This is a genomic window from Promicromonospora umidemergens, from assembly GCF_024171995.1.
GTDB lineage: Bacteria > Actinomycetota > Actinomycetes > Actinomycetales > Cellulomonadaceae > Promicromonospora > Promicromonospora umidemergens.
The window spans coordinates 282,017-492,345 of the sequence record NZ_JAMTCT010000003.1 but is presented as its reverse complement, the minus strand read 5'-3'; the positions used below and the strand labels follow the sequence as shown (position 1 = coordinate 492,345).

At 70.4% G+C, this 210,329-nt stretch carries 205 protein-coding genes, 4 tRNA genes, 1 pseudogene and 1 riboswitch (1 of these 211 cut by a window edge); of the genes and pseudogenes, 151 read left to right on the top strand and 59 right to left on the bottom strand.

Features of this window, described 5'->3' with window-relative positions; all coding sequences use genetic code 11:
• Nucleotides 1–90: 90 nt before the first annotated feature.
• From APR04_RS08360 to APR04_RS08315, 10 genes are all read left to right on the top strand, one after another.
• A complete protein-coding gene (locus APR04_RS08360) occupies nucleotides 91–381 on the top strand; it encodes a WXG100 family type VII secretion target (RefSeq protein ID WP_253869256.1) in 291 nt (96 codons plus the stop codon).
• 94 nt (nucleotides 382–475) lie between these two features.
• Nucleotides 476–766: a hypothetical protein gene (locus APR04_RS08355; RefSeq protein ID WP_253869255.1), complete on the top strand. Its 291-nt coding sequence runs from the start codon at nucleotides 476–478 to the stop codon at nucleotides 764–766.
• The gene (locus APR04_RS08350) at nucleotides 763–2,076 is read left to right on the top strand and encodes a hypothetical protein (protein ID WP_253869254.1); all 1,314 of its coding nucleotides are present in this window, start codon (nucleotides 763–765) and stop codon (nucleotides 2,074–2,076) included. Before APR04_RS08355 ends, APR04_RS08350 begins: the two co-directional genes overlap by 4 nt.
• Nucleotides 2,077–2,096: 20 nt before the next feature.
• Nucleotides 2,097–2,741, top strand: a complete 645-nt coding sequence (locus tag APR04_RS08345) for a hypothetical protein (protein ID WP_253869253.1) — start codon at nucleotides 2,097–2,099, stop codon at nucleotides 2,739–2,741.
• The gene (locus tag APR04_RS08340; protein ID WP_253869252.1) at nucleotides 2,738–3,415 is read left to right on the top strand and encodes a hypothetical protein; all 678 of its coding nucleotides are present in this window, start codon (nucleotides 2,738–2,740) and stop codon (nucleotides 3,413–3,415) included. The genes APR04_RS08345 and APR04_RS08340 overlap by 4 nt, the downstream gene beginning before the upstream one ends.
• On the top strand, nucleotides 3,412–3,762 hold the full coding sequence (locus APR04_RS08335; RefSeq protein WP_253869251.1) for a hypothetical protein: 351 nt from the start codon (nucleotides 3,412–3,414) through the stop codon (nucleotides 3,760–3,762). The genes APR04_RS08340 and APR04_RS08335 overlap by 4 nt, the downstream gene beginning before the upstream one ends.
• The gene (locus APR04_RS08330; RefSeq protein WP_253869250.1) at nucleotides 3,759–4,349 is read left to right on the top strand and encodes a hypothetical protein; all 591 of its coding nucleotides are present in this window, start codon (nucleotides 3,759–3,761) and stop codon (nucleotides 4,347–4,349) included. The genes APR04_RS08335 and APR04_RS08330 overlap by 4 nt, the downstream gene beginning before the upstream one ends.
• 120 nt (nucleotides 4,350–4,469) lie before the next feature.
• Nucleotides 4,470–5,870 carry an FAD-dependent oxidoreductase gene (locus tag APR04_RS08325; protein ID WP_253869249.1) on the top strand — a complete coding sequence of 467 codons (1,401 nt, stop codon included), beginning with the start codon at nucleotides 4,470–4,472 and terminating at the stop codon, nucleotides 5,868–5,870.
• 139 nt (nucleotides 5,871–6,009) lie between these two features.
• Nucleotides 6,010–6,948: a zinc metalloprotease HtpX gene (gene htpX, locus APR04_RS08320; RefSeq protein ID WP_253869248.1), complete on the top strand. Its 939-nt coding sequence runs from the start codon at nucleotides 6,010–6,012 to the stop codon at nucleotides 6,946–6,948.
• A 143-nt stretch (nucleotides 6,949–7,091) separates the two neighbouring features.
• Nucleotides 7,092–7,586: a YajQ family cyclic di-GMP-binding protein gene (locus tag APR04_RS08315; protein WP_253869247.1), complete on the top strand. Its 495-nt coding sequence runs from the start codon at nucleotides 7,092–7,094 to the stop codon at nucleotides 7,584–7,586.
• Between the two features lie 171 nt (nucleotides 7,587–7,757).
• Here the strand turns inward: APR04_RS08315 and APR04_RS08310 are convergent, their stop codons facing one another.
• Nucleotides 7,758–8,885: an HAD family hydrolase gene (locus tag APR04_RS08310; RefSeq protein ID WP_253869246.1), complete on the bottom strand. Its 1,128-nt coding sequence runs from the start codon at nucleotides 8,883–8,885 to the stop codon at nucleotides 7,758–7,760.
• Nucleotides 8,882–9,187, bottom strand: coding sequence for a hypothetical protein (locus tag APR04_RS08305; protein ID WP_253869245.1), 306 nt, complete (start codon nucleotides 9,185–9,187; stop codon nucleotides 8,882–8,884). The genes APR04_RS08310 and APR04_RS08305 overlap by 4 nt, the downstream gene beginning before the upstream one ends.
• A 161-nt stretch (nucleotides 9,188–9,348) precedes the next feature.
• Between APR04_RS08305 and APR04_RS08300 the strand changes: the two genes are divergently transcribed.
• From APR04_RS08300 to APR04_RS08285, 4 genes are all read left to right on the top strand, one after another.
• Nucleotides 9,349–9,849, top strand: coding sequence for an NUDIX domain-containing protein (locus APR04_RS08300; RefSeq protein WP_253869244.1), 501 nt, complete (start codon nucleotides 9,349–9,351; stop codon nucleotides 9,847–9,849).
• Nucleotides 9,846–11,057 carry a helix-turn-helix domain-containing protein gene (locus APR04_RS08295; RefSeq protein ID WP_253869243.1) on the top strand — a complete coding sequence of 404 codons (1,212 nt, stop codon included), beginning with the start codon at nucleotides 9,846–9,848 and terminating at the stop codon, nucleotides 11,055–11,057. Before APR04_RS08300 ends, APR04_RS08295 begins: the two co-directional genes overlap by 4 nt.
• A gap of 107 nt (nucleotides 11,058–11,164) precedes the next feature.
• Entirely contained in the window at nucleotides 11,165–11,656 is a 492-nt protein-coding gene (locus APR04_RS08290) for an SAM-dependent methyltransferase (RefSeq protein WP_253869242.1), read from the top strand.
• A gap of 99 nt (nucleotides 11,657–11,755) precedes the next feature.
• Nucleotides 11,756–12,343: an HD domain-containing protein gene (locus tag APR04_RS08285; RefSeq protein WP_253869241.1), complete on the top strand. Its 588-nt coding sequence runs from the start codon at nucleotides 11,756–11,758 to the stop codon at nucleotides 12,341–12,343.
• 244 nt (nucleotides 12,344–12,587) lie between these two features.
• Here APR04_RS08285 and APR04_RS08280 read toward each other — a convergent pair whose 3' ends face one another.
• Complete coding sequence (locus tag APR04_RS08280) at nucleotides 12,588–13,226, bottom strand: TetR/AcrR family transcriptional regulator (RefSeq protein WP_253869240.1); 639 nt, start codon at nucleotides 13,224–13,226, stop codon at nucleotides 12,588–12,590.
• Nucleotides 13,227–13,333: 107 nt separating this feature from the next.
• Here APR04_RS08280 and APR04_RS08275 point away from each other — a divergent pair, with 107 nt between their 5' ends.
• The 6 genes from APR04_RS08275 (at nucleotide 13,334) to APR04_RS08250 (ending at nucleotide 18,116) form a co-directional block, all read left to right on the top strand.
• Nucleotides 13,334–14,266, top strand: coding sequence for an NADP-dependent oxidoreductase (locus APR04_RS08275; RefSeq protein ID WP_253869239.1), 933 nt, complete (start codon nucleotides 13,334–13,336; stop codon nucleotides 14,264–14,266).
• 81 nt (nucleotides 14,267–14,347) lie between these two features.
• Complete coding sequence (locus APR04_RS08270) at nucleotides 14,348–15,367, top strand: LLM class flavin-dependent oxidoreductase (protein WP_253869238.1); 1,020 nt, start codon at nucleotides 14,348–14,350, stop codon at nucleotides 15,365–15,367.
• 26 nt (nucleotides 15,368–15,393) lie between these two features.
• Entirely contained in the window at nucleotides 15,394–16,035 is a 642-nt protein-coding gene (locus APR04_RS08265; RefSeq protein WP_253869237.1) for an NAD(P)-dependent oxidoreductase, read from the top strand.
• Nucleotides 16,036–16,106: 71 nt separating this feature from the next.
• Nucleotides 16,107–16,460: a DoxX family protein gene (locus tag APR04_RS08260; protein ID WP_253869236.1), complete on the top strand. Its 354-nt coding sequence runs from the start codon at nucleotides 16,107–16,109 to the stop codon at nucleotides 16,458–16,460.
• A gap of 44 nt (nucleotides 16,461–16,504) precedes the next feature.
• A complete protein-coding gene (locus APR04_RS08255) occupies nucleotides 16,505–17,359 on the top strand; it encodes an SDR family oxidoreductase (protein WP_253869235.1) in 855 nt (284 codons plus the stop codon).
• Between the two features lie 91 nt (nucleotides 17,360–17,450).
• On the top strand, nucleotides 17,451–18,116 hold the full coding sequence (locus APR04_RS08250) for an NADPH-dependent F420 reductase (protein WP_253869234.1): 666 nt from the start codon (nucleotides 17,451–17,453) through the stop codon (nucleotides 18,114–18,116).
• A 704-nt stretch (nucleotides 18,117–18,820) separates the two neighbouring features.
• Here APR04_RS08250 and APR04_RS08245 read toward each other — a convergent pair.
• Nucleotides 18,821–19,354: a hypothetical protein gene (locus APR04_RS08245; protein WP_253869270.1), complete on the bottom strand. Its 534-nt coding sequence runs from the start codon at nucleotides 19,352–19,354 to the stop codon at nucleotides 18,821–18,823.
• A gap of 86 nt (nucleotides 19,355–19,440) precedes the next feature.
• Nucleotides 19,441–20,145, bottom strand: a pseudogene (locus APR04_RS08240) (HAD family hydrolase); the annotation flags it as partial.
• A gap of 105 nt (nucleotides 20,146–20,250) precedes the next feature.
• On the opposite strand from APR04_RS08240, the gene APR04_RS08235 reads away from it, so the two are divergent.
• Nucleotides 20,251–21,483: an NsdA family TPR-like regulatory protein gene (locus APR04_RS08235; RefSeq protein WP_253869233.1), complete on the top strand. Its 1,233-nt coding sequence runs from the start codon at nucleotides 20,251–20,253 to the stop codon at nucleotides 21,481–21,483.
• Nucleotides 21,484–21,690: 207 nt separating this feature from the next.
• On the opposite strand, the gene APR04_RS08230 is transcribed toward APR04_RS08235, so the two are convergent.
• Together APR04_RS08230 and APR04_RS08225 are read right to left on the bottom strand one after the other, a co-directional pair.
• Nucleotides 21,691–22,671 carry a MerR family transcriptional regulator gene (locus APR04_RS08230; protein WP_253869232.1) on the bottom strand — a complete coding sequence of 327 codons (981 nt, stop codon included), beginning with the start codon at nucleotides 22,669–22,671 and terminating at the stop codon, nucleotides 21,691–21,693.
• Nucleotides 22,672–22,716: 45 nt separating this feature from the next.
• Nucleotides 22,717–23,058 (bottom strand): winged helix-turn-helix transcriptional regulator, encoded by a 342-nt coding sequence (locus APR04_RS08225; protein WP_253869231.1) that lies wholly within the window; start codon nucleotides 23,056–23,058, stop codon nucleotides 22,717–22,719.
• A gap of 87 nt (nucleotides 23,059–23,145) precedes the next feature.
• Between APR04_RS08225 and APR04_RS08220 the strand changes: the two genes are divergently transcribed.
• Entirely contained in the window at nucleotides 23,146–23,727 is a 582-nt protein-coding gene (locus APR04_RS08220) for a hypothetical protein (RefSeq protein ID WP_253869230.1), read from the top strand.
• A 13-nt stretch (nucleotides 23,728–23,740) separates the two neighbouring features.
• Here APR04_RS08220 and APR04_RS08215 read toward each other — a convergent pair whose 3' ends face one another.
• Entirely contained in the window at nucleotides 23,741–25,246 is a 1,506-nt protein-coding gene (locus APR04_RS08215; RefSeq protein WP_253869229.1) for an MFS transporter, read from the bottom strand.
• Nucleotides 25,247–25,347: 101 nt separating this feature from the next.
• Between APR04_RS08215 and APR04_RS08210 the strand changes: the two genes are divergently transcribed.
• The 7 genes from APR04_RS08210 (at nucleotide 25,348) to APR04_RS08180 (ending at nucleotide 30,221) form a co-directional block, all read left to right on the top strand.
• The gene (locus tag APR04_RS08210; RefSeq protein WP_253869228.1) at nucleotides 25,348–25,968 is read left to right on the top strand and encodes a TetR/AcrR family transcriptional regulator; all 621 of its coding nucleotides are present in this window, start codon (nucleotides 25,348–25,350) and stop codon (nucleotides 25,966–25,968) included.
• A gap of 4 nt (nucleotides 25,969–25,972) precedes the next feature.
• The gene (locus APR04_RS08205) at nucleotides 25,973–26,716 is read left to right on the top strand and encodes a TSUP family transporter (RefSeq protein ID WP_253869227.1); all 744 of its coding nucleotides are present in this window, start codon (nucleotides 25,973–25,975) and stop codon (nucleotides 26,714–26,716) included.
• Nucleotides 26,717–26,788: 72 nt separating this feature from the next.
• Nucleotides 26,789–27,385, top strand: coding sequence for a TetR/AcrR family transcriptional regulator (locus tag APR04_RS08200; protein WP_253869226.1), 597 nt, complete (start codon nucleotides 26,789–26,791; stop codon nucleotides 27,383–27,385).
• A complete protein-coding gene (locus APR04_RS08195) occupies nucleotides 27,382–28,545 on the top strand; it encodes an FAD-dependent monooxygenase (protein WP_253869225.1) in 1,164 nt (387 codons plus the stop codon). The genes APR04_RS08200 and APR04_RS08195 overlap by 4 nt, the downstream gene beginning before the upstream one ends.
• Before the next feature lie 148 nt (nucleotides 28,546–28,693).
• On the top strand, nucleotides 28,694–28,933 hold the full coding sequence (locus tag APR04_RS08190) for a type II toxin-antitoxin system Phd/YefM family antitoxin (RefSeq protein ID WP_253869224.1): 240 nt from the start codon (nucleotides 28,694–28,696) through the stop codon (nucleotides 28,931–28,933).
• Entirely contained in the window at nucleotides 28,930–29,352 is a 423-nt protein-coding gene (locus APR04_RS08185; protein ID WP_253869223.1) for a type II toxin-antitoxin system VapC family toxin, read from the top strand. Before APR04_RS08190 ends, APR04_RS08185 begins: the two co-directional genes overlap by 4 nt.
• Complete coding sequence (locus APR04_RS08180) at nucleotides 29,349–30,221, top strand: HAD family hydrolase (protein ID WP_253869222.1); 873 nt, start codon at nucleotides 29,349–29,351, stop codon at nucleotides 30,219–30,221. Before APR04_RS08185 ends, APR04_RS08180 begins: the two co-directional genes overlap by 4 nt.
• Nucleotides 30,222–30,263: 42 nt before the next feature.
• Here APR04_RS08180 and APR04_RS08175 read toward each other — a convergent pair whose 3' ends face one another.
• From APR04_RS08175 to APR04_RS08165, 3 genes are read right to left on the bottom strand one after another with little or no spacing between them, the layout of a single operon-like run.
• Nucleotides 30,264–30,761 carry a GerMN domain-containing protein gene (locus APR04_RS08175; protein ID WP_253869221.1) on the bottom strand — a complete coding sequence of 166 codons (498 nt, stop codon included), beginning with the start codon at nucleotides 30,759–30,761 and terminating at the stop codon, nucleotides 30,264–30,266.
• A complete protein-coding gene (locus APR04_RS08170; protein WP_253869220.1) occupies nucleotides 30,748–32,268 on the bottom strand; it encodes an ATP-binding protein in 1,521 nt (506 codons plus the stop codon). The genes APR04_RS08175 and APR04_RS08170 overlap by 14 nt, the downstream gene beginning before the upstream one ends.
• Nucleotides 32,269–32,278: 10 nt before the next feature.
• Nucleotides 32,279–32,959 carry a response regulator gene (locus tag APR04_RS08165; RefSeq protein ID WP_253869219.1) on the bottom strand — a complete coding sequence of 227 codons (681 nt, stop codon included), beginning with the start codon at nucleotides 32,957–32,959 and terminating at the stop codon, nucleotides 32,279–32,281.
• A gap of 112 nt (nucleotides 32,960–33,071) precedes the next feature.
• Between APR04_RS08165 and APR04_RS08160 the strand changes: the two genes are divergently transcribed.
• On the top strand, nucleotides 33,072–35,063 hold the full coding sequence (locus tag APR04_RS08160; RefSeq protein WP_253869218.1) for an SGNH/GDSL hydrolase family protein: 1,992 nt from the start codon (nucleotides 33,072–33,074) through the stop codon (nucleotides 35,061–35,063).
• Here the strand turns inward: APR04_RS08160 and rarD are convergent.
• A complete protein-coding gene (gene rarD, locus APR04_RS08155) occupies nucleotides 35,060–35,968 on the bottom strand; it encodes an EamA family transporter RarD (protein WP_253869217.1) in 909 nt (302 codons plus the stop codon). The two genes, APR04_RS08160 and rarD, sit on opposite strands and share 4 nt — an antisense overlap.
• Before the next feature lie 126 nt (nucleotides 35,969–36,094).
• On the opposite strand from rarD, the gene APR04_RS08150 reads away from it, so the two are divergent.
• The 7 genes from APR04_RS08150 (at nucleotide 36,095) to APR04_RS08120 (ending at nucleotide 40,112) form a co-directional block, all read left to right on the top strand.
• Nucleotides 36,095–36,176 (top strand) — tRNA-Tyr (locus tag APR04_RS08150).
• Between the two features lie 158 nt (nucleotides 36,177–36,334).
• A tRNA-Thr gene (locus APR04_RS08145) sits at nucleotides 36,335–36,407 on the top strand.
• Nucleotides 36,408–36,493: 86 nt separating this feature from the next.
• A tRNA-Met gene (locus tag APR04_RS08140) sits at nucleotides 36,494–36,570 on the top strand.
• 84 nt (nucleotides 36,571–36,654) lie between these two features.
• Nucleotides 36,655–36,825 carry a 50S ribosomal protein L33 gene (gene rpmG / locus APR04_RS08135; RefSeq protein WP_013837798.1) on the top strand — a complete coding sequence of 57 codons (171 nt, stop codon included), beginning with the start codon at nucleotides 36,655–36,657 and terminating at the stop codon, nucleotides 36,823–36,825.
• Between the two features lie 25 nt (nucleotides 36,826–36,850).
• Nucleotides 36,851–37,336 carry an FAS1-like dehydratase domain-containing protein gene (locus tag APR04_RS08130; protein ID WP_253869216.1) on the top strand — a complete coding sequence of 162 codons (486 nt, stop codon included), beginning with the start codon at nucleotides 36,851–36,853 and terminating at the stop codon, nucleotides 37,334–37,336.
• Nucleotides 37,333–37,755: a MaoC/PaaZ C-terminal domain-containing protein gene (locus tag APR04_RS08125; RefSeq protein WP_253869215.1), complete on the top strand. Its 423-nt coding sequence runs from the start codon at nucleotides 37,333–37,335 to the stop codon at nucleotides 37,753–37,755. The genes APR04_RS08130 and APR04_RS08125 overlap by 4 nt, the downstream gene beginning before the upstream one ends.
• A gap of 104 nt (nucleotides 37,756–37,859) precedes the next feature.
• Nucleotides 37,860–40,112, top strand: a complete 2,253-nt coding sequence (locus tag APR04_RS08120) for an N-acetylmuramoyl-L-alanine amidase (RefSeq protein WP_253869214.1) — start codon at nucleotides 37,860–37,862, stop codon at nucleotides 40,110–40,112.
• 84 nt (nucleotides 40,113–40,196) lie between these two features.
• Here APR04_RS08120 and APR04_RS08115 read toward each other — a convergent pair whose 3' ends face one another.
• Nucleotides 40,197–41,543 carry a C39 family peptidase gene (locus tag APR04_RS08115; protein ID WP_253869213.1) on the bottom strand — a complete coding sequence of 449 codons (1,347 nt, stop codon included), beginning with the start codon at nucleotides 41,541–41,543 and terminating at the stop codon, nucleotides 40,197–40,199.
• 209 nt (nucleotides 41,544–41,752) lie between these two features.
• Nucleotides 41,753–41,858, top strand: a riboswitch (TPP riboswitch).
• On the opposite strand from APR04_RS08115, the gene thiC reads away from it, so the two are divergent.
• Nucleotides 41,853–43,646, top strand: coding sequence for a phosphomethylpyrimidine synthase ThiC (thiC, locus tag APR04_RS08110; RefSeq protein WP_253869212.1), 1,794 nt, complete (start codon nucleotides 41,853–41,855; stop codon nucleotides 43,644–43,646). It overlaps the preceding riboswitch by 6 nt.
• 111 nt (nucleotides 43,647–43,757) lie before the next feature.
• Here thiC and APR04_RS08105 read toward each other — a convergent pair whose 3' ends face one another.
• Nucleotides 43,758–44,879, bottom strand: a complete 1,122-nt coding sequence (locus APR04_RS08105; protein WP_253869211.1) for a LacI family DNA-binding transcriptional regulator — start codon at nucleotides 44,877–44,879, stop codon at nucleotides 43,758–43,760.
• A gap of 230 nt (nucleotides 44,880–45,109) precedes the next feature.
• On the opposite strand from APR04_RS08105, the gene APR04_RS08100 reads away from it, so the two are divergent.
• From APR04_RS08100 to APR04_RS08090, 3 genes are all read left to right on the top strand, one after another.
• The gene (locus APR04_RS08100; protein WP_253869210.1) at nucleotides 45,110–46,609 is read left to right on the top strand and encodes an RNA-guided endonuclease TnpB family protein; all 1,500 of its coding nucleotides are present in this window, start codon (nucleotides 45,110–45,112) and stop codon (nucleotides 46,607–46,609) included.
• 93 nt (nucleotides 46,610–46,702) lie between these two features.
• On the top strand, nucleotides 46,703–47,947 hold the full coding sequence (locus APR04_RS08095; protein ID WP_253869208.1) for an MFS transporter: 1,245 nt from the start codon (nucleotides 46,703–46,705) through the stop codon (nucleotides 47,945–47,947).
• 158 nt (nucleotides 47,948–48,105) lie between these two features.
• On the top strand, nucleotides 48,106–49,299 hold the full coding sequence (locus tag APR04_RS08090; protein ID WP_253869206.1) for a UDP-N-acetylmuramate dehydrogenase: 1,194 nt from the start codon (nucleotides 48,106–48,108) through the stop codon (nucleotides 49,297–49,299).
• A 32-nt stretch (nucleotides 49,300–49,331) separates the two neighbouring features.
• On the opposite strand, the gene APR04_RS08085 is transcribed toward APR04_RS08090, so the two are convergent.
• Nucleotides 49,332–50,369, bottom strand: a complete 1,038-nt coding sequence (locus APR04_RS08085) for a L,D-transpeptidase family protein (RefSeq protein WP_253869204.1) — start codon at nucleotides 50,367–50,369, stop codon at nucleotides 49,332–49,334.
• Nucleotides 50,370–50,498: 129 nt separating this feature from the next.
• On the bottom strand, nucleotides 50,499–51,572 hold the full coding sequence (locus APR04_RS08080) for an adenosine deaminase (protein WP_253869202.1): 1,074 nt from the start codon (nucleotides 51,570–51,572) through the stop codon (nucleotides 50,499–50,501).
• 185 nt (nucleotides 51,573–51,757) lie between these two features.
• Here APR04_RS08080 and APR04_RS08075 point away from each other — a divergent pair, with 185 nt between their 5' ends.
• Nucleotides 51,758–53,773, top strand: coding sequence for a serine/threonine-protein kinase (locus APR04_RS08075; RefSeq protein WP_253869200.1), 2,016 nt, complete (start codon nucleotides 51,758–51,760; stop codon nucleotides 53,771–53,773).
• Between the two features lie 30 nt (nucleotides 53,774–53,803).
• Here APR04_RS08075 and APR04_RS08070 read toward each other — a convergent pair whose 3' ends face one another.
• The 4 genes from APR04_RS08070 to APR04_RS08055 are packed head-to-tail and all read right to left on the bottom strand — an operon-like array spanning nucleotide 53,804 to nucleotide 57,602.
• Entirely contained in the window at nucleotides 53,804–54,415 is a 612-nt protein-coding gene (locus tag APR04_RS08070; RefSeq protein WP_253869198.1) for a response regulator, read from the bottom strand.
• Nucleotides 54,416–54,419: 4 nt separating this feature from the next.
• Nucleotides 54,420–55,817 (bottom strand): sensor histidine kinase, encoded by a 1,398-nt coding sequence (locus tag APR04_RS08065; protein WP_253869197.1) that lies wholly within the window; start codon nucleotides 55,815–55,817, stop codon nucleotides 54,420–54,422.
• Nucleotides 55,807–56,682, bottom strand: coding sequence for an ABC transporter permease (locus APR04_RS08060; protein WP_253869196.1), 876 nt, complete (start codon nucleotides 56,680–56,682; stop codon nucleotides 55,807–55,809). The genes APR04_RS08065 and APR04_RS08060 overlap by 11 nt, the downstream gene beginning before the upstream one ends.
• On the bottom strand, nucleotides 56,682–57,602 hold the full coding sequence (locus APR04_RS08055; RefSeq protein WP_253869195.1) for an ABC transporter ATP-binding protein: 921 nt from the start codon (nucleotides 57,600–57,602) through the stop codon (nucleotides 56,682–56,684). The genes APR04_RS08060 and APR04_RS08055 overlap by 1 nt, the downstream gene beginning before the upstream one ends.
• Before the next feature lie 251 nt (nucleotides 57,603–57,853).
• Here APR04_RS08055 and APR04_RS08050 point away from each other — a divergent pair.
• From APR04_RS08050 to rplQ, 49 genes are all read left to right on the top strand, one after another.
• Nucleotides 57,854–57,929, top strand: a tRNA-Trp gene (locus tag APR04_RS08050).
• A 101-nt stretch (nucleotides 57,930–58,030) separates the two neighbouring features.
• Nucleotides 58,031–58,276 carry a preprotein translocase subunit SecE gene (gene secE, locus APR04_RS08045; protein WP_253869194.1) on the top strand — a complete coding sequence of 82 codons (246 nt, stop codon included), beginning with the start codon at nucleotides 58,031–58,033 and terminating at the stop codon, nucleotides 58,274–58,276.
• Nucleotides 58,277–58,523: 247 nt separating this feature from the next.
• On the top strand, nucleotides 58,524–59,384 hold the full coding sequence (gene nusG, locus APR04_RS08040; protein WP_253869193.1) for a transcription termination/antitermination protein NusG: 861 nt from the start codon (nucleotides 58,524–58,526) through the stop codon (nucleotides 59,382–59,384).
• 74 nt (nucleotides 59,385–59,458) lie between these two features.
• Entirely contained in the window at nucleotides 59,459–59,890 is a 432-nt protein-coding gene (rplK, locus tag APR04_RS08035; protein WP_253869192.1) for a 50S ribosomal protein L11, read from the top strand.
• Between the two features lie 119 nt (nucleotides 59,891–60,009).
• Complete coding sequence (gene rplA / locus APR04_RS08030) at nucleotides 60,010–60,726, top strand: 50S ribosomal protein L1 (protein ID WP_253869191.1); 717 nt, start codon at nucleotides 60,010–60,012, stop codon at nucleotides 60,724–60,726.
• A 274-nt stretch (nucleotides 60,727–61,000) separates the two neighbouring features.
• Nucleotides 61,001–61,633, top strand: coding sequence for an RNA polymerase sigma factor (locus APR04_RS08025; protein WP_253869190.1), 633 nt, complete (start codon nucleotides 61,001–61,003; stop codon nucleotides 61,631–61,633).
• Entirely contained in the window at nucleotides 61,624–62,184 is a 561-nt protein-coding gene (locus tag APR04_RS08020) for a peptidase associated/transthyretin-like domain-containing protein (RefSeq protein ID WP_253869189.1), read from the top strand. The genes APR04_RS08025 and APR04_RS08020 overlap by 10 nt, the downstream gene beginning before the upstream one ends.
• 381 nt (nucleotides 62,185–62,565) lie before the next feature.
• On the top strand, nucleotides 62,566–63,792 hold the full coding sequence (locus APR04_RS08015) for a S8 family peptidase (RefSeq protein ID WP_253869188.1): 1,227 nt from the start codon (nucleotides 62,566–62,568) through the stop codon (nucleotides 63,790–63,792).
• Nucleotides 63,793–64,089: 297 nt separating this feature from the next.
• Nucleotides 64,090–66,426 (top strand): CHAT domain-containing protein, encoded by a 2,337-nt coding sequence (locus APR04_RS08010; RefSeq protein ID WP_253869187.1) that lies wholly within the window; start codon nucleotides 64,090–64,092, stop codon nucleotides 66,424–66,426.
• A gap of 155 nt (nucleotides 66,427–66,581) precedes the next feature.
• On the top strand, nucleotides 66,582–69,179 hold the full coding sequence (locus APR04_RS08005; RefSeq protein WP_253869186.1) for a CHAT domain-containing protein: 2,598 nt from the start codon (nucleotides 66,582–66,584) through the stop codon (nucleotides 69,177–69,179).
• 401 nt (nucleotides 69,180–69,580) lie between these two features.
• Nucleotides 69,581–70,111: a 50S ribosomal protein L10 gene (rplJ, locus tag APR04_RS08000; RefSeq protein WP_253869185.1), complete on the top strand. Its 531-nt coding sequence runs from the start codon at nucleotides 69,581–69,583 to the stop codon at nucleotides 70,109–70,111.
• Between the two features lie 82 nt (nucleotides 70,112–70,193).
• Entirely contained in the window at nucleotides 70,194–70,574 is a 381-nt protein-coding gene (gene rplL / locus APR04_RS07995; protein WP_253869184.1) for a 50S ribosomal protein L7/L12, read from the top strand.
• Between the two features lie 394 nt (nucleotides 70,575–70,968).
• Complete coding sequence (rpoB, locus tag APR04_RS07990) at nucleotides 70,969–74,481, top strand: DNA-directed RNA polymerase subunit beta (RefSeq protein WP_253869183.1); 3,513 nt, start codon at nucleotides 70,969–70,971, stop codon at nucleotides 74,479–74,481.
• Between the two features lie 80 nt (nucleotides 74,482–74,561).
• Nucleotides 74,562–78,446 (top strand): DNA-directed RNA polymerase subunit beta', encoded by a 3,885-nt coding sequence (locus tag APR04_RS07985; RefSeq protein WP_253869182.1) that lies wholly within the window; start codon nucleotides 74,562–74,564, stop codon nucleotides 78,444–78,446.
• 437 nt (nucleotides 78,447–78,883) lie between these two features.
• Nucleotides 78,884–79,258: a 30S ribosomal protein S12 gene (gene rpsL / locus APR04_RS07980; RefSeq protein ID WP_108492305.1), complete on the top strand. Its 375-nt coding sequence runs from the start codon at nucleotides 78,884–78,886 to the stop codon at nucleotides 79,256–79,258.
• Complete coding sequence (rpsG, locus tag APR04_RS07975; protein ID WP_253869181.1) at nucleotides 79,258–79,728, top strand: 30S ribosomal protein S7; 471 nt, start codon at nucleotides 79,258–79,260, stop codon at nucleotides 79,726–79,728. The genes rpsL and rpsG overlap by 1 nt, the downstream gene beginning before the upstream one ends.
• A gap of 93 nt (nucleotides 79,729–79,821) precedes the next feature.
• Nucleotides 79,822–81,924, top strand: a complete 2,103-nt coding sequence (gene fusA, locus APR04_RS07970) for an elongation factor G (RefSeq protein WP_253869180.1) — start codon at nucleotides 79,822–79,824, stop codon at nucleotides 81,922–81,924.
• Nucleotides 81,925–82,046: 122 nt separating this feature from the next.
• Nucleotides 82,047–83,243, top strand: coding sequence for an elongation factor Tu (gene tuf / locus APR04_RS07965; protein ID WP_253869179.1), 1,197 nt, complete (start codon nucleotides 82,047–82,049; stop codon nucleotides 83,241–83,243).
• Between the two features lie 528 nt (nucleotides 83,244–83,771).
• Complete coding sequence (gene rpsJ, locus APR04_RS07960) at nucleotides 83,772–84,080, top strand: 30S ribosomal protein S10 (RefSeq protein WP_019146773.1); 309 nt, start codon at nucleotides 83,772–83,774, stop codon at nucleotides 84,078–84,080.
• A gap of 14 nt (nucleotides 84,081–84,094) precedes the next feature.
• Nucleotides 84,095–84,748, top strand: a complete 654-nt coding sequence (rplC, locus tag APR04_RS07955; RefSeq protein WP_253869178.1) for a 50S ribosomal protein L3 — start codon at nucleotides 84,095–84,097, stop codon at nucleotides 84,746–84,748.
• Between the two features lie 5 nt (nucleotides 84,749–84,753).
• On the top strand, nucleotides 84,754–85,452 hold the full coding sequence (rplD, locus tag APR04_RS07950) for a 50S ribosomal protein L4 (RefSeq protein WP_253869177.1): 699 nt from the start codon (nucleotides 84,754–84,756) through the stop codon (nucleotides 85,450–85,452).
• A complete protein-coding gene (gene rplW / locus APR04_RS07945; protein WP_129788480.1) occupies nucleotides 85,449–85,751 on the top strand; it encodes a 50S ribosomal protein L23 in 303 nt (100 codons plus the stop codon). Before rplD ends, rplW begins: the two co-directional genes overlap by 4 nt.
• Before the next feature lie 31 nt (nucleotides 85,752–85,782).
• On the top strand, nucleotides 85,783–86,619 hold the full coding sequence (rplB, locus tag APR04_RS07940) for a 50S ribosomal protein L2 (RefSeq protein WP_253869176.1): 837 nt from the start codon (nucleotides 85,783–85,785) through the stop codon (nucleotides 86,617–86,619).
• A 14-nt stretch (nucleotides 86,620–86,633) separates the two neighbouring features.
• Nucleotides 86,634–86,915 (top strand): 30S ribosomal protein S19, encoded by a 282-nt coding sequence (gene rpsS, locus APR04_RS07935; protein WP_253869175.1) that lies wholly within the window; start codon nucleotides 86,634–86,636, stop codon nucleotides 86,913–86,915.
• Nucleotides 86,916–86,982: 67 nt separating this feature from the next.
• The gene (gene rplV / locus APR04_RS07930) at nucleotides 86,983–87,342 is read left to right on the top strand and encodes a 50S ribosomal protein L22 (RefSeq protein ID WP_253869174.1); all 360 of its coding nucleotides are present in this window, start codon (nucleotides 86,983–86,985) and stop codon (nucleotides 87,340–87,342) included.
• A complete protein-coding gene (gene rpsC / locus APR04_RS07925; RefSeq protein WP_253869173.1) occupies nucleotides 87,342–88,184 on the top strand; it encodes a 30S ribosomal protein S3 in 843 nt (280 codons plus the stop codon). Before rplV ends, rpsC begins: the two co-directional genes overlap by 1 nt.
• Before the next feature lie 2 nt (nucleotides 88,185–88,186).
• Nucleotides 88,187–88,603, top strand: coding sequence for a 50S ribosomal protein L16 (gene rplP, locus APR04_RS07920; protein ID WP_020016120.1), 417 nt, complete (start codon nucleotides 88,187–88,189; stop codon nucleotides 88,601–88,603).
• Nucleotides 88,603–88,842, top strand: a complete 240-nt coding sequence (gene rpmC, locus APR04_RS07915; RefSeq protein WP_108492296.1) for a 50S ribosomal protein L29 — start codon at nucleotides 88,603–88,605, stop codon at nucleotides 88,840–88,842. The genes rplP and rpmC overlap by 1 nt, the downstream gene beginning before the upstream one ends.
• Before the next feature lie 4 nt (nucleotides 88,843–88,846).
• Complete coding sequence (gene rpsQ, locus APR04_RS07910) at nucleotides 88,847–89,134, top strand: 30S ribosomal protein S17 (protein WP_253869172.1); 288 nt, start codon at nucleotides 88,847–88,849, stop codon at nucleotides 89,132–89,134.
• Nucleotides 89,135–89,285: 151 nt separating this feature from the next.
• Nucleotides 89,286–89,654 (top strand): 50S ribosomal protein L14, encoded by a 369-nt coding sequence (gene rplN, locus APR04_RS07905; protein WP_253869171.1) that lies wholly within the window; start codon nucleotides 89,286–89,288, stop codon nucleotides 89,652–89,654.
• A gap of 2 nt (nucleotides 89,655–89,656) precedes the next feature.
• The gene (gene rplX, locus APR04_RS07900; protein ID WP_253869170.1) at nucleotides 89,657–89,998 is read left to right on the top strand and encodes a 50S ribosomal protein L24; all 342 of its coding nucleotides are present in this window, start codon (nucleotides 89,657–89,659) and stop codon (nucleotides 89,996–89,998) included.
• Complete coding sequence (rplE, locus tag APR04_RS07895; RefSeq protein ID WP_253869169.1) at nucleotides 89,998–90,573, top strand: 50S ribosomal protein L5; 576 nt, start codon at nucleotides 89,998–90,000, stop codon at nucleotides 90,571–90,573. The genes rplX and rplE overlap by 1 nt, the downstream gene beginning before the upstream one ends.
• Nucleotide 90,574: 1 nt before the next feature.
• Nucleotides 90,575–90,760, top strand: a complete 186-nt coding sequence (locus APR04_RS07890; protein WP_021480434.1) for a type Z 30S ribosomal protein S14 — start codon at nucleotides 90,575–90,577, stop codon at nucleotides 90,758–90,760.
• A 73-nt stretch (nucleotides 90,761–90,833) separates the two neighbouring features.
• On the top strand, nucleotides 90,834–91,232 hold the full coding sequence (gene rpsH / locus APR04_RS07885; protein WP_253869168.1) for a 30S ribosomal protein S8: 399 nt from the start codon (nucleotides 90,834–90,836) through the stop codon (nucleotides 91,230–91,232).
• A 21-nt stretch (nucleotides 91,233–91,253) separates the two neighbouring features.
• Nucleotides 91,254–91,790, top strand: coding sequence for a 50S ribosomal protein L6 (gene rplF / locus APR04_RS07880; RefSeq protein ID WP_253869167.1), 537 nt, complete (start codon nucleotides 91,254–91,256; stop codon nucleotides 91,788–91,790).
• A 2-nt stretch (nucleotides 91,791–91,792) separates the two neighbouring features.
• Complete coding sequence (gene rplR, locus APR04_RS07875) at nucleotides 91,793–92,164, top strand: 50S ribosomal protein L18 (RefSeq protein ID WP_253869166.1); 372 nt, start codon at nucleotides 91,793–91,795, stop codon at nucleotides 92,162–92,164.
• Nucleotides 92,165–92,195: 31 nt separating this feature from the next.
• Entirely contained in the window at nucleotides 92,196–92,849 is a 654-nt protein-coding gene (rpsE, locus tag APR04_RS07870) for a 30S ribosomal protein S5 (protein WP_253869165.1), read from the top strand.
• Nucleotides 92,849–93,031, top strand: a complete 183-nt coding sequence (rpmD, locus tag APR04_RS07865; RefSeq protein WP_020016131.1) for a 50S ribosomal protein L30 — start codon at nucleotides 92,849–92,851, stop codon at nucleotides 93,029–93,031. Before rpsE ends, rpmD begins: the two co-directional genes overlap by 1 nt.
• Before the next feature lie 2 nt (nucleotides 93,032–93,033).
• Nucleotides 93,034–93,486: a 50S ribosomal protein L15 gene (gene rplO / locus APR04_RS07860; RefSeq protein ID WP_253869164.1), complete on the top strand. Its 453-nt coding sequence runs from the start codon at nucleotides 93,034–93,036 to the stop codon at nucleotides 93,484–93,486.
• A gap of 213 nt (nucleotides 93,487–93,699) precedes the next feature.
• Entirely contained in the window at nucleotides 93,700–94,995 is a 1,296-nt protein-coding gene (gene secY, locus APR04_RS07855) for a preprotein translocase subunit SecY (RefSeq protein WP_253869163.1), read from the top strand.
• A gap of 80 nt (nucleotides 94,996–95,075) precedes the next feature.
• Entirely contained in the window at nucleotides 95,076–95,633 is a 558-nt protein-coding gene (locus APR04_RS07850; protein WP_253869269.1) for an adenylate kinase, read from the top strand.
• Between the two features lie 3 nt (nucleotides 95,634–95,636).
• A complete protein-coding gene (gene map / locus APR04_RS07845) occupies nucleotides 95,637–96,524 on the top strand; it encodes a type I methionyl aminopeptidase (protein ID WP_253869162.1) in 888 nt (295 codons plus the stop codon).
• A gap of 89 nt (nucleotides 96,525–96,613) precedes the next feature.
• Nucleotides 96,614–96,982 carry a hypothetical protein gene (locus APR04_RS07840; protein ID WP_253869161.1) on the top strand — a complete coding sequence of 123 codons (369 nt, stop codon included), beginning with the start codon at nucleotides 96,614–96,616 and terminating at the stop codon, nucleotides 96,980–96,982.
• A 295-nt stretch (nucleotides 96,983–97,277) separates the two neighbouring features.
• Entirely contained in the window at nucleotides 97,278–97,499 is a 222-nt protein-coding gene (gene infA / locus APR04_RS07835; protein ID WP_116673604.1) for a translation initiation factor IF-1, read from the top strand.
• Between the two features lie 129 nt (nucleotides 97,500–97,628).
• Nucleotides 97,629–97,742, top strand: coding sequence for a 50S ribosomal protein L36 (gene rpmJ / locus APR04_RS07830; protein WP_003956441.1), 114 nt, complete (start codon nucleotides 97,629–97,631; stop codon nucleotides 97,740–97,742).
• Nucleotides 97,743–97,925: 183 nt separating this feature from the next.
• Nucleotides 97,926–98,300, top strand: a complete 375-nt coding sequence (gene rpsM / locus APR04_RS07825) for a 30S ribosomal protein S13 (protein ID WP_253869160.1) — start codon at nucleotides 97,926–97,928, stop codon at nucleotides 98,298–98,300.
• A 75-nt stretch (nucleotides 98,301–98,375) separates the two neighbouring features.
• The gene (rpsK, locus tag APR04_RS07820) at nucleotides 98,376–98,780 is read left to right on the top strand and encodes a 30S ribosomal protein S11 (RefSeq protein ID WP_116673606.1); all 405 of its coding nucleotides are present in this window, start codon (nucleotides 98,376–98,378) and stop codon (nucleotides 98,778–98,780) included.
• 184 nt (nucleotides 98,781–98,964) lie between these two features.
• Nucleotides 98,965–99,981 (top strand): DNA-directed RNA polymerase subunit alpha, encoded by a 1,017-nt coding sequence (locus tag APR04_RS07815; protein WP_129788496.1) that lies wholly within the window; start codon nucleotides 98,965–98,967, stop codon nucleotides 99,979–99,981.
• Nucleotides 99,982–100,036: 55 nt separating this feature from the next.
• Entirely contained in the window at nucleotides 100,037–100,543 is a 507-nt protein-coding gene (rplQ, locus tag APR04_RS07810) for a 50S ribosomal protein L17 (protein WP_253869159.1), read from the top strand.
• 122 nt (nucleotides 100,544–100,665) lie between these two features.
• On the opposite strand, the gene APR04_RS07805 is transcribed toward rplQ, so the two are convergent.
• Nucleotides 100,666–101,427: an ROK family protein gene (locus APR04_RS07805; RefSeq protein WP_253869158.1), complete on the bottom strand. Its 762-nt coding sequence runs from the start codon at nucleotides 101,425–101,427 to the stop codon at nucleotides 100,666–100,668.
• Between the two features lie 38 nt (nucleotides 101,428–101,465).
• Here APR04_RS07805 and APR04_RS07800 point away from each other — a divergent pair, with 38 nt between their 5' ends.
• Entirely contained in the window at nucleotides 101,466–102,383 is a 918-nt protein-coding gene (locus tag APR04_RS07800; RefSeq protein ID WP_253869157.1) for a tRNA pseudouridine synthase A, read from the top strand.
• 83 nt (nucleotides 102,384–102,466) lie between these two features.
• Here APR04_RS07800 and APR04_RS07795 read toward each other — a convergent pair whose 3' ends face one another.
• On the bottom strand, nucleotides 102,467–102,892 hold the full coding sequence (locus APR04_RS07795) for a DUF5709 domain-containing protein (protein ID WP_253869156.1): 426 nt from the start codon (nucleotides 102,890–102,892) through the stop codon (nucleotides 102,467–102,469).
• A gap of 281 nt (nucleotides 102,893–103,173) precedes the next feature.
• On the opposite strand from APR04_RS07795, the gene rplM reads away from it, so the two are divergent.
• The 4 genes from rplM (at nucleotide 103,174) to APR04_RS07775 (ending at nucleotide 106,555) form a co-directional block, all read left to right on the top strand.
• Nucleotides 103,174–103,623 carry a 50S ribosomal protein L13 gene (gene rplM, locus APR04_RS07790; RefSeq protein ID WP_253869154.1) on the top strand — a complete coding sequence of 150 codons (450 nt, stop codon included), beginning with the start codon at nucleotides 103,174–103,176 and terminating at the stop codon, nucleotides 103,621–103,623.
• A gap of 43 nt (nucleotides 103,624–103,666) precedes the next feature.
• Nucleotides 103,667–104,152: a 30S ribosomal protein S9 gene (gene rpsI / locus APR04_RS07785; RefSeq protein ID WP_253869152.1), complete on the top strand. Its 486-nt coding sequence runs from the start codon at nucleotides 103,667–103,669 to the stop codon at nucleotides 104,150–104,152.
• A 123-nt stretch (nucleotides 104,153–104,275) separates the two neighbouring features.
• Nucleotides 104,276–105,643, top strand: coding sequence for a phosphoglucosamine mutase (glmM, locus tag APR04_RS07780; RefSeq protein ID WP_253869150.1), 1,368 nt, complete (start codon nucleotides 104,276–104,278; stop codon nucleotides 105,641–105,643).
• 222 nt (nucleotides 105,644–105,865) lie between these two features.
• Nucleotides 105,866–106,555, top strand: a complete 690-nt coding sequence (locus tag APR04_RS07775; protein ID WP_253869148.1) for a DedA family protein — start codon at nucleotides 105,866–105,868, stop codon at nucleotides 106,553–106,555.
• 70 nt (nucleotides 106,556–106,625) lie between these two features.
• Here APR04_RS07775 and coaA read toward each other — a convergent pair whose 3' ends face one another.
• On the bottom strand, nucleotides 106,626–107,621 hold the full coding sequence (coaA, locus tag APR04_RS07770; RefSeq protein WP_253869268.1) for a type I pantothenate kinase: 996 nt from the start codon (nucleotides 107,619–107,621) through the stop codon (nucleotides 106,626–106,628).
• A gap of 122 nt (nucleotides 107,622–107,743) precedes the next feature.
• Here coaA and glmS point away from each other — a divergent pair, with 122 nt between their 5' ends.
• The 5 genes from glmS to APR04_RS07745 all read left to right on the top strand — a co-directional run bounded on the left by glmS (nucleotide 107,744) and on the right by APR04_RS07745 (nucleotide 113,585).
• Entirely contained in the window at nucleotides 107,744–109,645 is a 1,902-nt protein-coding gene (glmS, locus tag APR04_RS07765; protein ID WP_253869146.1) for a glutamine--fructose-6-phosphate transaminase (isomerizing), read from the top strand.
• Nucleotides 109,646–109,943: 298 nt separating this feature from the next.
• Nucleotides 109,944–110,300 carry a nucleoside triphosphate pyrophosphohydrolase family protein gene (locus APR04_RS07760; protein ID WP_253869144.1) on the top strand — a complete coding sequence of 119 codons (357 nt, stop codon included), beginning with the start codon at nucleotides 109,944–109,946 and terminating at the stop codon, nucleotides 110,298–110,300.
• Nucleotides 110,301–110,326: 26 nt separating this feature from the next.
• Complete coding sequence (locus APR04_RS07755) at nucleotides 110,327–111,196, top strand: alpha/beta fold hydrolase (RefSeq protein ID WP_253869142.1); 870 nt, start codon at nucleotides 110,327–110,329, stop codon at nucleotides 111,194–111,196.
• 402 nt (nucleotides 111,197–111,598) lie between these two features.
• Nucleotides 111,599–113,164: an RNA-guided endonuclease InsQ/TnpB family protein gene (locus tag APR04_RS07750; protein ID WP_253869141.1), complete on the top strand. Its 1,566-nt coding sequence runs from the start codon at nucleotides 111,599–111,601 to the stop codon at nucleotides 113,162–113,164.
• Between the two features lie 70 nt (nucleotides 113,165–113,234).
• On the top strand, nucleotides 113,235–113,585 hold the full coding sequence (locus tag APR04_RS07745) for a holo-ACP synthase (RefSeq protein WP_253869140.1): 351 nt from the start codon (nucleotides 113,235–113,237) through the stop codon (nucleotides 113,583–113,585).
• A gap of 27 nt (nucleotides 113,586–113,612) precedes the next feature.
• Here the strand turns inward: APR04_RS07745 and APR04_RS07740 are convergent, their stop codons facing one another.
• Nucleotides 113,613–114,662 (bottom strand): LLM class F420-dependent oxidoreductase, encoded by a 1,050-nt coding sequence (locus APR04_RS07740; protein WP_253869139.1) that lies wholly within the window; start codon nucleotides 114,660–114,662, stop codon nucleotides 113,613–113,615.
• Nucleotides 114,663–114,834: 172 nt separating this feature from the next.
• Here APR04_RS07740 and APR04_RS07735 point away from each other — a divergent pair, with 172 nt between their 5' ends.
• The 6 genes from APR04_RS07735 (at nucleotide 114,835) to APR04_RS07710 (ending at nucleotide 122,779) form a co-directional block, all read left to right on the top strand.
• Entirely contained in the window at nucleotides 114,835–116,514 is a 1,680-nt protein-coding gene (locus tag APR04_RS07735; protein WP_253869138.1) for a bifunctional ADP-dependent NAD(P)H-hydrate dehydratase/NAD(P)H-hydrate epimerase, read from the top strand.
• A gap of 34 nt (nucleotides 116,515–116,548) precedes the next feature.
• Nucleotides 116,549–117,013, top strand: coding sequence for a hemerythrin domain-containing protein (locus APR04_RS07730; RefSeq protein ID WP_253869137.1), 465 nt, complete (start codon nucleotides 116,549–116,551; stop codon nucleotides 117,011–117,013).
• A gap of 202 nt (nucleotides 117,014–117,215) precedes the next feature.
• Entirely contained in the window at nucleotides 117,216–119,546 is a 2,331-nt protein-coding gene (locus tag APR04_RS30985) for a helix-turn-helix transcriptional regulator (RefSeq protein WP_308292330.1), read from the top strand.
• A gap of 137 nt (nucleotides 119,547–119,683) precedes the next feature.
• On the top strand, nucleotides 119,684–120,796 hold the full coding sequence (locus APR04_RS07720) for a hypothetical protein (RefSeq protein ID WP_253869136.1): 1,113 nt from the start codon (nucleotides 119,684–119,686) through the stop codon (nucleotides 120,794–120,796).
• Nucleotides 120,797–120,858: 62 nt separating this feature from the next.
• Nucleotides 120,859–122,145 carry a sensor histidine kinase gene (locus APR04_RS07715; RefSeq protein ID WP_253869135.1) on the top strand — a complete coding sequence of 429 codons (1,287 nt, stop codon included), beginning with the start codon at nucleotides 120,859–120,861 and terminating at the stop codon, nucleotides 122,143–122,145.
• Nucleotides 122,138–122,779, top strand: a complete 642-nt coding sequence (locus tag APR04_RS07710) for a response regulator (RefSeq protein WP_253869133.1) — start codon at nucleotides 122,138–122,140, stop codon at nucleotides 122,777–122,779. Before APR04_RS07715 ends, APR04_RS07710 begins: the two co-directional genes overlap by 8 nt.
• Before the next feature lie 63 nt (nucleotides 122,780–122,842).
• On the opposite strand, the gene APR04_RS07705 is transcribed toward APR04_RS07710, so the two are convergent.
• A complete protein-coding gene (locus APR04_RS07705; RefSeq protein ID WP_253869131.1) occupies nucleotides 122,843–123,316 on the bottom strand; it encodes a GNAT family N-acetyltransferase in 474 nt (157 codons plus the stop codon).
• Between the two features lie 166 nt (nucleotides 123,317–123,482).
• Between APR04_RS07705 and APR04_RS07700 the strand changes: the two genes are divergently transcribed.
• Complete coding sequence (locus tag APR04_RS07700; RefSeq protein ID WP_253869129.1) at nucleotides 123,483–123,758, top strand: hypothetical protein; 276 nt, start codon at nucleotides 123,483–123,485, stop codon at nucleotides 123,756–123,758.
• Between the two features lie 29 nt (nucleotides 123,759–123,787).
• Here the strand turns inward: APR04_RS07700 and APR04_RS07695 are convergent, their stop codons facing one another.
• Nucleotides 123,788–124,270: a glutathione peroxidase gene (locus APR04_RS07695; RefSeq protein ID WP_308292329.1), complete on the bottom strand. Its 483-nt coding sequence runs from the start codon at nucleotides 124,268–124,270 to the stop codon at nucleotides 123,788–123,790.
• A 79-nt stretch (nucleotides 124,271–124,349) separates the two neighbouring features.
• Here APR04_RS07695 and APR04_RS07690 point away from each other — a divergent pair, with 79 nt between their 5' ends.
• The 7 genes from APR04_RS07690 to APR04_RS07660 all read left to right on the top strand — a co-directional run bounded on the left by APR04_RS07690 (nucleotide 124,350) and on the right by APR04_RS07660 (nucleotide 130,597).
• On the top strand, nucleotides 124,350–125,399 hold the full coding sequence (locus APR04_RS07690) for a pseudouridine synthase (RefSeq protein WP_253869127.1): 1,050 nt from the start codon (nucleotides 124,350–124,352) through the stop codon (nucleotides 125,397–125,399).
• Between the two features lie 20 nt (nucleotides 125,400–125,419).
• Nucleotides 125,420–126,655 (top strand): alanine racemase, encoded by a 1,236-nt coding sequence (gene alr, locus APR04_RS07685; RefSeq protein WP_253869125.1) that lies wholly within the window; start codon nucleotides 125,420–125,422, stop codon nucleotides 126,653–126,655.
• A gap of 32 nt (nucleotides 126,656–126,687) precedes the next feature.
• Complete coding sequence (gene tsaE, locus APR04_RS07680; protein WP_253869265.1) at nucleotides 126,688–127,224, top strand: tRNA (adenosine(37)-N6)-threonylcarbamoyltransferase complex ATPase subunit type 1 TsaE; 537 nt, start codon at nucleotides 126,688–126,690, stop codon at nucleotides 127,222–127,224.
• Between the two features lie 67 nt (nucleotides 127,225–127,291).
• A complete protein-coding gene (gene tsaB / locus APR04_RS07675) occupies nucleotides 127,292–128,032 on the top strand; it encodes a tRNA (adenosine(37)-N6)-threonylcarbamoyltransferase complex dimerization subunit type 1 TsaB (protein WP_253869123.1) in 741 nt (246 codons plus the stop codon).
• Nucleotides 128,029–128,580 carry a ribosomal protein S18-alanine N-acetyltransferase gene (gene rimI, locus APR04_RS07670; protein ID WP_253869121.1) on the top strand — a complete coding sequence of 184 codons (552 nt, stop codon included), beginning with the start codon at nucleotides 128,029–128,031 and terminating at the stop codon, nucleotides 128,578–128,580. Before tsaB ends, rimI begins: the two co-directional genes overlap by 4 nt.
• Nucleotides 128,581–128,667: 87 nt before the next feature.
• Nucleotides 128,668–129,726 carry a Fic family protein gene (locus APR04_RS07665; RefSeq protein WP_253869119.1) on the top strand — a complete coding sequence of 353 codons (1,059 nt, stop codon included), beginning with the start codon at nucleotides 128,668–128,670 and terminating at the stop codon, nucleotides 129,724–129,726.
• Between the two features lie 13 nt (nucleotides 129,727–129,739).
• A complete protein-coding gene (locus tag APR04_RS07660) occupies nucleotides 129,740–130,597 on the top strand; it encodes a sulfurtransferase (RefSeq protein ID WP_253869116.1) in 858 nt (285 codons plus the stop codon).
• 28 nt (nucleotides 130,598–130,625) lie between these two features.
• On the opposite strand, the gene APR04_RS07655 is transcribed toward APR04_RS07660, so the two are convergent.
• Together APR04_RS07655 and tsaD are read right to left on the bottom strand one after the other, a co-directional pair.
• The gene (locus APR04_RS07655; protein WP_253869114.1) at nucleotides 130,626–131,348 is read right to left on the bottom strand and encodes a hypothetical protein; all 723 of its coding nucleotides are present in this window, start codon (nucleotides 131,346–131,348) and stop codon (nucleotides 130,626–130,628) included.
• 43 nt (nucleotides 131,349–131,391) lie between these two features.
• A complete protein-coding gene (gene tsaD, locus APR04_RS07650) occupies nucleotides 131,392–132,435 on the bottom strand; it encodes a tRNA (adenosine(37)-N6)-threonylcarbamoyltransferase complex transferase subunit TsaD (RefSeq protein WP_253869112.1) in 1,044 nt (347 codons plus the stop codon).
• A 111-nt stretch (nucleotides 132,436–132,546) separates the two neighbouring features.
• Between tsaD and APR04_RS07645 the strand changes: the two genes are divergently transcribed.
• Nucleotides 132,547–133,161 (top strand): malonic semialdehyde reductase, encoded by a 615-nt coding sequence (locus APR04_RS07645; RefSeq protein WP_253869110.1) that lies wholly within the window; start codon nucleotides 132,547–132,549, stop codon nucleotides 133,159–133,161.
• A 10-nt stretch (nucleotides 133,162–133,171) separates the two neighbouring features.
• On the opposite strand, the gene APR04_RS07640 is transcribed toward APR04_RS07645, so the two are convergent.
• Together APR04_RS07640 and APR04_RS07635 are read right to left on the bottom strand one after the other, a co-directional pair.
• The gene (locus APR04_RS07640) at nucleotides 133,172–134,347 is read right to left on the bottom strand and encodes a glutamate--cysteine ligase (protein WP_253869108.1); all 1,176 of its coding nucleotides are present in this window, start codon (nucleotides 134,345–134,347) and stop codon (nucleotides 133,172–133,174) included.
• Nucleotides 134,344–135,612: a class I SAM-dependent methyltransferase gene (locus APR04_RS07635; protein ID WP_253869106.1), complete on the bottom strand. Its 1,269-nt coding sequence runs from the start codon at nucleotides 135,610–135,612 to the stop codon at nucleotides 134,344–134,346. Before APR04_RS07635 ends, APR04_RS07640 begins: the two co-directional genes overlap by 4 nt.
• Before the next feature lie 338 nt (nucleotides 135,613–135,950).
• On the opposite strand from APR04_RS07635, the gene groES reads away from it, so the two are divergent.
• Nucleotides 135,951–136,247, top strand: a complete 297-nt coding sequence (gene groES / locus APR04_RS07630) for a co-chaperone GroES (protein WP_253869104.1) — start codon at nucleotides 135,951–135,953, stop codon at nucleotides 136,245–136,247.
• Between the two features lie 153 nt (nucleotides 136,248–136,400).
• Here the strand turns inward: groES and APR04_RS07625 are convergent, their stop codons facing one another.
• A complete protein-coding gene (locus APR04_RS07625; RefSeq protein ID WP_253869103.1) occupies nucleotides 136,401–136,688 on the bottom strand; it encodes a WhiB family transcriptional regulator in 288 nt (95 codons plus the stop codon).
• Between the two features lie 191 nt (nucleotides 136,689–136,879).
• Here APR04_RS07625 and APR04_RS07620 point away from each other — a divergent pair, with 191 nt between their 5' ends.
• Nucleotides 136,880–138,121: a MerR family transcriptional regulator gene (locus APR04_RS07620; protein ID WP_253869101.1), complete on the top strand. Its 1,242-nt coding sequence runs from the start codon at nucleotides 136,880–136,882 to the stop codon at nucleotides 138,119–138,121.
• Nucleotides 138,122–138,188: 67 nt separating this feature from the next.
• Nucleotides 138,189–139,703 (top strand): IMP dehydrogenase, encoded by a 1,515-nt coding sequence (guaB, locus tag APR04_RS07615; RefSeq protein ID WP_253869099.1) that lies wholly within the window; start codon nucleotides 138,189–138,191, stop codon nucleotides 139,701–139,703.
• 79 nt (nucleotides 139,704–139,782) lie between these two features.
• Here guaB and APR04_RS07610 read toward each other — a convergent pair whose 3' ends face one another.
• The gene (locus tag APR04_RS07610) at nucleotides 139,783–140,505 is read right to left on the bottom strand and encodes an exonuclease domain-containing protein (RefSeq protein ID WP_253869097.1); all 723 of its coding nucleotides are present in this window, start codon (nucleotides 140,503–140,505) and stop codon (nucleotides 139,783–139,785) included.
• Nucleotides 140,506–140,676: 171 nt separating this feature from the next.
• Between APR04_RS07610 and APR04_RS07605 the strand changes: the two genes are divergently transcribed.
• The 4 genes from APR04_RS07605 to APR04_RS07590 all read left to right on the top strand — a co-directional run bounded on the left by APR04_RS07605 (nucleotide 140,677) and on the right by APR04_RS07590 (nucleotide 144,623).
• Nucleotides 140,677–141,801: a GuaB3 family IMP dehydrogenase-related protein gene (locus APR04_RS07605; RefSeq protein WP_253869095.1), complete on the top strand. Its 1,125-nt coding sequence runs from the start codon at nucleotides 140,677–140,679 to the stop codon at nucleotides 141,799–141,801.
• Complete coding sequence (locus APR04_RS07600) at nucleotides 141,798–142,298, top strand: GNAT family acetyltransferase (RefSeq protein ID WP_253869093.1); 501 nt, start codon at nucleotides 141,798–141,800, stop codon at nucleotides 142,296–142,298. Before APR04_RS07605 ends, APR04_RS07600 begins: the two co-directional genes overlap by 4 nt.
• Before the next feature lie 85 nt (nucleotides 142,299–142,383).
• The gene (locus APR04_RS07595; protein ID WP_253869091.1) at nucleotides 142,384–144,018 is read left to right on the top strand and encodes a succinic semialdehyde dehydrogenase; all 1,635 of its coding nucleotides are present in this window, start codon (nucleotides 142,384–142,386) and stop codon (nucleotides 144,016–144,018) included.
• A 122-nt stretch (nucleotides 144,019–144,140) separates the two neighbouring features.
• Complete coding sequence (locus APR04_RS07590) at nucleotides 144,141–144,623, top strand: hotdog fold domain-containing protein (protein WP_253869089.1); 483 nt, start codon at nucleotides 144,141–144,143, stop codon at nucleotides 144,621–144,623.
• Between the two features lie 33 nt (nucleotides 144,624–144,656).
• Here the strand turns inward: APR04_RS07590 and APR04_RS07585 are convergent, their stop codons facing one another.
• From APR04_RS07585 to APR04_RS07565, 5 genes are all read right to left on the bottom strand, one after another.
• Nucleotides 144,657–145,280, bottom strand: coding sequence for a SanA/YdcF family protein (locus APR04_RS07585; protein WP_253869087.1), 624 nt, complete (start codon nucleotides 145,278–145,280; stop codon nucleotides 144,657–144,659).
• A 117-nt stretch (nucleotides 145,281–145,397) separates the two neighbouring features.
• Nucleotides 145,398–146,330, bottom strand: a complete 933-nt coding sequence (locus APR04_RS07580; RefSeq protein WP_253869085.1) for a DUF4031 domain-containing protein — start codon at nucleotides 146,328–146,330, stop codon at nucleotides 145,398–145,400.
• A gap of 90 nt (nucleotides 146,331–146,420) precedes the next feature.
• The gene (locus APR04_RS07575; RefSeq protein ID WP_253869083.1) at nucleotides 146,421–147,701 is read right to left on the bottom strand and encodes an acetate/propionate family kinase; all 1,281 of its coding nucleotides are present in this window, start codon (nucleotides 147,699–147,701) and stop codon (nucleotides 146,421–146,423) included.
• On the bottom strand, nucleotides 147,698–149,863 hold the full coding sequence (gene pta / locus APR04_RS07570; RefSeq protein ID WP_253869081.1) for a phosphate acetyltransferase: 2,166 nt from the start codon (nucleotides 149,861–149,863) through the stop codon (nucleotides 147,698–147,700). Before pta ends, APR04_RS07575 begins: the two co-directional genes overlap by 4 nt.
• 34 nt (nucleotides 149,864–149,897) lie before the next feature.
• On the bottom strand, nucleotides 149,898–152,387 hold the full coding sequence (locus APR04_RS07565) for a phosphoketolase family protein (protein WP_253869079.1): 2,490 nt from the start codon (nucleotides 152,385–152,387) through the stop codon (nucleotides 149,898–149,900).
• Between the two features lie 117 nt (nucleotides 152,388–152,504).
• Between APR04_RS07565 and APR04_RS07560 the strand changes: the two genes are divergently transcribed.
• Entirely contained in the window at nucleotides 152,505–153,407 is a 903-nt protein-coding gene (locus APR04_RS07560) for an SURF1 family protein (RefSeq protein ID WP_253869077.1), read from the top strand.
• Between the two features lie 9 nt (nucleotides 153,408–153,416).
• Here the strand turns inward: APR04_RS07560 and APR04_RS07555 are convergent, their stop codons facing one another.
• Genes APR04_RS07555 through APR04_RS07545 form a run of 3 tightly spaced genes read right to left on the bottom strand, consistent with a single transcriptional unit; the run spans nucleotide 153,417 to nucleotide 155,284 of the window.
• Nucleotides 153,417–153,824 (bottom strand): type II toxin-antitoxin system VapC family toxin, encoded by a 408-nt coding sequence (locus APR04_RS07555; RefSeq protein WP_253869075.1) that lies wholly within the window; start codon nucleotides 153,822–153,824, stop codon nucleotides 153,417–153,419.
• On the bottom strand, nucleotides 153,821–154,081 hold the full coding sequence (locus APR04_RS07550; RefSeq protein ID WP_253869073.1) for a type II toxin-antitoxin system Phd/YefM family antitoxin: 261 nt from the start codon (nucleotides 154,079–154,081) through the stop codon (nucleotides 153,821–153,823). The genes APR04_RS07555 and APR04_RS07550 overlap by 4 nt, the downstream gene beginning before the upstream one ends.
• 36 nt (nucleotides 154,082–154,117) lie before the next feature.
• Nucleotides 154,118–155,284: a MalY/PatB family protein gene (locus tag APR04_RS07545; protein ID WP_253869072.1), complete on the bottom strand. Its 1,167-nt coding sequence runs from the start codon at nucleotides 155,282–155,284 to the stop codon at nucleotides 154,118–154,120.
• A gap of 126 nt (nucleotides 155,285–155,410) precedes the next feature.
• Here APR04_RS07545 and APR04_RS07540 point away from each other — a divergent pair, with 126 nt between their 5' ends.
• Nucleotides 155,411–156,229: a hypothetical protein gene (locus tag APR04_RS07540; RefSeq protein WP_253869070.1), complete on the top strand. Its 819-nt coding sequence runs from the start codon at nucleotides 155,411–155,413 to the stop codon at nucleotides 156,227–156,229.
• On the opposite strand, the gene APR04_RS07535 is transcribed toward APR04_RS07540, so the two are convergent.
• Nucleotides 156,217–156,630: a DUF3817 domain-containing protein gene (locus tag APR04_RS07535; protein WP_372496071.1), complete on the bottom strand. Its 414-nt coding sequence runs from the start codon at nucleotides 156,628–156,630 to the stop codon at nucleotides 156,217–156,219. The two genes, APR04_RS07540 and APR04_RS07535, sit on opposite strands and share 13 nt — an antisense overlap.
• A gap of 84 nt (nucleotides 156,631–156,714) precedes the next feature.
• Here APR04_RS07535 and APR04_RS07530 point away from each other — a divergent pair, with 84 nt between their 5' ends.
• The 5 genes from APR04_RS07530 to APR04_RS07510 all read left to right on the top strand — a co-directional run bounded on the left by APR04_RS07530 (nucleotide 156,715) and on the right by APR04_RS07510 (nucleotide 162,578).
• On the top strand, nucleotides 156,715–158,526 hold the full coding sequence (locus tag APR04_RS07530) for an ABC transporter ATP-binding protein (protein ID WP_253869066.1): 1,812 nt from the start codon (nucleotides 156,715–156,717) through the stop codon (nucleotides 158,524–158,526).
• Complete coding sequence (locus APR04_RS07525; protein ID WP_253869065.1) at nucleotides 158,523–160,268, top strand: ABC transporter ATP-binding protein; 1,746 nt, start codon at nucleotides 158,523–158,525, stop codon at nucleotides 160,266–160,268. The genes APR04_RS07530 and APR04_RS07525 overlap by 4 nt, the downstream gene beginning before the upstream one ends.
• A 226-nt stretch (nucleotides 160,269–160,494) precedes the next feature.
• Nucleotides 160,495–161,004, top strand: coding sequence for a hypothetical protein (locus APR04_RS07520; protein ID WP_253869064.1), 510 nt, complete (start codon nucleotides 160,495–160,497; stop codon nucleotides 161,002–161,004).
• A gap of 267 nt (nucleotides 161,005–161,271) precedes the next feature.
• Nucleotides 161,272–161,919, top strand: a complete 648-nt coding sequence (locus tag APR04_RS07515; protein ID WP_253869063.1) for a hypothetical protein — start codon at nucleotides 161,272–161,274, stop codon at nucleotides 161,917–161,919.
• Entirely contained in the window at nucleotides 161,916–162,578 is a 663-nt protein-coding gene (locus APR04_RS07510; RefSeq protein WP_253869062.1) for an OmpA family protein, read from the top strand. The genes APR04_RS07515 and APR04_RS07510 overlap by 4 nt, the downstream gene beginning before the upstream one ends.
• 3 nt (nucleotides 162,579–162,581) lie before the next feature.
• On the opposite strand, the gene APR04_RS07505 is transcribed toward APR04_RS07510, so the two are convergent.
• Complete coding sequence (locus APR04_RS07505) at nucleotides 162,582–163,415, bottom strand: IclR family transcriptional regulator (protein ID WP_253869061.1); 834 nt, start codon at nucleotides 163,413–163,415, stop codon at nucleotides 162,582–162,584.
• Between the two features lie 69 nt (nucleotides 163,416–163,484).
• Here APR04_RS07505 and APR04_RS07500 point away from each other — a divergent pair, with 69 nt between their 5' ends.
• From APR04_RS07500 to guaA, 4 genes are all read left to right on the top strand, one after another.
• On the top strand, nucleotides 163,485–164,522 hold the full coding sequence (locus APR04_RS07500; protein ID WP_253869060.1) for a 2-dehydro-3-deoxygalactonokinase: 1,038 nt from the start codon (nucleotides 163,485–163,487) through the stop codon (nucleotides 164,520–164,522).
• Complete coding sequence (locus tag APR04_RS07495; protein WP_253869059.1) at nucleotides 164,519–165,142, top strand: 2-dehydro-3-deoxy-6-phosphogalactonate aldolase; 624 nt, start codon at nucleotides 164,519–164,521, stop codon at nucleotides 165,140–165,142. Before APR04_RS07500 ends, APR04_RS07495 begins: the two co-directional genes overlap by 4 nt.
• Entirely contained in the window at nucleotides 165,139–166,287 is a 1,149-nt protein-coding gene (gene dgoD, locus APR04_RS07490) for a galactonate dehydratase (protein WP_253869058.1), read from the top strand. The genes APR04_RS07495 and dgoD overlap by 4 nt, the downstream gene beginning before the upstream one ends.
• Nucleotides 166,288–166,388: 101 nt before the next feature.
• A complete protein-coding gene (guaA, locus tag APR04_RS07485) occupies nucleotides 166,389–167,981 on the top strand; it encodes a glutamine-hydrolyzing GMP synthase (RefSeq protein WP_253869057.1) in 1,593 nt (530 codons plus the stop codon).
• A gap of 72 nt (nucleotides 167,982–168,053) precedes the next feature.
• Here the strand turns inward: guaA and APR04_RS07480 are convergent, their stop codons facing one another.
• The 4 genes from APR04_RS07480 to APR04_RS07465 all read right to left on the bottom strand — a co-directional run bounded on the left by APR04_RS07480 (nucleotide 168,054) and on the right by APR04_RS07465 (nucleotide 172,628).
• Nucleotides 168,054–168,689 (bottom strand): prepilin peptidase, encoded by a 636-nt coding sequence (locus APR04_RS07480; protein WP_253869056.1) that lies wholly within the window; start codon nucleotides 168,687–168,689, stop codon nucleotides 168,054–168,056.
• Nucleotides 168,690–168,856: 167 nt separating this feature from the next.
• Entirely contained in the window at nucleotides 168,857–170,113 is a 1,257-nt protein-coding gene (locus APR04_RS07475) for a glycosyltransferase family 4 protein (RefSeq protein ID WP_253869055.1), read from the bottom strand.
• A 110-nt stretch (nucleotides 170,114–170,223) separates the two neighbouring features.
• On the bottom strand, nucleotides 170,224–170,874 hold the full coding sequence (locus tag APR04_RS07470) for a RodZ family helix-turn-helix domain-containing protein (protein WP_253869054.1): 651 nt from the start codon (nucleotides 170,872–170,874) through the stop codon (nucleotides 170,224–170,226).
• A complete protein-coding gene (locus APR04_RS07465; protein WP_253869053.1) occupies nucleotides 170,871–172,628 on the bottom strand; it encodes a PspC domain-containing protein in 1,758 nt (585 codons plus the stop codon). The genes APR04_RS07470 and APR04_RS07465 overlap by 4 nt, the downstream gene beginning before the upstream one ends.
• 136 nt (nucleotides 172,629–172,764) lie before the next feature.
• Here APR04_RS07465 and APR04_RS07460 point away from each other — a divergent pair, with 136 nt between their 5' ends.
• The 3 genes from APR04_RS07460 to APR04_RS07450 all read left to right on the top strand — a co-directional run bounded on the left by APR04_RS07460 (nucleotide 172,765) and on the right by APR04_RS07450 (nucleotide 175,654).
• Complete coding sequence (locus tag APR04_RS07460) at nucleotides 172,765–174,174, top strand: ATP-binding protein (RefSeq protein WP_253869052.1); 1,410 nt, start codon at nucleotides 172,765–172,767, stop codon at nucleotides 174,172–174,174.
• Complete coding sequence (locus tag APR04_RS07455; protein ID WP_253869051.1) at nucleotides 174,171–174,872, top strand: LuxR C-terminal-related transcriptional regulator; 702 nt, start codon at nucleotides 174,171–174,173, stop codon at nucleotides 174,870–174,872. Before APR04_RS07460 ends, APR04_RS07455 begins: the two co-directional genes overlap by 4 nt.
• Nucleotides 174,873–175,042: 170 nt before the next feature.
• Nucleotides 175,043–175,654 carry a hypothetical protein gene (locus tag APR04_RS07450; RefSeq protein ID WP_253869050.1) on the top strand — a complete coding sequence of 204 codons (612 nt, stop codon included), beginning with the start codon at nucleotides 175,043–175,045 and terminating at the stop codon, nucleotides 175,652–175,654.
• 180 nt (nucleotides 175,655–175,834) lie between these two features.
• Here APR04_RS07450 and APR04_RS07445 read toward each other — a convergent pair whose 3' ends face one another.
• The 4 genes from APR04_RS07445 to APR04_RS07430 form a co-directional block, all read right to left on the bottom strand.
• A complete protein-coding gene (locus APR04_RS07445; protein ID WP_253869047.1) occupies nucleotides 175,835–178,636 on the bottom strand; it encodes an immune inhibitor A domain-containing protein in 2,802 nt (933 codons plus the stop codon).
• Between the two features lie 264 nt (nucleotides 178,637–178,900).
• On the bottom strand, nucleotides 178,901–180,166 hold the full coding sequence (gene cobA / locus APR04_RS07440; protein WP_253869044.1) for a uroporphyrinogen-III C-methyltransferase: 1,266 nt from the start codon (nucleotides 180,164–180,166) through the stop codon (nucleotides 178,901–178,903).
• Nucleotides 180,159–181,019, bottom strand: a complete 861-nt coding sequence (locus tag APR04_RS07435; protein WP_253869041.1) for a phosphoadenylyl-sulfate reductase — start codon at nucleotides 181,017–181,019, stop codon at nucleotides 180,159–180,161. The genes cobA and APR04_RS07435 overlap by 8 nt, the downstream gene beginning before the upstream one ends.
• Nucleotides 181,016–182,743: a nitrite/sulfite reductase gene (locus APR04_RS07430; RefSeq protein ID WP_253869039.1), complete on the bottom strand. Its 1,728-nt coding sequence runs from the start codon at nucleotides 182,741–182,743 to the stop codon at nucleotides 181,016–181,018. Before APR04_RS07430 ends, APR04_RS07435 begins: the two co-directional genes overlap by 4 nt.
• A 658-nt stretch (nucleotides 182,744–183,401) precedes the next feature.
• Between APR04_RS07430 and APR04_RS07425 the strand changes: the two genes are divergently transcribed.
• From APR04_RS07425 to APR04_RS07405, 5 genes are all read left to right on the top strand, one after another.
• Nucleotides 183,402–183,896, top strand: a complete 495-nt coding sequence (locus APR04_RS07425) for a hypothetical protein (RefSeq protein ID WP_253869036.1) — start codon at nucleotides 183,402–183,404, stop codon at nucleotides 183,894–183,896.
• Nucleotides 183,897–184,507: 611 nt separating this feature from the next.
• Entirely contained in the window at nucleotides 184,508–184,861 is a 354-nt protein-coding gene (locus APR04_RS07420) for a hypothetical protein (RefSeq protein WP_253869033.1), read from the top strand.
• A gap of 24 nt (nucleotides 184,862–184,885) precedes the next feature.
• Nucleotides 184,886–185,368, top strand: a complete 483-nt coding sequence (locus APR04_RS07415) for a DUF456 domain-containing protein (protein ID WP_253869031.1) — start codon at nucleotides 184,886–184,888, stop codon at nucleotides 185,366–185,368.
• A 112-nt stretch (nucleotides 185,369–185,480) separates the two neighbouring features.
• Complete coding sequence (locus tag APR04_RS07410) at nucleotides 185,481–187,502, top strand: S9 family peptidase (protein WP_253869027.1); 2,022 nt, start codon at nucleotides 185,481–185,483, stop codon at nucleotides 187,500–187,502.
• Nucleotides 187,503–187,576: 74 nt separating this feature from the next.
• Entirely contained in the window at nucleotides 187,577–188,050 is a 474-nt protein-coding gene (locus tag APR04_RS07405) for a GNAT family N-acetyltransferase (RefSeq protein ID WP_253869024.1), read from the top strand.
• Between the two features lie 4 nt (nucleotides 188,051–188,054).
• Here APR04_RS07405 and APR04_RS07400 read toward each other — a convergent pair whose 3' ends face one another.
• Complete coding sequence (locus APR04_RS07400; RefSeq protein ID WP_253869022.1) at nucleotides 188,055–189,614, bottom strand: sugar transferase; 1,560 nt, start codon at nucleotides 189,612–189,614, stop codon at nucleotides 188,055–188,057.
• A gap of 314 nt (nucleotides 189,615–189,928) precedes the next feature.
• On the opposite strand from APR04_RS07400, the gene APR04_RS07395 reads away from it, so the two are divergent.
• The 3 genes from APR04_RS07395 (at nucleotide 189,929) to APR04_RS30980 (ending at nucleotide 193,406) form a co-directional block, all read left to right on the top strand.
• Nucleotides 189,929–191,140 carry a glycosyltransferase family 4 protein gene (locus tag APR04_RS07395; RefSeq protein WP_253869020.1) on the top strand — a complete coding sequence of 404 codons (1,212 nt, stop codon included), beginning with the start codon at nucleotides 189,929–189,931 and terminating at the stop codon, nucleotides 191,138–191,140.
• Nucleotides 191,141–191,248: 108 nt separating this feature from the next.
• Nucleotides 191,249–192,478: a DUF1972 domain-containing protein gene (locus APR04_RS07390; protein WP_253869017.1), complete on the top strand. Its 1,230-nt coding sequence runs from the start codon at nucleotides 191,249–191,251 to the stop codon at nucleotides 192,476–192,478.
• Nucleotides 192,465–193,406 carry a phosphotransferase gene (locus APR04_RS30980; RefSeq protein ID WP_253869014.1) on the top strand — a complete coding sequence of 314 codons (942 nt, stop codon included), beginning with the start codon at nucleotides 192,465–192,467 and terminating at the stop codon, nucleotides 193,404–193,406. Before APR04_RS07390 ends, APR04_RS30980 begins: the two co-directional genes overlap by 14 nt.
• Here APR04_RS30980 and APR04_RS07380 read toward each other — a convergent pair.
• Nucleotides 193,399–194,304: a sulfotransferase domain-containing protein gene (locus APR04_RS07380; protein ID WP_253869012.1), complete on the bottom strand. Its 906-nt coding sequence runs from the start codon at nucleotides 194,302–194,304 to the stop codon at nucleotides 193,399–193,401. The genes APR04_RS30980 and APR04_RS07380 overlap by 8 nt on opposite strands.
• Before the next feature lie 68 nt (nucleotides 194,305–194,372).
• Between APR04_RS07380 and APR04_RS07375 the strand changes: the two genes are divergently transcribed.
• The gene (locus APR04_RS07375; protein WP_308292328.1) at nucleotides 194,373–195,296 is read left to right on the top strand and encodes a glycosyltransferase; all 924 of its coding nucleotides are present in this window, start codon (nucleotides 194,373–194,375) and stop codon (nucleotides 195,294–195,296) included.
• Nucleotides 195,297–195,344: 48 nt separating this feature from the next.
• Here APR04_RS07375 and APR04_RS07370 read toward each other — a convergent pair whose 3' ends face one another.
• The 3 genes from APR04_RS07370 to APR04_RS07360 are packed head-to-tail and all read right to left on the bottom strand — an operon-like array spanning nucleotide 195,345 to nucleotide 198,879.
• Nucleotides 195,345–196,655, bottom strand: coding sequence for a lipopolysaccharide biosynthesis protein (locus tag APR04_RS07370; protein WP_253869010.1), 1,311 nt, complete (start codon nucleotides 196,653–196,655; stop codon nucleotides 195,345–195,347).
• Nucleotides 196,652–197,665, bottom strand: a complete 1,014-nt coding sequence (locus tag APR04_RS07365; protein WP_253869008.1) for a glycosyltransferase — start codon at nucleotides 197,663–197,665, stop codon at nucleotides 196,652–196,654. Before APR04_RS07365 ends, APR04_RS07370 begins: the two co-directional genes overlap by 4 nt.
• Nucleotides 197,662–198,879, bottom strand: a complete 1,218-nt coding sequence (locus APR04_RS07360; RefSeq protein ID WP_253869005.1) for a glycosyltransferase family 4 protein — start codon at nucleotides 198,877–198,879, stop codon at nucleotides 197,662–197,664. The genes APR04_RS07365 and APR04_RS07360 overlap by 4 nt, the downstream gene beginning before the upstream one ends.
• An 89-nt stretch (nucleotides 198,880–198,968) precedes the next feature.
• Between APR04_RS07360 and APR04_RS07355 the strand changes: the two genes are divergently transcribed.
• The 5 genes from APR04_RS07355 (at nucleotide 198,969) to APR04_RS30970 (ending at nucleotide 206,387) form a co-directional block, all read left to right on the top strand.
• Nucleotides 198,969–199,946 carry a glycosyltransferase family 2 protein gene (locus tag APR04_RS07355; protein ID WP_253869003.1) on the top strand — a complete coding sequence of 326 codons (978 nt, stop codon included), beginning with the start codon at nucleotides 198,969–198,971 and terminating at the stop codon, nucleotides 199,944–199,946.
• A gap of 53 nt (nucleotides 199,947–199,999) precedes the next feature.
• Entirely contained in the window at nucleotides 200,000–200,692 is a 693-nt protein-coding gene (locus APR04_RS07350) for a hypothetical protein (protein ID WP_253869000.1), read from the top strand.
• A 147-nt stretch (nucleotides 200,693–200,839) separates the two neighbouring features.
• Nucleotides 200,840–204,118 carry a PKD domain-containing protein gene (locus tag APR04_RS07345; protein ID WP_253868998.1) on the top strand — a complete coding sequence of 1,093 codons (3,279 nt, stop codon included), beginning with the start codon at nucleotides 200,840–200,842 and terminating at the stop codon, nucleotides 204,116–204,118.
• Nucleotides 204,115–205,371, top strand: a complete 1,257-nt coding sequence (locus APR04_RS30975) for a hypothetical protein (protein ID WP_253868995.1) — start codon at nucleotides 204,115–204,117, stop codon at nucleotides 205,369–205,371. The genes APR04_RS07345 and APR04_RS30975 overlap by 4 nt, the downstream gene beginning before the upstream one ends.
• Nucleotides 205,368–206,387: an acyltransferase family protein gene (locus tag APR04_RS30970; protein WP_253868993.1), complete on the top strand. Its 1,020-nt coding sequence runs from the start codon at nucleotides 205,368–205,370 to the stop codon at nucleotides 206,385–206,387. The genes APR04_RS30975 and APR04_RS30970 overlap by 4 nt, the downstream gene beginning before the upstream one ends.
• A gap of 57 nt (nucleotides 206,388–206,444) precedes the next feature.
• Here the strand turns inward: APR04_RS30970 and APR04_RS07330 are convergent, their stop codons facing one another.
• The 4 genes from APR04_RS07330 to APR04_RS07315 form a co-directional block, all read right to left on the bottom strand.
• Complete coding sequence (locus APR04_RS07330) at nucleotides 206,445–207,092, bottom strand: LysE family translocator (RefSeq protein ID WP_253868991.1); 648 nt, start codon at nucleotides 207,090–207,092, stop codon at nucleotides 206,445–206,447.
• Nucleotides 207,093–207,164: 72 nt separating this feature from the next.
• Complete coding sequence (locus APR04_RS07325) at nucleotides 207,165–208,949, bottom strand: tyrosine-protein kinase domain-containing protein (RefSeq protein ID WP_253868988.1); 1,785 nt, start codon at nucleotides 208,947–208,949, stop codon at nucleotides 207,165–207,167.
• A 59-nt stretch (nucleotides 208,950–209,008) separates the two neighbouring features.
• Nucleotides 209,009–209,647 (bottom strand): arsenate reductase/protein-tyrosine-phosphatase family protein, encoded by a 639-nt coding sequence (locus tag APR04_RS07320; protein ID WP_253868986.1) that lies wholly within the window; start codon nucleotides 209,645–209,647, stop codon nucleotides 209,009–209,011.
• 98 nt (nucleotides 209,648–209,745) lie between these two features.
• Nucleotides 209,746–210,329 carry the end of an exopolysaccharide biosynthesis polyprenyl glycosylphosphotransferase gene (locus APR04_RS07315; RefSeq protein ID WP_253868984.1) on the bottom strand. It continues 889 nt past the right edge of the window, so 584 of the gene's 1,473 nt are visible here — the last part of the coding sequence; the start codon falls outside the window, past its right edge; its stop codon occupies nucleotides 209,746–209,748.

Below are 210,329 nucleotides of genomic sequence, written 5' to 3'. Positions count from 1 at the left end.
TACCCATCGACCGGTGGGTCGGTGGCCGTTAGGGTCTGGGTAGTCGGATCGGCCGTGGGGGCCGGCCGGGATCTGAGAAGGGGAAACTTCATGGCAAACATGAACGTGACGTACGAGGAGCTCCGGGGTACTGCCGGTCAGCTGCGTAACGGTCAGTCGCAGGTCATGGACACGCTGACGAACCTGTCGTCTCAGGTGAACAACCTGGTGGCGTCTGGTTTCCAGACGGACCAGGCGTCGGGCAAGTTCCAGCAGTCGTACGAGGAGTTCACGACGGGCGCGAAGCAGGCCATCGAGGGTATCGAGGGTATGGCCTCGTTCCTGGAGCAGGCCGCTACGACGCTGCAGGACGCCGACTCGCAGCTCGCTGCCGGCATCTGAGAACCAGCGCGACCTGTACGTGCAGGAGGGCGGTTCCGGGCATCAGCCTGGAACCGCCCTCCTGTCGCGTCAACACCTACCAGAAAGGCATGCCGTGGGAGACCGACTACTGGTCGACCTCAACCTGCTGACCGAGACGGGTAGCCAGCTCACGTCGATCGTCAACGAGTTCGAGGGCGCCGACGCCTATGCCGAGTCCGTTGCCGACGCCGTGGGCGACGACGGGCTGGCGAACGCGGTCCGGGACTTCTCCACCAAGTGGAAGAACCGGCGCGAGGACATGCGTGAGGCCATCGAGAATCTCGCTGAGCTGACCTCGGCCGTCGGCGAGCAGTTTCGCGATCTCGACACAGAGCTCGGAAAGAACCTCGAGGGAGACGCATGAGCTGGGAACCGTTGGCGACGTCGAACCCCGTTCCGGGAGAGCCGGACAGGTCCACGTCCGCCGGTACCTACTACGGCGAGATCGCCGACGCGATGGCGGACGCCTACCGCTCGCTCGGTGTCATGGAAGACATGGAGGGCTTCGAGTCCGATGCGGTCGACAAGCTGCGGGAGAAGGCGGAGGACGTCCGTGGCGAGGTGAACAAGGCCGAGACCCGCTACAGGGCGGCCGCAGAGGCTCTGACCCAGTACGGGGTGGACCACCACACAGCTCAGGACGATGCGCTGGCGCTCCTGCAGCGGGCTCGTGTCGCGCAGGAACAGGTCGAGCAGGACCAGCAGGCCGCCGCGACCGCGAAGTCCAACCTCGAGGACGCGACGACGGCGTCCCGGACCTCTGGTGAGGACCTCGATCCAGGGATGCGCAACGCGTCCAGCACTGCCAACGGCAACCTGAGCACCTCGCGTGGGGTGCTCGACGGGATCATCGGCGAGCTGCCCAGCATCGTCAGCGCCTGGCGCACCAAGGCGGGTACGGCGGCCACCAAGATCAGCGAAGCGATCGAGGCCGACGACCTCAATGACGGCATGTGGGAGAAGTGGGGCAAGGGGCTCGCGGAGTTTGTCTCCAAGTGGGCAGGCAAGATCGCCATGTGGGCGGGTATCGCCGCGCTGTTCCTCGGCTGGGTGCCGATCCTCGGACAGATCCTGACAGCCATCGCGATCGTCGCGACGATCGCGGCGCTCGTGGCCGACATCGCGCTGGTGGCACACGGCGAGGGCGATTGGGTGAACGTGCTGCTCGGCGTGATCGGTGTCGCGTCGTTCGGTGTCGGGCGGTTCGTCGGGGCGTTCGGAAAGGCCGCGGCGGCGAAGGGGGTGGCGCAGGGTGCGTCACGCCAGGCGCGGATGAGTCGGAACGTCTCTAAGTTCGGCAGTCCGCAGACCCGGGCCACGGTACGAAACGCATTGTCCAACGCGACGAAGGCCTTCAAGTCAGTTCCGTACACCAAGCTGAACCCGGTGAGCTGGGTCAAGTCCGGGCTGGCGTCCTTCAAGGGACTATCCGGTCGAGCCGGGGTCATGAACTTCATGGGTCATGGCGAGGCGGCGCGCGCCTATCAGACGTTGCGCAACGTCGACGACATTGCGCAGTTCTCGAAGAACGCGACGGGCTATGTCGGCACCATGGGGCGCCTCGGCTCGCTCAACCCGGCGAAGGTCGGCAGCTTTGGGTCGGCCCTTGTGCCGTACGCGACGGACGTAGCCGCCAACTCGACCCTGTTGTATCGGGACGTGCGTACATGGTGAGAAACGAGGGGGAGCAAGCGATGGAGCAGCAGGAGGAGTCGTGGCGTCCGTGGGACGAGGATCAGGTCTTCACCTTTCCGGAGCGGGAGGACTGGATCTTCTGGGTTACGGGTATGGGCGGCGGCGAGGGAGCGGAGGAGATCGCCGCTACCCGGGAGTGGGGTGTTGGCAACCCCGCTGTGATCGGCGCCATTCGTGCCATGGACCAGGACGCGGTCGAGGACGGCGACGGGACCGCGTGGGGCGCTGGTGTCTGGCTCCCTGCCGAACATGATCACGAGGTTCGCGTCGGTGTGCTGATCAAGACGTTCCCTGACCGGGGGAACGTGAAGAAGGCGTACCGGAAGTTCCGCAAGCAGGCGGCGCGGGTACCGCAACTGCCCGGCGTGACGATCAGCTCGTACGACGTGGGTGAGGGCGAGGTAGACCTCGGCCCGTTCGTCGAGCAGGTCATCGACACGGTCAATGAAGCGGGCGAACTGTATCTGTACTGGTTCTACACTTTCTTCAGCGACGCCAAGGACGAAGTGGTTCGGCTTGAGTTCCGGAGCGTGTACGCGCACCTGCTGGACGAGATCGAGGAGCAGATCGGTGACCTCCTCTCGCATGCCTTCTACGGGGTCGAGCCTGGGTCGGCGCTGTCGAAGGAGCTGGGGCTGGAGTGAGTACGGAGACAGAGGCCTCGGGGCCCGGCCTCGGGGCCGAGTCTGACGACGGTCCTGCCGACCTTCAGGCCGCTGCGGCCGCTTCGTTCCGCGCGGCGGCCACCTCGTGGGCGTTCGTGTATCCGCGCGGCTGGTGGACCGTCCCGCTGACGGACACTGCGCAGATCGACGGCGCGGTGCGCAAGATCGTCGTCGGCCGGCTGGGCCGCCGGGACGACCGGGCCCGCGCCCGGCGAGAGGCGCGTGAGTACCTCTCGCAGGCCGCCCACGGCGCGGCCGAGGAGGGCGGGCTCAGCCTGGCCGTCTTCAGCATGGACGTCGGCGACGTCGCGATCACCGGCACCATGGCTGTGTTCACGTACCAGGTGACTGAAGGCGGCCGTGACGAGCTGATCGCGAGCATCACCGGTTCGACGTCGGGTGCGGACGTCGACAAGCAGAAGCTCGACGACGGGTGGGTGCTGCGCGCAGTACGACAGAGCGAGATCGAGCGGACCGACGCGGAAGGCAACCCGATGCTGCCCGAGCTCAGGGCCGATTATTGGACAGAGCGTCGAGGTCTCGACAAGATTCTCCAGGTGTCTTTCACCACGCCGTTCGTGCCGCTCCGTGAGGCGATGCTCGAACTCTTCGACGCGATAGTTCTCTCCCTGCACCCCGTGGTGCGCGGATGATCGCCGCGGCGCCGCCGCTCCCGTCGGACGACCCGAGCGTGCTCACCGCCATCTTGGCGATAGTTCTGGCTCTGGTTGTCTGCTTCTTCGGGTTCTGGGTGCTGGGTGGTTACCGCTTCTTCATCGGCGACCTGGGGAACTACACCAGGCTCTGGGAGCCGTTGCGCCCTACTCTTCTCATCGTGCTCGCCATGTTGGTCGCCACCGGACTGTTCCTCGGTGCCATCTGGCTGGACGATCGCAACCGTGAGTCCGCCCAGGACCGCTACGACGAGTGGTCCCAGGAGCAATGGCTCGAGGAACAGCAGACCCAGCAGCCCACGCCGAACCCCTCGGAGGCACCATGAACGCGAACGCCCGCAAGAAGCTATGGATCGGTGCCCTCGTCGTCTTCGCCCTCGTCTCGGTCGTGCGGCTCGTGCTCACCGTCCAGCGTGACGGCCTCGGCGACAGCACGTTGTGGATCGCGCTCGTCATCGTCCTGGTGATCTGCGGCATCACGGTGGCCGTGATGCTCCGGCGGTCGAGCGCAGTGGTCTCGAACGCCCGGCAGAACCGGACCGACGTCGTCGTCGTCCCCGCGTACTCGACGGGGGAGGCGGCCGACGAGGCCGCGTCGTTCGCCAACGCCGTCCCGGGCCTCATGAGCACGGGCGGCAGCCCCATGGCGCTCGTGGTCACCGAGGCCCTGGTCGAGGTCTGGGCCGGTCGCCGCAGCACGGCGCCGAGCTGGACCCTGCGCCGCCCCGCGGAAGCCACGGTGGTGAAGGCGGTCTACGGGACCCGTTCGGTGGACGCGCTGCACCTGTCCGACGGCAGTGCGTCCGTGACCGTCGTCCCTGCGTACAGCCCGTTGCGTGCCATGGGCGGGAGCGGCAAGGAGGACCTGCGGCGGGCGATCACCGAGGTCGGTGCCGGCCAGCCCAGCAGGTGACGATCCCGCACGTCCGGTGTGAAAGATGAGACGGCTGGTGAGGCGATCCTTACCCTGTCGGTAGAATCAGGACCGGCCTTCGCTTCCCCTCCTGACCTCGACCCGGAAGGCGCCCCTTTCGTGAGCACCACCCGACCCCTGCGCGTCGCCGTCGTCGGCGCCGGCCCTGCCGGCATCTACGCGAGCGACATCCTGTCCAAGACCGACCTCGACGTCAGCATCGACCTGTTCGAGCGCCTTCCCGCGCCGTTCGGCCTGGTGCGGTACGGCGTGGCCCCGGACCACCCGCGCATCAAGCAGATCATCGTCGCGCTCCACCGCGTGCTCAGCCGCGGAGACATCCGGCTGCTCGCCAACGTGGACTACGGCGTGGACGTGAAGCTCGAGGACCTGCGCCAGTTCTACGACGCGGTGATCTTCTCCACCGGCTCCATCAAGGACGCCGAGCTGGACATCCCCGGTATCGACCTGGACGGCTCGTACGGTGCCGCGGACTTCGTGTCCTGGTACGACGGCCACCCGGACGTGCCGCGCACCTGGCCGCTGGAGGCGGAGCAGGTGGCGGTGATCGGCGCAGGCAACGTCGCCCTCGACGTGGCCCGCATCCTCGCCAAGCACGCGGACGACCTGCTGCCCACCGAGGTCCCGACCAACGTGTACGAGATCCTGAAGTCGTCTCCGGTCACGGACGTGCACGTGTTCGCACGTCGCGGCCCGGCGCAGGTCAAGTTCTCGCCGCTGGAGCTGCGCGAGCTGGGCCACGTGCCCGACGTCGACATCGTCGTGTACCCGGAGGACTTCGACTTCGACGAGGGCTCCGAGGCGGCCATCAACTCCTCGAACCAGACCAAGCAGGTCGTGAAGACCCTGGTGGACTGGACGCTGAAGGACCCGGCGCAGAACACGGCGTCGCGCCGCCTGCACCTGCACTTCCTGAACTCCCCGGCCGAGGTGCTCGGCGAGAACGGCAAGGTGGTCGGCTTCCGCACCGAGCGCACCGCGCTACAGGGCGACGGCACCAGCAAGGGCACCGGTGAGTTCATCGACTGGCCGGTCCAGGCGGTCTACCGCGCCGTGGGCTACTTCGGCTCGGCCCTGCCGGAGATCCCGTACGACGACGTCAAGGGCGTCATCACCAACCGAGAGGGCCGGGTCGTCGACATCGACGGCAACCAGGTTCCCGGCGTGTACGCGACGGGCTGGATCAAGCGCGGCCCGGTGGGCCTCATCGGCCACACCAAGTCCGACGCCTCGGAGACGGTGCGCCACCTCGTCGAGGACGTCACCGGTGTGGCCGACGGCGAGGCTCCCGGTGACCTGGACGGTGGCCGTACCGCATCGCACGGTGCGCCGGAGGCCGTCACCGAGTTCCTGGCGGGCAAGGGCGTCGGGTACATCGAGTGGTCCGGCTGGGAGCTCTTGGACGCCCACGAGCGGGCGCTCGGCGAGGCAGAGGGCCGTGAGCGGGTCAAGGTGGTGCCGCGTGACGAGATGATCTCGATCAGCAGGCCGCAGGCCTGACCGGTCCGGTCATGATGTGCAGACGGCGTGGGTCCCGTACGGGGCTCACGCCGTTTTCATGCCCGCGGCGCAGTGCGAGATCATGCTCGTGGGAACCGCCGCCCGGCGTGGCGCGTTCGGCTTGGAGGAAAGGAGTGCGATGCACAGGCACTACAACGGGCTGAAGACAGCCGCGCTGTTCGGCGGTATGTGGGTCGTGATCTTCGGGATCTGGGCCCTCCTCGGGCGCAGTTCCGGCATGCTCTGGATCTTCGTGCTCATCGGGCTGGGCACGACGGCCTACGGCTACTGGAACTCCGACAAGCTGGCGATCCGAGCGATGCGCGCGTATCCCGTCACGGAGCTGCAGGCGCCGGAGATGCACCGCATCGTGCGGGAGCTGTCGACTGCGGCGCGCCAGCCGATGCCCCGGCTGTACATCTCGCCCACCAAGGCGCCCAACGCGTTCGCCACGGGCCGTAACCCGAAGAACGCGGCAGTTTGCTGCACGGAGGGCATCCTCCAGCTGCTGAACGAGCGCGAGCTGCGGGGCGTGCTGGGGCACGAGCTCATGCACGTCTACAACCGCGACATCCTCACGTCGTCGGTCGCTTCCGCGATGGCCGGGCTCATCACGGCGCTGGCGCAGTTCCTCCTGTTCTTCGGCGGCGGTGACCGCCGTGAGGGCGGCAACCCGCTCGCCGCGCTCGCCATGGCGTTCCTCGCCCCGGTGGCCGCGATGCTGATCCAGATGGCGATCTCCCGCACGCGTGAGTACGACGCCGACGAGGACGGTGCCCGTCTCACGGGCGACCCCCTGGCGCTGGCCTCGGCGCTGAACAAGCTGGAGCAGGGCACTCAGCGCGCGCCGCTGCCGCAGGACCGAGATTTGACCAACGTGTCGCACCTGATGATCGCCAACCCGTTCCGAGGGGCCGGGATCGGGCGCATGTTCGCCACGCACCCGCCGATGAAGGACCGGATCCGCCGTCTCGAGACGATGGCCGGCGGGCCGTCGGACGGTTACGGACCTGGCTGGTCCGGCGGACCGACGCCGGGTCCCGACGCGCCGCCCTGGGGTACGCCGCCGCGGTACTGAGCAGTGGCGACCGCCGGACCCTGCCGGCAGGGGTCGGTGACCTGCGCCATCCGTTCGTCGGCACCCGCAGCGCCGGATACGGTGGTGCCGAATCCTCACCGGGCGTGCAGGGGCGTCCGGTCGTTACGCAGAAGGAGCACGACATGGCCGACTCGTCGTTCGACATCGTCAGCAAGGTCGACCGCCAGGAGGTCGACAACGCGCTGAACCAGTCCGGCAAGGAAGTCTCGCAGCGGTACGACTTCAAGAACGTGGGCGCTTCGATCAGCTGGAGCGGCGAGAGCATCGTGATCGTCGCCAACTCGTCGGAGCGCGTGCTCGCGGTCCTCGACGTCTTCGAGACCAAGCTGATCAGGCGCGGGGTCTCGCTCAAGGCGATCGACGTCGGCGAGCGCGAGCCCCAGCCCTCCGGCAAGGAGTACCGCCTCGCGGCCACTCTCAAGGAAGGCCTGGCGGGCGAGTCCGCGAAGAAGGTCACCAAGATCATCCGCGAAGAGGGCCCCAAGGGCGTGAAGACGCAGATCACCGGTGACGAGGTGCGCGTGACCAGCAAGTCGCGCGACCAGCTGCAGGAAGTGATGGCCCTGCTGAAGGGCTCGGACCTGGACTTCGCGCTCCAGTTCACGAACTACCGGTGAACATGCAGGTCAGTAGCCTGTTCTGGGCTGCCAGTCCGCACACAGTCCGCAAGAGCGGGCGATGAGCACGGGCTAACGGGTGGTTGCCGGGATACCGGTGGCCGCCCGTTTGTTCTGTCACAGGGATTGGGGTGCGCGCCCGGCCGCAAGATCGAATGGTTAGGTGCCTGGCTAGAGACTGGTGAGAGGGAGCTCGAACCCGGCTGGGCCGCTGCTCGTGGTGACGCTGCGCCATCGGGCGCGGCGTCGACCCTCGTCCCCTCGGGGGAACGGCAGGTTCGCCTCCAGCGCGGCGGTCTCGAGGGCGCGCATCGTGGTCCCGACGCCGGACGGGACCGGCGCGTGCCGGACCCAGTGACCGGCCTGGAGCGTCCAGACTTCGCACCGGGACAGGTCCGGCCCTGTGCCGTGCCACACCCTCAGCGCGGCCGGACCTGGCGCGGTCTGCTCAGCCACGGCGAGCTGTCCGGCCAGCGATGACAACGAATCGTCGATATCTGGGACGAGGGAGTGCAGCACCGGTAGGGCTCCGGCCTCGGTGATGGTGCCGGTCGTCTCGTCGGCGGCACTGCGCACCATGGCGGGTGCGTGTCCCATCGCGATCGAGCGTGCGGCCCACGCGAACATCTCGCGGTCGTTGACGCCGTCTCCGACCGCCACTGTGCGATCGGCGGGGATGCGCAGGTGCTTGCGCACGCCGTCGAGTGCAGCCGCCTTGTTCACACCAGGCGCGGTGAGGTCGAGCCAGTCGAGGTCCATTGCGGCGACTGTGGCCCCGGTGGCGTCCAGAGCGTCGGCAATCCGGCGGATGCCTGGAGCCGTGAGTACGACCCGGGTAGCAGGCTCGGACGCCAGATCGTCCAGCGTCGCCGGCTTCTGCTGCCCGTTGAGCTCGCCCGGCGCGAACGGGATGTTCGTTCTCCAGCCCCAGCCGACCTCTTCCACCGCGACCCGCACACCCGGGACAACGTGCGCCGCGCGGTGGATGACGGGGCCTGGGTCGAACGTGCGGGCGGCCACGACGTCGTACCCAGCCGGCGCCGACCGGTCCAGGCGGACGGTCACCGAACCGTTGGAGCACACCGCCGACCCGTCGCTGACTCCCAACCTGAGCGCGATCGGCAGCAGCCCGGCCAGCGACCGCCCCGTGGCGAGGACCACTTCGTGCCCGGCGGCGCGGACCAGGTCCAGCGCCTCGACCGTGCCAGACGGGATCCTGCTGTCACCGTCCACGAGCGTGCCGTCGATGTCCAGGGCGACCAGGCACGGATCCGCCATCATGATTTGCTGCCGTGTCATCGGGCCACACCCTCGACCTGCCGCAGGATCGAACGGACCTGCGTCTCCAGACCCTCGCGCTCGCCGCACCACAGCGTGTGGCCGGGCACGAACATCCGGTGATCCATGGGCAGGTCCAACCCGAGCGATCGAGCGATCGCCTCGCCGTCGGGCAAGTGACTGGGATGAAGGCACATGCGGTTTCGGGTGATGGTCACCACCTCGATCCGGTGCGCACCGACCTCGCTGACGGCGGTCCTGGGACCCTCGATCGCACGCAGCAGATCGTCACCGTTCTCGACAAGTCGAGGTGTGGTTCGCATGGTCGACCCCTCCTGCGGGTTCCTCGTGAACCCGCAGCCCGAGACTCCCCTCAACCCGCAGCTGGTACCACGGCCTCCCGCGCAGCACTGGGCCGGTCGATTCCTGCGAACCGTGCCTCCCAGGCATGGTTCAGGCATGGGCGCGCCGATATGGTCGAACAGTGAAACTGCTGCCCTTCAACGAGTACGTCGCGTCGCTCCCTCGGAAACGCATGTCCGCGGGCGTCCTGCTGTACGACGACGCAGGCCGGGTCGTACTCGTCGAGCCGTCGTACAAGGCGGAGTGGGATGTCCCCGGCGGGGTCGTCGATGACGGCGAGTCGCCGTGGCATGCCGCCTCGCGCGAGCTGACCGAGGAGCTCGGCCTGGTTCGTGAGGGAATGCGTCCCCTGGTCATCGACCATGAGGCCGCTGCGTGCGACGGGATGCCCGAGGGCATTGCCTGGATCTTCGACGGCGGCCCGATCAGCGAGCAAGAACTGACCGCACTTCCTCTCGACGACCCGGAAATCGTCTCCGTCGGCCTGTACCGGCTGGACGAGGTCAGCGGCAAGACGACCGGCCCGCTCGCCCGCCGTCTTTCCGCCGCGCTGGTCGCCGTGCGAGATGGTTCCGGGCCGGTGCTGTGCGACGACGGGGTGCCCACCTACGGTGCGCCATGACGGACCTGGCGGAGAACCTCGCGCGGCTACGCAAGGCCAACGACCTGTCACAAGAGGCACTCGCCGAACGTGCCGGAGTCGGCATCGACACGGTGGCCCGCATTGAACGTGGGACCCGGACAACCTGCCGACCGGCCACGCTCCACCGCCTGGCGACCGCCCTCGCGGTCCCCGTCCAGACGCTCTTGACCGGCGACAGCCGCGAACATCCTGCGCTGGCGACACGCGGACAGATGGTCCGGCTGCGACAGGCAGTCACAAGCGGCGGACCGGTTCCGGGCCTCTCCGACTTCGCGGAGAACGCCGAGACCGTGTCATTGATCGAGGCCGAGCGCCAGACGACCGCAGTGTGGCGACTCGATGTCGGCGGGCGCCACAACGAGCTGCTGACGTTGCTTCCAGCTGTGCTCGCTGACGCCCGGCGGCTTGTCGAGACAAACAACGACAACGATGCCGCTGCCGGACGGCGGCTGCTGGCCACCACTTACCGGATCGCGGCGGGAATCGCCGGCCGCCTGGGCCAGGAGGATCTGGCATGGACCGCAGCCGTGCGCGCACTTGAGGTCGCTCGCGGTTCCGATGACCCTGAACTCCAACAGGCTGTCGCCGTGCGCTACCTCGCCTGGACCCTGGTCCGACAAGGACGCGAGATCGAAGCTGAGCGAGTAGCCACGACCGCGGCCGAGGCCATTCAGCCGACGATGCTCGACGCGGACCCCGTACGCACCGCCGTGTTCGGCAACCTGCTCTTCAATGCCGCTACGGCCGCCATCAAGATCGGCGCGGCGCAACGTGCTGCCGATCTGCTGGCGGAAGCACGGTCAGCGGCGGCGAGGACCATGACGAGCGTCGTCACCGAAGCGGCGATCTTCAGCCCGCGCGCAGTAGCGCTTCAGGAGGTCGAGAACCTGTCACGAGGCAACGACCCTGAGACTGCGCTGCATCGCGCAGCGACGTTGCCGGCTCTGCCTGGTCAACTGCCTGCATTCTGGGAAGCCGGCCACGCCCTTCACATCGCGTCCGCCTCAGTCAAGACCAGGCGGTACGACGAAGCGCTCCACCACCTCGATCAGGCTCATCGTCTCGCTCCGGACTGGGCAACCAGCCAACCACTCGGCGCTGCGACCATGCGCGCCTTACTCGATCGAGCCACCAGACGACGCGGCCCCCGCTTCGCCGCACTTGCCAACGCCTTTGGCAAGCCGTAGCGAGATGCTCCGCACCCGCGGCCTACGAGGCGACCAGCTCGGACGAGGCTTTCCTCGATGCGCGTTAACGTCTATCTCGCTGCCGCGAACTGACCCTCGGAGGAACGTTGACCGACCCCATCGTCATGACCCCTGTCGCTCGTGTCGTCGGAGGGCGCACCGAGCCGACCGACGACTACTGGGGCGGCACGCGCTCCATCATCCGGATCGACCCGGACGCCTACAGCGCGGCGTCGGTTGCCGGGCTCGAGGAGTTCTCGCACCTCGAAGTGGTCTTCTTCTTCCACCTGACCGACCAGACCGACCTCAACCCCGGTGCCCGCCGGCCTCGCGAGAACCCGGACTGGCCCGAGGTCGGAATCTTCGGGCACCGGAACATGCGCCGCCAGAACTGGATCGGCGTCTCGCGCTGCCGGCTGGTGTCTATCGACGGCCTGGATCTGCACGTCGAAGACCTTGACGCGGTGGATGGGACGCCGGTGCTCGACATCAAGCCATGGTTCGCGGAGATGGGTCCGCGCGGCGAGACCCACCAGCCGGCGTGGGTCTCCGAGATGCTCGGCGACTACTTCGCTCCGGCCCAGGCAGTCCGTAAATAGTCCGCAAGAGGTGCACGCGGACCTGAACGCCCACAGTCTGTTGTCCGAGGTGTACTTCGCCACTCGACTTGCCGGGCGATAGCCAAGGAGGCATCCCATATGACCGACCACGTTACCGACCCGGAAGCGGCCAGCGTCGCGAACTTCGCTCACGAGATGGGCGTACTGAAGCGACTGCGTCGTGCCGGGTGGTGGCAGGTCGGCGTCCGGGACCCCGAGTCGGTCGCCGAGCACAGCCTCCGGGTGGCGCAGCTCGCGGCACTCATCGCGGCCGAGGAGGGTGGAGATCCGGCGCGCGCGGCGTACCTGGGCCTGTGGCACGACTCGCAAGAAACGCGGATCACCGACATCCCGCACTCGGCTCGTCCCTACATCGGGGAGAAAGGTGGCAACGAGGTGATCACTCGGGACCAGGTCGCCCATATGCCTGATGCGGCGGCGAAGACGGTCACTGAGGCCGTCATCGAGTACGAGGCCAAGGAGACGCTCGAAGCGCAGTGCGCCAAGGACGCCGACAAACTCGAATGCCTCCTCCAAGCTCTGGAGTACCGGGCGGCCGGCCACCAGTACGTCCAAAAGTGGATCGACAGTTCTCGTTCGGGAATCAAGACGTCCTTCGCGGCTCGGGTAGCCGATGCGGCGTTAGCAGGGAGTCCCATGGCTTGGCACGACCAGGCTCAGCCCTGACCTGACCTGCAGGGCGCACAACGGACGGTCCCTCCCTTGGACGAGCCGATAAGGACACGCGTGGCGTACGGCGGGACTGCCCGAGTTCGAACGATCCTGCCTTACGACATCTGTGGTCCAGGCGTTGGACGGGACGGTGTCAACGGCGGCTGAATTCTGACCCCTTTTCGACGGGCACCGCGAGATATACCGGTGCACCCTCTGGGAGAACCCGGCGTACAGACCGGCTTGTTCGTATAAGCGGTCAGTGTTGCTCGGCGGCGAGCGTCCTGGTCCAAATCTCTGACGGTGGGGTGAGCGGTCCTGTTCCCTGTTCGCGGAAGGCCTGGAGCATGTACTCGCCGAACCGCTTCCAGGCGAGGGGTGCGCTGCGCTGGGTGCCGCGCAGCAGCCCGCGGGCTGCGTGCTGGAGCAGCAAGAGGTCGCTGTGGTGGAAGTCCGCGCGGACCGCGCCAGCCTCTCGGGCGCGGTCGACGAGCTGCACAGAGGCGCGGAATGCGCGGGCCAGCTCTTCATGGAACAGGTCCGTCCCGCCGCGGGTGGACAGGAGTACCTCGCTGAACGCGGCGTCGGTGGCTTGCTGTTCGAGGATGAACATCACGTAGTCGCGAAAAGCCTCCCACGGGTGCATCTGCGCCTGCTGCGCCAACTGCTCGGTGTGTTCGGCGTAGCGGCGCATCTTTTCTTCGAGCACGACGCCCATGAGCTCCTCGACCGAGGAGAACCGGCGGTAGATCGTGCCCACCCCGACGCCGGCGACGTCGGCGATGTGCTCCAGCGTGACCTCGCTGCCCTCCTGAGCAAGAACGGATCCCGCGGCACAGACGATCGCCTGCCGGTTGCGCTCGGCGTCCGCTCGCAGGGGTCGCTTCTCGGTGCTCATGGGATCAGTCTACCTATCTGGAATAGACGCTCCAGTTCGGTGGTTCACTAGGACATGCAAGCGGAGCATCGGCTCCACTTGAATCGGATAGTAGGGAAGAGACAGACATGAAGGTTGTGGCACTGCGTGCGTTCGACTCCGAGCCCGAGATCACCGAGGTAGACGTTCCCCAGCCCGCCCCGGGCGAGGTGCGGGTGCGGGTGCACGCCGCCTCGGTCAACGGCTTCGACCTGTCGGTCGCCAAGGGCATGCTGCAGGGCGCGATGGAGCACCGGTTCCCGGTCGTGCTGGGCAAGGATTTCGCCGGCGTCGTCGATGCGATCGGCGAGGACGTCGAGGACTACGCCCTGGGCGACCGCGTGTTCGGCGTCGTGACGAAGAGTTTTCTGGGCGACGGCTCGTTCGGCGAGTACGTCACCGTGCCCACCGCCGTGGGGATCGCGAAGCTGCCCGAGTCCGTCGAGTTCACGCAGGCGGCAGGACTCGGCCTGGCCGGGACCGCGGCCGTGGACGCCATCGACGCCGCCCAGATCAGCGAGGGCGCAACGGTCCTCGTGGTCGGCGCGACCGGTGGTGTGGGCCAGCAGGCGCTGCAGCTCGCCGCACGCGCCGGCGCGACCGTGATCGCCACCGCGCACACGGAGAAGGAGACCGAGCAGGTCATCGCGCTCGGCGCCGCGCACGCCATCGACTACACCGGCGACGTCGTCGCTCAGGTCCGGGCCATCGCGCCCGACGGCGTGGACGTCGTGCTGCACTTCGCCGGTGCGCCCGACGCCGTCGTCCCCGTGGTCAAGCCTGGCGGCGCGTTCGTCTCCACGATGCTGATGAGCCCTGCGGACGTCCCGGTCGAGGGCGTGCGCGTCGTGGCGATCTACGCCAACCCGGCGCCCGAGACGCTGGAGCGGATCGCGCGCAACCAGGCCGAGCAGCACACCACTGTCACGGTCCAGCATGTGTACGACCTCGCGCAGACCCCCGACGCGTTCGGGCACTTCACCGCCGGCACCCTCGGCAAGATCATCATCTCCATCGCCTGACCATCTCAGGCCGTCGCCGCGCGGCCCCGCCCGACACCATCCCGGGCGGGCAGGGCCGCACGGCGCTCCGGAAGGAACCCCATGGAACTCGGTGTCTTCTCCCTGAGCGACATCTACCCCGACAGCCCCGACACGGCCGCCAGCCGCATCGACGACATCATCAGCTACGGCATCCTGGCCGAGCAGCACGGCCTGGACGTGTACGGCATCGGCGAGCACCACACCCGCCAGTTCGCCGTCTCCTCCCCGGCCGTGGTGCACGCCGCCATCGCGCGCGCGACCCAGCGCATCAAGCTCACCACCACCGCCAGCGTGCTGAGCGTGCTGGACCCGGTGCGGGTCTACCAGGACTTCGCCACCCTCGACCTGGTCAGCCACGGTCGCGCGGAGATCATCGCCGGACGCAGCGCGTTCGCCGAGCCCTTCGCCCTGTTCGGCGAGGACATTGCCCAGCTCGATGACCTGTTCGCCGAGAAGCTCGACCTGCTGCTGCGACTGCGCGAGCAGAAGCCGCTCACGTGGGAGGGACGCTTCCGTCCGCCGCTGCACGAGGCGGAGGTCAACCCGCCCGCCCACGGCGACCTGCCGGTCTGGGTCGCCGTCGGCGGCACCCCGTCCAGCGCGCTGCGTGCCGGACGGCTCGGCCTGCCGATGGCCCTGGGTCTGATCGGCGGCACCATCGACCACGCCAAGCGCCTGATCGACCTGTACCGGTCCGCGGGACGCGAGGCCGGCCACCCCGCCGAACGGCTCACCGTCGGCATCACGAGCCACTTCTACGTCGGCCAGTCCCAGGAGCAGGCGCTGGAGGAGTTCTACCCCTACTACCACCGGTACCTCTCACCCGAGACGAACGGCGGGCGCGGCTTCTACGTCGACCGGCCCACGATGCAGGCCATGGCTTCTCGCCGCGGCGCGCTCATCGTCGGCGGCCCGCGCGAGGTCTCGGAGAAGATCCTTGAGATGCGCAGCGTGCTCGGTATCGACCGGTTTCTCGGCCAGGTCGACCTGGGCGGCATGCCCCAGCAGATGGTTCGCGACTCCATCCAGCGGTTCGGCGACGACGTCGCCCCCGCCGTCCGCCACGTCCTGGCCACCTGACCATCCTGAAGGAAGAACCCACCACCATGAACGTCACCGTCTTCGGCGCCACGGGCGCCATCGGCTCCCTCACCGTGGCCGAGCTGCTCGACCGTGGTCACACCGTCACCGCCTATGCCCGCAACAAGTCCAAGGTCCCAGCCACCTGGGGTGACCGTGTCCGCGTCGTCGTCGGTGAGATGGCCGACGCCGCTGCGATCGACTCCGCGGTCGCCGGAGCCGACGCCGTCGTCTCCGCGCTCGGCCCCGTGCTCACCCCGGGCGAGCAGGGGCACCGGCTCACCGAGGGCACCCGCCACGTGCTCGACGCCATGCAGCGGCACGGCGTGCGGCGCTACGTCGGCCACGCCACACCGGCGGTCTGGGACCCGCGCGAGCGGCCGACCTGGCAGACGCGGCTCATCCGCTTCCTGCCCAAGACGTTCGGACGCCGCGCCTACGAGGAGATCCGCGGCATGACCGACCCCGTGCTGGTCTCCGATCTCGACTGGACGATCGTGCGCTTCATCCGCCCCACCGACGGCCCCAAGCTGGGCCGGGTCCGTTCCGGCTTCTTCGACACGGACAAGCTCGGCTTCGCCGTCACCCGCGCCGACATCGCCGCGTTCACCGCTGCGCAGGTCGACGACGACACGTACGTCGGTCGCGCTCCCGTCATCAGCAACTAAACCGCACCACGTCGGCGGTGCCTCGACGCGTGCCCGCACCTCCGCCATGACCCCACGCATCGAAGGAAGCCATGTTCATCGCCCTCGTCATCCTCACCGTCCTGCTCGCTGTGCTCGTCCTCAATTCTGCCGTGATGAAGCTGCGCAAGAACGAGCAGGTCGTCGCCGTCATCGGCGGCACCGTCGGCGTTCCCGAGCGCCACTTTCCCGTCCTGGCCGCACTGGAGATCGCCGGCGCGCTCGGCATCGTCGCCGGCCTGTGGATCGAGCCCCTGGGCATCGCCGCCGCAGCAGGCTTGACCGCCTACTTCATCGGCGCCCTCATCGGCCACCTCCGCGTCGGCGACACCAAGGGCCTGGCGATGCCGCTGGCGCCGCTGGTCGTGTCCGTCGCGGTCCTCGTGCTGCGCATCCTCACCGCCTGACCCTGACCAATCATCACTACCTGGATCACCGAAAGAAGAACACCATGACCATCGCCATCATCGGTGCCACCGGACAGCTCGGCGGCCACACCATCGACGCCCTCCTCGAACGCGGCATACCCGCCGGCGACCTCCTCGCCCTCGGCCGCGACACCGAGCGCCTGACCGCCCTCACCGAGCGCGGCCTGCGCACCGCCACCCTCGATCTTGACGACGTCGAGGCCACGGCCACCCAGCTCGCCGACGTCGACAAGCTCCTGTTGGTCTCCGTCGGCGCCCCCGGGCAGGCACTCGCCCCGCGCGGGAACGCTATCGAGGCCGCCCGCCGCGCCGGCGTCAGCCACCTGGTCTACACCTCCGCACTCCAGGCGCCCACGACCATCCTCGGCCTGGCCGCTGAGCACAAAGCCACCGAGGAGCTCGTCACCGCCTCGGGCCTCCCGGCCACATTCCTGCGCAACGGCTGGTACTCCGAGAACCACCAGCAGGACTTCACAACCGCCCGCGAGACCGGTGTCATCGCCAACTCCGTCGGTGACGGACGCCTGGCGACGGCGAGCCGCCGGGACTTCGCTGAAGCCGCCGCAGTCGTGCTCACGACCCCGGGCCACGAGGGCCGCGCCTACGAGCTGTCCGGCGACACCGCCTGGAGCTATGAGGAGTTCGCCGCCACCGCGGAGAAGGTCCTCGGCACGCCGGTGCGCTATCAGGCGCTCAGCCCGGAACAGGAGCACGAACAGCTGCTCGCGTTCGGCCTCGACGAAGGCACCGCCGGGTTCATGGTCGCGCTCAACGGGAACATGCGCGACGGCGCCCTCGCACCCACACCGGTCGACCTCGCCCGCCTCATCGGTCACCCCACGCAGCCGCTCGAGACCACTCTGCGCGCCTGGGTCTAACCCAGGCCACCGGACCGGGAGGAGGGCCACGCCCTTGGTCCCCTCCCGGACCCTGTCGCCGACCGCCAACCTCCCCCAGGAGAACAGCACGATGAACAGCGCTTCTCGACCCGTCATCGGCATCTTCGGCGCCGGCAAGTCCGGAGTCGCGATCGCGCGCCTCGCCCTCGATGCCGGATACACGGTCCACGTCGCGACTTCCGGCACCGTCGAGGACACCGACCAGCTCCTGCGCTTCGTCGCACCCGGAGTCATCGCCGCTACGGTCCGCGACCTGCTGACGCTGGCCGACATCCTCATCATTGCCGTCCCCCTGCGCAGATTTCGCGAACTGCCCCTGCACGCCATGGCCGGCCACATCGTCATCGACGTCATGAACTACTGGCCACCGATCGACGGCACCCTGCCCGACTTCAACAACGCCGAGCGGCCCTCCAGCGTCATCATCCAAGAGGCGCTACCCGATACGGCCCAGCTCGTAAAGACCTTCAATCACCTCGGCTACCACCAGATGGAAGACCTCCCTCGACCCACAGGCGCTCCCGATCGCACTGCTCTCGCCATCGCAGGAGACGACGCCGACGCCGTCGAGACCGTCGCCCGCCTTGTCGACGACCTCGGCTTCGAACCACTGCCCGCCGGGCCACTAACAGCCAGTGACCGCTTGGAGCCGGACGGCCCCGTCTTCGGTAGACAGCTCGACGCGATGGACATGCGTCGAATCCTCCAGACCGACCACAGTGAACAGGCGGCCTAGGCAGTCCCATCGACTCGCGCCGAGAGATTCGCCGGTTCGCAGTGCCGGGGGAGTGCGTCTCTCGTGGTCCGCAGATAGTCCGCAACAGGTCCGCGCCAGCCCGTCCGGCCCCAACATCACCAACGGCCGGAAGCGTTGGAATTCCAACGCTCCCGGCCGTTGCCGCTTCCGCCATACCGTGCCAGATGTCCGGACTGCGATCCACGAACTACCGCTGACGCCTCATCCCTTGGTCGAGCCTGATCCGTTGCTCGAGCCTGTCGAGACAGGCACTGACGGGCGAGCAGCCGACTGACGTTGCGGACGGGCGGTCACCGGGACACCGGTGGCCGCCCGTCCGGTCTGTCAGGGGGTCTTAGCGGCCTCAGTCGTCGGCAGTGCGGACAGCGTGGTTCGCATGAGCGATGTGGCCGCCGCTCGGGTCCTGCCCTCTGCGCTCGGCCACAGGTGCACGTACGTGCCGAGCGTGATGGTCGGGCTGGAGTGACCCAGAGCGGCGCTGCGCCGTGCGCATGGCCCCGGCCTCGGGTGACACGCCAAGAGGTCCCCGCTCCAAGCGGAGCGGGGACCTCGATTCGTCGTCAGCCGCTGGCGCCCGAGCCTGGACAGGTACCGGATCCCGGCTTGCCCTTCTGGTGGGTCGCGACCTTCCCCCCGATGACTCCGACGATCTGGCCGCAGCTACCGCACTTTTTCGTTGCCACTCACACCGCCTCCTTGATTCGCCACTCCGTGCTTTCTGACCGCCGCTCGCCGGGTGCGAGGGTGTACCTGAGGAAGCTCGTGGTGGAGCTTCCGTCGTGCCACTTGAGCGTGTACCCGAACTGGTGGGAGAAGCCCATGTTCGACTTGGCTGGACGCGTGGTGAACCGCTCGACCGACGCCAGCTCACGGGACTGGGCGTTGATGACCAGGGCCGTGAGCCAGGCTTCGAGGTCGGACATGCGCAGCTTGCCGTCGGTCATGGTCAGCTCGACGGGCGCGACCGGCGCAGGCGGGTCGCCCTCGACGATCTCCTCCGGCCGGTCGAAGGTGTCGCCCTTAGGGCCGCCGCCGACGACGGTCTGCCAGTACACGGTCCCGCCATCGGGTGCTTCGAACACGAGACCGGTGCAATGCTCGCCCATGCCACGGTCGTTGTTGATGCCGCTGTCGGCCCACTCGATGCGCTTGACACCGGTCGGGAGGTTGGCATCGACGAGAGTGGTGATCCAGGTCTGGAAACGTGGGAGGCGCATGATCCGAGGCTATCCGAGAGGGAGAGCAGCACGGCGGCTGCTCCGTCGTCGTCGAGGGTCCCGGTGACGTAGTCCGCACCGGCGATCACGAACGCGGGCGCGTGACCCATAGCCCAGCCGTGCGCGGCCCAATCCAGCATCGCCACGTCGTTCTCCGAGTCGCCGACAGCGATCGTGTCGCCCGGCTCGACGCCGAGTTCCGTGCGCACCTTTTCGAGCGCCGTCGCTTTGGAGATCTCGGCCGCTGTCACGTCGACCCAGTCACGCCGGGTGGCGATCGCCGTCAGGCCGAGCGCTCGCAGGGCCCATACCAGGCGGTATCCAGACGGGCCCTGGAGGGCGATACGAGGTGTCGGGTGCGCCCACAGCTCCTCAAGCCCGCGCACGCTGTGCTGGTCGCCGTTGAGTTCGTACTCCGGGAACGGGATGTTGACCCGGTAGCCGGTACCCACCATCTCGGCCGCGATGCGCACACCAGGAGCCGCCGCGACAGTGACGCGGATCGCGACTTCGGCGTCGAGGTCGTGCTGCTCGGTGACCTGGTAGTGGTCACCCACCAGGTGTGCGGTGACTGCGCCGTTGCTTGCCACGATCCACGCGTCGTCCAGCCCAAGCTGTCGCGCGACGGGTAGCGCGCCAGTGAGGGAGCGTCCCGTGGCCAGCACCATGTGATGCCCGGCCGCCCGAACCTGAGTCGCTGCGGAGCGCACAGCGGCCGTGGCCGGACTGCCGGTACGGACCAGGGTCCCGTCGATGTCGCACGCGACGAGGAGCGGCGTGGAAGCTCTCATGCGTGGAAGCATTCGCCAGCCCGGTGCTCGTGGGATAGGTGAGAGGTGGGGAGACGTTCACCTCCCCTCTGGTTGCCTGTCTGTGACGTGGGGCACCATGGGGCCATGAGCACACGGCCTGCCTGGGCGGATCGCTTGCGGCGCGAGCGTGAAGCGCGCGGCTGGTCCCAGGCGCGCGCCGTGGGGAACCTGCGAGCGGTGTACGCCCGTTCCGCCGGGAAGGAACCGCCCTCAGGGGAGTCGCTCGTGCGGCAGTGGAAGGAGTGGGAATCCGGCCGCGTCACCCCACGCACCTGGGCGCCACACATCGCGATGGTCTTCGGCACGGTCACCGCCGACCTCTTCCCACCGGCTGCCCCGGCCGGAGAGACGTCCTTGCTCCTGGAAGCTGGGATGGACACGGCCGAGCTGATCGCCCGACTGCAACGCTCGTCGATCACCGACGCCACGGTGACCGCCGTCGAGGTCACCGTGGAACGGCTCTGCACGGAGTACCGGTACCGCGAGACCCGCGAACTGCGCGCCGAGGGGCTGGCCTGGCTGGGACGCATCACCCGACTGTTCGACGAGCGCCTTTCCTTCGCTCAACACCGTGACCTGCTGTCCCTCGCGGGTCGCCTGGCGCTCCTGGTCGGCTGCGTCGAGTACGACGCCGGACAGCACGTCGCCGCAGAGGCAACCCGGCGCTACGCGCTCGACCTCGCCAACGAGGTCGACGATCACCACGTCGGCGGCTGGGCCCACGAGATGTCCGCATGGTTCGCCCTGACCTCCGGCGACCTGCACCGCGTCGTCGCGGCAGCCGAACACGGCATCGAAGTAGCCGGCGCTCGCGGCGTCAGTGCCCAGCTGGCCGCCCAAGCGGCGAAGGCATGGGCGCGGCTCGGGAATGATCACCAGGTCGAACTAAGTCTTGAGCGCGGTCGCACCGTGCTCGAGGCCCTCCCGATGCCGTCGAACCCGGACGACCATTTCGTGGTCGACCCCGCGAAGCAGACTTACTACGAGATGGACGTGCACCGGAACGTCGGCAACGACGACCGGGCGGTGCTGTACGCCGAGGAGGTGCTGCGCGCCGGCGTCCGGCCCGACGGTGTCGAGCGCAGTCCGATGCGTAATGCGGAAGCCCGCATCACCCTGGCCGTCGCTGCGGCTCGTGCGGGGGACGCTGACGCCGCCCTCGACTACGGCATCGAAGCACTAACGGGTGACCGCCGATCTGTACCGAGCCTGGCCCTCGTCGCCCACGAGCTGACTCGCGAGTTCGACCGCGCCAACCTTTCTCACGACCCGCGCGCCCGCACCTACGCGGACGCGCTGACCGACATCAGCAACTGAGACGGCGAAGCGCCCCGAACAGGGACCGCGCGGCTTCGGCTGCCCGCGCTCAGTCCGCGGATAGTCCGCAAGAGGTCCGCGCCAGCCCATCCGGCCCCAACATGACCAACGGCCGGGATCGTTGATATTCCGACGATCCCGGCCGCTGTCGCTCTCACCAGACCACGCCAGATGTCCGACTGCGATCCACGAGCTACCGCTGACGGCTCATCCGTTCGACGGGCGGTTGCCGGGAACACCGCTAACCGCCCGTTCGGTCTCCCAGGAGGCCACCGAGAGCTCCCCGGCCAGCTGTATGCAGCGCAGGCGGGCCGGGGAGAAGTCGTAGGGCATCTTTCCGGTGGCCTCGAATGCGCTCATGGACCCCGGTTCCCTACCGGAGCTTCGGCCGGCCTCGTCCGCGTCAGGGGCAGGGGGGTGCAAGGCGTCCCAGGCGTCGAAGAGCGCATCGTCGTCCTGCGCCAGGCCGGAATCCTCGATCACGGCTTCGAGCGCCTTCTCGAAGGCGTGCCGTTGGGCAGCCACCTGTGCCACGCGGGGGTCGTCGACAGCGACGGTGTCGTCGAGGGCCTCCTCGGCGGCATCAACACGGTCGGATTCCTCCCGCAGATCCGGGTGGGTGGCCAAGGCGATGTAGCGAGTGGCGTTGACGGCCGCGCCGAGAGGGCCGAAGATCCGCTCGATGACCAGCATGTTGTCCAGGTCTGCCTGGCGTAGGGAGCCCTCGGGCAGGCTCTTGAGGCGGCTGGTGACGAAGTCGGACAGCAGGCCCATCCTGCTGCCCTCGGTGCGCATGCGCTGCACGGCGGTCCGCTGTCGCCGCAGCTCTGCTTCCTGGGCGACGAGGGTTTCCTCCACCCGTTCCAGGATGCCCGCTATGTCGCTGTCGCTGTCGCTGTCGCCGTCGGAGGAAGCCGTGTCGGCGAAGGCTCCACGGATATCGTCCAGGGCGATCCCGGCGTCGGCCATCTTGCGGATCCACAGCAGCCGGATCATGTCTTCGTAGCCGTAGCGGCGGCGGTCGTCGCCGCCCCGCTCGGGCTCGGGCAGCAGGCCGATCGCGTGGTAGTGACGGATCGCCCGCGGTGTGGTGCCGACGAAGGCTGCCGCGTCACCGATCTTGACCCGGCGCGGCGGGATGAAGGACGAATACGTGAGCGGGGAGTCTTCCTCAGTGGGGCGGGCCATGAGTCCACGGGACCACATGCCGCTACGGAATGTGCAACTCCAGGCCTACGCGATCGTGTCTGCGCAGCCCATCGCCGGGTCCGATACGGCCTGGCCACCGGTGAGCTGCAGGTGAGCCTCGCCCCAGACCCTGACTCCTTCGACGACGGGCAGGACGGTGGCACCGTACGGAGTGAGCCGGTAGATGACGCGCGCCGGGACCGGTCCGGTCACCACGCGTTCGACGAGTCCGTCGGCCTCGAGCTCGCGCAGCTGTTCGGCGAGCACCTTGGGTGTGATGGGCGCGCCTCTGCGGCGGAGGCCGGCGAAGTGGGACTCTCCGTGGGCGAGCCAGTAGAGCAGGGTCAGCTTCCACTTTCCGCCGATCGCGGCGAAAGCCGCCGCCATCGGGCAGCCAGGCAGTGGATTGGGACGAGAGGGGTTACCCGCAGGTGCCTTCTTGTTCACGGCCGAGCTCCGCTCGATAGTCGAACCATGACCATTCCATACCGACGGATCCTGACCGCAGGCCTCTCCGCCCTCATGCTTCTCGCGACGGCGGCATCGGGCACCGCTGCACCGCCACCCGCATCATCGACGATCGCGGATGGCCAACGGGACTTCGACTGGGAGATCGGCACCTGGCGCACCACCGTGAAGGTGCTCGCCGACCCGCTCTCGGAGTCCCCGGACGAATGGCTCCGGTTCGCCGGCACCAGCACCGTGCGGCCGCTCGCGGACCGGCGGGCCAACGTCGTCGAGCTCGACGTGTCGGGGCCGAACGGCCGTATCGAAGCGCTCAATCTGAGGCTGTACGAGCCGCAGGCGCAGCGGTGGAGCCTGACCTTCGTCAACCTGCGCGACGGTCTGCTCACGCCCGCGGTCTACGGCGGGTTCCGCGACGGTGTCGGCGAGTTCTACGGCGACGACCAGCTCGACGGCCGCCCGATCAAGGTGCGGTTCCTCATCGTCCGCGTGAGCAAGGACGAGGCGAGGTTCGAGCAGGCGTTCTCGGCGGACGCCGGAGCGACGTGGGAGACCAACTGGATCGCGGTGGACCGCCGAATCCGAAGCTGACAAGGCCGGGCTGTCAGGCGATCGGCAGCGGTTCTGCCACGCGCTCGGCCGGGACGGCGGCAGGCGGCGAGGTCGCGAGCGACAGGCCATCGCCCCGGCGACGGAACAGCAGGGCCGACAGCACCGCACCCAGGGCGAAGAAGCCCGCGCCCCACCAGTACGCGGTCGAGTAGCCGGCGATCGCGGCCTGGGCGCCTACCGCCTCGGTCACGGGCGCGTTGGCCACCAGGTAGTCGGCCGCTGCGGTGGCGGCAAGGGTGTTGAGCAGGGCGGTGCCGATCGAGCCGCCGACCTGCTGGCTCGTGTTCACCATCGCCGAGGCGACGCCGGCGAACTGCCGGTCGACGCCGAGCGTGGCGGTCTGCATCGACGCGGGCATGATCGTGCCCATCGCGAAGCCGGTGATCATCAGCGGCGCAAGGACGTCCGGGGCGAACGAGCTCGAGGCGTCCAGGAAAGTGAGGCCGACCATGCCGGTCGCGCCGAGCGTCATGCCCACCGGCACCATGAGCTTGGGGCCGAACCGGGGCACGAACAGGTTGGTGCCGAGCTGTGCGGCGAGCACGAGCATCCCGATCATGGGCAGGAACGAGAGACCCGTCTGGATCGGCGAGTACCCGAGCGTGAGCTGCAGGTAGTACGTGACGAAGAGGAAGATGCCGAACATCCCTGCGCCCGCGATCAGCACCGAGATGTAGGCAGCGCCGCGATTCCGGTCGAGGACTATCGAGAGCGGCAGGAGCGGGTGCGCGGCTCGCGCCTGCCAGGCGACGAACGCGATCAGCAGCACGGCAGCGCCCGCCAGCATGCCCCAGGTCAGGGGCGAGTCCCAGCCGCCGGTCTCTGCGTTCGAGAAGCCGTAGACCAGGCCGAAGAGCGCGCCGGACACGAGCACGGTGCCCGGGACGTCGAGCTTCGGCCGGGGGCCGGTCTGCTGGGCGCGCGGGATGAGCATGAGCGCGCCGACGAGGGCGAGCGCGGCGATCGGGACATTGATGTAGAGGTTCCAGCGCCAGTCGAGAGCCTCTGTCAGGACCCCGCCAAGGAGCAGCCCGACGGCGCCGCCGGCGCCGGCGATCGCACCGAAGACGCCGAAGGCTCGGGCGCGCTCCTTCGGGATGGTGAACGTGGTGGTCAGCACGGCAAGTGCGGTGGGGGCGAGCAGCGCGCCGAACACGCCCTGCAGTGCACGGGCGGCCACGAGCAGCTCGAACGACCCGGCGGCGCCACCGAGCGCCGAGGCGACGGCGAACCCGATGAGGCCGACGACGAAGGTGCGCTTGCGACCGATGAGGTCGGAGAGGCGCCCGCCGAGCAGGAGCAGGCTGGCGAAGGCGAGGGAGTAGGCGGTGATGACCCACTGGCGCTGCCCGTCCGAGAAGCCGAGGTCGGCCTGGGCCGACGGGAGCGCGATGTTCACGACTGTCGCGTCGAGCACCACCATGAGCTGTGCGAGCCCGACGACGACGAGCGTGATCCAGCGACGGCTGTCGGTCGCGGGGGTTGAGGTTTCGGCCATGGACGCCACCATATACGGAACTGTTAAGTTCCGGATATGGCTGGTTCAATAATTAACCCAACGGTAAGGTCGGGTGGGACAGCGGAAGGAGGGTGACTGCGATGACGCAGACCGAGCAGGCCGAGGCGCGACCCCGGCTCGGCCGTAAGCGGGACCACACCCGCGACCCCGAGATCCTGTCCGCCGCGCTCGACGTCCTGGCCGAGACCGGCTACGACGGGATGACCATCGATCTCGTCGCCGCGCGCGCCAAGGCGGGAAAGGCGACCGTCTACCGCCGGTGGTCGTCCAAGGCGGACCTGGTGCTCGACGCCGTCGCGTGCATGAAGGGCAACGATCTGGACCTCGACCACCTGCCGGACACGGGGACGCTGCGCGGAGACCTGATCGCCATGGTCAAGCCGCCGAGCATCCGCGACAGTGAACGCAAGCTCAAGGTGATGGCCGGGATCGTGTCCATGATCGCCCGCAACCCCGAGCTGGCTGCCGCCGCGCACAAGGCGCTGGTCGAACCGCGTGCTGCCGTCAACCGCGTCTTCTTCCAGCGTGCGATCGACCGCGGAGAGGTCCTCCCGGGGCTCGACGTCGAGAAGCTCTGCATGGTCGGTCCTGCGATGGTCGCGTACCGCACCCTCATGCTGCGCATACCCGTCGACCGGGAGTTCCTGATCTCCAACATCGACGAGATCATCCTGCCCGCCGCAGGGCTGCGGGCCGCCTGACCTGGTGCACCTCGACGGCGGGCTCCTCCTCAGCGCTCTCTTCGGCCTGATCTTCGTGAGCGCGGTGCTGCAGTCGCTGTCCGGGTTCGGGTTCGCCCTGCTGAGCGCCCCGGTGCTCGCCGCGACCGTCGGCGGTGCGGAGGCCGTGTCGACGATCATCATCACCGGCACCGTCTGCGACGTGGCGATCCTCGCGATGCGGCGCAGCGTGCCGCGTCCCGTCGGCCGTGAGGTGTGGGCGCTGGCCGGCTGGTCCGTCCCCGGGATGCTGGTCGGTGCCTGGCTCCTGGCGGCGCTACCCGCGACCGGGCTGCAGGTCTTCGTCGCCTGCGTGGTCATCGGTGCGGTGGTCCTGCGGCTGCGCTCGCGGGAACGCGGCATCGTCGTGCGGCCTGCCTTGGCCGTGCCCGCCGGACTCCTGTCGGGCGCGTTGAGCACCTCGACGTCCCTCGGCGGTCCGCCGAGCGTCTACTACCTGGTCCACCGGGGCCTGACGCCGCAGGCCATGCGCGACACCCTCGTCACTGTCTCGCTGGTGCGTCTGCCGCTGAGCATCGCTGCGCTGGTGCTCGCGGGAACGTGGGAGACCTACGAGCAGTGGATTCCCCTCGTCGGAGCGGCATTGCTGGGACAGCTCGTGGGGGCCCGGGCGTTCAACGCGTTCGGCAGCGCGCGGTACGAACGAGTGGTGCTCGGCCTGCTCGTCGCGTCGGCTCTCGTGTCGGTGGGGGCCCTGATCGTCGGCTGATCCTGGACATCGTCGCACGTGATGGATATGTTTGGTCAGTCGTACAAGACGATCGACCAAGGAGCGTGCCGGGTGTCCGGTCAGACCAATACCGAACGCGGCAGGGACGTGCGCGCGCGCCTCTTGCAGGCGGCGCGGGAGCTCATCAGCGAGGTCGGCTGGGGCGGGGTGAGCACCCGCGTGCTGGCCGAGCGGGCCGGGGTGCGCTACGGGCTGGTGCACTATCACTTCGAGTCGCTCCAGGCGCTGCTGCGCCAGGCCACTCTCGAGGCGATGAGCGGCATGCTCGACGGCACCGCGGCTCTGCTCACCGGAGCCGCGAACCCGGCCGACGGCGTCGAGGCCATGCTCCTCGAGCACGACCAGTACGACGGCACGGACCCCGCGTCCCTGCTCTTCATCGAGGGCTACCTCGCCGCCACCCGGGACACCGAGCTGCGCGACCAGATGAGCGCGATCATGATCCGCTTCCGCACCACCCTCGCGACGTCTCTCGCCGACGCGGGTCACCCCTCGGCGGACGAGGCCGCGAGCGTGATCATGGCCGCCTTCGACGGGTTCATCCTGCACAAGGGTCTCGACCCGGAGCTGTCCGGCCCCCGGATCGCGCCCATCCTGCGCACGCTCGCCGGCACAGGGACCACAGAACCGAACGGAGCGCAACGATGAGAGCTGTGATCAGCGGCGCAGGCATCGCCGGACTGGCCCTGGCCAACCGCCTGCACCACCATGACTGGGATGTGCACGTCGTCGACCGCGCACCCGGGCCGCGCGCCCAGGGGTACATGGTCGACTTCTTCGGTCCAGGGTTCGACGCCGCCACCGCGATGGGGCTGGAGCCGAGGTTGCGTGAGCTCGCGAGCCCGGTCGAGGAGTTCAGCTATATCGACGACCGCGGGCGCAAGACCGTGAGCGTCGACTACTCCCTCTTCGCCAAGGCGGTCGACGGCAAGGTCGTCAGCATCATGCGGCCCGAGCTCGAGCGGCTGCTGCGCGAGTCGGTCGTCGGTGCTGTCGATCTGCGCTACGGCACCACCGTCCACCGGATCACCGACGACGCCGTCGAGCTCTCCGACGGCACGACGCTCGACGCCGACCTGATCGTGGGGGCCGATGGCGTCCACTCCGGCATCCGTTCGCTGGTCTTCGGCCCGGAACGCGACGACCTGCGCTACCTCGGCATGCAGACCGGTGCGTTCGTGTTCACCGACGACGAGGTGTTCGAGCAGGTCCGCGGCAGGTTCGTGCTCACAGAGACGCTCAACCGCCAGATCGGCTTCTACGGGCTCGACGGCGGCCGCGTCGCGATCTTCACCGTGTCCCGTACCGAGGACCCGGCGCTGCCCGAAGATCCGCGCGATTCGATGCGCCGCACGTTCGCCGGTATGGGTGAGCTGGCCGAGCGCGCCCTGGCGCAGTGCCCGCCGTCCGACGAGATCTACTACGACCAGGTGGCCCAGACCGTCACGCCGAGGTGGGCCGACGGGCGGGTGGGTCTCGTCGGGGACGCAGCCCACGCGGTCTCGCTCGTCGCCGGTCAGGGCGCGTCCCTCGGTGTCGCGGGTGCCTACCTGCTGGCCGAACGAGTCCAGGCCGCTTCGTCGGTGCCCGGTGGGCTGGCCGACTACGAGCGGCGCTGGCGCCCGGTCGTCACCGGGGTCCAGCGGGCGGCCCGGGACCGGGTCACCGAGTGGTTCGTGCCGACCAGGACGGCCACTCTCCTGCTGCGCCGCTGGGGCTTCCGGGCGATGAAGCTGCCCGGCCTCGACCGGATCCTGGTCGGCTCGCTCTTCCCGAAGGGCCGGTCCGTGGCCGAGCTGGGTGCGTGACCGTCCGGAAACGCTGTCCGGCTCACCGAAGAGCGGTCTGCAGGGGCCGGCGGGACGTCGGCGGTGGTGGGCGAACGGCTGGGCCCTGTACGTCGCGTCGGGCACCGCGTAAGGTGTAGGTACGTACCTACACCCGGAGGTGGTCGAGATGAGCATCGTCACGTCTCGCGAGTTGAATCACGATGTCAGTGCGGTCAAGAGGGCCGCTGCCCGTGGCCCGGTTGTGATCACCGACCACGGTCGCCCGTCTCACGTGCTCCTGACCTTTGCCGACTATGAGCGGCTCACCGGAACGGACACCAGCCTGGGGGAGGCATTCGTGGTACCCGATGAGATCGAGCTGGAGCCGGTGCGTCCCGAGGGCTCGACGCGGGAGATCGACTGGTGAAGTTCCTCCTGGACACCAACATCGTGTCCGAGCTCCGGAAGCCGGCCGAACGGCGGACAGAGCAGTTCAACGACTGGGCTGGGCGGCTGTCTCCGTCGGACACCTCGCTCTCTGTCATCACAGTGCTGGAGCTGCGGTCCGGTATCGAGTCGAAGCGCCGGCACGATCCGCACCAAGCCGAGGTTCTGGATGTCTGGCTGGAGAAAAGTGTGTTGCCCGGCTACTCGGGGCGCATCCTGGACATCGACCAGGCCGTGGCGGATGCCGCTGCGCGGCTTCACGTGCCGGACCGGCGCCCTGCCCACGACGCGCTGATCGCGGCGACCGCAAAGGTGCACGGTCTGACCCTCGTGACTCGCAACGTGGCTGACTTCGAGCCGATGAGCGTCCACCTCATCAACCCCTGGACGCAGCCATGACCGGCCTGCCGCGCGTGGTCGCCACCGACCTCGACGGCACGCTGCTCGACAGCCGCGGCAAGGTCTCCGACCGCACCCGGCAGGTCCTCGCGGACCTGGACGCCGCGGGCGTCGAGGTGGTCTTCGTGACCGCCCGCCCACCGCGCTGGCTGACCCACCTCGCGGACGCCGTCGGCGGCCACGGGCGCGTCATCTGCATCGGCGGGGCCTGCGTGCTCGACCTGGCCACCGGCGAGACGCTCGACACCTGCGGGTTCGACGACTCCGCCGTGCGCGCCACCGTGACCGGGATCCGCGCCGCGCTGCCGCACGCCGCACTCGCTTTCGAGCGGCCCGACGGCGTCGTGTTCGACCCGACCTACCCGAACCGGGAGCCGGCGCTGGACCCGGGGCTCTGGTCCGTGCCCGTCGAGGAGACCCTCGGCCTGGCCGGCGCTCGCGGCCCGGTGTCGAAGATCCTCGCGCTCGACCCGGCGCGCATCCCGCCGCCAGGGGTGTTCGTCGACCCGCCCGAGGAGATCCGGCTCGCGCAGGAGCAGTTCTTCATCGCCGTGCGCGCCGCCGTCGGGCAGCATGCCCAGCTCGCGTACTCGGGCGCCATCGGTCTGGCCGAGCTCATGCCGCTCGGCGTCGACAAGGCCGCCGCGCTGGCCCGCTGGTGCACGCGGCTCGGCGTCGACGCCTCCGACGTCTGGGCGTTCGGCGACATGCCCAACGACCTGCCCATGCTCACCTGGGCGGGCCGGGGCATCGCCGTGGCCAACTCCCACCGTGACGTGCTGGCCTGCGCGGACGCCGTCGTCGGGCACCATGACGCCGACGGCGTGGCCGAGGAGCTGGCCAGGGCCCTCGCGGAAGCGCCTGTCTGACCACACGGCCCGACCGCCGTCACCGGGGCCGGGGCCGGGGCCTCAGCCGAGCGCCGGGCACGGGCGCGTGACGACGGCGCCGTGGGTCGGCCGGACCGATATCGCGACGTCGGCGACGTCCCGGCCCGAGGCCGCGACGACGGCGGCCGCCGTGCAGATGATCTGGTCGACGCCGGCGGGGCTGATCTCCGCGCCGCGCAGCGGCAGGTAGATCGTCACGTAGTCCCAGGCATCCTCGACGATCGTCCGGGTGCCGGTCGGCGGGATCTCGCTGTGCAGGCCGTCCGTCGTGGGGTGCGCGTCGGCCATCAGCAGCTGGACGGCCCCGTGCACGGTGCCCAGGCGGCCGGTGCCTCGCACATCGGGCTGGAGCCCGCCGTCGGCGTCGACGAAGTAGAGCGTCGGGCCCTCCGCCAGACCGGTGGGTGCCTCGCCACCGTCCTCGACGCCGCTCGGTCCCACGCCGCAGCCACTGGTCAGCAGCGCGGCGGCCAGGACGACGGCCGCTACGACGCCACGGACTGCCCTACGCCTGCTCATCGGTCTCCCCGTCCTGGCGTCCGCGCCGCCCGTCGTCCGGTCCTGGTTCCGTCTCGAGGTGCCGTGGCAGCCTGAGGACGAACTGGGCTCCGGCTTCCTCGCTGGTGCGGGCGGAAACGGTGCCGCCGTGCAGCTGGGCGTTGACCAGCGTGATCGACAGGCCGAGCCCGCTGCCGTCCGACGCCGCCCGGGCCGAGTCCGCCTTGAAGAAGCGCGCGAAGAGCTGATCGGCGTCGACGTCGTCGGGCAGCCCTGGGCCGTGATCGGTCACGACCACGAGAACGTCGTCCGCCTCGGTCCGCACCTCGACCACCACCGGAGGGCGGCCGTGCCGTAGCGCGTTGCCCACGAGGTTGGCGACCGAGATGTCCAGCCGGCGTACGTCGACCTGAGCGAGCACCGGCTCCGTCGGCACGAGGTCGACGTCGTCGTCCCACCCCCGGGTGCGGACGGTGTCGGCGACGACGTGGGCGACGTCGACCAGCTCCCGGCGGAGCGCTACGGCACCGGCGTCGAGGCGGGAGAGCTCCAGCAGGTCTTCGGCGAGCCGGGCCAGCTTCCGGGTCCGGTCGACCGCCATCGTCGCCAGCTCCCGGTCGTCCGGCGACCGGTCCCGCGCGTCGGCCTCGACCATCTCCATGATGGAGGTCAGCGCCATGATCGGGGTCCGCAGCTCGTGGGAGACGTCGGCGACGAAACGCCGGGCCTCGGCCTCCCGGTGGCGCAGCTCGCCGACGGAGCGTTCCAGCGCGGCCGCCGTCCGGTTGAACGTGGTCGCCAGGTCGGCCAGCTCGTCCCGCCCGGACGGTGTGAGCCGGATGCTGAGGTTCCCCGCCGCCAGCTGGTTCGCGCTGTGCCCGAGCCGCTGGATCGGGCGCAGCACGCTGCGGGAGACCAGGAGGGCGAGCACGACGGCGAGCGGCAGCGCGCCGGCGATCGTCAGGACGACGATGCGGGTCCACCGGTCGAGCTGGGCCTGCGTGGGGGCCAGGTCCTGCACCACGTAGACCTCGACGCCGGAGTCACGCTGCCTGCCGTCGACGTCCGTGAGCAGGATCGGCGTGGCGAGCACCAGCTTGGGGCCGGATGCGTCGACCACCCGTTGCACGGTGAATCGGTCGCCCTCCGCGACGGCGGCCCGCGTCTCGTCGCTGATCAGGTTCAGTGCGCAGCCCGACGCCGCCGTCAGGCCCTCGAAGGTGACCAACGAGTTCTCGCCGAGCGAGGTGCGCAGCCGGTCGAGGGCTTCCTGGTCGGGCGGGTACTCCACCTCAGGGGCCAGCCGGCTGATCTGGCCGCGGACGGAGTCGGCGGCACGCCGCTGCGTCTCGTCGACGAGCGAGGCCCTGGCGGCGACGTACCCGGCGGCGGACGCCGCGGTAGCCGCCACCATCGCCACCACCACGAACGCCAGGATGACCCGCGCACGCAGGTTCCGCGGCCACCAGCTCCGGGGCGGGCGCCAGGGCGGGCGCCGGCGCCGCGACGGGAGATCTCCGCTCCGCATGGCCCGCCACCTACACCGGGCCGAACCGGTAGCCGAAACCCCGGACGGTCTGGATGAACACGGGAGCCGCTGGGTCGGCCTCGATCTTGGCGCGCAGGCGCTGCACCCCGTTGTCCACCAGCCGTGAGTCGCCGAGGTAGCTGTGCTCCCATACGGACTCCAGGAGCTGCTGCCGGCTCAGCACCTGGCCGGGGGAGGCGGAGAGCTCCAGCAGCAGCCGCAGCTCCGTCGGCGTCATCGCGACGTCGTGCCCGGCCCGGGTCACGGTCATCGAGGCCCGGTCGACGACCAGGTCGCCGTAGGCCGCCGTCGACCGGCCGGAGCGGTCCGGAGCCCCGCGACGGAGCACCGCGCGGATCCGGGCGTCGATGACCCGCGGCTCGACGGGCTTGACCACGTAGTCGTCGGCACCGGACTCGAGGCCGCTGACCACGTCGATGTCGTCGCCACGGGCCGTGAGCATCACTATCGGGACAATCCCGGCCGCGCGGATCCGGCGGCACACCTCGAAGCCGTCCATCGTCGGCAGCATCAGGTCGAGCACGACGAGCTCGGCGGAGTGCTCCACGAACAACCGGAGACCCTCCTCGCCGGTCGGCGCGGCCGCGACGTCGTGCCCGTACCTGCCGAGCGCCTTGGCGAGGCTGACACGGACGGAGTGATCGTCCTCGATCAACAGGATGCGGGACATGGCCCAAGTATCGAGGAGGGCCTGTCGCCCAGCCACGCCCACGGCAGGTCTGCGACACGGTTGCGACATCCCGGCGACCGGGTTGCGACACCACACCGGGAACGTCGGACGCATGGACCGAACACGACAACTCCTGACCGACGGCGCCGCACCGGCGCCGGCCAACGAGGCGGGGGCGCCCGCTGCGCCGTCCGGCACGGAACGCGAGGCAGGGCGAGAAGCGGGGCACGGGACCGGGCGGGACGTGGGGCGTCCCGGCGGGCGCGGGGGACACCTGCCGGCGCTGGACGGGCTGCGCGGGGTGGCGATCCTCGGGGTCCTGCTGTTCCACGCGGGTCACCTCGGTGGCGGGTTTCTCGGCGTCGACCTGTTCTTCGCCCTGTCCGGCTACCTGATCACGGACCTCCTGCTCCGGGAGATCCGGGTCAGCGGCACGGTGTCGCTGTCTGCCTTCTGGGGGCGGCGGGTCCGCCGTCTGCTGCCTGCGCTGGTGACGTTGCTGGTCGGCGTCACCGTGCTCACCTGGGCGCTCGGCGACACCGATCTCCGGCGGTCCGCGCTGTCGGACGGCCCGTGGGTGCAGGCGAACCTGGTCAACTGGCACCTGCTCGGGGAGTCGGCCGGCTACTGGGAGGGACTCGGCGCGAGCAGGGTCTTCGGGCACCTGTGGAGCATCGCCGTCGAGGAGCAGTTCTACCTGGTCTGGCCGGTGGTCCTCCTGCTCGTCGCCCGTCGGTCGCGGCGGGTGGAGACCTGGGTGGCCTGGACGGCGGTCGTCGTGTCGGTGGCCTCGCTGGTACTCATGCTGGCGCTGTTCGACCCGGCCGACACGACCCGCGTCTACACCGGCACGGACACCCGGGCCTTCTCGCTGATGCTGGGCGCCCTCGTGGCGACCGAACCGGCGCGGCGCGCGCTGGAGCGGCTGGTCGGCAGGCGGGCCGGCGTGGTCCTGGCCCTCCTGGTCGCGGTCCTGGCGCTGCTCTGGTGGGTGGCCGACGGCGAGGCGTCGCCGTGGCTGTTCCAGGGCGGGCTGTTCGCGCACTCGCTGCTCGCCGCCCTGGTGGTCGTGCTCTGCGTCCGTGCGCCGGGCAGCCTGCCGGCGCGAGCGTTCGGCTGGCGTCCGCTCCGTGCGCTGGGCCTCGTCTCCTACAGCCTGTACCTGTGGCACTGGCCGGTCTTCCTCCTGCTGCCCGAGCAGCGGCTCGGGCTGACCGGGTGGGCCCACACCCTGGTCGTGTGCGCCGTCTCCATCCTGCTGGCGACCCTGTCCACGGTGCTCGTCGAGAACCCCGTCCGGTTCCGTGCCCGGTGGGCCAAGGGACGATCGGGCCTGGTGGCCTTCGTCGCGGCCATGGTGGCGCTGGCTCTGTTCTGGGTGGTCGTGCCCCGGCCGGCCGGGCCCGAGATAGACGCCGACGCCGTGGGGTCGGTCTCCGAGTCCGGCGCCAGCTCCGGCGCTGAGCTGTCCACGGTCCTGTTCATGGGGGACTCCATCGCCGCGGGGGAGGCCCTGCCGCTGGAAGCTGCCATGACGGCCAGCGGCCTCGCCCTCGAGTCCATCGCGGCCGACGGCGGGGGCGGGGTGGTCGGACCGCTGGCCGAGTCGACCTGGGCCGACCTCCCCGGCGCCATCGCCTCCGCAGAGCCGGACGTGATCGTCTACCAGCTCACGACCTACGACTGGGGCACCGAGCAGCAGCAGCACGACGGCTACGAGCGGCTGGTGCGCACCGCCACGGACGCCGGAGCCGAGCTCGTGTTCGTCCCCTTCCCGCCGATCCGGCCGGACGACTTCTACGCACCGCACATGGACGAGCTCGACCGGACGGCCGACGTCGCGCGGGAGGTCGCGGCCGGCTCGGGCGGGCGTGCCGTGGTCCTCGACAGCTCGGCGGTGTGGGGCGACACCTACCAGCGGGAGCGCGACGGCGAGCCGGACCGGAGCACCGACGGCATCCACACCTGTCAGCAGGGCGCCGCCCGGTTCGCCGGCTGGCTCCTGGGGGAGCTGGCGACGCGATACTCCGGCTTCGTCCCAGCGGACCCGCAGGAGTGGCTGGACGACGGCTGGGCGGCCGACGCCCGGTTCAAGGGCTGCTAGGGGCGCTCCCTCCGTACCCGTGGAGCCTTCCTGGACTGGTGGATGCCGTCGGTGGTGAGCAGCACGAGCGCCACCCAGATCAGGATGAACCCCACCCAGCGCGCGGCCGGCATGTGCTCCCCGAAGACGAGCAGCCCGACCAGGAACTGCAGAGCGGGGGTGAGGTACTGCAGCATGCCGACCACGGAGAGGGGCAGACGCCGCGCGGCGGCACCGAACAGCAGCAGCGGCAGGGCGGTCACCACCCCCGCCGACATCAGCAGGAGCGAGTGGCCCGCGCCGTTCCCGGTGAACGTGCCCGAGCTCCCGAGCCAGACGAGATAGGCGATGGCGAACGGGGTGGCGACCACCGTCTCGACCGCCAGGCCGGGCAGTGCCTGGACGGTGCGGCCCACCCGGTTCTTCACGAGCCCGTACATGCCGAAGGAGAGCGCGAGGCACAGCGAGATCCAGGGCAGCCCGCCGAGCCCGGTGGACAGCACGACCACCGACGCGACGCCGAAGGCCACCGCCAGCCACTGCACGGGCCGCAGCCGTTCACGCAGGATCAGCACGCCGAGCAGCACCGTGATGACGGGGTTGATGAAGTAGCCGAGGGCGGCGTCGAGCACCCGGTCGGTGAGGACGGCGTACACGTACACCACCCAGTTGACGACGATCAGGACCGCCGCCGTGGCGAGCGTGCCCAGGATGCGCGGCGAGCGCAGGGCATCGCGAAAGGCGCCGAGCTGCCGCATGACGGTGAGGGCGATCAGGCAGAACGCGAGGCTCCACACCACCCGGTGGGCGACGATCTCGATGGCGCCCGCCGGCTCGAGCAGGGGGAAGAACAGAGGCATCGCGCCCCAGAGCAGGAAGGCGCTGATCCCGAGGGGCAGGCCCCAGCGGTCGTGGTGTTGTGTCACGGCGTCACGATAGGTCGCACGGGGTCGCGCCAGCCCCGGCAGAGCCTGTGGGACGCGTCACCAGGCGGGGCCGTCATTTCGATTTCTCGCGAGGGCCCGGAGGGCGCTATGGTTGGGCACGTTCACGGCTGGTTGCCCGAGCGGCCAAAGGGATCTGACTGTAAATCAGACGGCTCAGCCTACGTGGGTTCGAATCCCTCACCAGCCACGTGACGGACGGGGTGTCATCCAAGCGGATGGCGCCCCGTTCTTGTTTCCCTCGGGGGAGCTGTGGGCGCCCGTCCGGGTGCTCCTGAGCGACGCGGCGCACCTCACACCCGATTCGATTTCACGCCAGGCCGGAGGGCATGTAGAGTCTTCCTCGCCGCCCCGATAGCTCAGTCGGCAGAGCGTCTCCATGGTAAGGAGAAGGTCAAGGGTTCGATTCCCTTTCGGGGCTCTGTGATCGGCGCGGGGTCGTCCGTCCTTCTCATCGGTTCGCTGGTGAGATAATTGCGGCGGACGGTCTCGCGTTCAGTCACGCGCGGCGGGGTAGCTCAGCTGGTCAGAGCGCACGACTCATAATCGTGAGGTCGCGGGTTCGAGCCCCGCCCTCGCTACCAAAGCAAGTACATCCGTCCGACGTTACTGCCGGACGACGAGAAGACACATGGCGCCTCTCCCATCGAGGCGCGGAGGTGAGAGCCATGGCTAGCAAGAGTGCGGATGTCCGCCCGAAGATCACGCTCGCATGCGTGGACTGCAAGGAGCGGAACTACATCACCAAGAAGAACCGTCGTAACGACCCTGACCGCCTGGAGCTGGCGAAGTTCTGCCCGCGCTGTGGCAAGCACACGTCGCACCGCGAGACTCGCTGAGTCTCGGTAGCAAGTTCACACCGACGTGGCGAACGCTGACTTCGAGGGCCGGGTCTACCCGGCCGACGCTCCCTACTCCGTAGGCCGCGAGAAGATCCGCGAGTTCGCCAGCGCCGTCGGTGCCACCCACCCCGCGCACCACGATCTCGTGGCAGCGCGGGGTCTGGGCTATCCGGACCTGGTCGCTCCGCCCACGTTCGCCGTGGTCGTGGCGCAGCGCGCCGAGTCGCAGTACATCAGCGACCCGGTGGCCGACATCGACTTCTCGCGCGTGGTCCACGCGGACGAGCGCTTCGTGCACCACCGCCCCGTCGTCGCCGGCGACGAGCTGACGACGGTGCTGTACGTGGACCGGATCATCTCCCGCGGGGCCATCAGCATGGTGACCACGCGCTGCGAGATCTACGCGATGCCGGAGAGCGTCGAGGTCCCGTCCCCCGAGGCGGACACACCGGGCGAGCACGTCGCCACCGTGACGTCCACGCTCGCGATCCGAGGTGAGGACGCATGAGCCGCCCCGATATCGCCAACCTCGCCGTCGGCGACGTGATCGGCACGCGCACCGTCACGTTCGACCGTGCGGCGCTCGTCCGCTACGCGGGCGCGAGCGGTGACTTCAACCCGATCCACTGGAACGACAAGGTCGCAGAGGGTGCGGGCCTGCCCGGCGTCATCGCGCACGGCATGCTCACCATGGGCACCGTCGTCGGCCTGGTCTCGGAGTGGGCGGGCGACCCGGGCGCCGTCGTCGACTATCAGTCGCGGTTCACCAAGCCCGTCGAGGTGCCCAACCCTGGCACAGCGCAGATCGAGGTCACCGGCACGGTCGGCGTGATCGACGCCGATGCCGGCACCGTTCGCGTGGACCTCGCCGTCACGGTCGACGGAGCCAAGGTGCTGGGCCGTACCCAGGTGCTCGTCCGCGTCTGACGCACCCGTTTCGGGTTCTTGACCCGGAACCCTTCTCATGCGCGCCCGGATCGGGTGTGATTCTCTCGTCCACGTATGTACGGAGTCGACGAGAGGATCTCCGCGTGACGTCACGACGGCGCACTACAGCCTTGGCCACAGCGGCCGGGCTGCTCCTTCCACTCATTCCCCTCTCGGCGGCCGATGCGGCCCCGACAGCGGCGACCGACGACGGCGTCGTCGTCTGCGCAGCTGTCCGCGCCGCCGGCTCGCTCGACGAGGCGTTCTCGGCGGCCGCCGAGGCCACCGGGGTGCCTGCGGACCTGCTCAAGGGGGTGTCGTACATGGAGTCGCGCTGGGACCAGCATGCCGGCCAGGTCAGCGCCGACGGCGGCTACGGGGTGTTCAACCTCGACGGCGGTGGCGGGCTCGGCCACGCGCACGGCGACGGGCTTCCCCTGTCGGCCGTCAACGACAAGGAGGGCCCGGCGCGCGAGGGGACCCCGGAGCTCGCCCGCGCGGCGGCGCTCACGGGTCTCGACGAGGCCACCCTGAAGTCCGACGCTCAGGCCAACGTGTGCGGTGGCGCAGCCCTGCTCGCGTCCTACCAGGCCCAGGCAGTGCGCGACGGCGCGGTCGACGCCGAGCCTGCCGCTACGACGTCGGACGCCTTGGCCGCGTGGGAGGGCGCAGTGGCCCGCATGAGCGACGTCCAGAGCTTCGCTGCACAGGTGTACGAGACCCTCCGACAGGGTGCCGGCACCACCACTCCCGCGGACGGTGCGGTCGTCCTCACCGGCAACCAGGACGTCGTCGTGCCGCGGACCGCGAGCACGAGCGACCCGGAGGCGGACTGCCCCGAGGACCTGGGCTGCGAGTGGCTGCCCGCCCCGTACGAGAAGGCCTCGCCGGACCTCCCGGGCGGCACCGGGGACTACGGCAACCACGACCAGGCCGACCGCACCGGCGCGGGCGGACCCTCGCTCGACTACATCCTGATCCACGACACCGAGACGGCCTACCAGCCAACGGTCAACCTGGTGCAGGACCCGACCTACCTGGCGTGGAACTACACGCTGCGGTCCTCGGACGGGCACGTGGCGAACCACCTCGACCCGGCCGACGTCGGCTGGCACGCGGGCAACTGGTTCCTGAACATGCACTCGATCGGCCTGGAGCACGAGGGCTGGGCCGGCACGGGGGACTGGTACACGGAGGCGATGTACCAGTCGTCGGCGGCGCTGGTGCGCCACCTCGCTGCGGAGCACGGCATCCCGCTCGACCGGGCGCACGTCATCGGCCACGACCAGGTGCCGGGCATCCTGCCCGGGTACACCAAGAACGTGCACTGGGACCCGGGCCCGTACTGGGACTGGGACCACTACTTCGAGCTGCTCGGTGCCCCCATCGGCGGTGACCTGGAGGCGACGACCGACGTCCGGCCGGGCGACGTCGTCGAGGTGCGCACCGGGTACGCCGACAACCCGAACACCGTGACGGGCTGCGAGGCGGCGTCCCCGGGTTCGGGCGCCTGCGTTGAGGGGGCCGGCACCAACTTCCGGTACCTGCACCAGTCGCCGTCCGACGACGCGCCGCTGGCGAAGGACCCGGGCTGGAAGCCGGACGGGTCGAACGGGACCACGTACGCGAGCGACGTGAGCGCGCGCGTGCAGTCCGGCCACAAGCTGGTCGTCGACCGGGTCGAGGGTGACTGGCTCGGCGTGTGGTGGGCCGGCTCGCTGGCATGGCTGCACAACCCGGCTGACCGGCCGGTGGTGGTGCCTGCCACGGCGAAGACGGTCACCGTCGCGGGAGACGTCCCGGCGCCCGTCTTCGGCCGGGCCTACCCGGAGGCGGCTGCCTACGAGGAGCACCCGGGCGTCCCGGTGCAGGCTGTCACGCCGATCGAGTACCAGGTCGGCGCGGAGCAGACGTACGCGGTGGCCGACGACCACGTGGCCTCCGACTACTACCGGGCCGCCACGTTCGACGGCTCCGGGCCGGGCGACCGCACGGTGGTGCGCGGCGACGACGTGTACTACCAGCTCTGGCTGGCGCACCGCCACGTGTTCGTCAACGCCGACGACGTGGAGCTGCACGACCCGGTGGTGGCGGACGTGTCCGGTCCGACCATCGAGGGCCGGGCCAAGCCGGGCCGCCTCTTGCGCGCGGAGGCCGGTACGTACCTGCCGGACGACGTGGACGTGGCCTACCAGTGGATGCGTGACGGTGAACCGGTGCGCTGGGCGACCGGCAGCCGGTACCTGGTGACCGGCCGCGACCGGGGCGCCGAGCTCACGCTCGAGGTGACGGTCTCGGCCCCGGGCCACACACCGGCGACGTACACCTCACCCCCGAAGCAGGTCACGGCGAGGTAGGACCAGAGCGGTCGGCAAAAGGTCAGGTGATCGGCAGCTCGGACTGCCGATCACCTGACTATCTACCGACCACCACCCGGGCCCTCACCAGTTCGGCGTGACCCCCGGCAGGGTGCGCGGCAGCCGCACGTCCTTCGGGTGGTAGACGTACGTGATGCCGTCGGTCGACGTCTGCCACACGCGCTCGAAGTTCTCCCGCGTGTAGACGGAGCGCACCGCCTCGTTGCTGGCCTTGTTCGGGTCGTTGATGATCGGGTCGCCGTCGGCCGTGAACCCGACGAGCGTGACGATGTGCCCGTTGGTGCCGTAACCGGCCTCCGGCATCTCCTCCTCCTCGAAGTTGATCGAGAGGATGAGCGGGATCCCTGCCGCGATGAACCGCTCGGCCTCCGCGAGGGAGCGCAGCCGGGTCACGAAGGACTCCAGGCCGAACGTGCTCGCGTAGGCGGCGTTGAACGGCCAGTTGCCCGCGCCCTCGTACGCGTAGTCCCAGGTGCGCATGGCGGCGTAGTCGACCTGCGGGTCGCCGTTCGGCGCCTCGATGCCCTCCAGCTCCTCGGCGGGCACCTCCAGCCCGTAGGAGTAGATCACCATCGTGGACGACGTCGGCGAGCACCACACCTGACCGCCGCCCCCGAACTCGGGGTACTCGCCGCGGTGGATGTTCTGGCTGAACCCCGGCACGTCGAGCTCGACCTCGCGCCCGAGCGTGAAGTCGGTGGTGCCCGTGTAGTGCGAGTCGGGCAGGTACTCGTTCGTCATGGTGCTCACCGAGTCGAGCCGTGGCGAGACCCGGGTGCCCTCCGGCCGGTACAGCGTTGCCCGGGTCTGGAACGCGTCCGGCTCGTGGCCCGACTTCGCGACGTAGGTGTCCGTGAACAGGTACGCGTCCGCGTCGGTCTGGCCGTCCACGGACGTGCGGTGGATGTCGCCGACGCTGCCGTCGGCCGGCGCGAACTCGGCCCCCGACGCCCAGCGGCTCATCACGAACCACTTGGTCCAGGTCCCGTCGGCCTTGCGGCCGCGGAACTCGACCTCCACCCAGGTGCCAGTGGGGGTGACGGCGTTCCACGAGCTCACGGACTCGTCGACCAGGTATCCGGTCTCGACGACCGGCGACGTCCACCGGCCCGTCTCGTAGGTGACCGGTGTGCCGTCACCGAACGGGTCGGTGTACTCGACGGTCTCGCCCGCCCCGCGCAGCACGAGCCCGCCCTTGGCGCCCGGCCGCAGGTTCGACATCTTGCCCGCCCGGAGCTCGCGGTGCCCGTCCCATGCGGTCAGCGTGATCTGGTTGTCCGACGCCGCAGTGCCCGGATCGGGCTCACCTGCCGCGGGTACCGCACTCGCCACGATCCCTGCTTGCACCACGAGCGCTCCCATCGCCGCCAGCGCGAACGCCCTTGTCCGCAGCTTTCCTCGAATCGACATGCCTGCCTCCATGTCCTGTGCCCGCTCCTGGTGTGGAGCGAGCCCTGGTGCCTTCTCTATCAGAGCACAGCGCGAGACAGAAGGACCTGCACCGAGCGGCGCTTTCGAAGTCGAAGTTTCTTCGCTCTGCGGCGCCTGAGAGCGAAGAAACTTTGACCTCGAAAGAGAGACCAGGCGACCGATACGGCGTCCCGGTGCTAACGTCGTGCGCGATCCCACGGGTGCCTCGCGCAGGGGCTGAGATCGGGCTGGACGGCCCGGGACCGTTGAACCTGTCCGGTTAACACCGGCGTAGGAAGCAGGAGTCTGATGATGGAGAACACCCAGTCCCGCACGCTCGCGTACCAGTACGAACGCGACCACGAGCACGACGGCGGGGAGAGCACACCGCACGATGACGCCGGCCTGCGGGTGCCGGTCACCGAGATCGCGCTGGCGCCGTCGCCCGACGGCACCCCGAACGAGCCGGTGCGGGTCTACCGCACGCAGGGGCCCGGTTCGGACCCGGTCCGCGGGCTCGCCCCGGCCCGCGAACCCTGGGTCGTGGCGCGGGGAGACACGCAGGAGTACGACGGCCGCCGTCGGGCCCTGGCCGACGACGGGCGTGGCGCGCTGCGCCGCGGCGCCGCCTCCCAGGAGTGGCAGGGCGAACGACGTCGGCCGCGCCGGGCCCACCCCGGCCGGACCGTCACCCAGATGCACTACGCGCGCCAGGGCGTGATCACGCCGGAGATGCGGTTCGTCGCGGTACGTGAGGGCTGCGACGTCGAGCTGGTGCGCAGCGAGGTAGCCGCCGGCCGGGCGATCATCCCGAACAACGTGAACCACCCGGAGTCGGAGCCGATGATCATCGGCAGGGCGTTCCTGGTGAAGGTCAACGCGAACATCGGCAACTCGGCCGTCCACAGCTCTATCGCGCAGGAGGTGGAAAAGCTCGAGTGGGCCACCAAGTGGGGCGCCGATACCGTCATGGACCTGTCCACGGGCGACGACATCCACACCACCCGCGAGTGGCTCCTGCGGAACTCGCCGGTACCTATCGGCACGGTGCCGATCTACCAGGCCCTGGAGAAGGTGAACGGGGACGCGAGCGCGCTGACCTGGGAGGTCTACCGCGACACCGTGATCGAGCAGTGCGAGCAGGGCGTCGACTACATGACCGTGCACGCGGGCGTCCTGCTGCGGTACGTGCCGCTCACCGCCGACCGCGTGACGGGGATCGTGAGCCGCGGCGGGTCGATTCTCGCGGGCTGGTGCCTCGCGCACCACCAGGAGAACTTCCTCTACACCCACTTCGACGAGCTCTGCGAGATCTTCGCGGCCTACGACGTCGCGTTCTCCCTCGGCGACGGCCTGCGCCCGGGATCGCTCGCCGACGCGAACGACGCCGCCCAGTTCGCCGAGCTCGACACGCTCGCAGAGCTCACGAAGCGGGCCTGGGCCCACGACGTCCAGGTGATGGTCGAGGGACCGGGGCACGTCCCGTTCCACCTGGTGCGGGAGAACGTGGAGCGGCAGCAGGAGCTCTGCGACGGCGCCCCGTTCTACACGCTCGGCCCGCTGGTGACCGACATCGCACCCGGCTACGACCACATCACCTCCGCGATCGGCGCCACCGAGATCGCCCGGTACGGCACCGCGATGCTCTGCTACGTCACGCCGAAGGAGCACCTCGGCCTGCCGGACCGCGACGACGTGCGCACCGGTGTGGTGACCTACAAGATCGCCGCACACGCGGCCGACGTCGCCAAGGGGCACACCGGGGCCCGCGACCGGGACGACGCCCTGTCCAAGGCCCGCTTCGAGTTCCGCTGGCGGGACCAGTTCAACCTCTCGCTCGACCCGGAGCTCGCCGAGGCGTACCACGACGAGACCCTCCCGGCCGAGGCCGCCAAGACCGCACACTTCTGCTCGATGTGCGGGCCCAAGTTCTGCTCGATGCGGATCTCTCAGGACATCCGCGACGAGTTCGGCGGCGTGCAGGCCCAGGCGGCGCTCGCGGGCGCTGCGGCAGCTCAGGCGGAGGGCATGGCCGAGAAGTCGGCCGAGTTCCGCGCGTCGGGCGCCGAGATCTACCTCCCGCACCCCCAGTTGCGCGCTTAACCCCAGCGCGTCCGTGGTCGGTAGAAGGTCAGGTAGTCGGCACCTCGAGCTGCCGAATACCTGACCTTCTACCGACCACTGTGGCCCCGGCTACCGCGGGAGCCCGGTGGGTCAGGGAAGGTCCGGGACCGGGCCTGTTGTCGTGCCTTCCACCAGGCTGACCGGGAGCACGACCGACTCCGGATCCTCGCCGGCGAGGAGCGCGATGACGGCCAGACCGAGCGCGCGGCCCTTCTCGACGAGGGGCTGGTGCACGCTGGTCAGGAGGTCGGGGGAGAGCCACGGCAGGTCGAGCCCGTCGAACCCGGCCACGGACACGTCGTCGGGCACGCGCAGGCCGAGCTCGCGGGCGGCGATCACCGCGCCGGCGGCGAGCAGGTCGGAGTGGGCGATGATCGCCGTCGGACGGTCCCGGGCGGGAGCCCACTCGGACAGGATCTCGGTGGCGGCGTCGCGCCCGTGCTCCACGAGCGAGGCGGGCGTCTCCCACGAGATGACCGGCTCGATGACGTCCCGCACACCGGCCAGCCGGTTCCGGGTGGGCGTGCGCTCAGCGGTGGCGAGCCGGTCGGCGTCGACGATCCCCGAGCGCTCGTCCCGGCCGAACGGCAGCGCGATCTCCGCGATCCGCGTGTGCCCGAGCTCGACCAGGTGCCGCACCGCCTCCGCGGCGCCCCGGCGGTCGTCGACGCTGACCACGGGTACGCCGGGCACGTGCTGGCCCTCGCCGATCACCACCGGGACGCCCCGGCGCTGCAGGGCGGCGAGGTTCGGGTCGTCCTCGAGGGTTCCCCACACCAGCACGGCCACGTCCATGGCGGCGGCCTCGACCAGCGGGTCGACGGCGGGGGGCAGCCCGGCCTCGGCGGCGAGACCGACGGACTGCGCGGTGGCGCCCTGCGGCATCCCGGGGACGAGCAGCACGCCCAGCCCCTGCTCGCCGATCGCGGAGACCAGGCCGTGCAGCACCTGGGTGGAGACAGGGTCCCGGAACGACCGGCCCAGCTGGTCGCCGATCACGACGCCCACGATCCCGGAGCGCCCCGACCGGAGCTGCCTGCCCAGGGGGTTCGGGCCGGAGTACGCGAGCTCACGAGCGGCGGCCAGCACCTTCTCCCGGGTCTCCGGCGTGATGGGCCCCGCGCCGGAGAACGCGAGCGACGCGGTGGAGACGGAGACACCGGCCAGCTCGGCGACCTTCGCGAGGGTCGGTCGTAGGGTCTGGCGGGTCATCGGATTCCTTCTCTCTTTCATCCGGCGTCGGGCACAGTGCGCCGGGGCGCGGGATCCCCGGGAATTTGGCGGGCTGATCTCAGAGGGCATCGGTGAATTGTGTAAGCGTGCCAGGCGGGTGCCGAGTTGTCAGGTGACAGCGGCCGAGTCGTGGCTTCGTGGGTCTCATGGAGCGTTCCTTTGAGCTTCGGTCGCGGGTCGGTGTCGGTGTCTCGGTCTAACGTTCGGGTATGGCTCGGCACACCACCTTCCGGTTCTGCCTCGACCCCACGGTCGAGCAGACGGTGGCGCTCGCGCGCCATGTGGGTGCGGCCCGGTTTGCGTACAACCAGTGCCTGCGACTGCACCTGGACGCCCGCGCAGCAGGTGGTCGCCCGGATAAGGATGCCGACGGTGATGGCAAAGCCGATCGTGACGCATCTAGCGTTTCTGCTACTGACGAGACGGCCGTGCTGGCGGTGCCGTGGTCTGGGTTCAGCCTGATCAACGCCTTCAACTCGTGGAAGAGGTCCGAAGCTGCCGGGCGACGGTTCCTGGTCTCGTGCGCGGGTGTCGCCGAGGTGGAGGTGACCGGCCTGGCCTGGCGCAGTGAGGTCTCGGCGCAGGTCTCAGAGGAGGCAGCCGTCGACCTCAGTCGCGGCCTTGCTGCGTGGATCGCCTCCCGATCCGGGAAGCGCAACGGCCGCCCGATCAGGCACCCGAGGTTCAAGAAGAAGGCCCAGACGGGCGGGTCGTTCCGGATGCGGAACAAGACCACCGCAGGACGCGCCTCGATCCGGGTCGGGCTGGATCGTCCGCGGTCCGTGATCCTCCCCAGGATCGGCAGCATCCGCGTCCGGGAGAACACCCGCCGCTTGCGCCGGATGATCGCGAACGGTCGTGCCCGGATCCTGCAGGCCACCATCACACGCGGCACCCGCCGATGGTGGATCTCCGTAACCGTAGAGGCCGCCGACCTGCATCCCTCGGCCCAGCACCGGCCCCGCCCAACCGACGACGCGACCGGGTGGGTAGGCGTGGACCGTGGGCTGCACGCCCTGGTCGTCGCCGGAACCCGGGACGGGACCGAAACCCACCGTGTCCAGGCACCCAAGACACTGGCCACGGGACTGCGTCAACAGCGTCGTCTGGCCCGTGCGGTCGCGCGCACGAAGCGCGGTTCGGCGAACCGGCGCAAAGCCGCCGCGCGTCTGGCAATGCATCACTCCCGGGTGCGGGATGCCCGGCAGCATTTCCTGCATCAGGTTTCCAACCAGCTGGTCAAGACACACGACAGGCTGGTCCTGGAAGACCTGAACATCACCGGCATCATGTCCAACCGGCGGCTCGCTCGCGCCGTCGCGGATGCTGCGTGGGGTGAGCTGGCCCGCCAGATCACCTACAAACAACACTGGCACGGCGGGCAGGTCGTGGTCGCGGACCGGTGGTTCGCGTCTTCCAAGACGTGCTCCGACTGCGGCACGCTGCGCAAGGGCTTGACGCTGAAAGAGCGCACGTTCGAGTGCGGTTCGTGTGGGCTGGTCCTGGATCGGGACCTGAACGCCGCCGCTAACCTCGCCGCCTGGGCCGAGGACCACATTCGTGGTGAAGAAGCTCAGGACGGGGACCGTCAAGCAGCCGGCCCCGACATCAAGGCTTGCCGACGGGACGGCACTGGCCCACACACCCGTGTGGGTGAAACCAGCCCGGACGACGCAGGAACCCCCACTCAGACCGCACCCGCGGCCTGACTGGAGGACGCCCGAGAAGGGCGGTGCCCGTGAACACCACCGTTCACAGGCACGCTGTTACGGTCGGGAGATTCAATCGCACCAAGGAGTTCCGTGCCTACTGCACACGCCGCCGCCCGCGCGGTCTTCGTCGTCTTTGCTGCCAGTGGGTTCGCTTTCGCGAGCTGGGCGTCGCGTCTCCCGGCGGTCCGTGACGGCCTTTCCTTCTCCGAGCAGGCGATGGGTCTGCTGCTGCTCACCGGGTCTATCGGCTCGGTCGCCGCGATCCCGCTCTCCGGCCTGGTCGCCGAGCGGTTCGGTACCGCTCGCACGGTAGTCACCTTCGCGAGCGTCCTGGTGGCGGGACTTGCCGTGGCCGGGTACGGCGTCGTGACGGACGAGCACCTCGCGGTGCGGCTCGGCCTGATCCTGTTCGGCGTGGGAGCCGGTGTCTGGGATGCCGCGATGAACCTCGAGGGCGCCGCCGTCGAGCAGCGGCTCGGCCGCGCGGTCATGCCGGTGTTCCACGCGGGGTTCTCGTTCGGCACGGTGATCGGCGCGGGCATCGGGGCTCTGGTGGCCACCGTGGGTGTGCCGGTCGTCTGGCACATCGTGGCGGCCGGGGTGGTGGCCCTCCTGTCGGTGCTGATCGCCGTCCGCTACTTCTCGCCGAGCGTCGACGTCGCTGCCGTGCCCCACGGTGTGCCCGTCGGCGAGGCGGGCAGTGCGGAAGGCGCCGATCCGGGAGCGGTGACGCCGCCGACGTCGGGCGTCGCGGGGCTGGTCGCCGCCTGGCGCGAGCCGCGCACGCTCGCGATCGGGCTGGTCGTGCTCGCCGCGGCTCTCACGGAGGGCGTGGCCAACGACTGGGTCAGCCTTGCCGTCGTGGACGGGTTCGGCACGTCCGACGGGATGGGTGCCGTGGGTCTGGCCATCTTCCTCACCGCCATGACGACGGCCCGGCTCGCCGGGACGCGAGCCATCGACCGCTTCGGGCGGGTTCCGGTGCTCGTCCTGTCCGCTCTGCTGGCCTTCGTCGGGGTGCTGACGTTCTCGCTGGTCCCGGTCCTGTGGGTGGCCCTGGTCGGGGTCGGCCTGTGGGGCCTGGGCGCGGCGATGGGCTTCCCGATGGGGATGAGCGCGGCGTCGGACGAGCCCCGGCGGGCCGCGATGCGGGTCGCCGCGGTGTCGACCATCGCGTACACGGCGTTCTTCGTGGGCCCGCCGCTGATCGGGTTCGTCGCCCACGCGACGGGCTACCGCCTGGCGGTGCTGGTGCTGCTGGTGCCGATGGTTCTGGGACTGCTCGTGGCTCGCTCCGTCCGACCGCTCCCGACCGCCGCCGGTGTGAAGAGGTAGTGCAGGGCGGCGAAGAGCGCGGGCCCTAGCGACCGGGCTGCGACGCCGAGCAGTGCACACGTTCGTGGGCGACAAAAGGTTCCAGAATTGGCAGACCTCACCCACGGCATGTCGAAGATGTGCACAAAACCAACGCGACGGGTAGATAGGCTTGCACGGTGAGCCCATACCCGGCAGACACCGTCAAGGCGCAAGCGGTGGCCCCCAGCCTCGCCGACCTCACCACACTCCGCGTGGGTGGCCCGGCAGCCTCGTTCGTCGAGGCCGAGGAAGAGGCTGCACTGATCGAGGCGGTGAGCACCGCCGACGACGACGGCGTGCCCCTGCTGGTCGTGGGTGGCGGCTCGAACCTGCTGGTGGCTGACAAGGGTTTCGACGGTGTCGTCGTGCGTGACAACCGTAACGGGATCACCGTCGAGTCGGACGACTCCTGCGGCGGCGCCGTGGTGAGCGCCCCGGCCGGACAGGGCTGGGACGAGCTCGTGGAGCGCGCGGTCTCCGACGGCTGGGTCGGGGTCGAGTCGCTGTCCGGCATCCCTGGCACCGTTGGCGCCGCCCCGGTGCAGAACATCGGTGCCTACGGCCAGGAGCTCTCCGGCGTGGTCTCGCTCGTCCGCACGTGGGACCGGGCGGAGCGGCGGGTGCGCACCTTCTCCGTCGGTCAGCTGGACTTCGGGTACCGCACGTCGCTGCTCAAGCGTTCGATGCACAGCGAGGGCCGCGAGGGTGACCCGCTGGCCCCGTGGTACCCGTCGCCGCGCTACGTGGTGCTGAACGTGCAGTTCCAGTTCCGGCTCGGCACCCTGTCGGCGCCCATCGGGTACGGAGAGCTGGCGCGGCGCCTGGGCGTCGAGGTGGGTCAGCGTGCCCCGATGAAGGACGTCCGCGAGACCGTGCTGGGGCTGCGCGGTGGCAAAGGCATGCTGCTCGACCGTCCGCCCTTCGGCGCCGAGCCGGACCACGACCGCTGGAACTCGGGGTCCTTCTTCACCAACCCCGTGATCCCCGTCGAGCACCTGGCGCACCTGCCGGAGGACGCTCCCCGATACCCGGTCCGCTCCTCGACCCCGCAGACGACCACCGGTCCGAGCCTCGGCGCCATCGACCCGACGCTCGTCAAGACGAGCGCCGCATGGCTCATCGAGCACGCGGGCTTCGCCAAAGGCTTCGGACTCGCGGGGGAGCGCAGCCCGGCGCGCCTGTCGACCAAGCACACGCTCGCGATGACCAACCGCGGAGGTGCCCGGGCCGAAGACGTGATCGCCCTGGCCCGGGCAGTGCGCGACGGCGTCCGTGACCGGTTCGGCGTGACCCTGGTCCCGGAGACCGTCCTGGTGGGCGTCTCCCTCTAGCAGACGACCTGGCAGGCGACCGGGCAGACGAGCTAGTAGACGACGACCGGAGTGCCCGACGGCGCGCCCCAGGTGTCCCAGATCCAGTCCATCGCGCTGTTCGACACGCGCACGCACCCGTGCGACGCCGGGAACGCGGGGACCGACGCGGAGCCGTGCACCGCGATGCCGCCCGTGAAGAACTTGGGCCGCCACATGTCGCCCAGCTCGAGCGACGACGAGTGCATCCCGTTCACCTCCCGGTACATCGCGAACGACCCGCGCGGCGTGTACGCCGTGTACGTGGCGCCCTTCGCGTCGTACGTCTCCCCGTTGCCGGACGACGCGTTGATGACCTTCACGACAGAGCCGTTCTCGACCGCCAGCACGAGCTGCCGGTCGATGTCGATCTCGAGCACCTTGCCCGACGACGTCTGCGCCTGCGGTACCAGACCGTCGTCCGCCGCCTGCTGCGTCGCGTCGCCCACCACGCCGTCGCGGGACAGCCCGCCGGCCTTCTGCAGCGCGAAGACCGCCTGCTGCGTCTCGCCGCCGTAGGCGTCGTCGACCGACGTGACGAAGTAACCGAGGTCCTTCAGCCGCTGCTGCAGGTCGCCCACACGGTCGCTGACCTCGCCGTACTCGATGTGGTCCGGCTCCTCCGGCTCCTCGCCGGCCTTCGTGTCCTTGCCGCCGTCCTTGCCCTCCGGGTTCCCGTCGGCCTGCTCGTCGTCGTTCTTCTTGCCGTCGTTCTTCTTGCCGTCGTCGCCGGTCTCTTCGTCGTCCTCGTCGGGTGCCGGCGTGCTGTCGTCGGCGTTGTCCTCCGCACCGGCGTCGGCGCTGCCCTCGGCCGACGGCTCGTTCGCCCCCGGCTCCTCGGACGCCGGCTCCTCGGTGCTCGGCGTCGGGCCGGCGGGGCTCTCCTCGGGAGCGGGCGAGCTGGTGGTCGCCGCACTTCCCTGGGGCTCCTGTTCGCCGCCGCAGGCGGACAGCAGGCTCGCCGTCAGCGCGACCGCGCCCAGCGTCCCGACGATCCGCTTGCCGACGACCTTGCCCGGACGATGGGCCGACCTGCCGTGTATTGCCCGCATCGTGACTCCTCCTCGGCCGCACCTCGGGGTGGTGCGGCACCGCGCACGCGAGACGACGTCGTCCCCTCGCGAGTGTCCTGTATGTCTAACTGACGCGCGGGTGTCCAGGATGGTTGGGTCAGTTGATCGTCACCTGATCGTGACAGTGCCGCCCGCGGGGAGGGGATCGGCGGGATCCGCGGGACCGGGCGTGAGCAGCCACGCGTCGACGCCGGCCAGGAGGCGTGCCTTGGTGCCCGACGACGCCCGGCTCGCCCGGATCGACGACGCCGCCAGCCCGGCGAGCTCCGCATCACTGAAGCCGTGCGCGCTCCGTGCGATCTCGTACTGGTCCACGAGCCGCGAGCCGAACAGGAGAGGGTCGTCGGCCCCGAGCGCCACGAGAGCACCCGCGTCGACCAGGGTGCGCAGCGGCACCTCGCTCGCCTCGCTGTAGACGCCAAGACCGATGTTCGAGCCAGGGTTCACCTCGAGCGCGACACCACGCTCCACGATGCCCGCGAGGACGCGCTCGTCCTCTGCGGCGCGCACCCCGTGCCCGATCCGGTCGGGCACGAGCTCACGCATGACCTCGCTGATGTGGTCGGGCCCGAGCAGCTCACCGCCGTGCGGCACCGCCGCGAGGCCGGCCCGCCGCGCGATGTCGAAGGCGTGCCCGAACTGGGACGTGTCCCCGCGGCGCTCGTCGTTCGACAGCCCGAAGCCCACGACCTCACCGACCCCCTCGCCCGCGTACCGGGCGGCCAGCCGGGCGAGCGTGCGCGCGTCGAGCGGATGCTTCATGCGCGACGCCGCGATGATCACGCCCACCTCGATCCCGTGCGCGGCGCTCGCGGCCTTGGCGGCGTCGATGACGATCTCGACGGCCGGGGTGATACCGCCGACGAACGGTGCGTAGGAGGTCGGGTCCACCTGGATCTCGAGCCGGCCGGAGCCCTCGGCGGCGTCGTCGGCCGCGGCCTCGTCGACCAGACGGCGCATGTCCGCCTCCGACCGCACGCACGCCCGAGCGGCGTCGTACAGGCGCTGGAAGCGGAACCAGCCACGCTCTGTGGCGGGCAGACGCAACGGGTCGTCGTCGATGAGGGCCTCGGGCAGTCGCACGCCGTGCGCGGCTGCCATGTCGACGAGGGTAGGCACCCGCATGGATCCGGTGAAGTGGAGGTGGAGGTGCGCCTTGGGCAGGAGTGCGAGGTCGCGCATCTGCGTAGTCTGGCAAAGCAGTGGTCCCGCGGCAGCCGCGGCTCGTGATACTTCGCACTACTCACACATCCGGCAGGCCCATCTTTGGTGCGCTGGCGGTCCCCTCAGTATCCTGAAAAGAACATGCCCCAGATAGCCGAAATGACTGCTTTGCTCGAAGCGCAACCACGGACCCCGGTGAACCAGTGAACGGAGAGACCACGGACGAGAACAACGCCGCGGACCTTCCCGTCCACGTCGTCCTCGGCGGAAAGTACGAGCTGGTCGACGTCCTGGGCACTGGGGCAACCTTCACGGTCTACGAGGCGCAACGGGTAGCGGCACCGCCCGAGCCGGAGCCCACGACTGGCGAGGACGGCGACCCGGACGACGCCGGAGCGAGCACCGACGCGGCGGACGACGACGCTGCGGACGCCAGCGAGGCCGACGCCAGCGCTGCCGAGCCGGGCGCGGCGCCCGACGACGACCAGACCGGTGACGCCGAGACCGCCTCCGAGTCCGAGTCCGGGTCCAAGTCCGATGCCGGTCCGGACGCCGAGTCCGACGACGACGCCGGAGCGGCCGAGGCGGACTCGACCGATCCCGACGCGACGACCGATCCCGACGCGACGGCCGAGATCGCAGAGCCGGCCGAACCCGAGGAGCCGGAGGTCGACCTCGACCAGCCGCTCGTGGTGAAGGTGCTGCACCCCCACCTGGTCGACGATCAGAACGCCCGCGACTCCCTGCAGCGCGAGGTCGAGGCGTCGGCGCTGGTGAACCACCCCGGCGTCGTGAAGGTCCTGGACTCCGGCGAGGAGGACGTCGCTGGCGCGAACGTGCCCTGGACGGTCATGAACCGGATGGCGGGCGTGTCCCTCTCCGACTTCGCGGGGGACGACGGCCTGTCCTGGCGCGACGCGCTCGCGATCCTCGACGGCCTGCTGGAGTCGCTCGCCGCCGTGCACGCGGCGGGCCTGGTGCACCGCGACGTCGCGCCGCGCAACGTGATGGTCGACAAGCAGGCGGACGGCACGTTCGTCGTCGGGCTCCTGGACCTGGGCCTCACCCGGTCCGCGGGCGGTGACGGCGACGGCGCGACGGTGGCCGGGTCGGTCCTCGGGATGTCGCCGGAGCAGGCACGCGGCAAGCCCCTCGACGCGCGCAGCGACATCTATGCCGCCGGCGCGCTCACCTACTACACGCTGACCGGGCACGCGCCGTTCGAGCGTGCGCAGGCGGAGGACGTCCTGCGGGCGCACGTGAACGCGCCAGTTCCCGCGGCCTCCGCACGCCGCGCGGCAGTTCCCGCCTCGGTGGACCGGCTCGTCTCCCGGGCGATGGCCAAGGACCCGGGCCGACGGTTCCCGACCGCTGAGGCGATGCGGGCGACCGTGACGATCCTGCTCGGCGGTCCCGCGGGCCGGCTGGGCACCAGCGGCGAGACCATGCAGCTCGGCGTGGGTGCAGGCGGCACCGAGGTGATCGACCCGGTCACCGGGGCGGCCGGCTCGGGCACGATGACGCTGGGCCAGGTCAGCGAGGGCACGGACCGCACCATGGTGGTCGGCGCGGTGGGCGCGGCCGCAGCCGGCGCCGGAGCCGCCGGGATCGCCGCGGCCGCCGACGCCGAGGGCGCGTCAGGCGCGGAGCCTGGGGCGGCAACCACTGCACCGGTCGGCCCGCCCCCGGTCAGCCCGCCCCCGGCGGCGCCGCCCGAGGAGGAGCGGAAGTGGTGGCACGCCTTCACGACCGGCCGCGGCAGGGTGGCCACGATCGTCGTGTTCGCGCTGCTCGTGTTCGGCGGTGCGGGCCTGGTGATCGCGAACCTGCTCGACGACCAGGCTCCGCCGGTGGTCACGCCGACCGTCAGCCCGTCCTCGGAGGACCCGACGGAGGAGCCGACGCCGTCGTCCACCCCGACCGAGACGGAGGACGACGTGTACGTGCCACCCCCGGCACCCGACCCGGAGCCGACCCCGACCGTGACGGTGACCCAGGAGCCGACGCCGACCCAGGAGCCGACGCCGACGCAGGAGCCGACGCCGACGCAGGAGCCGACGCCGACGCAGGAGCCGACGCAGGAGCCGACGCCACCGACCACGGAACCGACGGCCGACCCGAGCACCCCGGTCGAACCTACGGCTGATCCCACCGGCGGCGACGCCGGGGGCGGTGAGGCGGGCGGCGACAAGGAGGCCGACCCCGTCAACGGTCGCTAGGCGCTCGGCGGCCGTGCGGTGGAGAGCCGCTCAGGCTATCCAGCCGCGCGCCCTGGCCACGGTCACCGCGCCCGTCCGGTCGGCGACGCCGAGCTTGGCGAACGCCCGGATGAGGTGCGTCTTGACCGTCGCCTCCGTGATGGACAGCTCGCGCCCGACCTCGGCGTTCGACCGGCCGAGCGCCACCAGCGTGAGCACCTCCGCCTCCCGCGCCGAAGGCCGCTCCGCGGCCGTGCGCACGGAGCTGACCAGGCGCGTCGCCACGCTCGGCGCCAGCACCGTCTCACCACGGGCAGCCGCCCGCACGCCGGCGACGAGCTCGGCGCGGGGCGTGTCCTTGAGCAGGTACCCGGTGGCCCCCGCCTCGACCGCACGCAGGATGTCGCCGTCGGTGTCGTAGGTCGTCAGCACGACGACACGCGGCCCGGTACCCACGATCCCTGCGGTCGCCGCGACGCCGTCGAGCACCGGCATGCGCAGGTCCATGAGGACGACGTCGGGCCGCAGCGACGTCGCCAGCGCCACCGCCTCGCTCCCGTCGGCGGCCTCGCCAACGACCTCGAGGTCTTCCTCCACGGTGAGCATGCCCACCAGACCGGACCGCACCACCGGATGGTCGTCCACCACCAGCACCCGGATCATCCCGTCACCCCCCTTGTCCCGTCGCCGGTCCCGGCCCCCGCGTCGGCCTCGCGTCCGACATCGCACGGACCTGTCCGTCGACCTGCCCGTCGACCGGCACCCGGGCGCACAACGTGGTGCCGCCGCCGTCTCCCGGCCCGACTGCCAGGGTGCCGCCCGCCGACCGTACGCGCTCCCGCATCCCCGCCAGCCCGAAGCCGTCGACGACGTCCGCGCCGATCCCTCGTCCGTCGTCGGACACCGTGAGCGTCACCTCTTCCTCGGCCTGCCCCAGCCGCACGACGACGGACCGCGCCTGCGCGTGCCGCCGGACGTTCGCGAACGCCTCCTGGGCGGCCCGCAGCAGCACCACCTCGACCGTGGGGGACAGGGCGCCCACCCGATCGGTCTCGACGGTCACCGCCAGGCCGGTCTCCTCCGTGAACCGGCTCCCGAGCCGACCCAGCGCCTGAGGGAGCGAGGCGTCCTGCAGCGCGACCGGCGCGAACGCCGCTACCAGGGCGCGGGCCTCGGCGAGGTTGTCGCGGGCGGTGTCCTCGACGACGTGCAGCCGCTCGCGCGCGGCACCCTGATCTCCGACGTCGAGGGCCGCGGTCGCAGCCTGCGCCTGCATGACCACGCTCGTGAACCCCTGGGCGAGCGTGTCGTGGATCTCGCGCGCGAGGCGCTCACGCTCCGCGAGGACGCCGGCCTCGTGGCTGGTCAGTGCCAGCTGGGCCTGCGCCGCGTGCAGCTTGCCGAGCAGCCGCACGTGCTCCTCCGCCCGCCGCATCGCCACGTGGAACCAGAGCCCGAGCCCGATCGCGAACACGAGAGTGACCATCATCTGCGGCACGACCTCGCCCATGACCGCGACGTCGAAGCCGTACTGCGACGAGATGCCGACCGACACCGCGACCGTGAGCGCGACACAGCCGACCACGCCGTGCCGTATCGACTCCAGCAGCATCCACACCTGCGCGAACGCGATGAACAGCAGGAGCGACGCCACCCCACCCTGGGACACGGTCACGCCGGTGCCGACGACGACCACCACCAGGTACTGCACGGCCAGCCGCTGGTTCCGCGTGCGCGCCGCCCGCGCGCCCCACACCAGGTAGGCCACCACGATCGCGGCCATCGCCGCGTAGGCGACGGCGAGCTGCGTGCCCCGTGTGCCGGCCAGGGCCAGGGCGACGGCGGTCAGAGCGATGATCACGCCGAACGCGGCGTCCCACCAGCGCACCTGGTGCTCCCACCCGGCGTACAGACGCTCCAGGTCGTAGTCGCGGCTCGTCCCGTGCCCGGCCGGCGCGCTCCGGTCAGCCGTAGTTTCTTCTGGACGGCTTCCTTGTGCTCCGCTTCGGGCGGGTGCCTCGTCCCTCGGCCCCCACCCTGCGCTGCGCCCTTCGTCAGCCGTCATCGTGGCGACGCCACCGGAACGTACGAGCGCCGACCACGAGCGCGACCACCAGCCATGCCGCAAGTACAGCAGCCGTCGCACCGTGCTGCCAGGCCTCCGCCGGCTCGACGGCGGCGAAGGCGTCCGGCAGGAACACCGAGCGCATGCCCTGCGCTATCCACTTGAGCGGGAACAGGGACGACAGGTCGAGCATCCAGCCGGGCAGCTGGGTCACCGGGAAGAAGACCCCCGATGTGAACTGCAGCAGCAGCAGCGGTGTGACCACGACGGCGCTCGCGGACCGGCCGGAGCTGGGCACCGACGAGTACGCGACGCCGCACACCGCCCCGGCCGCGGTGCCGAGCACGAACACCCAGGCGAACGTGGCCCAGTGGGCGGCGTCGTCGGGCAGGGGTACGTCGAAGGCGAGCGCGGCGACCGCCAGCAGCAGCGCCGTCTGCGCGAGCACGGTGACCAGGGACAGGAACACCTTGCCCAGGAAGTACGACGTCGCGGGCAGCGGTGTGGCACGAAGACGCTTGAGGGTGCCGTCGTCCCGCTCGACGGCGATCGAGATCGCCAGCGTCTGGAAGGTGGAGAGCATGACTCCGGTCGCCACCATGCCGGGCAGGAAGTACTGCGCGAAGCTGACCGTCATGCCGCCCGCGACGATGGGGTCGTCGTCGCCGAACACCGTCGAGAAGATCGCGAGCATGAGGATCGGGTAGGCGAACCCGAAGATCACGGAGTCGCGCTCGCGGACGAACTGGAGCAGCTCGACGCCGCCGCGTACCAGCCCCTGTCGGAGCGTGCCGGGAAGGCGCCGCGCGGTGGTCTGCCGCTGGTCGAGCCGGTCCGGGCCCGTTGTGCTCGCCGTCGTGCTCATCACGCCGCCTTCCTGCTGCTGTTGTCGGTGCCTACGCCATCGGTGGGGGAGGACTCCCCGATCAGGGACAGGTACACGTCCTCGAGCGTGGGCCGGGTGATCGACAGGCCAGGCACCTCGCCGCCCGGCCCGGCTGCCGCCATCAGCCGCCCGACGACGGCGGTGGGCAGGTCGGTCCGCTCCGTCCGGCGCACGCCGCCGTCGTCCCACGCGACCACGGGGGTGCGGGCCCCGGGACCGCCCAGCGTGTCGGGCGTGCCCGTGGCGACCACTACGCCGTCGCGCACGACGACGACCCGGTCGGCCAGCTGGGCGGCCTCGTCCAGGTAGTGGGTGGTCAGGAGGATCGTGGTGCCGCCGTCGCGCAGGCTCGTGACGAGGTCCCAGAACGACCGGCGGGCCTGTGGGTCGAACCCGGTGGTGGGCTCGTCCAGGAAGAGCAGCTCTGGCCTGCCGACGATCCCTAGCGCCACGTCGAGCCGGCGCCGCTGCCCGCCGGACAGACCCCGGGTCCGTGCCCGTGCCTTCTCCGCGAGCCCGACGGCGGCGATGACCTCCATGGGGTCCCGCGAGTCGGGGTACGACGCGGCGGTGGACCGGACCTTCTCCAGGATGGTGAGCTCGTTCATGTCCCGGGAGTCCTGCATGACGACGCCGATTCGCGCTCGCCAGGCACGGCCCGCCTGCCGGGGGTCCTCGCCGAGCACCCGCACCTCGCCGTCGTCCCGGTCGCGGAAGCCCTCGAGGATCTCGACGGTGGTGGTCTTGCCTGCGCCGTTGGGGCCAAGGACAGCCACGATCTCGCCGCGGGAGACGTCGAGGTCGAGGCCGGCGACGGCGTCCTTATAGCCGGAGCGCGCACTGCCGTACCGCTTGCGGAGGCCGCGTACTCGCACGGCCAGGGGGTCGGATGTCTGCATGCCGTCGAGCATGCTCCGGCCGGCACCTCGCGCGGGACGCCCGTTCGACTGCACCTGCTGTCCACCGTTCGGTGGACAGGGTTCCTGTCTCCCGGTGGTCCGGCCTGTCGAGACCCTCCCGGGGCCGCCCGGAACGGGTTCGACCTACGGCCGTGGGTACCGTACAGTTGTGCCTCGGTGATTGATGCTCACGTGATGTGGCGTGCCTCTTCAGGACGCGCGGCAGATCGTGGCACCGGCATCGAACACAAAGGGTAGTGGCGCAATTGGTAGCGCAGCGGTCTCCAAAACCGCAGGTTGCAGGTTCGAGTCCTGTCTACCCTGCCAGCGTGAACCCCAGCGGGGCCGCGCGCAGCGGGCCCACGTGAGTGGACCTGGAAAGCCAGTCCGCGCCGACCGGCGCGCCGGGCCACAGGAGTGGGGTAGCAGTGAGCGACACCGAGGTGATCCAGAGCGCCGCGGAGCGTCCGAGCAGGGGCGGCGGCAACATCTTCGCCCGAATCGCGCTCTTCGTACGTCAAGTGGTGGCCGAGCTCAAGAAGGTCGTCGCACCGACGCGTTCCGAGCTCATGACGTACACGGGCGTGGTGCTGGTCTTCCTGGTCGTCGTCATGATCTTCGTGGTGCTGCTGGACTACGCGTTCGGCATGCTCGCCGGCTGGGTCTTCGGCTGAATCGGCGCTTCGGCGTCGGCACGCTGACGCAGCCGTAGACGACCCCGACCGCAGGTCGGCGTCGGTCCGGGTGCGCCGGACAAGCAGATGGGGCACGCTGCGCAGTACTTCGCTGTGATCGTTCTCGCCTGTTGCTGATTGTCCCTTCGCGGCATTTTCGCGCGACAATGGGCGAACACAGCTCGTAGAGGTACGCACACCCGTGCCGGGCGCAGCCCGGTGCACGAAGAGAAAGCAGGTTCGTTTCGTGTCCCAGGACTCTCTGGACCAGACGGAGAACGTCTCGCCGCCCGAAGGCTCCGATGCGGCCGTCGACGCGCCCCTGGACGCCGAGAACGCTGACGTGCCTGCGGACGCCGAGACTCCGGCCGAGACCGACGCCGAGCCCGAGACCGACGGCGCCGAGGGTGACGCCGAGACCACGGACGAGAGCGAGGTCGAGGGCGACGCCACCGACGAGCGCACCGTCGACGCCGATGGCGACGTCATCGTGGACGAGGTCGAGGAGTTCAAGCGAACCCTCCGCTCCCAGTTCGGTGACTGGTACGTCATCCACTCGTACGCGGGCTACGAGAAGCGCGTGAAGACCAACCTCGAGAACCGCATCCAGAGCCTCAACATGGAGGACTACATCTTCCAGGTCGAGGTGCCGATGGAAGAGGTCGCCGAGATCAAGAACGCGCAGAAGAAGATCGTGAGCCGGGTCCGCATCCCGGGTTACGTCCTCGTGCGCATGGACCTGACCGACGAGTCGTGGGGCGCCGTGCGGCACACGCCGGGTGTCACGGGCTTCGTCGGGCACACGCACCAGCCGGTGCCGCTGAGCTTCGACGAGATCTACTCGATGCTCGCGCCGTCGATGCTGCCGCAGCCGGCCCAGGCCGGCCAGGCGGCCTCCGCCGGTGGCGCGTCGGCCGGTGGCAAGGCTCCGGTCCACGTCGACTTCGAGGTCGGCGAGTCGGTGACCGTGACCGACGGGCCGTTCGACACGCTGCCCGCCTCGATCTCCGAGATCAACGTCGAGGCCCAGAAGCTCAAGGTCCTCGTTTCCATCTTCGGCCGGGAGACCCCGGTCGAGCTGGGGTTCAACCAGGTCGCCAAGATCTGAGTCGTCAGCTCCCCAGCAGTGCAACCGGGTCATCGCCCACGGCGTCGGCCCAACCGAACAGAAGGTAGACAAGCATGCCCCCGAAGAAGAAGGTCTCCGGCCTCATCAAGCTGCAGATCAATGCCGGTGCAGCGACGCCGGCCCCGCCGATCGGCCCGGCCCTGGGTCAGCACGGCGTGAACATCATGGAGTTCTGCAAGGCCTACAACGCGGCGACCGAGTCGCAGCGTGGCAACGTGGTCCCGGTCGAGATCACGGTGTACGAGGACCGCTCGTTCACCTTCATCACGAAGACCCCGCCGGCCGCCGAGCTGATCAAGAAGGCCGCCGGCGTGCCCAAGGGCTCCGCGACGCCGCACACGGTCAAGGTCGCCTCGATCACGAAGGAGCAGGTCCGCGAGATCGCGACGACCAAGCTGCCGGACCTCAACGCGAACGACCTCGAGGCCGCTTCGCTGATCATCGCGGGCACCGCCCGTTCGATGGGCATCACCGTCTCGCAGTGACCCCTTCGTCGTGAGCGCGACCGAGTCGCGCTCACGACGAGACCATGGTGACCGGCGGACGTCGTCGGCCACCGCAGTGGCAGGGCCGCAGGGCCCGCTACGACCACAAGGAGAGAAACATGGCAAAGCGCAGCAAGGCGTACCTCGCCGCAGCAGAGAAGATCGACAGCGACAGCGTGTACGCGCCGCTCGACGCGATCCGTCTCGCCAAGGAGACCGCCACCGTCAAGTACGACGCGACCATCGAGGTCGCGTTCCGGCTGAGCGTCGACCCGCGCAAGGCGGACCAGATGGTCCGCGGCACGGTCAACCTGCCGAACGGCACGGGTAAGACCGCCAAGGTCATCGTGTTCGCCAACGCCGCCAAGGCGGAGGAGGCCCGCGCGGCCGGTGCCGACGAGGTCGGTGGCGACGAGCTGATCGAGAAGGTGGCCGCCGGCTACACCGACTTCGACTCCGCTGTCGCCACTCCGGACCTCATGGGCAAGGTCGGTCGCCTCGGTAAGGTCCTGGGCCCCCGCGGCCTCATGCCGAACCCGAAGACCGGCACCGTGACGATGGACGTGGCCAAGGCCGTCGCCGACATCAAGGGCGGCAAGATCGAGTTCCGCGTCGACAAGCACGCGAACCTGCACTTCATCATCGGCAAGGCCTCCTTCTCGGAGATCCAGCTGCTGGAGAACTACGCGGCCGCGATCGACGAGGTCATGCGCCTCAAGCCGTCGTCCTCGAAGGGTCGCTACATCAGCAAGGCGACCATGGCCACGACGATGGGCCCCGGCATCCCGCTGGACCAGAGCAAGACCACGAAGCTTCTGGAAGACGTCTCGGCCTGAACCGAGCGCTCCTGAGCGCGAGAAGGCCCGCATCCCCAAGGGGGTGCGGGTCTTTTTGATTTGTGGTCAGCGCTATGTATCGAACTTGGCGTTCGTCCCTCTTGTCTGGTGAGCGGCACCGTGCCGACGCGCATCGAGGAGAGGGGAGTGCCTGATGGGCACCGTCTTCTACCTCCCCGGATCCGCAGTCTCGGCCGTAGACTCGGCTGGTTCAAGTACTCCTCGTCCCCTACCGGACCTGGACACATCCGCCAGCAGAGAATCCCGTGGTGCAATGACAGGATCAAGGGAGGCCCTGCCCGACGTCGACGGGCCTGGGCTCACGCTCGGCGATCGCGCTGCGATCGCCTTGACCGAGTACCGCGAGGGCAACCACCAGGCACTCGGTGGCCTGGTCCGCGAGGCGACGCCGCTGCTGTGGCACACGGTCCGCGCGCAGGGCGTCGAACCCGACGCCGCCGAGGACGTGGTGCAGAGCACCTGGGTCGCGCTCGTGCGGCACGCCGAGTCGATCGCGGAGCCGAAGGCCGTGCTGAAGTGGCTCCTGGTCACGGCCAAGCGCGCTGCCTGGGAGGCCGTGCGCAAGCACCGTGACGACGAGAAGCGTCGCACCGAGCTCCCGGACGACAGTCCGGAGCACCCGATGGCGCTTCCCTCGAAGGATCCGCTGCCGGACGCCGAGGTGCTGCGCGACGAACGTGATCGCCTCCTGTGGATGTCGCTCCAGAAACTACCCGGACGCTGCCAAGAGCTGCTGCGTCTGGTCTCGCTCGCCGACCGTCCGGACTACCGGTACATCTCGGCGGCGATCGGAATGCCGATGGGTTCCATCGGCTCGACTCGTGGCCGCTGCTTGGCAAAGCTGCGCACCATCCTCGACGAGCAGGGGGACTTCTCGTGGACCTGACGCCGGAACCGAACAAGGACGAAGGGGCCATGGGGGACCTCTCGTTCGACCCGAAGGGCCGGCTGGACGCCGAGGACGGTCTCCTCCTGACGCGCCTCGCCCACCTGGTAGAGGCGGTCGACCCGGTTCCGAGCGATCTCGTCGAGCGGTCGCTGTTCGCGATCACGCTGGCCGGCCTGGAGGCCGACCTGATGGAGGCCGTCTACCTCGACACGCCGCTCGCGGGCGTCCGGGGGGCCGCCGCGGCCGCACGCGCTGACGACACCGCGCCGGCCGAGGCCAAGACCATCACCTTCACGCACGACTCGCTGACCGTCATGATCAGCCTGTCCCCGTCCGCCGGCGGCCGGGTACGGATCGACGGCTGGGCCGCTCCCGCGGCCGGGCTGGACGTGGAGCTGCACCGACCGGGGGCCGACGTCGTCACGGCCGCCTCCGACGAGGACGGCCGGTTCGCCTTCGACTCCGTCGAACGCGGGCGCGCGAGCCTGGTGGTCCGCCGGACCGACGGCGGTGGCGGCGCCGTGAGCACGCCGGTGATTGAGCTCTGAACTTCTGAACTGTTGGAACCCTGACCCTGCCGAGGGGGCGCGGCAAGGTCGGCCGAGTGCGTCTATCGATGGAGAGGTACTGCTGTGAGTGAGCCCATGCCCGAGGGAATGCACGTCCGGGACCACGCCGGAGGGTGGCGGCCGGTTCGGGAGCTGGATCCGGCGACCGACCAGATCCCCGGTGGAGGCCGGATCGCGCCGACTCGCTACGTCCGTGACCGGGTGATCGTCCGTGGTAATCCCGAGAGCGGGAACGACGCGCTCCTCGACCTCATCACGACTCGCGCTCGGGAGAACGGCGTCTCAGTCACGACGGGGGACTTCCAGCAGGCGCCGTCGCGTGGGGACGCTGATGTCCTGGGGGCGCGGCCCGATGTTGAGGTGCGGCTCGACGACGTGCGGGACGACTGGGACGCGCTGGGGCTGATGGCGGCTGTGGCGGAGGACGCGGGGGACGACCGCAAGCGGGTGTCGCTGGACCACGTGGTCACTGGCCACCGGAACAATGGGGGCTTCGGCGATCCGGACAAGCGGGTGCCTGCCACGTATCCGGGTGCCGCTCCCGTCCGCAAGGCCGACGGTGCGTCGCCCCTGGTGACCTTTGAAGGCGTCAACCGGCCCGTGGTCGCGATCCTGGACACGGGACTTGGGCGGCACCCCTGGTTCGACGCGCCGGGAACCGTGGTGCTTCGCGACGCGGCGCTCGACGGCCGGCCCATCGGTACCTATCCTGAGGATGACCTCGACGCAGAGCGCGAGGGGCGCCGCGACGGCGAGGCCTCGCCGCTGGACCCGTATGCCGGACACGGCACTTTCATCGCCGGGGTAGTCCATCAGATCTGCCCCGACGCGGCGCTGCTACCGGTGCGGGTGTACGGCGGGGACGGCACGGCTTCCGAGTGGGACTTCGCGCGTTCCGTGGAACGGCTGCTGGAGTTCCACCTCCGCGGGCTTGCGGGAGTCCCGGGATGCTTCCCCGTCGACGTCGTGGTAATTGCCAGCGGCTACTACCTGGAGCACCCCGAGGATGACGACGACTACGAGGGCATCTACCGCGGCCGGCTCCGGGATCTGCGGCGGGCGGGTGTGCTCGTTACGGTGTCCGCGGGCAACGACGGGTCCACGCGCAGGACGTTCCCCGCGGGGTGGGCGCCACCCGTCCGGCGGACGGGTGGCGCGGTAATCCCCGGCGATCTGCACGACCTGTGCCCGGAGTACACCCCGCTGCTCGGCGTGACCGCGTCAAACCCGGACGGCACGCTGGCTGACTTCAGTAATGACGGCCCCTGGATCTCGGCAGTCCGCCCGGGCGTGAACGTCCTGAGCACCATGCCCACTACGTTCGACGGGGCCGCAAAGGGCGAGCGGACCGCGGATGGACTGCGATATGCGGTCGACCGGGACGACTTCACCCATGGCTTCGGGACCTGGAGCGGTACCTCATTCTCGGCGCCCTACCTCGCGGGTCAGTTGGCGAGGGCGATGTACGCGCGGCGTGCGGCTGGCGAATTGCCAGCTTCGGATGCGACGGGGCGTGTGGGTGATGCCTGGCATGCTGTGCTTCAGGTTGGGGATCTCTACTCGGAGGTGCCCGGGGTGCCGGTGTGATGACCTGAATCGGGGGGCGCGGTGAGCAGCAAAAGCTTCGAGGTGCTCACGGAGCGATTCGAGCGTGCGCGGGACTGGAACACCCGTGCCCGCCCGCGTCGCGCTCGTCGCGATTTCCAGGCGCTGCTCCGCGATCTGGGTTGGCACAAAGAGAACGATGTGGTCGGCGCCGACAGAGTTACCTGGACGTGGCTCATCGCGCGGTCCTGGATGGGCCTAGCGCAAGCAGACCTCGCGATCTCGGGGGACCTTCCGGCTGCACTCGGGGCGCTCGACCGGGCGCTCGACGCCGCGCAGATGCTCGACGGGACGGAACGCCGGCGCATTGAGGCGGTGACCGCCGGGCAGCGGGGTTTGTTCCTACTCCGGGTCGCAGGGAAGCCGGCAGAAGCGGTGCGGCTCTTCGATCAGGTGCTCGCGGTCAGCGATGCCGGGTCGCCGCGAGACCTTGCGATGGCCTACCTCAACCGGGCCTTTGCTCTGTCCGATCTCGGGGACGTCGAGGGCGCATTGTCGGACGACCTTGCGGCCGTGCGGCACGCGGAGGCGGCGGGTTCGCCGGTGCTCGTGGCCTTCGCACGACACAACGCCGGCTACTACCTGAGCATGCTTGGTGATGCCCCCGCGGCGCTTGCGGAGATGGCGGCTGCGCGGGAGATCGCGCCCGATCAGGACGACGGGATTCCGCTGTTGGGTCGGGCCGAGGTGCTGTACGGCGTCGGCCTGCTGGACGAGGCGGAGGCGTTGCTGAACGAGGCTATCCCGCAGTTGCTCAGAGCGGGACGACGCACCGACCATGCCATCGCGGAGTACGTCCGGGCCCGTTGTCTACTTGCTCTTCTCCGCTTTGAGGAGGCCTCGACCTTTGCTGCTCGAGCGCGCAGCCACTTCACCGCCGCAGGCTACGAGCAATGGGCGGTACTTGCCCGGGTCCTGGAGCTTGAGGCATCCCTGGCTCCAGTTCGCCGAGGCGTGCATACGCCGACGAACAGCGCAATCCGACGACGGGCTGCGCAGGCTCTCGCTGCTGCCGCTAGAGGCGATGCTGCAGGGCCTGTCTTAGGCCAGCACCCGGGCCATGCGGCCCGCCTCGTTGCAGCCCAGTGGCTGCTGCTTGCAGGCGACCTCGACGTGGCCCGCGACACACTGGCCGATCTGCCCCGCGGCCTCATGAGCGCCCCGCTGACCATGCGGGTCCAGCACTACACGGTCCAGGCGGAGCTCGCGTTCGCCGGACGCAACCGAGCCAAGGGCCTGCGCGCAGTGCGTGCGGGGCTGAACCTGCTCGCTGACCACCGGACGCAGCTCGGCTCCGTCGAGTCGGTCACGGCTGCTGCCACGCATGGCGTTGACCTGACTCGCATCGACGTAGCGGCGGCCGCTCGCATGGCAAAGCCCGCCGCGCTGTTCGACGCGCTGGAGCGGGGCCGCTCTACCTTCTCTGGTGTAGGTCGTGTCACGCCGCCCGATGACCCGGAGGCCGCCGCACTCCTTACGGAGGCCCGCGGCTTGCTAGCCAAGGCTCGCGAGCTGGGGGCGACCGGGGCCAAAGAACGCGAACGGCTGACCCGCCGCGCACACCGTATTCAGAATGAGGTGCGCGAACGCTCGTGGCAGCATGCAGGCAACGCTGGCGCGGTGCAGCGCCCGGTCACGGCGCGCGAGTTGCGCCACGTGCTCTCCGAGCGCAGCGACAGGACCGCCGTCGTGGCCAACTTCCTGGTGCTCGATGGCGAGCTGCGCTGTGTCCGGTCGGACGCCCAGGGCGTGACAACCGTCGACCTCGGATCGGCGGAAGAGATGACTGAACGGATCCGCCGCATAGGCGCCGACTTCACCATGGCCGCCAACGACCTGATCCCCGCGCCGCTCCGCGCCGCCGCTAACGCGTCGCTGGAGCGCAACCTCAGGGCCCTTGACACCATCCTGCTCGCCCCGCTCCGCGCCGACGGCGACCTGTACGTCGTCGCCCGCGAACCCCTGCTCCGGGTCCCCTGGACGGCGCTCCCGTCTCGCAGCGGCCTGCGCACCGCCGTCAACTCATACGTGGCAAGGGGCCGAACCCACGCCCGCCCGAGCGGCAAGCGCCGCCTGCTTGCGGCGGCCGGACCTGGCGTCAAGCACGGCACCGAGGAAGCCCACGCCGTCGGACGCCAGTGGCCCGGCGCAACCGTGCTGACCGGAGACCACGCCGTCACCGAGCACGTCCGCAAAGCCCTCGCCACGCACGACGTCGTGCACCTCGCCACCCACGGCCAGCACGATGCCGACAACCCTCTCTTCGCGAGCATCGACCTCGCCGACGGTCCGCTGTTCGCCCACGAACTCGACGGGACACCGCTGCCTGGCTCGGTGGTGATCTTGTCGTCGTGCGAGGTCGGCGGTTCCACCCAGGTGCTCGGTGGCGAGGTGCTCGGTCTGACGTCGGTACTCCTGCGCCTGGGTGCCCGCGCGGTCATCGCGTCGGTCGCCAAGCTCTCGGACGAGCTCGCCGCCCGTGTCATGCCGCGCCTGCACGCCCACCTGCGGGAGTCTGACGACCCGGAGGCGGCGCTCGCGGCGGCTCTCAAGGACGTGGCGGAACCGGTCCCGCTGGTCTGCTTCAGCTCGGTCGAGGGCCTCGCGGTCGGGTGACCCCCGCACCGGCGAATCTGGCTCCAAGCTGGAACCTTCACCCGAACCCGCGTCCCTGACCTGCGGCGTCGAACAGGTCGGTGACACGGGCCAGCACACCCCGCTACCGTGTCCCGGCGGACGCCCGTGGTGGCGCCGAGAGGCTAGGGGGCAACATGTGGCCGGAGCTTGAGGCGGAGCTGCTGGCCGCGCGGGAGCTCAACTCCCGATCGCGGCCCGGCGACGCCCTGCCGCGGTTCCGGGACGTGCTCGACCGGCTTCGGATCATCGACACCAACCGCCTCGGGCCCGTGGACCACGAGCGCTGGGCCGAGGGCATGGTGCGTTCCCTGGCGGGGGAGGCTGTCGCGCTCCAAGCGGTCGAGGACACGCTCGACAAGCCGCTGGCGCTCCTCGAGGACGCCGACGCCCGTGCGGAGACCGCGCCGTCGTCGGCCCGGGTGAGTCTCGCCGCCGTCGTCGAGGGGACGCGCGGTCTGCTCCTCCAGCGTGCGGGCCGGCACGCCGATGCCATGGCGGCCTTCGACCACGTGCTCGCAGACCCGGCACTCCTGCCCCCGCGGGACCTCGCGGTGGCGCTGCTCAACCGGGGTGCTACAGCGATCGAGCTCGGTCGGCTGGACGCGGCGCTCCGCGACTTCGACGCCTGCCACGAGCGGGCGGTGCGCGCGGACCTGACCGGTGTCGCCTCGCTCGCGCTGCAGAACATGGGCTTCGTGCGGTACGCGCTCGGCGACATCCCCGGCGCGTTGCAGGCGATGGCGGCCGCCCGCGCCGTCGACCCGGAGCGTGCCGACGGGGTGCTCGACATCGGCCGAGGCGCCGTCCTCTACGAGGCAGGTCTGCTCGAGGACGCCGAGCGCGTCCTCACCCAGGCGATCTCTCGCATGGTCGTTCCCGGCCGGGCCCAGTACCGGGCGGATGCCGAGTACTTCCGCGCCCGCTGCCTCATGGCGCTGCGCCGGTGGGACGAGGCCCGCGTCGGGGCGGCCTTCGCCCGGCAGTACTACGCCGGCGTCGGCCACCCGCAGCGGGCCGCGGTCGCGCACGTCGCGGAGCTGGAGGCGATCCTCCTGCCGGTCCGCCGCGGCGAGGTCCCCGTGCCGCACGACGCCCGCCACCACGCCGAGCAGGCGCTCGAAGCGGCGCAGGCCGGCGACGAGGTGGACCCGCTCCTCGGGCAGCACCCGGGACTGACCGCGCGCTTCGTCGCCGCGCACTGGTACCTCCTGGCCGACGACGTCGCGGCGGCCCGTGCCGTGCTCGACAGCCTTCCCGACGGCATGGACGACGCCCCGCTGACCACGCGGATCCAGCAGCAGACGGTGCTCGCGCAGCTCGCGTTCGCCTCGGGGGACCGGGATGCGGGCATCGCCGCCGTGCGCCTGGGGCTCGGGCTGCTCGCCGACCACCGCGTGGGCCTCGGCTCGGTGGAGTCCGTGACCGCCGCCGCCGCGCACGGTGTCGACCTGCAGCGCACCGACGTCGAGGCCGCCGCGCGGACCGGACAGCCTGATGCGCTGTTCGAGGCACTCGAACGCGGTCGTGCCACGTTCGCGGGGGTGGGCGGCGCGGCCGCGCCGGACGACCCAGCGGTGCGCGCGCTCGTCACGGAGGCCCGCGGGCTCCTCGTCCGGGCCCGCACGCTCACGAGCCAGGGGAGCGCGGCCGAGCGCGCCTACCTGTTAGAGCGCTCCGGCAAGCTCCTGGCCACCGCCCGCGAACGCGCCTGGCACCGCGTGGGTGCCGACGCTGCAGCAGTCGAGGAGCGCCCCGCCACCGTGGCGGACGTGCGCAGCCTCCTGTCCGCCCGCGACGACGGCGCGGTGGTCGCCAACTTCCTGGTGCTCGACGGCGTCCTGCGCTGCGTACGCCTCGATGCGCACGGCACCCGCACCGTGGACCTGGGCCCACGGGCCGACGTCGCCGAGCTGGTGCTGCGCGCCCGTGCCGACCTCGGGGTGTGCGCCAACGACCTCGTACCCCCGGCGCTGCGCGACGTCGCCCGCCGCTCCCTGACCCGTAACCTCGACGCGCTCGACGAGCTCCTCCTCCTGCCCCTGGCAGCGGACGGCCCCTTGTACGTCGTGGGCCGGGACCCGCTGGTCGGCGTGCCATGGACCGCGCTCCCGTCCCGGCAGGGCAAGCGCACCACCATGCGCTCCTACGTCGCGCGCGGCCGGGCACACGCGCGGCCGGGGGAGGGGCACCGGCTCCTCGCGGCGCACGGTCCCGGGGTGACCCTCGGTGCGAGCGAAGTACGGGCGGTGGGCAAGATGTGGCCCGGCGCGACGGTCCTCACCGGCCCGTCCGCCACCACGGCGGCCGTACGCGAGGCGCTCGCCACGCACGACATCGTGCACCTGGCGACCCACGGCCGGCACGACGCCGACAACCCGCTCTTCGCCTCCGTGGACCTGGCCGACGGGCCGCTGTTCGCGCACGAGCTCGACGGCACGCGGCTACCGGGGTCGGTGGTGATCCTGTCGGCGTGCGAGGTCGGCGGGTCGTCGCAGGTGCTCGGCGGAGAGGTCCTCGGGCTCACGGCCGTGCTCCTGCGGCTCGGCGCCCGCGCCGTCGTCGCTGCGGTCGCCCCGCTGTCCGACGCCGTCGCCGCCCGCGTGATGCCGCGGTTCCACGCCCACCTGCGCGCCACCGACGACCCGGAGGCGGCGCTGGCGGCGGCGCTCGCGGACGAGACCGAGTCGGCGCCGCTGGTGTGCTTCGGCTCCCTGGAGGGCCTGACCCGCTGACACCGGCCGCACTGGCCGGCGTCGGCTGTGTCGAACGTAGGATCAGTCGCTGCAAGGGCGCTGTTGAGGCGACGGACGCTACGTTCGGCGACGATAGGGCGACGGACCCTACGTTCGGCGGCGTGTGGTGCGCGCCACCAGCTGTCGGTACGGCACTACTCCCGGGATCGTGTAATCTTCTCAGGTAACCCAAGACCGCCGGTTGTCCGACGCTGCTCTCTCGCAGAGTGGAAGAGGACCGAAGTCCCGCTAGAGCGGGGGCCTGCGTAGGTGCGAACTCGAGTGCGGCCCTGCCGCGCAACCGAGCCCCGTCGCCTGCGCCGGGGCTCTTTCTCATTTCCGGGGCCCAGCCCGGGGCGTACGCCTCAGGGAACGGTGGTACCACCACCGGAAGGACTGCCATGGCGACGCCGGAGAAGGCAGCCGCTGTTGCGGAGCTCGCGGACAAGTTCCGTGCCTCCAATGCAGCTGTGCTGACCGAGTACCGCGGGCTCACCGTTGCGCAGCTCAAGGAGCTGCGTCGGTCGCTCGGCGGCAACGCAACCTACGCCGTGGTGAAGAACACGCTTACGGAGATCGCGGCCAAGCAGGCCGGTGTCGAGGGTCTCGACGCCGATCTGAAGGGCCCCTCCGCCATCGCATTCGTGACCGGTGACCCGGTCGAGGCTGCGAAGGGACTGCGTGACTTCGCCAAGGCGAACCCCGCTCTGGTCATCAAGGGGGGCGTGCTTGACGGCGCCTCCATGACGGCCGCAGAGATCACGAAGCTCGCGGACCTCGAGTCCCGCGAGGTTCTGCTGGCCAAGGCGGCCGGTGCCATGAAGGCGAAGATCAGCCAGGCTGCTTACGCCTTCAGCGCCAAGCCCGCTCAGGTCGCTCGCGTCATCGATGCCCTGCGTCAGAAGCAGGAATCGGAGGGTGCTGCCGCCTGATCTGGGTGGTAGCACAGCAACAAACCCCCTGCTTCTGGCGGGCTGACCGGCCCGCGAAGCGATTACCGAAAGGAACGCCAACATGGCGAAGCTCAGCACCGAAGAGCTCCTGTCCACCTTTGAGGAGCTCACCCTTCTCGAGCTCTCGGAGTTCGTGAAGGCCTTCGAGGAGAAGTTCGACGTCTCCGCCGCCGCCCCGGCCGCCGTTGCCGTTGCCGGCCCGGCCGCCGTTGCCGAGGCCGTGGAGGAGAAGACGGAGTTCGACGTCATCCTCGAGGCCGCTGGCGACAAGAAGATCCAGGTCATCAAGGAGGTGCGCGCGCTCACGTCCCTCGGTCTCAAGGAGGCCAAGGACCTGGTCGACGGCGCGCCGAAGCCGGTTCTCGAGGCTGCCGACAAGGACGCCGCCGAGAAGGCCAAGGCTGCTCTTGAGGGCGCCGGCGCCACCGTCACCATCAAGTGACCTCTGGCGTAGACGCCTTCGGGCTGGTGTGACGGCGGCCCGGGCTCGTCCCGGGCGCCGTCCGCCGACTGCAGAGGCCCGCACCCCTCGGGGTGCGGGCCTCTCGTGTTTGCCCAGTTCAGCCGTTGTGGCCGCGCCGGTGCGGATACGCAACGATTCGCGATCTCGGGGCGTCTCGACGTGCAGGGACTGGGGCGACTGGACATACTTAAGGGAGATAGGTATGCTAGCGCTTTGCGCCCGCGTGTGCCCTCGACGCCTCCCCCTGCTTCCCGCAAGTCCTGGTTGCATCCCCGCTTGTGGGATGCCCTCCGGCGACCGGTGAATCCGGCAGAGCTTCCTGCAGCACCGCAGAGCGTACAGCGTTCACTCGAACTGCAGGGAAGGACCCCTCTTGGCTGCCTCGCGCACCCCTTCAGCTCCGTCCGCCGAAGCCATTGCGAACCGTACCGCTTCCCGTCGCGTTTCTTTCGCAAAGATCTATGAGCCACTCGAGGTCCCCGACCTGCTTGGCCTCCAGACCGAGAGCTTCGACTGGCTTCTTGGTAACCCAGCCTGGCAGGGCCGGGTGGAAACTGCCAAGGCGGCTGGCCGTAATGATGTCCCGGAAACTTCGGGCCTCGAGGAGATCTTCGAGGAGATCTCCCCGATCGAGGACTTCGGCTCCTCGATGTCTCTCTCCTTCTCGAACCACCGCTTCGAGCCGCCGAAGTACACGGCGGACGAGTGCAAGGAGAAGGACTTCACCTACGCGGCCCCGCTGTTCGTCACCGCGGAGTTCGTCAACTACACCACCGGTGAGATCAAGAGCCAGACCGTCTTCATGGGTGACTTCCCGCTCATGACGGCCCGCGGCACCTTCATCATCAACGGCACCGAGCGCGTCGTCGTCTCCCAGCTGGTGCGTTCCCCGGGTGTCTACTTCGAGCGCACCCCGGACAAGACCAGCGACAAGGACGTCTTCTCCGCGAAGATCATCCCGTCGCGTGGTGCTTGGCTCGAGTTCGAGATCGACAAGCGCGACGCCGTCGGCGTGCGCGTCGACCGCAAGCGCAAGCAGTCCGTCACGGTGCTGCTCAAGGCCCTCGGCATGAGCGAGGCGGAGATCCGCGAGGAGTTCGCCGAGTTCCCGTCGGTGCTCGACACGCTCGAGAAGGACCACGTCCACACGGAGGACGAGGCCCTGGTCGACCTGTACCGCAAGATCCGCCCGGGTGAGCCGCCCACGGTCGAGGCCGGTCGCGCGCTGCTCGAGAACTTCTACTTCAACCCGAAGCGCTACGACCTCGCGAAGGTCGGCCGCTACAAGGCGAACAAGAAGCTCGGTGTCGACGCGGAGCTGGCCGAGTCCACTCTGTCGCTGACCGACGTGGTGGCCACGATCAAGTTCCTCGCGGCGCTGCACGCTGACAAGCAGGTCCTGTCCGGCATGCGCAACGGCAAGCCGGTCGAGGTGCGCGTCGAGGTCGACGACATCGACCACTTCGGCAACCGCCGCATCCGCGCCGTGGGTGAGCTCATCCAGAACCAGGTGCGCACCGGTCTGTCCCGCATGGAGCGCGTCGTTCGCGAGCGCATGACCACGCAGGACGTCGAGGCCATCACGCCGCAGACGCTGATCAACATCCGTCCGGTCGTCGCGTCGATCCGTGAGTTCTTCGGCACCTCGCAGCTGTCGCAGTTCATGGACCAGAACAACCCGCTCGCCGGCCTGACGCACAAGCGTCGTCTGAACGCGCTGGGCCCGGGTGGTCTGTCCCGCGACCGCGCCGGCATGGAGGTCCGTGACGTCCACCCGTCGCACTACGGCCGCATGTGCCCGATCGAGACCCCTGAGGGTCCGAACATCGGTCTGATCGGTTCGCTCGCGTCGTTCGGTCGCATCAACCCGTTCGGGTTCATCGAGACGCCGTACCGCAAGGTCGAGAACGGCAAGGTCACCGACAACATCGAGTACCTGACGGCCGATGACGAAGACCGCTACATCATCGCGCAGGCGAACACGCCGCTGCTCGCGGACGGCACGTTCGTCCTCGACCGCGTGCTCGTCCGCACCAAGGGTGGCGAGACCAACGACATCCCGGGTGCCGAGGTCGACTACATGGACGTCTCGCCGCGCCAGATGGTGTCGGTCGCGACGGCCCTGATCCCGTTCCTCGAGCACGACGACGCGAACCGCGCCCTCATGGGTGCGAACATGCAGCGCCAGGCGGTGCCGCTGGTCCGGTCCGAGGCCCCTGTGGTCGGTACCGGTATGGAGCGCCGCGCGGCTGTCGACGCCGGCGACGTCATCGTGGCGACCAAGCCAGGTGTCGTCACCGAGGTCTCGGCCGACCTGGTGCTCGTGGCGAACGACGACGGCACGACGGGCTCGTACCGCGTGCACAAGTTCGTGCGCTCGAACCAGGGCACGAGCTACAACCAGCGCGTGCTGGTCGACGAGGGTGCCCGGATCGAGGTCGGCTCCGTCCTCGCGGACGGCCCGGCCACGGACGAGGGCGAGCTCGCGCTCGGCCGCAACCTGCTGGTCGCGTTCATGTCGTGGGAGGGCCACAACTACGAGGACGCGATCATCCTGTCGCAGCGCCTCGTGGAGGACGACGTCCTCTCCTCGATCCACATCGAGGAGCACGAGGTCGATGCTCGCGACACCAAGCTGGGCCCCGAGGAGATCACGCGGGACATCCCGAACGTCTCCGAGGAGGTCCTCGCGGACCTCGACGAGCGCGGCGTGATCCGCATCGGTGCCGAGGTCGGCGCGGGCGACATCCTGGTCGGCAAGGTCACCCCCAAGGGTGAGACCGAGCTGACCCCTGAGGAGCGCCTGCTGCGCGCGATCTTCGGCGAGAAGGCGCGCGAGGTGCGCGACACCTCGCTCAAGGTGCCCCACGGTGAGCAGGGCACGGTCATCGCCGTGCGCGAGTTCAACCGGGAGGACGGCGACGAGCTGCCCGCCGGCGTGAACCAGCTGGTGCGCGTCTACATCGCGCAGCGCCGCAAGATCACGGTCGGCGACAAGCTGGCCGGCCGCCACGGCAACAAGGGCGTCATCTCGAAGATCCTCCCGCAGGAGGACATGCCGTTCCTCGAGGACGGCACGCCGGTCGACGTCATCCTGAACCCGCTGGGTGTGCCGGGCCGGATGAACGTGGGCCAGGTGCTGGAGACCCACCTCGGGTGGATCGCCAAGCAGGGCTGGGACGTCTCGCTGGCGGACGACAAGGGCGGCGAGTGGCTGGAGAGCCTCCCCGAGGTCGCACACACGAGCGTGCCGGGCCGTCCTGTCGCCACGCCGGTGTTCGACGGTCTGGAGGAGGTCGCGCTCCGCGGTCTCTTCGGGGCCACCCTGCCCAACCGCGACGGCGAGCGGATGGTCAACGCGGACGGCAAGGCGTTCCTCTTCGACGGCCGCTCCGGCGAGCCGTTCCCCGAGGCCGTCTCGACCGGCTACATGTACATCCTGAAGCTGCACCACCTGGTCGACGACAAGATCCACGCGCGCTCGACCGGCCCGTACTCGATGATCACGCAGCAGCCGCTGGGTGGTAAGGCGCAGTTCGGTGGTCAGCGGTTCGGTGAGATGGAGGTCTGGGCACTCGAGGCGTACGGCGCCGCGTACACGCTCCAGGAGCTGCTCACCATCAAGTCCGACGACGTCCCGGGCCGTGTCAAGGTCTACGAGGCGATCGTCAAGGGCGAGAACATCCCCGACTCGGGCATCCCGGAGTCCTTCAAGGTGCTCCTCAAGGAGATGCAGTCGCTGTGCCTGAACGTCGAGGTGCTCTCGAGCGACGGCAGCCACATCGAGATGAAGGAGTCGGACGACGAGGTGTACCGCGCCGCTGAGGAGCTCGGGATCGACCTCTCGAGGCGGCCCAACGCCGCCTCCAGCGTCGACGAGATCTGACACCGGTCCGCGCCCGTTCACACCGGGCGCGGACCTGGACACCACGAGGGTTTTCGAGAACTTCAGGAAGTAGGACCATCTTGCTCGACGTCAACGTCTTCGACGAGCTGCGTATCGGCCTCGCCACGGCCGAGGACATCCGTGCCTGGTCGCACGGTGAGGTCAAGAAGCCAGAGACCATCAACTACCGCACCCTCAAGCCGGAGAAGGACGGACTCTTCTGCGAGAAGATCTTCGGTCCCACCCGCGACTGGGAGTGCTACTGCGGCAAGTACAAGCGCGTGCGCTTCAAGGGCATCATCTGTGAGCGTTGTGGCGTAGAGGTCACGCGCTCCAAGGTGCGCCGTGAGCGCATGGGCCACATCGAGCTCGCCGCGCCCGTCACGCACATCTGGTTCTTCAAGGGTGTGCCGTCCCGCCTGGGCTACCTGCTGGACCTGGCTCCGAAGGACCTCGAGAAGGTCATCTACTTCGCGGCCTACATGATCACGTCGGTCGACGACGAGGCCCGCCAGGAAGACCTGCCCAACCTGCAGAACGAGATCGATCTCGAGAAGAAGGAGATCTCCGACCGCCGGGACAACGACATCAACACCCGCGCCCAGAAGCTTGAGGCCGACCTGGCCGAGCTCGAGGCCGAGGGTGCCAAGGCAGACGCTCGCCGCAAGGTGCGTGACTCCGCCGAGCGCGAGATGGCTCAGCTCCGGAAGCGTTCCGACCAGGAGCTGGACCGCCTCGAGCAGGTCTGGGACCGGTTCAAGAACCTCAAGGTCGCTGACCTCGAGGGCGACGAGATGCTCTACCGGCAGCTCCAGGACCGCTACGGCACCTACTTCGAGGGCGCCATGGGCGCGAACGCGATCCAGCAGCGCCTGCAGAACTTCGACCTGGACGCAGAGGCCGAGTCGCTGCGCGAGACCATCCGCTCGGGCAAGGGCCAGCGCAAGACCCGTGCGCTGAAGCGCCTCAAGGTCGTGAACGCGTTCCTCACGACCACGAACTCGCCCACGGCGATGGTGCTCGACGCCGTCCCGGTCATCCCGCCGGACCTGCGCCCGATGGTGCAGCTCGACGGTGGCCGGTTCGCGACGTCGGACCTGAACGACCTGTACCGCCGCGTCATCAACCGGAACAACCGCCTCAAGCGGCTTCTGGACCTCGGTGCGCCGGAGATCATCGTCAACAACGAGAAGCGGATGCTCCAGGAGGCCGTCGACTCGCTGTTCGACAACGGCCGCCGTGGCCGCCCGGTGACGGGTCCGGGCAACCGGCCGCTGAAGTCGATCTCCGACATGCTCAAGGGCAAGCAGGGCCGGTTCCGTCAGAACCTGCTCGGCAAGCGCGTCGACTACTCGGGCCGTTCGGTCATCGTGGTCGGCCCGCAGCTCAAGCTGCACCAGTGCGGTCTGCCCAAGCAGATGGCGCTCGAGCTGTTCAAGCCGTTCGTCATGAAGCGGCTCGTGGAGCTCAACCACGCGCAGAACATCAAGAGCGCCAAGCGCATGGTCGAGCGCACGCGTGCCGTGGTCTGGGACGTGCTCGAAGAGGTCATCACGGAGCACCCCGTGCTCCTGAACCGTGCGCCGACGCTGCACCGCCTGGGCATCCAGGCGTTCGAGCCGCAGCTCGTCGAGGGCAAGGCCATCCACCTGCACCCGCTCGTGTGCGGCGCGTTCAACGCCGACTTCGACGGTGACCAGATGGCTGTGCACCTGCCCCTGAGCGCCGAGGCGCAGGCCGAGGCCCGCATCCTCATGCTCTCGAGCAACAACATCCTCAAGCCGTCGGACGGCCGTCCGGTGACCATGCCTTCGCAGGACATGATCATCGGTCTGCACCACCTCACGAGCGACCGTCCGGACGCTCTCGGTGAGGGCCGTGCGTTCGGCTCCGTGGCCGAGGCCATCATGGCGTTCGACCGCAACGAGCTGGACATCAACGCCAAGATCAAGCTGCGGATGTCGGACCTCGTGCCGCCGCTGAAGGACTTCGAGGCTCCGGAGGGCTGGGAGCAGGGGCAGCAGCTCCTGTTCGACACCACCCTCGGCCGGTATCTCTTCAACGAGACGCTGCCCGTCGACTACCCGTACGAGAACGGGATCGCCGACAAGAAGCGTCTCTCGACGATCGTCAACGACCTCGCGGAGCGTTACCCGAAGGTGGAGGTGGCCGCGGCGCTGGACGCGCTGAAGGACGCCGGCTACCGGTGGGCGACGCGCTCCGGCGTCACGATCGCCATCTCCGACGTCGCTGCGCCGACCGAGAAGGCCGCGATCCTCGACGAGCACGAGGCGCGGGCCCTCAAGGTCCAGCAGCAGTTCGAGAAGGGTCTGATCACCGACGACGAGCGTCGTCAGGAGCTCATCGAGATCTGGACGCAGGCCACCGACCGAGTCGCGTCGGTCATGCGGGAGCACCTCGAGAAGGACGCGCGGAACACCGTGATGCGCATGGTGGGTTCGGGTGCCCGTGGTAACTGGATGCAGGTCCGTCAGATCGCCGGTATGCGCGGTCTCGTGGCGAACCCGAAGGGCGAGATCATCCCTCGCCCGATCAAGTCCAACTACCGCGAGGGCCTGTCCGTCCTCGAGTACTTCATCGCGACGCACGGTGCCCGTAAGGGTCTGGCCGACACGGCCCTCCGTACGGCGGACTCGGGTTACCTGACCCGTCGTCTGGTGGACGTCTCGCAGGACGTCATCATCCGCGAGGACGACTGCGGCACCGAGCGTGGTCTCACGCTGCCGGTCGCGGAGAAGCTCGCGGACGGCTCGCTCATCCCGGACGACCGCGTCGAGACGAGCATCTACTCGCGTACCTTCGCGACCGACGTGGCGGACGCCGACGGCAACGTCATCGCGACCGCTGGTTCGGACGCCGGCGACGTCATCATCGACCAGGTGATCGCCGCGGGCATCGAGAGCGTCAAGGTCCGTTCGGTCCTGACCTGCGAGTCCCGCGTCGGAACCTGCGCCAAGTGCTACGGCCGCTCCCTGGCCACGGGCCTGCTCGTGGACATCGGCGAGGCCGTCGGCATCATCGCGGCGCAGTCGATCGGTGAGCCGGGTACGCAGCTGACGATGCGTACCTTCCACACCGGTGGTGTGGCTGCCGCTGAGGACATCACGCAGGGTCTGCCGCGTGTCACCGAGCTCTTCGAGGCCCGCACCCCCAAGGGTGAGGCGCCGATCGCGGAGTACACGGGTCGCGTGACGATCGAGGACACCGAGCGGACGCGTCACCTCGTGCTGACGCCGGACGACGGTGGCGAGGAGATCAAGTACCCCGTCACGAAGCGTGCGCGCCTCAAGATCACGGACGGGGACCACGTCACCGTGGGCACCCAGCTCGTGCAGGGTGCTGTCGACCCGAAGAAGGTGCTGCGGATCCTCGGTCCGCGTGCGACGCAGACGCACCTGGTGGACCAGGTCCAGGAGACCTACCGCAGCCAGGGCGTGGACATCCACGACAAGCACATCGAGGTCATCGTGCGGCAGATGCTGCGTCGCGTGACCGTGCTCGACTCGGGTGACTCGCACCTGCTGCCCGGTGAGCTCGCGGAGCGCATGCGCTTCGAGGACGCCAACCGCAAGGCCGTGTCGGAGGGTGGCCAGCCGGCCGCCGGCCGCCCGGAGCTGATGGGTATCACGAAGGCTTCGCTCGCCACCGACTCGTGGCTCTCGGCGGCCTCCTTCCAGGAGACCACCCGAGTGCTCACCGAGGCGTCGATGAGCGGTCGCCGTGACCCGCTGCTGGGCCTCAAGGAGAACGTCATCATCGGTAAGCTCATCCCGGCCGGTACGGGTCTTCCCCGCTACCGCAACGTCGAGGTCGAGCCGACCGAGCAGGCCAAGGCCGAGCTCTACCCGAGCTTCGGCTACGACGAGATCGACTTCCCGACGCTCGGCATGGGCTCGGGCGAGGCGATCCCGCTGGAGGACCTGGACCTCGGCGACTTCCGCTGACCTGATCCTCTGTTCCTGAAGTAGCGCGCCTGCCCGGTCCCGACCGGCTCGACCCTTGGTGGTCGGGTCCGGCCGGAACCGGGCAGGCGCACTGCTTGGCGGATCATCGGGCGCATCTCACACCCGATTCGTTTTGACCCCCCGTGGACACGCGGGTATTCTTAAAATTCGTGCCCGCGCCGTCGGGCCGCACCTCTTGAAGGCAGCCGCAAGGCAGCTTCGGAAGCGGCCGATGTGAGTGCGTGGGCATCCCGGTGTAATCCTCCGGGGCACGTCGTGCCCCGATGGTGGAGCCGGGCCATCGAGCCGGTGGTACGTGGCGTAGCAGTCCCCGTGGGGGCTGTGGGTGCCGCATGCGATCGGCACGCACAAGCCAGAACCATCGACGGGGACGCCGGCAGGGCGTCACCGAAGCTCAAGAAGACGACGGAGACGTAGTGCCTACGATCCAGCAGCTCGTCCGCAAGGGGCGTACTTCGAAGGTCACGGCGTCCAAGACGCCGGCCCTTCATGCCTCCCCTCAGCGGCGCGGTGTGTGCACTCGCGTGTACACCACCACCCCCAAGAAGCCGAACTCGGCGCTCCGCAAGGTCGCGCGCGTGAAGCTCTCCTCCGGTACCGAAGTCACCGCGTACATCCCCGGTGTCGGCCACAACCTGCAGGAGCACTCGATCGTGCTCGTGCGCGGCGGCCGTGTGAAGGACCTTCCCGGTGTCCGTTACAAGATCGTCCGCGGCGCTCTCGACACCCAGGGTGTCAAGGGTCGCAAGCAGGGTCGGAGCAAGTACGGCGCCAAGAAGGAGAAGAGCTGATGCCCCGCAAGGGTCCGGCCCCGAAGCGGCCGCTCATCGTTGACCCGGTGTACGGGTCCCCGGTTGTCACGCAGCTGATCAACAAGGTCCTGCTCGACGGCAAGAAGTCGACCGCCGAGGCGATCGTCTACGGCGCCCTCGAGGGTGTCCGCTCCAAGACTGACGGCGACCCGGTCGTGGTGCTCAAGCGCGCGCTGGACAACGTCCGCCCCGCGCTCGAGGTGCGTTCCCGCCGTGTTGGTGGCGCCACCTACCAGGTGCCGGTCGATGTGCGCCCGGTGCGCGCGACCACGCTCGCGCTGCGCTGGCTCACCGACTTCTCCCGCGCACGTCGCGAGAAGACGATGACCGAGCGTCTCATGAACGAGATCCTCGACGCGTCGAACGGTCTCGGTGCTGCGGTCAAGCGCCGCGAGGACATGCACAAGATGGCCGACTCCAACAAGGCCTTCGCGCACTACCGCTGGTAGTAGCTTCCGAGCGGCCCCGGGTCACCCCGGGGCCGTCGGTGGATGCTTGACCGCCGGCCCCCAGCCCACCTTCAGACCAAGGGGTAAGACACCGTGGCACTCGACGTGCTGACTGACCTGAACAAGGTCCGCAACATCGGCATCATGGCCCACATCGATGCCGGCAAGACCACGACGACCGAGCGCATCCTGTTCTACACCGGTGTGAACTACAAGATCGGTGAGACGCACGACGGTGCGTCGACGATGGACTGGATGGAGCAGGAGCAGGAGCGCGGCATCACGATCACGTCCGCCGCGACGACCTGCTACTGGAAGAACAACCAGATCAACATCATCGATACGCCGGGTCACGTCGACTTCACGGTCGAGGTGGAGCGTTCGCTCCGCGTGCTCGATGGTGCCGTTGCCGTGTTCGACGGCAAGGAGGGCGTCGAGCCCCAGTCGGAGACGGTCTGGCGCCAGGCGGACAAGTACGACGTCCCGCGTATCTGCTTCGTCAACAAGATGGACAAGCTCGGTGCGGACTTCTACTTCACCGTCGACACCATCATCAACCGCCTCAAGGCCAAGCCGCTGGTCATCCAGCTGCCCATCGGGTCGGAGAGCGAGTTCACCGGCGTCGTCGACCTGATCGAGGAGAAGGCGCTGGTCTGGCCCCTCGAGACGCAGATGGGCGACGCGTACGAGGTCCAGGAGATCCCGGCCGACCTCGTCGAGAAGGCCGCGGAGTACCGCGCCGCCCTCGTCGAGGCCGTCGCAGAGGCCGACGACGAGCTGCTCGAGAAGTTCCTTGCCGGCGAGGAGCTCACGGTCGCGGAGATCAAGGCTGGCATCCGCAAGCTGGTCATCACCTCGGCTGCCTTCCCGGTCCTGTGCGGCTCGGCGTTCAAGAACAAGGGCGTCCAGCCCATGCTCGACGCCGTGATCGACTACCTGCCGACCCCCCTCGACGTGCCGGCTGTCCAGGGCGTCGACGTCAAGGACGCGGAGAAGGTCATCGAGCGTCGCCCGGACGAGGCGGAGCCGTTCTCGGCCCTCGCCTTCAAGGTCGCCACGCACCCGTTCTTCGGCAAGCTGACCTACGTCCGCGTCTACTCGGGCAAGGTCTCGCAGGGCGCGCAGGTGCAGAACTCGACCAAGGGCAAGAAGGAGCGCATCGGGAAGCTCTTCCAGATGCACTCCAACAAGGAGAACCCGGTCGAGGAAGCTCACGCGGGGCACATCTACGCGTTCATCGGGCTCAAGGACGTCACCACCGGTGACACCCTGTCCGACCCGGCGCACCCGGTCATCCTCGAGTCGATGAGCTTCCCTGAGCCCGTCATCGACGTGGCCATCGAGCCGAAGACGAAGGCCGACCAGGAGAAGCTGTCGACCGCTATCCAGAAGCTCGCGCAGGAGGACCCGACGTTCCGGGTGCGCCTGGACGACGAGACCGGCCAGACCGTCATCGGCGGCATGGGCGAGCTCCACCTCGACATCCTCGTCGACCGTATGCGTCGCGAGTTCAAGGTCGAGGCAAACGTCGGTAAGCCGCAGGTCGCCTACCGCGAGACCATTCGCCGCGTTGCGGAGAAGGTCGACTACACGCACAAGAAGCAGACCGGTGGTTCCGGCCAGTTCGCCAAGGTCCAGGTGACCTTCTCGCCGCTGGAGACGACGGAGGGCGAGCTCTACGAGTTCGAGAACGCCGTCACCGGTGGCCGTATCCCGCGTGAGTACATCCCGTCCATCGACGCCGGTATCCAGTCGGCCATGCAGCAGGGTGTCCTGGCAGGCTTCCCGGTCGTCGGCGTCAAGGCGTCGCTGATCGACGGTGCGTACCACGACGTCGACTCCTCGGAGATGGCGTTCAAGATTGCCGGTTCGATGGTCTTCAAGGAAGGCGTCAGGCGCGCCGACCCGGTCCTGCTCGAGCCGGTCATGGCCGTCGAGGTGCGTACGCCCGAGGAGTACATGGGCGACGTGATCGGCGACATCAACTCCCGACGTGGCATGATCCAGTCCATGGAGGACGCGACCGGCGTCAAGGTCGTTCGCGCCCAGGTGCCGCTGAGCGAGATGTTCGGTTACATCGGCGACCTCCGGTCGAAGACCCAGGGTCGCGCGGTGTACTCGATGCAGTTCGACAGCTATGCCGAGGTTCCCAAGGCAGTTGCCGAAGAGATCATCAAGAAGACCCGGGGCGAGTGAGTCCCCACAGGTCGACCCGCACAACCAACCTGTAGGAAGAGCCGCACGCCCCGCAGTTGTAGGCTTCTTGGCCGAGCATCTGCAACGTTCGGAACATCTACCCAAGTCCCAGGAGGACCCCAGTGGCTAAGGCCAAGTTCGAGCGGACCAAGCCGCACGTCAACATCGGCACGATCGGTCACGTCGACCACGGTAAGACGACGCTGACCGCCGCGATCTCGAAGACGCTTGCGGACAAGTACCCGGACCTTCCGGCGAACACCGCGCAGGCGTTCGACACGATCGACGCCGCGCCGGAGGAGAAGCAGCGCGGTATCACGATCAACATCGCGCACATCGAGTACGAGACGCCGAAGCGCCACTACGCGCACGTCGACGCCCCGGGTCACGCCGACTACATCAAGAACATGATCACCGGTGCCGCGCAGATGGACGGCGCGATCCTGGTGGTTGCCGCGACGGACGGTCCGATGGCCCAGACGCGTGAGCACGTGCTGCTCGCCCGCCAGGTCGGCGTTCCGTACCTGATGGTGGCGCTCAACAAGTCCGACATGGTCGACGACGAGGAGATCCTCGAGCTCGTCGAGATGGAGGTCCGTGAGCTGCTGTCGTCGCAGGAGTTCGACGGCGACAACGCTCCCGTCATCCGCGTCTCGGGCCTCAAGGCTCTCGAGGGCGACGCCGAGTGGGTCGAGAAGGTCGTCGAGCTGATGGACGCTGTCGACGAGCACGTGCCGGAGCCGGTGCGCGACCTCGACAAGCCGTTCCTCATGCCGATCGAGGACGTCTTCACGATCACCGGTCGTGGCACGGTCGTCACCGGCAAGGTCGAGCGTGGCAAGCTGGACGTCAACTCTGACGTCGAGATCGTCGGTATCCGCGAGCCGCAGAAGACCACGGTCACGGGCATCGAGACGTTCCACAAGCAGATGGACCAGGCACAGGCCGGCGACAACACCGGTCTGCTCCTGCGTGGCATCAAGCGCGAGGACGTCGAGCGCGGCCAGGTCATCGTGAAGCCGGGTTCGATCACCCCGCACACGAACTTCGAGGCTCAGGTCTACATCCTGGGCAAGGACGAGGGTGGCCGTCACAACCCGTTCTACTCGAACTACCGCCCGCAGTTCTACTTCCGCACCACGGACGTCACCGGCGTCATCACGCTGCCCGAGGGCACCGAGATGGTCATGCCCGGCGACAACACCGAGATGTCGGTCGAGCTCATCCAGCCGATCGCCATGGAGGAGGGTCTGGGCTTCGCCATCCGCGAGGGTGGCCGCACGGTCGGTTCAGGCCGTGTGACCAAGATCCTCAAGTGATCTTGGAGCGCAGAAACAGCTGACGTAAGTCATCGAGCGATGAGGCCCGGGTGCTTCGGCGTCCGGGCCTCATCGTGCAAGTAGTAGGCGTCACACCGTCCTCCGTTTGGTACATGCGGAGACGTGTGGCAAGATTGCATAGTTGCCTGTCAAGGGCGCGCTCTTTCAAGTGTCGAACAGTGTGCAGAACCGCAGTCCCTGGTCCCGGATTCGTTCGGGGTCAGCAGAGGCTGGAGCGGTCACCCTCCCGGGGAAATCCGGGTGAGGGGACGTGGGGTTTATCGCCTGCTATTCGATGCGTACTAGGCGCCCCGCGGAGCACACGTCCTCCGGTCTTCCGGAGGGACTGTTCCGAGCAGGCTCGGCAAACGTCGTGGTCGGTCCCGGCTGTACAGCCAGGACGAGATCACTTCCCAACGGCCCCGGCACCAGCGATGGTGTTATGCGCCCGGCTGTGCCGCTTTAAGCGACACGCCCGAGTGCGTGGGTCGGACAGTAGCGGTTCGAGAGAGAGAGTCAGACGACGCCATGGCGGGACAGAAGATCCGCATCCGGCTCAAGTCCTACGACCACGAGGTGATCGACAGTTCGGCGCGCAAGATCGTCGACACGGTCACTCGCGCTGGTGCGACGGTCGTGGGTCCGGTGCCGCTGCCGACGGAGAAGAACGTCTTCGTTGTGATCCGGTCGCCTCACAAGTACAAGGACAGCCGTGAGCACTTCGAGATGCGTACGCACAAGCGGCTTATCGACATCATCGATCCCACGCCCAAGGCCGTCGACTCGCTCATGCGACTCGACCTGCCGGCGGACGTGAACATCGAGATCAAGCTCTGAGGCTGGAGGACATCATGACCAACCAGCAGAAGAACGTGACCGCGTTGCTCGGGACCAAGCTCGGTATGACCCAGCTCTGGGACGAGGCAGGCCGCCTCGTCCCGGTGACAGTGGTCTCCGTGGGCACCAATGTGGTGACCCAGGTTCGCACGGTGGACGCCGACGGTTATGCGGCTGTCCAGCTCGCGACCGGCCAGGTTGACCCGCGCAAGGTCACCAAGCCCCTCAAGGGCCACTTCGAGAAGGCCGGCGTCACGCCGCGCCGTCACGTGGCCGAGATCCGTACCGAGAATGCCTCCGAGTTCACACTCGGCCAGGAGATCACCGCTGAGGCCTTCGAGGCCGGCGCTGTGGTCGACGTGGTTGGCACCACCAAGGGCAAGGGCACCGCCGGTGTGATGAAGCGTCACGGCTTCTCCGGCGTGGGTGCCTCGCACGGTGCGCACCGTAACCACCGCAAGCCCGGCTCGATCGGTGGCGCTTCGACGCCGTCGCGAGTCTTCAAGGGCATGCGGATGGCAGGTCGGATGGGTAATGACCGTCAGACCACCCAGAACCTGACCGTTCACGCGGTCGACGCAGAGAAGGGCCTGCTGCTCGTCAAGGGCGCAGTTCCGGGCCCCAAGGGTGGCGTCGTCCTCGTGCGTAACGCCGCGAAGGGAGCGTGAACCCGATGTCCGCTCTGACTGTCGACGTCCTGGACGCCCAGGGCAAGAAGTCCGGCACCGCCGAGCTCCCTGCTGAGGTGTTCGACGTGGCCGTGAACATCCCGCTGATCCACCAGGTGGTTGTTGCGCAGCGCGCAGCGGCCCGCCAGGGCACAGCGTCCACGAAGACTCGTGGCGAGGTCCGCGGTGGCGGCCGCAAGCCGTACAAGCAGAAGGGCACAGGTCGCGCCCGCCAGGGTTCGACGCGTGCTCCGCAGTTCGCCGGCGGTGGCGTCGTCCACGGCCCGCAGCCGCGCAGCTACGACCAGCGCACCCCGAAGAAGATGAAGGCTGCCGCTCTTCGCGGCGCGCTTTCGGACCGCGCTCGTGCCGGTCGCGTGCACGTCGTTGCCGGCTTCGGCATCGATGGTGCCCCGTCGACCAAGACGGCGCTCGCCACGATCACGAAGCTGACGACGCGCGCCAACGTGCTCGTCGTGACGCTCCGCGGTGACGAGGCCACGCACCGGTCCCTGCGCAACGTGCCCGAGGTGCACCTCCTGGTCGCTGACCAGCTGAACACCTACGACGTGCTCGTCTCCGACGACGTCATCTTCACCGAGGGTGCGCTTGCCGCGTTCCTCGAGGGCCCGACCAAGGGCGCGAAGGCTGTCGCCACTGAGTCGGAGATCGGGTCCGAGACCGCTGAGGAGACTGCCAAGTGACCGTCACCGTGAAGGACCCGCGCGACATCCTGCTCGCGCCGGTCGTCTCCGAGAAGAGCTACAACCTTCTCGACGAGGGCAAGTACACCTTCATCGTGGACCCGAGCGCCAACAAGACCGAGATCAAGATCGCTATCGAGAAGGTCTTCAGCGTCAAGGTCGCGTCGGTGAACACGATGAACCGCAAGGGCAAGACGCGTCGCACGCGTTTTGGCCTCGGCAAGCGCAAGGACACGAAGCGTGCGATCGTCACCCTCCGCGAGGGCACGATCGACATCTTCGGCGGTCCGGTCGGCTGAGCTGACGAGAGACGATTGAGGACAGGTTTCCATGGGAATCCGTAAGTACAAGCCGACGACGCCCGGCCGCCGCGGCTCCAGCGTCGCCGACTTTGTCGAGATCACGCGCTCGCAGCCCGAGAAGTCGCTGATCCGACCGCTGAGCAAGACCGGTGGCCGTAACAACACCGGTCGTATCACGACGCGTCACAAGGGCGGTGGCCACAAGCGTGCCTACCGCGTCATCGACTTCCGTCGTCACGACAAGGACGGCGTGCCTGCGAAGGTCGCTCACATCGAGTACGACCCCAACCGCACGGCGCGCATCGCGCTCCTGCACTACGCGGACGGCGAGAAGCGCTACATCATCGCGCCGAACAAGTTGTCGCAGGGCGACCGCATCGAAGCTGGTGCGGGTGCTGACATCAAGCCCGGCAACAACCTGCCGCTGCGCAACATCCCGACCGGTACGGTCATCCACGCCATCGAGCTTCGGCCCGGTGGCGGTGCGAAGATCGCCCGTTCGGCTGGTGCGTCCGTGCAGCTCGTTGCCAAGGACGGCGCCTATGCGCAGCTGCGCATGCCGTCCGGCGAGATCCGGAACGTCGAGCTGCGCTGCCGTGCAACGGTCGGCGAGGTCGGCAACGCCGAGCAGTCGAACATCAGCTGGGGCAAGGCCGGCCGCATGCGCTGGAAGGGCAAGCGCCCGACCGTGCGTGGTGTCGCCATGAACCCGGTGGACCACCCCCACGGTGGTGGTGAAGGCAAGACGTCCGGTGGACGCCACCCGGTCAGCCCTTGGGGCCAGGCCGAGGGTCGTACCCGCCGTCCGAACAAGTCGAGCGACCGGATGATCGTCCGTCGCCGTCGTACCGGCAAGAAGCGCTGATAGGAGCCTGAAACATGCCTCGTAGCCTGAAGAAGGGCCCCTTCGTAGACGGACACCTCCAGAAGAAGGTGGACGTCCAGAACGAGAAGGGGACCAAGACAGTTATCAAGACCTGGTCCCGTCGGTCGGTTGTCACGCCCGACTTTCTCGGTCACACCTTTGCCGTGCACGACGGTCGCAAGCACGTCCCGGTCTTCGTGACCGAGTCGATGGTCGGCCACAAGCTCGGCGAGTTCGCTCCCACGCGGACCTTCCGCGGCCACGTGAAGGACGACAGGAAGGGTCGTCGCCGCTGAGGCGTGGGGGTCTCCCCACCACAGCAGTGATGATCTGGACTGTCTGAGAAAAGGAAGCAGGACAGCAATGGAAGCCAAGGCGCAGGCGCGGTTCGTCCGTGTCACGCCCCAGAAGGCCCGGCGCGTCGTGGACCTCATCCGTGGCAAGCAGGCCTCTGAGGCCGTCGCGGTGCTGAAGTTCGCACCGCAGGCCGCCAGCGAGCCGATCCGCAAGGTTGTGGAGAGCGCGATCGCCAACGCTCGGGTGAAGGCCGACCGCGCGAGCGAGCGTTTCGACGAGGGCGACCTGGTCGTCTCCGTCGCGTTCGTGGACGAGGGGCCGACGCTCAAGCGTTTCCGCCCGCGGGCTCAGGGACGTGCTACGCGCATTCTTAAGCGCACCAGCCACATCACCGTGGTGCTCGCAGACAAGGAAGGGGCCCGATAGTGGGACAGAAGGTTCACCCGCACGGGTACCGCCTGGGTATTACGACTGACCACCGGTCGCGTTGGTTCGCCGACAGCACCAAGCCCGGTCAGCGGTACCGCGACTACGTCCGTGAGGACGTTCAGATCCGGAAGCTCATGGGCACTGGCCTCGAGCGTGCCGGTATCTCCAAGGTCGAGATCGAGCGCACCCGCGACCGTGTCCGCGTGGACATCCACACGGCACGTCCGGGCATCGTGATCGGCCGCCGAGGAGCTGAGGCAGACCGCATCCGCGGCGAGCTCGAGAAGCTCACCGGCAAGCAGGTCCAGCTCAACATCCTCGAGGTCAAGAACGCGGAGATCGACGCGCAGCTCGTTGCTCAGGGCATTGCCGAGCAGCTGGCCAGCCGTGTCTCCTTCCGTCGTGCGATGCGCAAGGGCATGCAGTCCGCCCAGCGTGCCGGCGCGAAGGGTATCCGCGTGCAGGTCGCCGGCCGCCTCGGCGGCGCCGAGATGAGCCGTTCGGAGTTCTACCGCGAGGGCCGCGTGCCCCTGCACACGCTCCGTGCGTACATCGACTACGGCTTCTACGAGGCCCGCACCACCTTCGGCCGCATCGGCGTGAAGGTGTGGATCTACAAGGGCGAGGTCACCGAGAAGGAGTTCGCCGCTCAGCAGGCTACTGCCGCACCTCGTGCGGGTCGCGGTCGTGGCGATCGCCCCGAGCGCGGCGAGCGCGGTGGCGAGCGTCGTGGTGGTGGCGGACGTCGCAACGAGCGTCCGGCCGAGCGCAGCACTGAGGCAGCCCCCGTGGCTGAGGCAGCTGCTGCTCCGGCCGCAGAGACCGGAACGGAGGCCTGACCATGCTGATCCCGCGCAGGGTCAAGCACCGCAAGCAGCACCACCCGTCGCGCTCCGGCGCGGCCAAGGGTGGCACGCAGATCGCGTTCGGCGACTTCGGCATCCAGGCTCTGGAGCCGGCGTACGTCACCAACCGCCAGATCGAGGCGGCGCGTATCGCAATGACTCGCCACATCAAGCGTGGCGGCAAGGTGTGGATCAACATCTACCCTGACCGTCCGCTGACGAAGAAGCCTGCCGAGACCCGCATGGGTTCCGGTAAGGGTTCGCCGGAGTGGTGGGTCGCTAACGTCAAGCCGGGCCGGATCGTTTTCGAGCTGGCCGGTGTTGACGAGTCCCTTGCTCGCGAGGCCATGCGCCGCGCGATGCACAAGCTCCCGATGAAGTGCCGCTTCGTGGTGCGCGAGGGTGGTGTCTGATGGCTATCGGTACGCAGGGGCTTGCCCCCATCGATCTGGATGGCATGGATGACGAGGCTCTCGTCGCCAAGCTGAAGGAAGCCAAGGAGGAGCTCTTCAACCTCCGCTTCCAGTCGGCGACCGGCCAGCTCGAGAGCCACGGTCGTCTCAAGGCCGTGCGTCGCGACATCGCTCGGATCTACACGATCCTGCGTGAGCGCGAGCTCGGCATCCGTACGGCTCCGAGCGTGAGTGAGTGAGGCAATGAGCGAGAACACGACTGCTGCGGCCCCCGAGGCCCAGCGTGCGACGCGCAAGGTGCGCCGTGGCTACGTGGTCAGCGACAAGATGGACAAGACCATCGTGATCGAGGTCGAGGACCGGGTGAAGCACCCGCTCTACGCCAAGGTCATCCGTCGCACCACGAAGGTCAAGGCACACGACGAGCAGAACAGCGCCGGTATCGGCGACCTGGTCGTCATCATGGAGACCCGCCCGCTGTCCGCTACCAAGCGGTTCCGCCTGGTGGAGATCCTCGAGAAGGCGAAGTAGAAGGGCCTTCTGCCGCGCCTTCACACATGGCTGGGGCGGTGCGTGACACACGTACGCGTGCCGCCCCGGTCAGCACAGCAACTATCCGTTCGGCCAGGCTCGCCGGAAAAAGTCCGCGCGAGAACCAGTTCGACGACAGGAGTTCATTCAAATGATCCAGCAGGAGTCGCGACTTCGGGTCGCCGACAACACGGGTGCCAAGGAGATTCTCTGCATCCGCGTTCTCGGTGGCTCCGGCCGTCGCTACGCCGGAATCGGCGACACCATCGTCGCCACCGTCAAGGACGCGATCCCGGGCGGCAACGTGAAGAAGGGCGACGTCATCAAGGCTGTCGTCGTCCGGACCGCCAAGGAGCGCCGCCGTCCCGACGGTTCCTACATCAAGTTCGACGAGAACGCCGCCGTGATCCTGAAGAGCGACGGCGAGCCTCGCGGCACCCGCATCTTTGGCCCGGTGGGTCGTGAGCTGCGCGACAAGCGGTTCATGAAGATCATCTCGCTCGCACCGGAGGTGCTCTGACCATGGCGAAGATCAAGAAGGGCGACCAGGTCATCGTGATCTCAGGTCGTGACAAGGGCAAGACCGGGCGGGTGCTCGAGGTCTTCAAGGACTCCGACCGCCTCGTGGTCGAGGGCGTCCAGCGCGTCACGAAGCACACCAAGGTGGGCCAGTCGCAGCGCGGCGCCCGTACCGGTGGCATCGAGACGGTCGAGGCGCCGATCCACGTGAGCAACGTGATGATCGTCGACCCGGAGTCCAAGAAGGGCACCCGCGTCGGGTACCGCGAGGAGCAGGTGGAGCGGGACGGTCGTACCAAGACCGTCCGGATCCGCGTTGCGAAGCGCTCCGGGAAGGACATCTGATGACCGAGACGACCATCGAGGCCCCGGCCCTGCCGCGCCTCAAGCAGAAGTACCGCGAGGAGATCCTCCCGGCGCTGATCGAGGAGTTCGGCCACAAGAACCTGCACCAGGCCGGCGGTCTCACGAAGATCGTCGTGAACATGGGTGTGGGCGACGCGGCCAAGGACTCCAAGCTCATCGAGGGCGCTATCCGCGACCTCTCGGCGATCACCGGTCAGAAGCCGCAGGTCACCAAGGCTCGTAAGTCCATCGCGCAGTTCAAGCTGCGCGAGGGCATGCCGATCGGTGCGCACGTGACGCTTCGCGGTGACCGCATGTGGGAGTTCCTCGACCGTCTGCTGGCAACCGCGCTGCCGCGTATTCGCGACTTCCGCGGTCTGTCGCCCAAGCAGTTCGACGGCCACGGCAACTACACCTTCGGTCTCACGGAGCAGTCGATGTTCCACGAGATCGACCAGGACAAGATCGACCGAGTCCGCGGTATGGACATCACGGTCGTGACGACGGCGACGACCGACGACGAGGGCCGCTCCCTGCTGCGCCGTCTCGGCTTCCCCTTCAAGGAGAGCAACTGACATGGCGAAGAAGGCCCTGATCAACAAGGCGGCCGCCAAGCCGAAGTTTGCGGTCCGCGCCTACACCCGGTGCCAGAAGTGCGGTCGCCCGCACTCCGTTTACCGCAAGTTCGGCCTGTGCCGTATCTGCGTGCGGGAGATGGCCCACCGTGGCGAGCTTCCCGGCGTCACCAAGAGCAGCTGGTAACACAACTACGTCGTAGGTCTGTTCGGCCTTTGACGGCCGTTCGGATACCCCGGCGAGGAAGGGCAAGAGCCCGATGACTATGACCGACCCGATCGCAGACATGCTGACCCGTCTGCGTAACGCGAACTCGGCTCACCACGACACGGTCACCATGCCGTCGTCGAAGCTGAAGACGCACATTGCTGAGATCCTGCAGGCCGAGGGCTACATCGTCGGCTGGTCCGTGGGGGATGCCCAGGTGGGCAAGTCCCTCACGCTCGAGCTGAAGTACGGCCAGAACCGGGAGCGCGCCCTGGCGGGCGTGCGCCGCATCTCGAAGCCCGGTCTGCGTGTCTACCGCAAGTCCACCGATCTGCCCAAGGTGCTCGGCGGCCTGGGCGTGGCCATCATGTCCACGTCCTCCGGCCTCCTCACTGACAGGCAGGCACAGGCCAAGGGCGTCGGCGGCGAAGTCCTCGCCTACGTCTGGTAATCCGGAAAGGAGAAAACGCCAATGTCTCGAATCGGCAAGCTTCCCGTTCCGGTCCCAGCCGGCGTGGACATCACTGTCAGCGGCGCGCTTGTGACCGTGAAGGGCCCCAAGGGTTCTCTCGAGCACAATGTGCCCGCCCCCATCAACATCGCCCAGGAGGACGCCCAGCTTGTGGTGTCCCGCCCGGACGACGAGCGGAACTCCCGTGCGCTGCACGGCCTGACCCGCACCCTGATCGCCAACATGATCACCGGTGTGACGCAGGGCTACGAGAAGAAGCTCGAGATCGTCGGTACTGGTTACCGCGTCGTGGCGAAGGGCTCGGGCCTTGAGTTCGCGCTCGGATTCAGCCACCCCGTTGTCATCGAGCCCCCCGCGGGTGTCACGTTCGCTGTCGAGAGCCCTACCAAGTTCTCGGTCTCGGGCATCGACAAGCAGCAGGTCGGCGAGGTCGCAGCGAACATTCGCAAGATCCGCAAGCCCGAGCCCTACAAGGGCAAGGGCGTGCGTTACGCCGGCGAGAATGTCCGCCGCAAGGTCGGAAAGGCTGGTAAGTGACGATGACTATCAAGATCCTGGGTAAGGGAAAGTCCGTCGCGCGCCAGCGCCGTCACCTGCGCCTGCGCAAGAAGATCGCCGGCACCGCCGGTCGTCCGCGTCTGGTCGTCACCCGCTCCTCGCGCCACATGGTGGTGCAGGTAGTGGACGACAACGTCGGCAAGACCGTCGCGTCGGCGTCGACCCTCGAGGCCGACCTGCGTGCGTTCGACGGCGACAAGACGGCCAAGGCCCGCAAGATCGGCGAGCTCGTCGCCGAGCGTGCCAAGGCTGTCGGCGTCGACACCGTCGTGTTCGACCGCGGCGGCAACAAGTACCACGGTCGCGTCGCTGCAGTGGCTGACGGCGCCCGCGAGGGCGGTCTGGCCCTGTGATGACCAACGCACGGAAGAAGAGGACTCTCTGATGGCTGCAGGGCAGCGCAGCGGCGCCCCCCAGGGTGCCGCCACCGAGAACAAGGACCGTAACGACCGCCGTGGTGGCGGGCGTGGCGGCGACCGTCGCGGGGGGCGCGAGGAAAAGAGCGCCTTCATCGAGAAGGTCGTCTCCATCAACCGCGTCTCCAAGGTCGTCAAGGGCGGCCGCCGCTTCAGCTTCACCGCGCTCGTCGTGGTGGGCGATGGTGACGGCACCGTCGGAGTCGGCTACGGCAAGGCCAAGGAAGTGCCCGCGGCTATCGCCAAGGGTGTCGAGGAGGCGAAGAAGAGCTTCTTCCGCGTCCCTCGCATCCAGGGCACCATCCCGCACCCCATCCAGGGTGAGGCCGCCGCCGGTGTCGTGTTCCTGCGTCCGGCGTCGCCGGGTACCGGTGTGATCGCCGGTGGTCCGGTGCGCGCCGTGCTGGAGTGCGCCGGCATTCACGACGTGCTGAGCAAGTCGCTCGGTTCGTCGAACGCGATCAACATCGTGCACGCCACGGTCGCGGCCCTGCAGGGCCTCGAGGAGCCGGCTGCTGTTGCCGCTCGTCGTGGGCTCCCGCTCGAGCACGTGGCTCCGGCCGCGCTCCTCCGGGCGCAGGCTGCCGGTCGTGCCGAGTCGACTGCGAAGGCGGGTGCGTGATGGCTCGACTCAAGGTGACTCAGACCAAGTCCGCCATCGGCGGCAAGCAGAACCAGCGTGACACGCTGCGAACCCTCGGCCTCAAGCGGATCGGCGACACCGCCGTGAAGGAGGACCGTGCGGAGATTCGTGGCATGGTCAAGACGGTGGCGCACCTCGTCGCCGTCGAGGAGGTCGAGTGATCATGGCGGAGAACAAGCCGCTGAAGATGCATCACCTCCGTCCGGCCCCCGGCGCCAAGACCGCGAAGACCCGAGTGGGTCGTGGTGAGGCGTCGAAGGGTAAGACGGCAGGTCGTGGTACCAAGGGTACGAAGGCCCGTTACCAGGTGCCCGCAGGCTTCGAGGGTGGGCAGGTGCCTCTGCACATGCGTCTCCCGAAGCTCCGTGGGTTCAAGAACCCGTTCCGCGTGGAGTTCCAGGTCGTGAACCTGGACAAGCTCTCGACGCTGTTCCCCGATGGTGGCTCCGTCACCGTCGAGGACCTCGTCGCCAAGGGGGCGGTCCGCAAGGGTCAGCCCGTGAAGGTGCTCGGCAACGGTGAGATCACCGTCAAGCTCGAGATCGCGGTCGACCGCGTCTCGACATCCGCCAAGGAGAAGATCCTGGCGGCTGGCGGTACGGTTTCGGAGGCCTGAGACAGCTCCAGGGCCGGCGGCGCATGATGCGCGGCCGGCCCTGTGTGCTCTCTTGAGGAAATTGAGGGGCTCTCGTGGTCCGAGATGCCCCGTGAGCAACGTAGAATCCGACACGGTCCGGCTGCACCGTTGTGGTCTGGCCCACGTTCGACACACCTCGCCGGTGTCCTGCCGGCGACACGATATCCCGCAACGGCGGGCCAGGAGGATAGGGTGCTCAGCGCTTTCGGCCGGGCTTTCCGGACGCCAGACCTGCGGCGCAAGCTGCTGTTCACGATCGCGATCATGGCGATCTTCCGGCTCGGGTCGTTCATCCCGACTCCCGGTGTGGACTATGCGAACGTGCAGCAATGTATCGCTGGACAGGGTGACAACACGCTGCTCGGCCTGATCAACGTCTTCAGCGGCGGAGCTCTGCTCCAGCTGTCGATCTTCGCCCTCGGGATCATGCCGTACATCACGGCGAGCATCATCGTGCAGCTGCTTCGCGTGGTGATCCCACGCTTCGAGGCGCTGCAGAAGGAGGGCCAGTCGGGTCAGACCAAGCTGACCCAGTACACGCGCTACCTCACCATCGGCCTCGCGATCCTGCAGTCCACCACCGTCATCACGACGGCGCGTCAGGGCCTGCTCTTCGCGGGCTGTGAAGTCCCCGTCATCCCGGACGACGGCGTGCTGACCTCCATCTACATGGTCATCACCATGACCGCCGGTACGGGCCTCGTCATGTGGCTCGGCGAGCTGATCACCGAGCGCGGCGTCGGCAACGGCATGTCGCTCCTGATCTTCACGTCGATCGCGGCGAGCTTCCCCACGTCGCTCTGGTCGATCGCCGGTGGCGCCAACGGCGTCGTCAACTTCACGGTCATGATCCTGGTCATCATCCTGGTCATCGGCCTCGTGGTGTTCGTCGAGCAGTCGCAGCGACGGATCCCCGTGCAGTACGCGAAGCGCATGGTGGGCCGCCGGATGTATGGCGGAACGAGCACGTACATCCCGATCAAGATCAACATGTCGGGCGTCATCCCCGTGATCTTCGCGGCGTCGATCCTTGCGGTGCCGGGTCTCCTCGCACAGTTCGGGGACCAGAACGCCGAATGGGTCGTCTGGATCCGCAACAACCTGGTCGAGCAGTCGTCGCCGCTGTACATCGCGGTGTACACGCTGATGATCATCTTCTTCTGCTTCTTCTACACCTCGATCACGTTCAACCCGGACGAGGTCGCGGACAACATGAAGAAGTACGGCGGCTTCATCCCCGGCATCCGTGCCGGCCGCCCGACGGCGGAGTACCTCGACTTCGTGATCACCCGGATCACCTCCGCCGGTTCCCTGTACCTCGCGCTGGTCGCGCTGATCCCGACGCTGGTGCTCGTCTTCCTGGGCGTCAGCACGGCTCTGCCCTTCGGCGGTGCCTCGATCCTCATCGTGGTCGGCGTCGGGCTGGATACGGTCAAGCAGATCGATTCGCAGCTGCAGCAGCGCCATTACGAAGGATTCCTCCGTTGAGCCAGACCCCCACCACCACCTCTCGTCGCGAGCTGCACGCTCGTCCGGACCAGGAGGGCCAGGTCACGCGCCTGGTCATCATGGGCCCGCAGGGCGTCGGTAAGGGCACGCAGGCCGCGCGCCTCGCCGAGGTCTTCGGGATCGTGGCCATCTCCACCGGTGATATCTTCCGGGCCAACATCAAGGGCAACACGGAGCTGGGCACGACGGCGAAGGCTTACATGGACAAAGGAGAGCTCGTCCCGGACGAGGTCACCAACGCCATGGTCCGTGACCGTCTCGGCGACGCGGACGTCAAGAAGGGGTTCCTGCTCGACGGCTACCCGCGCAACGCGGCTCAGGTCTCCGAGCTGGACAGCGCGCTCGCCGGTGTCGGGTGGGAGCTCGACGGCGTGATCGAGCTGACGGCGGACCGTGACGTGCTCATGGAGCGCCTCACCAAGCGCGCGCAGGAGGAGGGTCGCGAGGACGACACCCCCGAGGGGATCGCCCGCCGGCTCGACATCTACGACACCGAGACGGCTCCCCTCACCGCGGCGTACGCGGAGCGTGGGCTGCTGGCCAAGGTGGACGGCGTCGGCGAGGTCGCCGAGGTCACCGACCGCATCGTCGCCGCTCTCGCGGCCCAGCTGGGCTGAGGCGTGGTCTTCGGACGGGATCGGGTCGAGTACAAGACGCCGGACCAGGTGCGCCTCATGCGGCGTGCCGGTCTGGTGGTCGCGGACACTCTCGCCGCGGTACGGGCGGCGGCCCGGCCCGGTCTGACGACCGCGGACCTGGACGCGGTGGCCGCCCGGACCATCGACGACGCCGGTGCGGCGCCGTCGTTCCTCGGCTACCACGGGTTCACGGGCGTGATCTGCACGTCGGTCAACGACGAGGTCATCCACGGGATCCCGGGTAGCCGGGTGCTCGCGGCGGGTGACCTCGTCTCGATCGACTGCGGTGCGATCGTCGAGGGGTGGCACGGCGACTCGGCCATCTCGTTCGTCCTGGGCGCCGAGGGCGCCCTGGACCACAAGCTGCCCGACGACGACCTGGTCGCCGCGGGCGCGGACCTCGCCGACATCGCGCTCGTCCGGACGACGGAGGCCGCCATGTGGGCGGGCATCGCCGCCCTGGCCTCCGCGAAGCGGCTGAACGCCGTCGGAGAGGCAGTGGAGGCCGCCGTCGAGATGGCGGGGGAGTTCAACGGCGTCGAGTACGGCATCGTCGAGGACTACGTCGGGCACGGTATCGGCAGCGCCATGCACCAGCCGCCGGACGTGCACAACTACAAGACGTCGGCCTCGGGGCCGCGCATGCGTCCCGGGATGTGCCTCGCGATCGAGCCGATGATCGTGCGCGGTGGTGCCGAGACCAGGGTCCTGGAGGACGACTGGACGGTGGTGACCGTCGACGGGGCCCGCGCGGCGCACTGGGAACACTCCACGGCGGTCCTTGAGGACGGCATAGTGGTCCTGACCGCGGTCGACGGGGGAGCTGAGCGACTCGGCGTCTTCGGCGTGGAGCCGGTCGCGCTCGACTGAGCCGATCGGCCGAGCAGCTCAGCCGAGCCGGATCGCCGACTTTCACCCGGGGTCTATTTAAGTCGGAGTCAGTTGGCTACGATCGGATCGTGACCGATGACGTGCACGCCCCGCCCAGCGGTGCCGGCTCTGCGTGGGCCGCTCCGGCTGCGGGCCGTGGCCTCAAGCGGTTCGGGCGCTGGCTCGCCGCGTGGGTCCGCCGCCTCGCGCCGAGCCCTTTCCTGTGGATCGGCATCGTTCTCGGGTTCGGTACGTCGCTCCTCGTGTGGGAGTCGGCCCTGCTGCTCGGTATCGTGGTGTGGTCGGCCGGTGTCTGGCTCTGGAAGGCTCACCGTGGTCCGGTGCTCATCGCCCTCGGTCTGGGGATCGTGCTCGGCTGGCTCCCGATGCTGTTCTTCTTCGTCAACAGCCTGCCGCACACGATGGTCGGCCTGCCTGGAGTCGAGTACGACCTCTGAAGCGGGTGCGCGTGGCGAGGCTCACGGCCCCCGGTGGCCCACGCCGTCGTCCTGCGCTTTGAATGCTTTCGGAAGTGACGTAGGCTGGACCGCTGGGTGTAGTCCGTTCAACGCCTCCAGTTCTTGACAGGGTGCCACGGCGCCTGCCGGTCCCCGCGCAAGCGGGGCGCAGGCCGAGGCACACGAGGTAGGCGGCATACGGACACACACGACATCCACACCTGACTGTCGGCGTCGCAGGGATCCTGCGGTGCCGTGGGCGTGGAAGCAGTCACGACGAGAGTTAGCGGAGGATATGGCAAAGAAGGACGGTGTCATCGAGATTGAGGGCAGCGTGATCGAGGCTCTGCCGAACGCGATGTTCCGCGTAGAGCTGTCGAACGGTCACAGAGTTCTCGCGCACATCTCGGGCAAGATGCGTCAGCACTACATCCGGATCCTTCCCGAGGACCGCGTGGTGGTGGAGCTCAGCCCGTACGACCTGTCCCGCGGCCGGATCGTCTACCGCTACAAGTAGTCAGTCCCCGATCCGGGGCTACGTCGTCCACGGCCTGGCCGGGAGGTGACGTCGCCGCATGATCGACCACCCACGACACTGCTGCGTGCGCACCGGGAGACCGGACGTTCGTTGCGGAGGAAAAATCCGATGAAGGTCAAGCCGAGCGTCAAGAAGATCTGCGACAAGTGCAAGGTGATTCGCCGGCACGGTCGCGTCATGGTGATCTGCGACAACCTGCGCCACAAGCAGCGCCAGGGCTGATCACGTCCCGGGCAACCGCCCGGGTCGGTGGCTGAGGCCACCACCAGCGCACCACCTCGAACCTCACCCAGCGGGCAGCCGCACAGGTGGGGGGAACCCTCGGCCCGGAGGCCGGGGCTCGCGTGAATCGCGGGATGGCGGTGCGGCAGACCTCCGATGAGCAGTACAGGAGCCGGAAGGCACATGGCACGTCTTATCGGCGTCGACCTCCCCCGCGACAAGCGGCTTGAGGTTGCGCTCACTTACATCTTCGGTGTGGGTCGTACCCGCGCGAAGGAGACCCTGGCCGCCACGGGCATCAGCCCGGACGTCCGCGTCAAGGACCTCGGCGACGCCGAGCTCGTTGCGCTCCGCGACCACCTCGAGGGCAACTTCAAGCTCGAGGGTGACCTCCGCCGTGAGGTCGCGGCCGACATCCGCCGCAAGGTCGAGATCGGTACCTACCAGGGCATCCGCCACCGTCGCGGACTGCCGGTGCGTGGTCAGCGCACAAAGACCAACGCGCGTACCCGCAAGGGTCCCAAGCGCACCGTCGCGGGCAAGAAGAAGGCCCGCTGATAGCAGTCCGTGGAGCGGTCGGCTCATCGAGCTGAGACCGCCCCGGTCCGATCAGACCAGGAGATCTAAAAACACATGCCTCCCAAGACTCGCGCCGCCGCCGGCCGCAAGCCGCGCCGCAAGGACAAGAAGAACGTCCCGCTCGGCCAGGCGCACATCAAGTCCACGTTCAACAACACGATCATCTCGATCACCGACCCCTCGGGTGCTGTGATCGCATGGGCGTCCGCCGGCCACGTCGGCTTCAAGGGCTCCCGTAAGTCGACCCCGTACGCCGCGCAGATGGCTGCCGAGTCGGCCGCGCGCCGCGCGCAGGAGCACGGCGTCAAGAAGGTCGACGTCTTCGTGAAGGGCCCGGGTTCCGGTCGTGAGACCGCGATCCGCTCGCTCCAGGCGACCGGCCTCGAGGTCGGCTCGATCCAGGACGTGACGCCCCAGGCTCACAACGGCTGCCGCCCCCCGAAGCGTCGCCGCGTCTGATGCTTGTTGCGCCAGGTTGTGCCTCCGGCCCTGGGGCCGGAGGCACAACCTGATCGCGACATCGGCTCACCGTCCGCGGTGACCACCCCCGCCTGGTCGAGACGGACAGAGTTCTCACCAGGCAGCGAGAGATCGCATGCCGTGATGCGTCATATAGCGGACGCACACTGAAAGGACACCCACAGTGCTTATCGCACAGCGCCCCACGCTGACCGAAGAGGTCATCTCGGAGAGCCGTTCCCGCTTCTCTATCGAGCCGCTCGAGCCTGGCTTCGGCTACACGCTCGGCAACTCGATGCGTCGCACGCTGCTGTCGTCCATCCCGGGCGCGGCCGTCACCTCCATCCGTATCGACGGTGTGCTGCACGAGTTCAGCACCGTGTCGGGCGTGAAGGAGGACGTCACCGAGATCATCCTCAACATCAAGAACCTCGTCGTCTCCTCGGAGAACGACGAGCCCGTCGTGATGTACCTGCGCAAGCAGGGCGCCGGCATCGTGACCGCCGCGGACATCGTTCCGCCGGCGGGAGTCGAGGTCCACAACCCCGACCTGCACATCGCCACCCTCAACGACAAGGGCAAGCTCGAGATCGAGCTGACCGTCGAGCGGGGCCGTGGGTACGTGTCCGCCGCGCAGAACAAGCAGTTCGACGCGGAGATCGGGCGCATCCCGGTTGATTCGATCTACTCGCCGGTCCTCAAGGTCACGTACAAGGTCGAGGCCACCCGAGTCGAGCAGCGCACCGACTTCGACAAGCTCATCGTCGACGTCGAGACCAAGCAGGCGATCACGCCTCGCGACGCGCTCGCATCGGCTGGCAAGACCCTGGTCGAGCTGTTCGGCCTGGCACGTGAGCTGAACGTCGAGGCCGAGGGCATCGAGATCGGCCCGTCGCCGACGGACACCGCGCTGGCCGCGGACCTGGCACTGCCGATCGAGGAGCTCAACCTCACCATCCGTTCGTACAACTGCCTCAAGCGCGAGGGCATCCACCAGGTGGGCGAGCTTGTGGCTCGCAGCGAGGCGGACCTGCTCGACATCCGCAACTTCGGTGCCAAGTCGATCACCGAGGTCAAGGAGAAGCTGGCCGAGCTCGGCCTCAGCCTCAAGGACTCGCCGCTGGACTTCGATCCGGCCGGCGCTTCGTACTTCGAGGGTGGCGACTCCGCGGCCTACAGCGGCGACGAGCAGTCGTACTGACGTCCCGCGTCCGGCCTAGGCCGGACGCGCGGAACCACTTCCAAGGAGACAAGTAATGCCTACCCCTACCAAGGGTCCGCGGCTCGGCGGTAGCCCGGCTCACCAGCGCCTGATCCTCGCGAACCTGTCGACCTCCCTCTTCGAGCACGGCCGCATCACGACCACGGAGACCAAGGCCAAGCGCCTGCGTCCCCTGGCTGAGCGCCTGATCACGTTCGCGAAGAAGGGCGACCTGTCCGCTCGTCGCCGCGTGCTCACCGTCGTGCGTGACAAGGGTGTGGTGCACACGCTCTTCACCGAGATCGCCCCGGCCATGGCCGAGCGCAACGGTGGCTACACGCGCATCACCAAGATCGGCACCCGCAAGGGCGACAACGCGCCGATGGCGGTCATCGAGCTCGTCACCGAGCCCGTGAGCCCCAAGCAGGCAGTCGTCAAGGAGGCCACCAAGGCCGCCGAGAAGGCCGCCCCCGTCGAGGACGCCCCGGTCGAGGACGTCCAGGACGCCCCGGTCGAGGACGCTCCGGCTGAGGAGACCACGGAGGAGAAGAAGGAGGCCTGAGCCTCTTTCTCCCCCTGCACGACGCCGGGCCGCACCTTCCGTACGGAGGGTGCGGCCCGGCGTCGTCGTCCCGTGACGTGTCAGCCGTACGGGTCACCCTGCTGACCCGTACGCCTGACACGTCAGGTGGTCGCTGGGAGGTCCCAAGCTCGCGCGCCGCCCACCAGCGCGGCGGAGTTCGGCACGATGACGACGTCGTCCCCGAGCCGGGTGAGTGCCGACGGCGTGATGCACCGTGCGTTCCCGCCGCCGATGTAGAGCCGGTCCCAGAGGAAGACGGGTCGCAGGCCGTCGACGACGGAGACGACCCGGCGCGACCACAGCCCGTCACCGAGCCGACGGCGTTCGGGCTCACCGATGTACTGGTCGTACGTCAGGCTGCGGCGCACCGGGGCGTGCGACCACTCCAGGTGCGGCGCTATGCGCCCGCCGTGGAACATGGCCGTCCCCAGGCCGGTGCCGAGGGTGATGACGAGCTCGAGACCCGACGCGGCGACGACGCCGGCGCCGTGCACCTCGGCGTCGTTCAGGACGAGCGCGGGCAGGCCGAGCCGCTCCGCGACCGCCGCGCGCATGTCGAAGCTGCGCCAGGCGTCGAGCAGGTCGGGCAGCACGCGGGAGCGGGGCCCTGACCGCGTGATGTAGTGCGGCGTGTGCACGACGACGCCGCTGCGGATCATGCCCGGCAGGCCGACCGTGACCCGCCCGGCCGCCGGCAGGTCGGTGGCGATCTTCGCGATCGTGTCGACGAGCAGCTCGGGCGGGAGGGGGTACGGCGTCGGGACGCGGACCGGCGTCGCGTGGGCGGTGCCTGACGTGTCGAGGACTGCCGCCTTGATCCCGCCGCCACCGCAGTCGACTGCCAGCGTGAGGATGTCTGCCATGACGTCACTTTACGAACCATGAGCCAGGATCGGGGAAGATGACCTACGTGAACGAGTTCATCAGGGCCCGCCTCGACCTCGCCTACGACGGAACCGGCTTCGCCGGCTGGGCGCGCCAGCCGGGCCTGCGCACCGTGGAAGGTGCCCTCGAGGAGGGGCTCGCGCGCGTCCTGCGCAGCGAGCAGCTCGGCCGGCCGACGCCCCGGTTCACCGTGGCCGGACGCACCGACTCGGGCGTCCACGCACGGGGGCAGGTGGCGCACGTCGACATCGAGGCGGGTGCCTGGGCCGCGCTGCCCGGGCGTTCCGGGCGGTCCAGCCGTACACCGGCGGAGGCGCTGGTGTCCCGGCTGACGGGCGTGCTCCCCGGCGACGTCGTCGTGCGCGCCGCCGATCCGGCGCCGCCGGGATTCGACGCGCGCTTCTCCGCACTGCGCCGCCGCTACACCTACCGGATCGCTGACGCCCTCGAGCTCAGGGACCCGCTGCGCCGCAGGCACGTCCTGTGGTCCCGTAAGCCGCTCGACGTCGCCGCGATGGACGACGCCGTCCGCCCGCTCACCGGGGTCCGCGACTTCGCCTCGTACTGCAAGCCCCGGCCGGGTGCGACAACCATCCGCGAGCTGCAGCGCATCGCCTGGGAGCGGCCTACCGAGGGACCGGACGCCGGGCTCGCGATCGCGCACGTCGTCGCCGACGCGTTCTGCCACAACATGGTGCGGGCGCTGGTCGGTGCGTCCATAGCGGTGGGGGAGGGGCGCCGCCCCGTGAGCTGGCCGGCGGTCCTCCTGGCGAGCCGGCGCCGGGACGCGGGCGTCTTCGTCGTGCCGCCGGAGGGGCTGTGCCTCGAGGAGATCACGTTCCCGCCGGACGAGGAGCTCGCAGCGCGCGCCGACGCCGTCCGCACGAAGCGCATGGACGAGGACGTCTGGGAAGAGATCGTCGGCGCGGAGTAGACCGACGGCCCTGGCCGAGCCCGTCGAGCTCCCGTGGGGACCTCGACGAGCCAGCCAGCGAGACGGCTACGTCGCGTCCCCGGTCAGGGCTCCTCGACCCAGTGGACCGCTGCCTCCTCGGCGCTCGCTCCCGCGCCGTCGATGCCCGCGTCCGTCCCGTACACGTCGTTCTCGCGGTTGCCGTCCTCGCCGGCGTAGCTGCCAGGGTCCGCGTCGGGGTCCGACACGAGCCGTCCGGCGCGCGACGTGTCGGCGCGGTCGAGGGGGTCGGTCTGCCAGACGTCCGGCTCCTCCTCGCCCAGGCGCTGGTCCATCGGCTCGCCGTGCCGCTCCTCCCAGCCAGTCTCGCCCCAGTGGTTGCTGCGGGGGCGGTCGGGCGGGGAGTAGCCCTCGTCGAGCTGGTCCTTCGTGCCGCGGTTGAGCAGGGTGTCCTCGGAGGGGAGCTGGTCGGTGTCGCCCTCAGCGAGCCCGTCCGGTCCTGGCATGGTGGCTGGGGTTTCCTCGGTCATGTTCCTACCGTGACACCGGATCGGCGCGGACGCCACAGGCGGACGTGTCGAACCTCATGGTCCTCGACGGGCGTCGAGACCCGGCTCGCTTTGACCCCCGGGGAAGCAGCCAGGTACTCTGATGAGTCGTTGTGCTTTGTCACGACGTCTTGCGCCAGCACCGAGCCCACTCGAGTGCTGACGATCGGCCCGGACGTCATTCTGACCCCCGCGCACAACGACCTGACTCTTCGGGCGCTGCTTCTCGCCCGACGACACCGAAAACGAAAAGGTTACGAACCGTGCGTACGTACACCCCCAAGCCCGGCGACGTCCAGCGCGACTGGTACGTCATCGACGCGACCGACGTCGTCCTGGGCCGCCTGGCAAGCCAGGTCGCCATATTGCTGCGCGGGAAGCACAAGCCGACTTTCGCCCCGCACGTCGACGGCGGTGACTTCGTCATCATCATCAATGCGGACAAGGTCGCGCTGAGCGGCAACAAGCGCGAGACCAAGATGGCCTACCGTCACTCGGGTTACCCGGGCGGCCTCACTGCCACCCCGTACGGCGAGTTCCTGGACACCAAGCCGGAACGCGCCGTCGAGAAGGCTGTGCGCGGCATGATTCCCAAGACCTCGCTCGGTCGGGACCAGATGACCCACCTGAAGGTCTATGCAGGCTCTGAGCACCCGCACACGGCACAGCAGGCCAAGCCGTTCGAGATCACCCAGGTTTCGCAGCAGGCCTGAGGCCGCTGCCGGATCGCAACGCGAAGGACGCGAGGACACCACAGTGGCCGAGACCACCGTCGAAATCGAGCAGGGCGCAGAGACGCCCAGCAACTACACCACCGAGACTGCCGCACCCGCAACGCGCGGCTCGTCCATCACCGCCCCGGCTCAGGCCCTCGGGCGCCGCAAGGAGGCCGTGGCGCGCGTGCGCCTCGTCCCCGGCACCGGCACCTGGAAGGTCAACGGCCGCACCCTCGAGGAGTACTTCCCGAACAAGGTGCACCAGCAGCTGGTGAACTCGCCGCTGCAGCTGGTCGAGGTCGAGGGCCGCTTCGACGTCATCGCCCGTATCACGGGTGGAGGCACGTCGGGCCAGGCCGGCGCACTGCGCCTGGGCATCGCCCGTGCGCTGAACGAGATCGACGAGGACGCGAACCGCGCCGAGCTCAAGAAGGCCGGTTTCCTCCGGCGTGACGACCGCAAGGTCGAGCGCAAGAAGGCCGGTCTCAAGAAGGCCCGCAAGGCTCCGCAGTACAGCAAGCGCTGATCCCAGCGCGTGGCTGGGTGGCCCCGCCGAACAGTTTCGACACTGTTCAGCGGGGCCATCTGCATTCTGGTAAGCGCCGGAGGCCCACTACGGTGGGATCCGAACGATCTGAGGAGAACCGGCATGGTCAGGCTGTTCGGCACCGACGGAGTTCGGGGCCTCGCCAACAAGGACATCACGGCGGAGCTGGCGCTGGAGCTGGGCGCCGCCGCCGCTCGCGTGCTGACGGCACAGGGTGAGCTGCTAGGGCCGCGTCCGCGCGCGGTCGTCGGGCGGGATACTCGCGCCTCGGGCGAGTTCCTCGCGGGCGCCGTCGCGGCGGGACTCGCGTCAGCTGGCGTGGACGTGGTGATGCTCAACGTGCTGCCGACGCCCGCACTGGCTTATCTCGTGACGGAGCTGGAGGCCGACCTGGGCGTCATGGTCTCCGCCTCGCACAACCCGATGCCGGACAACGGCATCAAGTTCTTCGCCCGGGGAGGCCTCAAGCTCGACGACGCCGTCGAGGACGCCATCCAGGCCACGCTCGGCGACGAGTGGGAGCGGCCGACGGGCGCGGACGTGGGGCGCATCCGCACTGACGGCCAGGCCGCCGCGGAGCGCTACGTGCGGCACCTGACCGACAGCGTCGGGACCACCCCCGACCACCGGCCGCTCGAGGGCCTGCGCATCGCTCTCGACTGCGCCAACGGCGCCGCGAGCGAGGTGGGCCCGGACGCGCTGCGTGCTGCGGGCGCCGACGTCGTGGTGATGAACGCCAGCCCGGACGGCCGGAACATCAACGAGAAGTGCGGCTCCACGCACCCGGAGCAGCTGCAGGCCGTCGTCGTGGCGTCCGAGTCGGACTTCGGCGTCGCGTTCGACGGCGACGCCGACCGCTGCCTCGCCGTCGACCACACCGGTGCCATCGTGGACGGCGACCAGATCCTCGGGATCCTCGCCAGCGCGCTCCAGGAGGAGGGGCGCCTGCCGGGCGACACCCTCGTGGTGACCGTGATGAGCAACCTCGGTCTGATCCTGGCGATGCGGGAGCGCGGCATCACGACGGTGCAGACCGCCGTCGGCGACCGGTACGTGCTCGAGGAGATGCGCGCCAAGGGCTTCGGCCTCGGCGGCGAGCAGTCCGGGCACATCATCCTGGCCGACCACGCCACGACGGGCGACGGCGTGCTCTCGGCGCTGCACCTCGCCGCACGCGTCAAGGCGTCGGGCAAGCGTCTGGCCGACCTCGCGGGCCAGATCGAGCGTCTGCCACAGACTCTCGTCAACGTGCGGGGTGTGGACAAGTCGCGCGCGGGTACCGACGAGGGCGTCCAGGCGGCCGTGGCCGACGCGACAGCACGTCTGGGGGAGACCGGCCGGGTGCTGCTGCGTCAGTCCGGCACGGAGCCGCTGGTGCGCGTCATGGTCGAGGCCCCAGGGCAGGACGAGGCGGACAAGGTGGCTGAGGACCTGGCCGCCGTCGTGCGGGAGCGGCTGGCACTGCAGTGATCGGTGCCGTGCCGGCGCGCGAGGTTGTGGCGGCAGGCACGGCAGGCGTGAACGCTCCGTGAATCCTTGGGAAGCGGGGTTCTACCAGGGGGACCCCTGATGCCTTTCAGGGGATCCCTTTGCGTAGGCTGACCGCAGGCACTGACAAGTGCCGTCCTCCGCCCCCGGGCGCCGCCCTGAGCCTGTCGACGGGTAGTGCTCGACCGAGACTCTCGAGGTCCCGTGCTCGAACTCATCTCCACAGTCCTGAGCGCCACCGAGGCCTGGATCCTCGCCATGGCGGCCTCGCCGTGGATCTACCCGGCGATGTTCGCGTTCGCCACCATCGACGGCTTCTTCCCGCCGCTGCCCAGCGAGTCCGTCGTGATCACGCTGGCGGTGTCGGCGCACACCACCGGCACGCCGTCGATGTGGCTCGTGCTCCTGACGGCGGCGGCCGGAGCATGGGTGGGCGACCAGATCGCCTACCAGATCGGGCACATGATCGGCACCGAGCGCGTGCCGTTCCTGCGAGGCCCGCGCGGGCGCCGGGCGGTGGCCTGGGCGGAGCGGGCGCTGACCCGCCGGGGGGCGTCCTTCATCCTGGCGGCGCGCTACGTGCCGATCGGCCGGGTCGCCGTGAACATGACGGCGGGCGCCGTCGCCTACCCCCGCCGCCGGTTCATGGTCATCGCGGCGATCGCCGCGGTCATGTGGGCGCTCTACTCGGCGGGTATCGGCCTGGTCGCGGCGCAGTGGCTCGGCCACGACCCGCTCATGGCGATCGGTATCGGCGTGGTGCTGGGTGTCGCGATGGGCTTCGTCGTGGACAAGGTGGTCGGCTGGTTCTCGTACCGGCACCTCGACGAGGAGCCCGAGCCCTCGGCGGACCCGTCCGACGCGAAGGTCACGGTCCCGCCGTCGGAACCCTGAGTGTCGTGGGCGCGACCGTCGTGCCTGTCCGTCCGGTCCTGGCGCAACGAGCACGCCAGCGGCCGAGGGCTCAGAGCTTGCGGAGGCGGACCCGCTGCACCGCGTGGTCGGAGCCCTTGGTCAGGACGAGCGTCGCGCGGCCCCGCGTGGGGATGATGTTCCGTTCGAGGTTGGGCGCGTTGATGGACTCCCAGATCTTCAGGGCACGCTCCGTCGCCTCCTGGTCGGAGAGCGAGGCGTACCGCCGGAAGTAGGAGTCGGGCTTGGTGAACGCGGTACGGCGCAGCTCGAGGAACCGGTCCACGTACCACTGCCGGATGTTCCGCGTGCGGGCATCCACGTAGATCGAGAAGTCGAAGAAGTCGCTCACCGCGACGGTCGACTCGTCGACGGTCGACGGACGGGCGGGCTGCAGCACGTTGAGGCCCTCGACGACGAGCACGTCGGGCTTGCGGACCACCAGCTCCTCGCCCGGCACGATGTCGTAGGTGACGTGCGAGTACACGGGTGCACGCACCTCGGCCCGGCCGGCCTTGATCCTGGAGAGGAACCGGATCAGGGCGCGCCGGTCGTACGACTCGGGGAAACCCTTGCGCTCCATCAGGCCGCGTCGTTCGAGCTCGGCGTTGGGGTAGAGGAACCCGTCCGTCGTGATGAGCTCGACGCGCGGCGTCTCCGGCCAGCGGGCGAGCATCTCGCGCAGCACGCGCGCCGTCGTCGACTTGCCGACGGCGACCGAGCCGGCCACCCCGATGACGTACGGCGTGCGGGGCGGATCCTCGTGCAGAAAGGTGGACGTCGCGTCGTGCAGGCCGCCCGTGGCCATCACGTACAGGTTGAGCAGGCGCGACAGGGGCCGGTAGATCGCGTCGACCTCGGCCAGGTCGATGGGGTCGCCGAGACCCCGCAGACGCTCGACGTCCTCGTCGGTCAGCGGCAGGGGAGTGGAGGCCGACAGCCGGCTCCAGGCCGCACGGTCGAGATCCACGTAGGGCGAGGACGAGGCGAGGGCCAGCAGATGCTCGCCGTGATCCGTCGTCGGGAACTGGGAAACCACCTGCAGCATTGTGCCCCAACCAGCCGCGGGAATCGCCACCGGCCTCGGCGGGGCGTCGCGCGGCGTGTGCGGGAGGCCGCTTGTGAGCCTGGTCATGGGGGCAAGTCAGGACCCTCGCTAGACTCGCCCGCATGTGTGGGATTGTGGGTTACACGGGAACTGCTGCGACTACGGCGGACGGGAACGCCTCAGGTGCTGCCACGCCGTCGGGCACGCCCCTCGCCGTCGCCATCGAAGGGCTGCGCCGGCTGGAGTACCGCGGATACGACTCGGCCGGTGTCGCGCTCGTCGCGCCGGGGCTGGACGGCGTCGCCTGGGCCAAGAAGTCGGGCAAGCTCGCCAACCTGATCGAGGCGCTCGACCAGGAGCCGCTGCCCGAGGCCACTGCTGCGATCGGCCACACCCGCTGGGCCACGCACGGCGGTCCGACGGACGCGAACGCGCACCCGCACCTGGCCGACGGCGACCGGCTCGCCGTGATCCACAACGGCATCGTCGAGAACTTCGCCCAGCTCAAGGCCGAGCTGCTGGCCGACGGCGTGGCGTTCCGCTCCGAGACCGACACCGAGGTGGCCGCTCATCTCGTGGCCAAGGCGTACCGCGAGACCGGGGACCTGACCGAGGCCATGACGGTCGTGGCAGGTCGCCTGCACGGCACGTTCACGCTGCTCGCCGTCCACGCGGACGTGCCGGAGACGGTGGTGGGCGCACGGCACGACTCCCCGCTCGTCGTGGGTCTCGGCGAGGGGGAGAACTTCCTCGGGTCGGACGTCGCCGCGTTCATCGCGCACACCAAGGAGGCCCTCGAGCTGGGCCAGGACCAGGTGGTGACGATCACGCCGACGTCGGTGGCCGTGACCGACTTCGACGGCAAGCCCGCAGAGGCCAAGCGCTACACCGTGGACTGGGACGCTGCCGCCGCCGAGAAGGGCGGCTTCGACTCCTTCATGGACAAGGAGATCCACGACCAGCCGCAGGCCGTCGCAGACACCCTGCTCGGCCGCACCGACGCCGCAGGGGCGCTGGTCCTGGACGACCTGCGCATCGACGAGTCGATCCTGCGCGCGGTGAACAAGATCATCGTGGTCGCCTGCGGCACCGCCGCCTACTCCGGGCACGTCGCGAAGTACGCGATCGAGCACTGGTGCCGGATCCCCGTCGAGGTCGAGCTGGCACACGAGTTCCGCTACCGCGACCCGATCGTCGACGAGCGCACGCTGGTCGTGGCCGTGACACAGTCCGGCGAGACCATGGACACCCTGATGGCCGTGCGGCACGCCCGTGAGCAGGGCGCCAAGGTCATCTCGATAGTCAACACCCACGGTTCGACGATCCCGCGCGAGTCCGACGCCGTGCTGTACACGCACGCGGGCCCCGAGATCGCCGTCGCCTCCACCAAGGCGTTCCTCGCGCAGATCACCGCCGCCTACGTGCTCGGCCTGTACCTGGCGCAGCTGCGGGGCAACAAGTTCCCCGACGAGATCGTGACGCTGCTCGACGAGCTGCGCGCCATGCCGCGCAAGATCCAGACGGTCATCGAGCGCGGCGAGTACGTGCGTGCGACCGCCCGGTCCATGGAGAAGTCCGACAAGGTGCTGTTCCTTGGCCGGCACGTCGGGTTCCCTGTGGCTCTGGAGGGCGCGCTCAAGCTCAAGGAGCTCGCGTACATCCACGCGGAGGGCTTCGCGGCGGGCGAGCTCAAGCACGGTCCGATCGCCCTGATCGACGAGGGCCAGCCAGTGTTCGTCGTCGTGCCCTCGCCGCGCGGGCGCGACTCCTTGCACTCCAAGATCATCTCGAACATCCAGGAGATCCGGGCGCGCGGCGCACGGACCCTGGTGATCGCGGAGGACGGCGACGACGAGGTGCGCAAGTACGCCGACGAGATCTTCTGGATCCCCCAGGCGCCCACGCTGCTCCAGCCGCTGCTGGCCGTCGTGCCGCTGCAGATCTTCGCGATGGCGCTGGCGAGCGCGAAAGGGCTGGACGTGGACCAGCCGCGCAACCTCGCGAAGTCCGTGACCGTGGAGTAGCCGGCTGCGGCCGGGCGCCGAGCCGCAAGTTGGGCGTGGTCTCGGTTGCCGAGCCGCAAGAACCTCGTCCATCAGGGTTCAGATGGACGTGTTGTTTGCGGATCGGCGCCCGGATGCACAGGTAGGTTGCGGTTCGACGTCGGCAGTGGTTGCCGTTGGCTGGGTAAGTTGCGGTTGGGTCAGCAGCGTCGACGCGCAACTTGCGGCTCGGCGCGCGGGCACCCGACCGCCCGATGCTCCCCGGTCGTGCGCGGCGCGCGGGCCGGGTGAGCGTCTCGGCTGTGGCACGCTCGGCGGCGTGGACCTCAAGAATCTTTCCGACGAAGTCGAGATCATCAGCCGCGTCTACGCGCGGGTGCACGGGGTGGAGCGCACCGACGACTGGCTCGTCCTGAAGCTCCACGAAGAGGTCGGCGAGCTGACCCAGGCGTTCCTCAACCTGACGGGCCGTTCGCGGGACCGCGGCCTGTCCGACGACGAGACGCGCGACGCGTTCCGCGGTGAGGTCGCTGACGCGCTGGCCCAGCTCTTGCTCGTGGCCCGGCGGTTCGACGTGGACCTGCCCGAGGAGCTCGAGCGCAAGTGGTTCCGCTGGCGGCACCTGGTCCAGCCGGAGGACATCGCCGGCATCGGGGATGTCGGAGGCTCCGTCTAACCTCTGGGCTGACGGAAGGGGCGTACATGGCGTACGTGGAGGTTGACGGGGTCCGGGTGCACTACGTGGAGCACGGGCCGGCAGGCCCCGGGGTGCTCACGGCAGTCCTGGTCCACGGGTTCCCGGTGGATCACCGGCTCATGGTCGGCGCGTTCGAGCCGGTCTTCGCGGAGCGGCCGGGGTGGCGTCGCTTCTACGTCGACCTGCCGGGCATGGGCGGGACGGTGGCACCCGGCGTCGCGAGCACCGACGACGTCTTCCGGATCCTGCGGGCCGCGGTCCAGGCACTGGTGCCGGACGGCCCGTACGTCGTCGTCGGCCAGTCGTACGGTGGCTATCTGGCGCGCGGGCTCGCCGCCGCCGACCCGGAACGGGTGGTCGGACTGGCCGTCATGGTGACCGTGGTCGAACCGCGCCACGAGCTGCGCCGGCTCCCCGCACGTCAGGTGCTCGTCCGCGACCCGGAGCTCGCCGAGCGAGTCGGCACCGAGGCGTGCGACGCCGAGGAGATCCTCGTGGTGCAGACCGAGGAGACCTGGGCACGCTCACGGCAGGAGACCGACCCCGGGCTGGCAGCGGCCGACCCCGAGGTGGTCGCGCGGGTCGAGGCGCGCTATGCGGGGAGCTTTCCCGTCGAGCCCGTGCCGTTCGAGAAGCCGGCGCTCATCGTCGTCGGGCGGCAGGACTCGGTCACCGGCTACCGCGACGCGTGGGAGCTGGTCGAGCACTACCCGCGGGCCACCTTCGCGGTGCTCGACCGCGCGGGCCACGCGCTGCACCTCGAGCAGCGAGGGTTGTTCGAGGCGTTGGTGAGCGAGTGGCTGGACCGCATCGAGGAAGGGGCCGGCGCTCTGCGGGCGCCGGCCGAGCAGCCAGAGCCGAACAGCCAGAGCTGAGCAGGTGGACGGGAGCCGTCAGCTCGAGACCGCGACGAACACGAGCAGGCTGACGATCGCCGCGATCACGACGCCGAAGATCACGACCATGAGCACAGGGAAGGGGAGCTTGTCGTCGTCCTCGGGCATGGCGGCCTCCTACGCATGAAAGGTGGCGCTCTGCCGGTACGATGCAGGCGCCACCTTTACTTCTACATTACTGGAGCATAGTGCCTGAAAACGGGCATGACGCGCAAGGCCGGAGGTGCGGTACGTGGACGAGACCAGGGACCCTGACCGACGATCTAAGGCCTGATTCGGAAGTCGTCGGCGTTGGGGAGTGGAGGGGGGCGAGCGGATTCCACGGAGAGCCTGCCGAACGGGCGTTCTAGTAATGCTTTGTTGGGTGGCAGCATGGTTTACATGCCCAGGCATACGTCGTTCCGGTTCTGTCTCGACCTGTCGGTCGAGCAGGAACGTGTGCTGTCCCGGCATGTGGGCGCGGCCCGGTTCGCGTTCAACCAGGCCCTGCGCCTGCACAAGGACGCACGCTCGGCGGCCTACCGCGGGCAGCCCCAAAAGGCAGGGACGGGGCCGGACGGTGCCCAGCACGGGGACAGTGGTGTCCCGGGTGTTCGGGTGCCGTGGTCGGGGTTTGATCTGGTCAACGCGTTCAACGCCTGGAAGCGGTCCGCGGCCGCCGGGCGCCGGTTCCTGGTCGACGCCGCTGGACAGACACAGATCCACGTGACGGGTCTGGTCTGGCGTGATCAGGTGCTGGCGCAGGTGTTCGAGGAAGCCGCCGTGGACCTGGGCCGAGGATTGAAAGCGGCCGCTGACTCTCTCGCTCGTTCCCGGAAAGGGCCGACGGTCCGGTTCCCCCGCTTCAAGAAGAAGAGCCCGACCAGTGGGTCGTTCCGCATCCGGAACAAGATCGGCAAGGGTCGGTCGAGCATCCGGGTGGGCGACGGCGACCGTCCGCGGTCGGTGACATTGTCGAAGATCGGGACGTTGCGGGTGCGGGAGGACACCCGACGGCTGCGTCGAATGATCGCCACCGGCCGGGCCCGGATTGTGTTCGTCACGGTCTCCCGGGGTGCGAGCCGGTGGTGGATCTCCATCACTGTCGAAGCCGCCGACCTCCACCCCGCCATGCGGCACACACCCCGGCGCGCCGGGGCGCCGTCGCAGGTGGTAGCAGACGATATCCAGCACGGCGGGCAGGGCTGGGTGGGTGTGGATCGTGGCCTGCATGCCCTGGTCGTGGCCGGGGCGTCCGACGGCGTCGAGGTCCTGCGGGCCGATAACCAGCGGGCCATGCGGCGAGGCCTGCCGAGACTGCGCCGCCTGGCCCAGGCGGTGTCGCGGAAGGAGAAGGGATCGAAGAACCGTCAGAAGGCTGTCGCCCGCTTGGGGCGCCAGCATGCCCGGATCCGTAACCGCCGCCGTCATGTGCTGCATCAGGTGTCCAATCAGCTGGTCAAGAACCACGACCGGCTGGTCTTGGAAGACCTGAACATCACCGGCATGCGATCCAACCGCACCCTCTCGCGCGCCATCAGTGATGCGGCGTGGGGAGAGCTCGCCCGGCAGATCACGTACAAGCAGGCCTGGCGCGACGGGCACGTCCTGCTCGCGGACCGGTGGTTCCCGTCATCGAAGACCTGCTCCGCCTGCGGCGCCCTGCGCAAGGGCCTGACACTCAAGGACCGCACGTTCGAGTGTGGTGAGTGCGGGCTGGCGCTGGATCGGGATCTGAATGCCGCCGTCAATCTCGCCGCCTGGGCCGAGAACCACACCCTCACCACCCGGGCAGGTACTGCCGCGGAGGGTGCGGGGTGTGGTGCTGCCCGGGTCGGGGACCGTCAAGCAGCCGGCCCCGTCACCAACGCCTACCGACAGGACACCCCCACCCACCACACCCCACCGGGCCGTGGCGGCAAGGGACTGGACGAAGTAGGAACCAGTCAGACCGCACCAACGGCCTGAATCTGGACGCCCGAGAAGGGCGGTGTTTCACAAGCCTCAGGGCTTCCGAAACACGCCGTAGGCTGAGCCAATGATCATCGGTACGGGTATCGACGTGGTCGACGTGGACCGGTTCATGGAGACCCTCGACCGCACGCCCCGGCTGCGCGAGAAGCTCTTCACGGACGTCGAGCGCGAGCTGCCGCCGGCGTCCCTGGCCGCCCGGTTCGCGGCCAAGGAGGCCATCGCGAAGTCGCTCGGCGCGCCAGGGAACCTCCGCTGGCACGACGTCACGGTGCACCGCACGGTGGGTGGTCCGCCCCGGATCGACGCGAGCGGCACCGTCGCCGCCCGCGCCGCCGAGCTCGGTGTGCGCACGTGGCACATCACGATCTCGCACGACGCGGGCATCGCGTCCGCCATGGTGATCGCCGAAGGGTGATCGCGGAAGGGTGATCTTCCGCCCGGACTACTGGAGCTCCGGGATGACCTGCTTCTCGAAGAGCTCGAGGCCGGACTGGTCGTAGGCGGCCTCCTGGAAGTACGTGATCGCGTACTCCAGGCCGCGAACACGCATGTCCTGCAGCCGTTCGACGATCTGCTCGGGCGTCCCGACCAGGAGCCCGGCCCGCCAGGTGCTGAGCTCGTCGTCGGCCTTCTCGGGGGCCCACCTGCGCAGGTGGGCCTCGATCCAGGCCATGCGCTCCGCGACGTCCGCCTCGGTCTCGCCGATCACCACGTTGTAGTTCGCCGACCGGGTGATCTCACCGAAGTCCCGGCCCACGTCCTTGCAGTGCGCCTCCAGCACGCCCGACTTGTGCGCGAAGGCCTCGGGCGAGCCGGCGAAGTTGGTGTACTGGGCGTGCTGCGCGGCGATGCGCAGGGTCTTCTTCTCGCCGCCACCGGCGATCCACAGGGGGATGGAGGGCACCTCCGCACCGCCGTCGCCCACCGGGAGCTGCTGCAGGGGCTGCGGGTAGCAGAGGGCGCCGTCGACCTGGTAGCGCTGGCCCTCGAACGTGCCGGAGGACCCGGTGCGCCACATGTTCGCCATGATCTGCACGCCCTCGTCGAGCGCGCGCAGGCGCTCCCCCGCTGACGGGAAGCCGTAGCCGTAGGCGCGCCACTCGTGCTCGTACCAGCCTGCGCCGATACCCATCTCGACCCGGCCGCCCGAGATCGTGTCGATGGTCGAGGCGACCTTGGCCAGGTAGGTCGGCTCGCGGTACGCCATGCAGGTACACATCTGCCCCAGCCGGATGCGCTGCGTGGCGGCGGCGAACGCGGCCATGAGGGACCAGGCCTCGTGCGTCGCCTCGGTGGTGACCTGCGGGACGGTGTGGAAATGGTCGTAGACCCAGGCTGAGGTCCACGCGAACTCACCGCCCGGGACGGCCTCGCCGGCCGCCTGGTTCTCCGCGCGGTGCACAAGGGACAGCATGGAAGCCCACTGGTCGGCAGGCGCGATGTCGACCAGGTCGAGGCGCCAGCCCTGCGGGATGAAGAGTCCGAATCGCATGACCCGACCCTATGCCGACCGAGATCCCGACGGGGGAGGGGCGGTCCAGGATGCTCGGTCCTGGTACCCGGGACAGCGGTGGAAGCGGCACTATAGGACCGTGAAAGACGCGTGGAGTTCCGACGAGGTACGAAAGGCCGAAGAGCCGCTGATAGCAGCTGGCGAGCCGCTGATGGCCAGAGCTGCGTACGCGCTGGCTCAGGCGGTGCTCCGGGAGGTGGCGGCGCGCCCTGTCGACGGGCGAGCCCCGGACCGCCGGCCCGCGCGCCCGGGCACCGCCCGCCTGCGCGGCAGCCTCGGTTCCGACGGTCTCCCCGGCACGGCCAAGGTTCGGCCCCGTCGCGGGCCGAGGACCCGGCACGAGGTGCGCGGTGCCAGCGCGCTGCTGCTCGTCGGTCCTGGCAACAACGGCGGGGACACGCTGTTCGCCGGCGCCCACCTCGCGCGGCGCGGCATGACCGTCACCGCCGTCCTGGCGTCCACACGCGCGCACGACGACGGCCTCGCCGCGTTCCGCGCGGCAGGCGGGAAGGTGCTGACGCTCGCCGACGTCCGGGTTCCCTCAGTGGTCCGCGCAGCCCTCGCCTCGGACGTCGTCCTCGACGGCCTGGTCGGTGTCGGTGCGCGGGGCGCACTACGCCCGCCCGCGGGCGGGCTCGTGCGCACCCTCGTGGAAGCCCGCGAGACGGCCGGAGAGCTGTGGCCGTACACGATCGCCGTCGACATCCCGAGCGGGATCGGCGTGGACGACGGCGTGGTGCTGGGCCCGGTCCTGCGTGCCGACCGCACGGTCACGTTCGGCGCGCTCAAGCCCGGCCTGCTCCTGCCGCCGGCGGCGCACCTCGCCGGGGAGGTCGAGCTCGTCGACGTCGGCTTCCCGGCCGTCTCGGGCGGCGAAGGCTGGGCAGGGGCGGCCTGGGGCGTGACGACCGGCCGGCACGCGATGACCGGCGCGGACCCGGGGTCCGGCCGGGTGCGGCGCATGGAGCCGGCCGACGTGGCCGCCCTGTGGCCAGCTCCCGGCCCGCACGACCACAAGTACACGCGAGGCGTCGTCGGGGTGATCGCCGGGACGAGCACGTACCCGGGCGCGGCGGTCCTCGCGACGTCGGGCGCGGTGCTGGCCGGACCCGGCATGGTGCGCTACCTGGGGCCAGAGGCCGTCGGCACCCGCGTGCTCCTGGTCCGCCCCGAGGTGGTGGTGGCGGGCGGCCGCGTGCAGGCCTGGGTGCTCGGACCGGGTGTCCCGGCGGTCGACCCGGACGCCGGGCCGGACGACGACGGCCAGGCCCGCCGGATCTTCGGGGCGCTCGCGGCCGTGACCGGTGTGCTGTCCGAGGACGTCACCGGGGGCAGGATGCCCGCCGTCATCGATGCGGGCGCGCTCACCATGCTGGAGCACCGGCTCCCGGCCTGGGCGGTGCTGACCCCGCATGCCGGTGAGCTGGCGGAGCTGCTGCAGGGCCTTGGGCACGACGTGGACCGGGCGGGGGTCGAGGCGCGGCCGCTGCACTGGGTGCGGACGGCACACCAGGCGACCGGCGCGACGGTGCTGCTCAAGGGCGCGATCACCGTGGTGGCCGGTCCTGGTGACGCCTATGCGCAGGCCGATGCGCCGGCCTGGACGGCCACAGCGGGGGCGGGTGACGTGCTCGCGGGAATCCTGGGGACGCTGCTCGCGGGCCGCTCTGCCGACGTCGTCGAGGACGAGACGCTCGCGGCCCGGCTGGCAGCCGCCGCGGTGCTCGTGCACGGTCGCGCGGCTGCACGCGCGTCCGCAGGCGGCCCGGTGGCGGCGCTGGAGATCGCCCGGGCGGTGCCGGCCGTCATCGCAGAGCTGCTGAGCGCCTGACGGGAGGATTCCGGCCCGCGTTAGGGTGGCGACGATGAGCCAACGTGTCGTCGCCTGGGGGCAGGAGCTCCGCGAGGTCCACCGTCGGCTGCGCGACGCCCTCGCGGTGGCCCGGTCCGCCGTCGAGGACGGCGCGGCCGGGCCGACGGCGGCGCGGGACCTGCAGCTCTACTGCGTCGGCTTCTGCGCGGCGCTGACCGGCCACCACCGCAGCGAGGACGCGACCCTGTTCGACGTCGTGCTGGCGGCCGAACCTGGTCTGGCGCCCGTGGTCGCCGACCTGAAGCGGGACCACTCCATGCTCGACCATCTGCTGGGCGAGCTGGAGCGCGCCGCGAGGTCGGGAGCCGGCCGGGACGAGCTGCTGCGGCACCTCGACGGCATCGAGGCAGTGATGGAGACGCATTTCCGGTTCGAGGAGAAAAAGCTCGTCGGAGTGCTCGACGGTACTGAGCGGCCCGAGGCGGACAGGCAGGAGCTGCTCGGCCCGCTGGCTTGATGCCGGATTCTCCCGGACGGATATTCCGCTGAATTTTTCGCGTGCGCGATCTTCTCTCGCCTGCCGGAAACGCGCCAGGTAGAGCCGTGATCTCCGTACCACAGCCACACCCTGCACGATTTATCTCTCGTCATAGACTCCTGACGCGCTGCTGACAGGTGTTTGTGCAAGTGGCGAACCAGGCAGCAGGGGGAGGGACCACGTGGTCCACGGCCGTGATCGAGAGCTGCGGGTCATCGCGCACTTTGCGACCGACCTGGACCCGACGGTCCTGGTCGTGCGCGGACTGAGCGGGATCGGCAAGACCGCGACGGTGCTCCAGGCGCTGAGGCAGGTCGGAGCTGGGTCGTCCGCGGTCCGGGTGGTGCGGCCGTGCTCGTCACGGCCCTCGGCCCACGATCTCGACAACAACCGGCGCATCGACCTGTCCACCTGGTCGATCCAGGACTCCGAGAGCCACGACCCGGAGTTCGACGCGACAGGCTTCATGCGCGCGGTCTCGGTCTGGGCAGGCGACAGCGGGCCCGGACCGCGGGTCCTCTTCGTCGACGACGTGGGCGTGCTGACCCCGGAGCGTGCACGCTGGCTCCAGCACCTCGCGGACGAGGCATACGGGCAGGACTGGCGAGTGATCGCCGCCGTGCGGAGCAGCACCGTCGAGCCGCTCTCCGACGACGTCGAGGTGCTCGAGCTGGGTCCGCTCGACCGGATGTCCCTGCGGCGTGTGCTCGACACGGAGCTGAGTGCCCCGGTGGCGGCCGACGTTGTCGAGCGCCTGCGGTGGTGGAGCGCGGGCAACCCGCGGCTCGCCCTCGAGCTCGCGGGCGCGTTGAGTGCGGCCGAGCTGTGCGGGGACGTCGCCTGGACCGGGCCGGACGACGTCGGCTCGGCGGCCCGGCGTGCGTACCGCACGCTGCTGGCGGGGCTCGACCCGGCCACGACGGCCGCACTCGCGGACGCGCCCCTCGGTCGTACCTCGGTGGTGCGCCGGGACGGCCGCGCGACCGTGCGGCACCCGCTGCTCGCGCTGCTGTGCCGGGAGGCGCGGGGAGCCGACGGTACCGGCCGGGAGGCTCAGCCGCTGGACCGCGACGTGACAGCGCCCGGCGCGGTGGTGAACATCCTTGACGGGCTGCACCTGGACGAGCTGCCCGCGCGCGCGTGGGCAGCGGTGGCGGCGGCGCCCGACCCGCGCCTGGCCGCGCGCGCCGTCGGGGTGTCCCTGCTGGCGGGGCGCACCTGGCGGGACCACGCCGGGGGTCCGCTGGTGCCGGACGGCGTGGGGGCGGACTGGACCGACCACCTGTGGTGGCGCGATCCGGCGGGTGCCGGCGAGGCCGCCCGTGCCGCCGGCGCGCGGGTCGCCGAGACGCTGCTGTGCCTCGAGGACACAGGCGACCTGGCCGACCCTGGCGCGCTCCGGGCGGACCTGCGGCTGATCGGGCCGACCCCCGGCCAGGACTGGGTGGGGGTCGGCCTCCAGGTGCGTGGCCTCCTGATGCTGGGGGACGTGGTGAGCGCGCGGGACCTGCTGGCCGACCATTCCGGTACGGCGCCGGGGCGGACGGTGGCGGAGATCGTGGCGCGTGACCTCGCAGCTGCTCGGGTCGCCGCGTTCGACGGGCGAGCCGCCGACGTCCGTGCGCATCTCGCGCACGCGGCGGAGCTGCGCCCGGCGGTCGACGGGTGGCTGCCGGCCCGGGGCATGCGTGCCGCTGCCGACGCCGTCGTCGACGGGACCGTCCCGGCGAGCACGATGCCGGCCCAGGCCGGCACCTGGTCGGCACGGGTGCTCGGTGAGTACGCCGCAGACCTTGGCGCGGCGCACCTCGTCGCCGGGCAGGCGGAAGGGGCCGCCGCGCTGCTGACCATCGCGCTCGAGCACTGCGCCTGGCCGTACCGGGGCCGGGTGCAGGTGCGGTGCGACCTCGTGGAGGCAGTGCTGGCGTCGACGTCGCCCGGGAAGGTAGGGCCGCGGGCCCAGCGGCTGCTCGATCCGCCTCTCGTGCCGGGGGAGCGGTCGGCACCGGACGTCGCGGCCGCATACTCCCGGCTCTGTGCGCTCCTCGCCGACGACGGTGCGCCGTCGGCCGCGTTCGAGGCGGCGCTGCACGCGCCGCCGGCTCCCATGTCGCCCTGGCAGCGTGCGCGCATGCTGGTCGCGTACGGCCGGTACGCCGTGACCCGTGGCTCTCGCGCGACGGGCGAGGCGATGCTCGACGAGGCCCGGACGCTCGTGCGGCTGGCGGGGATGGCGGGCTGGCTGCGTGGCATCGACGTGTTCCTCGCCGAGGCGGCCGCGAGCGGCGGCACCGGGCCCGAGTGGGAGGTGCTCGGCGGGCACGAGCGGGAGATGGTCCGGCTCGCGGTGCACGGCGCGACGAACTCGCAGATCGCCCAGGCGACGTTCGTGTCCGAGCGGACCGTCGTGAACCGGCTCCGCCGAGCGTACGCGACCCTCGGTATCCGGGACCGGAGGGACCTCGTGCGTCTCGCCGAGACCCGCCCGCCCGCCTGGCTGGCCGGCGGCTGACAGGTCTGCCGCCGAGACGTGGTGTGGTACCGCGGATCCCCCGGTCATCAGGTGATATCCCCCGGGCGGGTGAGGGGGCGAGCATGCAGCGGACGGGAGTGTGGAGGCATACCGCACGACCGACCGAAAGGAACGTCATGGAACGCCTCACTCGCGCCACCCTCATCGGCGCCACCATCGCCAGCGGCGCAGTCGCGCTGCTCGGCCTCGCCTGGATGCTCGGCCTCTGGCCCAACCCGTACGCCGAGCCCGTCACGGCGCTCCTGGCAGGGCTCGCCGGGACGGAGGTCGCCACCACCGTCCACGTCGTCACCGCGCTGGCCGGCGTCGCGGCCGGGATCGCCGGACTCGCCGGCGCCCTTGGCGCACGGGGCCGTGTCTGCGCCGGTGTGCTGCAGCTCATCGTGTTCGGGGCGCTGCTGCAGGGCACCGGCCCGCTCTCCACGATGGGCTACCTCGTCGCGCTGCTCATGCCGGTCGCCGTGGTGGTCATGCTCGTCCAGCTGGTACGGCGGTACCGGGTGGCCCGCTGGGCGCTAGGGGTTCCCGGCCTGGTGGCTCTCGTCGTCGGGGTGGTCCTGGGCCGCGACGCCCTCGCAGGGCTGGCGACCGGGATCCTCAACGGCTTCCTGTCCCAGGGCGTGACAGTCCTCATCACGCTGCTCATCCTCACGCTCGGCACCCTGTGGGCCGCGGTCGGCGTCCAGGCGCTGTCCGGCCTGTCGGCCATGGACCGGGCCACCGCCTGGGTGGTCAGACACCGCCGCGCGATCACGATCGTGGCTGCCACCGGCCCGCTCCCGTACGCGCTTGCCCGGCTCACGTGGCTCACGCCGTGGCCGCAGCTCGGGTCCGACATCGACATGTCCACCCGGATCTGGGGGCTGACGCTGTCCAGCGGAGCCTGGCTCGGCTTCTTCCTCACTCTCGGCCTCATCCGCACCTGGGGCGAGGTGTTCCCCCGGTGGATGCCGGGCCTGGCCGGCCGCCGCGTTCCGATCACGGCTGCCGCCGTGCCCGGCGGCCTGATCGCCGTGACCCTCATCTTCTCGGCCATCCCCATGCTGCTCATGGCCCGCGGACACAGCGTCGGCGACCAGATCGTCAGCGCTATCGCCTTTCCCTGCTGGTACTGGGGCCCGGCCCTGACGCTCGCCGTCTGGGGCTACGTGGCCCACCGGCTCCAGTCCGAGCGGGCGGCGGCGCTCGACGCCGACGAGCCGGCCCGGGACCAGCTCCCGGCCCGGTGACCCAGCGTGTGACCCAGCGTGTGACCTGGCGGGCCGGGCCCACGACCGGAGAGGATGACGGCATGCAGGCGACGACGCGGTATCTCACGCGGTACCTCGCCCGGCGGTTCGCCTGGCACATGCTGGGCGGGGCGATCGGGCTGGCCCTGGTACTGCTCGTGTACAGCCTGCTGAACGTCTCGGCCGGGGCGCCGCCCGCCTGGGTGACGGCGGTCGCGACCGTCGCGGCCGCCGTCGGCCTCGGGCTGGTGCCGGGCGCACGGGAGCTGGAGGTCACGGCGGCGCGCGCGCTGCTCGACGTGGACGACGAGCTCGTGGCACCGGCCGACCCCCGGCCGGCGCACCGGGTGCGGACGGCGTTGTGGGTGGCCGGGCACCTGGCCTCGGGGCTGCTCGTGGCGGCAGGCCTGTTCGCGGGCATCCCGATGGCGGTGCTGATCGGTGTCGAGGCGCTCGCCGGGGAATCGCTCCGGTCCGGCGACTCGTTCTACACCGGGATCCCGCTGCCGGACGGCCCGGTGTCGCTCGCGCTGCGGCTGGTCGCGTGCGCCGCCTTCGCGCTGCTGGCCCTCGTGGCCACCTGGCCGCTGGGCGTTGCAGCGGAGGCGCTCGCCGGCCGCGTGCTCGGGCCCACGCCGCACGACCGCATGGAGACGGCCCTCGCCCGGGCCCGTCGCGAGGCGGAGCACACGCGTCTCGCGCGCGAGCTGCACGACGGGATCGGCCATGCGCTCACCGTCGTCAGCATTCAGGCGGCGGCCGGGCGGCGGGTCGTCGTGGCCAACCCGGGGGCGGCGGCCGAAGCCCTGGCCGCCATCGAGGACACGGCGCGCTCGGCGCTCACCGAGCTCGACCAGCTCCTGGCCGTCCTCCGGGACGACGCCGACGACGAGGCACCCGTGGCGCTGGCACCCGCCCTCGGCGACGTCGTCTCCGCCCACCGCCGTGCCGGGCTGGACCTGGCTGCCCGGATCGACCTCCCGGCCGACCTGCCGGCCCTCCTGAGCCGGACCGTGCAGCGCATAGTCACCGAGGCGCTCACCAACGCCCACCGGCACGGCGCCCCAGGGCCGGTCGAGCTCACCGTGGGGCACGACGGCGACGGGGTGCTGATCGAGGTCGTGAACCCGGTCCGCGCAGGGTCCCGCCCCGGACGGCGCCCGTCCGGAGGGCGCGGGGTGTCCGGCATCCGGGAACGGGTTGCCCTGTTCGGCGGGACCGCTGAGGCGGGTCGCGACGGTGACCGGTGGATACTTCGTGCGACGCTGCCCTGCGCGCCCCTGCCGACGGCGGAGCGAGGCGGCGAGCGCGCCCCTGGCACAACGAACCGGAAGGACCCAGATGCCTGACACACCGGTCCGGGTGCTCGTCGCCGACGACGAGCCGCTCGTCCGCAGCGGCCTGCGCCTCATCCTGGACGCCGAGGCTGACCTGCAGGTCGTCGGCGAGGCCGGGGACGGCGCGCAGGCGGTCGAGCTGGCGCGCTCGCTGCGGCCGGACGTCGTCTGCATGGACGTGCGGATGCCCGGCGTGGACGGCCTGCGCGCGACCGAGCTCGTGCTGCGCCTGCCGGACCCGCCGCGGGTCCTCGTGGTGACGACGTTCGAGCACGACGGCTACGTCCTCGACGCGCTGACGGTCGGGGCGTCCGGGTTCCTGCTCAAGCGGGCGGGGGCCGACGAGATGGTGCAGGCGGTCCGGACGGTCGCCGTCGGGCGGAGCCTGCTGTACCCGGAGGCGCTGCGCGACCTGGTCCGGTCGCGTCCACGCGTCGCGACAGGGGCACCCGGGCTCACGCCGCGGGAGCGGGAGGTGCTCGGCCTGGTGGCGCAGGGGATGACCAACGCGGAGATCGCGACGGTGCTCGTGGTCGGGGTCGAGACGGTGCGCACCCACGTGGCGTCCGTCCTCGCGAAGCTGCAGGCCAGGGACCGGACCCAGGCCGTGGTGCTCGGGTACCGGGCGGGCCTGGTCGACCTGTAGCCAGAGCGCCGGGCAGGGCCTGAGCCTGCGGTCTCGCTCCCGGCTCAGGCCCGGGCTTCCGGCTCAGCCCCGGGGGAGGACCATCTCGACCACGTCAGGGAACGGCGCGTACTCCGACGCCTGGGTGCGCCCGGTGCGGCGCCAGCCGAGGTGCTCGTAGAAGCCGACGGCCTGGTCGTTGTCGGAGAGGCACCACAGGCGCGGGTCGTCCATCTCGGCGACGGCCGCGTCCATCGCCGCGCGGGCGAGGCCGGACCCCCAGTGGGACGGGTGCACGGCCAGGTGCCGCAGCAGCCGCTCGTCGTGGGCGACGAAGCAGGCGAGGCGGGAGCTGTCCACGTCGTCGTCCAGCACGAGCACCCGGACGCCCGGCTCGGCGAGCGCGGCCTCCCACTTGGCCCGGACCTCGTCGGACGGGAAGGGGTACATGCCCGGCGGAAAGATATGGCCGAGGGCCGCGACTCCGGCGGCGCGCTCGACGTCGAGGAGCGCCTGCGCGTCCTCGGGCGTGGCCTGCCGAAACCGGTGGGGGTCCATGCCTTCCAGCGTAGGGCCGGCGCGTGCGGCGAGCACCACCGCTGCGATATGCCGACGCGCGGATCCGATCGGCGAGAACTGGTGTGCAACATTTCCGCGAAGTGCTGTGACCTCTGCGCGGTTCGAGCGTCAAGGCTGCATGACAGATACAGCATTCAGTGCAGTGATGTCCCGCCTCTCAGCCCTCGACACGCTCTCGCTGCGGGTGAGTCAGGACTGGCTCGCGTTCGGCCTCGATCGGGTCGACGTGCTGGTCATCGACGTCCTGACCGTCAGCGAGCTCACGGCCCTGCCGCTCGTGGGCAGGCACAAGCTCGTCGCGGAGGAGCCCGACCCGGGCCGGGAGCTGGGCCTGACCAGGGTCTGGGTCGGCTGGCTCGGGGACACCTCTGACGTGGCGCCGGTCGCGATGCGGCTCACCCTCGCGGCCGGTGACGGCTGAGGTGTCGGCCGCCCCCTGTGCGGCCAGACTCAGCGCGGGAGGTGTGCCTCGATCTCGTCGACGATCGCCGGGGCGTCCGGCAGGGTCCTCGGTGAGTACCTGCGCACGTCACCGCCGGGCAGGACCAGGAACTTCTCGAAGTTCCAGCGGATCTTGCCCGAGTGGCCCTCCGCGTCCTTCGACTTCTTGAGCTCTTCGTACAGCGGGTGAGCGTGCCGGCCGTTCAACCTGATCTTGTCGAGCACGGGGAACGTGACGCCGTACGTCATGGAGCAGAACTCGGCGATCTTCTCGTTCGAGCTCAGCTCCTGCAGGAACTGGTTGCTGGGAAAGCCCAGCACCGTGAATCCTCGGTCCTGGTACTTCTTCTGCAGCTTCTCCAAGGTCTCGTACTGCGGTGCCAGGCCGCACCGCGAGGCCACGTTCACCACGAGCACGACGTCGTCCTTGTGCTCGGCCAGCGAGATCTCGGCGCCGTCCATCGTGTGGAAGGGAATGTCGTAGAGGGTCACCGGCCCATCCTCCACCCGTTGCCCGGCCGGTGGAACCCTCGAGCGGTTCGGCAGCCCGCCCGTCGGCTAGGTTGACGACGTGCGTACGCCCGGCCCTGCCAAGCACCGACCGCCACTGCCCGTGCGGGACGGGCTCAACCCGACCCGGCTCGTGCTGCCGCACGACCCCGACATAGTGGCGCGGTTCCCGTACGCGCTCGACTACCTCCTCGACCGCTTCCACGACGACGAGGCACGCCTGCTCGAGAAGCTCGCCCTCGGCGAGATCGTCACGGGCCGCGGAGAGCCCCTCACCCCGACGACGCCGTACGAACCGCGCGGGTTCCTCTACCTGTACCGCGACCCGCCCACCCACGAGGACACGATCCCGTTCGAGCCAGAGGTGCTCCACCACGACGAGAACCTGCTGGTCGTGGACAAGCCACACTTCCTCGCGACGATGCCGCGCGGGCGCTGGGTGCGGCAGACCGCCCTGGTCCGCCTCCGGATCGCCCTCGACCTGCCGGAGCTCTCCCCGGCGCACCGGCTCGACCGCGGCACGGCAGGCGTGCTCGTCCTCACCGTGCGGCCGGAGGTGCGGGGCCCCTACCAGGAGGCGTTCGCGCGCCGCGCGGTACGCAAGGTCTACGAGGCGGTGGCACCCCTGGCGGCGTCGGACAGCACGCTGCCCGACGCCGCCCGGGTCGCCGCAGGAGAACCGGTGACGCTCCGCAGCCGCATCGTGAAGCGGCGCGGCACGACCCGTGCCGAGGAGATCCCCGGCGAGCCGAACGCCGAGTCCCTGATCACCCTCGCAGCGGCCGACCAGACGCGCGGCCTTGGTCTCTACCGGCTGGAGCCCCACACCGGCAAGACCCACCAGCTCCGGCTCCACATGGCGTCGCTCGGGCTGCCGATCCTGCACGACCCGTTCTGGCCAGAGCTCCGCGACAGCGACCCCGACGACTTCGACCGCCCGCTGCAGCTCCTGTCCCGGTCCCTGGAGCTCACCGACCCGCTGTCCGGGCGGCAGCGCCGCTTCGAGTCGCGCAGGAACCTGAGCGAATGGCCCGGACACAGGTACCCGCACGGGTCAGACCCGCAGACCAGTCCGGTGGCCCGAGCGTCTGACACGTCCACCGGGATCTGACAGGTGCAAGAATCGGTGCGATGAGCACCATCCCCGACTACTCCGCCCGCGCGGTCGTCGATCTGGACGCGATCCGCGACAACGTGCGTGCCCTGCGGGCGACCGCCCGGACCGCCCAGGTCATGGCCGTCGTCAAGGCAGACGCGTACGGACACGGGCTGGCCCCGGCGGCACGGGCGGCGCTCGCAGGGGGCGCCACCTGGCTCGGCACGGCGCACGGCACCGAGGCGCTGGCCGTCCGCGCCGCTGTCGGACCCGAACCTCGCGTCCTGACCTGGCTCTACGCACCCGGCGCGCCGTTCGCCGAGCTGGTGCGGGAAGACGTCGACATCGCGGTCGCAGCGCCCTGGGCCCTCGACGAGGTGGCCGACGGCGCCCGTGCGGCCGGCCGGACCGCCCGCGTGCACCTCAAGGTCGACACCGGGCTGGGCCGCAACGGGATCACCCCGGAGGACCTGCCCGCGGTCCTCGACCGGGCCGCTGCGCTACAGGCGGACGGAGCGCTCGCCGTCATCGGGCTCATGTCGCACCTCGCCCTCGCGGACGAGCCCGACGACCCGTCCGTGAAGATGCAGACCCACGCCTTCGAGGACGCGATCCGCACCGTCGAGGCGGCGGGGATGCCCCTCGAGGTGCGCCACCTCGCGAACTCCGCGGCGACCCTCACCAACCCGGCGACGCACTACGACCTGGTGCGCCCGGGGATCGCCGTCTACGGGCTCTCACCGGTCCCGCACCTCGGCGCACCTGGCGACTACGGGCTGCGCCCCGCGATGACGCTCGAAGCGCGGCTCGCCACCGTCAAACGGGTGCGGGCAGGCCAGGGCGTCTCGTACGGCCACTTCTACACGACGACGCAGGACACCGTGCTCGGCGTGATCCCGCTCGGGTACGGGGACGGGATCCCGCGGCACGCGTCGGGCGGCTCGCTCGGCCCCGGCGGTCCCGTCCTGGTGGGCGGCGGCGTGGACGACGTCGCGGCACCCGGCGCGGGCCTCGGCACCGCCCGCGTGCTGCGGGTGGCCGGCCGGGTGTGCATGGACCAGGTGATGCTCGACCTCGGCCCGTACGCTCCGGAGCAGGCCGGTGACGTGGTCACGCTGTTCGGGGCGTCGGACGGGCTGGCCCGCGCCGGCGCACCCAACGCGGAGGACTGGGCACAGGCAGCAGGCACCATCAGCTACGAGATCGTGACGCGCCTCGGGGCACGTGTGCCGCGGGTGTACGCGGGCACGGCAGGAAGGGAGACCGCGTGAGCGGGGAAGCAGGAGGACAGGGCGACATCGCGATGTCAGAGGTAGTGACGCTGGAGCTGCCCGACGCCGAGAGGACGCGCGCACTGGGCGCCGCCCTCGCAGAGGAGCTGCGCGCCGGGGACCTGGTGATCCTCACCGGCGACCTCGGCGCCGGAAAGACGACCCTGACCCAGGGGATCGGTGCGGCGCTCGACGTACGTGGCCAGGTCGCGTCGCCCACGTTCATCGTGGCGCGCGAGCACCCGCCGCTGCCCCGCGCCGACGGCACGCACGGCCCCGGCCTCGTGCACGTCGACGCCTACCGGCTCGGCGGGCTGAGCGAGCTCGACGCCCTCGACCTCGACTCGTCCCTCGAGGACTCCGTGACGGTCGTGGAGTGGGGCCGCGGCCTGGCCGAGGCGCTCGCGGACGACCGGCTGGAGATCGACCTGGAGCGCCCGCGCGGCGCGCCGTCCTTCGACCCCGGCGTAGCAGCGGAGGAGGATCCCGAGGGAGGAACCCGTAAGGCGACGATCCGTGCCGTCGGTCAGCGCTGGGCCGGTGTGGACCTCGGCACGCTGCTGAGCTGAGGCGTATCTGCGCAGGATCTTCCGCTGACCTGACAAGGGTCGACGGCCGGCGTAATACCCTGGTCATGTGGCCGTCCTTGCTCTCGATACCTCAGCAGCCGTCGCCGTCTCGCTCGTCTCCGATGACGGTGCGCGCCTCGCGTCCCGCACCTCGGACGAGCGCCGCAGGCACGCCGAGTCGCTCGCGCCCCTGATCGAGGAGGTCCTCGCCGAGGCGGGGATCGACCCGAGCGACCTGACCGCCGTCGTCGCCGGTACGGGGCCCGCCCCGTTCACCGGCCTGCGCGTCGGCCTGGTGACCGCGCGCACGCTCGCGCTGACGCTTGGCATCCCCGTGCTGGGGGTGCCCAGCCTCGATGCACTGGCCGTGCAGGCCGTCAGCGACCTCGGGCTGCGGCCGGGCACGGAGATCCTCGCGACCTCCGACGCCCGCCGCAAGGAGGTCTACTGGGCGCGCTACCGTGTGGTCGCGCTCGAGGGTCCGCACGGCTTCCCGGTCGCCGAGCGGATCGCGGGGCCCGACGTCGACCGGGCCGGGTTCGTCGCACAGGGGCAGCTCGCTCCGCCCGAGACCGAGGACGGGCAGCTGCCCGTCGTGGTCGGGGAGGGGGCGATGCTCTACCCGGAGTTCCTGCCCGTGGCCGACGACGCGCCGCTCGTGCCCGACGCGACGGTGCTGGCCCGGCTGGCGCTCGTGCGCCGCGACGCCGGCGCGGAGCAGCCGTCCGAGCCCCTGTACCTGCGGCGTCCGGACGTGCACGAACCGGCGCGGGCCTCGACCTCCTCGACCACCGGGGGCGTCGCGTGATCACCGAGGTGCGGCTCCGTCCGCTGCGCAACGCCGACTTCGACCGCGTGCTGGAGCTGGAGCGCCAGCTGTTCGGCCGCGGCGCCTGGACCTACGGGATGCTCGCCGACGAGCTCGCGGGGCTCGGTCGCTGGTACGTCGTGGCGGAGCCGGAGCGGCTCGACCGTGCGGGGGACCAGCCCGTCGTCGGGTATGCGGGCCTGTGGTTCGACGGCGACGTCACGCAGGTCATGACCATCGGCGTCGACCCGGCCGCCCAGCGGCACGGCGTGGGCAGGCAGCTCATGACCGCGCTGGTCGAGCGGTCGCGCAAGGTCAAGGCAGGGGCGGTGCTGCTGGAGGTGCGGGTCGACAACGCCGCGGCGATCGAGATGTACCGGGAGTTCGGGTTCGAGGTCCTCGGCGTGCGCAAGCGTTACTACCAGCCGGAGAACATCGACGCGTTCACGATGCGCCTCGACCTGGCCGCGGCAGCGGTGGACGACGTGGCGGACGCTCCGGTCGACACCCCGGACACGCCCGACGACGAGGCGGGGGACGCGGCGTAGCGTTGCCGAAACGTCCTACCCGAACCTGCTAAACATACTAGTCTGGCCATCAGATTAGTATGTTTACCGGGTTGGCTAGGAGGTTTTATGCGTTCGTTCGTAGATCTTGATGGTCTCGTCGGTCGTGTCCCCTTCGACGTAGTCGGCGACCTGAGGGTCATCGACACAGGTCGTGGGAGCGAAGCGTTGTATCGCGACAAGCTTCCTGCCTTGCTGACGAGCCTTGCACAGCGCGCAAGGGTGGCAAGTATCGAAGCATCGTCCGCGATCGAGGGGATCGTCGTCGAGAGCCGCGAACGCGCGGATGTGATCCTGAGCGGGGAACCGGTAACGCTCCGGGACCGGAGCGAGCAGGAGCTGGCCGGCTACCGGGCCGCCTTGGACTATCTCTACCAGGGTGACTGGCGCCCACTGAACATGGGCCTCGTCCTGCACCTGCACCGGCTGCTCTTCTCCTTTACGGATGTCCCAGGTGGTGGCTTCAAGACCTCGGAGAACGTCGTCGTCGACAGGCTCCCGGATGGAACCCACGTCAAGCGGTTCACCCCGGTTTCTGCTGCGAAGACACCCGCGTTCGTGGACGAGCTCGTAGCGAGATACTCGGCGGCTACGCGGGAGGACCGGCATCACCCTGTCCTTCTCGTGGGACTTTTCGCGCTGGACCTGCTGACCATCCATCCGTTCCTCGATGGCAACGGCCGGATCACGCGCGCGCTCACGAACGCACTGCTGGAGGACAGCGGCTACGAGGTGACGCGATACGTGTCGCTGGAGTCGTCGATCGCCGCGTCGGCCGACAGGTACTACGACGCGCTCCAGGGATCGACAACGGCGTGGCATGACGGCGACCATGATCCGTGGCCCTGGCTCCGGTATTTCGTGCACGTCGTGCGCGGCACCTACGACGAGTTCCAGCGTGCAACGGATACGGCGCGTGCAGCCGGAAGCAAGAAGGAACGCGTCCAGCTCTATGTTCGGGACCACGCTCCGGCGTCGTTCAGGATGGCGGACATCAGGGCCGCGCTTCCGGGAGTGAGCGACGCAACGATCAGGAATGCGCTGGACGTGCTGCGTGCAGAGGGCGTCGTGAACGTCGACGGCACTGGGCGTAACGCCGCCTGGAACCGGGTCGGCAGCCAACTATGAGAGGTGTCACACGATGAGGGAACGAGTGCTGGTCGACGCGACGACGCTGGCGGCGGACCTGCAGGTCGGCGGGGGAGCCGACCCGGTCGAGGGGCGCCCAGTGGTCCTCGACGTCCGCTGGGCGCTCGGCATGACCGACGGTCATGACCGGTACCGCGCCGGTCACGTCCCGGGTGCGGTGTACGTGGACCTGGAGACCGAGCTCGCAGCGCACGCGTCGCCGGCCGCTGGGCGACACCCGCTGCCGTCGACGTCGGCGTTCCAGCAGGCCGCACGCCGTTGGGGCGTCTCGGCGGGCTCGCGCGTCGTGGTCTACGACTCCGTCGGCGGAACCTCCGCCGCCCGCGCCTGGTGGCTGCTGCGGTACTTCGGTGTGCGGGCCGTGCGCATCCTCGACGGCGGCCTCGCCGCCTGGTCCGCCGAAGGGCTCGTCCTCGAACCGGGTGACGTGACGCCCGAGCCGGGCGACGTCGTCGCGCAGCCGGGCGGCATGCCAGTGCTGGACGCCGACGAGGCGGCCGCCCTGGCCTCCGGCGCCGGTGTGCTCCTCGATGCCCGTGCCGCCGAGCGCTACCGCGGCGAGGTGGAGCCCGTCGACCCGCAGGCCGGGCACGTCCCCGGGGCGGTCAGCGCGCCGACCACCGAGAACCTTGGCGCGGACGGCCGGTTCCTGTCGACCGCGGACCTGCGGCGGCGGTTCGGGGCACTGGGTGTCTCGACCGGATCGACCGGCGTGTACTGCGGCTCGGGAGTCACGGCGTCGCACGAGGTGGCGGCGCTCGCGGTGGCGGGCGTGGACGCCGCCCTGTACCCGGGATCGTGGTCACAGTGGTCGAACGACCCGGCGCGCGAGGTCGCGACCGGGGCGTGAGCCCGCCTGGTGGGGGCGTGCCGGGGCTTCAGGGCGTGGTGCGCTGCTCGCTGAGCACGGTGATCTTCTGCCAGACCTTGCGGGACATGCTCATGGTGAGCGTCTCGATGGTCGACACCGTGCTCAGCACGATCTCGTCCTGCGACTCCTCCGCGCACAGCGCCGCGGCCTTGCTCACGATCGACAGGAGCTCGGTGCAGTACTCCAGGTAGTACTCGATCTGCTCGGGCGTGAGATCCACGTCCGCGCCGTCGGTCCCGTTCACGAACGCGTCCCGCAGGATCTCCGGCTCCTTGGTGAGCTGGTGCATGTCGATGATGTGTGCCAGCGACCGCAGCCGGTGGAGCTTGGCCAGCAGGTCGGAGCGCTGGACGCGCTCCGGCACCGAGTGCAGCACCACGACGGCGATCGCGACGAACACCAGGTCGTTCACCGCGCTCTCGATGAGCGGGAGCCAGTCGAGGCCGTTGTCCGGTGCCTCGGTGAACGCGGCCTCGACGGCGAAGCCGAACGCGACGAGCGCGACCAGTACCACCACGCCGATCATGGCGCGCGACCCGGTGCGGACCAGGCGGCTGCGCCGGCGGGACCCGGCGGAGGTGTCCGCCACCTGCTCGGTCAGGGACGCGAGCTCCTCCGCCACGCGCTGGATACCCCGGTCGGGGAACCGCGCGCCGATGCGGTCGCACAGGCGGCGAGCCGTCTCGATGACGGGGACGGGCTCGAGCTTCTCCAGCGTTCTGTCAGGCACGGGAGGCAGCGTAGAGCCACCGGAGGGTGTCGCGGGGACCGGTTCAGACGGTGATGGTGGTCAACGGCATCGACGAGTCCACCGGGATGTCCAGGCTGCTGGGGGCGACCCCGGCGCGCAGGACGGCGGAGCCCAGCGCAGCGATCATCGCGCCGTTGTCGGTGCAGTACCGGATCGGCGGGATGCGCAGGTCGATCCCGGCCTCGGCACACCGCTTGGCCGCCATCTCGCGCAGCTGGCTGTTGGCCGAGAACCCGCCGCCGATCACCAGCGTGTCGACACCGTGCTTGTGGCACGCGGCGATCGTCTTGGCGGTGAGCACGTCGGCGACCGCCTCGGCGAAGGACGCGGCGACGTCGTGCACCGGGATGACCTGTCCGGCGTCGGTGCGCGCCTCGACCCAGCGGGCGACCGCCGTCTTGAGGCCGGAGAAGGAGAAGTCGTAGGCGTGCTTCGCCTGGTCCTTCGCGGCGGTGAGGCCGCGGGGGAAACGGATGGCCGTCGGGTCGCCCTCGCGCGCGAGCCGGTCGATGTGCGGTCCGCCGGGGTAGGGGAGCCCGAGCAGGCGACCGACCTTGTCGAAGGCCTCGCCCGCGGCGTCGTCCAGCGTTGAGCCGAGCTCCGTGACGTCGGTGGCGATGTCGTTCACCATCAGGAGGGAGCTGTGGCCGCCGCTCACCACGAGCGCCATCGCCCGTTCCGGCAGGGGGCCGTCCACGAGCTGGTCCACGCAGGCGTGAGCGATCACATGGTTCACGCCGTACAGCGGCTTGTTCAGGCCGATCGACAGGGCCTTCGCGGCGGACGCCCCGATGGTGAGCGGTCCCACGAGGCCGGGACCAGCGGTGACGGCCACCGCGTCGACCTCGGACAGGTCGACGTCGGCCTCGCCGATCGCCTTCTGGATGGTCGGGATCATCGCCTCGAGGTGGGCCCGGCTGGCGACCTCGGGAATGATGCCGCCGTAGCGGGCGTGCTCCTCCATCGAGCTGGCGACCGCGTCGACCAGCAGCTCGTTTCCGCGGACCAGCGCGACACCGGTCTCGTCGCAGGAGGTCTCGATGCCGAGCACCAGGGGTTCTGCCATGTGCTCCAGCCTAATTGGTCCCGGCCGCCCGGCGGTGTGCCGCCCGGCCGTGTGTCGTGGCTCATAGTTGAATTCGGAACTATTGCCGAAGGCAATCGTGTTGACGCGGGCATGACTGAGACGCTTGAGGCGACAGGCCTCGCCATCGACGACGCGACCGCCGACCGGCTCTTCCGCACGGCGCGCACCGTGACGACGTACGCAGAGCTCGACGTGACCGAGGAGCAGCTCGCCGCCGTCTACGACCTCATCAAGTGGGGTCCGACCTCGATGAACGTCAGCCCGCTGCGCATGCTCGTCGTTCGCACGCCGGACGCGCGGCAGCGCCTGGTCGCCAACATGCCCGAGGGCAACCAGGAGCGCGTGGCGACCGCGCCGGTCACCCTCGTGCTCGCCTACGACCCCGAGTTCCACGAGCGCCTCGACGTCCTCGCGCCGCACCTGCCGGGCGCCCGCGAGATCTTCGCGGGCGACGACACCGCCCGCGCCGACGCCGCACGCACGAACGCCCTGCTGCAGGCCGGCTACCTGATCGTGGGCCTGCGCGCAGCGGGCCTGGCCGCCGGGCCGATGCACGGGATCTACGACGGCATCGACGCGGAGTTCTTCGCCGAGAACGGCTGGAAGGGCCTCCTCGTCGTGAACGTCAGCGTGGCCGAGGGCGCCGACACCAGCCGCCCGCGCGCCCCGCGCCTCGGGTTCGACGAGGTCGCACAGGTCGCCTGACACCGGGCGGTCAGGAGAGGAGGGGGTGGCCTGTGCGCATCTCCTCCACCATCGCGCGGACCACCTGGGTCAGGTCGCCGCCGTGCGCGGCGGCGACCGCCTCCTGGCGCCGGTAGGAAGCCCCGGAGCGGAGGATCTCTCGTATGCCGGCGAGCTCCGTGGCGCAGCCGAGCCGGTGCGCGACGGGCTCCAGCTCGACCAGCAGCTTGCCGACGGCGTCGGCTATCGGCGCCTGGTTGCCGTCGGCGTCGAGGATCACCGTGGCATCGAGGCCGTAGCGCGCGGAGCGGAACTTGTTCTCCTGGACGAACCAGGACGGCAGCACCGGCAGGGCGCGACCCTGGTCCAGCTGCGTGGACAGGTGCTCCACGAGGCAGTGCACCAGCGCGGCCAGCGCCAGGGCCTCCGACAGGTTGGTCGGGCCGTCGCAGACCCGGACCTCCAGCGTGCCGAACGTCGGCGACGGCCGCACGTCCCAGTGGAGCTCGTTGAACGCCTCGACCGCGCCGACGTGCAGCATGTCGCCTGCGTACGCCTCGAGCTCCTGCCAGGTCTCGAACGGGACCGGCAGTCCCGAGCTGGGGATCTGCTGGAACAGCAGCGACCGGTTGGACGCGTACCCGGTGTGCTCGCCCGCCCAGTACGGCGAACCGGCGGACAGCGCCTGCAGGTGCGGAAAATAGGTGAGCATGGCGCGCATCAGCGGTAGCGCCTTGTCGCGGTGCTCGATCCCGACGTGGACGTGCAGCCCCCAGATGATCAGCTGCGCGCCCCAGATCCCCGTGCGCTCCATGATGCGGCCGTAGCGCTCCTTGTCGCCGACCTGCTGGTCCGCGGCCCGGGCGAACGGATGCGTCCCGCCGCCCATCAGGTCAAGGCCCAGCCGGTCGGTCGCCGTCCGGACGCGCTCGAGGATGCGGGCCAAATCCGTCCCGGCCTCGGCCACGGTGCCGCAGACGCCGCTGACCAGCTCGATGGTGTTCTTCATGAACTCGCCCGTCACGTGCGGGGCGTAGGTCGCTGAGGTGTGCCGGGGCTCGCCGACGTCGCGCGCGAGGGCGTCGAGCACGGCTGGACCGGCCTGGGAGAGGTCGGCGGTGTCGGAGTCGACCAGCCCGATCTCCCACTCGAGGCCCACGGTGGAGCGGGGCGACTCGCCGAAGCCGAGCCGGACCGGCGAGCTCATACGGGTCCCAGCGGTTCGACGAGCAGTATCCGTTGGTTGCCTGCCACGCGTGTGAGCACGATCGTCGCCTCCTCGGTCCCGGTGAGCACGAGCTGCTTGCGAAGTTGTTCAGGCACCACCGCGGTGCCCCGCTTCTTGATCGTGATGCGTCCGACGTTCCGCGTCCGCAGGTATGACTTGAGTCGCTTGAGGCCGAACGGCATCGTGTCGAGCACCCGGTAGCCGGTAGCGACGGGGGCCTGTGCCCCGGCGGAGTCGGTGGGGCGCGCAGAGGGCAGCTCGGCCAGGCTGTCCGTGGTGACGTACGCGATGGTCGGGTCGACGAGGCGCCCGCCCAGCTCGGCGGCGGCCTGGCCGACGAGACCCGCGCGGATGACCGCCCCGTCGGGCTCGTAGAGATACTGGCCGACGTCCCCGACGTCCGGCACGACGTCGGAGCCCCGTACCGTGCGGCTCAGCGTGTGGTCCTTCCCGTCGGCGTCGGTGAACGTGCGCAGCACGAGCGCCGAGCGGCCCGGCCCGTCGGGCGCGAGCGGCCCGAACCAGATCCCGGCCTCGACCACGTCTCCGTTGACGGAGACCCACTGCGTCTCCGCGTCCTCGGGCAGCCCGTGGTGCGGGATGCCGGGGCCGACCTTGATGCCGACGGCGGGCACCGTCTCGCGCAGTGCCCAGACGGAGTCGAGCGGAGGTTCGTAGGCACGTGGGTCGAAGACCCGGCGGCTCCGCCCGCCCGAACCGCCGCCGACCCGGCGCGCCGGGTCGGCGTAGACGCCCTCGACGCCCTCGGCGCGCAGGTCGAGGGCGAGTCCGTCGGCATGCCGCACGTCCGCCTCGGGGAAGTGGCGCAGGTTCCACTGCGCGATGGCGGCGGTGCACTCGTCCAGGTCGGTCGCGACGACTCGGAGTCCGGTCCCGGCGAAGGCGAGCGAGTCGGCGCCGATGCCACAGGTCAGGTCGGCGAGCATCGTGATGCCGGCGTCGAGGTAGCGCTGGGCGTGCAGTGCCGCGACGAGGAGCCGGGTGGCCTGCTCCAGCCCGTCCGCGGTGAAGAGCATCCCGTCCGCGAAGTCGCCGAACTTGCCCCGCGCCCTGGCGCGCAGCCTGGACTGGGTCATCACGGCGGCCGCGAGGTCCGGTGCTATGCCCTTGGCGCGCAGCGCCGTCACGGTCCTCATCGCGTGCCGCTCGTCGTAGGGCGGAAGAGCACCAAGCAGGGCCCAGCCGTCGGGGCTGAGCAGTTTGCTCAGAATCGCCGCATCCATGGGAAGATCTTTCCACGTCCGGCCTCGTGGTGACGAGCGGCCCGGCGCAACCTTTTCGTCGGGATGGTGAGTGTTCGGTGTGGCGACGGCGCGTCGGCCCCCTGGGGTGTGAGCAGGTCCACCCGATTGGCACTCGCCTTGACCGAGTGCTAGCGCCGACCTAGATTTGGGGGTGTTCACCGCCGCGGTCTCCCGTTCACGGGCCCGCGGGGGAGAACAGAACCCAGACGTTCGTGCCCGCCGGCACCCGCGACGACGGCGGACGGTCGAACGTTCGAGCCACTTACGTCCATCACGCAGCTGATCTCTCGATCCGCTCACGAAAGAGGAGGTCCGACGTGTCGGTCCCCATCAAGCCGCTCGAGGACCGGATCGTCGTCAAGGCTCTCGAAGCCGAGACCACGACCGCTTCCGGCCTGGTCATCCCGGACACCGCCAAGGAGAAGCCCCAGGAGGGCGAGGTTCTGGCCGTTGGCCAGGGCCGCATCGACGACAACGGCAACCGTGTGCCGCTGGACGTCGCTGTCGGTGACAAGGTGATCTACTCCAAGTACGGCGGCACCGAGGTCAAGTACGCGGGTGAGGAGTACCTGGTGCTCTCCGCCCGCGACGTCCTCGCCGTGGTCGTGAGCTGACTCCAGCCCACGCCAGGTAGAAGACGAGAGCCCCGCACCGAACGGTGCGGGGCTCTTGCCGTGCCGGCAGAGCTGACCGTCCCGGCAGGTGGTCCGCAGCCGCGCTGCTGCGGGACCGGGCCGGACGACCAGCTCGCGCGAAGAAGGTGGTTTTCAGGCGGAGATGGACTTGCCGGCGAGGATGGCCGAGCGCTCGTCCTCGCTGAGCCCACCCCACACGCCGTACGGCTCACGCACGCGGAGCGACTGCTCGCGGCACTGCATCATCACGGGGCAGGAGCGACAGATCGCCTTGGCGGCCTCGGCGCGCCTGCGGCGCGTCGACCCGCGCTCGCCCTCGGGGTGGAAGAACAGGGTGTCGTCCGCATCGCGGCACGAACCCTGGTACTGCCATTCCCACAATTCCATTACCGGACCGGGAAGCCTCGAGATCTCCGTCATGCCGAACAACCTACAAGTTGTGCAGAAGTTGTTCAAGGGGCAGTTTTTCCACTTGTGCGCAGAATCGGGTCAGCCGCAAGCGCGCCAGTCCTGACCGGATATGTTGCGATCTGGACCCAATTCCACCGAGATCGGCGGCACGCCGGGTTTCGCAGTGGCGCAGAGAGGTCCAGGTCGGCAGAATCGAGTCCATGACTTCTTCGCGGCCTGCCCAGAGCTCGGGCGGGTCACGTACATCCAGCCCCGGACTGGCCGTCGCCGCAGTTGCCAGACGCCTCGGGGTTGCGCCGGCGACCCTCCGTACGTGGGACCGCCGGTACGGCCTCGGCCCGTCGGGCCGGACCGCTGGATCGCACCGCCGTTACACACCGGACGACGTGGCCCGCCTCCTCGTGATGCGCCGCCTCACGCTCGAGGGTGTTGCGCCGGTGGACGCCGCCCGGGCAGCGGTCGAGGCAGGGGAGGCAGAGCTCGAGGTGGCGACCCGGACCGCGCCCGCACTGCCTACCGTGCAGGTAGAGGGTGACCCGGACTCCGCCGGAGCAGAGTTCGCGGAGACCTTCCTCGGCACCGTCGAAGCACCGACCGCGCCCGGCGACGAGCAGACCGACACGGTCGACGAGGCCGGCGAGGCCGTTCCGGCCGGTCCGACGTCGGGCGGTGAGCAGACGGAAGAGCCACGTGGCCGGGCGCGTCTGCGGGCGCTTCCCGGCGGGGCGACGGGCGGTGACGCCCCGGCAGCGGCAGGGCCGCGGGCGGCGTCGGCCCCGGCGCCCACGTCGGGCAGGGTCTCAGCGCTGGTCGACGCGGCGCTCGCCTACAGCCGGACCGCCTGCGACAACCTGCTCGTGCTGGGCCCAGAGGGGGACCCGGCCACGTGGTGGACCGACCTGGTGGAGCCGGCGTGGCTGCGCCTGTCGGAGCGCACCGTACTCGCCGGCCCGGGCGAGATGCCCGAGGTGGTGCTCGCGACCGCCGCGCTGCGCGCGCTGCGCCACTACACCGAGGAGTTCGAGCGCGCCATGGTGGAGGCGGGCGGCCCGCCGGCCAACCACCCGAGCCGGATGCGGAAGATCGTCCTGGTCTTCGCCGCGCCCGACGAGGTGGTGCCGCTCTCGGCGCACGCGCTCGCCGCAGCGCTCGCCGCGCAGGGCTCCATGGCGCGGATCGTCACCGGTCCTGCGAGCACCCACCGCTCGGTCGAGCTGGTGACCATGGTCCGCCCGACGGCGGTCGTGCTCGCCACCACGCAGACCAAGCCAGACCTCGACGTCGTGCACGCGGTGAACGAGAGCTATCCGGAGCTGCCGATCTTCGTGGGGCTGCGGGCCGACGCCGCGGCGACGGACCTGCCGTTCGGGCCCACGGTGCAGCGGGTCCGGTCGTTCACCGGGTTGCTGCACGAGGTGCTGGCCGTCATCAAGGCGAGGTGACGCACGCCTCGGGCGGGTCGGATCGCCCGGCCAGGATCTGTGGCCGCTCGGGTCGTAGACTTGCTGCATGACGGACCAGACCTCGCCGGCCGACCCGTTCGGGTTTCTCGGGCTCACCTATGACGACGTCCTGCTGCAGCCGGGTTACTCCGACCTCGCGCCGTCGGACATCGACACGACGTCTCGCCTGACGCGCGAGATCTCGCTCAAGATCCCGCTGCTGTCAGCGGCGATGGACACGGTCACCGAGTCGGCGATGGCCATCGCCATGGCTCGCCAGGGTGGCCTCGGTGTACTGCACCGCAACCTCTCCATCGAGGATCAGGCCTACCAGGTCGACCTCGTGAAGCGGACCCAGACCGGCATCATCACGAATCCCGTCACGATCGGTCCGGACGCCACGCTCGAGGACCTCGACACCCTCGCGGGCCAGTTCCGGATCTCCGGGTTCCCGGTGGTCGACCTCGAGAACCGGCTCATCGGCATGGTCACCAACCGCGACCTGCGCTTCACGCCCGTCGCCGAGTGGGCCACCACCAAGGTGGACGAGGTCATGACGCCGCAGCCGCTGATCACCGGCCCGTCGACGATCTCGCGGGACGACGCGACGCTGCTGCTGCGCAAGCACAAGCTGGAGCGCCTGCCGCTGATCGACCCCGACGGCCGCATCACCGGCCTGATCACCGTGAAGGACTTCGTGAAGTCCGAGCAGTTCCCCGACTCGTCGAAGGACAGCCAGGGCCGCCTCATGGTCGGCGCGGCGATCGGTTACTTCGGTGACGCGTGGCAGCGGGCCACCGACCTGATCGAGGCCGGCGTGGACGTCCTCGTCGCCGACACCGCGCACGGCAACGTCCGCATGCTGATCGACATGGTCAAGCGCCTCAAGTCCGACCCGGCGACCAGGGACGTCCAGGTGATCGGCGGCAACGTCGCCACCCGCCAGGGCGCTCAGGCGTTCGTCGACGCGGGCGCCGACGCCGTGAAGGTCGGCGTCGGGCCTGGCTCGATCTGCACCACGCGCGTCGTGACCGGCGTCGGCGTGCCGCAGATCACCGCCGTCTACGAGGCGTCGCTGGCCTGTAAGCCCGCGGGTGTGCCCGTGATCGCCGACGGTGGCCTCAAGCACTCGGGCGAGATCGGCAAGGCCATCGTGGCCGGCGCCGACAGCGTGATGCTGGGCTCGCTGTTCGCTGGCTGCGAGGAGACGCCTGGTGACCTGGTGCTCGTCAACGGCAAGCAGTTCAAGACGTACCGCGGCATGGGCTCGATGGGCGCCATGTCCTCGCGGGGCAAGAAGTCCTACTCCAAGGACCGCTACTTCCAGGCCGAGGTCACGAGCGACGACAAGATCGTGCCTGAGGGCATCGAGGGCCAGGTCGCCTACAAGGGGCCGCTGTCCACCGTGGCCCACCAGCTCATCGGCGGCCTGCACCAGACGATGTTCTACACCGGTGCGCGGACCGTCCCGGAGCTGCAGGCCACCGGAAAGTTCATCCGCATCACGTCGGCGTCGCTCAAGGAGAGCCACCCGCACGACGTGCAGATGACCGTCGAGTCGCCGAACTACAGCGGCTTCTGACGTCTGCGTCGGTCGAGCCTCGCCGGTCCGGCGAGGCTCGACCAACAGCTGAACAAGTTCGGCCGGCCGAATCGTCGTCTCAGACGCCGGCCGAGTACTGCACCGGCCACGTGCCCGACGCGCCCGGCCCGTCCAGGCCCTGTTCGCGGCGCCACTCGTTGAAGCTCACGGCCCACTGGCGGTGCGCGCCGATCTGCTGCTGATGCAGGTCCGCCAAGGACATGCGCTCCAGCTGTGGGAACCGGCGGGTCAGCGCCTCCAGCACGTCGAGCGTGGCGAGGACGTCCACCTCGGCGGTGTGCAGGTCGCCGTCCGACGTGACGCCGTACCACTGCGACAGGTCGCCGAGGCGGCGCTTGCCCGAGCGGTACCGGTCCAGCCAGCGGTCGATGACCAGCGGGTCCACCACCGGCTCCACCGGGCGGCCGAGGCGCTGCGGGAGAGTCTTGAGCCCGTGGCGCAGCAGCTCCGAGTCCAGCAGCGAGAGGTCGAAGGCCGCGTTATAGGCGACGACGGGCACGCCGTCGGCCAGGTGGGTGGCGAGCTCGGCCGCGATCTCCTCGAGGGCCTCCAGCGGCTGGACGCCGTGGGCGCGCGCGTGCTCCGTCGAGATCCCATGGATGGCCGCCGCCTCCGCCGGAATCTCCATGCCCGGGTCCATCAGCCAGGTACGGACCTCCGTGCCCACCCCGGGAGTGCGTAGCACGAGGGCTGCGGTGACGATGCGGTCGCCTGCGACATCTACCCCTGTGGTCTCGGTGTCGAAGCCCAGCAGCGGCCTGTTGATCCAGGTCTCGTTCATGGTGTCCTCCCTGCTCGTCCGGGTTTCTCTGCCGTATGCGCCTCGCTACGTACGGCCGCCCGGTGCGTCCAGGGAGAACCTTGCCACCGGTCACCGACAGTGTGGCCTGTCCCACCGTGCGCATCACGGGAAGCTGCGCGCCGCACCAGGTCCGATGGGTAGGCTTGCCGGGTGAGCAACGAGATCGAGATCGGACGCGGCAAGCGCGGGCGGCGCGCCTATTCCTTCGACGACATCGCGGTGGTGCCGTCCCGGCGTACGCGTGACCCGAAGGACGTCTCGGTCGGCTGGCAGATCGACGCGTACCACTTCGACCTGCCGATCGTCGCGGCACCGATGGACTCCGTGATGAGCCCGGACAGCGCCGTGGCGCTGGGCCGGTTCGGCGGCCTCGGCGTGCTGGACCTCGAAGGCCTGTGGACGCGCTACGAGTCGCCCGAGCCGCTGCTCGAGGAGATCGCGGCCCTGCCCGGCGACGAGGCGACGAGGCGGATGCAGGCGATCTACTCGGAGCCCATCAAGCCGGAGCTCATCACGCAGCGGCTCAAGGAGATCCGGGCCGCCGGGGTGACGGTCGCGGGTGCGCTCACCCCGCAGCGCACGCAGGAGTTCTACAAGACGGTGGTCGACGCCGGCGTCGACCTGTTCATCATCCGCGGCACCACGGTCTCGGCGGAGCACGTGTCGGGCAACGCCGAGCCGCTCAACCTCAAGCGGTTCATCTACGAGCTGGACGTGCCGGTCGTCGTCGGCGGGGCTTCGACGTACACCGCCGCGCTGCACCTGATGCGCACGGGCGCGGCGGGCGTGCTGGTCGGGTTCGGCGGCGGCGCCGCGCACACCACCCGTGTCAGCCTCGGCATCCACGCGCCCATGGCCACCTCGATGGCCGACGTCGCGGCCGCCCGCCGTGACTACCTCGACGAGTCCGGCGGGCGCTACGTCCACGTCATCGCCGACGGCGGTGTCGGCCACTCCGGCGACATCGTCAAGGCAGTGGCCTGCGGCGCGGACGCCGTCATGCTCGGCGCCGCGCTCGCGCGCGCGGCCGAGGCGCCCGGCCAGGGCTTCCACTGGGGCCCAGAGGCGCACCACCCGCAGCTGCCGCGCGGCGAGCGCGTCGAGGTCGGCACGGTGGGCACGCTCGAGGAGATCCTCTTCGGCCCGGGCAAGCAGGCGGACGGCACCCTGAACCTGGTCGGCGCGCTCCGGCGCGCCATGGCGACCACCGGCTACTCCGACCTCAAGGAGTTCCAGCGGGTCGAGGTCGTCGTGTCGCCGTACCAGCCGCGATGAGCGGGCGGCCCGACGGCGAGCGGCTCGTCCCCGTCCTCGCCGCGGCACCCGCTGCCGACGGAGAGTTCGTGGAGATCACCGACGCCGACGTCGAGCAGGTCGTCGAGCTGTGGAAGACCTGCGAGCTGACCCGCCCCTGGAACGACCCGTACGTCGACATCGCCGACGCCCGCGCCGGAGACGGTTCGACCATCCTGGTCGCGCGGGCGGACGGCAGGGTGGTCGCCACCGCGATGGCCGGTCACGACGGGCATCGCGGCTGGCTCTACTACGTGGCCGTCGCTCCAGAGCTGCAGAGCACGGGCGTCGGCCGAGCGGCAGTGGTCGCTGCCGAGGCGTGGCTGGTCGCTCGCGGGGCGCGCAAGGTCCAGCTCATGGTGCGGACAGCCAACACCGACGTGCTCGGCTTCTACGGTCGGCTGGGCTACGCCGACCAGGAGTGCACGGTTCTGGGGCGCTGGATCGAGTCCGACCGAGGTCGCGTCGGGCTCGAGTGAACGTGCCGCGCCGAACGCGCGGAGAAAGTTAGTTTCACACACCTATCAATACGTGGCGCAGGGTTTTGCGCGTAGGGTGGCCGCCATGATCGACGACGCAGCAGCCGACGCAGCGGCTAGTGGTGCGGTCGGCGGTGTGCTCGACCCGGAGCACCCGCAGGGGACTTTTGTCCTTGAGCCTGGGGTCATGGCCCCGCTCGTGGCTCGGATCGCGACCTCCGAGGGATCGGGCACCCACAGGTCCATGTGCCCGTTCACGGGCGCTCCGCTCGTGACGTTCCCGGTATCTTCCGCTGAGGACGTCGCCGCGTGCGTCGTCCGGGCGCGGGTGGCGCAGCGAAGTTGGGCGCGCCTGTCGGTACGGGACCGGGCCGGAGTCCTCCAGCGGCTCGGCCGGATCGTCCTGGAGCGACAGTCCGAGGCGCTCGACCTCGTCCAGCTCGAGACCGGGAAGTCGCGCCGCGCCGCCTTCGAGGAGATCGCGGACATCGCCCAGGTCGCCCGGCACTACGCCGTGCGCGGCGAGCGCTACCTCTCGTCCCGCCGGGCGCTCGGCATGGTCCCGCTGCTCGCGGGCGTCCAGGTGCATCGCAGGCCGGTGGGCGTGGTCGGGGCGATCTCGCCGTGGAACTACCCGCTGGTGCTCGCGCTATCAGAGGCATTGCCGGCGCTCCTGGCCGGCAACGCCGTGGTCCTCAAGCCTGACCCGCAGACCACCCTCACCGCGCTGTGGGCGGCCGAAGCGCTGGACGACGCCGGCCTGCCCGCCGGCCTGTTCCAGGTGGTCGCGGGCGGACCCGAGGTCGGCGAGGCCCTGATCGAGCACGTGGACCACATCGCGTTCACCGGTTCGACCGCAACGGGCCGCAAGGTCGCGGGGCGCGCGGGCGAGCGCCTCATCGGTGCAACGCTCGAGCTGGGCGGCAAGAACGCGCTCTACGTGACCGACGACGTCGACGTCGACGCGGCGGTCCCGGGCATCGTGCGCGCCTGCTTCTCGAACGCCGGCCAGCTGTGCGTGTCCATCGAGCGCCTGGTCGTGCACGAGGCGGTCGCCGAGGAGTTCGTCGCGAAGTTCGTGCGTGCCGTGCGGAGCCTGCGGCTCGGCCCGGCCCTCGACTACTCGGCCGAGGTGGGTTCGCTCACCTCCGCCGCGCAGCTCGACAAGGTGACGGCGCACGTCGATGACGCGCTGGCCCGGGGCGCCCGGGTGCTCGCCGGCGGGGTGCACCGCGCCGACGTCGGCCCGTACTTCTACGCCCCCACGGTGCTCGACGACGTCCCGGCGCAGGCAGTGGTCACGCGCGAGGAGACCTTCGGCCCGGTCGTCACGATCACGCGCGTCGAGGGCGACGAGGACGCCGTCGCCGTCATGAACGACACCGAGTACGGCCTGCACTCCGCAGTCTGGTCCCGCGACGTCGGCCGGGCGCGCCGCGTGGCCACGCGGATCGAGACGGGTTCGGTCGCGATCAACGACGGGTACACGATGACCTGGGGATCCGTCTCGGCACCGCTCGGCGGCTGGAAGGCCTCCGGCCTGGGCGGGCGGCACGGTGCGGCGTCGATCGACGGGCTCACGCGTCAGCAGACGGTCGTGACCGCTCGGGGCGCCCGGTTCGGTGCCACGCTCGACAGCCTCTACGGCCTGGGCGGGGACACCCCGAGCCGCGTGCTCACGACGGCGCTGGAGGCGATGCGCCGCCTGCGCATGGCGTGAGACGGAGGCGCAGCGCAGGGTGGGGTCCGAGGTACGAGGCACGCGCCCGGAGCGGAGCCGCAGTCTCACGCCATACGAGTGGAGCGTGAGACGAAGGCGCAGCGCCCGGTACGCTCGCCCGCATGACGACGCAGCTCCACGCCTTCTGGAAGTCAGCGAACTCCCTGCCGGTCATCGGCGGGCTGCTCGGCAAGCGGATCTTCACGGCGGCCTACACCCTCAAGGCCCCGTACTTCGGCAGCTTCGCCCCGCGAGTGGTCGACATGCGGCCGAACTACGGCGAGGTAGTGGTGCCTAACCGGCGGCGCAACCGGAACCACATCGGCACGGTGCACGCGATCGCCGTCTGCAACGGGCTCGAGATGGCCATGGGCTCGCTCGCCGAGGCCACGGTGCCCGACAGCAAGCGCTGGCTGCCGAAGGGCATGGAGGTCGCCTACCTCGCGAAGTCGGCCGGTGACGTCACGTGCGTGGCCGAGACCGACCAGGCGCAGTGGGACGGCGTAGACCCGGACCTGCCGGTGCGGGTGCGCGGGGTCCTGGCCGACGGGACCGTGGTGGTCGAGGGCACGATCCACCTGTGGGTCACACCGAAGAAGAGGTGACCCGGGTCGGGCGACGTGGCGAGGACCGTCAGGTCAGCTGGTGCGGCGTCGGCCGAGGGATCGAACGGCGGCCTTCCAGCTCGCAGGCAGCTCTCGCACGTGCCACCAGGCTGCCTGCACCGGCACCGAGGTCGCGGCGCTCACGCCCACCCCGACAGCATCGAGCCCGGCCTCCACGCACGAGTAGAGGGTGCGGCGCAGGTGGTAGTCCTGCGTGACGACGACGGCGGTGCGCGCTCCGTAGAGATCATGGGCACGGCGGCACGTCGCGGTGGTGTTGAAGCCCTCGCGGTCCAGGACCAGCGCGTCGTCCGGGACACCGAGGTCGTTGTCCAGGAGCCAGGCGCGCATCGAGCCGGGCTCGTCGTACCGGGTGCCGTCGGCGTTGTCGTGCGCGTCCCCGCTCAGGATGACCGTCGGCGCGATCCCCGCGCGGTAGAGCTCCGCGCCCGCCTCGACGCGGCGGCGCAGGTACGTGGACGGCGTCCCGTCGGCACGTAGCCCGGCGCCGAGCACGATGACGGCGTCGGCCTTCTCGATCTCGCTCTGATCGTGCCGCACCCGGGCCTGCCCGGTGGCCTGCACCACGGTCACGGGGACGATGAACGCGACAGCGAGCACGCCCGCGACGATCGCGGTGCACTTGAGGGGAGTCACGTCGGGAACCGTACCCTGCTCGGGCTGGTGCGTGGGATTGACCGCGAAGCCCGGCGTGGTCGGCAAAACGTCAGGTGATCGGTAACTCGGGTTGCCGACCATCTGACGTTTTGCCGACTACATGGGTCCGTCCCGACGGTAGGCGCTCAGGAGGGCCAGCTCGGCGCGGAGGTTCGTCTCCGTCGTGAGCTCCCAGCGGGCGGCGCCCGGTGCGGTGCGGAACAGAGGGGCGCCGGCCAGGAGCGTGCGGAGCACCTGGGACCGGCCGGAGCGGAACAGCGGGTCGGGCACGTCGCAGTACTCGGCGCGCACCTGGCGGGTGTACCGCGTGTAGACGGCGGGGCTGCCGCCAAGCACCGCCAGGTCGGCATCGCTGACCAGGCCGCCGACGACGTCGTCGGGCGCGGGACCGTGGTCCGCCGTGACCATGACGAGGCGTGCGATCTCGTCGACGTCCTCGCTCGAGACCTCGCTCCCGGCCAGGGGGCCGAGCAGCTCCGCGACCAGCGCGGCTGAACGTTCCTCGTCCTGCCGGGCGACGCCGTCGTGCACGGCATCGTGGAACCAGAGAGCGAGCCGGGCTCGCCAGAGCACGCGCTCCGAGGCCCGGGTCTGGGCAGCGATGGAGTCGAGCGCGTCCAGGGCAACGGCCAGGTGCAGGGTCGAGTGGTAGACGCGGTGGGGCTCGCGCCAGCGGTTCACCAGCTCCTCGCCGGCCTTGTGCGCCGGACCGGGATCGGCCCACAGGCCGTCCCAGCGGGTCAGGAGTGCCGCTCGCTTGGCACGATTCCGCTCGGCGCCCGAGACGCGCAGGCCCGAGCCCGCGAGCCGCCGGGCCAGGTCTCCGCCCTCGACGCGGACCGCGCCCGCCGCGACCAGCTCGTCGTACCGCTCGGCGGGGACGTCGTAGTGGTCGAGGTCGAACGCGCGATCGGGTACGCCGGCCGCCCGTGCGAACAGTCGAAGCTCCTGCAGCGACCCGTCCGAGACCAGGTGGGAGAACAGAGTCCCGTGCGCGGGCCACACCGGCGGATCGATGAAGAGGGTCACGGAGCGAGCCTACGGTCTGCCGTGGTGAGCGACTTCGAGGGCGCCGGACGGCGCCCGCGCTGTCGCCGGTATCCCTGGTGCCTCGCCGGGCTACGAGCCCTCGACCAGCTCCATCGTCTGGCGTGCGATCGCCAGCTCCTCGTTGGTCGGGACGACCATGACGAGGGGGGTCTCGACAGGTGGCTCCTGACCCTGTCGAAGGGCGGCCAGCGGCTCTGACCCGTCCCGGGGGCCGGGCGTCATCGAGACCACCCGCGCCTCGTCCGACCGTGCCTCGTTCGCCGCCGGGTCGATGCTCAGGCCGAGGAACTTCAGGTCCCGCACCACGCCCGAGCGGACGCGATGGTCGTTCTCGCCGACGCCCGCGGTGAACGTCAGCACGTCGATGCCGCCAAGCACCGCCGCGTACGCCCCCACGTACTTGCGCAACCGGTGCAGGTACACCTCCAGGGCGAGGCGCGCGTCGGCGTCACCAGAGTCGGCCAGCTTCCGCACCTCGCGCATGTCGTTCACCCCCGACATCCCGAGGAGGCCGGACTGCTTGTTCAGCAGCGTGTCGACGTCCGGCGCCGACATGCCCGCACGCACCAGGTGGAACACGATGCCCGGGTCCACGTCGCCCGGCCGGGTGCCCATCACGAGACCCTCGAGCGGCGTGAACCCCATCGACGTGTCGACCGGCCGCCCACCCAGCACCGCCGACGCCGACGCGCCGTTTCCCAGGTGCAGCACCACCTGGCGCAGCGTCTCGGGCCCGCGGCCCTCGGCCGCCAGCTTGGCGACGACGGCCGGGTGCGCGGTCACGGCGGACGACACGAACCCGTGCGACGTGCCGTGGAACCCGTACCGGCGTATCCCGTGCTCCGCGGTGACCTTGCGGTCCAGGGCGTAGGTCGCGGCGGCAGCGGGCAGCGGCGCGAAGAACGCGGTGTCGAACACGGCGACGTGGGGCAGGTGCGACAGCAGCTCGCGCGCCACCTCGATCCCCTTGACGGCCGCCGGGTTGTGCAGCGGGGCCAGCGGGATGAGGTCGCGCACGGCGGTCACGACGTCGTCGTCGACCGGCGTCGGCTCGGTGAACACCGCGCCGCCGTGCACCACCCGGTGCCCGACGGCGGTGATGCCTGCGTCCGCGAGGGACGGCCCCGTCTCGTCGAACAGGTCGAGCACCAGGCGCAGTGCCGCGCCGTGGTCCGGCACGGGGGCGTCGCGGACCGTCTCGGACTCGCCCCACTGGTGCGTGGCCGAACCGGTGGACTCGCCGATCCGCTCGACGATGCCACCGGCCACCGACTGGCCGGACGTGGGGTCGACGAGCTGGTACTTCAGCGACGACGAGCCGGAGTTGAGGACGAGGACGGTCTGGGTCATGCGGACTCCTTGCTCTCGACGGGCTCGACGGGCTCGACCCGCGGCGTACCAGGCTCCGACGTGGCCTGGGCCTGGATGGCCGTTATCGCCACCGTGTTGACTATGTCCTGGACCAGGGCGCCGCGGGACAGGTCGTTCACCGGCTTGTTCAGGCCCTGCAGCACCGGGCCGACGGCGACAGCGCCCGCCGACCGCTGCACCGCCTTGTATGTGTTGTTGCCCGTGTTCAGGTCGGGGAACACGAACACGGTGGCCCGCCCGGCGACGTCGGACTCCGGCAGCTTGGACGCGGCGACCGAGGCGTCCACGGCGGCGTCGTACTGGATGGGTCCGTCGACGTCGAGCTCGATGTCGAGCTTCGCGATGCGCTCGCGGACGAGCCCCGTGGCGGTGCGGACCTTGTCCACGTCGGCGCCCGTCCCGGACGTGCCCGTGGAGTAGGAGAGCATCGCGATGCGTGGTTCCACGCCGAACTGCGCCGCGGTGGCGGCGGAGGAGATCGCGATGTCGGCGAGCTCGGCCGACGTCGGGTCGGGGATGACCGCGCAGTCGCCGTACACGAGCACGCGGTCCTCGAGGCACATGAGAAAGACCGACGAGACCGACGACGTATCGGGCTTCGTCCTGATGATCTCGAACGACGGCCGGATGGTGTGGGCCGTCGAGTGGGCGGCACCCGAGACCATGCCGTCGGCGAGGTTGAGATGCACCATCATCGTGCCGAAGTAGGAGACGTCGGTGACGATCTCCCGCGCCCGCTCGACGGTCATGCCCTTGTGCGCCCGGAGGCGGGTGTACTCGGCGGCGAACTGCTCCACGTGCTCGGGATCGTGCGGCGACAGCACGCGGGCCGCCTCGATGTCGAGCCCCAGCTCGGCCGCGCGGGCGCGGACCGGCTCGTCGTCGCCCAGGATGGTCAGGTCCGCGATCTGCCGGGCCAGCACCGTCGACGCGGCGCGGAGGATCCGGTCGTCGGAGCCCTCCGGCAGCACGATGTGCCGGCGGTCGTTCCGGGCCCGCTCGATGAGCTGGTACTCGAACATCAGCGGCGTGACGACCTGCGGCCGCGGCAGGTCGAGACGCGCGGCGAGCGCCGCTGAGTCCACGTTCCGCTCGAACAACGCTCGAGCGGTCTCGACCTTGCGTACCGAGCCCTTGTCGACCCGGCCGCGGGTCGTGGCGGCCGCGCGGGCCGCCGTGTACGTGCCGAGCTCCGTGGTGATGACCGGCAGCCTCGGCCGCATCGCCTCCAGCAGCTCCGCCGGGCGACCCTGCGGGTAGAACCCGCCGTTGAGGACGATCCCCGCCAGCGACGGGAACGACGGCGTCTGGTGCGCGGCGAGCAGGCCGATCAGGAGGTCGGTGCGGTCGCCGGGGGTGATGACGACGGCGCCGTCGGTCAGCCGTTCGAGCAGGTGCTCGAAGCTCATGGCACCGACGAGGAGCTCGAGCGCCTCGCGGCCCAGCAGCTCGGGGTCACCCAGCGCGAGCGTGCCGTCCACGGCGTCCAGGAGCTGGCCAACGGTCGGGGCCTGCAGGAACGGTTCCTCGGGGATGGTCCACACCGGCAGGTCGGGCTGGGCCGCGGCCAGCAGGGTCCGGACGTCCAGCGCGCTGTGGGTGTCCGCGCGGTTGACGACCAGACCGATCGACTGCGCGTGGTGCGCCGCCAGCTCGGCGAGGCTCACGTCGGCCAGGGCGCGGACCTCCTCGGGCGTGCGCTCGCGGCCGGAGACCACGAGCAGCACCGGCGCGCCGAGGTTCGCCGCGATGCGTGCGTTGAACGAGAGCTCGGTGGGGCCGGCGACGTCGGTGTAGTCGGTACCGAGCACCACGACCGAGTCGCAGCGCGCGGCGAGGTCGTGGAACCGCGACACGATGCGGCTCAGCGCCGCCTCCGGGTCGGCGTGCACGTCCGCGTAGGTCACGCCGATGGCGTCGGCGTAACCGACGTCGACGCCGTCGTGCTCAAGGAGGAGCTCGAGGACGTGGTCACGTTCGCCGCTGGTGTCCTCGGCCTCCGTGGCGCGTGACACGGGCCGGAAGACCCCGACCCGCTGGCCCTTGCGGACCAGGAGGTCGAGGACGCCCAGAGCGACCGTCGACTTTCCGCTCGCGCCCTCCGGTGATGCGATGACGATGCTGCGGGTCGCGCCGGTCACATGTCGCTCCGTGTCCGCTGAAGTGGTATTGCTGCTACTCGTTGTCTCCACCAGTGCCGAGCGTAGCGTCAACCTGGTCGCCGTCCGCCAGGTCCTGGGCGTCCGGCCAGACCCAGTCGCGCACCTCGGGGATGTCGTCGCCGTGCTCACGGGTCCAGGCGCGGGCGCGCAGCCGGGCGTCCTGCATGCGCTGGCGCAGCCCGGCGTGGGCGCTGCCCAGCGACGGGACCCGGTCGATGACATCGATCACAAGGTGGTACCGGTCGAGGTCGTTGAGCATGACCATGTCGAACGGCGTCGTGGTGGTGCCCTCCTCCTTGTACCCGCGCACGTGCCAGTGCGGGTGGCCCGTGCGGCGGTAGGTGAGGCGGTGGATGAGCCAGGGGTACCCGTGGTAGGCGAAGACCACCGGCCGGTCGGTCGTGAACAGGCCGTCGAACTCGCGGTGGGTCAGGCCGTGCGGGTGCTCGGTCGCGTCCTGCAGCCGCATCAGGTCCACCACGTTCACCACGCGCACCTTGAGGTCGGGCAGCTCGCGGCGCAGGATGTCCGCCGCGGCGAGCGTCTCGAGGGTCGGCACGTCGCCGGCGCAGCCCAGGACGACGTCCGGCTGCTCGCCCGGCGTCTCCGTGCCCGCCCAGTCCCAGATGCCGAGGCCGCGTGTGCAGTGCGCGACGGCGGCCTGCATGTCGAGGAGGTTGGGCGTCGGCTGCTTGCCCGCGACCACGACGTTCACGTACTGGCGGCTGCGCAGGCAGTGGTCGTAGGTGCTGAGCAGGGTGTTGGCGTCCGGCGGGAGATAGACCCGCACGATCTCCGCCTTCTTGTTCATCACGTGGTCGATGAACCCGGGGTCCTGGTGGCTGAACCCGTTGTGGTCCTGCCGCCAGACATGGCTGGACAGCAGGTAGTTCAGGGACGCGATGGGGCGGCGCCACGGGATGTCGTTCGAGACCTTGAGCCACTTGGCGTGCTGGTTGAACATCGAGTCGACGATGTGGATGAACGCCTCGTAGCTCGTCAGCAGCCCGTGCCGGCCGGTGAGGAGGTAGCCCTCCAGCCAGCCCTGCACCTGGTGCTCGCTCAGGACCTCCATGACGCGGCCCGCGCGGGCCATGTGCTCGTCGACCTCCGGCCCGATGTACTCGGCGTTCCACTGCTTGTTCGTTGCGTCGTACACGGCCTGCAGCCGGTTCGACGCGACCTCGTCCGGGCCGAAGATCCGGAAGTTGTCCGGGTTCAGCCGGATCACGTCGGTGAGCCACTGGCCCAGTACCCGCGGTGCCTCGGACTTCGTCCCGCCGGGCGCCGGGACGTCCACGGCGTACTCGCGGAAGTCCGGCAGCCGCAGGTCCCTGAGCAGCAGCCCGCCGTTCGCGTGCGGGGTGGCGCTCATCCGCAGCGACCCCTCTGGCGCCAGCTCGGTGATCTCGGGCAGCACGCGGCCGTCGTCGTCGAACAGCTCCTCCGGGCGGTACGACTTGAGCCACTCCTCGAGCACGCGCAGGTGCTCGTCGGTGTCGCGGGCGCTCGCGAGCGGCACCTGGTGCGCCCGCCATGACCCCGTCGTCTTCTTGCCGTCGATCTCGGCCGGGCCGCTCCACCCCTTGGGCGTGCGGAACACGATCATGGGCCACGTCGGCCGGGCCAGGTCGCCCTTCGCCGCCCGTGCCTTGATCGTGGCGATCTCGTCGAGCACCTCGTCGAGCAGGGCCGCGAACCGGCGGTGCGTCTCGAGCGGCGGCTCGTCCTGGTCGTACCCGCCCTCGAAGAAGTACGGCTTGTGCCCGTAGCCGACCATGAGGGCCCTGAGCTCCTGCTCCGGGATGCGCGCCAGCACGGTCGGGTTGGCGATCTTGTAGCCGTTGAGGTGCAGGATCGGCAGCACGACGCCGTCCTGGGCAGGGTTGAGGAACTTGTTCGAGTGCCAGGACGTGGCGAGCGGTCCGGTCTCGGCCTCGCCGTCGCCCACCACCGCGGCGACGAGCAGGCCGGGGTTGTCGAAGACGGCGCCGTAGGCGTGGCTCAGGGCGTAGCCGAGCTCGCCGCCCTCGTGGATCGAGCCCGGCGTCTCCGGGGCGACGTGGCTGGGGATGCCGCCAGGGAAGGAGAACTGCCGGAACAGGCGCTGCACACCCTCGGTGTCCTCGGTGATGTCGCTGTAGACCTCGGAGTAGGTGCCGTCCAGGTACGCCGAGGCGACCAGCCCCGGCCCGCCGTGGCCGGGACCTGTGACATAGACCGTCTGCTGCTGCCGCTCCTTGATGGCCCGGTTCAGGTGCGCGTACAGGAAGTTCAGTCCCGGTGTGGTGCCCCAGTGGCCCAGCAGCCGCGGCTTGACGTGGTCCGCGGTGAGCGGTTCGCGCAGGAGCGGGTTGTCGAGCAGGTAGATCTGGCCCACGGAGAGGTAGTTGGCGGCCCGCCACCACGCATCGAGGCGTTCCAGGTCGGCGGGCTCCAGCTGGGCGACGCCGGTCGCGCGCCATCCGGTGGTCGGGGAGTCGGGGACTGTGGTCGTTGTCATCACTCACGCTCCTACCTGCAAGCTACGTGCGGAATCTGTGCCGGGTCGGCTCCTTGTTCATTCGAACGCAGAACGGCTGGGCACGCGACACGTCCGCGGGCGGTTACCGTTGACGTCATGCCTGTCAGTGCCCCCAGCACATCCACGCAGACGGCGCCCGACGCCGATGCACGTCCCGAGCGCCGCACCTTCCTCCAGGTCGCCCGGCAGCCCCGCATGATCGGGTTGCTGCTCGTGTTCGTGCTGGCGGCGTTCGTGTGCGGCAGGCTGGGCGCATGGCAGCTGGACCGCGCCTACGAACGCGCGGACCTGGCCGCACAGCAGGAGATCGCCGAGGCCGCCGCCGCGGGACCGTCCTGGCTGGGCGACGTCCTCGCGCCGCAGGAGAGCTTCCCCGGAGAGCTGGTCGGCCGTGAGGTCCGGGTGGCCGGCGAGTTCGAGCCCACTGGTTCGCTGCTGGTACCCGGCCGCGTCCTGGAGGGCCACACCGGCTACCTCGTCCTGGCCCCCTTCCGGGTGTCCGACGACGGAGCGGGCGGCGAGTCCTGGGCCGACCTCTCCGGCGCGCCCGTGCTGGCGGTGGTCCAGGGCTGGGTGGAGAAACCTGCCGACGCCGAGGCGCTGACCCTTCCGAAGGGTGAGGTCACGGTGACGGGCTGGCTGCAGGCGGGCGAGGCGACGTCGGGCAGCGCGGCAGTCGTGGACGGGCAGACCGAGCAGATCGCCCTCAGCGCGCTCGTCAACGAGTGGGGCGGGCCCATCTACACGGGCTACCTCGTGGCGACCGAAGGTCCCGGTTCCCCCGAGAGCGGGGGAGTCGCGGCCCTGCCGCGACCCACGATCGACGGCGGCTCGGGCGCCAACCTGCAGAACATCTTCTACGCCCTGCAGTGGTGGCTGTTCGGCGGGTTCGCCGTGCTGCTGTGGATCCGCCTGGTGCGGGACGAGATGGCCGGGGGTCGCCGGGGCGGCGAGCCGACCGACGCCGACACGGGCATCGCGGGACTGCCGTCCGTGTGAGGAAGTCGGTCAGACTCGGACGACGGTGAGGGCCCCGAGCTCGTTGAGGGGTTCGAAATCGGCGTCCTGGGTCACGACCGGGAGGTTGTTCGCCAGGGCGATCGATGCGATCCACAGGTCGTTGACGTTGAGCCTGCGCTTGTTCTCGGCAAGTTTGATCCGCAGGCGTGCCCAGTGCGAAGCAGCGCCTGCGTCGACAGGGAGCAGCTCGAGCGCACCGATGGCGTCGAGGGTGGCCAGACGCCGCGCGCGGGTCTCCGAGTCCCTCGCCGCAAGGACCCCGGCCTGCAGCTCGGCCCGGGTGATCACGGAGACGAACGACTCTTCGGGGAGTGCGCTGGCGTCGAGGGGCCGCCCGGACTCCGAGGCGATGAAGACGCTCGTGTCGAGAAGCCCGCGCTGTTCGGGGGTACTCACCGGATCGGGCCGAGGTCGTCCGTGCTGTCGCCCGCGAGCTCGTCGAGATCCTGACGCAGACCGGCGTCCGCCTGGGCCGAGCTCAAGATCTGGACGAGCTCGGCGCGGCGCAGCGATCTGGCTCGTGCGTTGCGCACCGGCCCGATCTCCGCGACCGGGGTCCCGTGCTGTGTGATGGTGACATGGTCTCCGTCCGCGACACGACGAAGAATCTCTGCAGTGTGGTTGCGAAGTTCTCGTGCGGCGATGGCGGTCATGTGCGCAATCGTAGCCCTTTGCGCACACCAGCGCATCTATGCCCGGACAGCGTCCAAGATCTGACCGACCGCCTGCTCCAGGACCGGCCGCGGCATCGCGGCGTTGAACCGTACGAAACCGTGGCCCTCCTCGCCGCACAGGCCGCCGTCGGTCAGGGCGACGCCCGCGTGCTCCCGGAAGTGGTCCGCGACACCGGTGGCCCCGTCGGGGAGGTCCAGGCCTCGGCAGTCCAGCCAGGCCAGATAGGTTCCCTCCGGTGCGCGATACCCGATCCCGCTCCCGTCGAGCAGCTCGCCGAGCCGGGTGAGGTTGCCGTGCAGGTAGGCGACAGTGTCGTCGAGCCAGTCCCGGCCCTCGGTGTACGCGACCCGGTTCGCCAGGACGCCCGGCGTCGACGCCCCGCCCTCGACGCGCCGGCCCACCTGGTTCCAGAGCTGCACGTCCGCGTCGTTGGACAGGACGATCTGCGCGCACTTGAGACCCGGCAGGTTCCACGCCTTCGAGGCGGAGGTGGCGGTGAGGGTGTGGCCCGCCGTCGTCTCGTTCAGGGACGCGTACGGGACGTGCCGGTGCCCCGGGTAGACGAGCGGCGCGTGGATCTCGTCGGAGAACACCCGACCGCCATGGCGGTCCACCACCTCGGCGACGGCCAGCATCTCGTCGGGCTCCAGCACCCGGCCGATCGGGTTGTGCGGGTTGCAGAGCACCAGCAGGTGGCCGCCCGCGCGGTACGCGGCGTCGAGCGCGTCGAGGTCGTAGGTGTACCGGCCGTCGGTGTCGCGCAGCATCGGGACCTGGATGACCTCGCGGCCGAGCCCGCCGGGCAGCGTGAGGAACGGCATGTAGGCGGGGGTCGGCAGGATGACCGGCGAACCGGGGCGCGAGAAGTGCGTGATGGTCTGCTCGAGCGCGGTCAGCACGTCGGACACGGGACGCACCCGGTCCGGGTCCACCTTCCACGAGTACCGGTCGGCGGCGAACGACACGTACGCCTCGACCATGCCGGTCACGAGGGTCGGCGGGAGATAGCCGAGCAGTCCGCGGTCCACGGCGTCGTGCAGCGCGGTGGCGATCGGGGGCGCGAGCGGGAAGTCCATCTCGGCGACCCAGGCCCCGATGGTGCCGGGGAAAGCGGTCCACTTGAGGCTGCCGTTGTCGCGGAGGCGGTCAGCGGTGAGGGCGTCGAAGGCATGAGCGGTCACGTCTGCATTGAACCAGGTGCGGCACGCCTCCGGCCGGGACGCCCAGGGGATGCGCAAGGATAGGTGGACGGTAGGCGCACCTGCTGATCAGCGGTCTGCGACGAGCGGTGAACCGAGAGGACGAGGATGACTGACACCGGACCATGGACCGGATCCGCCTGGTGGGAGCACCTGGTCCGCGCAGTGCCGCTCGCGGGGGAGGTCGCCACGGGTGAGGTCAGGGCAGGGCTCGACGCCGGCCTCGACGCCGACCTGATGACCGACGGGTTCGTGATGGAGCTGGTCTCCGCGGAGCTCATGGTCCGGGTACGGGCCGGCGACCCGGCCGCTCGGGACGCGATGCGGGCGCTGGGCGCCGAGCTGGAGGCCGGACCACCGCTCGTCGGTGAGGACGTCATCAGCGCCTACCTGATCCATGTCCCGTCTCCCGGCGAGCCGGGCGGGGATCTCGCCGACGTGCTGGGCCCGCGGGTGCGCGCCGCGCTCGACCAGGACCGTGACCACCGCAACGAGCCGACGGTCGCCGCGTTCCTGGACCGGCTGCTCCAGGCGGTGCCCGCGCTACGGCCCCTCGCGGACGTCGAGCGCTACGGATACCACGACGAGGTGCTGGCCCACCCGTTCCTCGGCGACGTCGCGGAGCGCGAGATCGCGCTGCTCACCGACGGGGCGTCCCTCGAGATCGACGACGACTGGACCGAGGACGAGCGGTCCACCGTGGTCCGCCTGTTCACCTCGGTGGACCCGGATCCCGCGGCGGAGGTACGGGCCGTGCTCGACCTCCTCGAGGCCGAGCTCGGGACGGACGAAGCCGTCGACGACCTCATCGCCACGGCGTTCGTCGAGATGCTGCCCGACGACGACGAGCCGGGCACCGAGATCGTCGGGATGCTGGGCGCCCGTCTGCGGGCCGAGCTGGACGCGCAGAGGCGTCAGCCCAGGTAGCGCGTCTCCAGTGCGGCGAGCTTCGCCTCGGCCTCGGCGTGGATCTTCTTCTCCAGCACGAACGACATCACCGGGACCACGCCGGCGATCACCATCGTGATCAGGCGGCCGAAGCCCCAGCGCATCTTCGACCACAGGTCGGCGACGGTGACCAGGTATGCCACGTAGATCCAGCCGTGCGCGAACGGCACCCACGCGATGAACGGCATGACTCCGTCGACGTCGGTCAGTGCGCCCGCGCCGTACTTGATGCCCAGCTCGACGCAGAGGATCAGCAGCATGACACCGGTGACGAGCGCCATGAAGCGGTAGCGGGCCATCGCGCCGCGGGCCTTGCGGATCGCGGTGGCGGCTGCCTCGGCGGAGATCTCGGGAGCAGTCTGAGGGGTACTCACAGTCATCGAGGATATGCCTTCTCCGGCGTGCGATCTGCCGCCGGGATAAAGCGTGGATCAATGTCAGTGGTGCTCCGTACCGTGTAGATCGTGCGCTCCCTTCCATTCGCTGATCCCGGCACCCCGCCGCTGCGCGGTCCGATCACCCTGCTCCTGTGGCTCGCCCGCGAACAGGCGCGTGTGGTGCTCGTGGCGGTGGCGTTCGGTGTGCTCGGTTTCACGTGCAGCGCCTTCCAGCCGTTCCTGCTCGGCCGGATCATCGACAGCGCGAGCGCGTCAGGGCTCAGCCGCACCACCTGGACCTGGGCGGGCATCATGCTGGGCGTCGGGCTGGTCTGGATCGCCTCGAACGCGATCGGGCACCGGTGGGACATCACGGCATGGATGCACGCGGCGTTCCGTACGTCCCAGCTCGTGACGCGCACCGTGTCCCGCTCGGGGCACAACATCACCAAGGAGCTGCCGACCGGCGAGGTGGTGTCGTCGGTGGCGAACGACACGATGCGCATCGGCGAGGTCTTCGCCATCGCGGGGCAGACCATCGGCAGCATCGCCACCTACGGCATCGTGGTGGTGCTCATGCTCTCGCAGTCGGTCACGCTGGGCGTCGTCATCGCGCTCGGCCTCCCTGTCGTGGCCGCGATCCTGGCGCTGCTGGTCAAGCCGCTGCAGAAGCGGCAGAAGCACCAGCGCGACGCCCAGGGCAGGCTCACCACCCTCGGCGCGGACACCGTCTCGGGGCTGCGGATCCTGCGCGGGATCGGGGGCGAGAAGGTGTTCACCGGCCGGTACCGGACGCAGTCGCAGAAGGTGCGCGAGGCCGGCGTCGAGGTGGCGGGCACCCAGTCGGTGCTGGACGCGCTGCAGATCCTGCTGCCAGGGCTGTTCATCGCGCTGGTCGTGTACCTCGGCGCGGTGGAGGCCATCGCCGGGCGTATCACGACGGGTCAGCTCGTCTCGTTCTACGGGTACGCAGCATTCCTCTCGTGGCCGGTGCACCTCCTGGTGCAGTCGGTCAACGTCGCGACCAAGGCGCACGTCGCGGCAGGCAAGGTGGTCAAGGTGCTGCAGGTCGTGCCGGCCACGGGCGCAGAGCAGCCGACCGCGGCCATGCCGCCGGCCGACGTGCCCCTGATCGACGAGACGACCGGCGTCACGCTCCAGCCGGGGCGGGTCGTCGCCCTGGTCAGCGCGGACCCGGACGAGTCGGCGCAGGTCGCGGTCCGGATGGGCCGGTTCGACGACGAGGCAGAGGCAGGCACCCCGGTCACGCTCGGCGGTGTCCGGCTGGTCGACCTCGACAAGCGCGAGCTGCGGGACCGCATAGTCGTCGCGCACGCGACGCCGTCGTTGTTCTCCGGCCGCCTCGCGGGCGAGCTCGACGTCCGCGACTCCGCGAACCGGGAGGCGCTGCTGCGGGCCATGCACATCGCTGACGCGCACGACGTGCTGGACTCCTTGCCCGACGGCATCGAGGGCGAGATCCCCGAGAAGGGCCGCTCGCTGTCCGGGGGGCAGCGGCAGCGGGTGGCGCTGGCCCGCGCGCTGCTCACCGATCCGGAGATCCTGGTGCTGGTCGAACCGACCTCGGCGGTCGACGCCCACACCGAGGCACGTATCGCCCAGCGGCTCACCGGGTGGCGCCGCGGCCGGACGACTCTGATCGTCACCGCGAGCCCGCTGGTGCTCGACCACGTGGACGACGTGATCTTCCTGGACAGCGGGCGCGTCGTCGCGCACGGGACGCATCGCGAGCTCCTGGACCTGCCCACCACCGCAGAGGGCGGCCGCGAGGCCGCTCGCTACCGGCGGGTGGTCGGCCGTTCGCTGGACGAGGACCTGGACGCAGAGCTCGACGAGCTGCTGAGCGCGACCAACACCCCGGAGGGAGGCAAGGCATGAGCACGGGAAAGATCCTGCCGATCGCCGACGCGGCCGACACGTGGCAGTACACGCGAAAGATGCTCGGGCGGCACCGGGCGCCCCTGGTCGTCATCACGGTGGCCAACACGGTCGCCGCGACGGCCGGCCTGGCGGGACCGTTCGTGCTCGGCCGGCTCGTCGACGCCGTCACGGCGGGCACCACGCTGGAGGTGGCGCGGAACCTGGTGCTCGTCGCGGTCGCCGCGGTGGTGCTGCAGGCCCTGATCACGCGGTTCGCGCAGCGGCGCGCCATGGTGTTCGGCGAGACGGTGTTCGCGGACATGCGCGAGGAGTTCGTCGAGACGGTCACGTCCCTGCCGCTGTCGACGGTGGAGACCGCGGGCACCGGTGACCTGATCGCCCGCACGACCCGCGACGTCAACCGCATCCAGAACGCCGTGCGCTTCGGCGTGCCACGGCTGGTTATCGCGGTAGTGACGCTCGTGCTGACGATCGCGTTCAGCCTGGTCGTGTCGCCGCTGGTGGCGCTCGGGATGTTCGTGGGCGTGCCGGTGCTCGTCGCGGTCGCGCGCTGGTACCTGAAGCGAGCCACCCCCGCCTACCAGCGCGAGTCCGCCGCCTACGCCCGGCTCGACGGCACCGTCACCGAGTCGGTAGAGGGCGCGCGCACGATCGACGCGCTCAAGATCGGCCGTCGTCGCACGACGCGCGGCGACGACGACCTGCACGAGGCGTTCGAGGCGGAGGTCGGGACGCTCAACCTGCGGACGGTGCTGTTCCCCGGAGTGGACTTCGCCTTCATCCTCGCGCCGATCTCGGTACTCGTCTGGGGCGGGTTCCTGGCCTCCGAGGGCACCGTGACCATCGGCATGGTCGCCATGATCGTCATGTACACGTACCAGCTGCAGGGCCCCGTCTGGGAGCTCATCTTCTGGCTGGACGAGATCCAGGTGGCCGCGACGTCGTTGTCCCGCATCATCGGCGTCCGGCTGGTGCCGATGGACCGCACGGCGAGCGACGCCGTGCCCGCTGACGAAGAGGTGCGCGGCACCGACGTCCGTTATGCCTACCGGGCGGGCACCGACGTGCTGCACGGCATCGACCTCGACCTCAGGGTGGGCGAGCGACTGGCGATCGTCGGTCCGTCGGGATCCGGCAAGTCGACCCTCGGCCGCATGCTGGCCGGCATCCACCCGCCCACCGGGGGCGAGGTGTTGGTGGGTGGCGTGCCGCTGGTCGACCTGCCGCTGGAAGACCTGCGCAAGCACGTGGCGCTCGTGACCCAGGAGCACCACGTGTTCGTGGGATCGTTGGCGGAGAACCTGCGGCTCGCCAGGATCGAAGCGAGCGACGACGAGCTGATGGACGCGCTGCGGGCCGTGGACGCGCACGGCTGGGTCGAGGCGCTCGACGACGGCCTGGCCACGGAGGTCGGCTCGGGCGGCTACAAGCTCACTCCGGCGCAGGCGCAGCAGGTGGCCCTCGCGCGGCTGGTGCTGCTCGACCCGCACACGCTCGTCCTCGACGAGGCGACGTCGCTGCTGGACCCGCGAGCGGCCCGGCACCTGGAGCGCTCGCTCAGCGCGGTGCTCGACGGGCGCACGGTGGTGGCCATCGCGCACCGCCTGCACACGGCGCACGACGCCGACCGGGTGGCGGTGCTCGACGGCGGCCGCATCACCGAGATCGGCCCGCACGACGAGCTGGTCGCGGCCGGTGGCGAGTACGCGAAGCTCTGGCGCAGCTGGCAGCACGAATAGCCGATCCGGCAGTAATAGGTGCCCGCCTTGGGTGCCGTGGACGAGCCTGTCGGTCAAAGCTGGCTGTTGCGTATATGCAATAGCGACTGGACTGGTATGAGGGCGTTTACCAGGGGATTATCGTCCAGTGAACCGGGGAGCATCTGACGCAGGCGACTTCGCTCTGCACGCCTGGGTGGACGAGTCGATGCGCGGCCCGTCCGACTCTGGGACAGGGATGTACTTCATGGCCGCGGTCGTGGCCGACCCGGGGGCATGCGAGGAGACTCGCGACAGTCTCCGCGCCTTGCGCTCCGGGAAGGCGAAGAGGCTCCACTGGCGTCATGAGAGCGAGGCTCGTCAGGAGAAGATCGCAGCGCTCATCGCCGAGCTGGATGCATGGAGCATCGTTGTGGTGGGGATGCCCCTGGATTCCAAGCGGCAGGAGCGCGCGAGACGCCAGTGTATGGAGCGCTTGCTCTTTGAGCTTGACCAGATCGGAGTGACGGCGGTCCATCTTGAGTCGCGCCATGCAGCGTTGAACAAGAAGGACAAGACGATGGCGGCGGCCCTCTATAGCAAGACCGTGATCTCGGCTGCGCTCCGCGTCGCCTTCGCTCTGCCCCATGAGGAACCGATGCTGTGGGTTCCGGACGCCGTCGCAGGCATCGTCAATGCCGCTCGGTCTGGTGGCGTGGACGCGCTACGGCTGATCCTCGGAACAGCGATACGCGAGATCGACGTCGAAATTCTCTAGAAAAACGCGATGCCGGGCTCCTGACGTCCATCAGGGGGTCCCGGCTTCACTTCCTCGCACCCCTTGGGGGGAGGCTGCTCCGAGATTAACACGAGGCTTGGACGATGTCTCGGCTGGGCGCCGGGCTCTGGCGCAGCTGGCAGCACGAATAGCTCAGGGTGTCCAGGGGCAGAGGTGCCCCCGAAATATCGGTGCGTGGGGCCTGGAGATGTGGAACGTTCACCTCGGTCGATCTCGATGAGATCGACGTCCACGAGAAGGAGAAGCATGAGGCGAACGTCGGGTCGGGTTGTCGCACTGCTGGTGACGGGGATGCTCGCGCTGAGCGCCTGCACCGGCGCACCCGGGGACGAGCCGGCCGGAAGCGGGTCGGCGGAGGACGGCGTCGCGGCGGGCGGCGAGGCGGCCGCTCCTGTCGAGGAAACGGGTTCTGCTCGGACGGTGACCGGATCGATGGCCGAGACGACGTCGGACATCCCGGGCGACTCTGGTGCGGGCGGCACGCTGACGCTCACGCTGCGGTCCGTCGACGTGTCCGAACAGACGATGACGGTCCGGTGGGCCACGCGCTGGGACAGCGAGGACGCCGAGCCGGACGCCGCCGTCTCGTACTACGACATGGGTCTGGGGACAGCGGCCAGCGTGATCGACGCGACCAACCTGAAGGTCTACCGGCCGTTCTGCACGGATGGCTCGTGGAAGGCCGGCGGCGTGGACGCTGTCCGGTGCAAGGCCTCGATGCTCACCTCTGCGCGCGACGAGGTCTTCACCAAGTTCCCGAACCACGGCACGGTCGAGGGCTGGGCATCCCTGCCCGCTCCCGAGGGCAAGCCCAAGTCCGTCGACGTGATCCCGATCGAGGGCCTGGCCGGTTTCACCCAGGCCGAGGTGACCTACCTGGACGGCGGGTCGTGAGCCTGGCGGCCGGGGCGCTGGCGGCGGTGCTCGCCCTCGGTGGTGTGGTCGGGGCGGACAGCTCCGCGTCGCCGTCCCCGTCTCCGGACCCGACGCTCATGGCGGAGCTCGCCGAGCAGCAGCAGGCGGATCTCGAGCGGCTCGAGTCGGTGCCGGTCACCGACACGATGCGCGCGGACGCCACCTTCGACCTGCGGACGGACGACGCCCGGTGGGACCTGCTGGCCGAGGACGCCACCTGGGACCTGCGGCCCGACGACTCCATCACCCCGCTGGAGGAAGTGGTCGAGGAGGGCGAGGAGACCACCGTCCGCCTGACGTCAGACCTGCTCTTCCAGTTCGGCGAGCACCGGGTCACGAAGAGCGCCGGCGCGGCGGTCCGCGACCTGCTCGACGAGGTTCCGCAGGACGCGAAGGTGGCCGTCGACGGCCATACCGACTCGATCGGGGACGACTCCTTCAACGACCAGCTCTCGAAGCGCCGGGCGCAGGCGGTCGCCGACGTCCTCCGCGACGCCCGGCCGGACCTGCGGCTCACGGTCAAGGGACATGGTGAACGGCAGCCGATCGCGGAGAACGAGGCGGACGGCAAGGACAATCCGGCAGGCCGCGCCAAGAACCGGCGCGTCGAGGTCAGCTACACGGGCACCGCCGGCTGAGCGCTACCCGCCGGGTGCCCGCCAGCCCAGTCCAGCCGAGATCCGGGCTGCGGCGTCGCGCACGACGGGTGCGAGCGTCTCGAGCCGCTCGGGCGGCATGTAGGGCCGGGTCGCCGTGACGCTGATGGCCGCGACGATCGAGCCGGAGGGGTCGCGGACCGGTGCGGCGACACAGAGGATGCCCGGCTCGTTCTCCTCCAGGTCGAACGCGACACCTCGGGCCGCCGAGATCTCCATGACCTGGACGAACGCGTCGACGGTCAGGACGTCCTGCGCGAGGCCGTGCCCGGCCGTCACCGGCCGCTCGGCAAGGAACCGTTCGCTCCAGCGCCCCGGACCGTCCAGGAGCAGCGCCTTGCCGATCCCCGTCCGGGTCAGCGGCATGCGGTGCCCGATCTGCGAGCGCATCACTGCCCCGCGGGTCCCCGGGATCTTGTCGAGGTAGAGCACCTTGCCGCGGTCCTCGATGGCGAGGTGGACCGTGTCGTGCACACGCTCGGCGAGCGCGCGCAGCACCGGAGCGGCGATGGCGGTCACCGGGTTCTCCTGCAGCGCCTGGTAGCCGAGCTCGATCAGGGCCGGTCCGAGCGCGTACGCGCCGTCGTCGAGCTGGCGCAGGTAGCCGGTGGCGAGGAGCAGCTGGAGCAGGCGGTGGGTGGTGCTGCGCCCGACGCCGGTCTCCTCCGCGATGTCGCGCAGGCGGGTCCTGCCCCTGGCCACGGCATTGACGACAGCGATGCCCCTGGCGAGCGTCTGCGTGCCAGGGGGGCCGGCGACGATCCCGGCGTCGGCCTGCGCGGCGGAGGTGGCCTGCACCGCATCGGAGGGGTCGGCCATCACGCCAGGCTATCCCGATAATAGGGATGCGGTTCGGATAGTCGGGAAGGCGCTCCTATCGTCCGGGGCATGGCTGACGACGCACCGGAGCGCGATGCCGCGCTCGTGGCCCTCGACTGGGGCACCACGACGTTTCGGGCCTGGCTCCTGAGCGGCACCGGCTCGGTCCTCGGCCAGGTCCGCACGGACGACGGCGCTCTCACGGTCTCGGAGCGCGGCGACTCGGCCCGCGAACGAGCTATCGCGTTCGAGCGGACCTTCACGCGACTGTGCCGCCGGTGGCTCGACGAGCACCCTGGCGTGCCGGTGCTGTGCGCAGGCATGGCCGGCTCCAACCACGGCTGGGCCGAGGCCGGGTACCTCGATGTCCCGGCGGACCTCGGCGGCCTCGCCGAGCGGCTGACCGTCGTGCCCGCCGGCGACTCCGTCGTCCACCTCGTACCCGGGCTGCGGGCCACGGGAGCGGACCCGGACGTCATGCGCGGCGAGGAGGTCCAGCTCGCCGGGGCGCTCTCCGTGCTGGCCGACCGGCCAGAGACGGTGGTGCTGCCGGGCACGCACTCCAAGTGGGTGCGCCTCGACGGCAGCCGGGTCACGGGCTTCACCACCGCGATGACCGGCGAGCTCTACGGCCTGCTGATGCGGGACAGCATCATTGCGCGGCTCGCGACAGGGGAGCCGGGCACCGAGGTCTCGGCGGCTTTCGGGCGGGGGCTCGAGACGGAGGCCGCCCAGGGGGACGAACGTGGCCTGCCCGCCCTGCTCTTCACGGCGCGGCCCCTCGTCCTCGCCGGCCGGCTCGATCCCACCGAGGTGGCCGACTACGTCTCCGGCCTGCTCGTCGGCGCCGAGGTGCGGCACGCGCTGCGCGGCACCCCGGCCGCCGTCGTCGCGCTGTGCGGGCCGCCGGCGACCGCGCGCCGCTACCGCTTCGCGCTGGAGCGCGGCGGCGCGGCGGTCCGAACGGTCGGGGAGGACGCCGCCGCCCACGGGCTGTGGCGCGTCGCCCTCGACGCCGGTCTGGCGCCGGCCGTGCCCGGCTCAGCCGCTCCGCGGACCACCGCGACCACCGCGGCCACAGCGACCACCGAGGAGCAGCTCGCATGACCTCCCAGCCCACCGGCCTCGTGGCCATCTTGCGCGGGGTCACACCCGCCGACGCCGTCGACGTGGCGCAGGCGATCTTCGACGCCGGCTTCGACGCCGTCGAGGTGCCCTACAACTCCCCGGACCCGCTGGAGTCCATCCGGCGGATCCGCGCGGCAGGGCCGCCCGGACGCCGCATGGGGGCGGGCACCGTCCTCACCCCGGACGGCGTCCGCCGGGCCGCCGACGCAGGGGCCTCGCTCATCGTGTCGCCGAACACCCGGGCCGACGTCGTCGCGGAGACCGTGCGGCTCGGCCTGGCGAGCTACCCAGGGGCGGCGACGCCGACCGAGGCGTTCACGGCCCTGGACGCGGGTGCGCGCGCGATCAAGCTCTTCCCGAGCACGGCCATCGGCACCGACGGCATGCGGGCGTGGGCCAGCGTGCTGCCACCAGGGACGGAGCTCGTCCCCGTCGGCGGTGTCGACGCCAGCAACCTGGCGGACTGGGCCGGCGCGGGGGCGGCCGGCGCAGGGGTCGGCACGTCGCTCTACCGCCCGGGCGACAGGCCGGAGGTGGTCGGTGCCAGAGCGGCCGAGCTCGTCCGCATCTGGCACACCGACGTCAGGAGCACGCCGTGAAGATCACCTCGATGACGACCTTCGCCCTGCCACCGCGGTGGCTCTTCCTCAAGATCGAGACCGACACGGGGATCGTCGGCTGGGGCGAGCCGGTCCTCGAGGGCCGGGCGGCCAGCGTCGCGGCGGCCGTCGAGGAGCTGTCCGACTACCTGATCGGCAAGGACCCCCGCCGGATCGAGGACCACTGGACGGTCCTGTACCGCGCCGGGTTCTACCGCGGCGGCGGCATCCACATGAGCGCGCTCGCCGGTATCGATCAGGCGCTCTGGGACATCAAGGGCAGGGCGCTCGGGGTGCCGGTCCACGAGCTCCTCGGCGGTCAGGTGCGCGACCGCATCAAGGTCTACTCGTGGATCGGCGGCGACCGCCCGGCCGAGACCGCCGCGCAGGCGAAGGACGCCGTCGAGCGGGGCTTCTCCGCGGTCAAGATGAACGGCCCCGAGGAGCTGCAGTACGTCGACTCGCGCGACAAGATCGAGAAGGTGGTCGCCAACGTTGCCGCGGTGCGGGAGGCCGTCGGACCGAACATCGGCATCGGCGTGGACTTCCACGGCCGCGTGCACCGCCCCATGGCCCGCGTGCTCCTCGACGCGCTGGCGCCCTACCACCTCATGTTCGTCGAGGAGCCCGTGCTGTCCGAGCACGTCGACGGCATCGCCGACGTGCTGCGCAACTCGGCCACCCCGATCGCACTGGGCGAGCGGCTCTACTCCCGGTGGGACTTCAAGGACGTCATCACCTCCGGCGTCGTCGACATCATCCAGCCCGACCTCTCCCACGCGGGCGGCATCACGGAGGTCCGCAAGATCGCGGCGATGGCCGAGGCCTACGACATCGCCGTCGCGCCGCACTGCCCGCTCGGCCCCGTCGCGCTGGCCGCGTGCCTGCAGCTCGACGCCGTCGCCTACAACGCCGTGATCCAGGAGCAGAGCCTCGGCATCCACTACAACACCTCGAACGACCTGCTCGACTACATCGTGGACCCGACAGTCTTCGCCTACTCCGAGGGCTCCGTCGCGATCCCGCAGGGACCAGGCCTCGGGATCGAGGTCGACGAGGAGTACGTGCGTGAGCGCGCTGCCGAAGGGCACCGCTGGCGCAACCCGGTCTGGCGGCACGACGACGGCTCGTTCGCCGAGTGGTGAGCCGAGTGGTGAGCCGGCACCGCCGTCGGGCCGACCGCGGGGTGCGCGAAGTTACACGGACGTGGAGCGCCCCGCCGCCGTCGGCCCCATAGACTTGCCGGGTGTCGTCCACTGCCCCTGACAGCCAGCCCCAGACCCCCCGACCGGTCATCGTCGTCGACTTCGGCGCGCAGTACGCCCAGCTGATCGCGCGCAGGGTGCGCGAGGCGAAGGTGTACTCGGAGATCGTGCCGCACACGTTCACGGTCGAGCAGATGCTCGCCAAGGACCCCGCGGCCATCATCCTGTCCGGCGGCCCCTCCTCCGTGTACGCGACGGGCGCCCCGTTCGTGGACCCGAAGCTGTTCGAGGCCGGCGTCCCGGTCCTGGGCATCTGCTACGGGTTCCAGGCCATGGCGCAGGCGCTGGGCGGCGAGGTCGCGCAGACCGGGCTGAGCGAGTACGGCGGCACGGAGGTCGAGGTGTGCGCCTCCGGCATGCTGCTCGCCGACACCCCAGAGCACCAGACCGCGTGGATGAGCCACGGCGACGCCGTGCACAAGGCGCCGGTCGGGTTCGAGGTGCTCGCGACGTCGGACGGCTCGCCCGTCGCCGCGTTCGAGGACACCCACCGCCGGCTGTTCGGCGTGCAGTGGCACCCCGAGGTGCGGCACTCCGCGCACGGCCAGCAGGTGCTCGAGCACTTCCTCTACGAGGGCGCCGGCCTCGCACCCGACTGGACCCCCGACAACGTCATCGCCGACCAGGTCGCCGCTATCAAGGCGCAGATCGGCAGCTCCCGCGTCATCTGCGCGCTGTCCGGCGGCGTCGACTCCGCGGTGGCCGCCGCGCTCGTGCAGCGGGCCGTCGGCGACCAGCTCACCTGCGTCCACGTCGACCACGGACTCATGCGGGCCGGCGAGGTCGAGCAGATCGAGAACGACTTCGTCGCCTCGACCGGCGTCAAGCTGATCATTCGCGACGAGAAGGAGCGCTTCCTGACGGCGCTCGCGGGCGTGAGCGACCCGGAGACCAAGCGCAAGATCATCGGCCGCGAGTTCATCCGCGTCTTCGAGGACGCGCAGCGCGAGATCATCGAAGAAGCCGGCGAGCACGGCGAGGAAGTCAAGTTCCTGGTGCAGGGCACGCTGTACCCGGACGTCGTCGAGTCCGGCGGCGGCGAGGGCGCTGCCAACATCAAGAGCCACCACAACGTGGGCGGCCTGCCCGACGACCTCGACTTCTCCCTGGTGGAGCCCCTGCGCACCCTGTTCAAGGACGAGGTCCGCGCGGTGGGCCGCGAGCTGGGCGTGCCCGAGGAGATCGTCTCGCGCCAGCCGTTCCCCGGGCCGGGACTGGGCATCCGGATCGTCGGCGAGATCACCGCCGAGCGTCTGGAGATCCTGCGCCGCGCCGATGCCATCGCCCGCGAGGAGCTGACCAAGGCCGGCCTGGACCACGAGATCTGGCAGTGCCCCGTGGTGCTGCTCGCCGACGTCCGCTCGGTGGGCGTCCAGGGCGACGGCCGCACGTACGGGCACCCGATCGTGCTGCGCCCGGTCTCGTCCGAGGACGCGATGACGGCGGACTGGACCCGCATGCCGTACGACGTGCTGTCGACCATCTCGACGCGCATCACCAACGAGGTCCGTGAGGTCAACCGCGTGGTGCTCGACGTGACGAGCAAGCCGCCGGGCACCATCGAGTGGGAGTGACCTCCTGCGGCCCTGCCCCTCTTCCGGGGCGGGGCCGCAGTGCTGTGCGGTGGGTGCTCACCTGACGGGTGCTCACCAGCCGATGAGGCGTGCGCCGGTCAGCCCGATCACGGTGCCGAGCAGCATGTAGGGGCCGAAGGCGATGCCCGTCCTCCAGCCCGCGCGCCGTCCGAGCAGCAGAACGATCGCGACAGCTCCGGCGATGATGTGCGCTGCGAAGACGCCGACCAGCAGGATGTACCAGGAGTGCCACGTCAGCAGGGCACCAAGGCTCAGGGCGAGCTTGACGTCGCCGTACCCCAGGCCGCCGCGCGGGGCGATGAGGTAGAGCACCTGGTAGACGGCGAAGAACGCGCACGCCCCCAGGGCCGCCCGCCCGAGCGAACCCCAGGCCCCGGTGCCCAGAGCCGCCAGTGCGAGCAGGACCCCCGTCGCCCAGGTCAGGGGGAACACCAGGGCGTTCGGCAGCCGGTGCGTGCGCGCGTCGATCACGGCGAGCGCAGCGCCCACGACGGCCAGCACCAGGTATGCCGGCGTCAGCCAGCCCGGGCCGCTCGCCCAGACGGCCCAGCCGGCGGCGGGCACCGCGGCGATGCCGATGGCCCGCGCGTACGGTCGCACCTCGGCCCGGGCACGCCCGTACTGGCGGACGACGAAGGGCTCGGTCGGCGTCGTCGCACCGCTGGTAACCGGGTCGGAAGGACTCACCGCCCGAGGCTATCGGCGGGCCCCTGCTGGGCGCACCACAACAGCGGTCGCCGCGCGGCGTCGATCCCCTTCGAGGCCTAAGTTTCTTCGCTTTCAGCCGCCTCAAAGACGAGGAACTTAGGCTTCGAAAGAGAGACGTTGACAGGCGGCCGCATCCCGGAGAGGTGCTACGCCCGGCCCGCGGACGTCAGGGCCGCCGCCTCCTCGTAGGCCTGCTCCGTCGCCGCCAGCACCTCCGGCCAGGCCACGCCGGCGGGTGGTGTCGCGGCCCGCTCCAGCAGGTCGTCCAGCAGGGCAGGGTCGGTCGCGAGCCGGATGAACGCCGAGGCCAGCGCGTCGTCGTCGGGCACAACGAGGCCGGTGGCGCCGTCGACCACCCGCTCGGCCACGCCCGAACCCGAGCGGGTCACCACGGTGAGTCCAGCGGCCTGCGCCTCGAGCGCGGCGAGACCGAAGGCCTCGGCCACGGCCGGTGCGGCGAAGACGTCGGCCCGCGCGTACAGCCGCTTGAGCTCTGTCGCGGTGAGCCGCCCGGGCAGGGAGACGACGTCGCGCAGCCCGCGCTCCGCGACGAACCGCCGTGCGGCCGCGCGCTCCGGACCGTCGCCGGCGAGGGTCACGAAGAGTGCGCCGTCGGGGAGCCGGGCCGCGGCGTCGGCGGCAGCGGTGAGCAGCGCCAGCATCCTCTTGCGTGGCGCGAACCGTGCGGCGGACACCACGTGCACCGCCGAACCTTCGGGCCGCGCTCCGCGCTCGGTACGCGGCACCCGCCAGGCGTCCAGGTCGAGGCCGTTGGGCAGGATCGCCACGTCTTCCCGGCCTGCTCCGACCATCGGGTCCCGCGGGCGCGGCGCCACCGTCGCGCCACCGAGGCCCGCCCCGTCCGAGCCGCCCCGCGGGCTCGCCCCGTCCGGGGTCAGGAGCCGCCGCAGCGGCGCCGCCGTCAGCTCGCTCACCGCTGACCACCGCACGGGCCAGCGCGACCAGCCGAGCCCTGCGTCGGCCGCCGCGAACACGCGCCAGGCGCCACCCCACACGCTGTGGACGGTCAGCACGGCGGGCAGCCCCAGCCGGGTCACCGGTCGCAGCGCGGCCTGCGCGGTGGGGGCGAGCACCCCCATGTGCAGGTGCACGACGTCGGGCCGCTCACCCCGCGTGATCGCCTCCCGCAGGCGCGCGGTCACGTGGGCGGTGGAACGCGGGTGGACGGGCCAGCCGCCCGGCACCCGCGCGGCGATGCGGTGCACGGTCACCCCCTTCTCGACGGCGGTGCTCACCCCGTGCGCGCCGGGAGCCGCCGGGGTGGTGGTGATGACCTCGACGTCGTGCCCGGCCGCCGCCTGCTGGCGAGCGAGGCGGCTCACCTGGGCCTCGATGCCGCCGAGCAGCGGGAGGTAGGTGTCCGAAAGATGAGTGATCCGCACCTGTCCATCCTCCCAGGCACTCCCCGTCGAGGTCGGCAGAAAGCATCGAGGTCGGTCCAGACCTGGACCGACCTCGATACTTTCTGCCGACCTCGCGCCGCGGCGACGGTTCAACGCCGCCGGAGGCTGGAGATCACCGAACCGACGACGAGGATCACGCCCGCCGCGCCCAGCAGCGCGATCAGCGCGACGCCCAGGTCGAACATCACGCCGACGGAGACCGCGAGGATCCCCAGGCCGACCGCGATCACGATCAGGCCCCACACCGCCGTCCCGACGCGCGGTCCGCGCCGCACGGCAGCAGGGGCCGCCGGCTGAGCTGCCTGCGCCGGCTGAGCTGACTGCACCTGCTGTGCCTGCGTCGGCTGCGCGGGCTGGGCCTGGGTCGGAGCCGCGTCAGGCCCCGGGCCCGACGCCGGGGCGGTCACCTCGGGCGCCGGGTCACGCAGCGGGGCGAGCGGGTCGGAGTCGTCGGGCGCGGGAGCGTCCTGGACGGTGGCGGACGCCGCCTCCTGCTCCTGTACCCGTGCCGCGGCGACGCCGTAGGCCGGGTGCACCTCTCCCTCGGGCGCGGAACCCTGTGGGAGGTGCTGGGTGGCCTGGGCGATCTCCTGCGTCGGCGGGGTCTCCGCGGACGGCAGCACCTCGGTGGTGTCCGGATCGTGCGTGGTCTTGTTGTCCATGGCTTCGCTCGTGTCCCGGCCCTCGGGCCGACTGGGGTTGTCGCTCTGGTCCGCGCGGTCGTTCGGATGCTCGGTCATGGTGTGCTCCCTGACTTGGTCTCGCTCACGATGACTTCGCCCGCGCCGGCCTCGATGTCGAGTCTGAGCACGGCGCGCTCGTCCTCTACCTCGTCGCTCGCGAAGTAGGCGTCGGAGCCGACGCCGCTGACGGACCGGCTCTGGTCGTCGACGTTCCACTCGACGGCACCGGCGGCGACGTAGGCGCTCGCTTCGACCGCCACGTTCTCCGGCACCATCACCTCGGTCATGCCCGCCCCGAGCTGGATGGGCACCGTCACGGGCTCGCCCGGCTCGACCTCGGACAGGTCGAGCTCCGAGAGGTCGATGACGGGCTCACCCCAGCGGACGTAGAAGCCGTTCTCCGCCTCTCGCAGGGTCTGTACGACGACAGTGCCGTCCGTGAGGGTGGCCGCGTCCGGGTTGCTGGGCGCGTTCACGAGATCTTCGACCTCTCGGCTGGTCGTCGCGACGTCGTCCACCCAGCGCGGACCCGCTGCGCCGGCGACGGACACGTACGTGAGACCGAACAGCATCGCCACGATCGCGAAGAACCCGAGCAGACCGCTGGTACGGCCACGCATGGCCGACACGAAGATCGCGACACCGAGCACCACCGTCCCGATGCCCAGCCAGGCCGAGACGGACTCGGCGTCACCGGGCAGCTCCCCGTAGTTCAGGCGGTCCATGCCCAGGATCAGGGCACCGGCCAGCAGGATCACTCCCACCGTGATCCCGACGAAGGTGCCGCCCGGACCCCGGTGGGCACGGGCCGGAGGCGGGGTGTAGACCGGCTGGGGCGGGGTGGTCGGGACAGGGGCGGACCGGTAGGGCGCCTGCTTCTGCCGGTGCGGGGCAGGACCTGCGCCGGTCGCGTAGACCAGACCGTCGGGCCGGCGGTAGCTGACCGGCGGTGCGGGCGTGAACGGGGCAGAGGTGCCGGGCTCACCGGGACGCTGCGGGGCCTCGAAGCCACTGGCCGTGGGGTAGCCGCCGCCCGGGGCGCGGGGCGCGCCGGGTGCGGGGGTGCCGGTCGGCGTACCCGGCGTGGGCACGCCGGGGGTCGGGACACCCGGGCCGGGCATACCGGCCACGCCCGGGACGGCACCCGTGCGGCGGGCGGCGTTGTTGTCGCGCTGCCGCTGCACGCCCTGGACGATCAGGTAGACGACCCCACCCACCACTGCCAGCCAGAAGAAGGCACCCAGCAGGTCCCAGCCGGAGTCGTCCCACCAGCCCAGCGGGCCACCCCAGGCGAAGCCCATGAGGAACACGGCCACGGAACCGAGCATCGCCACGTCGAAGTTGCCGCGCGCCGCCTCCTGCAGGTGGATCCGGCCGTCACGCTCCGGGAGGAGCGCCCAGCCGACGCCGTACAGGATCAGGCCGAGGCCGCCGAGGAAGAAGCTCACGATCAGCAGGCCGCGCACCAGCAGCGGGTCCCAGCCGACCCGCTCGGCCAGGCCGCCGGCGACGCCGCCCACCCAGCGCTGCTCGGAGCGCGGGAACAGGCCGCGACGGATCGACGCGAAGAAGCCGGATTCCGGGTAGGGCTTCTGCCCGGGTGCGACAGGTGCGGGATCGGGCGTCGGGGCGGTCGGGCCGGTCTGGCCCGTCGGACCGGTCGGGCCGGTCCCAGGATCGGCAGCCGGCTCGAAGGCCGGGCCGGCGTGGTTGGCGTCCGGGCCGACAGGCCCGGCGCTGGCCGGCCCGGCGTCGGCCGAGCCGCCTGGCTCACTCGTGGCGCCCTCTGGACGCGTCTCGTCGGTGCTCATGGTGACAATGCTGGTCGACCGGCGCCAGATCCGGCATCGGGACCTGCCCTGAACCAACCCTGGTTGGGCCTGCGCGCGACCCTGAGATCCGGGCACAGGCGTGTTCAGGGGGCCCTGGGCATGTGACGATCGGGGTGTGAACCAGAGACTCACCTTCCGCCGGCCCGCCGCGGCGGGACCGGGATACAGCGACCGCTGGGTAGCGGGTGTCGCCGCCGGTCTCGCGGCCCACCTCGGCGTGCCCGTGTGGCTGGTCCGGGTCGCGTTCCTCATCTTCGTCTGGTTCGCCGGAGCCGGCCTGGTGGCCTACATCTTCTGGTGGATCACCGTCCCTGCGGGCGCCCCCACCGTGGCTGACGACGTCCTGCCCGCCGACCGCCGGCGGCTCGCCCCCCGACTGACGACCGACGCCGACGCCGACGCGGGCGCCGCGGAACGGACGAGATCGCTCGCCGACCGGGTGCGGCTCTCCGGGCCGGTGTCCCGCCTCGCGGTCCGCGACATCTGGATCGGCGTGGTCCTGCTCTCGAGCGCGGCGCTGATGCTCGCGTTCCGCGCGGGTTGGGACCCGGTCGCGTCCTGGGTGCTGCCCGCCCTCATCGGCCTCGGCGGGGTCGCCCTGGCCTGGAGCCAGATCGACGCCACCGAGCGGGACCGGTGGGTGGACGGCACCAGCACCGGCCTGCGCTCGCGCACCGCGCTGCTCCGCCTCGCCGGCGGCGTCGTGCTCACCATGCTCGGCGTCCTGATGCTGGTGGGCCAGGACACCCCCGTGAGCGTGCTGATGCAGGCCACCGTCGCGTCCGTCGCCATGGTCGCGGGCATCGCGCTCGTCTCGCTGCCGTGGTGGTTCCGGCTGGTACGCCAGCTCGGCGACGAGCGCGCCGCCCACGCACGCGAGTCCGAGCGCGCCGACATTGCCGCCCACCTGCACGACTCCGTGCTCCAGACCCTCGCCCTGATCCGCGCGCAGGCGTCCGACCCCGAGGCGGTGTCCCGCATGGCCCGCGCCCAGGAGCGCGAGCTGCGCGGCTGGCTCTACGACGACCGGCAGGAACCCGGCACCTCGGTGGCAGCAGAGCTCAAGGAGCTGGTCGCCGAGATCGAGGACGCCGTGGCCCCGCTCACCGTCGAGACCGTCGTGGTGGGCGACGCCCGGCCCACCGAGTGCACGTCGGCGCTGCTCCAGGCAGCCCGCGAGGCACTGCTCAACGCCTTCAAGCACGGCGCACCGCCCGTCTCCGTATACCTTGAGGTCACCGACGCGGTGGCCGAGGTGTTCGTCCGCGACCGCGGGGACGGGTTCGACCTCGACGAGATCGCGCAGGACCGGTTCGGCGTCCGCGAGTCGATCCTCGGCCGGGTTCGCCGTCGCGGCGGCACCGCTGAGGTCGTGAGCCGGCCAGGCTGGGGCACCGAGGTGCGGCTCCGGATGCCGCTGGACAAGCCCGCGAACGGCGAGAAGAAGACCGAGAAGAACGGCAGAGCGCGGGCCACGACGGCCCCCGGCACTGCACCCACCACTGTGGAAGGTGCGACGAGATGACAACCCACGCGACGCCGTCGGGCAGCACGCAGGGCACCGTGACCATCCCGGTCCCCGTGGTGCTCGTGGACGACCACCACCTGTTCCGCACCGGTGTGCGGGCCTCCCTGGACAACCGGGTGACCGTGGTGGGCGAGGCGGCCGACGTCGACACCGCCGTAGCACAGGTGCACGAGCTCCGTCCGCCCGTCGTGCTGCTCGACGTGCACCTGCCCGGCGGCAACGGCGGCGGCGGCGCCGAGGTGGTGCAGCGCTGCGCCGACCTGCTCGCCGATGGCGTGCGATTCCTTGCCCTCTCCGTGTCCGACGCCGCGGAGGACGTCGTCGCCGTCATCCGGGCAGGTGCTCGCGGCTACGTCACGAAGAACATCGCGCCGGCAGACCTGTCGTCGGCGGTGGTGCAGGTGGCCGGCGGCGACGCCGTCTTCTCGCCACGGCTGGCCGGGTTCGTGCTGGACGCGTTCGGCGCGTCCGCGAACGACATAGCCGTGGCCGACGACGAGCTCGACCGCCTCTCGAAGCGCGAGCAGGAGGTCATGCGCCTCATCGCCCGCGGCTACTCCTACCGGGAGGTCGCGAGCGAGCTGTTCATCTCGATCAAGACCGTGGAGACCCACGTGAGCGCGGTGCTGCGCAAGCTGCAGCTGTCGTCCCGCTACGAGCTGACCCGCTGGGCGGTGGCGCGCCGCCTCCTCTGACCACTCGGCAGGTAGGGCAGGTGAAGTCGGTTCGACCGCGCGGTCGGCATTGGTACGCTCTGTGCCCCCAGCGGGGTGCACTCGTCGTGCAGGGTCTCGGCGGGATGGCGCTGCTGGTACCGAGCAGGCGACGGCCGGCCCGACCGACCGAGACGAAGAAACCGACCTCCATGCGGACCAGCCGACCAGTCAGCCTCATGATCGCCGTGGTCGCCGCCATCATCTGGATGGTGAGCACCTACGCGAACGCGTCGAACTCGTGGGATCCCATGAACTTCGTCCTGCGGATCGCGGCGGGTGCCCTGACGATCGCCGCGACGGCCGAGTGGCTCGTGCTGAGCGTCCGCGAGAGCCGGTGGGCCGGTGCTCGTGCACGCGGATCGCACGTCGCCTCGGCCGTGCGGCGCAGTGCGGGCTCCAGGACGGCACTCGACGACCTCTTCCGGGCCGCCGACCGTCGGCCGACCCCGGCCCAGGACCTGGCGACCGTCACGGGCGGCGGCGCCGTCCTGGTGGTCGCATACCTGATGGAACGCAAGGTCCGTCGGGTCTCGCTCAGGGTCGGGCTGGACGCCGCGTCCGTGGAGTCGCTGGAGTCGGTGCTGGGTGCGGCACCGCACCGGCTGTTCGGGACGCAGCCGCCCACGCGCGGGGCGTTCGAGAGGTCGGCGTACGCGCAGCTCGAAGGTGCCTCACGGTCCGGGGCCTGGAGCATCGCGGTGCCGACGGCCGACGTCGACCTGCTCCGCTACGTCCTCGCGCGAGCGGAAGAGATCCGTTGAGCGCTTGATGCGTTCCCGGAGGGGGTCGGCCACCGCACCGGAACATGGGCACCGCACCGGGACATGGCAGAGGGCGGGACCACCTGGCTGGTGGCCCCGCCCTGTCCTGTGACTACTTCTGTGCCTACTTCTGTGGCTACTGCCGTGCGGACAGCGGTGCTGCCTGCCCGGCGGTGTGGATCACTGCCCTGAGAGGGGCGGCGTGATCTTGATCAGGGCTGAGGTGTTGCCCTTGAACGCCTTCTTGAGGTGGATCACGGTGCCGTAGCCGACGCCGTCGTCCGCCGGGTTCCCGGTGCCGGTGATGGCACCGATGCCGAAGTCCTGCCCGAACTCGTCCGGCAGGAGCGCTCCCTGCTCGTCGACCATCCGCACCGTGTAGGGCGAGCTGTCGACGGACGGCACCACGGTCGATGCGTCGTTGTCGCGGTAGAACAGGCCACCGTTGTTGAGCTCGATCCCGGGGTACCAGCCCGCGTCGTCGGTGAACGTGCGCACCGGCGCCTGTGCCTCGAAGTCCGTGCAGAACTCCACGGTGGTGTCCGCACCCGTGATGCACTCGGTGAACGGGTACGTCGGCCGGAGGCCGAACGCCACGTTCGAGGACTGTGCACGGGACGGAACGTTCTTCAGCGCCGTCGTGTCCGGCGTCGCCGAGTCGTCGCGACGCAGCGGGTCGAAGTGGCTGTCCACCAGCAGCAGGCCGCCCTTCGCTCCGGTGCTCGGCAGCTCGGAGAGGTTGTTCAGGACGTGGTTCTGGCGGCCGAAGGTCGTGTCCCGGTACCAGACAAGCATGCCCGGCGCGTTGTAGGCGAGCTTCTCCACCTTCCACGCGTCGGTCTGCGGAGCCGCGTACGTGGTGTCGTACGCGTACTTCAGCCCCTTGTCGAACCCGTCGAGGTTGCGCCACTCGACCAGGTAGAAGTGCTCCTGGACGGACGAGCCCGAGTAGATGTGCCAGCCGTTGCCCGTGGTGTCCGTGAAGGTCGAGACCTCGGGGGTCCAGCCGGCCGCACCCGACTCCACGTCGTCGCTCCACACGACCTCGCTCCCGCTCGTGAGCTCGAAGTCGTCGGAGAACCAGCCACGGTCCTCGAACGCGGCGTCGCTGGCATAGCGCAGACGCAGCTGGACGGTCTGTCCTGCGAACGCGGACAGGTCCACGTTCAGGTGGGCCCAGCCCTCGGTGGTGCCGGTGAGGCCGTACTTCTTGGTGCCGTAGTCGGCCATGCGGCCGTTCGGGTCGGCATACCCGTCCGGTGTGGTGACCTCGGCGCCCGCGTCGTCGAAGACCTTCTGCTCGTCCCAGGTGGTGCCACCGTCGGTGGAGACCTCGACGAAGCCGTAGTCCCAGTCGGCCTCGATCATGTAGTCGGCCCAGAACGAGAAGGTGGCGTCGGTGGGAACGTCCAGGGTGCGGTGCAGGCGGACGTCGGCCCAGCTCTGGTCCGATCCGGTGTACCACATGGCCTCACCGCTGTGGGGCTCGCCGAGCTCGATGCGCTTGTCCGGCAGGTTGATCTTGACGCCGTCCTGGGTTCCTCGGTGCGGGCGGGAGGCCTGGCCGACCTTGACGGCCAGCTTGTCGTCGCCCGGGTTCACCTCGACGGGGTCCACCCAGCCGAGCACCCACTTGTCCCAGATCCCCATGTGCGTGGGCATCGACTGGAAGATGGGACCGGCGTGCGACCCCGAGCTCATCAGGTCCCAGAAGTCCACGTCGGAGTCGCCGCCGCTGGCGGTGTCGTACAGGTCGGGCAGGCCGAGGTCGTGGCCGTACTCGTGGGCGAACACGCCCACGCCGGAGTCCTCCGGCTGCACGATGTAGTTGGACAGCCTCAGATCGGTGCCCGGGATGGGCGCACCGCCGGGAACGTTCGACGAGTGGGCCCAGATGGCGTACGTGCCCTGCTCGCCGCCGCCGCCGGACTTGTCCTCACCCGCGTGGACGAGCACCACGTGGTCGATCACACCGTCCGGCTCGTTGACGTCGCCGTCCCCGTCCCGGTCGGCCTGGTCCTCGATGTCGTAGTCCGCCCAGGGGAAGTCAGGCTGCATCTCGGCGAGCTTCGCCACGGCGTCGATCGGGAGCTGCCCGGGACCGCTGGGGTTGTCCGGGTGCCCGTTCATGGTCTGGTAGGCCCCGGCCTCCCACTCGCCCTCGTCGTTGAGGAAGCAGCGCTGCGCGCCGTACCAGGCTTCGGAGTGCGGCACCTTCACCCAGGGGGTCGCCGAGCCGGTCACGGTGTAGGCGTTGCGCGACATCTCCTCGTACATGTTCTTCATGGTGTAGCCGGAGATGTCGATGCCCGGCCGACCGTCAGGCCCGGTGAGGTCGGGGCGGACACGCTCGGTGATGCCCTCGTCCGTGAAGAGCATCTTGTCGAAGTGCTCCGACGAGAAGTCCTCGACCCACATCGTGTTGTTGTCGGGCTGCGAGGCCTCGGCAGGATTCGGGATGTTGTTGTGCAGCGGGCCGTTCTGGACGTTACCCGGCATGCATTCCGACGAGCCCCAGAAGGTGGGCACCATCTGGTCGGTGAAGTCGTCGCCGGCGTTCTCCTCGAACTCGACGAGGATGGTCAGGAGGCGAGCCTCCTGGGTCCTGGGCGCACTCTTGTAGCGAGAGTCCTTGATCTCCTTCGGGCTCTTGCCCGTGCGGATGGCCTGGCTCTCGAGCCTGGCCAGCTGTTCCGCCGCCGCCGGGTTGCCGCCGGTGAACTTCTTGTCGAGCTCGTCCGAGGCGGCCTGGACGGAAGCGTCGACGCTGACGCCCGTCTGGCCCTCGGCCTCATGGACGATGGTGCGGCCGTCGGGCGTGATCTCGACGTCGTCGTCGAGCTCGGGCTGGGCCGCGACATCGGCATAGTTGATGTACTGCTCGGACCTCTCGACGGCGGACGCACTGCTGTCGGTGGCCGACGCCGTCGTCGCACCTCCGGTCGCGGCGAGCCCGGCGACGGTGAGCGCGACGACAGGCATCGCGGCCACCGTGCACCGAAGCGCACGTCGTGTCTGTTTTCTCATGCGTTCTCCCAGATCAGGCCGTCAACATTGATGGCGTTTCGGCAGGGCAGAAGGCCGCGGGAATGTGGCGGCCTTTGCATGCATACCGGAACTCGACCTATGGCGAAAGGGGAACAGGGCCTTTTCCTGTACTGGCGAGCTGAATTCACCCGCAGGAGATCCGTTGAGTGCCGGGTAGCTGTCGGGTTGATGGCCTTCGCGCCGACAGCTACCCAGCACTCAACGAGCTTGGTGGGGCCAGGCCGGGGAGAGGCGGACCACCGCGCCGACCACGATCACCGCGGGCGGCTTGACGCCGACCTCGGCCGCGCGGTCCGCGATGGTCGCCAGCGTGCCGACGGTGACGCGCTGCCCGGGCCCGTAGCCGTCCTCGATCACCGCGGCCGGGGTGTCGGCGGGGCGGTCAGCGGTGACGAGCGCCTCGGCCGTGTCGGCCAGGCGGGTGACGCCCATGAGCAGCACGAGCGTGTGGTCGGCGCCGCCGGGCACCTCGGCGGCGCCGTCGTGACCGGTCAGGACGCTGAAGCCGCGCGCGACGCCGCGGTGGGTGACCGGGATGCCGGCCGCCGCGGGTACGGACACGGCGCTGGTCACGCCAGGCACCACCTCGACCTCGATGCCCGCCGCCCGGCAGGCCGAGAGCTCCTCGCCGCCGCGGCCCAGCACGTACGGGTCCCCGCCCTTCAGGCGGACGACGTCGCTCCCCGCCTGGGCGTGCTGGATCAGCAGGGCGTTGATCTCGTGCTGCGGTACCGGGTGGTTGCCGCTGGTCTTGCCGACGTCGACGATCTCGACGTCGGGGGAGAGCTCGTCCAGCAGGGCGCGCGGACCGAGCCGGTCGACGATCACGACGTCGGCCTGCGCGAGGACCGAGCGGCCGCGCGCCGTGATGAGGCCCGTGTCGCCGGGGCCGCCGCCGACGAGCCAGACGCGACCGAGGCCGCCGTCCGGCAGCTTGGGCCGGTGGCGGCGCAGCGGCAGCCGGCCCGACTGGAGCTGGGCCGCCACCGCGTCCCGGACCGCCCGCGCACGCCGCGGGTCGCGGCCGGCGGTCACCGAGACGGTCACCTCGGCGTCGTCGGTCAGGGTGGTGCGGGCCACCGCGGGAACCCACGCGCTGCCCACCGAGGCGTCGCCGGCGGTGACGCAGAAGACCCGGGCGCGCTCGGCGTCGTCGGACACCTGGCGGTCGACCGCGGCCGAACCCGTGGCCGTGTGCACGAGCCACGCCCCGTCGAGGTCGCCCGCGCGGTAGTCCCGCCGGACCCACTCGACCTCGGCCGGACCGGGGCCGTCGGTGGGCTCGGGAGTCTCGGAGGCGACGGGCATCCCGGACTCGGCGAGCACGGAGTGCGGTGCGACGAGGCGGACGCGCGCCCGAGCCTCGACGAGCGAGCGGACGCGGCGCGCGGCGACGGGTCCGCCGCCGACCACGACGACGAGCCGGCCGGTGACCTTCAGCCCGAGCGGATAGATGTCAGACATGAAGACCGCACTCGTCCTTGTCGCGACCGGCCCACCGGCCGGAGCGCGCGTCCTCGCCCGGCAGCGGCCGCGCGGTGCACGGCTCGCAGCCGACCGACGGGTAGCCGTCGGCGAGCAGCGGGTTCACGACGAGGCCGTGCCGGTCGGCGTAGTCGGCGACCTGGTCGTCGGTCCACGCGGCGATCGGGTTGATCTTCACCACGCCGTTGCGCTCGTCCCAGCTCACGAGCGGCGCGTTGGCGCGTGCGGCGGTCTCCTCGCGGCGCACGCCGGTGGCCCACGCCTCGTAGTTCTCCAGCGCCTTCTGCATCGGCGCGACCTTGCGCATGGCGCAGCAGGCCTCGGGGTCGCGGTCGTGCAGCCTTGGCCCGTACGCGGCGTCCTGCTCGGCCACGGTCAGCTCGGGGCGCACGTCCACGACGTTGACGTCGAGCTCGATCTCCACGGCGCCGCGCGTGCCCAGCGTCTCGGCGAAGTGGTAGCCCGTGTCGCCGAACAGCACGTCCACGAACGGGAACTGCTCGGCCACGAGGTGCGACAGCACGGTGTCCTGCATCGAGGAGGCCACCGCCAGGTACGGCCCGAACTCACGCACGGCCCATGCGATGACCGCCTGCGCGTCCGCCTCCGGCGAGTCCGCGCAGGCGTTCAGCTGGGCCTGCCCGCGCTCCACCACGGCGCGCAGCTCCTCGGGGGTCCGACGGCGGCGCTTGGCCCGCGCGGCCGGTCGCATGGCACGGATGCTCTCGCGGGCGGCGGCGCGGGCGCGCACGCGCGCAAGGCGCGGGTTCACGACCGCGCCGTGCCCGGAGAGCGAGAGAGAGGAGGTCGGTGCCGCTTCCACCGTGGTCATCGCAAGGCCTCCTCGTCGGCGCGGTGCGCCCACTGTGCGAACGTCTCCGCGCCGTCGTGGTCGGCGTCGTACCGGCGCACCACGCGCTCCACGTAGTCACCGATCCCGTCGGCCGTCACCTTGAGGCCACGCACCGTGCGGCCGAGCCCGGCGTCGTCCCGCTCCACAGAGGCGAGCCCGCCACCGAGGTGCACCTGGAAGCCGGGCACCTGGTTGCCGTCGTCGTCCATCACGAGCTGACCCTTGAGGCCGATGTCCGCCGTCTGGATGCGCGCGCAGGAGTTGGGGCAGCCGTTGACGTGCAAGGTCAGTGGCTTGAGGTCCTTGAGGTCCCCGAGCCGCTCCTCGAGCTGCGTGATCGCCTCGGCCGATGTGGCCTTGGTCTCCACGATCGCGAGCTTGCAGTACTCGATGCCCGTGCAGGCGATCGTGTTCCGGCGGAACAGGCTCGGCCGGGCGTGCAGGCCGAGCTCGTCCAGGTCGGCGATGAGCGGCTCGACCTGGTCCTGCGTGACGCCGAGGACCAGCACCTTCTGCAGCGGTGTCAGCCGGACCCGGCGGCTGCCGTGCGCCTCTGCGACGTCGGCGAGCCGCGCCAGGTTCTCGCCGGCGACCCGGCCGACGGTCGGCGCTGCGCCCACGTAGAACCGCCCGTCGTGCTGCTCGTGGACGCCGATGTGGTCGCCGCGCTCGGCCAGGCCCAGCTCGGCAGGTGTGGGCGGGGCGTCGCCGTCGGTCATCCGGTAGCCCAGGTACTCGGTCTCGAGCACCTCGCGGAACTTCTCGACGCCCCAGTCGGCGAGCAGGAACTTCAGGCGGGCCTTGTTGCGCAGCCGGCGGTAGCCGTAGTCGCGGAAGATGCTGACGACGCCGTGCCAGACCTCCGGCGCCTCCTCGGCCGAGACGAACGCACCGAGGCGCTCCGCGAAGCGCGGCGTCGTCGCCAGGGCGCCGCCCACCCACACGTCGTAGCCGATACCGCGCTCGGGGTGCTCGACGCCGACGAACGAGACGTCGTTGATCTCGTGCACGACGTCGAGGCTCGGGTGGCCGGTGATCGCCGTCTTGAACTTGCGGGGGAGGTTCGCCAGTGCAGGGTCCCCGATGAAGCGCTTCTGGATCTCCTCGATCACCGGCGTCGGGTCGATGAGCTCGTCCTTCGCGACCCCCGCGACCGGGCTGCCGAGGATGACACGCGGTACGTCGCCGCAGGCCTCCGTGGTGCTCAGCCCCACGGCTTCGAGGCGTCGCCAGATCTCTGGCATCGCCTCGACCTCGATCCAGTGGAGCTGGATGTTCTGCCGGTCGGTGATGTCCGCGGAGTCGCGGCCGAACTCGGTGCTGATGCCCGCGATGACCCGCAGCTGCTCGGTGCTGAGCGCCCCGCCGTCGATCCGGACGCGCAGCATGAAGTACTTGTCCTCGAGCTCGTGCGGCTCGAGCGTGGCGGTCTTACCGCCGTCGATCCCGGGCTTGCGCTGCGTGTAGAGGCCCCACCAGCGGAAACGCCCGTGCAGGTCGTCGCCGGGGATGGAGTCGAAACCTTCCTTGGCGTAGATCCGCTCGATGCGGTCGCGGACCTCCAGCGGGTCGGACTCCGCCTTGAACTCCTCGTTGTGGTTCAGCGGTGCGGGGCCGTCGACCTTCCACTGGCCGTTCGGGCGGGCCGGACGCTTCGCGGTCTTGGTCGGGGTCTCGGTCCGGGCAGGGGCAGTGTTGACCATGTGTGGGGTCCTGTTCGTGCGAGGCGCGCGGGCGTGGAGCTGGAGCTGGGGGAGTTGTGCGCGTCGTGCGGGCACAGGAAGCCGGTTCCCGGGATGACCAGGGACTCAGCGCTGCGGGCCGGCGGCGCGCGCTGACCTTGCAGGGGCGAGGGAGCGCGTCAGGGCTGACAGCTGCGACAGCAGTCGCAGGCACCGGTCGGCATGGCGCACATGGGCATCGCGTGACGGGTGGTCACGAGGAAGATGCGCGCTGCCTTGGTCATGGCGAAGACGTTAACCCCGGTTGGTGACGGGCGGAAGGCCACGTCCACATAGTGGATGCCTATCGCTCGCATCGACAGCGCCTATGTGTTACCCCATCGATTTAGTGGGGTTCGGTGATGTTCGCCCTGGCGGGCCGCAGCAGTGCCGGGCGGCTGCCTGCCGATGCCGCTGGCATGGCGGTCACCCAGCGGCGTGCGGCACTCCGGTCAGTCAGTCGGCGGGCACTCCGAGGCGCCATGGTCGATCTCGGCAGGATCCGCAGCCGTATGTAACGAACATCACACTTGTCCTACTTTGATGGAATTTTCGCACGCCTCTGGCATGGTCATCGATGAGCCAAGAACGGCTCATTAATGGTCACGAACCAAGGGGAGTAAACTTGTACACACGCGTCATGCGCGCCATTGTCGGCGTCCTCGTCACGGCTACGCTGTTCGGTACCGGCGCGACCGTCGCATCGGCGGCAGAAAAGGCCCCGGCGCAGCAGCAGGCGGGCGTTATCACGTTCGTAGAGCTTGAGCGCCAGGGATTCACCGAGGCCGAGATTGAGGCCGCGATCGCCAACAGCCCGAACCTGGGTATCGGGTACGGGCCACTCCCGGCCGAGGGTAACGGCGAGATATCGACGAAGGGTGTCACCTTCGGCAAGTTCATCTACGTCCGCATGTCGAAGGCGGCGGCGAAGGCGATCAACAACGGGTCGGCCGCCACCGCGATCGCCCTGTTCAGCCTGGCGGGTCCGGCTGGCCTGGTGATCGCCACGGCGATCTACGTTACAGTCGCGGACTACAACAACAGCCAGTTGGACAGGTGTGCGCGTTGGGAGTTCCGGTACACCTACCCGCTCCCCAATATCCCGCCTCTGCTGGTTCAGGCGAAGTGCTACTAAGAAGGGCGATGTGATCCTGACTCGTTGGAGCTGGCGCTTTCTTCCGATCTGGACATTCCTTCTGGGGATGCTTGCCAGTGACGTATTCACGGACGGCTCGGCAAGATCGGACGCAATTGGTGCGATCCTGATCTATCTCGGAATTACGTTAGTCGTCTGGGTTCCTCTCGAACTCCTCCTGAGGCGACGTGAACTGGAGGGGAAGTCGTCCCCGAACGAGTCGTAGATCGCACCAAGAGCCCTCGGCGTTAAGCCGGGTGCTCTTGGTGTGTTCCCTGCGTGTGTTCCCTGCGCCGTCCGTCTCGCGGGCGAGTCGCAGCGGACGCCCGCGCGCCAGCAAGAACGGATGCGCTTGGTCCACGAATTTCGCCTATGACACGCATGGTGCGGTTCGCATGGTGCGAGCTGGTCCGGGTTCTACTGCTGCTCCCGGTGTCCTCGGGTCGTGGACGGTCGCGTGATCCAGGTACGGCGTCGAATTTCGATGGGTGATCGCAGGTGGCGACCGCCGACCTGCAAGGCGGCGCGTAGATCAGCACCAGGTTCGGGTGGTGAGGTGAACCACGCCGATCCGGCGCCTTCCGCACCATCCCGCCATATAGCATCCGGGCATGGAGTTCCTCTACAACGTCTTCGTGTTCCTGCACTTCGCGAGCTGGGCGCTCGTGTTCGGCGGTTCGATCGCGTCGCTGCGCACCAAGGCGCTCTACAAGGGTGTTTCACACGGCGCCATGGGTGCCGCCGCCGCTGGCATCATCATGGTCGGCATCGCTGAGATGGCCGGGCCCTTCGGCGGTGGCGAGCTGGACATGGCCAAGATCGGCGTCAAGCTGGTCGTCGCGCTCGCCGTCGCCGTGCTGGCTGTGCTCGCCGTCCGCAAGGGCGAGGACGTCTCGCCGGGCCTCAAGGGCTCCGTGCTCGGCCTCACCTTGGTAAACATCCTGGTCGCGGTGTTCTGGAACTGATCGCCCGACCGCTAGGGTGCGGCCGTGAGCGTTCTCGGAGAAGTACTCGTCGGTGTGGCCGTCCTGGTTGGCCTGATCGGCATCGTCGTCCAGGTGTTGCCGGGTGCGGTCCTCGTGCTGGGCGGCATCCTCGTGTGGGCGATCATGACCGGCGGCGTCGAGGCGTGGGTCGTGTTCAGCGTCGCGGCGGTCGTCATCGTCATCGCAGAGGTGGCGCAGTGGGTGATCGCGGGCAAGCACATGCGCAAGGCCAAGGTGCCCTGGCAGACCCTCGCCGTCGGCGGCATCGCCGGCATCATCGGCTTCTTCGTGGTGCCGGTGATCGGCCTGTTCCTCTTCTTCGTCGGCGCGATCTTCCTGCTGGAGTGGGCCCGGAACAAGGACGTGTCGGTGGCGTGGACCTCCACCAAGACAGCCGTCCAGGCCACCTTGATCACCATCGGCGTGCAGCTCGTCGGCGCGCTGATCGCGTCGGGCGCCTGGGTGGTCGGCCTCCTCATCACCTGAGCAGGTCGGCCTCGGGTGGTCGGTAAAACGTCAGGTGGTCGGCAGCCTGGGGTGCCGACCACCTGACGTTTTACCGACCACCCCAGGATCGGGTGCGGGTAATGTCCAGGTCATGCAGGCCACCGACCTTCCGCTGATCCGTACCGTCTCGCGGCCCACCGTCCATCCGGACGGCACCTGGGCCGTCGTGTCGGTGACCCGCCCCGACCTCGACGCCGACGCCACCGTTGGGCAGCTCTGGCGGGTGCCGACGGACCCGACGGACCCGGCAGGCCCGACCAGCAAGGCCGGCGGGGCGCCCCGCCGCCTGACCCGTGGCTTCCGCGACACGGCCCCGCGCATCTCGCCCGACGGCGCCCTGGTCGCCTTCCTGCGCGCCCAGCCCGAGGCCGCGCCGCAGCTCTGGGTGCTCCCGACCGGTGGCGGCGAGGCCGTGCAGGTCACGGACCGCACGCTGGGCGTGAGCGACTTCCGCTGGTCGCCGGACGGCAAGCGCCTCGCCTTCCTGAGCCGTGAGCCCGAGCCGGGTCGTTACGGCTCGGTCGAGGGCATAGCGGCGGGCGCCGAGGCGCCTCGTCGCATCACCGGGTGGAGCTGGACGCGCAACGGCCTGGGCTACCACCGTGACCGGCCGCAGCACGTGTTCGTCGTCGACGTGCCCGACGTCGCCGCCGAGCCGGTGGTGCAGCCAGCACCGACCGCGCAGGGCGAGGCAGAACCACGCCCCGCTGTGCCGGAGCCGCGGCGCGTGACCACCGACGACGTCGACCACAGCGGGATCGCCTTCACGCCGGACGGCGGCTCGATCGGGGTCATCGCCGAGCGCGAGCAGGGCGCTGGGCAGGTGGCGCGCGGCATCGTGCGCGTGCTGCCGCTCGCCGCGCCGGCCGGTGGCGGGTCCGACGTCGACCTCGGCACGCTGGGCCCGCAGGCGATCGCGTTCGGTCCGGGCGGCGAGCTGTACGTGGTCGCGCAGGACCTCGGTCCTGAGGGCAAGGACTTCGTGGCCCGCAACGCCGCGCTGTACGTGCTGTCCGCGTGGGCCGACCCGGGGCCGCGTCGGCTCACCGACCCGGAGACGCAGGAGGTCGGCGGGGAGCCCGTTCCCCTGGCGGACGGCGGCGTGCTGCTCGCCCTCGCGGACCGGGGCACCCAGCAGGTGGTCCGGGTCGCCGACGACGGCGTCACGACCCAGCTGACCAGCGGCGACGTCGTCGTCTCCGAGTTCGGGGTCGGGGGCGCAACCCTCGCCGTGTCGTACGCGGACGCCGGGAGCTATGGCGACCTGGGTGTCGTGGACCTGGCGGCAGGTGGCGAGCTGCGCCGTCGGACGGACTTCTCCGCGCCGCTGCGCGCGGCCGGCGTCGTGACCCCGAAGGAGCTGACCGTCACCGGACGTGACGGGTACGCGGTGCATGGTTGGCTCGCCGTCCCGGAAGGAACCGGCAACCACCCGACACTGCTGATGATCCACGGCGGACCCTACGCGTCCTACGGTGTCGGGCTGTTCGACGAGACGCAGGTGCTGGTCGACGCCGGGTACGCCGTCGTGTACTGCAATCCGCGCGGCTCGGCGGGCTACGGGCAGGCCCACGGCCGCGCCGTCCGCCAGGCGATGGGCACGGTCGACCTGACCGACGTCCTGGACTTCCTGGACGGCGCGGTGGCGGCGGACGGACGCCTGGACGGGTCCCGCGTGGGCGTGCTGGGCGGCTCGTACGGCGGCTATCTCACGGCGTGGGCCATCGCCAACGACCACCGCTTCGCCGGCGCGATCGTGGAGCGCGGCTTCCTCGACCCGGAGGGGTTCTTCGGGACCAGCGACATCGGATCGTTCTTCGGCCTCGAGTACGTGGGCGAGACCCCTGAGCAGGTGGCCGCGCAGTCGCCGCAGGCCGTCGCCGACCAGGTGCGTACCCCCACGCTGGTCATGCACTCCGAGCTCGACCTGCGCTGCCCGTTGTCCCAGGCGGAGCGCTACTACTCGACGCTCAAGCGGCACGGGGTCGAGACCGAGCTGGTGGTCTTCCCCGGGGAGAACCACGAGCTGTCCCGCACCGGGCGGCCGCGGCACCGTCAGCAGCGCTTCGAGCTGATCCTGGACTGGTGGAAGCGGTACCTGCCGGTCGGCTGAGCGGTGCCCGCCGGACGGCAGGAAGACGGCCGGCGATATGTTCCGCGCGGCCAAGACGTGCGAGCATCGACCCCGTGCAGATCATCACCACCCCGCTCGCCCAGCTCGATGTCGCCATCGCCTATGGGGTCTGGAAGCTGCGCCAGGACGTGTTCGTCGTCGAGCAGGACTGCCCGTACGACGACCTGGACGGGCGCGACCTCGAGCCGACGACCGTGCTGGTCGTCGGCCTCGGCGAGGCGGCGCCCGACTCCGTGTCCGACGGCGGGACCCGCGTGCTCGGCACAGCCCGCGTGCTCGACGACGGCGGGGCCTGGCGCATCGGCCGCGTGGCCCTGGTCAAGGGCGCGCGAGGCAAGGGCCACTCCGACGAGCTCATGCGTGCGGCGCTGAAGTACATCGACGACGCCGGCGACGACCGCGACGTCGTGCTGGACGCGCAGTCCCCGCTGACGCGCTGGTACGGCAAGCACGGGTTCGAGCCGGACGGCAGCGAGTTCCTGGAGGACGGGATCCCGCACACGCCGATGCGGCTGGTGCGCGGCTGACCGGTCAGTAGGCGCCGCGGCCGGAGACCACGGCGCGGGCCGTCTGGGCCAGGATCAGCAGGTCGAGGAACGGCGTCCAGTTCTCGGCGTAGTAGACGTCGAGCCGCACGGACTCCTCCCAGGACAGGTCGGACCGGCCCGTGACCTGCCACAGGCCCGTCATTCCGGGCTTGACGAGCAGCCTGCGCCGCATCCGTTCCTCGTAGGCCGCCACCTCGTGGGGCAGCGGCGGACGTGGGCCGACGAGGCTCATGTGCCCGCACAGGACGTTGAGAAGCTGGGGCAGCTCGTCGAGCGAGTACCGGCGCAGGAAGCGCCCGACCCGTGTGATCCGTGGGTCGGCACGCATCTTGAACAGCGGGCCTGCTGCCTCGTTCGCGGCGGCCAGCGACACGGCGTCCCGGTCGGCGCCGACGTACATGGTGCGGAACTTGACCATCGGGAAGATGCGTCCGCCCCTGCCCACACGGTGCGACAGGTAGAACACCGGACCCCGGCTGGTCAGTGCCACGGCGAGCGTGATGACCAGCAGGGTCGGCGCGACCAGGACGGTCAGCAGGACGGTCAGGCCCCAGTCCATGACCTGTTTCACGGAGAACTTGGGGCCTTCGAACCGGGGGGTGTCCACGTGCAGCAGCGACATCCCCGGAGCCGGGGACACGGTGATCCGCGGGACCGCGACGTCCGCCAGCTCGGCGGTGAGCATCAGGTCGACGCCGTACCGCTCGAGCTCCCAGCCCAGCCGCCGCACGACGTCGGCGGTGACCTCGTGCGAGCTGCACACCGCGACCGCGCCGGCCCCCATCTCGTGCGCCGTCTGCCCGACGTGGTCGAGGTCGCCGAGGACCGGGACGCCGCTGATCCTCTCGCCGGACCGGACGCCGCTCGCCGGGACGCAGACGCCGGCCACGACGAACTCCTGCTCCGGCGCGCCGTTCAGCAGCCGGATCAGCCGTGCGGCCTGCTCGCGCCCGCCGACCGCCAGGACGATGGTCAGGCCGCCCTCGCCGCGCCGGCGCTGGCGCAGCAGGTGCTGCCGCCAGACGTAGCGTGACACCACGAGACCCACCATGCCGAGCGGGGCGGCGACCAGCAGCAGGGTGCGGGCCTCGGCATAGGCGGTGACCCAGGCGAGCAGGACGATCAGGCTGAAGGACTTCCAGGTGGCGTCGAGGACGCGCTGGTACTCGGACATGCCGCGGCCGAAGAAACGCACGTCGTAGGCCCGGTTCGTGTTCAGCGCCGCGAGCCAGACGATCGCGAGCAGCAGGCCGGGGACCGCATGCATGATCAGCTCGGTGCTGGACCAGCGCGAGGGACCGTCGAGCACGAGCTGCAGACCGTATGCCGCGATCAGGGTCGACCCGATCACCGTGGCGTCCGTCAGCCGGAGTCGTGTCCGGTACCCGGCCTGCCAGCCGGTCCGGGCACGCGGTGCGGAGGCGACGCGGAGCGGGCGGACGTCGGCGTCATCTGTAGCTGTCGAAGCACCATGGTTCATCGGGAAGCCGTCGCGCACCGGGAAGTGAAGCTGCGGCTCACCGTCAACCGAGTGTGTGGTCACGCTCGATCCCTTCGGTTCCTGCTGGAGTGGCTGGTGCCCGGACCCGTGCTGTCGCGCGGCACCCAGGGCGTCGTTGGCGGGTTGTACGAGTGCTCTCCGAGCGGCATCGCGCCGGTGGCTGGTGATCAACGTACGGTGAAGTTGCGGACAGCGCGGTGTGAACTCGTCGAAGTCACCCGGTAACCCGCGGGTTTCGTCCTGGTGAGGGGGCATTTTCGACGGAGAAAGGAAATTTCACCCGGGCGGTGTGGTCGGCCGGAGTTCACCCGGTCCGACATCTCCTGTCCGGCGCCCGGCTGGCACAGTTGGCGCCCATGACAACGGTTCTGCTCGCGCACGCCTCCGTGGACCTCTACGGCTCCGACCTCCAGCTGGTCGAGACCGCGGTCGGCTGCCTCGACGCGGGCGCGGACGTCGTCGTGCTGCTGCCGAGCGACGGGCCGCTCGCCGAGCGGATGCGCGGCGTCGGCGCACGCGTGGAGACGCTCGACGTGCCGGTACTGCGCAAGGCGCACCTGACGCCGCGCGGCATCGCCGCACTGGGGATCAGCACGCTGCGCGCCCTCGCACCGATGACTCGGCTGATCCGGCGCCTGGGACCCGACACCGTCCTGGTCAACACCCTCACGATCCCCGCGTGGCTGGTCGCGGCCCGCCTCGCCGGGGTGGCGCCCGTGTGCCACGTGCACGAGGCGGAGGCGGACGTGCGCTGGGTGGTCCGGGTCGGCCTGGCGGCTCCGCTGCTGCTCGCGCGCGACGTCGTGGTGAACTCGGTGGCGGCGCGCGACGTCGTCGTGTCGGCGGTCCCGGCGCTCAGACAGCGGACCCGGGTCTTCTACAACGGGGTACCGGGGCCGCCGGCGGCCCCAGGGCCCGACGCCGGTGCGGGCGGCGCGGCACCGTCTCCGGTGGCCGACGGTGGTGCGGGCCCGGGGTCCGGATCGACGCACGTCGTGCTGGTCGGGCGCCTGTCGCCGCGCAAGGGGTCCGATGTCGCGCTCGAGGCCGTGGCGCGCCTGCGCCGGGCCGGCCGGGACGTGCGGCTGACGCTGTGCGGGTCCGTGTTCGCCGGCTACGAGTGGTTCGAGGACCAGCTCCGGGCCAGGGCCGACGAGGACGACCTGGCCGGTGCGGTCGAGCTCGTGGGGTACGCGGACCCGTGGGCGTGGTTCGCGCGCGCCGACGTCGTCGTCGTGCCGTCGCGGGTGGAGCCGTTCGGGAACGTGGCGGTCCAGGCGATGCTCGCCGGGCGGCCCGTGGTCGCGAGCCGCACACAGGGGCTGGCGGAGATCGTCCGCGACGGAGAGACAGGCCTGCTCGTGCCGCCCGACGATGCCGTAGCCCTCGCCGGTGCCGTCGCGGCGCTCGTCGACGACCGGGCGCGAGCCTCCGCGCTCGCGGAGGCCGGCCGACGGGACGCGGCGGAGCGGTTCGGGGTGCAGCGGTACCGGGCGCAGATGGGGCGGCTCCTGGTGGTCCGGCGGGCTGTGGTCCGGCTGGCACCGGTCAAGAGGCACCCGGGTTAAAAAAGGTTATACCCAACGGATTTGCCCCAGCGCACAAATGGTGCCTCAGAGGGGTGAAATGGGTGTCCCGGGGGTGTTCCGCGCATCTGGGGCGATTACGCTCCCGGAATGCCCCCGGAAACTCTGCACATCGCGATGGTCGGCACACGGGGTGTCCCAGCACGCTACGGAGGCTTCGAGACGGCGGTGGAGGAGATCGGATCCAGGCTCGCGGCGCGCGGGCACCGGGTACGGGTCTACTGCCGGGAAGGCCTCGCCACGCGGGACAGCGGCGCACCGTCGCTCACGCACCACCTGGGCATGGAGCTCGTCACGCTGCCCGCCCTGCGTCGCCGCACCCTGGAGACCCTGAGCCACACCGCCCTGTCCGTCGCGCACCTGGCGGCGCGCCGCACCGACGTGGCGTTCGTGTTCAACGCGGCCAATGCGCCGTTGCTGCCCGTGCTGCGCGCGGTGCGCATCCCGGTCGCCACGCACGTCGACGGTCTCGAATGGCGCCGCGCCAAGTGGGGGCCGACCGGCCGGAAGTACTACCGGGCTGCCGAGACGGCGGCCGTGGGGCTCTCGGACGCCCTCATCGCGGACGCGCCGGGCATCGCCGACTACTACCGCGACGAGTACGCCGCCGACAGCCGCCTCATCACGTACGGAGCACCCGACCTGACCGGCGTCGGGCACGAGCGCCTCGCGGAGCTGGGCCTGACACCCGGCGGCTACCACCTCGTGGTCGCCCGGTTCGAGCCGGAGAACCACGTCGACGTGATCGTCGAAGGCTACGTGGCGACCGACGCGGAGCGCCCGCTCGTCGTCGTCGGCTCCGCGCCCTACGCGCACGAGTACACCGAGCGGATCTCGGCGCTCGCGGCGGGTGACAGCAGGGTGCGCCTCCTGGGCGGTGTGTGGGACCAGGGGCTCCTCGACCAGCTCTACGTGGGCGCCTTCACGTACCTGCACGGGCACTCGGTCGGCGGGACCAACCCGTCGCTGCTCCGCGCGATCGGGGGCGGTACCGCCACGATCGCGTACGACGTCGCGTTCAACCGTGAGGTCCTCGGGGGTGCCGGCCGGTACTTCCGCACGGTGGACGACGTCGGCGCGCGCGTCACCGAGGCCGAGAGCGACCCAGCGGGCTGCGCGGGCCGGGGCCAGGCCCTGGCCGAGCGGGCGGCCCTGTACGACTGGGACGACGTCACCGACGGCTACGAGAAGCTCGCGTTCGACCTGGCCGCGGGCAGCGTGCCCGGACCCAAACCGCTCGCGCGGCGCAGGCACGCCGCGCGGTGGGCGACCGACGCCGACCTCTCGGAGCCCGAGCTGAGCGCGCGTGGGCGGTCCTGACGGCCCGCCGGGACCAGCGGGCCCGTACGCGCTGATCCGTCCCCGGATGGGCACCCGCAACGTTCTGGTCCCCGCCGGGTCGCGCCGGGGCGCCCTCGCCGGCATGGCCCTGTTCACGCGGTCGAAGCCCGCTGCGCTGGCGGTGCAGTGGGGGTGGTACTCCGCAGTCGCCCTGCTCGGGCCACGCGTCGTCCCGGGCGACCGGGTGAGCTGGGCGCCGCCGGGCGGGCCTGCGCGCTGGCGGGCCCTGGCGGCGCGCCTCGGTCCGTTCGACGACCTCGCCCTCTACGAGCGCCCGCAGGCCTCTCGCACCGGCCTGGCCGCCGTCCTGCTGCGCGAGGGGAAGCCGGTGGGCTTCCTCAAGCTCCGCGAGGACCCGGCGGAGCTCGACCGCGAGCACAAGGCCGTCGCGGCCATCGTGCACGGCCGGCCGGAGACCTTCCGGCTGCCGCGGGTGGTGGAGCGTGGCGAGACGGCAGGCTGGCACTGGATGGTCATGGAAGCGATGCCGCCCCGACCGGCCGGACCTGCACGCCGGGTCGCCCTGCCCCGGCTCGTCGCCGAGGTGCAGCGGCATCTCGAGCCGGCGCTCCACCGGCCGCCGGGGACACCCGCCCACTGGCGGCCGATGCACGGCGACCTCACACCGTGGAACCTCCGGCGCTGCGGTCCCGGCCTGCCCTGGCTCATCGACTGGGAGGACGCGGCCTGGGCGCCGCCGGGTGCCGACCTGGTCTACCACGCGGTGACGAGCGCCGCCGTCCTCGGCCGACGACCCCGTACGGCACCCGGCCCCGGTCACGTCGAGGCCGCGGAGTTCTGGCTGGAGCGGGTCACCGGGCGAGCCGGCGACGACCACGACGCACCCCTCACGGCCCGGCTGGCGGCGGAGCTGCGGTCGATGACCGGGCCGCGCGTGCTCAGCTGACGTGACCGGTGATGTCCGGGCGGGACCAGGGCAGCTCGCGGCCCAGCAAGGTCTCGAGGTCTGCGTTGAACGGCGCGTAGTGCTCGGCGAGCACCTGGCGCGTCGTCGAAGCGAGCTTGCTGCTCGGCGCGGCGTTCCACGGCTCGGCCACCGACGTCGGCAGCGGCGCCGGTTCGAGCCCGAGGAACCGGGCCACGCCGTCACAGGCCGACTGCGGGTCGGCATAGAAGTCCTCCGCGGCGAGCACGTGGAACTGCTCCGCCGGGAAGTGGTCCATCCAGCGCCGAAGATGCGGTGCGTACTCGCCCTGAGCCCGGTAGGACTGCTGCTCGTGCGCGTAGCTCTGGTACAACGGGTCGGCGACGATGCGATCGTGCTCACCCGCGAGCCGCTCGTCCTCGGCAGCCAGTGCCGCCTCGAAGGTGTGGAGCTCCTCGGCGTCCTGCCGCCGCCGCTCCCGGTAGTGCGAGAAAGCGCGCTCGACCGGGTCGCGCAGGATCAGCAGGATCTTGGTGCCTGGCACGTCGCGTGCCGCGCGCTCGGCGGCGAGGGGGTGGAAGAGGTAGTACGGGGACCCCTCCCCGACGGCTCTCCCGGAACGGCGCGCGGTGGCCGGGAAGTGCGACCGGTACCAGACATCACCCTTCGCGTAGTGGGTGTCGAAGTAGTGGACGCCCTTAGTGTGGTTGTCCTTGGGCAGCAACCGCGCGCTCGGGAACAGGGGCAGCACCTGCGGGTGCTCCAGCAGCGCGAAGTACAGCGACGTGGACCCGCCACGCTTGGCGCCGATGAGCAGAAAGTCCGGGCCGGCCCGGAACGGTGCGGTGAGCGTCCCGTATCCGCGAACCAGTCCTCGTCCAGCCGATACGACCGCCGAAGGCAGTGCTGATTTGTCCACAGAAGCGAACGCTACGGGCTGTGCGAGCGCATGCCCGGGTAGGGACACGCACGTCGAGGGTGATTCCCGTGCCTGACGACGGTGCGAGCTCGCGGCAGGTGAGCGCGCTCGGCGACGTGGCGCTGATCGTCGTCAACTACGGCTCCTCCGACCTGCTCGCCGCCAACCTGCCCCGGACGATCGGCGCCAGCGGCGTGCGGACGGTGGTCGTGGACAGCTACAGCGGCGCCGGGGAGCGGGAGGCCGTGACGCGGCTGGCCGCCCGGCACGGGTGGGAGCTGCTGACGCCCGCGAGGAACGTCGGGTTCGGCGGCGGTTCGAACCTCGGCGCCGCGCACGCTCTGGCGGCCGGCTCGCGCATCCTGCTGTTCCTCAATCCGGACGCCTGGGCCAGCCCGGCAGGCCTGGCGACGCTCGCCTCGACGGTGCGTGCACAGGACCGGGCGCTCGTCGCCCCCCGGATCCACCGGCCCGACGGCAGCGTGTACTCGCGGGGCCTGACCTACCTGCACCGCGCGGACGGCACCATGAGCGGCCGGCGCGCTGCTCCCGACGACGTGCCGTGGCTCAGCGGGGCCTGCCTGGCGGTCGCGGCCGGGCTGTGGTCGGAGCTCGGCGGGTTCGACGAGGAGTACTTCCTCTACTGGGAGGACGTCGACCTGTCGTGGCGAGCGCTGACGCTCGGGGCGCGGCTCGAGGTGGTCGAGGACGCCCACGTGGTGCACGACGAGGGCGGGACCCAGGAGTCCCGGGGCCGGGCCAAGAGCGAGACGTACTACCGGTACGACATCCGCAACCGGATGCTGTTCGCGCGCAAGAACCTCGGCCCGGCCGATGTGCGCCGGTGGCGGCGTACCTTGCTGCCGGCAGCGCGGGCGGTGGCGCTGCGTGGCGGGCGCCGACAGCTCATCGAGGGGATCGGTCCGTGGCGCGGGGTGGCGCGGGGCGTGGTGGAGGCGTTGCGCGTATCAGGTGAGCGGCGGACCTCGTAGGCGTCAGCACTCTCCTGGGCGGCGGCGGCGCCGAGCCGGGTGGTCGGCTCAGCCTTGCTGCCGCAGCCTTCGACGCACCCACAGCGTGGTCGGGACCACCTGGCACACCACCACAGAGGCCGCCGTCGCCCACACCGGGCCGGCGGCGCCGAGGTACGGGATGGACCACCACGTCAGGGCGAGGTTCAGGGGCACCATCAACACGATCGGGAGCACCTGAGCCCGCAGGCCCGCTGTGTCGGTCATGTACATGCCGATCGGGTACTTGGCCGCCTGGACGATCGTGAACGCCACGAACGCCGCGACCAGCGACAGGGTGAGGCCGAGCTTCCCGTCGGTCACCAGGGGCACCAGCACGGGAAGGAGCACCGCGAGCAGCAGGGACAGCACCGCACCCGCCGCGACGAAGACCAGTGAGGCGCGGAACGGCGACGCCTTGACCGACTGGTTGCGGGCCCGCGCGAAGTGCGGCCACAGCGTGAGCCCCGCGGACGACACGGCGGCGAGGACGACGCCGAAGAGCTGCGCGGCGAGGTTGTACTGCGCGAGGTCCACCGACGTGCCCTGGTGGCTCAGCAGGATTCGGCCGGTCTGCATGGCGATCGGCAGCGAGATCATCTGCACCAGCATCGGCCAGGCGACGTCGAAGACCCGGACGCCGGGCACTGCCCGTAGCCGGGGCACGTCCCGGAGCGCCGCGCCGACCTGCGGCCGGACCAGGCGGGCCGCGGCGACCAGGCGGACCACCGCGACGATCGCCACCGCCGCGTAGGACGCGATGGCGAGGGACGAGCCCGACCCGTTGCCCACCGCGAGGACGATGAGCACGCCCACCATGACCAGGGGTGCGGCGAGCCCGCTGAGCGCCGTCTGGAGCGGGTTGCGGCCGAGCCCCACGAGGATCCGGGCGCCGACGCCGCAGGGCAGCGCCAGGCCGAGGATCACTGCGCAAACCGTCGCGGTGACGGCGCCACCGTCGAGCAGCCCGGGCCCGAGGAGCACGGGCCACCAGCCGAGCACCCCCAGCAGCACCCCGATCGCCGCGATCGTGAGGCCCGAGCAGACCAGGACGCGGAAGGCGCTGGTCAGCGTCCTACGGACCACGGGATCGGTGCTCGCCCGGTCCGAGGAGGCCAGTACGTTCACCACCACGGCGGCCATGCCGAGGTCGGCGAACGGGATCAGCGCGGGCAGGGACGAGAGGAGCCCGTACTGGGCGTACTGCGCCACGCCGAACTGCTCGATGATCAGACGCGCGGTCATCATGCCGACCAGCCCCGACAGGCCGGTCACGACGACCTGGGCGATGGCGCTGTTCCCGACCGAGCGCCAGGGCGTGCCGGCGCGAGCCTCGGTCACGCGCGCACCCCGGATCCCGCGCGAGACAGTGCCAGACGATAGACGGCCAGGTGTGCGTGGCCGGCACCGGCCCAGTCCCGGGCATCCAGGCCGGGGGCTGCGGCGCGCGGCCGGCGCACCGCCGCGAGAGCCCCTTCGAGGTCTGCGCTCGTGAGGTCGCCTGCGAAGGTGTGGACCCAGCCCGGACCGACCTCAGCGGCCAGGTCGGCGTTGACCCGCGTCTCCGGCACGAGCACCGGGCGGTCGAGCGAGAGCGCGGCCAGGACGGCGCCCGAGTTGTGCATGAACCGGTAGGGCAGCACCACGAGCTCCGCAGCGGTCACGGTGGCGACGAGCGCGTCGTCGGACAAGAAGCCGAGGTGCAGGGTGACGCGCGGGTCGCCGTCGGCCAGCGTGGTGATCGTCGCCGCGAGCCGAGCGCTCGACGCCGCCCCCGCGATCCCGAGGGTGAGCGAGTCGTCCGGAACGGACCGGAACGCCTCGACCAGCCCCTCGACCCCCTTGTACCGACGGACGAGGCCGACGTACTGGAGCCGGCCGGGAACGACCGGCGAGCGGGGGCCGGTGTACCAGTCGCGGTAGTGGCCGTGCGGGATGGTGGTCGCAGGGCCTGCGGACTCGGTACGGTCGTTCAGCAGGATCCGGTGCGTCGTCAGGCGGTCGAACCAGCGCAGCAGGAGGCGCTGGAGCGGACCCGCGTCGGCCGGGAGCTCGACGTTGTGCACGGTGCGGACCACGGGCGTACGCGTGAGCGTGAGCCGGAGCAGCAGGAGCGCCGCGAGCACCCAGCGCGCCACCCGCCCGGTGAGCCGTCGGCCGCCCTGGCCGAGGATGGTCTCCGGCCAGTGCAGGTGCACGACGGAGTACCGCCCGAGCAGGGCCGACCGGTAGGAGAACGTGACGACCTCGACGCCAGGGGTCCGGCGCAGCGCCGCGGTGAGCATGGTGATGTATGGGTTGGTGGTGCTGCGCGGTTCGCGGTTCGAGGTCAGGACACGGACAGGAGTCATACGGGGCTGCCCTTCGCCGCCGGGCTGCCGGACCGGGCCGTGCGGTAGAGGCCTTCCACGACGTCGGGCAGCCGGGAGACGGACCACCGGTCGGACGGGGTGCCCGGCTCGGTAGCGGCCTCGGCCAGCCGCATCGCGAGGTGGCCCACCACGTCGCCCGTCAGAGCGGCCGGCCGCGCATTGGGTCCCGCCAGCAGCGGCACGCCGCCGAGCGGCAGGCAGACCACCGGGCGCCCGAGGGCGCTCGCCTCGGCCGCGACCCAGCCGGCCTGGTCGTGCATCGACGGGAACAGCATCGCGTCGCACCCGGCGATCGCGTCGAGCACCTCGGCTCGCGGCCGGTGCCCGTGGAAGACGACGCGGTGGCTCACTCCGCGCCGCCCGGCCAGCCGCTCGAGCGCCGGACCTTCATACCCCGTGCCGTAGACGTGCAGGTCCCAGCCGGGCGTACGGGCGAGCGTCTCGATGGCGAGCCGACCGCCCTTCCAGGCCAGGAGCCGGCCTACGAAGACGGCCCGGAGCGGGTCCTGCGCCAGCTCCGGACGTGGCGGTCGGGCCTGCTGCGGCAGCTCGTCGTCCAGCGCGGCGTTCGGCTCCACGACGACGTGGCCGGCCCGTCGGAACCTCCGCGCGACAGTCTCGTTCTGCGCGACGACGACCGTCGCGCGCCGGGCGGCGGCGTCGCCCCACACGGCCCGCAGCGGTGCGGTGAGCAGCCCGCGCAGCAGCTCCGTGATCGTGCCGCGCAGCCCGAGCCACCGCACGAGGTGCGACGGGACGGCGCTCGCGCCCCCGACCGGGCCCCAGACGACGGGCAGGTCCTGAACCCGGGCCAGTCCGCAGGGCAGCCAGTCGTTGGCAAAGGTGACATGGTGGCCCACGTCGTACGGCGCGGCCCGGTGCAGCTCCGTGGCGCGCCGGGCCAGCGCGCGCTGCCAGAGCATGTAGTACCAGTACACGTCGCTGCCGCGGCGTTTGAGAGCGAGGACCCGCGCGGACAGGTCGAGATACTCCACGGTCAGGTTCCGCGCAAGCTCCGGGTCGCGCGCGAGCTCAGCGGCGACCGCCGGGGCGAACCGGTGCCGGGTGATGACATGCACCTGGTGGGACCGGGCCGCCGCCCGCGCGAAGGCCCATCCGGCCGCGGCCTCCGGCTCGTCACCGGGTCCGCACGCATAAGCACTGACGAGGACGCGCGGGTGAACCTGCTGCACGGGTCTTGACTCTCCGGTGGATCGGGGGCGGGCCACGCTACGGTAACTGCCGACCCAGTCTTCGTGGCGTCTAGGGAGGGGTGATTCTGGTGGGCGAGGTTCGGACGGAGCGCTTGGTCGTCGCCGTGCTCACGTACCGGCGCCCGGACCGGATAGCTGCCCTCGTCCCGGTGCTCGTCGAGCAGGCGGCCGGCCTGGCCGGCCGGGCCAAGGCCGTCGAGGTGAGCGTGCTGGTCGTCGACAACGACCCGGCTGGCACGGGCGCCGCCGCCGTGACGGAGGCGGCGGCACGGCTGGAGGCGGGGGCGTGCCCCGTGACCGTCGTCGTGGAACCGGAGCCTGGTATCTCGGCCGCACGCAACGCCGCGCTGCACGCCTCGGGCGACCAGGACCTGCTCGTGTTCGTGGACGACGACGAGGTGCCGCGACCCGGTTGGCTCGACGCCCTGCACGCGACGTACCGGGCGACGGGGGCTGACGCGGTCGCCGGGCCCGTGGCTTCCCGGTACGCGGACGAGCCTGAGCCGTGGGTCGTGGCGGGCGGCTTCTACGACCGTGCCCACCGCCTGGGGCTCCGCACCGGGACCACGGTTCCCAGCGCCGCGACGAACAACCTCCTGCTCGACCTGCGCACGGTCCGGCGGGCGAACCTGGCCTTCGACCTGGCCCTTGGGCTCTCCGGCGGCGAGGACACGCTCTTCACGAGCGCGCTGACCGCTGCGGGTGGGCGCATCGTCTGGTGTGCGGAGGCGGTCGTGTCCGACGTGGTCCCTGCCGACCGGCTCGCCCGGCCATACCTCCTCGCACGTACCGCCGGGCTCGCCAACTCGTCGGCGCGCGTGGCGCTCATGCTCGCGCCGGGCCGGGGACGGCGTACCGCCCTGCGGGCGCGCACGGCGGCAGCGGGGATAGCTCGGGGCGCACTCGGGGCACTGCAGGTCGCACGGGCGGCGACACGTCGCGACGTCGCCGGGGACGCGCGGGGCCGGCGGGCGCTCGCCAGGTCGCGCGGGGAGCTGCTGGCGGCCTGCGGGACGGTGCTGCTGCCGTACGCACGGCAGGGATGAAGATCAGCCGTAGAACAGGCCGGTCGAGCGGCGCGCGGCTACGCTCAGGGATCATGCCCGCTTCCCCACTCATCACCCGGCATCGGCTCCTGCTGGCACTCGTCGTCCTTGTCCTTGCGGCCGCTGCCGTCGCGGCCGTGGTCGCGCTGCGGTCGAACGCGGAGCCGGCGGCCGGTGCGATGCCGTCCGCGAGTCCGACGACGTCGGGCGAGGGTGCCGAGGACCAGGCGGCCGGTCCCGAACCCGACGAGCCGGGTCAAGGCGGTTCCGAACCGTCCGCCCCGGCACCGTCGGACACGGACGATGCCGAGCCCGGTCCGAGGGTCGACACGGCGACGGCCCCCGAACCACGGGAGACGCTCGACCCGGCGCCCTTCGACGCCGTCGCGACGCCAGAGCCGGGCGTCACCGTGGCGGTGCCGTCGGTCGAGGACGTGACCGGGCAGGCGAACGTCCCCGGTGAGGTGGGTGGCCCGGCGCTCCGCTTCGCCGTCGAGCTCACGAACGGCACGGGCAAGGCGCTCGACCTGCGGACGGTCGTGGTGAACGCCTACTACGGGCCCGACCGCACGCCGGCGACGTCCCTGCTCAAACCCGGTGGCAAGCCGTTCGAGCCGGAGGTCGCCGCAGGCGGCTCGGCCAGCGGGGCGTTCGTCTTCAGTGTCCCGGCCGAGTTCCAGGACCAGGTAGAGCTCGAGGTCGACGCCGGTGTCGGCAAGGCGATCGTGATCTTCACCGGCACCTGACGCACCTGAGATCACCCAGAGTTCACCCCGCTCTCGCCGTGCCGACCTTCCTGTCCGCCGTTAGCGTGTTGCGCGGTCGTTCTCCAGACCCATATCGTCCGGCGGCTCAGCGGTCCGGCGGCCCATTTGCTCCCCAGTGAGGTTCTCGTGTCCCATCGCACTCTGCCCGGACGGCGGCTCTCCGCCGTCCTCGCGAGCATCACTCTCGTGGTCACGTCGTTCGTCGCCACCTCGTCGGCGTCGGCCACCGAGGTCACCCAGGTGACTACCGACGTCGCCGAGCCGACTGCCGACCCGGCCACCGTGTCCGCCGACGCCCTGCCGACCGTGCAGGTCGACGGCATCGTGTGGAAGCAGGTCATCGTCGGCAACACCGTGTACGTCGGCGGAGAGTTCGCGAACGCCCGGCCCGCCGGTGCCGCCCCGGGCACCAACCTGGTGCGGCGGACCAACCTGCTCGCCTACAACCTGACGACCGGCGAGCTGATCACGTCGTTCAACCACACGCTCAACGGCAACGTCACCGACCTGGCGGCCTCGCCGGACGGGACACGGCTCTACGTGGTGGGCGGCTTCACGACGGTCAACGGCGCCGCCCGCAGCCGCATCGCCGCGTTCAACCTGCCGAGCGGCAGCCTGAACACGTCGTTCGCGCCGAACCTGAACGGCACGACGAAGGCCGTCGCGGCCACGAACACCACCGTCTACGCAGGTGGTCATTTCTCCGCCGTCAACAACACGACGCGCTACCGCGTCGCCGCCATGAACGCGTCGAACGGTGCCCTCCAGCGCGGATTCGTCCCGGTGGTCGACAACCGGCAGGTCCAGTCGATCGTCGTGTCGCCGGACGAGCAGTCTGTGGCCATCTCTGGCACGTTCACCTCGGTCAACTCCGACACGGCCAACTCCTACGGCATCGCCTGGCTCGACTCGGCGACCGGTGCGACGCGCAGGCTGCCGGTCAACGCGACGGTGCGCAACGCGGGCGACAGCTCCAGCGTCATGCGACTGACCTCGACGGACGACGCCTGGTACGGGGTCGGCTGGCACTACAACGCCCGTGGCACGACCGAGGGCACGTTCAAGGTCAGCTGGGACGACGGCACACTGGTCTGGATCGAGGACTGCCACGGCGACACCTACGACGTGGCGGCGATCGGCGACGTCGTCTATACCGCCAGCCACAAGCACTACTGCGGCAACAGCGGCGGGTTCCCGGAGACCAGTCCGCGGTCCTACTACCACTCGACGGCCTTCACCGACGAGGTGCGCGGCACCAACACCAAGGACATCTACAACTACCCCGACCACCCCGGCACACCGCGCCCCGACCTGCTGACCTGGTACCCGCGAACGAGCCTCGGGACGTACAGCGGCAAGAACCAGGCCACCTGGACGGTGACCGGCAACGAGGACTACGTGCTGTACGGCGGCGAGTTCCCGCGGGTGAACGGCGTCGGGCAGCAGGGCCTGGTCCGGTACGCCAAGCGCAGCGCCGCGCCCAACGAGTCCGGCCCGGTCGAGTCGGGTGCCGCTCTCAACCCGACGGTGGCCTCGGTCTCGGCGGGCACCGTCCGGATCAACCTGTCCACCACGTGGGACCGTGACGACGAGGCGCTCACCTACCGGATCTACCGCGACTCCCTGTCGACGGAGCCGGTCTTCAAGGAGACGATCGCAGCCAAGTTCTGGAAGCCCGTGCAGCGGACCGCCAGGGACACCGGCCTCGCGCCCGGCTCGGAGCACCGCTACCGCCTCACCGTCACGGACCCGTCGGGCAACGTGAAGCGGTCGGAGTGGATCTACGCCACGGTCTCCACCGCCCTCCGCAGCGAGTTCGCCGACACCGTCGTGCAGGACGGCGCGGCGCACCTGTGGCGTCTCGGCGAGCCGGGCGGGTCGAACCGCACCTACGACTGGGCGGGCGCCGACGACCTCGTCGTGCCGACGAGCGTCCAGCTCGGCGCCGCCGGCGCGATCACGGGGGACTCGAACACCGCCGCGACGTTCCGGAACTCCTCGTCCAGCCGGCTCGTCTCGACGGAGGGCGGTGCCGGACCGAATACGTTTTCCATCGAGACCTGGGTCCGGAGCGACGGCGGCGGCCGCATCGTCGGCTTCGGCAACAGCAACAGCGCCACCGGTACCTCCAGCTCCACCGACCGGCTGCTCTACGTCGACTCCGGCGGCCGGCTCACGTTCGGCGTGAACAACGGCAGCAGGATGACGCTCCGGTCGCCGGGGCGGGTCGACGACGGAGACTGGCACCACGTGGTCGCCACGCTCGGGTCGGGCGGCATGCAGCTCTTCGTCGACGGCGCCCGGGTCGCCGACCGGGCCGACGTCACCACCGGCCTGTCCGTCAACGGGTACTGGCGGATCGGTGCCGACACCTTGAGCGGCTGGCCCAGCCGCCCGGTGCTCGGTGACCGGTTGACCGGTTCGGTCGACGACGTAGCGATCTACCCGACGGTGCTGTCCGCCGCCAAGGTCTCGGACCACTACGTCGTGGCAACGACCGGCGGTCGCCCCAACCACGCGCCCGTCGCCGACGCAGCGGCGAACGTCCACGGCTTCGACCTCACGGCAGACGGCAGCGGCTCCGCCGACCCTGACGGCACCATCGAGGCCTGGGCCTGGAGCTTCGGCGACGGCACGACGGGCACCGGTCAGGAGGCGGCCCACACCTACGCGGCCCCCGGTACCTACACCGTCACCCTCACGGTGACCGACGACGAAGGCGCCACCGCCGAGGACAGCGTCCAGGTCGAGGCCTCCGTGCCCACAGAGTTCGCCACGGACGACTTCTCCCGCTCGGTGACCGGCGGTTGGGGTGCGGCCGCAGCGGGCGGTCCCTGGACCCTCTACAGCGGGTCGTCGAACTACTCCGTCGCCGACGGCGAGGGCGCCATGACCCTGAGCGCTCCGGGCGCGAACCGCAAGGCCCACCTGCGAGAGGTGTCCGCAGCGGACGTCGACCTCACGAGCGTGCTCTCGCTCGACGAGATCTCCGACGGCGGCGGCACGTTCGTATCCTTGGTGGGACGCGCCGACGGCTTCTCCAGCGAGTACCGGGCCAAGGTCTGGGTCATGGCGACCGGCGCGGTCCAGCTCCAGCTCGTCGGGCTCCAGTCGGCCGAGACCACCCTGGCCGCGACGAACATCGCCGGCCTGAGCGTCGCGCCCGGCGAACGCCTCGCGGTGCGGATGCGGATCACCGGCTCGGCCCCGACCACCCTGGAGGGCAAGGTGTGGAAGGCCGGCACCACCGAGCCGGCGGACTGGCAGCTCACGACCACCGACTCGACACCCGAGCTGCAGGACGCCGGCGGCGTCGGCTACTCGCTCAGCCTGTCCGGCCGGGCCACCACCGGTGAGAACACCGTCCGACTGGACAACCTGTGGGCGGGGCCGTCCACGCAGTGACGTCCAGCCTTGCCGCACCGGCCCAGACCCTCCCGTCCCCTGAGGGGCGGGAGGGCTGGGCCGTCGCTACGACCGGGCTGGCACTGCTCTGCCTCGTCCTCACGGGGATGCGCCATGACGTGTTCTTCGGCCTGACCACGGGGCTCGCGCTCGCCGTGGTGCTCCTGCCGCTGTGGGCACCCTGGGTGCGTAGCTCCCGATGGATCACCTGGATGACCGTCCTGGGTGGGGCCGCAGCGGCATGGAGCATCTGGCTCACGGTCTGGCACAGCGACTCGCGGGTCGTGTCCAACGTCGGCCTCCTGGAGTCAGTCTTCGTCGTGCTCGGGCTCGTGTGCGGGGTTGGTTGCGCCCTGTGGGCACGCAGCCGAGCCTCGGTGTGGGTGGTGGGAGCCGTGTTCGGCATCGGGATGCTGCTCGGCGTCAACCCGTCCAGCGAGATGTACGCCGAGAGCCCCTGGCGTTTCGGGTTCTCGCTGCCGGTCACCATCATCGTCCTCGCTGTGGCGGCGAGATGGCGCAGCAGATGGGTCGACGTCGTCGCCGTGCTCGCGCTCGCGGGCGTCTCCGCCGTCAGCGGCGGACGCTCCACGAGCGCGATCCTTCTCCTGGTCGCGCTGCTCGTGCTGTGGCAGTCCTGGGGGCGGCCGGCGTCGTCAGGGCTTGCGGCCCTGCGGACGGTGATCCTGTTTGGCACGCTCGCGCTCGGGACGTACTTCTCGGTCCAGACCGCGATCCTCGAGGGTGCGCTCGGGGAGAGCGCGCAGGCCCGTACCGAGCTCCAGCTAGCGACGTCGGGCACCCTGATCACCGGCGGGCGGCCGGAGATCGGCGCCACCGCGGCCTTGATGAGCGCATCGCCGGGCGGGTTCGGCGGCGGGAGCGTCCCGTCCATGACCGACCTTCTCGTGGCCAAGTCCGGCATGGCCGCCCTCGGGTACGAGCCGAACAACGGGTACGTCGAGAACTACATGTTCGGCAGCGGGTTCGAGCTGCACTCGGTGATCGGCGACCTGTGGGCCTGGTGCGGTATCCCGGGACTCGTCCTGGCCGCCGTGCTGCTGGTCTTCCTGGTCGCGCGTACCGCTGTTCTCACCACGGGGCGAGCCGCCTCCGCACTGCTCCTGTTCCTCGGGGTGAAGTCGGTCTGGAACCTGCTGTTCGCCCCGCTGGAGAGCGCGCTGCCCATCCTTGTCCTCGCCGTGGCGCTGATGGCCCCCCTGGTGCGGCCGGTGGGGAAGGCGTCCGGGTGAACGGCACGCCCGGGCGCGAGGCCTGGATCGATGCGGGCAGGGGGATCGCGGTCGTCCTGGTCGTGATCTACCACGCGGCGCGCTGGTTCGACGTGGCCGGCTGGGAGCAGGTCAACGACTACGTGTCCTCCGTACGGATGCCGTTCTTCTTCATGATCTCAGGCATGCTCGCGTACCGCGTCGGCGCGGCGGGCGAGGCCGGATCGACCTGGCGCGCACTGTGGGACCGGCGGCTGCGCCTCTACCTGTGGGTCTTCCTGCTCTGGGAGAGCATCGGCACAGCGTGCTACCTGATCGGGTTCGCGCTGCGCGGGACTCCGCTCGGGTTCGGCCCGATGCTGCGAGACCTGCTCATGTCCCCGGTCCGCCCGCAGTTCGAGCTGTGGTTCATCTGGGCGCTCGCGCTCTTCTGCGTCGTCGCGCGGCTGCTGCGGGCGGTCGACTGGCGGTGGCACCTCCTGGCCGCGGCCGTGCCGTCCGTCATCGCACTGACCGACGGCTTCGACCTCGGCAACGTCGGGTGGAACGGTGCGCTCAAGTACTACGTGTTCTTCGTGTGCGGCATGCACCTGCGCGGGCCGCTGCTCCGGTTCGCCCGGACGCCCTGGCAGGCCAGGGCCGGGCTCCTGCTCGGCTGGGCGCTCCTGGCCACGGGCGTCGAGGCGGCCGGGCTCCGGTCCGTCGTCGGGGTGTACTTCGTCCTGTGCGTCGTCGGAATCTTCGCCGGTGTCGCGCTCGGTACCTTCCTCGTCCGGAGTGCCCGCCTGGTGCAGATCGGGTCGGCGACACTGCCGGTCTACCTCGGTCACACCCCGGTGCTCATCCTGGGATCGTCCCTGGTGATCGGCCTGACCGGGTCGGCGATCCCGCCGGGCGTGCCCAGCCTCCTCGTGGTGCCGGCCGCCGCGGCGGCTGCGATCGTGCTCTCGTCGCTCGTGCGGGGCTGGACAGCCTCTGGCCCGCTGCGCTACCTCTACGCCGTCCCGGACCGGCTGAGCGGCGGGCAGCGGGTATGACAGCGACACGAACCGTCCACAGCTGCCGCAGGCCAGGTCCGGCCGGGAAGCTGTTCCTCAGGCCTTGACGACGGCGCCCTCGAGGGCGAGGCCGGTGCCGAGACTCACCATCGCGACTCCGCCCGCGACGCTCAGGTGGTCGAGCCGCTTCGGACTGCGGGAGAACCACGTACGGGCCTGGCTCGCCACCAGCGCCAGGATCGAGTCCTGACCGAGGGCCAGCAGGCCGAACAGCAGACCGAGGAACAGCAGCTGCGGCGTCGCGGGTGCGGCGTCGTTCATGAACTGCGGGAGGAACGCCGCGAAGAACACGATCGTCTTCGGGTTGGTCCCACCCACCACGAGTCCGGCCCAGATCGCGCGCCACGGGCTCGCCGTGCGGGTCGTGTCGGGTGCGGCCAGGGAGAGCCGGGCGTCGGCGCGGTGCCGGATCGCCTGGATCCCGAGGTAGACCACGTATCCGGCACCCACGAGCTTGAGCACGGTGTAGGCGGTGGCGGACGCCTCGACCAGCGCACCAAGGCCGATGGCCACGAAGGCCACCTGGACGAGAAGACCCAGCGCATTGCCGGTCACCGACAGGAGCGCGTCCCGGCGTCCGACCGTCAGCGCACGGCCGATCGCGAACAGCACGCTGGGTCCTGGCAGGGCGATGAAGACGACGGAGGCCGCGAGGAAGGCGAGGAGCTGAGGTCCGGTCGGCATCGTGCCACCGTAGCGGCTGGCACACCGGCAGTCACCGGCATCTTGTCGACGCGCGCGGTGCGCGTCGGGGCGTCACCCGGTCGGCTCGTCGGCCTGCCCGGAATCGGAGCCGACGGCGGCACTCGTCCGGGGCCCCGGACCCGGCTTGGCACCTGATCCCGTGCCGGCCGCTGGAGCATCGAGCGGACCTGATGCGCTCACCGGTCCGGGGGCCCTGGCCGGACCGGGAGTCCTGGGCGGACGAGGAGTGCTGGACGGACCGGGCTTGCTGGGCGGCCCGGGCTTGCCGGAGGGACCAGGCTTGCCGCCGGCGCCGGGGAGAGCGCTGGGCGCTGGCTTCACCCCAGGACGGGGCCCGCTGCTCAGCCCAGGGACACCGCCGGGAACAGGGGCGGGACCCGGTCGGCGAGCTCCGCCAAAGCCAGGGACGACGCTGATCGCGCCGGTGGTCGACGGCAGGTCGAGCGGGTCGTGCCGCCGGCTCCCCGGGATGACGCCGGCCCAGCGGTGCTTTGTCGTGCGGTAGCCGTAGTACGTCCCGCCAGGACCGGACCGGGGTGCGAACGCCAGGATCAGGCCGAGCACCGGGGCCTCGACCCCCGCGAGCGCGCGGAGCGCCTGGGTGAGCTGCTGCCGGCGTACCCGCCGGGCACCCACGACGACGACGACGCCGTCGGCCATGGTCGACAGGACCGCGGCGTCCGAGACGGGGAGCAGCGGCGGTGCGTCGACGATGACGACGTCGTACGCGGAGCGTGCCGCTGCGAGCAGGTCGCGGGTGGCGTCCGAGGCGATGAGCTGGTGCGGGTTGGGCGGGATCGGGCCGAGCGGGAGGATGTCGAGCGGTCCAGGGCCGTACCGCTGCACCAGGTTCGCCATGGTGGCCCGGCCGACGAGGACGGTGGTGAGCCCAGCGGCGCCTTCCAGCCCCAGCGTGGGCGCGACCGACGGGCGCCGCATGTCACCGTCGATCAGCAGCACATGGCTACCGTTCTCGGCGAAGGTCGAGGCGAGGTTGATGGCCGTCGTCGACTTGCCCTCGGCCGGGATGCTGGAGGTCACGACCAGGACCCGGGCGGGCGTGGTCGCGTCGACGAACGACAGGTTCGTCTGGACGCGGCGGTAGGCCTCCGCACGAGGGCTCAGCGGGTCCTGGGTGGCCGGGACCCGGGCGACCTTGCGCTTGACGAGCGGGATCGAGCCGAGCAGCGCGGTGCCCTCCGACACCATCTCCAGGTCCTTGGCCGAGCGGATCCGCGTGTCGAGAACGGACCAGAGCAGGACGATCGCGATGCTGAGCGCGAGACCGGCGGCACCGCTCGCCGCCGTCAGGAGCTGGGTCCTCGGGGCGGACGGCTCCTGGGGAACCTCAGCGGGCGACACGACCGTCACAGCGATGGACTGGCCGCCGCTGGGGGTGGCCGGCGAGAGGTCGACCACGGTCGCCGAGAGCTGCTGCGCGACGGCGTCCGCGATCTGTGCCGCACGCTCCGGAGCGCCGTCGACGACCTCGATCTCGATGATCGAGGTATTGAGCGGCGAGTCGGCGGTGACCGCCTCGGCGAGCTCGCGACCTGTCGTGCCCGTGCGCAGGTCGTCGGCGACGGGGTCGAGCACCACCGGCATGTCGGTGAGCGCCGCGTAGGACTCGATCAGGTTCTTGACGTACGTCGAGCCCTGCAGCAGGTCGCTGGTGGACTCGCCAGTGTTCAGCGACACGTACACCTTGGCCGTCGCGGTGTAGGACGGCGGCGTCGTCCAGGCCCAGCCGAAGGCGGCGAGCGCCGCGAGGAGCGTTGAGCAGACGATGACCGGCCAGCGCCGGCGCAGCACGTTCGCGTATTCGGCGAGTTCCACGCCCTGCCTCCCTGTTGTCCGTGTGGACCGGTTGTCGTGTACAGCGCTGTCCGCGTAGCTCAGGGCCGGCCGGGTTGCGACGAGTGCCGCGGCTGGGGGAGCTGCACGCCGGTACGGGGGGTCGGCGGGCTCAGGAGCCAGGGTTGCCTACCCGTGCCGAGCACACCGCACACGGTGTCGGTGGCCGACCCGATCCGTTCGAACGCGCGCCGGAAAGCCTTCTCGCTGCGCCCCCACGGGTCCGCGATGTCGAGCTCCCGGTTCCACGCCGAGTGGTTCAGGCGTTCCAGGCTCACCAGCTCCGGGACCATGGCCCACCGGGTCGCGTCGTCCGTCGCCGTACGTGGCCCGGGCGAGGTGCTCAGGACGTGTGCGAGCTCCAGCAGCGTGAACGTGCGCCGGACCGCATCGGGCACCGCCCGCACGACCGCCGAGCGCTGGCCACGTGACATCGTGATGACGACGGTTGCCGAGCGGATCATCTCGGGTGTGAGCTGGCGGGCGGCGAACGGCCCGTTGTCCAGCCCGCGGGACTGCAGCAGGCTCGCCATGCGAGGTGCGATGGGCTCGCCCACCCGCGCCCGCACACCGGCGCTGTCGACCTCGACGGTGCCGTCGGTGCGGGCCGTGAGCAGGCGCGCCAGGGCAGGGGAACGACAGATGTTCCCCGTGCACACCGCAAGGATCGTCGTGGCCATGTCAGGTCAAGCATGCCGTGGGCCTGCGCAGAGTAGTAACCGATGGACGCATTTTCACCCGAACGTCACCCGTCGCGCCCGTCGAGCCCCGCAGCGCATCAGTAGGCGCCGCGGCCCGAGACGACGGCGTGGGCGGTCTCGGCAAGGATCTGCAGGTCGAGCAACGGCGTCCAGTTCTCGGCGTAGTAGACGTCGAGTCGTACCGCCTCGTCCCAGGGCAGGTCCGACCGGCCGGAGACCTGCCACAGGCCCGTCATGCCGGGCTTGACCAGGAGCCTGCGCCGCATGCGCTGCTCGTAGGCAGCCACTTCGTGCGGCAGCGCGGGCCGCGGGCCGACGAGGCTCATGTGCCCGCACAGGACGTTGAGGAGCTGGGGCAGCTCGTCGAGCGAGTACCTGCGCAAGATCCGGCCCACCCGGGTGACGCGCGGGTCGGCGCGCACCTTGAACAGCGGGCCCGCCGCCTCGTTCACCGCGGCCAGGGCGGGCACCGCACGGTCGGCACCGCTGTGCATGGTGCGGAACTTGACCATCCGGAAGATCCGGCCCTCGCGCCCTACCCGCTCCGACAGGTAGAACAGGGCGCCCTTGCTGGTCAGTACGACAGCGAGCCCCACGCCGACCAGCACCGGCAGCACGAGCAGCGTCAACAGAGCGGCGAGCACCCAGTCCATGACCTGTT

Bases quoted from the DNA above. Each gene is read 5' to 3' on its own strand.
- APR04_RS08360 (WP_253869256.1), top strand. From the start codon at position 91: ATGGCAAACATGAACGTGACGTACGAGGAGCTCCGGGGTACTGCCGGT.
- APR04_RS08350 (WP_253869254.1), top strand. From the start codon at position 763: ATGAGCTGGGAACCGTTGGCGACGTCGAACCCCGTTCCGGGAGAGCCG.
- APR04_RS08345 (WP_253869253.1), top strand. From the start codon at position 2,097: ATGGAGCAGCAGGAGGAGTCGTGGCGTCCGTGGGACGAGGATCAGGTC.
- APR04_RS08335 (WP_253869251.1), top strand. From the start codon at position 3,412: ATGATCGCCGCGGCGCCGCCGCTCCCGTCGGACGACCCGAGCGTGCTC.
- APR04_RS08330 (WP_253869250.1), top strand. From the start codon at position 3,759: ATGAACGCGAACGCCCGCAAGAAGCTATGGATCGGTGCCCTCGTCGTC.
- htpX (WP_253869248.1), top strand. From the start codon at position 6,010: ATGCACAGGCACTACAACGGGCTGAAGACAGCCGCGCTGTTCGGCGGT.
- APR04_RS08315 (WP_253869247.1), top strand. From the start codon at position 7,092: ATGGCCGACTCGTCGTTCGACATCGTCAGCAAGGTCGACCGCCAGGAG.
- APR04_RS08310 (WP_253869246.1), bottom strand. From the start codon at position 8,885: ATGACACGGCAGCAAATCATGATGGCGGATCCGTGCCTGGTCGCCCTG.
- APR04_RS08305 (WP_253869245.1), bottom strand. From the start codon at position 9,187: ATGCGAACCACACCTCGACTTGTCGAGAACGGTGACGATCTGCTGCGT.
- APR04_RS08295 (WP_253869243.1), top strand. From the start codon at position 9,846: ATGACGGACCTGGCGGAGAACCTCGCGCGGCTACGCAAGGCCAACGAC.
- APR04_RS08285 (WP_253869241.1), top strand. From the start codon at position 11,756: ATGACCGACCACGTTACCGACCCGGAAGCGGCCAGCGTCGCGAACTTC.
- APR04_RS08280 (WP_253869240.1), bottom strand. From the start codon at position 13,226: ATGAGCACCGAGAAGCGACCCCTGCGAGCGGACGCCGAGCGCAACCGG.
- APR04_RS08275 (WP_253869239.1), top strand. From the start codon at position 13,334: ATGAAGGTTGTGGCACTGCGTGCGTTCGACTCCGAGCCCGAGATCACC.
- APR04_RS08270 (WP_253869238.1), top strand. From the start codon at position 14,348: ATGGAACTCGGTGTCTTCTCCCTGAGCGACATCTACCCCGACAGCCCC.
- APR04_RS08265 (WP_253869237.1), top strand. From the start codon at position 15,394: ATGAACGTCACCGTCTTCGGCGCCACGGGCGCCATCGGCTCCCTCACC.
- APR04_RS08260 (WP_253869236.1), top strand. From the start codon at position 16,107: ATGTTCATCGCCCTCGTCATCCTCACCGTCCTGCTCGCTGTGCTCGTC.
- APR04_RS08255 (WP_253869235.1), top strand. From the start codon at position 16,505: ATGACCATCGCCATCATCGGTGCCACCGGACAGCTCGGCGGCCACACC.
- APR04_RS08250 (WP_253869234.1), top strand. From the start codon at position 17,451: ATGAACAGCGCTTCTCGACCCGTCATCGGCATCTTCGGCGCCGGCAAG.
- APR04_RS08245 (WP_253869270.1), bottom strand. From the start codon at position 19,354: ATGCGCCTCCCACGTTTCCAGACCTGGATCACCACTCTCGTCGATGCC.
- APR04_RS08235 (WP_253869233.1), top strand. From the start codon at position 20,251: ATGAGCACACGGCCTGCCTGGGCGGATCGCTTGCGGCGCGAGCGTGAA.
- APR04_RS08230 (WP_253869232.1), bottom strand. From the start codon at position 22,671: ATGGCCCGCCCCACTGAGGAAGACTCCCCGCTCACGTATTCGTCCTTC.
- APR04_RS08225 (WP_253869231.1), bottom strand. From the start codon at position 23,058: ATGGCGGCGGCTTTCGCCGCGATCGGCGGAAAGTGGAAGCTGACCCTG.
- APR04_RS08220 (WP_253869230.1), top strand. From the start codon at position 23,146: ATGACCATTCCATACCGACGGATCCTGACCGCAGGCCTCTCCGCCCTC.
- APR04_RS08215 (WP_253869229.1), bottom strand. From the start codon at position 25,246: ATGGCCGAAACCTCAACCCCCGCGACCGACAGCCGTCGCTGGATCACG.
- APR04_RS08210 (WP_253869228.1), top strand. From the start codon at position 25,348: ATGACGCAGACCGAGCAGGCCGAGGCGCGACCCCGGCTCGGCCGTAAG.
- APR04_RS08195 (WP_253869225.1), top strand. From the start codon at position 27,382: ATGAGAGCTGTGATCAGCGGCGCAGGCATCGCCGGACTGGCCCTGGCC.
- APR04_RS08190 (WP_253869224.1), top strand. From the start codon at position 28,694: ATGAGCATCGTCACGTCTCGCGAGTTGAATCACGATGTCAGTGCGGTC.
- APR04_RS08180 (WP_253869222.1), top strand. From the start codon at position 29,349: ATGACCGGCCTGCCGCGCGTGGTCGCCACCGACCTCGACGGCACGCTG.
- APR04_RS08175 (WP_253869221.1), bottom strand. From the start codon at position 30,761: ATGAGCAGGCGTAGGGCAGTCCGTGGCGTCGTAGCGGCCGTCGTCCTG.
- APR04_RS08170 (WP_253869220.1), bottom strand. From the start codon at position 32,268: ATGCGGAGCGGAGATCTCCCGTCGCGGCGCCGGCGCCCGCCCTGGCGC.
- APR04_RS08165 (WP_253869219.1), bottom strand. From the start codon at position 32,959: ATGTCCCGCATCCTGTTGATCGAGGACGATCACTCCGTCCGTGTCAGC.
- APR04_RS08160 (WP_253869218.1), top strand. From the start codon at position 33,072: ATGGACCGAACACGACAACTCCTGACCGACGGCGCCGCACCGGCGCCG.
- rpmG (WP_013837798.1), top strand. From the start codon at position 36,655: ATGGCTAGCAAGAGTGCGGATGTCCGCCCGAAGATCACGCTCGCATGC.
- APR04_RS08125 (WP_253869215.1), top strand. From the start codon at position 37,333: ATGAGCCGCCCCGATATCGCCAACCTCGCCGTCGGCGACGTGATCGGC.
- APR04_RS08115 (WP_253869213.1), bottom strand. From the start codon at position 41,543: ATGTCGATTCGAGGAAAGCTGCGGACAAGGGCGTTCGCGCTGGCGGCG.
- thiC (WP_253869212.1), top strand. From the start codon at position 41,853: ATGATGGAGAACACCCAGTCCCGCACGCTCGCGTACCAGTACGAACGC.
- APR04_RS08105 (WP_253869211.1), bottom strand. From the start codon at position 44,879: ATGACCCGCCAGACCCTACGACCGACCCTCGCGAAGGTCGCCGAGCTG.
- APR04_RS08100 (WP_253869210.1), top strand. From the start codon at position 45,110: ATGGCTCGGCACACCACCTTCCGGTTCTGCCTCGACCCCACGGTCGAG.
- APR04_RS08085 (WP_253869204.1), bottom strand. From the start codon at position 50,369: ATGCGGGCAATACACGGCAGGTCGGCCCATCGTCCGGGCAAGGTCGTC.
- APR04_RS08080 (WP_253869202.1), bottom strand. From the start codon at position 51,572: ATGCGCGACCTCGCACTCCTGCCCAAGGCGCACCTCCACCTCCACTTC.
- APR04_RS08070 (WP_253869198.1), bottom strand. From the start codon at position 54,415: ATGATCCGGGTGCTGGTGGTGGACGACCATCCGGTGGTGCGGTCCGGT.
- APR04_RS08065 (WP_253869197.1), bottom strand. From the start codon at position 55,817: ATGACGGCTGACGAAGGGCGCAGCGCAGGGTGGGGGCCGAGGGACGAG.
- APR04_RS08060 (WP_253869196.1), bottom strand. From the start codon at position 56,682: ATGAGCACGACGGCGAGCACAACGGGCCCGGACCGGCTCGACCAGCGG.
- APR04_RS08055 (WP_253869195.1), bottom strand. From the start codon at position 57,602: ATGCAGACATCCGACCCCCTGGCCGTGCGAGTACGCGGCCTCCGCAAG.
- rplK (WP_253869192.1), top strand. From the start codon at position 59,459: ATGCCCCCGAAGAAGAAGGTCTCCGGCCTCATCAAGCTGCAGATCAAT.
- rplA (WP_253869191.1), top strand. From the start codon at position 60,010: ATGGCAAAGCGCAGCAAGGCGTACCTCGCCGCAGCAGAGAAGATCGAC.
- APR04_RS08025 (WP_253869190.1), top strand. From the start codon at position 61,001: ATGACAGGATCAAGGGAGGCCCTGCCCGACGTCGACGGGCCTGGGCTC.
- APR04_RS08010 (WP_253869187.1), top strand. From the start codon at position 64,090: ATGCTCGACGGGACGGAACGCCGGCGCATTGAGGCGGTGACCGCCGGG.
- APR04_RS08005 (WP_253869186.1), top strand. From the start codon at position 66,582: ATGTGGCCGGAGCTTGAGGCGGAGCTGCTGGCCGCGCGGGAGCTCAAC.
- rplJ (WP_253869185.1), top strand. From the start codon at position 69,581: ATGGCGACGCCGGAGAAGGCAGCCGCTGTTGCGGAGCTCGCGGACAAG.
- rplL (WP_253869184.1), top strand. From the start codon at position 70,194: ATGGCGAAGCTCAGCACCGAAGAGCTCCTGTCCACCTTTGAGGAGCTC.
- rpsG (WP_253869181.1), top strand. From the start codon at position 79,258: ATGCCCCGCAAGGGTCCGGCCCCGAAGCGGCCGCTCATCGTTGACCCG.
- rpsJ (WP_019146773.1), top strand. From the start codon at position 83,772: ATGGCGGGACAGAAGATCCGCATCCGGCTCAAGTCCTACGACCACGAG.
- rplC (WP_253869178.1), top strand. From the start codon at position 84,095: ATGACCAACCAGCAGAAGAACGTGACCGCGTTGCTCGGGACCAAGCTC.
- rplD (WP_253869177.1), top strand. From the start codon at position 84,754: ATGTCCGCTCTGACTGTCGACGTCCTGGACGCCCAGGGCAAGAAGTCC.
- rplB (WP_253869176.1), top strand. From the start codon at position 85,783: ATGGGAATCCGTAAGTACAAGCCGACGACGCCCGGCCGCCGCGGCTCC.
- rpsS (WP_253869175.1), top strand. From the start codon at position 86,634: ATGCCTCGTAGCCTGAAGAAGGGCCCCTTCGTAGACGGACACCTCCAG.
- rplV (WP_253869174.1), top strand. From the start codon at position 86,983: ATGGAAGCCAAGGCGCAGGCGCGGTTCGTCCGTGTCACGCCCCAGAAG.
- rplP (WP_020016120.1), top strand. From the start codon at position 88,187: ATGCTGATCCCGCGCAGGGTCAAGCACCGCAAGCAGCACCACCCGTCG.
- rpmC (WP_108492296.1), top strand. From the start codon at position 88,603: ATGGCTATCGGTACGCAGGGGCTTGCCCCCATCGATCTGGATGGCATG.
- rpsQ (WP_253869172.1), top strand. From the start codon at position 88,847: ATGAGCGAGAACACGACTGCTGCGGCCCCCGAGGCCCAGCGTGCGACG.
- rplN (WP_253869171.1), top strand. From the start codon at position 89,286: ATGATCCAGCAGGAGTCGCGACTTCGGGTCGCCGACAACACGGGTGCC.
- rplX (WP_253869170.1), top strand. From the start codon at position 89,657: ATGGCGAAGATCAAGAAGGGCGACCAGGTCATCGTGATCTCAGGTCGT.
- rplE (WP_253869169.1), top strand. From the start codon at position 89,998: ATGACCGAGACGACCATCGAGGCCCCGGCCCTGCCGCGCCTCAAGCAG.
- APR04_RS07890 (WP_021480434.1), top strand. From the start codon at position 90,575: ATGGCGAAGAAGGCCCTGATCAACAAGGCGGCCGCCAAGCCGAAGTTT.
- rpsH (WP_253869168.1), top strand. From the start codon at position 90,834: ATGACTATGACCGACCCGATCGCAGACATGCTGACCCGTCTGCGTAAC.
- rplF (WP_253869167.1), top strand. From the start codon at position 91,254: ATGTCTCGAATCGGCAAGCTTCCCGTTCCGGTCCCAGCCGGCGTGGAC.
- rplR (WP_253869166.1), top strand. From the start codon at position 91,793: ATGACTATCAAGATCCTGGGTAAGGGAAAGTCCGTCGCGCGCCAGCGC.
- rpsE (WP_253869165.1), top strand. From the start codon at position 92,196: ATGGCTGCAGGGCAGCGCAGCGGCGCCCCCCAGGGTGCCGCCACCGAG.
- rpmD (WP_020016131.1), top strand. From the start codon at position 92,849: ATGGCTCGACTCAAGGTGACTCAGACCAAGTCCGCCATCGGCGGCAAG.
- rplO (WP_253869164.1), top strand. From the start codon at position 93,034: ATGGCGGAGAACAAGCCGCTGAAGATGCATCACCTCCGTCCGGCCCCC.
- APR04_RS07850 (WP_253869269.1), top strand. From the start codon at position 95,076: ATGGGCCCGCAGGGCGTCGGTAAGGGCACGCAGGCCGCGCGCCTCGCC.
- infA (WP_116673604.1), top strand. From the start codon at position 97,278: ATGGCAAAGAAGGACGGTGTCATCGAGATTGAGGGCAGCGTGATCGAG.
- rpmJ (WP_003956441.1), top strand. From the start codon at position 97,629: ATGAAGGTCAAGCCGAGCGTCAAGAAGATCTGCGACAAGTGCAAGGTG.
- rpsM (WP_253869160.1), top strand. From the start codon at position 97,926: ATGGCACGTCTTATCGGCGTCGACCTCCCCCGCGACAAGCGGCTTGAG.
- rpsK (WP_116673606.1), top strand. From the start codon at position 98,376: ATGCCTCCCAAGACTCGCGCCGCCGCCGGCCGCAAGCCGCGCCGCAAG.
- rplQ (WP_253869159.1), top strand. From the start codon at position 100,037: ATGCCTACCCCTACCAAGGGTCCGCGGCTCGGCGGTAGCCCGGCTCAC.
- APR04_RS07805 (WP_253869158.1), bottom strand. From the start codon at position 101,427: ATGGCAGACATCCTCACGCTGGCAGTCGACTGCGGTGGCGGCGGGATC.
- APR04_RS07800 (WP_253869157.1), top strand. From the start codon at position 101,466: ATGACCTACGTGAACGAGTTCATCAGGGCCCGCCTCGACCTCGCCTAC.
- APR04_RS07795 (WP_253869156.1), bottom strand. From the start codon at position 102,892: ATGACCGAGGAAACCCCAGCCACCATGCCAGGACCGGACGGGCTCGCT.
- glmM (WP_253869150.1), top strand. From the start codon at position 104,276: ATGGTCAGGCTGTTCGGCACCGACGGAGTTCGGGGCCTCGCCAACAAG.
- coaA (WP_253869268.1), bottom strand. From the start codon at position 107,621: ATGCTGCAGGTGGTTTCCCAGTTCCCGACGACGGATCACGGCGAGCAT.
- glmS (WP_253869146.1), top strand. From the start codon at position 107,744: ATGTGTGGGATTGTGGGTTACACGGGAACTGCTGCGACTACGGCGGAC.
- APR04_RS07755 (WP_253869142.1), top strand. From the start codon at position 110,327: ATGGCGTACGTGGAGGTTGACGGGGTCCGGGTGCACTACGTGGAGCAC.
- APR04_RS07750 (WP_253869141.1), top strand. From the start codon at position 111,599: ATGCCCAGGCATACGTCGTTCCGGTTCTGTCTCGACCTGTCGGTCGAG.
- APR04_RS07745 (WP_253869140.1), top strand. From the start codon at position 113,235: ATGATCATCGGTACGGGTATCGACGTGGTCGACGTGGACCGGTTCATG.
- APR04_RS07740 (WP_253869139.1), bottom strand. From the start codon at position 114,662: ATGCGATTCGGACTCTTCATCCCGCAGGGCTGGCGCCTCGACCTGGTC.
- APR04_RS07735 (WP_253869138.1), top strand. From the start codon at position 114,835: ATGGCCAGAGCTGCGTACGCGCTGGCTCAGGCGGTGCTCCGGGAGGTG.
- APR04_RS07730 (WP_253869137.1), top strand. From the start codon at position 116,549: ATGAGCCAACGTGTCGTCGCCTGGGGGCAGGAGCTCCGCGAGGTCCAC.
- APR04_RS07720 (WP_253869136.1), top strand. From the start codon at position 119,684: ATGGAACGCCTCACTCGCGCCACCCTCATCGGCGCCACCATCGCCAGC.
- APR04_RS07715 (WP_253869135.1), top strand. From the start codon at position 120,859: ATGCAGGCGACGACGCGGTATCTCACGCGGTACCTCGCCCGGCGGTTC.
- APR04_RS07710 (WP_253869133.1), top strand. From the start codon at position 122,138: ATGCCTGACACACCGGTCCGGGTGCTCGTCGCCGACGACGAGCCGCTC.
- APR04_RS07705 (WP_253869131.1), bottom strand. From the start codon at position 123,316: ATGGACCCCCACCGGTTTCGGCAGGCCACGCCCGAGGACGCGCAGGCG.
- APR04_RS07700 (WP_253869129.1), top strand. From the start codon at position 123,483: ATGTCCCGCCTCTCAGCCCTCGACACGCTCTCGCTGCGGGTGAGTCAG.
- alr (WP_253869125.1), top strand. From the start codon at position 125,420: ATGAGCACCATCCCCGACTACTCCGCCCGCGCGGTCGTCGATCTGGAC.
- tsaE (WP_253869265.1), top strand. From the start codon at position 126,688: ATGTCAGAGGTAGTGACGCTGGAGCTGCCCGACGCCGAGAGGACGCGC.
- APR04_RS07665 (WP_253869119.1), top strand. From the start codon at position 128,668: ATGCGTTCGTTCGTAGATCTTGATGGTCTCGTCGGTCGTGTCCCCTTC.
- APR04_RS07660 (WP_253869116.1), top strand. From the start codon at position 129,740: ATGAGGGAACGAGTGCTGGTCGACGCGACGACGCTGGCGGCGGACCTG.
- tsaD (WP_253869112.1), bottom strand. From the start codon at position 132,435: ATGGCAGAACCCCTGGTGCTCGGCATCGAGACCTCCTGCGACGAGACC.
- APR04_RS07645 (WP_253869110.1), top strand. From the start codon at position 132,547: ATGACTGAGACGCTTGAGGCGACAGGCCTCGCCATCGACGACGCGACC.
- APR04_RS07640 (WP_253869108.1), bottom strand. From the start codon at position 134,347: ATGAGCTCGCCGGTCCGGCTCGGCTTCGGCGAGTCGCCCCGCTCCACC.
- APR04_RS07635 (WP_253869106.1), bottom strand. From the start codon at position 135,612: ATGGATGCGGCGATTCTGAGCAAACTGCTCAGCCCCGACGGCTGGGCC.
- APR04_RS07625 (WP_253869103.1), bottom strand. From the start codon at position 136,688: ATGACGGAGATCTCGAGGCTTCCCGGTCCGGTAATGGAATTGTGGGAA.
- APR04_RS07620 (WP_253869101.1), top strand. From the start codon at position 136,880: ATGACTTCTTCGCGGCCTGCCCAGAGCTCGGGCGGGTCACGTACATCC.
- guaB (WP_253869099.1), top strand. From the start codon at position 138,189: ATGACGGACCAGACCTCGCCGGCCGACCCGTTCGGGTTTCTCGGGCTC.
- APR04_RS07610 (WP_253869097.1), bottom strand. From the start codon at position 140,505: ATGAACGAGACCTGGATCAACAGGCCGCTGCTGGGCTTCGACACCGAG.
- APR04_RS07600 (WP_253869093.1), top strand. From the start codon at position 141,798: ATGAGCGGGCGGCCCGACGGCGAGCGGCTCGTCCCCGTCCTCGCCGCG.
- APR04_RS07595 (WP_253869091.1), top strand. From the start codon at position 142,384: ATGATCGACGACGCAGCAGCCGACGCAGCGGCTAGTGGTGCGGTCGGC.
- APR04_RS07590 (WP_253869089.1), top strand. From the start codon at position 144,141: ATGACGACGCAGCTCCACGCCTTCTGGAAGTCAGCGAACTCCCTGCCG.
- APR04_RS07575 (WP_253869083.1), bottom strand. From the start codon at position 147,701: ATGACCCAGACCGTCCTCGTCCTCAACTCCGGCTCGTCGTCGCTGAAG.
- APR04_RS07565 (WP_253869079.1), bottom strand. From the start codon at position 152,387: ATGACAACGACCACAGTCCCCGACTCCCCGACCACCGGATGGCGCGCG.
- APR04_RS07560 (WP_253869077.1), top strand. From the start codon at position 152,505: ATGCCTGTCAGTGCCCCCAGCACATCCACGCAGACGGCGCCCGACGCC.
- APR04_RS07550 (WP_253869073.1), bottom strand. From the start codon at position 154,081: ATGACCGCCATCGCCGCACGAGAACTTCGCAACCACACTGCAGAGATT.
- APR04_RS07540 (WP_253869070.1), top strand. From the start codon at position 155,411: ATGACTGACACCGGACCATGGACCGGATCCGCCTGGTGGGAGCACCTG.
- APR04_RS07535 (WP_372496071.1), bottom strand. From the start codon at position 156,630: ATGACTGTGAGTACCCCTCAGACTGCTCCCGAGATCTCCGCCGAGGCA.
- APR04_RS07525 (WP_253869065.1), top strand. From the start codon at position 158,523: ATGAGCACGGGAAAGATCCTGCCGATCGCCGACGCGGCCGACACGTGG.
- APR04_RS07520 (WP_253869064.1), top strand. From the start codon at position 160,495: ATGGCCGCGGTCGTGGCCGACCCGGGGGCATGCGAGGAGACTCGCGAC.
- APR04_RS07515 (WP_253869063.1), top strand. From the start codon at position 161,272: ATGAGGCGAACGTCGGGTCGGGTTGTCGCACTGCTGGTGACGGGGATG.
- APR04_RS07505 (WP_253869061.1), bottom strand. From the start codon at position 163,415: ATGGCCGACCCCTCCGATGCGGTGCAGGCCACCTCCGCCGCGCAGGCC.
- APR04_RS07500 (WP_253869060.1), top strand. From the start codon at position 163,485: ATGGCTGACGACGCACCGGAGCGCGATGCCGCGCTCGTGGCCCTCGAC.
- APR04_RS07495 (WP_253869059.1), top strand. From the start codon at position 164,519: ATGACCTCCCAGCCCACCGGCCTCGTGGCCATCTTGCGCGGGGTCACA.
- APR04_RS07470 (WP_253869054.1), bottom strand. From the start codon at position 170,874: ATGACCGAGCATCCGAACGACCGCGCGGACCAGAGCGACAACCCCAGT.
- APR04_RS07465 (WP_253869053.1), bottom strand. From the start codon at position 172,628: ATGAGCACCGACGAGACGCGTCCAGAGGGCGCCACGAGTGAGCCAGGC.
- APR04_RS07455 (WP_253869051.1), top strand. From the start codon at position 174,171: ATGACAACCCACGCGACGCCGTCGGGCAGCACGCAGGGCACCGTGACC.
- APR04_RS07450 (WP_253869050.1), top strand. From the start codon at position 175,043: ATGCGGACCAGCCGACCAGTCAGCCTCATGATCGCCGTGGTCGCCGCC.
- APR04_RS07445 (WP_253869047.1), bottom strand. From the start codon at position 178,636: ATGCCTGTCGTCGCGCTCACCGTCGCCGGGCTCGCCGCGACCGGAGGT.
- cobA (WP_253869044.1), bottom strand. From the start codon at position 180,166: ATGTCTGACATCTATCCGCTCGGGCTGAAGGTCACCGGCCGGCTCGTC.
- APR04_RS07435 (WP_253869041.1), bottom strand. From the start codon at position 181,019: ATGACCACGGTGGAAGCGGCACCGACCTCCTCTCTCTCGCTCTCCGGG.
- APR04_RS07430 (WP_253869039.1), bottom strand. From the start codon at position 182,743: ATGGTCAACACTGCCCCTGCCCGGACCGAGACCCCGACCAAGACCGCG.
- APR04_RS07425 (WP_253869036.1), top strand. From the start codon at position 183,402: ATGCGCGCCATTGTCGGCGTCCTCGTCACGGCTACGCTGTTCGGTACC.
- APR04_RS07420 (WP_253869033.1), top strand. From the start codon at position 184,508: ATGGAGTTCCTCTACAACGTCTTCGTGTTCCTGCACTTCGCGAGCTGG.
- APR04_RS07410 (WP_253869027.1), top strand. From the start codon at position 185,481: ATGCAGGCCACCGACCTTCCGCTGATCCGTACCGTCTCGCGGCCCACC.
- APR04_RS07395 (WP_253869020.1), top strand. From the start codon at position 189,929: ATGACAACGGTTCTGCTCGCGCACGCCTCCGTGGACCTCTACGGCTCC.
- APR04_RS07390 (WP_253869017.1), top strand. From the start codon at position 191,249: ATGCCCCCGGAAACTCTGCACATCGCGATGGTCGGCACACGGGGTGTC.
- APR04_RS07365 (WP_253869008.1), bottom strand. From the start codon at position 197,665: ATGACTCCTGTCCGTGTCCTGACCTCGAACCGCGAACCGCGCAGCACC.
- APR04_RS07350 (WP_253869000.1), top strand. From the start codon at position 200,000: ATGCCCGCTTCCCCACTCATCACCCGGCATCGGCTCCTGCTGGCACTC.
- APR04_RS07330 (WP_253868991.1), bottom strand. From the start codon at position 207,092: ATGCCGACCGGACCTCAGCTCCTCGCCTTCCTCGCGGCCTCCGTCGTC.
- APR04_RS07320 (WP_253868986.1), bottom strand. From the start codon at position 209,647: ATGGCCACGACGATCCTTGCGGTGTGCACGGGGAACATCTGTCGTTCC.